Genomic DNA, 176,931 nt, shown 5'->3' on the forward strand with positions numbered 1-176,931 from the left:
CATGCAGCCGTGCTCGAATTTCGATCAGTATTCCCACGAGCTACCCGGAGAGCCGCTCCGAATAAGGCTTGATGCCTCAGATTGTGATTCCTGTCGTCGTGGGTTCGAGTCCCATCAGCCACCCCAAGATTCCATGCAAACAGCCGCTCATCGAGCGGCTGTTTTGCTTTGTGCCGAGACGAAGCAAGCAAGCAGGCAGGTGGGGCGCTCGTGGTCCTCAGACCAAACGCGCCGCCGCCTTCGTGATCGTCCACCCGACACCCACACACAACGCGATCCAACCCGCTGCGATCAGTGCGACGTCGTGCCAGTTCATGGTACGGCGACCGGGACGAAGCAACTTGATGGTGTCGTCTGACGAAGGCATGGCCGTCTCCTTCGAAAAGCATGGGAACAGGCTAGGCCATGCCTCTACGAATTCACGGTCCGAGTTGTAAAGGTTTGTTGCGATGGGTCAGAGCCGTCGCTTGCAATCGGACAGCGATCTCCCACGTCTCCTGCAGGCCAGCGCACAACGTCAAAACGCAGTGGATGTTGTCGCGGCGTTCGGACGAACGCCGCTTGCCCGCGCGTTCAGCTGTTCAGCCGTTCAGCTTCACGCCTGGCTGATCGAGTTCGAGCATGCGGCAGATCGCGGCCATGCTGCCGACCATCGTGCGGCGCTGCGCGCCCTGGTAGATACGGACACCTTTGGACTGGCGGAACGGCGTTGGCTTGACGGGGTAGCGGGTCAGGGAGCGGTCGGCTTGCAGCATGGTGGTCCTCTTCGGTAAGGCGTCAGCGGATGTCTTGCGGCAACACGGGGCCCTGCGGCTCGTGCGGCTGCATGACTGAGGTTGGCGCCAAGGCGGCGGCGCCTGCCGGAAGGCTGGTTGGGACTAGAAGCCGGACTGGCGGATCAGTCCGACCGCGATGCCTTCGAGCGAGAATTCCTCGCGTCCGGGCTTCACGATGATGTTGGCGAAGTCGGGGTTCTCCGCGATCAGTTCGATCGCATCGCCGCGGTGCTTGAGCCGTTTGACGGTCACGTCCTCGCCGATTCGCGCCACCACGATCTTGCCGTTGGCGGCATCCTGCGCGCGTTTGACGGCCAGCAGGTCGCCATCGAAGATGCCCGCGTCGCGCATGCTCATGCCTCGCACGCGCAGCAGATAGTCGGGGCGCTCGTCGAAGACCGAGGCATCGACCTGGTATTGCCGGTCGATATGTTCTGCCGCCAGGATCGGGCTGCCGGCGGCGACGCGGCCGACCAGCGGCAACGTCAGCTGCATCACGCCGGCCATCGGCAGCGAGAACTGGTCAGGCAATTCGGAGTCGCTGCGGCTGACCTTGAGCCGGATGCCGCGCGAGGCGCCGGGCGTCAGCTCGATCACGCCCTTGCGGGCCAGCGCGCGCAGATGTTCTTCGGCCGAGTTCGGCGACGAGAAGCCGAATTCCGCAGCGATCTCGGCGCGGGTCGGCGGAATGCCGGTCTGCCGGATGGTGTTGCGGATCAGGTCGAAGATCTGCTGCTGCCGGGGGGTCAGAGTCGCCATGGCTTGTCCGTGTTGTTGTATCCGGTGGCGGCTCGGCCGGTGTGCAAGCTGAGAAGCGAGCGAAGCCTCGGTGGCCGCCATGTACAGCACTGTACGTTTGAACAGTGTGCTGTGATTTTATACAGTATCGATCGAAGTGCAAGGGGAATTTGCATCCTCGTCCACTTTTGATGCCGACCTGCAACCTTCGCGGGCGCCGGCAGAGCGGACGCAGGGCAGGGCAAGACCGAAGAGGACCGCGCGTGTGCGGCAGGTACAATCCCTGCCTGTTTACTGAAACTCGGTACCCCATGACCCTGCCTCGCGTCATCGTTCTTGCCACTGGCGGCACCATCGCCGGTTCCGCGTCCAGCGCCGCCAGCAGTGCGCGTTATCAGGCGGCCACAGTGCCGGTGTCGACGTTGCTCGAGGCGGTGCCGGCGCTGAAGGACGTGGCCAGGGTCGAGGCCGAGCAGGTTGCGCAGGTCGACAGCAAGGACATGTCGTTCGGCCTGTGGGCGCGCCTGGCGGCGCGGGTTCACCACTGGTCCGCGCAGGACGACGTGGCCGGCATCGTGATCACGCATGGCACGGATTCGCTGGAAGAAACCGCGATGCTGCTGCATCTGGCGGGCGTGGCCAGCGTACCGGTGGTACTGACCGCCGCGATGCGGCCGGCGACCTCGCTGTCGGCCGACGGGCCGCTGAACCTGCTCGATGCCGTGCGGGTGGCAGCGCATCCGGAGGCGGCGGGCAAGGGCGTGCTGGTGGTGATCAATCAGGAAATCCACGCCGGACGCGACGCGGTCAAGGCGCATACCTCCGCGGTCGATGCCTTCGCGTCTCCGGGCACCGGGCCGATCGGACTGGTGCAGGACGCGCTGGTGCGCTTCACGCGCGCACCGCTGCGGCTGCCCCAACAGGCGCTGCCGCTGCCGGAGAACTGGCCCGCGGTCGAAATCGTCGCCAGCTATACCGAACCGGGGCGCGTGGTCGTCGATGCGCTGGTGGCAAGCGGCGTCCGCGGTTTGGTGGTGGCGGCCGCGGGCAATGGATCGATTCACGAGACGCTGGGGGCGGCGCTCGCCGACGCTGCGCGCGCCGGTGTCGCGGTGGTGCGCAGCACACGCACAGGTGCCGGCAATGTGATCGCCCCGGCGCAACCGAATCCGGCGGCGGGGGCCTTCGTATCGGCCGGCGATCTGAATCCATACAAGGCGCGGGTGGCGCTGCTGCTGGCGCTTGGCGCCGATCCCGCCCTGGCGGGCGATCCGGTGCGATTGCAGCAGTTCTTCGCGCAGATCTGACGCCCGCAGCGCGCGCCGAGGGACGCCAATCCGGCAGCGAGCCCATGCAGCTTGCCGCCATGGCCGTTCCGGGCTATACTCGCGGGCTATTTAACCCTTGCTGCACCGGACTTGGCGCCCGGGCGGCTTATCCCAAAAGGAGCGTCAATGCGTCATTACGAAATCGTATTCATCGTCCATCCGGACCAGAGCGAGCAAGTGCCGGCCATGATCGAGCGTTACAAGACGCTGGTCACGTCGCAGAACGGCCAGGTGCATCGCGTGGAAGACTGGGGCCGTCGTCAACTGGCCTACATGATCCAGAAGCTGGCCAAGGCTCACTACGTTTGCCTGAACATCGAGTGCGGCAAGGACACGCTGGCTGAGCTCGAACACGCGTTCAAGTTCAACGACGCCGTGCTGCGCCACCTGATCGTCCAGACCAAGAAGGCCGAGACCGGCCCGTCGCCGATGATGAAGGAAGTCCAGCGCGAAGAAGCCCGCAAGGCTTCGGCGCAAACCAGCGAAGGCCAGGCCGCCTGAGTGCGGTCTGCTGTGGGCGGTTCGCTCCGGCATGACCGGAGCGGCAAGCGAGGGGCGGTGGCGCGATGAATCAGCTGAGGCTGCACGCCACCCTCGTCGAGCGCGACGCGTTGCGCTACACACCGGCCGGCATCCCCGTCGTCAATTGCCTTCTGCAATACGGCGGCGAGGTGGTCGAAGCGCAGACGCCGCGGCAGATCGAGTTCGCGATCGCCGCGATGGGCGTCGGGCCGGTCGGCCAGCACCTCGAGCGCACGCCGCTCGGCACGGTGCTCGACTGCGAAGGCTTCCTCGCCCGCAAGCACCGCAACAGCAAGGCTCTCGTCTTTCACATCACTGGATGTAAAGCATTCGTAAAGGATTGAACCATGGCATTCGTCAAACGTGACAACAAGAACAAGAAGCGCTTCCAGCAGCAGAACCCGCTGTTCAAGCGCAAGCGCTTCTGCCGCTTCACCGTGGCCGGCGTCGAACAGATCGACTACAAGGATCTGGACACGCTGAAAGACTTCATCGGCGACAACGGCAAGATCACGCCGGCTCGTCTGACCGGCACCAAGGCGCACTATCAGCGTCAGCTCGACACGGCAATCAAGCGCGCCCGCTTCCTGGCGCTGCTGCCGTACACCGACCTGCACAAGAACTGATCGCCTGGTCGCTAAGGAGAAAACACGATGCAAGTCATTCTGCTGGAAAAAGTCGTCAACCTGGGCAACCTGGGTGACATCGTTCGCGTCAAGGATGGTTACGCCCGTAACTTCCTGATCCCGTCCAAGCGTGCCCGCCGCGCGACGCAGACCGCCATCGCCGAGTTCGAGGCCAAGCGCGCCGAGCTGGAAAAGGCCGCCGCCGAGAAGCTGGCCGCGGCGCAAGCCGAAGGCGAGAAGCTGAGCGGTCTGACCGTGCAGATCACGCAGAAGTCGGGCGTGGACGGCCGTCTGTTCGGCTCGGTGACCAACGCCGACATCGCCGAAGCGCTGGCTGGCCAGGGCTTCAAGGTCGAGAAGGCGCAGGTTCGTCTGCCGAACGGTCCGCTGAAGACGGTCGGCGACTACCCGATCAGCGTGTCGCTGCACACGGACGTCGCGGTCGACATCACCGTCTCGGTGCTGGGCGAGCACGTCTAAGCTTGCCGGCCGCGCCGGCGCGACATCGGTTCGCGCCGGCGCGGTTCGGTCGAGGCGGCAAGAAGGCAGGAGAGGCTGACAGCCGCTTCTGCCTTTTTTCTTTGCTGCGATTTTTCTTTGCGTCCCACGCACGAATGCAAACGAATGCGTGCGGCGCGCACGGCGCCACCATCGTCCAGCCCATGCGCCCACCGAGAATCGCTCGGCCATGCGCGGGCAGGCCGCTATAATTGCCCCCCATGAACGCGCCCGTCGCCGATCCCCAACTCGACAATCTCAAAGTCCCTCCGCATTCCATCGAGGCCGAGCAATCGGTGCTCGGTGGCCTGCTGCTGGATAACGCGGCCTGGGACCGCATCGCCGATTTCCTGTCCGAGGCGGATTTCTATCGCTACGATCACCGGGTGATCTTCCAGTGCATCGCGCGGCTGATCTCGGACACCAAGCCGGCCGACGTGATCACGGTCTACGAGATGCTGCAGGTGGCCGGCAAGGCCGAGGAGGTCGGCGGTCTCGCGTATCTGAATTCGCTGGCGCAGAACACGCCCAGCGCGGCCAATATCCGCCGCTACGCGGAGATCGTCCGCGAGCGTTCGGTGCTGCGCAAGCTCGTCACGGTGGCCGACGATATCGCGACCTCGGCCTTCGCGCCGAAGGGCCGCGAGGTGCGCGAGCTGCTGGACGAGGCCGAATCGAAGGTGTTCGCGATCGCCGAGGAAGGCTCGCGCGGGCAGAAGGGCTTCCAGGAAATCCAGCCGCTGCTGACGCAGGTGGTCGAACGCATCGACGAGCTGTATCACCGCGACGCCAATACCGATGTCACCGGCGTGCCCACGGGCTTCATCGATCTGGACCGGATGACCAGCGGCATGCAGCCGGGCGACCTGATCATCGTCGCCGGCCGTCCGTCGATGGGCAAGACCGCGTTCTCGCTGAATATCGGCGAGCACGTCGCGGTGGAGCAGGGCCTGCCGGTGGCGGTGTTCTCGATGGAAATGGCCGGCACGCAGCTGGCGATGCGTATGCTCGGCTCGGTCGGCCGGCTCGATCAGCATCGCCTGCGTACCGGGCGCCTGCTTGACGAGGATTGGCCGCGGCTGACGCATGCGATCCAGCGGATGAACGACGCGCAGCTGTTCATCGACGAGACGCCCGCGCTGAACCCGATGGAGCTGCGCGCGCGTTCGCGCCGGCTGGCGCGGCAATGCGGCCAGCTCGGCCTGATCATCATCGACTACCTGCAGCTGATGTCGGGCTCGGGCGGCGGCGAGAACCGCGCCACCGAGATCTCCGAAATCTCCCGTTCGCTCAAGGGGCTGGCCAAGGAGCTCAACTGTCCGGTGATTGCGCTGTCGCAGCTGAACCGCAGTCTGGAGCAGCGCCCGAACAAGCGCCCGGTGATGTCCGACCTGCGCGAATCGGGCGCCATCGAGCAGGATGCCGACGTGATCCTGTTCATCTATCGCGACGAGGTCTACAACCCCGATTCGCAGGACAAGGGCACCGCCGAAATCATCATCGGCAAGCAGCGTAACGGTCCGATCGGCACCGTACGGCTGACCTTCCTGGGCCAGTTCACGAAGTTCGACAACTTCAGCGGCGGCCCGGCGTTCTTCGACAACGATACCTGACGTCGCCGGTGCGGCGCGGCGGCAGCGCGCCGTCGTGTTGCGCCACACAAAGCGTACGTCACGCGCCGACTACCCTGTAGAATATTGCTTTTCCGTGACAGCCGGCGGCGACGCCGGCTGTTGCGCAATCTCTCCCGCAATCCAGTTATTCCCAACGAGACGGCGCGCTCGCGCGCCGCGACAAGGAACAGCCATGTTCGGCCGATTCATGCCCACCGAGGGCAAGTTCTTCGAATACTTCAACCAGCACGCCGACTGCGCGGTCACCGCATCGCGCGAACTAGAAACGCTGATCAACGATCTCGGCAATGCCGAAGCCCATGCGCGGCGCGTGCAGGCCACCGAGAAGAAGGCGGACCGCATCACGCACGACACCATCGATCTGCTGCACAAGACCTTCATCACGCCGCTCGACCGGGACGAGATCCACAAGCTGATCACGACCATGGACGACATCCTCGATCTGATGGAGGACGTGGCCGAGACCATCACGCTGTACGACGTCACCAGCCTGACCGACGAGGCCCGCAAGCTCGCCTCGATCTGCGTGCAGTGCTGCGAACTGGTCAAGATCGCGGTCGGCCTGCTCGAGGACATGGGCAACGCCAGCACGATCCTGAAGACGGCCCAGCAGATCGATCAGCTCGAATCCGAGGCTGACCGGTTGATGCGCGGGGCGATTTCCAAGCTGTTCCGCGACGAGACCGACGTCAAGCGGCTGATCAAGATGAAGGCCATCTTCGAGCAGCTCGAGACGATCACGGACAAGTGCGAGGACGTGGCCAACATCATCGAAGGCATCGTGCTGGAAAACGCCTGAGCGCGCCAACCGGAACTCCGCATGCAGACTGTACAAATGAGCTTGTGGGTGATCGTCCTGCTGGTGACGCTCGCCTTGCTGTTCGACTTCATGAACGGCTTTCACGACGCCGCGAACTCGATCGCGACCGTGGTGTCGACCGGCGTGCTCAAGCCCCATCACGCAGTGGCGCTGGCCGCCGTCTGCAACGTGATCGCGATCTTCGTGTTTCATCTGAAGGTGGCCGCCACCGTCGGCACCGGCACGATCGACGTCAATATCGTCGACCACTACGTGATATTCGGCGCGCTGGTCGGCGCCATCGCGTGGAACCTGATCACCTGGTATTACGGCATCCCGTCGTCGTCCTCGCATGCGCTGATCGGCGGCCTGGTCGGCGCGGCGGTGGCCAAGGCGGGCACCGGCGCACTGGTGGCCAGCGGCCTGCTGAAGACCGTGGCGTTCATCCTGATCTCGCCGCTGATGGGCATGCTGCTCGGCTCGCTGCTGATGCTGGTGGTCGGCTGGACGTTCTTCCGCACGCCGCCGTCGCGGGTGGACCGCTGGTTCCGCCGGCTGCAGCTGGTGTCGGCCTCGCTCTATAGCCTGGGCCACGGCGGCAACGACGCGCAGAAGACCATCGGCATCATCTGGATGCTGCTGATCGCCAGCGGCCACGTGCTGCAAAGCGACGCCGCGCCGCCCACCTGGGTCATCGTCAGCTGCTATGTGGCGATCGGCATGGGCACGCTGTTCGGTGGCTGGCGTATCGTGCGGACCATGGGGCAGAAGATCACCAAGCTCAAGCCTGTGGGCGGCTTCTGCGCCGAGACGGGCGGGGCGATCTCGCTGTTCCTCGCTTCCACGCTGGGCGTGCCGGTCTCGACCACGCATACGATCACCGGCGCCATCGTTGGCGTCGGCTCGGTGCGCAAGACCTCGGCGGTGCGCTGGGGCGTGGCCGGCAATATCGTCTGGGCGTGGGTGCTGACCATTCCCGCGTCGGCGTTCATGTCGGCGATCGCATGGTGGATCGGGCGGCATCTGCTGTAACGCCGCCCGACAGGGCGATGGACAACGGCAAAGGCCAGGCATCTGCCTGGCCTTTTCCTTTGGTGCTTCGGCTGCGTGCCTGTGCCGACCCGCGCCGGATCAGCGATGGGCGAAGGCCGCGATCGGATCGTCGTCTTCGGGCATCGGCGCCGGCGATGGCGCGTTCGGCACCGATGGCGGGGAAGCCGGCACGGCGGGCACGGCCTGCGGAACCGGCGTGCTCGGCGCGACCGGTACCGCGGCGCTGGCCACCCGTCGCGCGCCGTTGTAGCGCGACGCCCAGTACGGCTTGGTCATGTCCTCCAGCCGCACGGTGCCGCCGGTCGACGGCGCGTGAACGAAGCGGTTTTGCCCGACGTAGATGCCGACATGCGAGTTCGCGCGCCCGGTGGTGTTGAAGAACACCAGATCGCCCGAGGCGACCTGCTCGCGCTCGAGCGGCGTGCCGCGCGTGCCCATCGCCTCGGTGGTGCGCGGCAGATTGACGTTGGCCGCGCGCGCCACCACATAGCGCACCAGACCGCTGCAGTCGAAGCCGGAATCGGGGGTGTTGCCGCCGTAGCGGTAGGGCGTGCCGACCAGCGACATCGCCTGGATCGAGATCTCTTCCAGGCCGGCGCTCGGTTCGACCATCGGGGCGCGCGGCGCGCGGGCATGGCCACCATGACGCGAGGGTGGCGTGCTGGCGCAGGCGGCCAGCAGCAGGGCGAGGGCGCCCAGCAGCAGGGGGCGCGCACGAACGGTCGATGAAACAGGGCCGGTGCTTGTCGATCGCATGGGCTGGTGGGCCAGCCGGTGCGGTCCATCGACCTGCGCGGCGCAATGCGCATCGCCCCGCGCAGGTGTCCCGCCTGATGTCCGGATCGCTACCAGCGCATTTGCGCGTCGTAGGTACCGGTGCCGACGGTCATGGACTTGGGCTGGCCGTTGTAAGTGGCGTGCACATTGTAGCGGCCCTCCGGCGCCTTGATCAGGCAGCGCGGCCCTTCGGTGCGAAATCGCGCCACTTCGTGGCCTTCGCGCATCAGTCGAACCTCGACATCGGCCAGATATTCGCCGGTGGCTCCCTGCGTAAACAGCACGCCCATATTGAACTGCTTCTGGCGCGCGGCCAGCCGCCGCTGTTCATCCTCGCCGACGCCGCCGCAGACATAGCTGACCGCGCCGATGGTGCGGATCACCGGCTCGTTCAGCGGTGGGGCGACCACAGGCGCAGGGGCCGGCGAGGGAGTGGCGACCGAAGGCGACGCCACGCCCGGCGCCGTCGCGCCTGGAGGCGGCGCCGCCCCCGGTTCCGACACGGCCTGCGCGCGCAGCAGGCCCGGCGCGCTGGCCGCGGCCGCTGCGATCAGACAGGGGATCAGCGCGCCAGAGGCGCGCTGCCAGCGATAGACTCGCATCGCTTGCCTCCGTCCGCTCACAGCACGTCCGCCGCGTGGTCGGCCAGGCGGGAACGCTCGCCGCGGGCCAGCGTGATATGGCCGCTGTGGCTCCAGCCCTTGAAGCGGTCCACCACGAAGGTCAGCCCCGACGAGCCTTCGGTCAGGTACGGCGTGTCGATCTGCGCGATGTTGCCCAGGCAGACGATCTTGGTGCCCGGGCCTGCGCGTGTGACCAGCGTCTTCATCTGCTTGGGCGTCAGGTTCTGCGCCTCGTCGATGATGACGAACTTGTTGACGAAGGTACGGCCGCGCATGAAGTTCATGCTCTTGACCTTGATGCGCGAGCGGATCAGTTCCTGCGTGGCGGCGCGCCCCCATTCGCCGGCGCTGTCGTCGCTCTTCTGCAGCACCTCGAGGTTGTCGTCGAACGCGCCCATCCACGGCTGCATTTTCTCTTCCTCGGTGCCGGGCAGGAAGCCGATGTCCTCGCCGACGGGCACGGTGGCGCGCGTGACGATGATCTCGTTGTACAGCTTCTGGTCCAGCACCTGCTCGAGCCCCGCGGCCAGTGCCAGCAGCGTCTTGCCGGTGCCGGCCTGGCCGAGCAGCGTGACGAAGTCGATGTCGGGGTTCATCAGCAGGTTCAGCGCGAAGTTCTGCTCGCGGTTGCGCGCGGTCACGCTCCAGACGTTGTTCTTGTGGTGCGTGTAGTCCTTCAGCGTCTGCAGCAGCGCGGTCTTGCCGTTGATCTCCTTGACCTGCGCGTACAGCGGCAGGCTGCCGTCCATCGGCTCGAGGTAGACGAACTGATTGACGAGGAACGAGGGCACCAGCGGGCCGGTGAGCCGGTAGAACATCGCGCCGGTCTTCGGGTCCTGCCAGCTCTCGACGCCCTTGCCGTGCCTGGCCCAGAAATCGTTGGGCAGCACCATCACGCCCGAGTACAGCAGGTCCTTGTCCTCGAGGACCTGGTCGTTGAAATAGTCCTCGGCCGGCAGGCCCAGCGCCCGGGCCTTGATCCGCATGTTGATGTCCTTGGACACCAGCACGACGTCGCGCTCGGGATGCTGCTGCCGCAGCGCGCTGACCACCGCGAGGATCTGGTTGTCGGCCTTGCCCTCGGGCAGGCCTTCGGGCAGCTTGGTGTCGTTCAGCCGGGTCTGGAAGAACAGCGTCCCCTGCGCGTCGCGGTTGCCCAGCTTGGCCAGCGGCAGCCCTTCGTCGAGCACGCCGTCGGTGCCGGCCACCAGCGCGTCGAGCGTGCGGCTGACGGCGCGGGCGTTGCGGGCGACTTCGCTCATGCCCTTCTTGTGGTTGTCCAGCTCTTCGAGCGTCATCATCGGCAGATAGATGTCGTGCTCTTCGAAGCGGAACAGCGAGGACGGATCGTGCATCAGCACATTGGTGTCGAGCACGAACAGCTTGGCAGGGCCGGTGTCCTTGCGCTGCCGGCGGCTGGTGGTAGCGGTCGTGGTCTTGACCAGCGACACCGGCGACGGCGGTGTGGTCGACACCGGCGCGCTCGGCATGTCCTTCGAACGGGCGCGTGTGCCCGCGGCACGGGCCTGCACCGCCGGCGGGGCGACTTCGCTCGGTCCGCTTTCAAGCAGGGCCACGCGTTCCAAGGCCGGAACGGGCTTTTTTGCCTGCGTCGCGGACTTCGGCAACCTTGCAACCGGAGCGAACTCGCTCGGGTCCAGCAGTTGTGCAGGCTTGGCGGGCATGGTCGGCAGCGGCATGCTGGGCGTTCCTTTCAGGGGGAGGGGAAAAGGGGCGGGGCCGCGCACAGACGAAAAAGCCGCCGGGCCCGTTGAGCGGGCGAGGCGGCTTGTCTTGTGCGGGCAGACGACACGGCAGTTCCGCTGCCGGCCCTGGGCATCGGGCGCCTGGGCCGGAGGGGAGAAGCAGCGTGGCAATCAGAATCTGAACTCATTACGGGGCAATGTATCCGAACGATTTCCGTTTGGCAATTGCCCAGGTGAAGGTCACATCGCGCGCACCAGTTCGAGCACTTCGTCGACGTGGCTCGGTACCTTGATGCCGCGCAGTTCATGGCGCAGCTTGCCCTTGCCGTCGATCACGAAGGTGCTGCGCTCGATGCCGCGCACTTCCTTGCCATAGAGCTTTTTCATCTTGATGACATCGAACATCTGGCACAGCGCCTCGTCGGCATCCGAGATCAGTTCGAACGGCAGCTCCAGCTTGGCCTTGAAGTTTTCGTGCGACTTCATGCTGTCGCGCGAGACGCCGAACACCACCGCGCCGGCGGCCTCGAAGGCCTCGTGCTGATCGCGGAAGTCCATCGCCTCGTTGGTGCAGCCGGGGGTGTTGTCCTTCGGATAGAAGTACAGCACCACCGTCTTGCCGCGCTGGTCGGCGAGGCGGAAGGTGCCGCCGGTGGCCGGTGCGCTGAAATCGGGAACGGCCTGGTTGAGACTGACTGTCATTCTTGTGGCTCCTGGAGGAAGCGGCGCTGGGGAAATAGGCTTGCCGTCGTCTTTCCCCGCCCCGGATCGGGCAAAGGTCGGCGCCGCGCGCGGCGGGCGGGGATGGCGGGCATGGCCGTGCTCACGGCAAATGAGGGCGCGTCGGCATAGTTCAAGCGTGGCGTCGGGCAGACATCGGGCGACCGTGGCGCGGCCGGTTCAACTGCCCTCGGGGGCGTCTTCGAGCAGCAGCACCGCGGCCACCTTGCGGCCTTCGGCCATCAGGATGTTGTAGGTGCGGCAGGCCGCCGGCATGTCCATCGCATCGACGCCGATATGGCGGCGCGACAGGGCCGCGGTCAGGCGTGGGTGCGGAAAGCGCAGGCGGTCGCCGGTGCCCAGCAGCACCACCTCGGGGGCATGGTCCAGCAGCGCCTCGAACTGGCCGGCGGCCAGGTCCTCGAAGCGCCGGACCGGCCAGGTCCGTACCTCGCCCTCGGGCATCACCAGCACGGAGGTGGTGTAGCGCACCTTGTTGATCTCGATATAGCCCGGGCCATACGCCGTGACGGTGTTCATGGCGTTGGGCTGGTCGGCATGGAGTTTCACGGGGGAACCTTACGGGAGACGGGACGGGGAGAAAGGTCGGGGAGCTTGTCGGGGAAGCGGCGGCGGGGAAGGCGCGGACCGGGGCGGTGGCGGGCGCGGTCCGGCCACGCTGCATCGCAAGATCCCTGCCGAAGTCTGTCATAATCCGCTAAATTATAGCCTTTGCCTTCCTGCCGGCCGCGCTGCCCTCGCAACGCCCCGCAGTGCAGCGAAGCGCGCTCCGGACGACCCCCTGTTCCACGCAGATTCCCTGTTCGCCGCCGCACGAACCGGCGGCTCCTTGCTCCTTTTGTCTCTGCCAGACTCCTGCCCGACCACGCCGTGAAACCGATCCAGAAATCCAACAAGCTGAACAACGTCTGCTACGACATCCGCGGCCCGGTGCTGGAGAAGGCCAGGCAGATGGAGGAAGAAGGGCACAAGATCATCAAGCTCAATATCGGCAACCTGGCCGTGTTCGGTTTCGATGCGCCGGAGGAGATCCAGCAGGACATGATGCGCAACCTGCCGAACTCGGCGGGCTACTCGGATTCGAAGGGCATCTTCGCCGCGCGCAAGGCGATCATGCACTACACCCAGCAGAAGAACATCCACGGCGTCGGCCTGGACGACATCTACGTCGGCAACGGCGCGTCCGAGCTGATCGTGATGTCGATGAACGCGCTGCTGAACAACGGCGACGAGGTGCTGGTCCCCTCGCCGGACTACCCGCTGTGGACCGCCGCGGTCAGCCTGTCGGGCGGCACCCCGGTGCACTACGTCTGCGACGAGGCTAACGAATGGATGCCGGACCTGGACGACATCCGCGCGAAGATCACGCCGAACACCAAGGCCATCGTCGTGATCAACCCGAACAACCCGACCGGGGCGCTGTACTCGGACGAGCTGCTGCGCGAGATCGTCGCGATCGCGCGCCAGCACGGGCTGATCGTCTTCGCCGACGAGATCTACGACAAGGTGCTGTACGACGGCCACACGCACACCTCGATCGCCGCGCTGTCGACCGACGTGCTGACGGTGACGTTCAACGGCCTGTCGAAGAACTACCGCTCGTGCGGCTACCGCGCCGGCTGGATGGTCGTGTCCGGTGACAAGCGCCCCGCGCACGACTATATCGAGGGCCTGAACATGCTGTCCTCGATGCGCCTGTGCGCCAACGTGCCGGGCCAGTGGGCGATCCAGACCGCGCTCGGCGGCTATCAGAGCATCAACGACCTGGTGGCCGAGGGCGGGCGCCTGCGCCGCCAGCGCGACCTGGCCTACGAGCTGATCACGCAGATCCCCGGCATCAGCTGCGTCAAGCCGAAGGCGGCGCTGTACCTGTTCCCGAAGCTGGACCTGTCGATGTATCCGATCCAGGACGACCAGGAATTCATCTACGAGCTGCTGCAGGAATCGAAGGTGCTGCTGGTGCAGGGCAGCGGCTTCAACTGGGCCAAGCCCGACCATTTCCGCATCGTCTTCCTGCCGCACGAAGAGGATCTGCGCGAGGCCATCGGCCGCGTCGGCCGCTTCCTCGAGTCCTATCGAAAACGACACGGCGCGGCGGCCTGACTGACTCGCTGACTGCGGCTGCAACTGCGGCTGCAGCCGGCTCCGGAAACACGCACCGCTGCGCTCATCAATTTGCAAACTGGAATCTGATTGACCATGAACCCCATCAAAGTAGGCCTGCTCGGCATCGGTACCGTCGGTAGCGGCACGTTCGACGTGCTCGAGCGCAACCAGGAGGAGATTCGCCGCCGTGCGGGCCGTGGCATCGAGATTACGATGGTGGCGGACCTGAACACCGAGCGCGCCCGCGAGCTGACCGGTGGCAAGGTCCAGGTGGTGGCCGATGCGCGCGAGGTGGTGGCGCATCCCGACATCGATATCGTGGTCGAACTGATCGGCGGCTATGGCATCGCGCGCGAGCTGGTGCTGCAGGCGATCGCCAACGGCAAGCATGTGGTCACCGCCAACAAGGCGCTGCTGGCGGTGCACGGCAACGAGATCTTCGAGGCCGCGCGCAGCAAGGGCGTGATGGTCGCGTTCGAGGCCGCGGTGGCCGGCGGCATCCCCATCATCAAGGCGCTGCGCGAGGGCCTGAGCGCCAACCGCATCCAGTGGATCGCCGGCATCATCAACGGCACCACCAACTTCATCCTGTCCGAGATGCGCGACAAGGGCCTGGACTTCGACACCGTGCTGAAGGAAGCCCAGCAGCTGGGCTACGCCGAGGCCGATCCGACCTTCGACATCGAAGGCATCGACGCCGCGCACAAGATCACGCTGATGAGCGCGATCGCCTTCGGCATGCCGGTGCAGTTCGACAAGACCCACGTCGAGGGCATCACGCGCCTGTCCGCGATCGACATCCAGTACGCCGAGGAGCTGGGCTACCGCATCAAGCTGCTGGGCCTGACCCGCCGCCGCGAGGACGGCATCGAGCTGCGCGTGCATCCGACCCTGGTGCCGGCCTCGCGCCTGATCGCCAACGTCGAAGGCGCGATGAACGCCGTGCTGGTGCAGGGCGATGCGGTCGGCGCCACGCTGTACTACGGCAAGGGCGCCGGCGCCGAGCCGACCGCGTCCGCGGTGATCGCCGACCTGGTCGACGTGACGCGCCTGCATACCGCCGATCCGGAGCACCGCGTGCCGCATCTGGCGTTCCAGCCGGACGAGCTCTCCAGCGTGCCGGTGCTGCCGATCGAGGAAGTCACCAGCAGCTACTATCTGCGCATGCGCGTGTCGGACCAGACCGGCGTGCTGGCCGACATCACGCGCATCCTGGCCGATTCCGGCATCTCGATCGACGCGATGCTGCAGAAGGAGTCGCGCGAGGGCGAGCCGCAGACCGATATCATCATGCTGTCGCACCTGGCGCGCGAGAAGCAGGTCAATGCCGCCATCGCCAGGATCGAGGCGCTGCCGACGGTGCTGTCGGGCGTCACCCGCCTGCGCATGGAAGAACTGAACTGAAGCCGCGCCCATGGCCGCGCCGCCGCCCGAACCGGGCGCCGGCGCGACCGGGCGGCCACCATCACGATGAACTACAAGTCGACCCGCGGCCACGACGTGCCGCAAACCTTCTCCGAGATCCTGCTGGGCGGCCTGGCGCCGGACGGCGGGCTGTATCTGCCGCAGCAATATCCGCAGGTGAGCGCCGACGAGCTCGAGTCGTGGCGCAAGCTGTCGTACGCCGACCTGGCCTACGAGATCCTGGCCAGGTTCTGCGACGACATCCCGGCCGAAGACCTGCGTGCGCTGACGCGCAAGACGTACACGCCTGAGGTCTATTGCAACGCCCGCGCCGGCGACAACACGGCCGACATCACGCCGCTGCGCAAGCTCGGCGACGAGTCCGGCGCGCCGCTGTATCTGCTGGGCCTGTCCAACGGCCCGACGCTGGCGTTCAAGGACATGGCGATGCAGCTGCTGGGCAATCTGTTCGAGTACGCGCTGGCGCGCGCCGGACAGGAGCTCAATATCCTGGGCGCGACTTCGGGCGATACCGGCAGCGCGGCCGAATACGCGATGCGCGGCAAGCGCGGCATCCGCGTGTTCATGCTGAGCCCGCACAAGAAGATGAGCGCGTTCCAGACCGCGCAGATGTTCAGCCTGCAGGACCCGAACATCTTCAACCTGGCGGTGCAGGGCGTGTTCGACGACTGCCAGGACATCGTCAAGGCGGTCTCCAACGACCTCGAATTCAAGTCGCGCCAGAAGATCGGCACGGTCAATTCGATCAACTGGGCGCGCGTGGTCGCGCAGGTGGTCTACTACTTCAAGGGCTGGCTGCTGGCCACGGATCGGAACAATGCGGGTCCGGGCCAAAAGGTCTCGTTCTGCGTGCCGTCCGGCAACTTCGGCAATGTCTGCGCCGGCCATATCGCGCGCATGATGGGTTTGCCGATCGACAAGCTGGTGGTCGCGACCAACGAGAACGACGTGCTCGACGAATTCTTCCGCACCGGCATCTATCGGGTGCGCAAGGCGGCCGAGACCTATCACACGTCCAGCCCGAGCATGGACATCTCGAAGGCCTCGAACTTCGAGCGCTTCATCTTCGATCTGCTGGGCCAGGATGCCAGCAAGCTGGCGCAGCTGTTCCGCGATGTCGACACCAGGGGCGGCTTCGATCTGTCCGGCACGCCGGACTACGAGCGCATCCGCCAGTTCGGTTTCGTCTCGGGCCGCAGCACGCACGATGACCGGGTGGCGACCATCCGCGATCTGTCGTCGCGCTACGGCATCACGATCGATACCCACACCGCCGACGGCGTCAAGGTCGCGCGCGAGCATCTGTCGGCGGGCACGCCGATGGTGGTGCTGGAAACCGCGCTGCCGGCCAAGTTCGCCGACACGATCCGCGAAGCGCTGGGCCGCGAGCCGGAGCGTCCGGCGGCCTTCGACGGCATCGAGGCGCTGCCGCAGCGTTTCGAGGTGATGCCGGCCGACGCGGGGCAGGTCAAGGCGTATATCGCCCGGCATACCGGGCTGTAATCCGGCGACCATCCCGCCGCGGCGGCCTGCGCGGTGGCCGCCGAGTCATTACAATCCGCTCAGTAACCCTCTGAATCCGCCGCTTGCGGCCGCCGGCATGACCGCCGCCGCAAGCGCCGCCTCGCGCAGGCGGGGCCTGTCCGGACACTGCGTGCCCGCCTGCGCGGGCCGCGACGACAACGCACCTCGCATGGAAAACCGTCCCCCGATGCTGACCCTGGCGCAGGCGCTCGACGCGCTGCTGGCCGGCGCCCAGCCGATCGCCGAAAGCGAACGCGTCGATACGCTGCAGGCCAATGGCCGCGTGCTGGCTCAGCCCGTCGCCAGCACGCTCGACGTTCCACCCGCCGACAACACGTCGATGGACGGCTATGCGCTGCGCTGCGCCGACGTGCCGATGCCCGGCGCGCGGCTGCGGGTCGCCCAGCGCATTCCGGCCGGCCATGTCGGCGTGCCGCTCGAGCCCGGTACCGCCGCGCGCATCTTTACCGGCGGGTTGATTCCGCCCGGCGCCGACGCGGTGGTGATGCAGGAGCAGTGCCAGGCCGACGGCGACTTCGTCGTGGTCAACCACGCTCCCGGGCCCGGCGAGTGGATCCGCCGCGCCGGCGAGGACATCATGGCCGGCGCCGTGATCCTGCCGGCCGGTTCGCGGCTGACGCCGCAGGCGCTGGGGCTGGCCGCCTCGGTCGGCCAGGCGCAGGTCGAGGTGGTGCGGCGCCCGCGCGTGGCAGTGTTCTTCACCGGCGACGAGCTGGCAATGCCGGGCGAGCCGTTGAAGCCCGGCGCGATCTACAACTCGAACCGCTTCACGCTGCGCGGCCTGCTGGAAAACCTCGGCTGCGAGGTCACCGATTTCGGCATCGTGCCCGACACGCTGGACGCCACGCGCGACACGCTGCGGCGCGCGGCGCAGGGCCACGATCTGATCCTGACCTCGGGCGGCGTCTCGGTCGGCGAGGAAGACCATATCAAGCCGGCGGTACAGGCCGAAGGGCGGCTGGACCTGTGGCAGATCGCGATCAAGCCGGGCAAGCCGCTGGCGTTCGGCCATGTGTCGCGCGGCGGTGCCACCGGTGCTGTCGATGCAGCCAGCGTCGCCGACAGCGCGGCCTTCCTCGGCCTGCCGGGCAATCCGGTGTCGAGCTTCGTCACCTTCCTGCTGTTCGTGCGTCCGTTCATCCTGCGGATGCAGGGCGTGACCGACGTCGCGCCGCGGCGCATGCCGATGCGGGCCGACTTCGACCTGACCAAGTTCGATCGCCGCAACGAGTTCCTGCGCGTGAAGATCAACGAAGGCGGCGGGCTGGACCTGTTCCCCAACCAGAGCTCGGGCGTGCTGACCTCGACGGTCTGGGGCGATGGCCTGGTCGACAATCCCCCCAACCAGCCGATCCGGCGCGGCGACATCGTGTCGTTCCTGCCGTTCGCCAATCTGGTGGCCTAGCCCCGGCGAGGGCAGCCGAAGCCGTAGAGAGAAGAGGGTAGCGATGCAGATCGAATTGCGGTTCTTCGCCAGCGTACGCGAGCAACTGGGCGTGGCCCAGGAGCGCGTCGAACTGCCGGACACGGTCACGACCGTGGGCGAGGTGAGGCAGTGGCTGCGCGAGCGCGGCGGCGTCTGGCAGGAGGCGCTGGCCGAGGGCCGGGCGCTGCGCATGGCGGTCAACCATGCGGTCGCGCGCGCCGATACCGCGGTGGGCGAGGGCAGCGAAGTGGCCTTCTTCCCGCCGGTGACCGGAGGCTGAGATGAGCGTCAGGGTACAGCGCGAGGATTTCGACCTGGGCGCCGAGGTGGCGGCCCTGCGTGCGGGGCGTGCCGGCATCGGCGCGGTGGCCAGCTTTATCGGCACGGTCCGCGACGTCAACGATGGCAGCCCGGTGCAGGCGATGGAGCTCGAGCACTATCCGGGCATGACCGAGAAGGCGCTGGAGCGGATCGAGGCGGTCGCGAGGGAGCGCTGGGCGCTCGAAGGCGTCACCATCATTCACCGCGTCGGTCCCTTGCAGCCGCAGGACCAGATCGTGCTGGTGGCGGTCGCCTCGGCCCATCGCGGCAATGCCTTCGCCGCCTGCGAATTCATCATGGACTATCTGAAGTCCGAGGCGCCGTTCTGGAAGAAGGAAGCGACGCCGGAGGGGGCGCGCTGGGTCGACGCCCGCGTCACCGACGAGGCCGCGCTGGCGCGCTGGGGCGTGCGTTCGCTCAATGCCAGCGGCGATGCCGACGAGGGCGAGGGCCTGCCCGGAGCCCCGGCTTGAGCCCGCTGGACTTTGTCGCGGTCGGCGTCGGTGCGGCCATCGGCGCCTGGCTGCGCTGGCTGTTCTCGCTGCTGTGGAATGCCGCGAACCCCGCGCTGCCCTACGGCACGCTGGCGGCCAATCTGCTGGGCGGCTTCCTGATCGGCGTCGCGGTCGGCTTCTTCGATGCCCATGCCTCGCTGCCGCCCGCCTGGCGTCTGCTGGTCATCACCGGCTTCCTCGGTGGGCTGACCACCTTCTCGACCTTTTCCAGCGAGCTCACGGCCAATCTGCTGGCTGGCGACTACGGCGCCGCGGCGCTGCACGTGCTGCTGCACCTGGGCGGTTCGCTGCTGCTGACGCTGTTCGGGCTGTGGAGCTATCGGGCGCTGGCCTGAGCCGACGTCTCCGCGGTCATCCCCGGATCGACCTCGATAAGGCAGCGTTGAACGCCTGCGGCTGCTCCATGTGCGGGCTGTGGCCCGCGGCAGGAATCGTTGCCACCCGCAACGCCGGTTGCAGCGCCGCGGTTGCCGCGGCCAGCGCAGGCCGGTAGAGCCGGCTGCGTTCCCCGTACAGGCAGAACAGCGGCAGCGGGGCCTCGCGCAGCATCGGCCGATAGTCCTGCCGCGCCATGTCGAGCCACAGCTCGGCCAGCACGCCGGCGTCGCACCCCATCATCCATTCCCGCAGCACGGCGGCTTCGCGCGCCGGCGCTTCGCTGCCTTCGGCCCACAGACCGGAGGCCACCAGCGGCACCATGCCGTGCCAGTGGCGCCGTACGCGTGCCGCCATCTGGACGGCGTCCGCGGCGGCGTAGCGCCCGTGCAGGCCGTGTTCCCAGTCCGTCCCGGTCACCAGGCGCGGTGTCATGTCGATCGCGCCGATCATCGCCACCCGTGCCGCGAGCCACTGCCTCGGCCGGCTGCGAAGCAGTTCCCAGGCGACCATCGCGCCCATCGACCAGCCGGCCACCACGGCGTCGCGCAGCGCCAGCGCGTCGATCAGCCGGGCGACGCCGTCGGCCAGTCCCGCGATGGTGCCGCAGCCGGCGCTGCGCCATTGCGCCGACAGTCCGTGGCCGGCATGGTCCGGTGCGATTACGCGGTAGCCCTGCTCCGCCAGTGCCGCCTGCGCGGCGAAAGCCTGCCCGGGCACCGACCAGCCGTGCAGCAGCAGCAAGGGCCGCCCGTTGCCAGTCTCGCGCCAGCCGGGCAGCCCCCCTTCGGCGGGGTATGCCGTGCAGCTGAAAGGGGCGCCGGGCGGCGTGGCAGGGCAGGGAGCGCCAGGGCACGGCGTGGCGGGACCTGGCGTGGCGGTGGGATCGGCGGCGTCCAAACGGTGTCTCCGTGGCGGCATGGCGCATCCTCGGGGAGCGGCGAAGCCGGCTGCCGCAGCCGTGCCGGCCGCGGTCCCTCGGGACAGCCATCTATTGACATTCCGATTCGCTGCTTTATACCATGAAACATGAATCACTTATCAGGTTCGACGGGCCTGATCCGCGATTCCGGAACATGGCCCGCCGGTGCGGCCCGGCGTCAGCTTTCCGTTGCTGCACAAACGCTGTCGAAGCGCTTTCCGACCGCCGACCAAGCGCAGACCAAGCGCCGACCAACCGCCGACCAACCGTATTCCCGCTCGAACGAAGGCGCCGATGCCACCGACCGAAGCCTGTGTGATCCCGAAAACCGCGCGCGGCCAGAAGACGCGCGACGCGCTGCTGCGGGCCGCCGAGAAGGTGTTCGGCGAGAAGGGGTACTACGCCGCGTCGATCTCCGAGATCACGCAGGAGGCGCAGGTGGCGATGGGCACCTTCTACCTGTACTTCAAGGACAAGGAAGACGTGTTCCGCGCGCTGGTCCAGCACATGCTGGAACTGGTGCGCGCGCATCTGCGCAAGCATGTTGCGCCGGCCACCACGCAGATCGAGGCCGAACGCCTGGGCCTGAAGGCGTTCCTGTCCTTTGTCTCGCGCCACAAGAACCTGTACCGGATCGTGCTCGACTCGTATTCGGTGGACGAGACCATCTACAGCCAGTACTTCCAGGTCTTCGCCGAGCTCTACAGCCGCCGCCTGACCCGCGCGCAGGAACTGGGCGAGATCGTCCCGGGCGACGCCGAGGTGCGCGCCTGGTGCCTGATCGGCATCAGCAATTTCCTCGGCATGCGCTATGCGCGCTGGAAGCGGCCGGCCTCGATGGAGAAGGTGGTGGACACCGCGTTCGACCTGATCACGCACGGCTTGGCGCCCCGATGAGAAAGACCCCAACGAAAAAAACATAAGCGGTACCAGCCAGGCCAGGACAAAACAAAAAGGACCGAGGAGACAAACAATGGGACCCCACCGCATCGCCCGCCGCACCGCGGCGCTTGCCGCCGCGCTCGCCACGACGCTGGCCACCGCGCTGCTGACGACCGGCACGGCTGCCGCCAAGGACATCCGCATCGCCCACGTTTACGACAAGACCGGCGCGCTCGAGGCCTATGCCAAGCAGACGCAGATCGGGCTGATGATGGGGCTCGACTACGCGACCGGCGGCACCATGACCGTCAATGGCCGCAAGCTGGTGGTGATCGAGAAGGATACGCAGGGCAAGCCCGACGTCGCCAAGGCCCAGTTGGCCGCCGCCTACAGCGACGACGGCGCCGATATCGCGGTGGGACCGACCTCGTCCGGCACCGCGCTGGCGATGCTGCCGGTGGCCGAGGAATACCGCAAGGTCCTGCTGGTCGAGCCCGCGGTGGCCGATTCGATCACCGGCGACAAGTGGAACCGCTATATCTTCCGCACCGGCCGCAATTCCTCGCAGGACGCGATCGCCAACGCGGTGGCGCTCGACAAGCCCGGCGTGCAGATCGCCACGCTGGCGCAGGACTACGCGTTCGGCCGCGACGGCGTCAAGGCGTTCAAGGACGCGCTCAAGCAGGCCAAGGTCGTGCACGAGGAATACCTGCCGACCAACACGACCGATTTCACCGCCGGCGCGCAGCGGCTGTTCGATGCGCTGAAGGACAAGCCCGGCCGCAAGGTGATCTTCATTATCTGGGCCGGCGCCGGCAATCCGTTCAAGATCGCGGACCTCGATCCGAAGCGCTACGGAATCGAGATCGCCACCGGCGGCAACATCCTGCCGGCGATGGCCAGCTACAAGAACTTCCCCGGCATGGAAGGGGCGACCTACTACTACTTCGGCATCCCGAAGAATCCCGCCAACCAGTGGCTGGTCGCGAACCACTACAACAAGTACAAGACCCCGCCGGACTTCTTCACCGCCGGCGGCATGGCCTCGGGCATCGCGCTGGTCGAGGCGCTGAAGAAGACCGGCGGCGCCACCGGCAGCGAGAAGCTGATCGCGGCGATGGAAGGCATGTCGTTCGACACGCCGAAGGGCCGGATGACCTTCCGCAAGGAGGACCATCAGGCGATGCAGTCGATGTACCACTTCAAGATCAAGGTCGACCCCGCCTTCGCCTGGGGCGTCCCCGAGCTGGTCCGCGAGATCAAGCCCGAGGAAATGCAGGTGCCGATCCGCAACAAGCGGCAATAAGCGGTGGAGCGCCCGGTGCAAGCCAGCCCTGCCAACCTGGATGCGGCCCGCTCGTCCTGCGCGACCCACGCGGCCGCGCGTACCGCCGCGGTCGATGGGGCGGCGCCGCTGCCCGGCGGCGACGCAAGCCGTGGCCCCGTGGGCGCGGCCACGTCGGCCGGACAGCCCGCGCTGGAAACGCGCGACCTGACGATCCGCTTCGGCGGCCACGTGGCCGTCAACGCGGTGTCGTGCGCCTTCCGCGCCGGCGAGCTCACCTGCATCGTCGGTCCGAACGGCGCCGGCAAGACGACGTACTTCAACCTGATCTCGGGCCAGCTCGCGCCGACCGGCGGCCGCATCGCGCTGTACGGCCGCGATATCACCGGCCTGAGCGCCTCCGGCAAGGCCCGCCGCGGCATCGGCCGGGCCTTCCAGCTGACCAGCCTGTTTCCCAATCTGACGGTGCTGGAGAACGTGCGGCTGGCGGTGCAGGCGCGGGCCCGCATCGGCCTCGATCTGCTGACCGTCTGGAGCAGCCATCGCGGCGTCAATGCCGAGGCCGAGCGCTGCCTGGAACGGGTCGCGCTGGCATCCAGGCGCGACCTGACCGTGGCCGCGCTGCCGCATGGCGACCAGCGCAAGCTCGAGGTTGCGATCCTGCTGGCGCTGCGCCCGCGCGTGTTCATGTTCGACGAGCCGACCGCCGGCATGAGCGTCGACGAGGTGCCGGTGATCCTGGACCTGATCCGCGAGATCAAGCAGGACCGCTCGCACACCGTGCTGCTGGTCGAACACAAGATGGACGTGGTGCGCTCGCTGGCCGATCGCATCGTCGTGCTGCACAACGGCAGCCTGATGGCCGATGGCGATCCGGCCGAGGTGATGGCCTCGCCGATCGTGCAGCAGGCCTATCTGGGGCTGCCGGCCGACGGGGAGGGCACAGATGCCTGAGCCCACGACCTCGTCATCCGCTCGGCATTCCGCTCCGCAGGCCGCGGCGCAGCCGCTGCTGCGCCTGCGCGACGTGCAGACGCATATCGGCCCGTATCACATCCTGCACGGCGTCACGCTGGACGTGCCGCGCGGCGGCATCACGATGCTGCTCGGACGCAACGGCGCAGGCAAGACCACCACGCTGCGCACCGTGATGGGCCTGTGGCGCGCCAGCGCCGGCCGGATCGAATTCGACGGCAGGGACATCACCGCGCTCGATACGCCGGCGATCGCGCAGGCCGGCATCGGCTACGTGCCGGAAAACATGGGCGTGTTCTCCGACCTGACCGTGGCCGAGAACCTGCGGCTGGCCGCGCGCCAGGGCCCGGCCGATCCACAGCGGCTCGACTGGGTGCTGCGCATGTTCCCGGCGCTGAAGGTGTTCTGGCACCAGCGCGCCGGCGTGCTGTCCGGTGGCCAGAAGCAGATGCTGTCGGTCGCGCGCGCCATCGTCGAGCCGCGCCGGCTGCTGATCGTCGACGAACCGACCAAGGGGCTGGCGCCGGCCATCATCCAGAACATGATCGCGGTGTTTCGCGAGCTGAAGCAGACCGAGGTGTCGATGCTGCTGGTCGAGCAGAACTTCCAGATGGCGCGCGCGGTGGGCGACACGGTGGCGGTGATGGACGACGGCCGTGTGGTGCACGCCGGCACCATGGCCCAGCTGGCCGCTGACGAGGGGCTGCAGCAGCGGCTGCTCGGGCTGTCGCTGGCCGCGCATCAATGATGTCGGCCCTGATGATGTCTGCCTTGTGCGAGGAAACCGAACCATGACCGCTGGCAGCACCGCGTCCGAACCCGCCACGCCTGTGACCCCCGTCGCCGCTGATGCCACGCCGGCGGCCAATGCCGCCCATCTGCCGGCCGCACGGCTGGACTGGCTGCCGCTGGCGCTCGCGCCGCTGCTGATGCTGTTGGCGTACCCGCTGATCGGCAGCGGCTCGACCTGGCTGACGCTGACCGTCGCGGGCCTGGCGATGGGCATGATCGTCTTCGTGGTGTCGTCGGGCCTGACGCTGGTGTTCGGCCTGATGGACGTGCTGAACTTCGGCCACGGCGCCTTTATCGCGGTGGGCGCCTATATCGCGGCCTCGGTGCTGCTGCCGCTGGCGCCCTGGGTCGAGGCCGACAGTCTGGCGCTGAACCTTGCAGTGTTCGCGCTGGCGATCGCCGCGGCGATGGTCGTGGCCGGCGCGCTGGGCCTGGCCTTCGAGCGCGTGGTGGTGCGTCCCGTCTATGGCCAGCATCTGAAGCAGATCCTGATCACGATGGGCGGCATGATCGTCGCCGAACAACTGATCAAGGCGATCTGGGGCCCCGAGACCATCGCGCTGACGCTGCCGGCGAGCTTTCGCGGCGCGGTGCTGCTCGGCGATGCCGCGATCGAGAAATACCGGCTGATCGCCGTGGTGCTGGGGCTGGTGGTCTTCATCGCGATGCTGCTGGTGCTGAACCGCACCCGCATCGGCCTGCTGATCCGCGCCGGCGTCGAGAACCGCGAGATGGTCGAGGCGCTCGGCTACCGCGTGCGCCGGCTGTTCGTCGGCGTGTTCGCGGTCGGTGCAGGCTTGGCCGGCATGGGCGGCGTGCTGTGGGGCCTTTATCAGCAGAACATCACCGCGGCGATCGGCGCACAGGTCAACGTGCTGATCTTCATCGTGATCATCATCGGCGGACTCGGTTCCACCGCGGGCTGTTTCGTCGGCGCGCTGCTGGTCGGGCTGATGGCCAACTACACCGGCTTCCTGTTCCCCAAGGTGGCGCTGTTCTCCAACATCCTGCTGATGGTGCTGATCCTGCTGTGGCGCCCGCAGGGGCTGTATCCGGTGGCGCGGCGCTGAGGCTGGTCGCCGCGTCACATCGCATGGCAAAGGAACCGACCGCATCATGATTCGACTGCTCTCCGGCGATACCCCGCGCAGCCGCGTGCTGACGGCGCTGCTGGTGCTTCTGCTGCTGGCGCTGGTCTGCACGCCGTTCCTGATCCCCGGCGCGCGGGCGCTCAACATGGCCGCCAAGATCTGCATCTTCGTGGTGCTGGTGGCGAGCTACGACCTGCTGCTCGGCTACACCGGCATCGTGTCGTTCGCGCATACGATGTTCTTCGGCATCGGCGGCTATGGCGTGGCGATCGCGATGACGCGCTTCGAGCCGGGCTGGGGCGCGCTGCTGGCCGGCGTCGCCGGCGCGCTGATCGTGTCGATGCTGCTGGCGCTGGTGATCGGCCTGTTCTCGCTGCGCGTGCGCGCGATCTTCTTCGCGATGATCACGCTGGCGGTGGCCACCGCGTTCGCCACGCTGGTGTCGCAACTGTCGGCCTGGACCGGCGGCGAGGACGGGCTGTCGTTCAAGGTGCCGGCGCTGCTGACGCCGGGCTTCGCGCTGGAAGACGCCGACGGCGAGGTGCGCGAATGGCTCGGCGTGCCGCTCAACGGCAAGCTCGTTTCGTACTACCTGGTGCTGGCCGGCGCGGCGGTGCTGTTCCTGTTGCTGCTGCGCGTGGTCAACTCGCCGTTCGGCCGCGTGCTGCAGGCCATCCGCGAAAACGACTTCCGCGCCGAGGCGATCGGCTACCGCACCGTGGTCTATCGCACCGTATCGACGGTGTTGTCGGCGGCCTTCGCCACGCTGGCCGGCGTGCTGATGGCAATCTGGCTGCGCTACAACGGCCCGGATACCTCGCTGTCGTTCGAGATCATGGTCGACATCCTGCTGATCGTCGTGATCGGCGGCATGGGCACGATGTATGGCGCGGTGATCGGCACCGTGCTGTTCCTGCTGGCGCAGACCTATCTGCAGGACGTGATGAAGCTGGCCAGCGAGGCTACCGCGGCGCTGCCGCTGCTGTCGTCGCTGCTGCATCCGGACCGCTGGCTGTTGTGGCTGGGTTTGCTGTTCGTGCTCAGCGTCTATTATTTCCCGCAGGGCATCGTGGGACGTCTGCGCGCCGCGCGATGACGACGATGGCCGGGCTCATCATCGCGGTTCACCGCAAGGCGGGGCGCTCATGTACGTAGTCGATTGGCTGCACAAGCACGCACAGCATCGCCCCGACAAGATCGCGCTGGTCGACGTCGACAGCGGCCGGCAGATCAGCTATCGGCAGTTCGACGAGCGCGCCAGCCGCTTCGCCGAGTATCTGACCGGCACGCTGGCGCTGGCGCCCGGCAGCCGCGTCGCCGTGCTGGCGCACAACAGTTCCGACTATCTCGAGATGCTGTACGGCTGCGCCAAGGCCGGCATGGTGACGGTCTGCCTGAACTGGCGGCTGGCGCCGGCCGAACTCGAGCCCATCCTCGACGATTGCACGCCCGACGTGCTGGTGGCCGGCGACGGCTTTCTTCACGTGGTGGCCGGACTGGCGCGGGGACGCCGATGGCGTGCGGTGCTGCATCTGGCCGATGACGAAGCCGCCGACGTACCGGCCGGCTGGACCGAATACGAGGCGGTGCTGGCCGCCGCATCGGGGCGCCTCATCGAGATGCCTTGCCGCGACGAGCACGAGGTCTGGCATCTGCTGTACACCTCGGGCACCACCGGGCGGCCCAAGGGCGTGATCCAGACCTTCGGCATGGTCTTCTTCAACGCGGTCAACGCGACCATTGCCAACCGCATCACGCGCGACGACGTGATGCTCGCGGTGCTGCCGTTCTTCCATACCGGTGGATTGAACCTCTACGCCAATCCGGTGCTGCACGCCGGCGGCACCGTGCACATCACCCGCCAGTTCGATGCGGGCGCCACGCTGGCGCGGCTCGATGCGCGCTCCGGCGCGGGCATCACGATGTTCTTCGCGGTGCCGTCGATCTACCAGTTCATGAGCCAGCATCCGGACTTCGAACGCACCGACCTGTCGCGCTTGCGCAGCTGCGCGGCCGGCGGCTCGCCGGTGCCGCTGCCGCTGCTGCAGGCCTGGCAGGCCAAGGGCGTGACGATCTGCTTCGGCTTCGGCATGACCGAGACCGGCCCGACCGTGTTCGTCGCCGACGAGGACACCGCGCGCCGCAAGCCGGGCACGATCGGCAAGCCGGTGGGCTCGATGCTGACGCGCGTGGTCGACCCGCTCGGCAACGACGTTCCGCCGGGCGAGCGTGGCGAACTGCTGATCAAGGGCCCGGGCGTGACACCGGGCTACTGGAACCTGCCCGAGGCGACCGCGGCCGCGCTGCGCGACGGCTGGCTGCATTCGGGCGATATCGCTTACGTCGACGCCGACGGCGACTACTACATCGTCGACCGGGCCAAGGACATGTTCATTTCCGGCGGCGAGAACGTCTATCCGGCCGAGGTCGAGCAGGCGCTGTTCGCGTTGCCGCAGGTCGCCGAAGCCGCGGTGATCGGCGTGCCCGACGCGCGCTGGGGCGAGGTCGGCATGGCGCTGCTGGTGCTCAAGCCGGGCGCGCAGCTGAGCGCGGACGATGCGATCGCGCACTGCCGGCAACGGCTGGCGGGCTACAAGGTGCCGCGCCATGTGCGCGTGGTCGATGCGTTGCCGCGCACGCCGTCGGGCAAGATCGAAAAACACAAGCTGCGCATGCAATACCGGCAGCAATGATGCGGCGCTCGCATGCGGCGTTGCCATGCAAGGAGACCACGATGCAGCACAGAGACGGAAGCGCGGGGGCAGGGCAATGGCGCGGCGAAGTCGGCCAGGGCCGGGCAGCGGCAGGATCGGCAGGGTCGGGACGGTCGGGAGGGTGGAGGTTGCTGATCCCGCTGGCCTGCATGGCGCTCGCCGCCTGCGGCTCGGACGATGACGACGACCATCGCGCGCCGGTCAACCAGCGGCCGGCCTATATCAGCGCGCTGACGGTGCACGACTACGATGGCAGCGCCGACGATCTGCTGACCGCGGGCCTGGGCAAGGACGGACTGGCCGCCGCCACGCCGCCGCTGCCGGCCGATCCCAACGCGCCGACCCGCACCGAGCTGCGCCGCTATGCGATCTGGAGCAACTACCAGGCGCTGGTCGATGTCAGCGCGGCCGGCGGCTACGGCACGCTGTACGGGCCCAACGTCGATGCGCAGGGCAATGTCACCGGGGGTCAGGGCAAGATCCCCGGCGTCGAGTATCTGGCCTATGCCGACGACGGCAGCGGCCGGCAGAACGTCACGATGCTGGTGCAGATTCCGGCCGGCTTCGATCCGGCGAAGCCGTGCCTGATCACGGCCACCTCGTCGGGCTCGCGCGGCGTCTATGGCGGCATCTCGACCGGCGAATGGGGCCTGAAGCGCGGCTGCGCGGTGGCCTATACCGACAAGGGCACCGGCGCCGCGCCGCACGATCTGGGCAACGACACCGTTGCGCTGATCGACGGCACCCGCACCAGCCGCGCAGCGGCGGGCCGGGACGCGCATTTCGCCGCGCCGCTCGACGACAACGCGCGCGCCGCCTTCAACGCCGCGGCGCCGCATCGGCTGGCCTTCAAGCATGCGCATTCGCAGCGCAACCCCGAGAAGGATTGGGGGCTGTTCACGCTGCAGGCGATCGAATTCGGCATCTGGGCCATCAACGACCGCCACGGCGAGATGCGCGACGGCCAGCGCCGCCGCACCATCGACAAGGACAAGCTGCTGGTGATCGCCTCCAGCCTGTCCAATGGCGGCGGCGCGGCGGTCGCGGCGGCCGAGGCCGACCTGCAGGGCCTGATCGACGGCGTCGCGGTCAGCGAGCCGAACCTGAACATGCCCCGGGACGCCGGCATCACCGTGCGGCGCGGCGGCACGCCGGTGGCCGTCAACGGCCGCCCGCTGTACGACTACACGACGATGGCCAACCTGCTGCAGCTGTGCGCGGCGCAGGACCCGGCCAACGCGCAGGCGCCGGCGGTCGGCTTCTACGCGACGCTGGGCAGCATCCCGGCCAACCGCTGCGCGGCGCTCGCCAGCGCCGGCATCATCCGGGGCGCCACGCTCGCCGAGCAGGCGGCCAGCGCGCAGCAGACGCTGCGCGACTACGGCTGGGAACCGGAGTCGGCGGTGCTGCATGCCTCGCTGGGCTTCTTCGAGGTGGCCAGCGCGGTGTCGGTGACCTATGCCAATGCGCTGTCGCGCGCCAGCGTGACCGACCGGCTGTGCGGCTACAGCTTCAGCGGCATCAACGCCGCATTCGAGCCCGCGCCGGTGACCCAGGCGCAGATGGCCAACATGTTCGCGACCGGCAACGGCGTGCCGCCGTCGTCGGGCGTGCAGCTGATCAACGACCTGGACCCGCGGGGGCCGCGCCGCGATCTGCTGTCGCGCTCGCCCGGCTCGCCGGTCGACGACGCCAACACGGCCGGAGCGCGCTGCCTGCGCGACCTGGTGACCGGCAACTCGCCGCAGGCCCTGGCGCTGCAGGTGGGCGAACGCCTGACCTTGCGCAACGGCAATCTGCGCGGCAAGCCCGCGCTGATCGTGCACGGCCGCGACGATGCGCTGCTGCCGGTCAACCACACCTCGCGCCCGTACCTGGGCCTGAACCGCCAGCGCGAGGGCGCGGCCAGCCGGCTGTCGTACATCGAGGTGACCAACGCCCAGCACTTCGACGCCTTCAATGCGCTGGTGCCGGGTTATGGCAATCGCTATGTGCCGCTGCACCTGTACCTGAACCGGGCGCTCGACGCGATGTACGACCATCTGCGCAGCGGCACGCCGCTGCCGCCGTCGCAGGTGGTGCGCACGGTGCCGCGCGGCGGCGCGCCGAATACGCCGGCGCCGGCGATTCAGCCGTCCAACGTGCCGGGCTTTGCCGCCAGCCCCGCCGCCGGCGACCGCATCGAGGTCACGGGCGGCATCGTCGAGGTACCGCAGTGACGATGGCAACGATGCCGCCCTCCTTGCCCGCCGTGCCCCGCGTGCTGACGCAGCACGACTTCGATCGCTTCGCGCGCCTGTCGCGCGACGACAATCCGATCCACTGCGATCCGGCGTTCGCGCGCGGCACGCATTTCGGCGCCACCGTCGCGCACGGCATGCTGCTGTTCTCGCTGCTGTGCGCGCAGATGCGGCGCGGCCGCGCGGGGCCGGTGCTGCCGCTGGCGCAGACGCTGATGTTTCCGCAGCCGACCTACGTCGGCGACGCCGTGGTGGCGGAACTGGTGCCGGGGGAGGGCGCCGCGGGGCGGGTCGCGCTGCGCACCGCGATCCGCTGCGTGCAGCGCGGCGGCCGTGCGCTGTCGGCGGACGAGGCGCCGGTCACGGCGAGCGGCGAGGCCGAGCTGCTGCTCGACCCCGATGCCGCCGCGCTCGCCGGACCGTCGATCGGCGGCGCGGCGGGCGCCGTGGCCGCCGTGGCCGGCGATGCGGCGCTGTATCACCTCAGGCCGGGGCAGCAGGCGGACGCGGTGCGCAGCTTCGAGCGCGCCGATATCGACGACTATGTGGCGCTCAGCGAGGATGCCAATCCGCTCTACACGGATACGGCCCTGGCCAGGCGCCGCGGCTTCGACGGCCCGGTGGTGCCGCTGCCGCTGCTGGCCGGCATGTTCTCCGACCTGCTGGGCACGCGGCTCCCGGGGCGCGGCACCGGCTGGATGAAGCAGTCGCTGCGGCTGCGCGCGGCGGCCCGGCTGGGCGAGCCGCTGCGGGCGTCGGTGCGGATCGTGCGGCTGCGCACCGACAAGGAGCTGGTCAACCTGGCCACCGACATCACCGGCGAGGGCGGCCGGCTGGTGCTGCAGGGCGAGGCGCTGGTGCTGGTGCGCAATCTGGAGAAGAAGGGGGCGGGCGGAGCCGAAGACCTCGGACAGGACCGGCCGGCGGCGGTGTCCTCCTGAGCCGTGCGGTGGCGCGCTGCTTGCGCCACATCAAATGACGCATCGCTTCGTCTTGAAATGTCACGGCAAAGCCCTATCTTCGGCAGTGACATCCGGTGTCCTGCCGGCCGACGACGCGATGCGCACCGACTGCGCCGCGGGGCCGCCTCGGGACACGTATCCCAGAGAGGGTTTCCCTATGCGTCTTGACAAACTGACTACCCGATTCCAGGAAGCGCTGGCCGATGCCCAGACGCTGGCGATCGGCAACGACAACCAATACATCGAACCGCAGCACCTGCTGCGCGCGCTGCTGGCGCAGAACGACGGCTCGGCGCGCGCGCTGCTGTCGCGCGCCGGCGTCAACATCAACGGCCTGGCCAGCGCGCTCGACGCCGCCATCAAGCGGCTGCCGCAGGTGCAGGGCACCAGCGAGGTCCAGCTCGGCCGCGAGCTGGCGGCGCTGTTCAACGCGACCGAGAAGGAGGCGATCAAGCGCGGCGACCAGTTCGTCGCCAGCGAGCTGTTCCTGCTCGCGGTCGCCGACGACAAGGGCGAGACCGGCCGCATCGCGCGCGAGCACGGCATGAGCCGCAAGTCGCTGGAAGCGGCGATCGACGCCGTGCGCGGCGGCGAGTCGGTCAACAGTGCCGACGCCGAGGCCCAGCGCGAGGCGCTGAAGAAATACACGATCGACCTGACCGAGCGCGCCCGCCTGGGCAAGCTCGATCCGGTGATCGGGCGCGACGACGAGATCCGCCGCGCAATCCAGATCCTGCAGCGCCGCACCAAGAACAACCCCGTGCTGATCGGCGAGCCGGGCGTCGGCAAGACCGCGATCGTCGAAGGGCTGGCGCAGCGCATCGTCAATGGCGAAGTCCCGGAAACGCTGAAGAACAAGCGCGTGCTGGTGCTCGACATGGCGGGCCTGCTGGCCGGCGCCAAGTACCGCGGCGAATTCGAGGAGCGCCTGAAGGCGGTGCTGTCCGATATCGCCAAGGACGAGGGCCAGACCATCGTCTTCATCGACGAGATCCACACGATGGTCGGCGCCGGCAAGGCCGAGGGCGCGATCGACGCCGGCAACATGCTCAAGCCCGCGCTGGCGCGCGGCGAGCTGCACTGCATCGGCGCGACCACGCTGGACGAGTACCGCAAGTACATCGAGAAGGATGCCGCGCTGGAGCGCCGCTTCCAGAAGGTGCTGGTCGACGAGCCGACGGTCGAGGCCACCATCGCGATCCTGCGCGGTCTGCAGGAAAAGTACGAACTGCACCACGGCGTCGAGATCACCGACCCGGCGATCGTCGCCGCGGCCGAGCTGTCGCACCGCTATATCACCGACCGCTTCCTGCCCGACAAGGCGATCGACCTGATCGACGAGGCGGCCGCGCGCATCAAGATGGAAATCGACTCCAAGCCGGAGGAGATGGACAAGCTCGAGCGCCGCACGATCCAGCTGAAGATCGAGCGCGAGGCGGTCAAGAAGGAAACCGACGAGGCGTCCCGCAAGCGGCTCGAACTGATCGAGCAGGAGATCGAGCGGCTCGAGAAGGAGTACGCCGACCTCGACGAGATCTGGAAGGCCGAGAAGGGCGCGGCCCAGGGCGCCGCTGCGCTGAAGGAGGAGATCGACAAGATCCGCCTGGAGATCGCGCGGCTGCAACGCGAGGGCAAGCTCGACAAGGTCGCCGAGCTGCAGTACGGCAAGCTGCCCGAGCTCGAAGGCAAGCTCAAGGCCGCCACCGCGGCAGAGGCCAGCGAGCAGAAGCAGCCCAACCGGCTGCTGCGCACGCAGGTCGGCGCCGAAGAGATCGCCGAGGTGGTCAGCCGCGCGACCGGCATTCCGGTCGCCAAGATGATGCAGGGCGAGCGCGAGAAGCTGATCGCGATGGAGGACTATCTGCACAAGCGGGTGGTCGGCCAGGACGAGGCCGTGCGGCTGGTGTCCGACGCGATCCGCCGTTCGCGCGCGGGGCTGTCTGACGAGAACAAGCCGTATGGCTCGTTCCTGTTCCTCGGCCCGACCGGCGTCGGCAAGACCGAGCTGTGCAAGGCGCTGGCCGAGTTCCTGTTCGATTCGCAGGAGCATCTGATCCGCATCGACATGAGCGAATTCATGGAGAAGCACAGCGTGTCGCGGCTGATCGGCGCGCCGCCGGGCTATGTCGGCTACGAGGAAGGCGGCTACCTGACCGAGGCGGTGCGGCGCAAGCCGTATAGCGTGGTGCTGCTCGACGAAGTCGAGAAGGCCCATCCGGACGTGTTCAACGTGCTGCTGCAGGTGCTCGACGACGGCCGGCTGACCGATGGCCAGGGGCGCACCGTGGACTTCAAGAACACGGTGATCGTGATGACCTCGAACCTGGGCTCGCAGATCATCCAGCAGATGACCGGCGAACCGCACGAGGCGATCAAGGGCGCCGTGTGGCAGGAGGTCAAGACGCAGTTCCGGCCCGAGTTCCTGAACCGCATCGACGAGGTGGTGGTGTTCCACGCGCTCGACCAGAAGCACATCGAGTCGATCGCGAAGATCCAGCTGCAGCGCCTGCAGTCGCGCCTGGCGCGGATGGACATGGCGCTGGAAGTCAGCGACGCCGCCCTCGAGCGCATCGCCAGCGCGGGCTACGATCCGGTCTTCGGCGCGCGGCCGCTGAAGCGCGCGATCCAGCATCAGATCGAAAACCCGGTCGCGCGGCTGATCCTGGAAGGCAAGTTCGGCGCCAAGGATGTGGTGCCGGTGGACTACCGGGATGGGGAGTTCACGTTTGGCAGGGTGGTGCACTGACCTGCAGAGGCGTCAGTCGTTTCGCCGAATGCCGCCGCATGAAGACGCCGGGCCAAGGCCCGGCGTTTTTTTGTCTTGTCGCCGTTGTTCGATCTTGATCTGACGGACCGGTAGTCTCATAGCCGTCCGATAGGGGCCTCGGTAGCGTCGGGTCATGCCGACGATCCGCGCCACCCCCGAATTTGAAGAATGGATCTCCACCTTGAGAGACGAGCGAGCGAAGTCGCGCGTACTCGTTCGGATTCGACGGTTGATGTCTGGAAACGCTGGCGATTGGGCTGCCGTTGGCGAGGGTGTTGCCGAAATGCGCATACACTATGGCCCCGGGTATCGCGTCTATTTCAAGCAGCATGGCACCGCCGTAGTGCTGCTGTTGGCAGGAGGAGACAAGCGGACGCAACGCCAGGACATCGCACTGGCGTTGCGACTGGCTCGCCTGCATCTGGAGTAGGAAATGACCGCAAAAACCAGAGTTTTTGACATTGCCGATCACCTCAAGACGGATCGCCAGATGGCGCTGTATCTGGAGGCCTGTCTTGAAGAACAGGATCCGGAATTGGTGATCGCGGCATTGGGCGACATTGTTCGTGCCAAGGGCCTGCATGATGTCGCTGTGCGCGCAGGACTGTCGGTCGACGCGCTCGGCAAGCTACTGAACACGAAGTCGACGGCCGACTTTGCGACTGTTTTGAGGATCGTCGCGGCGCTTGGCTTACGTCTACATGCCATACCGGCGACTGTTCATGGCAAGACCGGCGCCGCCGCTCTGGCGCAATGGTCGTATGAAGTCGACAAGCGCCTCCATTCCTGAAGCCTGATGGTCCGGTTCGAGTTCCCCTCTCCCCAACCCTCTCCCCCTGAGGGGGAGAGGGAGTACACATCGGACGAGGCAAGCGAAGCGAGAAGACTCGCACATAGTCGGTTGTCTCCCCTCTCCCGCTTGCGGGAGAGGGGTGGGGGGAGAGGGCAAGCGGCGGTCGTCATGTCGCCGGCGTTTGAAACCACCTCCCTCTCCCCAACCCTCTCCCCCTAAGGGGGAGAGGGAGTACACCGACAGAACTCTTGACCTGGATCAACCGCCGTCGTCTGCCCGGCCGCTAACATGACCCCGTCATGAAGCTGCGGGGGCGCACTTCATGACTTGTCTACCCGTTTCCTTCTCGGAAACTTGACCCGCGGTGCTCCCGTACCGCGGGTTTTTCTTTTGGCTGGCGCTCGGCAGCGCCACCTCACGGCCGTTTTCGCCCTTATGCGAAAAACGTGCTTGGATCGGCGAAACCATTCGTTCCTTGTCGTCTTGCCGCCCGGTAGCCTCGATGCTGTCGCGATGGCCATGGATGCCGTCGCGCATGCCAGCTTTTTTTCTGACGGACGGGAGCCCTTGAAGATGATTCGCCAGTTGGCCATTGCGGCCGCAGTGTTGTCCCTTGCCGGCGTCGCCGGTCTCGCGCAGGCCCAAACGACCCTGCTGAACGTGTCCTACGACCCCACGCGCGAGCTGTATGTCGACGTCAACGCCGCCTTCGCCAAGGCGTGGAAGGCCCGGGGCGGCGACAATGTGACGATCCGCCAGTCGCACGGCGGCTCGGGCAAGCAGGCGCGCTCGGTGATCGACGGGCTGGAGGCCGACGTGGTCACGCTGGCGCTCGGCTACGACGTCGATGCGGTGGCGCAGAAGGGCCTGATCAAGGCGGACTGGCAGAAGCGGCTGCCGCACAACGCCTCGCCCTATACCTCGACCATCGTGTTCCTGGTGCGCAAGGGCAATCCGAAGGCGATCCGCGACTGGAGCGACCTGGTCAAGCCCGGCGTGCAGGTGATCACGCCGAATCCGAAGACCTCCGGCGGCGCCCGCTGGAACTATCTGGCGGCCTGGGGCTATGCGTTGCGCCAGCCCGGCGGCAACGAGGCCAAGGCTCGCGATTTCGTTGCGCAGCTGCTCAAGAACGTGCCGGTGCTGGACTCCGGCGCCCGGGGCGCGACCACGACCTTCGTCGAACGCGGCATCGGCGATGTGCTGATCGCCTGGGAGAACGAGGCGCTGCTGGCGATCAAGGAGCTGGGCCCGGACAAGTTCGATATCGTCGCGCCGTCGGTGTCGATCCTGGCCGAGCCGCCGGTCGCGGTGGTCGACAAGGTCGTCGACAAGCGCGGCACCCGCCGCGCCGCCGAGGCCTATCTGCAGTTCCTCTACACCGACGAAGGCCAGGAGATCGCCGCGCGCAATTACTACCGGCCGATCTCGGAGAAGGTGGCCGCCAAATATGCGTCGGCCTTCCCGAAGGTCAAGCTGTTCACGATCGACGAGGTGTTCGGCGGCTGGCAGAAAGCCCAGCAGACGCACTTCGCCGATGGCGGCACGTTCGACCAGGTCTATCAGCCTGGCCGGCGCTGAGCCGCGGGATCGGGAGCGTTCATGAACGACAGCCGCACGCTGGCCCGCCGCGATCCGGCCTATCGGCCGCCGCCGGCGCCGGCCGATGCCGCCGGACCGGTCGCCGGCCGGGCCGGCGCACCGATCCCGGCCGCGCTGGCGCGCTATCTCGAGGCGCTGCCGGACCGGCCCGAGCCCGGCTATTCGCTGTGGCGCGATGCGCGCCGACAGGTGCAGGGGCGCTTCCATCATTGCTCGCTGACCAGCGCGTTCGCGCCGCTGATCGCGCTGGCCGACCGCCGCGCGGTCGGCCATGAAGGCACCATCCGCACCTATGCGGGCGAGCAGCCCGGGCTTGCCGCGTGGAAGCTGTTCGCGCTGGCGGCCGACGACGCCTCGCTGGTCGCACTGGACCGGCTCTCGCGGCTGCTGCATGCGATCAACTATGTGGCCGCCGGCGGCACGGGCAAGCTGGTGCTGAACGTACACAACCGCCTGCTGGCCGCGGTGGCCGACGACCACGGCGCGGCGTTCCGGCGCGCGGTCCAGGCGTTGGACCTGCCGCAGTCGCAGCTGGTGATCCAGGTGCCGGCCAGCGCCAACGACAATCTGCCGCTGCTGCTGCAGGTGGTCGGCAACTACCGGCGCAACGGCTTCGCGGTCAGCCTGCAGGCATCCGACCCGGCCGAGGCCGGCGTGCTGATCGCGCAGGCGCAGCCCGACTGGCTCAAGCTCGATATGGGGCGGCTGTGGACCGACCGCCAGCTTGCCGGCCTGCGCACCAGCGCGGCCGATGCCGGCGTCACGCTGATCGGCCGCCGGCTCGACAGTGCCGAGACCGCGTTGCGGCTGCAGGCGGCGGGCATCGAGCTCGGGCAGGGCGCCTATGCCGGCGCGACGCTCGGGCCCGGCGAACTGCGGCGCGCGACCCACGCTTCGCACCACCATGACCAGGAGGAACCGAGATGACGTTGCGTCTGCCGTCCCATGCCGCCGACATCGAGCTCGAGGTGCCGTCCGGCCTCGGCATCCTGACCGTGCCGGGCCTGCACGGCAGCGGCCCAGAGCACTGGCAGAGCCGCTGGGAACGCCGCTTTCCCGACTGGCAGCGGGTCGAACAGCGCGACTGGTCGCGTCCCAGCCTGCATCTGTGGGCCGAGCGCGTCGGCGACGCCGTCGCCCGGGTGCGTCGCGTCGCGCCGCGCGGCGCGGTGCTGGTGGCCCACAGCTTCGGCTGCCTGGCGACCTTGCGGCAGGCGGCGAACGACCCCGACGGCATCGCCGGCGCCTTGCTGGTCGCGCCGGCCGACCCGGACAAGTTCGGCGTCGCGCCGCTGCTGCCGACCTTCCGGCTGCCGTTTCCGACGTTGCTGGTGGCCAGCCGCAACGACCCGTGGATGGCGCAGCGCACCGCCTTCACCTGGGGCACGCTGTGGGGCAGCGAGCTGCACGATGCGGGCAGTCTCGGTCACATCAACGCCGATTCCGGCCTCGGCCGTTGGCCCGAAGGGCTGGCGCTGCTCGGCACGCTGCTGCAGCGGATCGATGCGCGCCGCGCCGGCGCGGCCCAGGACCGCCACAGCACCGCCTGGGAAGCGGGACTCGAAGTGATTCCCACGGTCCCATATATCTAGAACGACTAAAGACATGCGTAAATATTCGTTCTGGATATAAGCGCTGCTCTGCACAATCTATCGGTCCGCTGCCGTGCGTCCGCCCGGCGCACCGGCGGCGCCATCGTCGCGTGCACCGCGGCTTTCGAACCAGACACCATGCCTGCCACCCTGCCATTGACCGATACCGTGCCAGCGGCGCCGACCTTCCCGCGGCGTCTGCCGGGGCCGCTGCGCGCGCGCCATACCGTGCTGCCCGGCTTCGGCCTGTCGCTCGGCTTCACGCTGCTGTATCTGACGCTGATCGTGCTGATTCCGCTGGCCGCCGCCTTTCTGAAGGCGTTCACGCTGAGCTGGGACAGCTTCTGGGCCATCGTCACCGCGCCGCGCGTGCTGGCCGCCTACAAGCTGAGCTTCGGCGCCTCGCTGATCGCCGCGCTGGTCAACACCGTGTTTGGGCTGGTGGTGGCGTGGGTGCTGGTGCGATATCGGTTTCCGGGCCGGCGCCTGGTCGATGCGCTGGTCGATCTGCCGTTCGCGCTGCCGACCGCGGTGGCCGGCATCGCGCTGACCGCGCTGTTCGCCGGCAACGGCTGGATCGGCCGCTGGCTGGAGCCGCTGGGCATCAAGGTCGCCTTCACCCCGCTGGGCGTGGTGATCGCGCTGACCTTCATCGGCCTGCCGTTCGTCGTGCGCACGGTGCAGCCCGTGCTGGAGGAACTCGAACGCGAGCTCGAAGAGGCCGCAGCCAGCCTCGGTGCGACGCGCTGGCAGACCTTCCGGCGCGTGATCGTGCCGGCGATCGCGCCGGCCTTGCTGACCGGGTTTGCGCTGGCCTTTGCGCGGGCCACCGGCGAGTACGGCTCGGTCGTCTTCATCAGCGGCAATATGCCGATGGTCTCCGAGATCGCGCCGCTGATGATCTACGCGAAGCTCGAGCAGTACGACTATGCCGGCGCGACCGCGGTGGCGGTGGTGATGCTGCTGATCTCGTTTGCGTTGCTGCTGCTGATCAACGGGCTGCAGGCCTGGTCGCGGCGCCGCCAGAACGGCGGCCGGCAGAGCGCGGCGAACGCGCGGGACGACGCCACCGACAAGACAAGCGCGTTGACCGCGGCGGGAGACTTCTGACATGGCCGGCTCCCTTCCTCTGCGCGCGGCACGCGCGCTGCCGGCGACGCCCGTGCATGACGCCACCGGCGAGACGCCGTGGGTGCGCCGCACGCTGATCGCGCTGGCCGCGCTGTTCCTGACGCTGTTCCTGTTCGTGCCGCTGGCCGCGGTGTTCTACGAGGCCCTGCGCCAGGGCCTGGGCGCCTACTGGAACGCGCTGACCGAGCCCGACGCGCTGTCCGCGATCCAGCTGACGCTGACGGTGGCGGCGATCGCGGTGCCGCTCAATCTGGTATTTGGCGTCGCCGCGGCCTGGGCCATCGCCAAGTTCGAATTTCCCGGCAAGAGCCTGCTGATCACGCTGATCGATCTGCCGTTCTCGGTCTCGCCGGTGATCTCGGGCCTGATCTATGTGCTGCTGTTTGGCGCGCAGGGCTGGCTCGGACCGTGGCTGGCCGAGCACGATATCCGCATCCTGTTCGCGGTGCCGGGCATCGTGCTGGCGACGATCTTCGTGACCTTCCCCTTCGTCGCCCGCGAACTGATTCCGCTGATGCAGGCGCAGGGCACCGAAGAAGAGGAGGCCGCGATCGTGCTCGGCGCCTCGGGCTGGCAGACCTTCTGGCGCGTGACGCTGCCCAATATCCGCTGGGGGCTGCTGTATGGCGTGATCCTGTGCAATGCGCGCGCGATGGGCGAGTTCGGCGCGGTGTCGGTGGTGTCCGGCCATATCCGCGGCCTGACCAACACGATGCCGCTGCACGTCGAGATTCTGTACAACGAATACAACTTCGTCGCTGCGTTCGCGGTGGCCTCGCTGCTGACGCTGCTGGCCCTGCTGACGCTGGCGATCAAGACGCTGGTGGAGTTCCGTACGCGGCGCGAACTGGGCGAAGCGAGCGAAGAGGCCGCGCCGACCGCGTTGCACGTCGGGTCGCAGCCCGCATTGCAGGCCAACGCGCCCGCGTTCGCCGATGGCGCCGCGCGTCCGGCGCGAACCACGGGGACCGCGTCGCCGGCCAGGCCGGCCGATGCGGAAGACAGCTTGGGATGGACATCATGAGCATTCAGGTCAGGCATCTGCACAAACAGTTCGGCGACTTCGTCGCGCTGGACGACGTCACGCTCGATTTCGCCGAGGGCGAACTGACGGCGCTGCTGGGGCCGTCCGGCTGCGGCAAGACCACGCTGTTGCGCGTGATCGCCGGGCTGGAACGCGCCGACCGCGGCCAGGTGCTGCTGGAAGGCCAGGATGCGACCGGCCAGCCGGTGCGGCAACGCCAGGTCGGCTTCGTGTTCCAGCACTACGCGCTGTTCCGCCATATGACGGTGTTCGAGAACGTCGCCTTCGGCCTGCGGGTCAAGCCGCGCGGCGAGCGGCCCAGCGAGGCGCAGATCCGCGAGCGGGTGCGGGCGCTGCTGGAACTGGTGCAGCTGGACTGGCTGGCCGAGCGCTATCCGCCGCAGCTGTCGGGCGGCCAGCGCCAGCGCATCGCGCTGGCCCGCGCGCTGGCGGTCGAGCCGCGCGTGCTGCTGCTCGACGAACCGTTCGGCGCGCTCGATGCCAAGGTTCGCAAGGAATTGCGCCGCTGGCTGCGGCGCCTGCATGACGAACTGCATGTGACCAGCGTGTTCGTCACGCACGACCAGGAGGAGGCGCTGGAAGTCGCCGATCGCGTGGTACTGATGCAGCGCGGCCGCGTCGAACAGGTGGGCTCGCCGCAGGCGGTCTACGAACATCCGGCCACGCCGTTCGTGTTCGGATTCCTCGGTCACGTCAATCGCATCCACGGGCGGCTCGAGCGCGGCGCCGACGGCGGGGCGCTGCGGACCGGCGCGACGCTGCTGTCGCTGTCCGATGTGTCTGCCGGCGCCGGCGAGGACGGGCTGGCGTCGTTCGACGAGGCGGAAGGCGCGGAGGCGGTCGGCTACGTGCGCCCGCACGATGTCGAGCTCGAGCGTTATGCGCCCGGCGCGGACGGCATCGTCGCGACGCTGCGGCGCGCGCTGGCGCTCGGTCCGGTCGCGCAACTCGAACTGGAGCGCGAGGACAACCGCGAGCTGATCGAGGTGGTGCTGCCGCTCGAGCGCTTCCAGCGCGACGGTTATCGCGAGGGCGAGCTGCTGGCGGCGCGGCCGCGCCGGATGCGCGTGTTCGCCGGCGCACAGGCTGCGGCCGGCAAGGTGGCGCAGGCAGGAGCGGCGCGATGAATTTCCAGCAACTGCGATCGATCCGCGAGGCGGTGCGCCGCCAGTTCAATCTGACCGAGGTCGCCAACGCGCTGTACACCTCGCAACCGGGCGTGTCGCGCCAGATCCGCGAGCTCGAGGAAGAGCTCGGCGTCGAGATCTTCGAGCGCTACGGCAAGCGGCTGACCGGGCTGACCGCGCCGGGCCGCGAGATCGTCCGCATCGTCGAGCGCCTGTTGCTCGAGGCGGAGAACCTGCGCCAGGCCGGCGACGAATTCGCCGGCCGCCATACCGGCCGGCTGACGGTGGCCACCACGCATACGCAGGCACGCTACGCGTTGCCGAAGGTGGTGACCGAATTCCGGCGCGCCTATCCGCACGTCACGCTGGCGCTGCAGGAGGCTTCGCCCAACCATATCGTCGAGCTGCTGCTGTCGGGGCAGGCCGATATCGGCATCGCCACCGAGGCGCTGGCCAGCGAGCCGTCGCTGACCGCGTTCGACGCCTATACCTGGCGCCACGTGCTGGTGGTCGCGCCCGACCATCCGCTGACGCGCCTGCCCGAGCCGACGCTGGAGGATCTGGCCGGCTTTCCGATCATCACCTACGACGCGGGCTTCACCGGCCGGCGCAAGATCGACAGCGCGTTCGCGCAGGCCGGCCTGCAGCCGGAGATCGTGCTGACCGCGCTCGACGCCGACGTGATCAAGACCTATGCCGAGCTCGATCTCGGCGTCGGCATCATCGCCTCGATGGCCTACGACGCGCGCAAGGACAGCGGCCTGGTGCGGATCTCGGCCGACCATCTGTTCGCACCGAATACCACCAGCGTGGCGGTGCGCCGCGGCGCCTATCTGCGCGGCTACGCGCATGCCTTCATCCAGCTGTTCGCGCCGCATCTGTCGGAGCAGGCGGTCAGCAGTGCGTTGTCGGAGAGCGGCAGCGTCGGCGCGCTGACGGCCGAGGCCGCGTAGGCGTCGCCGGCGCGGCTGCTGCCCTCTTCCCCGGGCCCTCTCCCGCAAGCGGGAGAGGGGGAGAACGCCAACGCGGATGGATGCACCGGAGCGTCGCGGCGCCGCCGCAATGCCGGCTTTGCGCGGCGCTCGCGTTTGCCGCGATGCATCTTAGCTGCGTCTTGTCATACGCCGATCCTGTCGCCTCCGGTTCGGGCCCGGCAGCGGCCGCTTCGCGCCGCCGCTCGCCCATTCGTCGCATCCGGGTTTCATTCGACTCGTTACCCGGGTTACAGTACGCGCACGGACACGGGATGCGAACCGATGCAGCGGCCGCGCGCCATGCTGCACCGCATCGCCGGTCATCCCGTGCCGCGTGCGATCCGCCTCCGAGATGGCGAGTGCCGCGGTGGGGGCCGCACCGCCGCATGGAACGTCGGCGGGTGGCGGCTAGAATGAGGCAACAGTCCCTCCCCACACCCGCATTGCCGAGGTGGCGGTGGACGGACGGAGGCGACATGAGATCGACGCACCGCTGTTTCACCCACGCCATTCCTTCCCGCCTGACGCTGCTGGGGCGGGATCTGGTGTTCGTGCTGATCATGAACGCCGTGATTGCGGTCAGCCTGACCTGGGGCTTCCAGACCGGCGGCACCTTCCTGAAGAACTTCGTCTATAGCGAGCTGATCGGCCTGTCGATCTGGGCGCTGATCGATATCCCGCGCGTGGTGATCTGGCGCAACGAGCGCCCGGCCGGCTGGCCCTTCATCCTGCTGGCGATCGCCGCGGTGCCGCTGGGCGTGCTGTTCGGCAGCTGGGCGACGCGGATGGTGCTGGACCTGCCGCCCAAGTCGATGGAAGAGGCCAACGACATGCTGCGCATGTGCCTGGTGGTCGGAATGCTGGCGGCGACCAGCATGATTTACTTCTACTGGTCGCGCGAGCGCCTGGCCTTCCTGCAGCGTCAGGCCGCCCTCGATGCGCTGCAGCGCGAGGAGGCCGAGAAGCAGCTGGTGCGCGCGCAGCTGATGGCGCTGCAGGCGCAGATCGAACCCCACTTCCTGTTCAACTCGCTGGCTCACCTGGACGGCCTGATCGCCACCGATCCGCGCGCCGCGCGCAAGCTGCTGCAGGGGCTGATCGGCTTTCTGCGGCGCTCGCTGGCCCATACCCGCGCGGAGCAATGCACGCTGCAGCAGGAGTTCGCGCTGCTGCGCAGCTACCTCGATATCCAGGGGCTGCGCTTCGGCCAGCGCCTGTCCTATCAGTTCGATCTGCCGGACGATCTGGCCGAGGTCGAGATTCCGCCGATGCTGATCCAGCCGCTGGTCGAGAACGCCGTCACGCACGGCATCGAGCCGTGCATGGCTGGCGGGCGCATCACCGTGTCGGCGCGCGCGCAAGGCGAGAGCGCCGTGCAGGTGTCGATCGCCGATACCGGCGTCGGTTTCGCGCAGGCCCCGGTCAAGGGCTCGGGCCTGGGGCTGACCCATGTGCGCGAACGGCTGGCGCGGATCTTCGGCGCCGCGGCGGCGATGCAGATCGAGGAAAACGTGCCGAGCGGCGTGGTGGTGCGGCTGACCGTGCCGGTCACGCGCAAGCCGGCCCAGCAGGGCGCGTCCGCGCCGGCTGCCACCTGCGGGACGGCGCAGGCCGGGGCCGCGCCGGCGGTGCCGGTGCGGCCCGTGCCGGCTGCCTCGGCCGCCGCGCGGTCCTGATACCGATATCGCAGGGCACGACGGCTGCTGTCGCCGCCGCCGGCCGCCCTCCGTTACCGCCGGCGGTCGCCGATCCCCCTGGGCCACCGCCGATGAACCACGATCGACTGCCACCGACTTCACGATGACGCCGACCCTGCTGATTGCCGACGACGAACCGCTGCTGGCCCGCGTATTGCATGCCGAATTGTCCAGCCTGTGGCCAGAGGCGCAGATCGTCGCGACGGTCCATGACGGGGTGTCGGCGCTCGAAGCCGTGCGCCAGCACGCGCCGCGCGTCGCCTTTCTCGATATCCGGATGCCCGGCATCACCGGCATGGAGGTCGCGCGCGAACTGCTGGGCAAGCCTGGGGCGCCGCTGGTGGTGTTCGTTACCGCCTACGACCAGTTCGCGCTCGAGGCCTTCGAGAGCGCGGCCGTCGACTACGTGCTCAAGCCGATCCAGCGCGAGCGGCTCGAAGCCACGGTGACCCGGCTGAAGACGCGGCTGGCGATGCCGCCGCAGGCGATGGACGGCACCGCGCCGGCGAGCACGCCGGAGGGCGAGCGCCTGGAGCAATTGCTGAACCGGCTGGAGGCGCTCGACCGCGACACCATCGCGCGCACCGGCGGGCCGTATCTGCGCTTCATCAAGGCGCTGGTCGGCCAGGAGGTGCGGATCATTCCCGTCGACGAGGTGATCTACCTCGAGGCCACCGACAAGTACGTCAACGTGGTGTCGAACAGCGGCGAGGCGCTGATCCGCACCAGCCTGCGCGAGCTGACCCAGCAGCTCGATCCCGACCGCTTCTGGCAGATCCATCGCGGCACCGTGGTCAACATCGATTGCGTCGCCGCCGCGGTCAACCAGTCGCTGGGGCGGCTGACGCTGAAGCTGCGCAACCGGCCGGAGACGCTGGCGGTGGCGCGGCAATACGCCTATCTGTTCAAGCAGATGTAAGGCCGGGGCCGCGCAGCGCGCCGGTTTCCCGGGGTCTTCGGGCCGTCGTTTTCCTCTATGATGCTTCGGCTGCGCCGCACCATCGGACGCAGCGGGCCCGCGTTGCGTCGGGTTCGCCTTCGCCTTTTTCCCCTTGTTTCCCCTGCTTATCGAGGAGTGATTTGCCATGGATTTCGCCACCACCGACCTTTGCGACGATCACGAGGCACGGCTGGCCGACGGCTCGCTGCGGGTGCTGACGCCGGGCTGGCAGGCATTCGGCAAGCGCGCGCGCTTTGCCGGCCCCGCCATGACGCTGAAGGTGTTCGAGGACAACTCGCTGGTGCGCGAGGCGCTGGAGTCGCCCGGGCAGGGCAGGGTGCTGGTGGTCGACGCGGGCGGCTCCGCGCGCTGCGCGCTGGTCGGCGGCAATCTCGGCCAGCTGGGCCAGAAGAACGGCTGGGCCGGCATCGTGCTCAACGGCTATGTGCGCGACACGGTCGAGCTCAACGATTGCGACATCGGCATCCGCGCGCTCGGCGTGCATCCGCGCAAGAGCGAGAAGCGCAACAGCGGGCAGCGCGACGTCGCATTGCAGATGCCGGGTGCGGTGGTGCGGCCGGGCAACTGGATCTACGTCGACGAGGACGGCGTGCTGGTGTCCGATGTCGAACTGGGCAAGGCCGCCTGAACCGCGCGACAGTCCTTGCACACAATTTCACGATGCGGAAAGACGTTTTGATGCGCAAAAATACATGGGTGCGCGGCACAACGGTCGTTTCTCATGATGGGAAAGGTCTTGCCGTATCGTGAAATACTTTCTTTAAGTTACTGAAAGATAAGGATAAAAAATCTGCGGCGCGGACCGCATTCCACCTTGTTGCGTCGCGGGACGCTTCCCTACACTCTTATATAAGACATATGACTTGCGGCGCCGCCGGAACGGAGAATCCGGCACCGGGCGCGCAGGTCGGCAGACCGGCTCCCATCCGGTCGCGTCGCAAAGATTTGCCGAACCCCAATCAACAGGAGAGTGACATGTCCCGCGAAATCGAAGCCCAAAAGCTCAAGCAAGACTGGGAGACCAACCCGCGCTGGAAGGGTATCCAGCGCCACTACACCGCCGAGGACGTGGTGCGCCTGCGCGGCTCGGTCCAGATCGAGCACACGCTGGCCCGCCGCGGTGCCGAGAAGCTGTGGCATCTGCTCAATACCGAGCCGTTCGTCAACACGCTGGGCGCGCTGACCGGCAACCAGGCGATGCAGCAGGTCAAGGCGGGCCTGAAGGCGATCTATCTGTCGGGCTGGCAGGTCGCCGGCGACGCCAACCTGGCCGGCGAGATGTATCCGGACCAGTCGCTGTATCCGGCCAACTCGGTGCCGCAGGTGGTCAAGCGCATCAACAACACCTTCCAGCGCGCCGACCAGATCCAGTGGAGCGAGGGCAAGGGCGACGTCGATTTCTTCGCGCCGATCGTGGCGGACGCGGAAGCGGGCTTCGGCGGCGTGCTCAACGCCTTCGAGCTGATGAAGGCGATGATCGAAGCGGGCGCCGCCGGCGTGCACTTCGAAGATCAGCTGGCCTCGGTCAAGAAGTGCGGCCACATGGGCGGCAAGGTGCTGGTGCCGACCCGCGAGGCCGTCGCCAAGCTGACCGCCGCGCGCCTGGCGGCCGACGTGATGGGCGTGCCGACGCTGGTGATCGCCCGTACCGATGCGGAAGCGGCCGATCTGCTGACCTCGGACATCGATGACCGCGACAAGCCGTTCTGCACCGGCGAGCGCACCGTCGAAGGCTTCTACCGCACCAGGCCCGGCATCGAGCAGTCGATCGCCCGCGCGCTGGCGTATGCCGAAGTCGCCGATCTGGTCTGGTGCGAAACCGGCAAGCCGGATCTGGAGTTCGCCAAGAAGTTCGCCGAGGCGGTGCACGCCAAGTACCCGGGCAAGCTGCTGGCCTACAACTGCTCGCCGTCGTTCAACTGGAAGAAGAACCTGGACGACGCCACCATCGCCAAGTTCCAGAAGGAACTGGGCGCGATGGGCTACAAGTTCCAGTTCATCACGCTGGCCGGCTTCCACTCGCTGAACTACTCGATGTTCAACCTGGCCTACGGCTATGCGCGCAACCAGATGAGCGCATTCGTCGAGCTGCAGGAAGCCGAGTTCAAGGCGGCCGAGAAGGGCTTCACCGCGGTCAAGCACCAGCGCGAAGTCGGCACCGGCTACTTCGACGCGGTCACGCAGACCATCGAAGGCGGCCAGTCGTCGACCACCGCGCTGAAGGGCTCGACCGAGGACGAGCAGTTCTTCGACAAGAAGGTGGCTTGATCCGGCGAACGTGCCGGTGTTGGGCTCCCCTCTCCCGCGTGCGGGAGAGGGGTTGGGGGAGAGGGAAGGGGCATTCAGGATGCCGCGGTGGTCCGCTGAACCATCCCCTCTCCCCAACCCTCTCCCCCATGAGGGGGAGAGGGAGCATCCAATTCGCGAGCGGCCACTGAAGGCGGGTGCTACCTCACCGGTAAACAATCACCGGAATATCGGTATGCGTCAGCACCTTCTGTGTCTCGCTGCCGAGCAGCAGGCCCGACAGGCCCCGGCGGCCGTGCGAGGCCATGAAGATCACGTCGCAGCCATGCCGTTCGGCGGCGTCGATGATGCCCAGATAGGGCACCGCGAAGGTCGACATATCGGTGTCGCAAGGCACACCGGCCGCGGTGGCGGCGGTCTCGACCTCCTTCAGATAGATGCGCGCCTGCGCCTCGATGCGGTCCTTGAAGGCCTGCGGGGCCTCGACCACGATTTCGCTGAACGGCGTGTACGGATATTCCTCGAGACAGACATAGGCCGTGACCCGGGCGCCGATCGCCCTGGCCAGTTCGATGCCGCCGTCGATCGCTTTCTTGGACAGCTCCGAACCGTCAGTGGGGAGCAGGATGTGCTTGAACATGGCCATTCTCCTTGCGATGCGTCCAAAGGCATGCCCGAGGGCACCGGAAGCGGGCGCACAGACCGGGCCCGCGCTGATTTCATTGTAGCCAGTGTGGCGGCTAATGCATCGCGGGCGAACCCTTGCCCGAGCGCCGGTGCACGTTCAGGCACCGACCGGTTCGTCCGACGCCGGCAACGGCGCCTGCTCGCCGCGGCGCCAATAGGCCGGGTTGCCGTAGGTGTTCTTCAGATGATCGATGAACAGCCGCACCCGCAGCGGCAGATGCTTGCGTTGCGGAAACACCGCGTGGATGCCGATCGGCGGCGCCTGGAATTCGTCGAGCACCGTGACCAGGCGCCCGGTCGCGATCTCGTGGCCGACCTCCCACCACGAGCGCCACGCGAGCCCATGCCCCTGCAGGCACCACGCGTGCAGCACCGCGCCGTCGGTGCATTCCATGTTGCCGCCGACCTTGACCGTGACCGGGCGCCCGTCCTGCTGGAACACCCAGCCGCGCTGCACGTTCGCGCTGGCGCCGAAGGCCAGGCAGTTGTGCGCGGCCAGTTCTTCCGGCGTTTGCGGCGTGCCGCGTCGCGCCAGATACGAGGGCGCCGCCACCACCACGCGGCGGTTCTCGGCCAGCCGGATCGATACCAGGCTCGAATCGGGCAGATCGCCCAGCCGAATCGCGCAATCGAAGCCCTCGTTGACCAGATCGACCACGCGGTCCGACAGGTCCAGCGTGATGGTCACGTCCGGATGCGATTCGATGAACAGCGGCACCACCGGCGCCACATGCTTGCGGCCGAAGCCGGCCGGCGCCGTCACGCGCAGATGGCCGCTGGCCTTGACGCCGCCCGCCGACACGCTGGCCTCGGCGTTCTGCAGATCGTTCAGGATGCGCTGGCAGTCCTCCAGGAAGGCCGAACCCTCGAAGGTCAGCGTGATCTTGCGGGTGGTGCGCACCAGCAGCTTGACGCCCAGCCGTTCCTCGAGCGCATCGATGCGGCGGCCGATGATGGCCGGCGCGACGCCCTCGGCGGTGGCGGCCGCGGACAGGCTGCCGCGCGAGGCGACCGAGACGAAGGTCGCCAGTTGCTTGAAATGATCCACGTGTCTCCGACGTTTTGCGGCTGGACCGACGCAAAGCGATCTTGGCGATACGTGGCGGCCAGCGGATGGAAGGGCCGGAGCCGATATTGGTTTCGGATCTTCCGACGGTTCGCCAAGATTAGTAGGGCAAAAGTAAAAGATCAAGTGACCCGGGTCGGCTATGCCGCGCTGCAGCGCCTGCCTACAATGCTCGGAATTCGTGGTACGCCGGCCCTCGGCCGCGGCCCGCAACCCCGGTCACAGACGTTCCGATCCTTGCCTTCCATGAACCCGATCCGCGCCGTCGTCTTCGATGCCTATGGCACGCTGTTCGACGTGTATTCCGTCACGGCGCGCGCGGAGCAGCTGTTTCCCGGCAAGGGCGAGGCGCTGGCGCTGCTGTGGCGCGACCGCCAGATCGACTACACGCGGATCCGCACCATGGCCGCGCCGGACGGCGCCTGGTACAAGCCGTTCTGGGCGATCACCGTCGACGCACTGCGCTATGCGGCGCAGCGGCTGGATCTGCGGCTCGATACGGCCGCCGAGGCGCAGTTGCTGAAGGAATACGCGTGCCTGTCGGCCTTCCCGGAGAACCTGGGGGCGCTGCGCCGGCTGCGCGCGGCCGGTCTGCCGCTGGGCATCCTGTCCAATGGCAATCCGGAGATGCTCGACATCTCGGTCAAGAGCGCGGGCATGCAGGGTCTGTTCGACCATGTGCTGTCGGTCGACGCGGTGCGCCAGTACAAGACCGCGCCGGCCGCCTACGCGCTCGGACCCGCGGCCTTCGGCGTGCCGGCTCGCGAGATGCTGTTCGTCTCGTCCAACGGCTGGGACGCATGCGGCGCGACCTGGTTCGGCTACACCACGTTCTGGATCAATCGTGCCGGCCAGCCGGCGGAGCGGCTCGACGCCGAGCCGAGCGGGACCGGGCACGACATGAACGACCTGCTCGATTTCGTGCGCGCACGCGGCATCGCCGTGGCGCACGGATGAGAGGGCAGGCATGGCACAACCCCCATCGATTACAGGAGAGCATTGATGGCCATCACGTTGCCTGCGGGCATGAAGATCACCGGCGAAATCCTGCCGGCCTACGAAGACATCCTCACGCCGGAAGCGCTGGCCCTGGTGGACAAGCTGCACCGCGCCTTCGAACCGCGCCGCCAGCAGCTGCTGGCCGCGCGCGTCGAGCGCGCCAGGCGCCTGGACGCGGGCGAGCGCCCCGATTTCCTGCCGGAGACCAGGTCGATCCGCGAGGGCGACTGGAAGATCGCGCCGATCCCGAAGGCGCTGGAATGCCGCCGCGTCGAAATCACCGGCCCGGTCGAAGCGAAGATGGTCATCAACGCGTTCAACTCGGGCGCGGACAGCTACATGACCGACTTCGAGGACTCGAACACCCCGAACTGGCATAACCAGCTGCAGGGCCAGGTCAACCTGAAGGCCGCCGTGCGCCGCACGCTGACGCTCGAGGCCAAGGGCAAGGTCTACAAGCTGAACGACAAGATCGCCACGCTGCAGGTGCGTCCGCGCGGCTGGCATCTGGACGAGAAGCACGTGACCATCGACGGCCAGCGCGTGTCGGGCGGCATCTGGGACTTCGCGCTGTTCCTGTTCCACAACGCCAAGGAACAGATCGCGCGCGGCGCCGGCCCGTTCTTCTATCTGCCGAAGATGGAAAGCCATCTCGAGGCGCGCCTGTGGAACGACATCTTCGTGATGGCGCAGAACGAGATCGGCCTGCCGCAGGGCACCATCAAGGCGACCGTGCTGATCGAGACGATCCTGGCCGCCTTCGAGATGGAAGAGATCCTGTACGAACTGCGCGAGCACAGCGCGGGCCTGAACGCCGGCCGCTGGGACTACATCTTCTCGTGCATCAAGAAGTTCAAGACCGACAAGAACTTCTGCCTGGCCGACCGCGCCAAGGTCACGATGACCGCGCCGTTCATGCGCGCCTACGCGCTGCTGCTGCTCAAGACCTGCCACAAGCGCGGCGCGCCCGCGATCGGCGGCATGAGCGCGCTGATCCCGATCAAGAACGATCCGGAGAAGAACGAGATCGCGATGCAGGGCATCATCGGCGACAAGCGCCGCGATGCCACCGACGGCTATGATGGCGGCTGGGTGGCCCACCCGGGCCTGGTCGAGCCGGCGATGAAGGAATTCGTCGCGGTGCTGGGCGACAAGCCGAACCAGTTCGAGAAGCAGCGCCCGGACGTCAACGTGACCGGCGCCGACCTGCTGAACTTCCAGCCGGAAACGCCGATCACCGAAGGCGGCCTGCGCATGAACATCAACGTGGGCATCCATTACCTGGGCGCCTGGCTGGCCGGCAACGGCTGCGTGCCGATCCACAACCTGATGGAAGACGCCGCCACCGCCGAGATCTCTCGTTCGCAGGTCTGGCAGTGGATCCGCTCGCCCAAGGGCGTGCTGGAAGACGGCCGCAAGGTGACCGCCGAGATGGTGCGCGCGCTGATTCCGGAAGAACTGGCCAAGGTCAAGGAAGTGGTCGGTGGCGACACCAGGACCTACGACCGCGCCGCGGAGATCTTCGAACAGATGTCGACGTCGGAATCGTTCGCCGAATTCCTGACGCTGCCGCTGTACGAAGAAATCTGAGGTTGGCGTTACTCCCTCTCCCGCTTGCGGGAGAGGGAGCAAGTTGGTGTTTCGCTTTCCCCCGACAAGCCCGCCTCCGCGGGCTTTTTGCTTTGCGGGATGCGGCGCCGGCGCGAGGCCCTCATAATGGCGGCTTGAGCAAGAGGGAGAATCAAGTTGCGCTTCGAGCATCTGGTAGAGATCAATGACCCCAACACGCCCGCGCTGGACCCGCTGACGGCGGACCAGGTCTGGCAGGGGCTGGTGCTGCGCGGCCAGTCGCCCGAACTGTTCGTGCTGGGTCTGGACCGTGCCGAAATCACCGGCCGCGGCGACGACTGGATCGAGCGCGTGCTGCATTTCGGTCACGCCGAGGTGCGCGATCGGGTCGTGTTCGAGCGGCACCGCTCGGTGCGCTACGAAACCGCCGCCACCGCCGACCATGCCGGCGGCACGCTGACGATGACGATCGAGACGCCGGCCCCTGGCGCGCTGCTGCTGCGCTTCACCTACGAGACCACGATGCCGGCCGTCGATGCCAGCGGCGACGACCGCTACGCCGAGATCGTCAAATCCGCCTATCACGAGGCCGATCTCGATACGGTCCGCAAGATCCGCGAACTGGCCAGCCTCGGAAGACTGGGGTGAGCGAGGACTCCTTGCCGCCGCGCGCCGGCGACGGTCCGGCGCGCAGCGCCCCGACGCGTGCGTACCTGCGCGAGCGCTACGGCGACAAGCTGCGCTGGCTGGTGCTGATCACGCTGATGATCGGCACGATGTCGTCGATCGTGTCGTCGACCATCGTCAATGTCGCGGTGCCGGACCTGAGCCGGCATTTCGGGCTGGGGCAGGAACGCGCGCAATGGGTCGCGGCCAGCTTCATGATCGCGATGACGCTGGCGATGCTGCTGACCCCATGGCTGCTGAACCGCTACGGCCTGCGCCGCACCTTTCTCGGCGCCGCCGTGCTGCTGGGCGTGGGCGGCATGGTCGGCGGCTTCTCGCCCAGCTATGGCGTGATGATTGCCATGCGCGTGGCGGAAGGCGTGGCCGCGGGCATCATGCAGCCGCTGCCCAATATCCTGATCCTGCGCGTGTTCGAGGAGCGCGAGCAGGGCAGGGCAATGGGGATGTTCGGCTTCGGCGTGGTGCTGGCGCCGGCGCTGGGGCCGAGCCTCGGCGGTTTCCTGGTCGAATCGTTCGGCTGGCGTTCGATCTTCTTCGTGGTGGTGCCGCTGACCATCGTCGCCGGCCTGATGGCGCGCCGCTTCATGGCGATCGACTCGGCGATGATGGGCGAGCGCAAGCCGCTCGACTGGCAGGGCCTGGTGCTGGCCGGCGTCGCCACGGTGATGCTGCTCAACGGCCTGGTCGAGCTGCGCGAGGACACGGTCACCGGTCTGCTGTTGTCCGGGCTGGGCGTGCTGCTGCTGGTGCTGTTCGTGCTGTGGCAGCTGCGCGCATCCGACCCGCTGATGAACATGCGGCTGTACAGCTACCGGCAGTTCTCGGCGGGCGCGGTGGTGGCCTTCATCTATGGTGCCGGCCTGTTCGGCTCGACCTATCTGCTGCCCGTCTACATGCAGATGGCGCTGCAGTACTCGCCGTCGCAGGCGGGCTTCGTGCTGCTGCCGGCCGGGATCGCGCTGGCGGTGACCATCGCGCTGGCGGGACGGCTGACCAGCCGCGTGCCGCCGCATATCCAGGTATCGGCGGGCCTGGCGCTGCTGGCGGCGTCGTTCCTGCTGATGGCGCTGGGCTCGCTGGCGACGCCGTATGTCGTGCTGGTTGCGCTGGCGGTACTGGGACGCATCGGCCTGGGCTGCATCCTGCCGTCGCTGTCGCTGGGCGCGATGCGGGGCGTCGATTTCTCGCTGATCGCGCAGGGATCGAGCGTGATCAACTTCGTGCGCCAGTTGGGTGGTGCCATCGGCGTCAGCCTGGCCGGGGTCGGTCTGCAATGGCGGCTCGAATCGCATGGCGCGCTGCTGGCCGGCAATCAGGCCGGCGCCGATGCGGCGGCGCGCATCCGCGCCTTCGACGAGACGTTTCTGGCGGTGGGGCTGGTGATCGCCACCGCGATCCTGGCCGCCTGGCGGATCCGGCCGCGGCAGGCGCCGGAGCAGGTGAGGCAGTAGCGAGGGTCTTGTCGCCCCCGTTCGCCCGGGGACGACAGCCCCGCGGGGCTCAGCTGGCGGCGCCCGACTTCAGCTCTTCCACCAGCTCGATGTACTTCTGCATCGCCTCTTCCTGACTGGTGCCCTTCAGCGTCTCCCAGGCCTCGAACTTGTAGCGGCCGACGAAGTCGGTCATGCCGGGCTTGTCGCCATGGACGTCGCCCTCGCTGCCTTGCTTGTACAGCGCGTACAGGCGCAGCAGCGTCATGTTGCTGGGGCGCTCGGGCAGTTGCTTGACGTCGTTCTGCGCTTGCTCGAAGCGCTGTTGCAGGTCGCTCATGGTGACTCCTGTGCAGTGAGGGGATCGAATCGCGATGATAGTCGCGCGGGACCCGAACCCCTCCCTGTAAAAACCGAGGACGGCTTCGGTTCCGCGGCCAGCGGATACAATCGCGGCATGTCCTGGATTCTTGCCGTTGAAACCTCCACCGAGTGGTGTTCGGTCGCGCTCGGCCGCGCCACGCCCACCGGCGGCCTGCATTGTCTGGCCCGCCACGAACAGACCGGACCGCGCTCGTCGGCACGGGTCCTGCCCGCCGCGGGCGAACTGCTGGCCGAGGCCGGCATCCGGCTGGCCGATTGCGCCGCGATCGCCTTCGGCGCCGGACCGGGATCGTTCACCGGCCTGCGCACTGCCTGCGGCATCGCGCAGGGGCTGGCCTTCGGTGCCGATCTGCCGGTGGTGCCGGTCAATACCCTGATGGCGTGCGCCGAACGCGTACGCGGCGTGCCCGGCGCCGGCCTGGAGGGCGAGGGCGATCCCGCGGCCGAAACGTTGCCCCCCGGTATGCCGGTGCTCGTTGCGCTCGACGCGCGCATGGACGAAGTCTATGCCGGGCGGTTCGATTGGGACGCGACACGCGGCGAATGGCAGCAAGGGGGCCCGATGCGGGTGGCCCCGCCGGAGGCGCTGCAGAATCCTGCCGGGCCGTTCTGGCTCGCCGGCAACGGCGTCACGGTCTATGGCGAGCGGCTGCAGGCCGCCGCGCAGGCTGCCCGCACGATACCGGGTGCGATGCCGCATGCGGCCGCCGTGGTGGCCATCGCGCAGCGCGCGCTGGCGCGCGGCGAGACCGTGGCCGCCGCCGATGCCGCGCCGCTGTACCTGCGCGACAAGGTCGCGCAGACCGTGGCCGAGCGTCAGGCCGCGGCGGCGGGGCGCGCCTCGCTGGCGGCGGCCGGAGAACGGCAATGAGCGCCGCGCTTGGCGACTGCCGCACCGGCACGACGGCCTGGCCCGCGGTGCCCGATATGCCGACGCTGCCGGGCGGCTGGTCGCTGGCGCGCATGAGCGCGCGCGACCTCGACGCGGTGGTCGAGATCGAGATGCGCGCCTACAGCCATCCCTGGACCCGCGGCAACTTCGAGAACTCGGTCAAGGCCGGCCATATCGGCCTGACGCTGCGCGACCCGGCCGGCGTGCTGGCCGGCTACGCGGTGCTGATGCCGGTGGTCGACGAGATGCATCTGCTCAATATCACGATCGAGCCGGCGCGCCATCGCCGCGGACTCGGCAAGCTGCTGCTGGCCGTGGCGCTGGCGACCGCGCATCAGCATCGTCTGCCCAATGTGCTGCTCGAAGTCCGGCCGTCGAATACCGCCGCGCTGGCGTTGTACGAGGCCGCCGGATTCGAGCTGATCGGCCGGCGCAAGGGCTATTACCCGGCCGCCGACGGCGCGCGCGAGGATGCGCTGGTGCTGCGCCGCCACTGGGGCGCGCAGCAGGACCAGGCGCCGGAGGGATCGGCATGAACCGGCGCGCGCTGTTCCTGGAGGCGCTGGGCATCGGCACCGAATGGGTGCCGCGTCATGCTTCGGCGCCGACGGCCGTCGTGCCGAACGCGCCGTCGGCCGAGGCGGCACCGCGCCAGCCTGTCATCCCGATCGTGCCGGACGACGACTTGCCGCTGCCTGCGCCCGAGGTTGCCGAAGACCGCGCCGCCGAGGGCGCCGTCGAGCGCGCCGACGACATTGCCACCCTCGACTGGCAGGCGCTGGAAGCGCGCGTCGCCGGTTGCACCGCCTGCCAGTTGTGCAGCACCCGGACCCAGACGGTGTTCGGCGTCGGCGATCGCGAGGCCGACTGGATGCTGATCGGCGAGGCGCCGGGCGAGAACGAGGACCGGCAGGGCGAGCCCTTCGTTGGCCAGGCCGGCAAGCTGCTCGACAACATGCTGGCGTCGCTGCAGCTGGCGCGCGGGCGCAATGTCTTTATCGCCAACGTGCTGAAGTGCCGGCCGCCGGGCAACCGCAACCCCGAGCCGGCCGAGGTCGAACAGTGCGAGCCGTTCCTGCGCCGGCAGATCGCGCTGGTGCGCCCGCGCCTGATCGTCGTGCTGGGCCGCTTCGCCGCGCAGACGCTGCTGCGCACCACCACGCCGATCGGCAAGCTGCGCGGCACGGTGCATCGCTACGAAGGCATCCCGGTGGTCGTGACCTACCACCCGGCCTATCTGCTGCGCACGCTCACCGACAAGGCGCGCGCGTGGGAGGACCTGTGCCTGGCGCGCGACGTCTATCGGCAGAACGATCCGGCCGCCCCGGCCGGTCTGCTCGACTCCCCACGGGCCGGCGGTGCCGGCGGCAGCGATGCGGGAGCCGGTCACTGAACTGGCGGGCGCCGGCGCGACCACGGCCGAGCCGCTGTGGCGCGCCGCCACGTCGGCGCGGGTGCGCGATCTGGCCTGGTGCACGCTGGCGCCGCCGCTGCTCAGCCGCTTGCCTGACGAGCTGGCCGCGCTGGCCGGCCCCGGCGGCGCCGCGCTGGCGATCTGGCCGCCGGCGGCCCTGGCCGCATGGCAGCGCTGGCTGGCGGGCGCCGATCCGGGCGAGTTGCCGCCCACCATCGAGGAACTGTCGGCCTTGCCGGGCGCCGTGCAAGCGCTGGCCCCGGCCGCGCGCAGCCTGCGCCTGGGCCGGCATGCCGAACGGCTGCTGCATTTTGCGCTGGCGCACGGCAATGGCATCGAACTGGTTGCCGCCAACCTGCCGGTGCGCCGGCATGGCGGCCACGGCGTGCAGACGCTGGGCGAGCTGGACTTCGTCTGGCGCGAGCTGGCAGGGGGCGCATGTCAGCTGGTGCACTGGGAGATGGCCGCCAAGTTCTATCTGCTGGTGGAGCCCGGCAGCGATGCGTCTCCGGCGGCGGGTTCGGTCCAGACCGAGCGCGCCCCCTGGCTGCAGGCCTTCGTCGGTCCCAATCTGGTGGACCGGCTCGGCGACAAGCTGTCGCACATCGTTCGGCGGCAGCTGCCGCTGTCGCGCACGCCGGAGGCCGAGGCGCTGCTGGGTGCCCGCGTCGATCGCAGCGAAATCTATCTGCTCGGCTGGCTGTTCTATCGCGATGGGCGGATGCCGGCCGGACTCGACGGCCTGGGCCTGAATCCCGATCATCTGCGCGGCTGGTGGTCGACGCTGGAGCAGTGGGCGCAGCGGGTGCAGCGGGTGCAGCGGGTCCATTCGCCATCGGCGGGACTGACCGCTTCCGCGTCGGCGCCGCCGCTACGCTGGCATCGGCTGCCGCGGGCCCGCTGGCTGTCGCCCGCACTGGTCCCCGAGCACGACACCGAATCGTTCGAGACCTTGCACGATGCGCTGGCGGCGCGGTTCGCCGAACCGCATCGGGACCTGGCCTGGCGGCGGGAATCGCCGGTGATGATCTGCGAGATGGAACCGGCCGGCGCCTCGGCGCCGGGCTGGTGGCGCGAACGCTCGCGCGGTTTCGTGGTGCCGCCGGGCTGGGAGGAGAGGGCGCGGCAGCGCGCCGCGCAGCCGCCGCGCTGAACCTGTGGTTTTTCACGCGAAGGCGCGCTGCCGCGCCGTCCTGGTTCAGTGGTGCTTGTCCTCGCCGATCATCGCCAGCGAGTTGTACAGCCGGACGTTCTTGCGATGCTGCCGCATCACCAGCAGCATCGTGCCGCAGACGAACATGCCGAAGGCGATGATCACGATGCCGATCGGCACGTTCAGCTTGATCAGCAGCGCATACAGGCACAGCATCAGCAGCACCGAGACGTTCTCGTTGAAGTTCTGCACCGCGATCGAGTGGCCGGCCGACAGCAGCACGTGGCCGCGATGCTGCAGCAGCGCGTTCATCGGCACCACGAAGTAGCCCGACATGCCGCCCACCAGCATCAGGAAGACGTAGGCGATCGCCATATACAGCGGCATCCGCATGCCCAGCACGTCGAGCGCGACATCGGGCATCGCGTCCTTGGTGTAGAAGGCCATCAGCATCACGATGGCGCCCATCGCCACGCCGAACGGCAGCACCGACAGCGACTTGCGCAGCGGAATCCGCATCGCCGCCATGATCGCGCCGACGGCCACGCCGACCGCCACCACCGCCTGCAGCAGCGCGCCTTGCGACAGATTCAGGCCGAGGGATTTTTCCGCCCACTTCAGCACGATGAACTGCAGCGTCGCACCGGCGCCCCAGAACAGCGTGGTGACCGCCAGCGAGATCTGGCCGAGCTTGTCCTTCCACAGCGCGGTGAAGCAGTCGGCGAACTCGGCGATCAGCTTGATCGGGTTCTTCTCCTGCTGCGGATAGCGCGCGCCGGTGTCGGGAATGAACAGGTTGAACAGCGCGGCGATCACGTAGAACAGCATGATGATCACCATCGCGGCCTCGGCCGGCGTATCGATGCCGGTCTCGATCCACGGCAGGTCCATCGCCAGCATCATCGTCGACACCTTGACCGAGATCAGCGCGCCGCCGACCACCGTGCCGAGAATGATCGAGCCGACCGTCAGCCCCTCGATCCAGCCGTTCGCCGCCACCAGGCGCTCGGCCGGCAGCAGCTCGGTCAGGATGCCGTACTTGGCCGGGGAGTAGGCCGCCGCGCCGAAGCCGACCACGCCGTAGGCCAGCAGCGGATGCAGGCCGAACATCATGATCGCGCAGCCGCCGATCTTGATCGTGTTGGTGATGAACATCACCTTGCCCTTCGGCATCGAATCCGCGAAGGCGCCGACGAAGGCCGCCAGCACGACATAGGAGAGCACGAAGAACAGCTTGAGCAGCGGGGTCATCCACTGCGGGGAGTGCAATTCGGCGAGGAGGGCAATGGCGGCGATGAGCAGAGCGTTGTCGGCCAGCGACGAAAAAAACTGCGCGGCCATGATGGTGTAAAAACCCTTCTTCATACCTTGGACTCTGTCTCCATCGCGATTTCCTTGCGCTACTGGCGTGCCCGCGCCAACGGCTGTCGGCATCGTGCGGAGGGGGTGAACGGCGGCCTTGCCAACGGGACGCCCGCGCCTGGTCCGGTTCGGCGTGGCGGGGGCGTGTACGTACCTGACGGGACCCGTCATATTGAATCACTTTTGAAACATGGCCGGAACGTCCGGCTTTATATCACGAAAGTCTTTCAATTCCGAAGAAGGGAAGACCGCAAATTGACCGGGTTTGACCATTCGACGGGGAGCGGATTCCCCGGAATTGCCGAACCAATGTGGTCAAATAACGGTCTACGCGGTGCCCCTTCGGTGTGCTGCCGCGCATTGGTGCCGAAAGCCCGTGGTCATCCCCCTGGTCATTCCCGTGGACAGTGCCCCGGGCACCACTTCGGCACGCCCGCCCATGGCCATGGCAAGCCACAGGCCCGGCGGGCCGCGATGCCGCTGTGACGAACCTTCCCTGATCCCATGCCAAGACCGATTCACGCTGTCATTCATCAACCCGCACTGGCCAACAATCTCGACGTGGTGCGCCGCCACGCGCCGGCATCCCGCGTCTGGGCCGTGGTCAAGGCCAACGCCTACGGTCACGGCATCCGCCGCGCCTTCGCCGGCCTGCGCGCCGCCGACGGCTTCGGCCTGCTGGACCTGAACGAGGCCGTGCTGCTGCGTGAACTGGGCTGGCAGGGGCCGATCCTGCTGCTCGAGGGCTTTTTCCAGCCGCAGGACGTGCCGCTGCTCGAGGAGTACCGGCTGACCACCGCGATCCACAACGACGAGCAGCTGCGCATGCTCGAGATGGCCCGGCCCAAGGGGCCGCTGGCGATCCAGCTCAAGCTCAATACCGGCATGAACCGGCTCGGTTTCGCGCCGGACCAGTACCGCACCGCCTGGGAGCGCGCACGCACGCTGTCCGGAGTGGGCAGCATCGTCCATATGACCCACTTCTCCGACGCCGACGGCGAGCGCGGCATCGCGCACCAGCTGGAGGTGTTCGACGCCGCCACGGCCAATCTGCCGGGCGAGGCCAGCCTGTCGAACTCGGCCGCCACGCTATGGCATCCGGCCGCGCACCGCGCCTGGGTGCGGCCCGGCATCGTGCTGTACGGCGCTTCGCCGAGCGGCCGGCACGCCGACATTGCCGACGTCGGGCTGATGCCGGCGATGTCGCTGCATAGCGAACTGATCGCGGTGCAGGAATTGCGGCCCGGCGACACGGTCGGCTACGGCTCGCTGTTTACGGCCGACCGGCCGATGCGGATCGGCGTGGTCGCCTGCGGCTATGCCGACGGCTATCCGCGCCATGCCGCGGGCTGGGGCGACCAGCCGGCGCCGGTGCTGGTCGACGGCGTGCGCACGCATCTGGTCGGCCGGGTGTCGATGGACATGCTGTGCGTCGACCTGACCCCGTGTCCGAAGGCGCGGGTCGGTTCGCCGGTCACGCTGTGGGGCCACGGCCTGCCGATCGACGAGGTGGCCGCCGCCAGCGGCACCGTCGGCTACGAGCTGATGTGCGCGCTGGCGCCGCGGGTGCCGGTCACCGTCGCGACGCTGACCGTGCCGGACGCGCCCGACGTCGCCGAGACCGCGCCGGCCAAGTAGAATCGGCGCCTCGCGGCGCCTGCCGGCTCTGGCCCTCCGGCCCTCCTGCCTTCCTGTATTTCGGCGGCGGCGCCTCCTCGTTCCCGGCCCAAGGATTCCCGTTGGCAAAGACCAAGACCATTTACACCTGTACCGAATGCGGCGGTTCCGTGCCGCGCTGGCAGGGGCAGTGCCCGCATTGCCAGCAATGGAACACGCTGGTCGAGAGCCTGCCGGAGACGCCGTCGGCGCGCCGCTTCCAGCCGCTCGCGGCAACCAGCACGGTGCAGCGGCTGTCCGAGATCGAGGCCTCCGACGTGCCGCGCTTCACCAGCGGCATCGAGGAATTCGACCGGGTGCTCGGCGGCGGGCTGGTGGCCGGCGGCGTGGTGCTGATCGGCGGCGACCCCGGCATCGGCAAGTCCACGCTGCTGTTGCAGGCGCTGGCCAATCTGGCCGGCAGCCGGCGCGTGCTCTATGTCAGCGGCGAGGAGTCGGGCGCGCAGATCGCGCTGCGCGCACAGCGGCTGGGCATCGACAGTCCGAGCCTGGGGCTGCTGCCCGAGATTCAGCTCGAGAAGATCCAGGCGACGCTGGACGCGGACAAGCCCGAGGTCGCGGTGATCGACTCGATCCAGACGCTGTACTCGGAGGCGCTGACGTCGGCGCCGGGCTCGGTGGCGCAGGTGCGCGAATGCGCGGCGCAGCTGACGCGGATCGCCAAGAGCAGCGGCACCACGATCATCCTGGTCGGCCATGTGACCAAGGAGGGCAGCCTGGCGGGCCCGCGCGTGCTCGAGCATATCGTCGATACGGTGCTGTATTTCGAGGGCGACACGCATTCCTCGCACCGGCTGATCCGCGCATTCAAGAACCGCTTCGGCGCGGTCAACGAACTGGGCGTGTTTGCGATGACCGAGCGGGGCCTGCGCGGCATCAGCAATCCGTCGGCGCTGTTCCTGTCGCAGCATGAGCAGACCGTGTCCGGGTCCTGCGTGATGGTCACGCAGGAGGGTTCGCGGCCGCTGCTGGTCGAGATCCAGGCGCTGGTCGATGCCGCCCATGTGCCCAACCCGCGGCGTCTGGCGGTGGGCCTCGAACAGAACCGGCTGGCGCTGCTGCTGGCGGTGCTGCACCGCCATGCCGGCATCGCCTGCTTCGACCAGGACGTGTTCCTGAACGCGGTGGGCGGGGTCAAGATCACCGAGCCGGCCGCCGATCTGGCGGTGCTGCTGTCGATCCATTCGTCGATGCGCAACAAGCCCTTGCCGCGCGGGCTGGTGGTGTTCGGCGAGGTCGGCCTGGCGGGGGAGATCCGTCCCAGCCCGCGCGGCCAGGACCGGCTGCGCGAGGCGGCGAAGCTGGGCTTCACGCAGGCGGTGATTCCCAAGGCCAACGCGCCCAAGCAGCCGATCGACGGGCTCGAGGTGATCCCCGTCGAACGGATCGAACAGGCGATCGAGCGCGTGCGCCATCTCGACGGCTGAGCGCCGCGCGTACCGGCGCGTTCAGCCGAACACCGAGTCCTCGCACAGCGCGCCGAGCAGCGCGGCGATCAGCACCACCGCCGACACGAACAGCCAGCGCTGCGTGCGGCGGTACTCGGGCACCTGGTCGTCCTCGACGCGCAGCGAGCGGAACAGCGCCACCACCTGCAGGCCCGCGGCGACACCCAGCGACACCTCGACGGCCAGCGACAGCGCGTTCCACGGGCCCGGGCTCTCGAAGCTCCAGTAGCGCCAGAAGGCCAGCGTAAAGGCCAGCAGCACCGAGATCGCGGTGATGAACCCCTGGCGGTAGCCGACCGGCACCACCGGTGCCGGCGACGGGCGCGGTTCGGCCGCGGGGCCGCGGCTGGCATTGGCGGCCTCGGGGGCCGCGCGGAAACAGGGCGGGCGGGCCGGTCGGGCCGCCCGGGTCGGCCGGCTCGGGCGGAATTCGTTGCCGCGCACGGCGCGCAGGGCATTGCTGTTCATGGGTACGGTCCTCGACGAATCATGGGGCGAACGCATGGTGCGCCGACGCAATGAACGGCATTGTTCGCGCGTTCGCCGGCATCGGCAATGCCGGCATGCGCCGCTGCGGCGATCGGTCGCAATCGCGGCGGTCGCGCGTGCATGCGCCGTCCCACGCTGCGGCGCGTGCTGTGCAAAATCGGTAAGATGGCGCCTGGCCGCGATACTGGCTCCGCGCATATCGCCCATGCCCTGTCTACCCGGATCGTTCCGGACCTCGTTCACCGCTTTGTTCACCGCTCTGTCGACCGCCATTCCGCCATGCAAGCGAATTCCCGCGCCTACTTCCTGCTGATCGCCATCGTCTCGTTCGGACTGGTCGGCTATGCCCTCTATCTGCAGCACGCGCAGGGCTATCAGCCGTGCCCGCTCTGCGTGATGCAGCGCTTCGCCTTCGTCGCGATCGGCCTGTTCTCGCTGCTGGCGGCACTGGGGCAGGGCACCCGCACGCTGTGGCAAGGGCTGGCGATGCTGTCGGGCGTCGGCGGCATCGCGGTGGCGGGCTACCACGTGTCGCTGCTGCTCAATCCGAAGGCGAGTTGCGGCATCGATCCGCTCGAGAACTGGGTCAACGCGCTGCCGACCGCGCGCGTGCTGCCGCAAGTGTTCTATTCCGACGGTCTGTGCTCCGCGCCGCTGCCCCCCGTGCTCGGCATCTCGATTCCGGGCTGGTCGCTGATCTGGCTGGTGGTGCTGACCGGCGTGCTGGCGGTCGGACTGATCCGCCGCGAACGTAACTACCGTTGAGCGACCCGTCGCGGCCGCTCGACACCATTCCTGGAGAAACTGGCCGTGTTCCGTTGGTTTGAAAGGCGTATCCACAACTACCCGGATACGCTCCCCGATACGCCGCCCCCGCACTGGATCGCGTTCATCGTCGATTGCACCGCGGGCGTGCGGCGCTATCTGTTGCTGCTGGTGCTGTGCGCGATGGCGATCGGCATCTTCGAGGCGGTGCTGTTCAGCATGCTGGGCCGCCTGGTCGACTGGCTCGCCGCGGTCAAGCCGGACGAGCTGTGGTCGACCTATTCGGATCGCCTGCTGCTGCTGGCCGGCATCGTGCTGGCCAGCATCGTCGTGGTCTCGGTCTGGAGCATGCTGAAGTTCCAGACGCTGTTCGGCAACTTCCCGATGCGGCTGCGCTGGAATTTCCACCGGCTGATGCTCAACCAGAGCATGGGTTTCTTCCAGGACGAGTTTGCCGGCCGCGTCACCACCAAGGTCATGCAGACGGCGCTGGCGGTGCGCGATGCGGTGATGACGGTGGCCGATATCCTGGTCTATATCGTGATCTACCTGGTGTCGGCGGCGGTGGTGCTGGGCAATTTCGATGGCTGGCTGCTGGCGCCGTTCCTGGTCTGGGTGATCGCCTACGTCGGCGCGTCGTGGTATTTCGTGCCGCGGCTGGCACGCGTCTCCGCGCATCAGGCCGACGCGCGTTCGGTGATGACCGGGCGCGTGACCGACGCCTACACCAATATCGCGACGGTCAAGCTGTTTTCGCACTCGCGGCGCGAGGCCAGCTACGTGCGCAGCGCGATGCAGGAGTTCATGCAGCCCGTATATGCGCAGGGCCGGCTGATCAGCGCGTTCGAGATCGTCAACCACACGCTGATCATGATGCTGATCGTCGCCACGACCGGACTCGCGCTGTTCCTGTGGTCGGCCGGCCAGATCGGCATCGGCGCGGTGGCGGCGGCGACCGCGATGGCGATGCGTCTGAACGGCATCTCGCAATGGGCGATGTGGGAGATCGCCGAGCTGTTCGAGCACATCGGCACGGTGCGCGACGGCGTGTCGACGCTGGCGCGCCCGCGCCATATCGAGGATCGGCCCGATGCGGTACCGCTGCGGGTCACGCAGGGCGAAATCCGCTTCGAGCACGTCGACTTCTCGTATGGCTCGGGCCGGCCGGTGTTCGACGACTTCACGCTGACGATCCGCCCCGGCGAGAAGGTCGGCCTGGTGGGCCGCTCGGGCGCCGGCAAATCGACGCTGGTCAATCTGCTGCTGCGCTTCTATGACGTCGAATCGGGACGCATCCTGATCGACGGGCAGGATATCGGCGGCGTGACGCAGGACAGCCTGCGCGCGCAGATCGGCATGGTCACGCAGGACACCTCGCTGCTGCACCGCTCGGTGCGGGACAACATCGTCTACGGCCGGCCCGATGCCACCGATGCCGAGATGATTGCCGCGGCGCGGCGCGCCGAGGCCGAGGACTTCATCCACACGCTGAGCGATCGGGAAGGGCGGCGCGGCTACGACGCGCACGTCGGCGAGCGCGGCGTCAAGCTGTCGGGCGGCCAGCGCCAGCGCATCGCGATTGCCCGCGTGATGCTCAAGGATGCGCCGATCCTGCTGCTGGACGAGGCCACCAGCGCGCTCGACAGCGAGGTCGAGATCGCGATCCAGCAGAGCCTGTACCGGCTGATGGAAGGCAAGACCGTGGTGGCGATCGCGCATCGGCTGTCGACGCTGGCGGCGATGGACCGCATCGTCGTGCTGGACCGTGGCCGCATCGTCGAGCAGGGCTCGCATCGCGAACTGCTGCAGCGCGGCGGCCTGTACAGCCGGCTGTGGGCGCACCAGAGCGGCGGCTTCCTGACCGAGGAGGCGCTGCAGGAATAGCGGCGCAGCGGCACGCCCGACTGCGGCCGCGCCGCCGTCGGGATGCCGTCAGGCGATCTGCTCGATCTGCTCCTGCAGTTCCAGCCAGCGCTCTTCCAGCGTGGCCAGTTCGCCTTCGACTTCGCCCTGGCGCTTGAGCATCTCCAGCAGCTTCGCCTTGTTGGCCTCCGCGTAGCTGGCCTCGTCGGCCATGAAGCCGTCGATCTCCGTCTTGGCCTGCTGCAGCACGGCCATCCGCTTCTCGACCTTTTCCAGCTCCCTGGTCAACGGCTTGCGCAACTGCGCGAGCCGTTGCCGTTCGTCGGCCTCGGCACGGCGCTGGTCGCGGCGATTCTGCGCGGGCGCCGCGGTGTCCTCGCCTTCCGCGCCACCGGACCGATGCGCCGCGGCCGCGGCGTTGCGTTTGGCGGCGGCCTGCTGCAGCAGCCAGTCGCGATAATCGTCCAGATCGCCATCGAAGGGCTGCAGGCCGCCGTTGGCCACCAGCATGAACTGGTCGGTGGTGGCGCGCAGCAGATGCCGGTCGTGCGAGACCAGGATCAGCGTGCCCTCGAATTGCGCCAGCGCCATCGTCAGCGCCTCGCGCGTATCGAGATCCAGGTGGTTGGTCGGTTCGTCGAGCAGCAGCAGGTTCGGTTTCTGCCAGACGATCAGGGCGAGCGCGAGCCGCGCCTTCTCGCCGCCGGAGAACGGTTCGATCGGCGAAGTCGCCATGTCGCCGCGGAAATTGAAGCTGCCGAGAAAGTCGCGCAGTTCCTGTTCGCGCGTATCGGGCGCCAGCCGCGCCAGATGCTGCAGCGGCGAGTCGTGGTCGCGCAGCGTCTCCAGCTGGTGCTGCGCGAAGTAGCCGATCTGCAGGCCCTTGCCGTGGCGCAGCGTGCCGGACAGCGGGGCCAGCGTGCCGGCCAGCGTCTTGACCAGCGTCGATTTGCCCTGGCCGTTGGCGCCCAGCAGGCCGATGCGCTGGCCGTTCTGGATCGACAGCGTCATGCCGTGCAGGATCGTCACCGGCGGCGGACCGTCGTAGCCGCAGTCGACCGCGTCGAGCACCATCATCGGATTCGGCGCGGCATCCGGTTCGCGGAATTCGAACGAGAAGCCGGCCGCGGCGTGCACCGGCGCCAGCCGTTCCATCTTCTCCAGCGCCTTGACGCGGCTCTGCGCCTGGCGCGCCTTGGTGGCCTTGGCCTTGAAGCGGGTGATGAACGATTCCAGATGGGCGATCTGCTTCTGCTGGCGCGCGTACGCGGCCTGCTGCTGCGCCATCTGCTGCAGCCGCAGCGTCTCGAACAGGCTGTAGTTGCCGCCATAGCGGCGCAGTTGCTGCTGTTCGATATGAACCGTGACATTGCAGATCGCGTCGAGGAATTCGCGATCGTGCGAGATCATCACCAGCGTGCCGGGATAGCGCGCCAGCCAGTCCTCGAGCCAGACGATCGCGTCGAGGTCCAGGTGGTTGGTCGGTTCGTCGAGCAGCAGCAGGTCGGACGGGCACATCAGCGCCTGCGCCAGGTTCAGGCGCATGCGCCAGCCGCCCGAGAACGCCGCGACCGGCTGGCCGACCTGCGCCAGCGTGAAGCCCAGGCCCAGCAGCAGTGCCTCGGCGCGCGAGGCCGCGGTGTAGCCGTCGGCGTCCGCGTAGGCCGCATGCGCTTCGGCCTCGGCGTGGCCGTCGCCGCTGGCCTGCGCGCCGGCGATGGTCTGCTCGATCGCGCGCAGCCGGGTGTCGCCGTCGATCACGTATTCGAGCGCGCTGCGCGATACCGCCGGCGTTTCCTGCGCGACATGGGCCACGCGCCATTGCGCGGGCACCGACACGTCGCCGCCGTCGGGATGCAGCTCGCCGCGCAGCAGCGCGAACAGCGTCGATTTGCCGCTGCCGTTGGCACCGACCAGGCCGACGCGCTCGCCGGGGTTCAGCGTCACGCTGGTATGGTCGAACAGCACCTTGGTGCCGCGCTGGAGTACTAGCTGGTCGATTCGGATCACAAGAGTCTTCTATGGAAAGTCGAGCCCGGCACGAAGCCGGGCAGGGCGCATTTTAGCCCGGGGCGGCAGGCGGCATGACAAGCCGGTGTCGCGCCGGCCGGCAATTCGCGAGACAATGCGTCCCCGCGCCGTTTCGCGCGGGATCCCCGCGCGGGTGCCGTCTATCCGCGGCCGTACCGCTGCCTTCCGTCGCCGCCTTCCGTCGTTTTTTCCTGCCATCGCATGTCCGCCGACCCCGTTTCCCGCTTCGCCGCACCCTGGACGCCGGTCCGCAAGGACTTCGTCGATCCGGGGACGCGCTGCGCTGGCTCGGGCGCGGGCGGCAAGGGGCACGGCATCGGCTCGGGCCATGCCACGATCCTGCGCGATGCGCACGGCGACGAGCACGCTTTCGGTCCGGACTGCGCGCATCGGCTGCTGGGCGGCGATGCCGGTCTGGACAGCGTGCCGGACTTTACCGCGCGGGCTGCCGGCGCGGGACCCTGGCGCGACGATGCACGGCCCGGTCGCGGCGCACGCGGCGCACGCGGCGCACGCGGCGGGCCCGAGCGAGAGCAGGCCCGCCTGCATGCCGCGGCGGTCCGCTACCTGCTGCTGCGCATGGAGAAGGTCGCCGCCGTGCCGCGCGTGCAGCCCAGCGTCCGTTTCGCGCCGCTCGAGCCCCTGTATGCGGCCTGGCGCGAGACAGGCGCCCTGACGCCGCAGCAGGCCAGCCGCGTGCTGGCGATCGAGCGCAGCCCTTCCACGCCGGCCACGCTGAAAACCGCCAATCTGCTGGACGTCTACACCGCCTACGTGCAGCTCGAACGCAAGCTGCGCGAGGCGGTACGGCTCGAGCAGCAGCGCTTCCTGCGCGGCGTGATGGACTGGCTGGCCCGCCATCTGACGCTGACGCGCGCGCAGGGCGAGGCCGCCGGACTGGTGCTGCATCCGCGCGCCTGGCAACTGGAGGCCGCGCCACGCCGCGCGGGCGGTGCCGGCGAAGCGGACTGGGAAGGCTGACCGCGCGCGGGCAGGCCGAGGCCGAAGCGGCTGGCGTCAGCCGGCGGAATGGCGTTTAATGCGGTCATCGATCCTGGTCGCCCCGGAGAGCCACCGATGCAGCTGCACGATTGCTTTTCAAGCCGCTACGAGGAAGCCCGCGCCAAGTTCAGGCTGGCGGCCGAGAACGTCGGCGACGTGCCCACGCCGTTCGCGCATCCGACGCGGCGCGGCGCCGAGGGCGAGGAGCTGGCGATGGACGTCGCCTGGATCGGTCCGCGCGATGCCCGCCATCTGATTCTGGTCACCTCGGCGATGCACGGCGTCGAGGGCTTCTGCGGCTCCGGCGCGCAGATCGCGCTGTTGCACGATGCCGCGCTGCTGCAGCAATGCGCGAAGGCCGGGGCGGCGCTGCTGCTGGTGCATGCGGTCAATCCCTACGGCTTCTCCCATATGCGCCGGGTCAACGAGGACAACGTCGACCTGAACCGCAACTTCATGGATTTCACGCGGCCGCTGCCGCAAAACGCCGCCTATGCCGAAGTCGCGCCGCTGCTGCTGCCCGCGCACTGGCCGCCGTCGGAGCAGGACGAGGCCGCGCTGGCGCGCACGATCGCCGAGCGCGGCATGAACTGGTATCAGGCGGCGGTCAGCGCGGGCCAGTACGACGATCCGCACGGCATGTTCTATGGCGGGCGCGTGGCGACCTGGAGCAACTACACGCTGCGCCGGATCCTGGCGCGCTACGGCGCCGGGCGGGCGAGCCTGCGCTGGATCGACATCCATACCGGGCTCGGACCCTGGGGCTATGGCGAGCCGATCTATATGGGCCCCGACGATGCGCGTCAGCTGGAACGGACCCGTGCGATCTGGGGCCAGCACGTGACGTCGATGTACGACGGCTCGTCGACCTCGGCCAATCTGACCGGGCTGGCGTGGCACGCCGTCCCGGACACGCTGCCCGCGATCGACTTCGCCGGCATCGCGCTGGAGTTCGGCACGTTGCCGCTGCCCGACGTGTTGCAGGCGCTGCGCGGCGACCACTGGCTGCATCTGCATCCCGATGCCGACAACACCCAGCGGGCGCTGATCCGCCACGGCATGTGGCGCGCATTCTATGGCGATGCGGACGATTGGCGCGAAGGGGTGGTCGAGCAGTGCACGACCGCGGTACGGGCGGCGGCGGTGGCGTTGGGCGCGATGGAATAAGACCACCTCCCTCTCCCCGGCCCTCTCCCCCTGAGGGGGAGAGGGAGAACACAGTCGGCAGGCCGGACACCGCGGCGGGTTTTCTCCCCTCTCCCGCTCGCGGGAGAGGGGCGGGGGAGAGGGAGAACACAGCCGGCAGACTTCGATGCTGCGGTGGCTTTTCTCCCCTCTCCCGCTTGCGGGAGAGGGGGCGGGGGAGAGGGCAGCGGCGGTCGTTCTGCCAGCGACGTCCGCCACCAATAACGCTTTACAGCCCCGCCGCCTCCAGCGCCTCGTACGTCAGCAGGAACACCTGTTCCTCGCCCGCGCTGACCGTCAGCCAGATCAGTTCCAGATCCGGGAAGGCGGCCTGGACGTTGTCGAACTCGTTGCCGATCTCGACCACCAGCACGCCGCCCGGATTGAGCCGTGCGCGTGCGCCGGCGACGATGCGGCGCACCACATCCATGCCGTCGTCGCCGCCGGCGAGCGCGATGCGCGGCTCGGCCAGATATTCGGCGGGCAGCCGCTGCATCGCGCCTTCGTTGACATACGGCGGATTGCTGAAGATCACGTCATAGGTCGCGCCGGCCGGCAGCGGCGCATACAGATCGCCGTGATACAGCCGGATGCGGTCCTCGAGCCCGTAGTCGGCGACATTGCGGCGCGCCACTTCGAGCGCATCGGCCGAGATGTCGACCGCATCGATGGTTGCATGCGGCCAGGCCTGCGCGGCCAGGATCGGCAGGCAGCCCGAGCCGGTGCAAAGCTCCAGCACCGGGCCGATCGCGTCGATATCGCCGACCCACGGGTCCAGCCCGTCCTGCAGCAGCTCGCCGATAAAGCTGCGCGGCACGATCACGCGCTCGTCGACATAGAAGCGCTGCCCATGCATGTACGCCTCGTGCGTGATGTAGGCCGCCGGCACGCGCTCGTCGACGCGGCGGCGGATCACCTCCATCACCGCGTCGATTTCCTCGGGCAGCAGCCGCGCATCGAGGAACGGGTCCAGCGTATCGAGCGGCAGATGCAGCGTATGCAGGATCAGATAGACCGCCTCGTCGTAGGCGTTGTCGGTGCCGTGCCCGAACGACAGGCCGGCCTGGGTAAAGCGCGACACCGCCAGGCGCAGCAGATCGCGGACGGTGGACAGGGGAGAGGCGTTGGCCATGGCGGAAAAGAGGTCAGGGGTCGGTGGGGGGCGGCAAGGCGGGATCGCTCGGGCGCTCAGGCGCTCACGCGATCAGCCGTTCCAGCACGCCGCGGTAGATGTTCTTCAGCGGCTCGATGAAGCGCACTTCGACGTGCTCGTCGATCTTGTGGATGCTGGCGTTCGGCGGGCCAAATTCGATCACCTGCGGGCAGATCTTCGCGATGAAGCGGCCGTCCGAGGTGCCGCCGGTGGTCGACAGCTCGGTCTGCACGCCGGTCTCGGCCGCGATCGCCGCGGCCATCGCCTCCGACAGGTCGCCGCGCGGCGTCAGGAACGGCTCGCCGCCGAGCGTCCAGTCGAGCTGGTAGTCGAGCCCGTGGCGATCGAGGATCGCGTGCACGCGGGCCTTCAGCTGCTCCGGCGTGCTGGCGGTCGAGAAGCGGAAGTTGAAATCGATCGTCACGTGGCCGGGGATCACGTTGGTCGCGCCGGTGCCCGCGTGGATGTTCGACATCTGCCAGGTCGTCGGCGGGAAGTATTCGTTGCCGTCGTCCCAGCGCTCGCCGACCAGTTCCGCCAGCGCCGGCGCGGCCAGATGGATCGGGTTGCGCGCCAGATGCGGATAGGCGATATGGCCCTGCACACCCTTGACGGTCAGCTTGCCGGACAGCGAACCGCGCCGGCCGTTCTTGACCATGTCGCCGAGCGTATCGACCGAGGTCGGTTCGCCGACCACGCAGTAGTCGAGCCGTTCGCCGCGCGCCTGCAGCGCCTGCACCACCTTGACGGTGCCATCGTGCGCCGGGCCTTCCTCGTCGCTGGTGATCAACAGCGCGATCGAACCGGCATGGTCGGGATGGGCCTGCAGGAATTCCTCGATCGCTACCACGAAGCCGGCGATCGACGTCTTCATGTCGGCGGCGCCGCGGCCGTAGAGCTTGCCGTCGCGATGGGTCGGCACGAACGGCGGCGAGGTCCATTGTTCGAGCGGGCCGGTCGGCACCACATCGGTATGGCCGGCGAAGACCAGCAGCTTGCCGCCGGTGCCCAGCCGGCCGCGCTTGACCGCCCACAGATTGGTGACACGGAACGAATCCGGGCCGCTGACCAGCGACTCGCAGGTGAAGCCGAGCGCGGACAGCCGCGCCTGCAGCACGCCCTGGCAGCCTTCGTCGGCGGGCGTCACCGACTGGCGGCGGATCAGGTCTTCGGTCAGCGCCAGCGTGGGGTTGGCGGCGGGCGTGGCAGGGGTGGTGGCGGTCATGGCGCAGCGATGGTGATCGAGTGATCGGGTGATCGAAGTGGTTCGGGCGTGCGAGCGTTCGGCCGTTCGAGCTCAGCCCTGAAAACGTTGGGCGTACTGATCGGCGGCAAAACCCACCGCGACCGCGCCGTCATGCTCGAGCACCGGCCGCTTGATCAGCGACGGGCTGCGCTGCATCAGCGCGATCGCGCCATCGGCGTCCTCGGCCAGCGCCTTGTCGGCGTCCGGCAGCGCGCGCCAGGTGGTGCCCTTGCGATTGAGCAGCAACGACAGCGGGACCTGCGCCAGCCAGCGGCGCAGCAGCGTCTCGTCGACGCCCTGCTTCTTGAAGTCGTGGAAGGCGTAGTCGATGCCGTTGGTTTCGAGCCAGGTGCGGGCTTTCTTGACGGTATCGCAGTTCGGGATGCCGTAGAGCTGGACGGTCATGGCGAATGAAGGAGAAAACGTTGGCAGGGGAAGGCAGGCGCGATGCGGTTTGCGACGGCGCCGATCGCCCGGTCTCAGCGCAGCAGCAGATTGATGGCGATCACCAGCGCGGGCAGGCCCAGCGCGAAACCGGCCATCGCCACCGCGGTCATCAGGCGCAGGCGGCGGTCCAGCCGCGCCGCTTCCTTGCGCAGCGCGTCGATCGTGATCGCATGCTGTTCGGCGAGCAGCTTGACGTTTTCGGCCTGCTGCATCGCCGCCGATTCGAGCTCGGCGACGCGCGCCGCCAGCTGGCGGACCTGCTGCTGCGGATCGACCGCGGGCGCGCCATCGCCGCCGTCGGCCGGCTCGTCCTTGCGCTTGCCTTTCTTGTATTTCTCGATGGTCTTGTTGGCCTGCTCGAGAATGGTCGGCAGCAGGGACAGCACGGTGCTGACGGTAGCGGGGTCCAGGGCCATGAATCGCTTGCGAAGGGAGGGCACGGGTCACCTCACGTGGGAGCCGGCGTTGGCAGAGGCTCGGGCGAGGATGGGAACGACCAGGCGGGCGGGGCAGCGGTGGCGGCGCGCGGCCGCCACCCGGCTGCCGTCAGTCGCCGCGCAGCAGGTCGTTCAGGCTGGTCTTGGCGCGCGTCTGCGCGTCGACCTTCTTGACGATCACGGCGCAGTACAGGCTGTACTTGCCGTCCTTGGACGGCAGGTTGCCCGCCACCACCACCGAGCCCGCCGGCACGCGGCCGTAGTGGATCTCGCCGGTTTCGCGATCGTAGATCTTGGTCGACTGGCCCAGGTAGACGCCCATCGAGATCACCGAGTTCTCCTCGACGATCACGCCCTCGACGACTTCCGAGCGCGCGCCGATGAAGCAGTTGTCCTCGATGATGACCGGGTTGGCCTGCAGCGGCTCGAGCACGCCGCCGATGCCGACGCCGCCCGACAGGTGCACGTTCTTGCCGATCTGCGCGCACGAACCGACCGTGGCCCAGGTATCGACCATCGTGCCTTCATCGACATAGGCGCCGATGTTGACGTACGAGGGCATCAGCACCGCGTTCTTCGCGATGAACGAGCCGCGGCGGGCCACCGCCGGGGGCACCACGCGGAAACCGCCCTTGGCGAAGTCGTCGGCCGACCAGCCGGCGAACTTGGTCGGCACCTTGTCGTAGAACTGCGCGAAGCCGCCGGCGGCCATCGGCACGTTGTCTTCGAGGCGGAACGACAGCAGCACCGCCTTCTTGACCCACTGGTTGACGATCCAGTCCTTGCCTTGCTTCTCGGCCACGCGCAGCGTGCCCGCGTCGAGCTGGCCGATCACCGTGGCCACCGCTTCGCGGATGTCGGCCGGGGCGGACTTGGGCGACAGGCTGGCGCGGTCTTCCCAGGCCTGGTCGATCAGAGCTTGCAGTGCTTGCGTCATATGCGTTTCTTCGCGTGTTGTCGTGGTTGAATTCGTGGCCGTCGCGCGTGGTGGCAGTCGGCGGCCGATATGGGTGAGCCCCGGGCCCGGGCTTGGATCGGTTCAGCCGCGGCCCGCCAGGCCCCGGCAGAAGGCGACGATGCGCTGCGCGCCCTCGCGGCATTCCTCGGGCGTCGCCACCAGCGCCATCCGCACGCGATTGGCGCCCGGATTGATGCCGTCGGCCTCGCGCGCCAGATAGCTGCCGGGCAGCACGGTCAGGTGCTGTTCGGCATAGAGCCGCGCGGCGAATTCGGTATCGGCGAGGCCCGTGCGCGAGACATCGGCCCACAGATAGAAGCCCGCGTCGGGCAGCGCGACATCCAGCACCTCGGCCAGCATCGGCGTGACCTCGGCGAACTTGGCGACATAGGCGGCGCGGTTCTCGCGCACATGGGCCTCGTCGTTCCAGGCCGCGACGCTGGCGCTCTGCACCGCGGGGTTCATCGCGCCGCCATGATAGGTCCGATACAGCAGGAAGCGGCTCAGCAGCCTGGCGTCGCCGGCGACGAAGCCCGAGCGCAGGCCCGGCACGTTCGAGCGCTTGGACAGGCTGGAGAACATCACCAGCCGCTCGAAGCCGCGGCCCAGCCGGTGCGCCGCCTCCAGCGCGCCCAGCGGCGGCTTGCCTTCGTCGAAATAGATCTCCGAATAGCACTCGTCGGAGGCGATCACGAAGCCGTGGCGGTCCGACAGCGCGAACAGCTGACGCCAGTCGTCGAGCGAGAGCACCGCGCCGGTCGGATTGCCCGGCGAGCAGACATAGACCAGCTGCACGCGCGGCCAGACGTCGTCGGCAATGCGGTCGAACGCCGGGGCGAAATTGCGCGCCGGGTCGCTGTTGGCGAACACCGGCGTGGCGCCGGCCAGCAGCGCGGCGCCTTCGTAGATCTGATAGAACGGATTCGGGCACAGCACCAGCGCGCCGGGGCGGGTGCCGTCGACCACGGTCTGGGCAAACGCAAACAGCGCCTCGCGCGAGCCGGTGACCGGCAGCACCTGGCTGGCGGGGTCGACGCGGGGCAGGCCGTAACGGCGTTCCAGCCAGCCTGCGATGCATTGACGCAGCGCGTCGGATCCGGCCGTTGTGGGATAATTCGCCAGCCCGCCAAGGGACTCGGCGAGCGCATCGCGGATGAAGCGCGGGGTCGGATGCTTGGGCTCGCCGATGCCGAAACTGATCGGCCGCAGCGCGCCGTTCGGCTCGATTCCCGCAAACAGGGCCTTCAGTTTCTCGAACGGGTAGGGCTGCAGCAAATCGAGACGCGGGTTCATGATGGGTCGAAGGCCTGTCGAAACGCAGCATTATAAGGGACCGGTCAAGGGACGGGGCGCCGCGCCGAGGGACCGGCGTGCCGCCAGCGTTCCGGCTCGGGATCTGCTTCGAACCGGCTCCGATCCGGGCTTCGATCCGGTTCCACGCATTCATCCAATCCATGTCAGGCACCGTTTCCCGGGTGCCGCCTGCCAGTGCTTTCCATTCCATGAGCCATTCCAACGCCAACGTGCCGCCGGGCGCCGCCCATGCCGACGCCCACGCCCATGCGGATTCCTTCAAGGCGTCCCTGTCGATTCTGCTCGGCGCCTCCGTGTGGGGCATCGCCTGGTATCCGTACCGCCTGCTCGCCGCCTGGGGCCTGGGCGGCATGAAGGCCGCGGCCGTGGTCAGCGCGGTCGCCGCCGTGCTGGCGCTGCTGGTGCTGCGGCGGCAATTGCGGGGCCTGCGCTGGTCGTGGCTGTTCGTCGCGATCGCGCTGGCGGCCGGCGTCACCAATGCCGGCTTCGTCTGGGGCAGCGTCCACGGCCACGTGATGCGGGTGCTGCTGCTGTTCTATCTGACCCCGGTGTGGACCGTGCTGGTGGCGCGGCTGCTGATCGGCGAGCGCGTCTCGCCCGCGGGCCTGCTGCTGGTCGCGCTCGCGATGTTCGGCGCCGGCCTGATGCTGTGGACGCCGGAGGTCGGCGTGCCGCTGCCGCGCGATGCTGCCGAATGGGCTGGCCTGGTCGCCGGCATCGCCTTCGCCTTCAACAACGTGCTGTCCCGCCGTGCCGGCCAGCGCTTTCCCGGGATGGATGCGCGCCTGCGCACGCTGATGGTGTTCGGCGGCGGCACCCTGGTGGGCGGCATCGCGGCGTTGTGGCTCGATGCCGGCGCGGTGACGATCGCGCCCGATGCCCGCGTGGCGGCGCCATTGCTGGTGCTGGGGCTGGCGGCCACACTTGTGGTCGGCAATGCCATCGTCCAGTACGGGCTGCAGCATCTGCCGGCCAACCGGGTCTCGCTGCTGATGCTGTTCGAGATCGTGATCGCGGCGGTGTCGTCGTGGTGGCTGGCGACCGAGACGCTGAGCTGGAAGGAGGCGGCCGGCGGCCTGTGCATCGTGGCGGCCGGCGCCTTGTCGGGATTGGTGCATCGCCGCACGGGCCCGGCCCGGGCGGCAGCGGCGGAAGAAGGCACTTGCGGTCTGCAGGGTCAGTAGGCGGCCCGCGAGGCGCTTGCACCCGTTGCGGCGGCGCGCGGACCGGCACACGGGCATAGGCCTCCAACGCCTCCCCAACACGGCCGAACGCCTCCGTAACACCCCGTAAATCCGGCTGGGCGGCGTCACTCCGATGGTATGATTAGCGCCAATTTTCGGGCACAAGTGCGCGGCGAATGCGGTGCGGGCGGCACGTCCGCACGGGGCGTCGCGCCGGCTGTCCGGCCTTTCTGGGTGCCGCTCGCGGGCGTGCCTCACCACGGATTCAGACTAATTCACGACCAACCGTGCGACTGTCCTCGATCAAGCTGGCGGGCTTCAAGTCCTTTGTCGATCCCACCAATTTCCAAGTGCCCGGCCAACTGGTCGGCATCGTCGGTCCCAACGGCTGCGGTAAATCCAACATCATCGATGCGGTGCGCTGGGTGCTCGGCGAGTCGCGTGCCTCCGAGCTGCGCGGCGAATCGATGCAGGACGTCATCTTCAACGGTTCCACCGCGCGCAAGCCGGCCGGCCGCGCCAGCGTCGAGCTGGTGTTCGACAACGCCGAGGGGCGCGCCGCCGGGCAATGGAGCCAGTACGCCGAGATCGCCGTCAAGCGCGTGCTGACGCGCGACGGTACCTCGTCCTACTACATCAACAACCAGCCGGTGCGCCGGCGCGACATCCAGGACATCTTCCTGGGCACGGGCCTGGGTCCGCGCGCCTACGCGATCATCGGCCAGGGCATGATCTCGCGGATCATCGAGGCCAAGCCCGACGACATGCGGATCTTCCTCGAGGAAGCGGCCGGCGTGTCCAAATACAAGGAACGCCGCCGGGAAACCGAGAACCGGCTGTCCGACACGCGCGAGAACCTGACCCGGGTCGAGGACATCCTGCGCGAGCTGTCGGCCAACCTGGACAAGCTCGAAGGCCAGGCCGAGGTCGCGCAGCGCTTCAAGGCGCTGCAGGCCGAGGGCGAGGAGAAGCAGCATCTGCTGTGGCTGCTGCGCAAGCGCGAGGCGCTGGCCGAGCAGGAACGCCACCAGCGCGCGATCGAGCAGGCCCAGATCGACCTGGAAGCGCAGACCGCGCAGCTGCGCCACGTCGAGGCCGAACTGGAAACGCTGCGCGCCGCGCACTACGCCGCCTCCGACGGCATGCATGCCGCGCAGGGCGCGCTGTACGAGGCCAATACCGAGGTCAGCAAGCTCGAGGCCGAGATCCGCTTTGTGGTCGAATCGCGCAACCGCGTGCAGGCCCAGATCGCGGCGCTGACCGCGCAGCGCGAGCAGTGGGAGGCCAAGGCCCAGCAGGCCGCCGACGAGCTCGAACAGGCCGAAGAGGAACTGGCGCTGGCCGAGGGCCGCACCATCGAGGCGCAGCAGGCGGTCGAGCAGCAGAGCGAAGCGCTGCCGACGCTCGAGGCGCAATGGCGCGACGCGCAGACGCTGCTGAACGAGCAGCGCACCGGCATCATGCAGGCCGAGCAGGCGCTCAAGCTGGAGGCCGCGCATCAGCGCAACGCGGACCAGCTGCTGCAGCAGCTCGAACAGCGCCGCGAACGCCTTTCCAGCGAGGAAAAGGGCCTGGACAAGCCCGACGACGTCCGGCTGGAGGAATTGCGCGCCGAGCTTGCCGAACACGAGGCGATGCTCGAGGACGCCCAGGCCGCGCTGGCCGAGGCCGAGGACAATCTGCCGCGGCTCGATGGCGAACGCCGTGCCGCGCAGGAGCGCGTGCAGAGCGAAGCCGCCGCGATCGCGGCGCTCGAAGCCCGCCTGGCCGCGCTGCGCCAGCTGCAGGAGAACGTGCAGAGCGAGGGCAAGGTCCAGCCCTGGCTGGCCAGGCACGGCCTGGCCGAACTGCCGCGCCTGTGGAAGAAGATCCATATCGAACCGGGCTGGGAAAACGCGCTCGAGTCGGTGCTGCGCGAAAAGCTGGCCGCGCTCGAGGTCTCCAACCTGGACTGGATCAAGGGTTTGCTGACCGACGCGCCGCCGGCCAAGCTCGCCTTCTACGCGCCGCCGCCCGCGGCGCGGCCGGGCGAGGCGCCGGCCGGACTGCGTCCGCTGATGTCGCTGCTGCAGATCACCGAGCCCGGCATCCGCGCGGTGATGCAGGACTGGCTGGCCGACGTCTATACCGCCGACGACATGGAGCAGGCGCTGGCGGGGCGCGCCAGCCTGCCCGAAGGCGCGACCTTCGTCGTCGCCGAGGGCCATCTGGTCGGCCGCAGTTCGGTGCATCTGTATGCCGCCGATTCCGAGCAGGCCGGCATGCTGGCGCGCGAGCAGGAAATCGAGAATCTGCAGAAGCAGGCCCGCGCGCAGACGCTGCTTGCCGACGAGGCCAAGGCGCAGGCGGTGCGGGCCGAGACGGCGTATACCGAAGCCAGCCGCAAGCTGGTGGAGGCGCGCGCGGACAGCGAGCGCGTGACGCGGCGCGTGCACGGGCTGCAGATGGACGTGCTCAAGCTGTCGCAGGCGATGGAGCGCTATGCCGCGCGCAGCAGCCAGATCCGCGAGGAGCTCGAGGAAATCGCCGCGCAGATCGACGAGCAGCGCGCGCTGAAGGCCGAGTCCGAGGCCAACTTCGAGCGGCACGATAGCGAGCTGGCCGAGATGCAGGCCGCGCACGAAGACCACCAGATGGCCTACGAAGCGCTGGACGCGAAGCTGTCCGACGCGCGCCAGCGTCTGCGCGATCTGGAGCGCGCCGCGCAGGAGGCGGTGTTCGCCGAGCGCAATCTGGCAACCCGAATCGAAGAGCTGCGCCGCAATATCCAGGTCGCCGGCGACCAGAGCGAACGCATCGCCGAATCGCTGGAGAACGCCCGCGCCGAGCTGGAAACGATCAACGAGCAGACCGCGCATACCGGCCTGCAGGAAGCGCTGGAACTGCGCGCCGAACGCGAGCAGAAGCTGGCCTCGGCCCGAATCGAGCTCGACGCGCTGTCGGCGCAGCTGCGCCAGTTCGACGAACAGCGCCTGGCCGCCGAACGCAGCCTGCAGCCGCTGCGCGACCGCATCACCGAGCTGCAGCTCAAGGAGCAGGCCGCGCGCCTGGCGCAGGAGCAGTTCGCCGAGCAGCTGGCCGCGGCCGAGGTCGACGAGGCCGCGCTGGTCGGCAAGCTCAATGGGGATATGAAGCCGTCGTATCTGCAGGGCGAAGTCACGCGCATCAACAACGCCATCAACGCGCTCGGCCCGGTCAACATGGCCGCGCTGGAGGAACTGGCGGCGGCGCGCGAGCGCAAGACCTTCCTCGACGCGCAGTCGGCCGACCTGAACGACGCGATCCAGACGCTGGAAGACGCGATCCACAAGATCGACCAGGAAACGCGCGCGCTGCTGCAGGGCACCTTCGACCAGGTCAACCATCATTTCGGCGAGCTGTTCCCGCAGCTGTTCGGCGGCGGCCAGGCCAAGCTGATCATGACCGGCGAGGAAATCCTCGATGCCGGCGTGCAGGTGATGGCGCAGCCCCCGGGCAAGAAGAATTCGACCATCCATCTGCTGTCGGGCGGCGAAAAGGCGCTGACCGCGATCGCGCTGGTGTTCGCGATGTTCCAGCTGAACCCGGCACCGTTCTGTCTGCTCGACGAGGTCGACGCGCCGCTGGACGACGCCAATACCGAGCGCTACGCCAATATGGTCGCGCGCATGTCGGACAAGACCCAGTTCGTCTTCATCTCTCACAACAAGATCGCAATGGAAATGGCGCACCAGCTGATCGGCGTCACGATGCAGGAACAGGGCGTGTCGCGGATCGTTGCCGTCGACATGGATGCGGCCGTTTCGATGGCGGAGGCGGCATGACCGGATCGCTTGGATTGGCGCGTGGGTTGAACCATGGAGGGCGCGCGTGATGGATCTGCAAACCGCGCTGGTCGTCGCCGGCATCGTGCTGCTGCTGTTGGTGGTGGCCTACAACCAATGGCAGATCCGCAAGTCGCGCCGGCCGCGCGCGCTGCAACCCGAGGACGATCTGCCGCCGATGCGCGAACCCGTGGTCGGCGAGGAGATCAAGCCCGAGGTCAGCGCCAAGCTGCACGAGCCGCCGCCGCCCGAGACGATCCAGCGCAAGGAACCGACGCTGGCGGTGCCGCCGCTCGATGACGACGCGCAGGCCGCGCAGGCCGCGTCGCCGCTGGTGGCCGGCAGCGCCGATGCCGACGAGATGCTGGCCGAGGAAGTCGCCGACGGCGTGGCGCGCAGCGTGCCGTCCGCGCGCACGCCGGCGCCGCAGCGCGCCAACGACACGAACGCCGGCGCGGGCGAGGCGCCCACCAAGGCTGCCGCACCGGCGTCTGCCCCCGCAGCCGTGCCGCAACCCGAGCCTGTGCCCGAGCCGGTGGCCGAGCCCATCGTGGCCGACGGCCAACCCAGGCCCGCGGTGATCGATCCGCTGATCGACTGCATCGTGCCGCTGCATCTGGAGCGCAAGGCCTCCGGCGACCGCATCCTGCCGCTGACGGGGCGCCTGCGCCGGGCCGGCACCAAGCAGGTCCATATCGAGGGCCTGTACGAGCCGGCCAACGCGTGGGAGCCGGTGACCGCCGGCCATCAGTACGAAGACCTGCAGGTCGCGGTGCAGCTGGCCAATCGCGGCGGCCCGCTCAACGCGCTCGAGTTCTCCGAGTTCGTCAACGCGGTCGAGGCCCTGGCCGAGTCGCTCGATGCGTCGGCCGAACTGCCCGACATGAGCGAGACCGTCGCCAATGCGCGCGAGCTCGACAGCTTCGCCGCCGCCTGCGACGTGCAGCTGGGCGTCAACGTGGTATCCGACGGCGCGCCGTGGTCGGCCGCCTATGTGCAGAACGTGGCCACCCAGGACGGCCTGGTGCTGTCGCGCGACGGCACTCGGTTCACCCGCTACCAGGCCGGCCCGGACGGCATCCAGCGCGCGCTGTTCACGCTGCAGTTCGGCGATACCAACTTCCTGCGCGACGATCTGACGGTCAAGGCCGGCAGCCAGATCACGCTGCTGCTCGACGTGCCGCAGGCCTCGCAGGCGGTCAAGCCGCTGAAGACGATGTGCGAGTACGGCGACAGCCTGGCGCAGCGGATGGGCGCGCGGCTGGTCGACGACAATCATCGGCCGCTGACCGAGCAGTCGTTCGTCGCGATCTTCCAGCAGCTGCAGGCGCTCTACGACAAGCTCGAGGCGCGCGGCATGCCGGCCGGATCGCCGGTCGCACTGCGGCTGTTCAGCAGCTGACGCGCCTTGCTTTTTCCGCAGCCTCACCGAAGTCTCCATGCCAGCAAAGAAACACGGCGCTCCCACTGCGGCCGATGCGCCGCGAGCCGACGCGACTGAAGCGGCCGAAGCGGCCGAAGCGGCCAACGCCGCGCGGCCCGACAATTCCGCCGACAAGCCCGAGGCGCCGGCCGCGCGGGCCGATTGGCTGCGCGAGCAGATCGAGCACCACAACTACCAGTATTACGTGCTCGACGCGCCGACCATTCCCGACGCCGACTACGACGCGCTGTTCCGCGAGCTGCAGGAACTGGAGGCCGCGCATCCCGAACTCTTGAGCCCCGAATCGCCGACCCAGCGCGTCGGCGGCCAGCCGCTGACGGCGTTCGCGACGGTACGGCATCGGCTGCCGATGCTGTCGCTGAACAATGCGTTCGACGACGAGGACGTGATCGGTTTCGATCGCCGCTGCGCGCAGGGGCTGGGCCGCACCGCCGTCACCGAGGGCGCCGCCGATCTGTTCTCCGCGGCCGATGCGGTCGAATACGCCTGCGAGCTGAAGTTCGACGGACTGGCGATGTCGCTGCGCTACGAGAACGGCCGGCTGGTGCAGGCCGCCACGCGCGGCGATGGCGAGACCGGCGAAGACGTGACCGCCAATGTGCGCACGATCAAGGCGATTCCGCTGAAGCTCAAGGCCGGCGCCCCGGCCGTCATCGAGGTGCGCGGCGAGGTCTTCATGTACCGGCGCGATTTCGACCGGCTCAATGCGCGCCAGGCCGAGGCCGGCGAGAAGACCTTCGTCAATCCGCGCAATGCCGCCGCCGGCAGCCTGCGCCAGCTCGATCCGCGCATCACCGCGCGCCGTCCGCTGTCGTTCTTTGCCTATGGGCTGGGCGAGCTGGACGGGGAGCCGCGCCCGGCCACGCACGAGGCGCTGCTCGAGCGCTTCGCCGCGCTGGGCCTGCCGGTCTGCGCCGAGCGCGCCGTGGTCAAGGGCGCGCAGGGCCTGCTCGGCTTCTATCGCACCGTTGGCGGCAAGCGCGACAGCCTGCCCTATGACATCGACGGCGTCGTCTACAAGGTCAATGCGGTCGACGAGCAGGAACGCCTGGGCTTTGTCTCGCGCGCGCCGCGCTTTGCGCTGGCGCACAAGTTCCCGGCGCAGGAAATGACCACCGTGGTCGAGGACATCGAGGTTCAGGTCGGCCGCACCGGGGCGATCACGCCGGTGGCGCGGCTGGCGCCGGTGTTCGTCGGCGGCGTCACGGTGACCAATGCCACGCTGCACAACGAGGACGAGGTCCGCCGCAAGGACGTGCATATCGGCGACACCGTGATCGTGCGCCGCGCCGGCGACGTGATTCCGGAAATCGTCGCGGTGGTGCCGGAGCGCCGGCCCGCCGATGCGCGGCCGTTCGCGATGCCGACCGCCTGTCCGGTATGCGGATCGAATATCGAGCGGCTGGAGGACGAGGCGATCGCGCGCTGCACCGGCGGGCTGATCTGCGCCGCGCAGCGCAAGCAGGCGCTGCTGCATTTCGCGCAGCGCCGCGCGATGGATATCGAAGGGCTGGGCGAGAAGGTGGTCGACCAGCTGGTCGAGCAGGGCATCGTCCGTACCCCGGCCGATCTGTACAAGCTCGGCGTGGCCAAGCTGGCGGCGCTGGACCGCATGGCCGACAAGTCGGCCAGCAATCTGGTCGCCGCGATCGATGCCTCGCGCGAGACCACGCTGAACCGCTTCATCTTCGCGCTGGGCATCCGCCATGTCGGCGAGGCGACCGCCAAGGACCTGGCGCGGCATTTCGGCAAGCTCGATGGGCTGATGGCGGCCGACGAGGCGGCGCTGCTGGAGGTCAACGACGTCGGTCCGGTGGTGGCGCAGTCGATCGCGCATTTCTTTGCCGAAGCGCACAACGTCGAGGTCATCGAGCAGCTGCGCGCCGCCGGCGTGCACTGGCCCGAGAGCGAGCCGGCCGCGCGCGCGCCCGCGCCGCTGGCCGGCAAGACTTTCGTGCTGACCGGCACCTTGCCGACGCTGTCGCGCGAGGAGGCCAAGGAGCGGCTGGAAGCGGCCGGCGCCAAGGTCGCGGGTTCGGTGTCGAAGAAGACCGACTACGTGGTCGCCGGCGAAGAGGCGGGCAGCAAGCTGGCCAAGGCGCAGGAACTCGGCGTGCCGGTGCTGGACGAGGCGAGCATGATCGCGCTGCTCGAACAGCACGGCGCGGCGTGACGTGAGGTGAGGTCAGGACGCTGACCCGAAGGACAGCGATCCGCGCCGGTGTCCAGTGAGACAGCCGAGCGCGGGTCGCCAAAGCAAAGACGCAGGGCCGAATTCGAAAGAGGCGGCCCATGCCGCGCGATTAGCCTCGGCGGGTTCTTCCACCACGTGTTCCACACGACAAGGGGTTCCCATGGGTTCGATCGCCAGCGCCAACGCTTCCCGCATGCAGACCGTGGCCGCCAACCAGGCGCCATGCAAGGATTGGCTCGCCGTCCGCGTCAAGCTCGACGCCCTGCGTGACGGCTTCGAGCACCAGCCGGCACAGCGGCACGAGCAGGGCTTCGTGTTTCGCGGTCAGGTTTTCCGGCTCGAATATGTCGCCGATACGAATACCGGCATCCTGCACAGGATCAAGGGCCACGGGAGCCGTGTCGAGCGGCCCGCTGGCCGTCTCTTGTGCCGGGTTTCGGCCGCGCCTTCGCAGGCGTCGTGGCCGGCCCGCATCCGGCAGGCCGCCGCCAATCTGTTTTCGCCGCTGCTCGACATGTGGGACGGCGACAAGCAGTGCGTATTCGGCTGCCGGACTCTGCAGTCGCGCGGGCAGACGATGTTGCGCTATCTGGCGCCGCACGTTCCGCTCGAGCGCTTGCGATCGGTCAATGTCGATGTGGACAGGATCTTTGCGGCGTAGCCGTAGCCCGCTGGCCTTTGCCTTGGCCTCGGTGCCCGCGTATGCGTCGACAGTGCGAAGGCGGGGCGCTGGCTATAATCGACGGAATTTCGGCGACAGTCGCCGCATGCGGCAGCCGGTACGCACACCGGCTGGGCAAGCAGAGGACAAGCAATGATTCGCGACATTCTGAAAATGGGCGACCCCCGGCTGCTGCAGGTCGCCCGCCCGGTCCAGCGCTTCAATACCCCCGAACTGCGCACGCTGATCGAAGACATGTTCGACACGATGGACCATGCCAACGGCGCCGGGCTGGCCGCGCCGCAGATCGGCGTCGACCTGCAGGTGGTGATCTTCGGCTTCGAGCGCAACCCGCGCTATCCCGATGCGCCGCAGGTGCCCAAGACGGTGCTGATCAATCCGGAACTGACGCCGCTGTCGGACGAGATGGAAGACGGCTGGGAAGGCTGCCTGTCGGTGCCCGGCCTGCGCGGCATGGTGCCGCGCCATACCAGCCTGCGCTATACCGGCTACGACGTGATGGGGCAGCGCATCGAGCGCGTGGCGGAGGGCTTCCATGCGCGCGTGGTGCAGCACGAATGCGACCATCTGCGCGGCATCCTGTATCCGATGCGGGTCAAGGACTTCAGCAAGTTCGGTTTCACCGAGGTGCTGTTTCCCGAGCTGAACGGCGTGCAGTCGGACGACTGAGCTCGGGTCGGTGCCGGGACGGCGGCGCGGCCGCCGGTCCCGGCATCGGTCCTCAGAACTTCTCGAACGGCCCGAGGAAGCGCCACTGGCCGACCGGCAGGTCGCCCAGCACGATGCGGCCCATGCGCACGCGCTTCAGACCGACCACCTTCAGGCCGACCTGCTCGCACATCCGGCGGATCTGCCGTTTCTTGCCTTCACGCAGCACGAAGCGCAGCTGCTCCTCGTTCTGCCAGCTGACCTTGGCGGGCTTGAGCGGCTCGCCGTCGAGCGACAGGCCGTGGCGCAGCTTCTCGAGCCGATCGGCGGGGAACACGGCCGAGACATTGCGCTCGACCGGGCCATCGGGCGCGTCCTCCCAGACCACCCGTACCAGATATTCCTTCTCGATGTTCGAGTCCTCGCCGATCAGCTGGCGCGCGATGCGGCCGTCCTGCGTCAGTACCAGCAGGCCGGTCGAATCGATATCGAGGCGTCCGGCCGGCGCCAGGCCCTTGTGCTGCCAGGGCGCAAAGCGCTTGCGGGTCGGATCGTTTTCCCACTGGTTCTCGGCCGTAAACAGCGCGGCCGCCGGCTGGTAGCCTTCTTCGGCCTGGCCGGACACATAACCGACCGGCTTGTGCAGCAGCACGGTGACGCGCTCGCCCTGTTCCGAACGGGCCGCCTGCTGGATCTCGATCGTCGCGTCGGGACGGATCCGCGTGCCCAGCTCGGTCACCGGCTTGCCGTCGACCAGCACCCAGCCGCGCGGAATCCATTCGTCGGCCTCGCGGCGCGAGCACAGGCCCAGTTCGGACATCCGCTTGGACAGGCGCACGAGCCCATCGTCGCCGTGGGCCGCGCCGGCGGCATGCGCGCTCGATGGCGGGCGGGCCGGGCTGCGGGTCGGCGCCGCGTGCGGCGCTGTTTGGGGCCAGTCATCGCGCGCACGGGCGCTGCCGGGTTTGGGGGCGCGGCCGGTGCCGGCGCCGAAGCCGGAGCGGGCCGGGCGTACCTCGCCGGCTTCGCCTTGCGGACGGCGCGGACGGGCAGGGCGCTCGCGGGCGTCGGCCGCGCGTGGCGCGGTCGTGCGGCGTGGCCCGTATTCCCCGCGTTCGCTGCGTTCGCCGCGTGCCGGGCGTTCGCCGCGATCGCTTCCATACTCCCGGCGCGGGCCGGCGGCGGGGCGGTCGCCGCGCTCCGGACGCGGCGGACGCGCGCCGCGCTCGGCCCGTTCTCGGCCTTCGCTGCGCTCTCCCCAACGCGCCTGCCGTTCGCGCGGCTCGTCGCTGCCGAAACGGCGCGGGCCACGCTCGTCGCCACCGGTACGGCGCGGCGGCCGGTCGTCGGCGCCCAGGCGGCGCGGTGGCCGCTCGTCGCTGCCGAAACGGCGCGGGCCACGCTCGTCGCCACCGGTACGGCGCGGCGGCCGGTCGTCGGCGCCCAGGCGGCGCGGTGGCCGCTCGTCGGCGCCGAAACGGCGCGGGCCTCGCTCATCGCCGTCGGTACGGCGCGGCGGCCGCTGATCGTCGCCGAAGCGGCGTGGGCCGCGTTCATCGCCGCCGGTGCCGCGCGGAGCCCGCTCGGTGTCGCCGAATCGGCGCGGACCGCGCTCGTCGCTGCCGGGACGCCGCGGGCCGCGCGCATCCGGCGCCGGCCGGGGGCCGCCTGGCTTGCGCGGCTTGCCGCTGGCCTCGGCGCGTTCGTGCGCCGCGCGCACCCCTTCGGCGACGGTCTGGACGCGGCGCCGGTTCAGATCCGACACGCGCACCGGCCGGGTGGCGCCGCTCTTGCGCGCCGCGCCGGTACCCGGGTTGGCGGCGGCGGATTTCAGTCCCAAGGTCTTGCGCTTGGGGGAGGGTTGATCGCTCATGGTTTCAATGGTGTCGCGGCTCAGATGTCGAGCGCCGCGAGCAGGTCCTGTTCAAGCTGGATTTCGAGCCGGTTGTCGGCGGCAAGACGGCTGCCGTCGACCAGGAACATGTCCTCGACCCGTTCGCCCAGCGTGTTGATGCGTGCGGTATGCACGGAGATATGGTGGCGGCCGAGCACGCGGGCGATCGCGTACAGCAGGCCGGTGCGGTCGTTGGCCGACAGCTCCAGCAGGAAGTACTGGCCGCGCTCGTCGGGCCGCAGATCGACGCGCGGCTTGATCGGGAAGCTGCGCGACTGGCGCGACAGCCGGCCCGGTGACGGCTCGGGCAGCGGCGCCTGGTGCGCCAGCCGCTCGCACAGCTCGTGCTCGACCAGCGCGATGATGTCGCGGTAGGTTTCACGTCCGCCGCCGACCACGCCGGGATCGAACACCTGGAAGGTATCCAGCGCGTAGCCATGCCGCGTGGTGTGGATCTTGGCCTCCTGGATCGAGAAGCCCTTGCGCTCGAAGTAACCGCAGATGCGCGCGAACAGATCGGGCTGATCCTTGGCGTAGACCGCCACCTGCAGCCCTTCGCCGGCCGGCGACACGCGCGCCTTGACCACCGGCTGCGCGCTGTCGACGCGGTCGGCCAGATGGCGCGTCAGCCAGGCAATGTCGCGCGCGTCGTGGCGCAGGAAGAACGCCACGTCGAGCCGCTCCCACAGCGGCTCGGCGCGGGCCGGATCGAAGGCCTGCAGCCGCAGCGCGGCGATGGTTTCCTCGCGCCGCTGCGCCCACAGCGAATGCGGATCGACGCGCGCGCCGCCGAGCACGCGCAGGGTGATGCGGTACAGGTCCTCGAGCAGCTTGCCCTTCCACGCGTTCCAGACCTTGGGACTGGTGCCGCGGATATCGGCCACGGTCAGCAGATACAGCGCGGTCAGATAGCGCTCGTTGCCGACCACGCGCGCGAACGCATGGACGACCTCGGGGTCGGTCATGTCCTGTTTCTGCGCGACATGGCTCATCGTCAGATGATGCTCGACCAGCCAGGCGATCAGATTGGCGTCCTCGCGCGCGATGCCGTGCTGCCGGCAGAAGCGGCGCGCATCGGCGGTGCCCAGTTTCGAGTGGTCGCCGCCGCGGCCCTTGGCGATATCGTGGAACAGCGCCGCCAGCCACAGCACCCACGGCTTGTCGAAGTTCGCCATCAACTGGCTGCACAACGGGAACTCGTGCGTGTGCTCGACGATGGCGAACCGCCGCATGTTGCGCACGACCATCAGGATGTGCTGGTCCACGGTGTAGACGTGGAACAGGTCGTGCTGCATCTGGCCGACGATGCGCCGGAAGTTGATCAGATAGCGGCCCAGCACGCTGGTCTGGTTCATCAGCCGCAGCGCGTGCGTGATGCCCTGCGGCTCCTGGATGATCGCCAGGAACTGCTGGCGGTTGACCGGATCGTTGCGCCAGCGCGCGTCCATCACGGTGCGCGCGTTGTACAGCCCGCGCAGCGTGCGCGGCGACAGGCCCTTGACGCCGGGCGTGCGCTCGTACAGCAGGAAGGTTTCCAGGATCGCGTGCGGATCGCGTTCGTACAGATCGTCGCTGGTGATCTCCAGCATGCCCTGGCGCTCGACGAAGCGCTCGTTCAGCACGCGCGTGACCTTCGACTCGCTGGGGAACAGCATCGCCTCGATATTGAGCAGCAGCACGCTGTTGAGCTGGGTCACCGCCTTGGCGGCCCAGTAGTAACGCCGCATCAGCTGCTCGCTGGCGCGCTTGTTGGCGTTCTGGCGATAGCCGAAGGCCTCGGCCAGCGCGGTCTGCAGGTCGAACACCAGCACGTCCTGGCGGCGGCCGGCGAGCAGGTGCAGGCGGGCGCGGATGGTCTTGAGCAACCGCTCGTTGCGCGTCAGCTCCTGCGCCTCGCGCTCGGTCAGCAGGCCCTTGTCGCGCAGTTCCTTCCAGCTGTCGCCATAGCCGGCCGCCTGCGTCATCCACAGGATCACCTGCAGATCGCGCAGGCCCCCCGGGCTTTCCTTGCAGTTCGGCTCGAGCGCGTAGGGCGTGTCCTGGTACTTGGCGTGGCGCTGGCGCAGTTCGAGCAGCTTGGCCTGGAAGAAGGCGCGCGGGTCCAGCTCGGCGCGATAGCGCGCCTGCAGATCGGCGAACAGCGTGCGGTTGCCGGTCACCAGGCGGGCCTCCAGCAGCGCGGTGCGGATCGTCACGTCCGCGCGTGCCTCGCGCAGGCAGTCTTCGACGGTGCGCACCGACGAGCCGATCTCGAGCCCGAGGTCCCAGCACAGGCCGATGAACTTCTCCATACGGCCGACGGTGTCGGCATCGGGCTCGGCCGGCAACAGCAGCAGCACGTCGACATCCGAGTGCGGGAACAGCTCGCCGCGGCCATAGCCGCCCACGGCCACCAGCGCCATCCCGGACGGCAGCCCGAGGCCGCGCCAGCATTCGACCAGCGCCTGGTCGACCGCCTGGCGCAGCCGCGTCAGCAGCGTGCCGACCTGGCCACCGCCGGTGAAGGCGTCGAACAGCGCCTGCTTGTCGGCCTTGAGCCGGTCGCGCACGCGCGTGGCGAGCAGCAGTTCCGGAGAGGAGTCCATGGCTTGGGCGGGTTGGGTCGACATGGGCGAAGGAGGCGGCGAGGGGCGCGGCGAGGGCAGCGGATGTCGGCGAGTCGGCGAACGGGCGGGATCGGCAAGGCCCAAACGACAGGGGCGCCTCCCGGCGCCCCTTGCGATCAGGCCGCGAGCGTGTCGGTGATGAAGGCGGGCGGCGCCTGCGTGCCGGCCGAGACGGTCAGCACCTCGTAGCCGGTGTCGGTCACCAGCACGGTGTGTTCCCATTGCGCCGACAGGCTGCGGTCGCGCGTCTTGACGGTCCACTGGTCGGGCATCGTGCGGATGTCGCGCTTGCCCGCGTTGATCATCGGCTCGATCGTGAAGATCATGCCGGCCTGCAGCTCCATGCCGGTGCCGGGGCGGCCGTAATGCAGGATCTGCGGGTCCTCGTGGAAGTTCTTGCCGATGCCGTGGCCGCAGTATTCGCGCACCACGCTGTAGCCGGCCGCTTCCGCGTGCTGCTGGATCACGTGGCCGATGTCGCCGAGCTTGGCGCCCGGGCGCACCTGGGCGATGCCCTTCCACATGCATTCGAACGTCACCTGGGTCAGGCGCCTGGCCAGGATCGAACCCTCGCCGACGATGAACATGCGGCTGGTGTCGCCGTAATAGCCTTCCTTGGTGATCACCGTGATGTCGAGGTTGACCACGTCGCCGTTCTTGAGCACGCGCTCGCCCGGGATGCCGTGGCAGATCACATCGTTGACCGAGGTGCAGATCGCGCCGGGGAAGGGCGGATACCCGGGCGGCGCATAGTTCAGCGGCGCAGGTACCGTGCCTTGTACGTCACGCATATAGGCGTGGCACAGGCGGTCCAGCTCGCCGGTGGTGACGCCGGGCTTCACGAACGGCGTGATGTAGTCGAGGACTTCGCTGGCCAGCCGGCAGGCGACGCGCATCTGGGCGATGTCTTCGGCGGTCTTCAAATGGATGCTCATGCTGCGACGCGGAAAATGAGAGCCGGGCGGCAAGTGGGGTTGACGCCCGTTCTGGATTGGCAAACCGGGATTATCGCACCATCGGGACCCGGCCGCACCCCGCCGCGGCGAGAAGCATGCGCCGCACCGCGACGGTGCCTCCCCGATCGGGCCGCCCGGGGCGGGCTTGAGCGATGGCCGGGATGTTGCTACAATCGCGGGCTCGCTTGGCTTCGCCTGGCGGGTGCGGGGTGGCGCAGCATGCCGCGCCGCGAAATCGCGAGTCCGTCCATCCGGGGTGTTCCTGTTCAGGAATGTCGGGGCGGACTTCAGACCGAACCCTTTTGGAGAATTCAATGTCCGTCACCATGCGCGAAATGCTGGAAGCCGGTTGCCACTTCGGCCACCAGACCCGCTTCTGGAACCCCAAGATGGCCCCGTTCATCTTCGGCCATCGCAACAAGATCCACATCATCAACCTGGAAAAGACGCTGCCGATGTTCCAGGACGCACTGAAGTATGTGCGTCAGCTGGCAGCGAATCGCGGCACCATCCTGTTCGTCGGTACCAAGCGCCAGTCGCGCGAGATCCTGGCCGAGGAAGCGGGCCGCGCCGGCATGCCTTACGTCGACGCCCGCTGGCTCGGCGGCATGCTGACCAACTTCAAGACGGTCAAGACCTCGATCAAGCGCCTGAAGGACATGGAAGCCGCCAAGGAAGCCGGCGCGCTGGACACCATGAGCAAGAAGGAAGCGCTGATGTTCGAGCGCGAGATGGACAAGCTCGAGAAGTCGATCGGCGGCATCAAGGACATGGGCGGCATTCCTGACGCGATCTTCGTGGTCGACGTCGGCTATCACAAGATCGCCGTGACCGAAGCCAACAAGCTGGGCATTCCGGTGATCGGCGTGGTCGATACCAACCACTCGCCGGACGGCATCGACTATGTGATCCCGGGCAACGACGACTCGAGCAAGGCCGTGGCGCTGTACGTGCGCGGCGTGGCCGACGCGATCCTGGAAGGCCGCGCCAACGCGGTGCAGGACGTGGTCGAAGCGGTCCGCGGCAGCGACGACTTCGTCGAAGTCGAGGAAGCCTGAGGCCGGGCCTCCGGGTCTGAACGGCCGGAACGGCCCTTGCGGCCCGAGCGGCCCTGACGGACCCGTGGCGCGCGGCGGCATCGCCGGCCGCGCGACCACCAGAAAAGGGGGGCGACATGGTACGCCCCCTTTTTTGAATGCGCGCGGTTCGCGCGCTGCAGCAAGGAATGATTGTCATCCGGCGTGGTTACGATCGCGGCGGGTGAGTCTTTGAACACCACGTCACCGGCCGGCGCCGAGCATCGTGGCTCGGCGCCGGCCGGTGCGTGAACCAATCAAGGAGTGACAAATGGCGGCAATTACCGCAAGCATGGTGGCTGAACTGCGCGCGAAGACCGACGCGCCGATGATGGAGTGCAAGAAGGCCCTGACCGAAGCCGACGGCGACCTGGCCAAGGCCGAAGAGCTGCTGCGCGTCAAGCTGGGCAACAAGGCCAGCAAGGCCGCTTCGCGCGTGACCGCCGAAGGCGTGGTCGCTGCCTTCATCGACGGCACCAACGGTGCGCTGGTCGAACTGAACTGCGAGACCGATTTCGTCTCGAAGAACGACGACTTCCTGGGCTTCTCGGCCAAGGTCGCCCAGCTGGTCGCCAAGCAGAACCCGGCCGACGTGGCGGCGCTGTCGGCGCTGCCGCTGGACGGCCAGACCGTCGACCAGGTCCGTTCGGCGCTGATCGGCAAGATCGGCGAGAACATGACGATCCGCCGTTTCGCCCGCTATGACGGCGGCGGCAAGCTGGTCTCGTACCTGCACGGCACCCGTATCGGCGTGATGGTCGAGTTCGACGGCGATGAAGTCGCTGCCAAGGACGTCGCCATGCACATCGCCGCGATGAAGCCGGTGGCGCTGTCGTCGGCCGACGTGCCGGCCGATCTGATCGCCAAGGAGCGCAGCATCGCCGAGCAGAAGGCTGCCGAGTCGGGCAAGCCGGCCGAGATCACCGCCAAGATGGTGGAAGGCTCGGTGCAGAAGTACCTGAAGGAAGTCTCGCTGCTGAACCAGCCGTTCGTGAAGAACGACAAGCAGACCGTCGAGCAGATGCTCAAGGCCGCCAACACCACGGTCAAGGGCTTCACGCTGTTCGTGGTCGGCGAGGGCATCGAGAAGCGTCAGGACGACTTCGCTGCCGAAGTGGCCGCGCAGGTCGCCGCCGCGCAGAAGGGCTGATATCCCGGGCGGGAGGCTGGCGCCGGTCTGGCGCCATGACGGCCCGCCGTATAATCGCGAGGGGCACCGGGAGGTGCCCCTCGGCACAAGAAGAGAGAACAATGGCGCGTGCCGCCCGAACGGCCGGCGCATGCGTCCAGCGCGCCGGCCCGCAGGCCGGCCGCGGAGCCCGTTTTCGCCGTCGCCCGTTTTGACTGGCATCGCCCCCCGCGGCCTGCCGACGCGCCCGGGCCACGGGGAAAGCCGGCTTGGTCCCGGCGGCATCCGCCCCCCGGGGCGAGGCCCAGATCGAAGACTCGAACCAGCCCGAGGGTGAATATGCCAGCCTACAAGCGCGTCCTTTTGAAACTGTCCGGTGAGGCCCTGATGGGCGACGATGCCTTCGGCATCAACCGGTCCACGATCGAAGGCATGGTCAATGATATTGCCGAGATCGTGAAGCTCGGCGTGCAGGTGGCAGTGGTGATCGGCGGCGGCAACATCTTCCGCGGCGTCGCCGGGGGCGCCGCCGGCATGGACCGCGCGACCGCCGACTACATGGGCATGCTGGCCACGATGATGAACGCGCTGGCGCTGCAGGACGCGATGCGGCACGCCAATATCGAGGGCCGGGTGCAATCGGCGCTGCGCATGGACCAGGTGGTCGAGCCCTATATCCGCCCGCGTGCGATCCGCCAGCTCGAAGAGGGCAAGGTCGTGATCTTCGCCGCCGGCACCGGCAACCCGTTCTTCACCACCGATACCGCCGCCGCGCTGCGCGGCTCCGAGATCGGTGCCGAGGTGGTGCTCAAGGCCACCAAGGTCGACGGCGTCTATACCGCCGATCCGAAGAAGGATCCCAGCGCCACGCGCTACACCACGATCAGCTTCGACGAGGCGATTTCCCGCAATCTGCAGGTCATGGACGCGACCGCCTTCGCGCTGTGCCGCGACCAGAAGCTGCCGATCAAGGTGTTCTCCATCGTCAAGCCGGGCGCGCTCAAGCGCGTGATCCTGGGCGAGGACGAGGGTACGCTGGTCCACGTTTGAGGCGCCGGGCGGGCCCGCCGCGAGGTGGCGCACGCAACGGCACAGAGTAGAATGATTCGTTTTCGGCCCCGTCCGCCGGGGCCATCGCAGCCAGTTTTCCGGAGGTTATGATGAGCGTCGCCGACATCAAGAAGAGCGCCGAGCAGAAGATGCAGAAGACCATCGAAGCGTTCAAGGCCGATCTGGCCAAGATCCGCACGGGTCGGGCCCACACCGGTCTGCTCGACCACGTCCAGGTCGAATACTATGGCTCGCCGGTGCCCATCAGCCAGGTCGCCAATATCGGTCTGGCCGATGCCCGCACCATCAGCGTGCAGCCGTGGGAAAAGAAGATGGTCGGCGCGGTCGAGAAGGCCATCCGCGACGCCGACCTGGGTCTGAACCCCGCCACCATGGGCGAGGTGATCCGCGTGCCGATGCCGCCGCTGACCGAGGAGCGCCGCAAGGAGCTGACCAAGGTGGTCAAGGGCGAGGGCGAGAGCGCCAAGGTGGCGGTGCGCAATCTGCGCCGCGACGCGAACGAACAGTTCAAGAAGCTGGTCAAGGACAAGAGCATCTCGGAAGACGACGAGCGTCGCGGCCAGGACGAGGTGCAGAAGCTGACCGACCGCTATGTCGCCGAGATCGACAAGCTGGTCGCCGAGAAGGACAAGGAGATCATGACGGTCTGAGCCGCGCGGCCTTCGCGCCAGCCCGCCGGTTTGCCGGGCGGGCGGCGCGGCGACGCTGCCGGGGACCCGTCCACCATCATGCACATCAGTTCCACACTTGCCATCCCCGAAACCGGTTACGTACCGGCCCACGTCGCCATCATCATGGATGGCAACGGGCGCTGGGCCACGCAGCGGCATCTGCCGCGGGTCGCCGGCCATAGCCGCGGCCTCGATGCGGTACGTACCGTGGTGGAGGCGTGCGCGGTGCGAGGGGTCAAGTACCTGACGCTGTTCGCCTTCAGTTCCGAGAACTGGCGGCGGCCGGCCGACGAGGTCACCTTCCTGATGCGGCTGTTCATGATGTCGCTGCGGCGCGAAGTGGTGAAGATGCACGCCAACAATATCCGCCTGAAGGTGGTTGGCGACCTGACCCGCTTCAGCCCGCGCATCCAGCAGCTGATTGCCGACGCCGAGCGCCGCACCGCCGGCAATACCGGCCTGACGGTGACCATCGCCGCCAACTATGGCGGCCGCTGGGATCTGCTGCAGGCGGTCCGCAAGATGCTGCTGCAGCAACCGATGCTCGACCCCACGACGATCGAGGAATCGACGCTGGCGCCGCACCTGGCCATGGCCTACGCGCCCGAGCCGGACCTGTTCATCCGCACCGGCGGGGAACAGCGCATCAGCAATTTCCTGCTGTGGCAGCTGGCCTATTCCGAGCTGTACTTCACCGATGTGTTCTGGCCCGACTTCGACGCGGCCGAACTGGACAAGGCGTTCGCCTCGTACCGGCAGCGCGAACGGCGATTCGGCCGTACCAGCGCGCAGGTCGTGGCGCCGTCCGGGCTGTCCGGCACCGCGTAAGCGGGCCGGCCGCTCGCCATCGAACCAACCGGGACTCGCAGCGCATGCTTCTTACCCGTGTCATCACCGCCCTGTGCCTGTTGCTGCTGATCCTGCCGATCCTGTTCCTGGCGCCGCCCGCGGCGCTGGCCGGCCTGATGGCGGTGATCGTGGCGCTGGCGGCCTGGGAATTCGGCCGGCTGCTCGGCCTGCGCGGCGCGGGCCCGTGGATCTATGCGATCGCCTGCGTGGTCGCGATGATTGCCTGGCATGACGTGCCGGCGCGCGGCGCGATGCTGTGGCTGATGCAGGCCTCGGTGGTCGCCTGGGGCGTCGCCATCGTGCTGCTGGCGCGCGGCGTGCGCAAGGCCACGCCGGCCTTCGCGATCGTCGCCGGCCTGGTCGGGCTGGTGATCCTGCCCGCCTTCGGCCACGCCGCAATGCTGCTGCGCGGCCTGGGCGTCGGCGTGCTGCTGTCGGCGGCGGCGCTGGTCTGGGCCGCCGATATCGGCGCGTATTTCGTCGGCAAGGCGATCGGCCGGCGCAAGCTGGCGCCGTCGATCAGCCCCGGCAAGTCGTGGGAGGGCGCGATCGGCGGCTGGCTGTTCGCGCTGGCCGTGGCGCTGTCGCTCGCCGCCACCCATGTCTTCGCGCCGACCTGGTTCGACCGCGTGGCCGACCGCAGCGGCCTGCTGACGGTGGCGCTGCTGACCACGCTGATGGTAATCGCCAGCGTCGTGGGCGATCTGTTCGAATCGCTGCTCAAGCGGCAGGTCGGCAAGAAGGACAGCAGCCGGCTGCTGCCGGGGCACGGCGGCGTGCTCGACCGTATCGACGCGCTGCTGCCGGTGCTGCCGCTGGCCGCGCTGCTGATCCTGTATCTCTGATTTTCCCCAGGCTTCTTTCATGCGTCGCATTACCGTCCTTGGCGCCACCGGCTCGATCGGCGACAGCACGCTGGACGTGATCCGGCGCCATCCCGAGCGCTATGCCGTGCATGCGCTGACCGCGCATCGCCAGATCGACAAGCTGGCCGAGCGCTGCGCCGAGTTCCGCCCGGCGCGCGCCGTGGTCGGCAGCGAGAGCGCGGCGGCCGAGCTGCGCGAGCGGCTGCGCGTGGCCGGCGTGGCGACCGAGGTGCTGCACGGCGATGCCGCGCTGGCCGAGGTCGCCGCCGACGGCGAGGCGGACACCGTGATGGCCGCCATCGTCGGCGCGGCCGGGCTGCGGCCGACGCTGGCCGCGGCGCAGGCCGGCAAGCGCGTGCTGCTGGCCAACAAGGAGGCGCTGGTGATGTCCGGCGCCATCTTCATGGACGCGGTGCGCGAACACGGCGCGACGCTGCTGCCGATCGACAGCGAGCACAACGCGATCTTCCAGTGCCTGCCGTTCGACGATCCGCGCTATCGGGCCGGCGTCGCGCGCGTGGTGCTGACCGCTTCGGGCGGGCCGTTCCGCACGCGCGATCCGGCCTCGCTGCACGACATTTCCCCCGACGAGGCCTGCGCGCACCCGAACTGGGTGATGGGGCGCAAGATCTCGGTCGATTCGGCCACCATGATGAACAAGGGCCTCGAGGTGATCGAGGCCCACTGGCTGTTCGGTGCGCCGGCCGAACGGATCGAGGTGCTGATCCACCCGCAGAGCATCGTCCATTCGATGGTCGCGTACGCCGACGGCTCGGTGCTGGCGCAGCTGGGCAACCCGGACATGCGCACGCCGATCGCCTATGGGCTGGCTTATCCCGAGCGCATCGACGCCGGCGTGTCGCCGCTGGACCTGGTCGCGGCCGGCACGCTCGCCTTCGAGACACCGGACCTGCAACGCTTTCCGTGCCTGGCGCTTGCCTTCGACGCGCTGCGCGCCGGCGGCGTGGCGCCCGCGGTGCTGAACGCCGCCAACGAGATCGCGGTCGACAGCTTCCTGCAGGGCCAGATCCGCTTCACCGATATCGCCGGCGTGGTCGCCCGCGTGCTGGAGCAAGGCCCGGGGCATGCGGCCGACTCGCTCGACGCGGTGCTGCAGGCCGACCAGCAGGCCCGTACGCTGGCCCGCGCGCTGGTGCAGGCAGGGGCCCAGGCACGCATCGGCGCCACGGCCGGCGCGGCCACACCCAGCTGAACCGGATCGCCGCCATGCAGACCATCCTCGCCTTCATCGTTGCGCTCGGCATCCTGATCTACGTGCACGAGATGGGCCACTACCTGGCCGCACGCGCCTGCGGCGTCAAGGTGCTGCGCTTTTCGATCGGCTTCGGCCGGCCGCTGCTGCGCTGGGTGTCGCGCCATCGCGACCGCACCGAATGGACGCTGGCCGCCATTCCGCTGGGCGGCTACGTCAAGATGCTCGACGAGCGCGAACGCGATCCCGAGCGCGATCCTCCTTATGACCCGGCCGACCTGCCGCGCGCCTTCAATCGGCAGCCGGTCGGCAAGCGCATCGCCATCGTCGCGGCCGGGCCGGTCGCCAATTTCCTGCTGGCGATCGTGCTGTATTTCACGCTGTTCGCCGGCGGTATGCAGGAGCCCGCGCCGGTGCTGGCCGCCCCCGTGGCCGGTACGGCCGCGGCCCAGGCCGGCGTGCGCGACGGCGACCGCGTGCTGTCGCTGACCGCCAACGACGAGACCGAGGCGGTGCGTTCGTGGAACGATCTGCGCATGGCGGTGATGGCGCAGGGATTCGATGGCGCGGGGGCGGTGCTGCGTGTGCGCGGCGCCGATGGCGCCGAGCGCGATCTGACCCTCGGCCGGCTGCCCAATACCGGCGGCGATCCGCAGCGCGACCCGCTGACCACGCTTGGCCTCGCGCTCAAGGGCGGGCCGGTGACGATCCGCGAGGTGCTGCCCGATTCCGCCGCCGAACGTGCGGGGCTGCGTGCCGGCGACCGCGTGCTGGCCTGGCAGGGCGAGCCGATCCGCCAGGCCGATCAGCTGATCCGCGCGGTGCGCGCGAATCCTGACGCGCAGGCGACGCTGTCGATCGAACGGGAAGGGCGCACGCTGCAGGTGCCGGTGAAGGTCGACGCGGTGTCGGCCGACGATGAGGGCGCGCGCCAAGGCGAGGGCAAGGCAGCCACCGCGGGCAAGCTCGGCGCCGCGCTGGCGCAGGCGGTGCAGATGGAAACCGTGCGCGATGCCCCGCTGGCGGCGCTGGCCCGTGCCGGACAGCAGGTGTGGGACACCAGCGTGCTGTCGCTGAAGCTGCTCGGCCGCATGCTGATCGGCCAGGCTTCGCTGCAGAACCTCAGCGGTCCGCTGACCGTGGCCGACTACGCGGGCAAGGCCGCGGACCTCGGCTGGCAACCGTTCATCGGCTTCCTGGCCTTGGTCAGCGTCAGCCTCGGCGTATTGAATTTGTTACCCATTCCGGTATTGGACGGGGGGCATTTGCTGTATTATTGCGTTGAATTTTTGACTGGCAGGCCCGTTCCAGACCACTGGCAGGCTGTGCTGCAGAAGGTCGGCATTGCCTGCATCTTGCTCCTGACTTCGCTCGCCTTGTTCAACGACGTCAGCCGCCTGTTTCTTGCGCGCAGCTAGAATCCGGTGCGCAACGACGTAGCGGCGCGCCGCGGCACCGGCCACGGCATACCGTTGCGGACCTCGTCGCGAGGCCGCCCGGCGAAGCATCAGAGCCCAATCCTGCATGGAATCAAAGAGGGGATCAAGATTGATCAGACATAAGCGCATCTCGCTTAGCATGCTGGCGAGTGCCATCATCGCGGCCTGGGCACCGGCGGGCTGGGCCGCGGATCCGTTTGTGGTCAGGGATATTCGAGTCGAAGGTCTGCAGCGGGTCGAACCCGGCACGGTCTTCGGCTATCTGCCAGTCAAGGTAGGCGAGACCTTCACCGACGACAAGGGCGCCGACGCCATCCGCGCGCTCTACAACACCGGCTTCTTCAAGGACGTGCAGATCCGCGCCGAGGACGGCGTGCTGGTCGTCCACGTCGAAGAGCGCCCGGCCATCTCGCAGCTCGAATTCGTCGGCATCAAGGAATTCGACAAGGACACGCTGCGCCGTTCGCTGCGGGCCGTCGGCGTGGCCGAGGCGCGCTACTACGACCGCGCGCTGATCGACAAGGCCGAGCAGGAGCTCAAGCGCCAGTACGTCGCGCGCGGCTACTACGCGGCCGAGGTGCAGACCACGATCACGCCGGTGGACCGCAACCGCGTGTCGGTCGTGTTCAACGTCGACGAAGGCCCGATCGCCAAGATCCGCCAGATCAATATCGTCGGCAACAAGGCCTTCAAGGAAGGCACGCTGCGCGACGAGATGCAGCTGTCGACGCCGAACTGGCTGTCCTGGTACACCAAGAACGATCTGTATTCGAAGCAGAAGCTGACCGCCGACCTCGAGGCGCTGCGCTCGTTCTACCTGAACCGCGGCTATCTCGAGTTCGCGATCGAATCGACCCAGGTGTCGATCACGCCGGACAAGAAGGACATCTACCTGACGCTGAACATCAAGGAAGGCGAGCAGTACAAGGTGTCCGACATCCGCCTGGCGGGCGAGCTGCTCGGCAAGCAGGAAGAAATGGAGAAGCTGCTGACCCTGAAGAAGGGCGATATCTTCTCGTCGGAAAAGCTGACGCAAAGCACCAAGGCCATCACCGACCTGATGGGCACCTATGGCTATGCGTTCACCACCATCAATCCGCAGCCGCAGATCGACCGCGAGAAGCGCGAGGTCGCGCTGACGCTGATGGTCGACCCGGGCCGCCGCGTCTACGTGCGCCGCGTCAACGTGGTCGGCAACAGCAAGACGCGCGACGAGGTGGTGCGCCGCGAAATGCGCCAGATGGAAAGCTCGTGGTTCGACAGCGAGAAGCTGACGCAATCGCAGGCCCGCATCAACCGCACCGGCTATTTCACCGACACCAACATCACCACCGAGGACGTGCCCGGCGCGCCCGACCAGGTCGATGTGAACGTCAACGTCACCGAGAAGCCGACCGGCCAGATCAGCCTGGGCATGGGCTTCTCGTCGACCGACAAGCTGGTGCTGCAGGCCGGCCTGCGTCAGGACAACGTGTTCGGTTCGGGTACCAGTCTGGGCCTGGACGTGAACACCGCGAAGTCGTTCCGCACGATTGCCCTGACGCAGTACGACCCGTATTTCACCGTCGACGGCATCAGCCGCTCCACCGACATCTACTACCGGACCTCGCGCCCGCTGTACTACATCGGCGATCAGGATTACCGGATCGTGTCGACCGGCGGCAGCTTCAAGTTCGGCGTGCCGTTCTCGGAGAACGACACGGTGTTCTTCGGCATCGGCTACGAGCGCACCGAGCTGACGGTGTCGAACAACACGCCGATCCAGTATCAGCGCTGGGTGCGCGAGAACGGTGACGTCACCAACAACTTCCCGTTCACGATCGGCTGGGCGCGCGATCGCCGCGACAGCGCGCTGATCCCGACCAAGGGCCCGTACACGCAGGCCAACCTCGAAGTCGGTCTGCCGGGCATCGGCGACACGCAGTACTACCGCGCCACGCTCCAGCAGCAGTACTACTATCCGCTGTCGAAGGCCTTCACGCTGGCATTCAACGGCGAAATCGCCTACGGTCACGGCTATGCCGGCAAGGACTTCCCGGTCTTCAAGTACTTCTACGCCGGCGGTATCGGCTCGGTGCGCGGCTACCAGACCAGCACGCTGGGCCCGAAGGACCAGAACGGCAACCCGATCGGTGGCGCCTCGAAGGTGATCGGCAACGTCGAATTCATCTTCCCGCTGCCGGGCTCCGGCGTGGACCGCACGCTGCGGCTCTTTACGTTCTTTGATTTCGGTAACGTGTACCAGGAAGGCGAAGCGCCGCGCTTCAGCGATCTGCGGTATTCGACCGGTCTCGGCCTGTCGTGGCTGTCGCCGATCGGACCGCTGAAGGTCAGCGTGGGCTTCCCGCTCAAGCGCGAAGAGGGCGACCGCACCCAGCGCTTCCAGTTCCAGATCGGTACCGCGTTCTGACAGAGGTCGATTCATGAAAAATACAACCCGCATCATCCAGTCCTTCGCCGTCGCGGCCGGAGCGGCGGCCGCACTGGCGGTGGCCGCCCCCGCCAGCGCGCAGGAAACCCGCATTGCCGCCGTCAATTCCGAGCGCATCCTGCGCGATTCGCAGCCGGCCAAGCAGGCCCAGGTCAAGCTGGAGCAGGAGTTCTCCAAGCGCGACCGCGAGCTGCAGGACATGGCCCAGAAGATCAAGGGCATGGCCGACCGGCTCGACAAGGACACCGCCGTGCTGGCCGATGCCGACCGCCAGCGCCGTCAGCGCGAGCTGGCCGATCTGGACCGCGAATTCCAGCGCAAGCAGCGCGAATTCCGCGAGGACCTGAACCAGCGCCGCAACGAGGAACTGGCGCAGGTGCTCGAGCGCGCCAACCGCGTGATCCGGCAACTGGCGGAGCAGCGCAAGTACGACCTGATCGTACAGGAAGCCGTCTACGTCAATCCGCGCATCGACATCACCGACGATGTGATGAAGGCCCTGAACGCCGGCGGCAAGTAAGCCGTCCGCGTTCGTCGTTTCAGGAAGTACCGCGATGAAGACACCCACACTGGGTCAGCTCGCCACGGACACCGGCGCGCAAGTTGTGGGTGATCCCACGCTGGCCGTGCGCGGCCTCGCGCCGCTCGATCAGGCCGGGGAAGGGCAGCTGTCCTTCCTGTCCAATCCGCTGTACCTGCCGCAGGCGCTGACGTCGTCGGCCGCCGCGGTGATCGTCTCGCCGGCCGACCTCGAGCGCATTCGCGAGCAGGGCCGTGCCGACGGCCGCAACTGGCTGGTCGCGCGCAATCCCTATGTCTGCTTCGCCCGCATCGCGCAGCAGTTCGACCGCGCCGCCAATCACGACCCGCGCACCGGCATCGACCCGCGCGCCAGCGTCGCCGACGGCGCGGTGGTGCCCGCCTCCTGCTATATCGGCCCCAATGTCGTGATCGAAGCCGGCGCCCGGCTCGGCGAGCGCGTGCGCGTGCTGGCCAATACCTATATCGGCGCGGGCGCGCAGATCGGCGACGATACGCTGCTGTACGCCAACGTGTCGGTCTACCATGCTTGCGTAGTCGGGCAGCGGTGCATCGTGCACAGCGGCGCGGTAATCGGTGCCGACGGTTTCGGTTTTGCGCCGGACATCCGCGCGGACGGCGTCGAATACGTCAAGATTCCGCAGACCGGCCGCGCGGTGCTCGGCAACGATGTCGAGATCGGCGCCAACACCGCGATCGATCGCGGCGCGATGGGCGATACCGTGATCGAGGACGGCTGCAAGATCGACAATCAGGTCCAGATCGCGCATAACGTGCGCGTCGGCGCCCACACCGTGATCGCCGGCTGCGCCGCGATCGCCGGCAGCACCAAGGTGGGTCGCTTCTGCGTGATCGGCGGCTCGGCCAATTTCGCCGGCCATCTGCAGATCGCCGATCGCACCACGGTGTCGGGCGGTACCTCGATCACCAAATCGATCACGAAGCCGGGCCAGCACTTCACCAGCGTGTTCCCGTTCCTGCCGCATGGCGACTGGGAGCGCAACGCCGCCATCGTGCGCGGGCTGTCGAAGCTGCGCGAACGCGTGGTGCAGCTCGAGAAGCGCCTGCGCGGGCAGGGCCCGGACGCCACGACAAAGAATACGGAAGAGAAATCATCATGACCGCCACCGACATCGACATCCGCCAGATTCTGAAGCTGTTGCCGCATCGCTATCCGATCCTGCTGGTGGATCGCGTGCTCGAATTCGAACCGCAGAAGCGCATCAAGACGCTGAAGAACGTCACCATCAACGAGCCGTATTTCCAGGGCCATTTTCCCGGTGCTCCCGTGATGCCCGGCGTGATGATCCTCGAAGCGCTGGCGCAGTCGGCCGGCCTGCTGACCTTCGGCGCCGACATGGAGCGCAAGGAAGGCTCGCTGTACTACTTCGTCGGCATCGACGGCGCCCGCTTCAAGCAGGTGGTCTATCCGGGCGACCAGCTGCATATGCATGTCTCGGTCGAGCGCTACATCCGCGGCATCTGGAAATTCAAGGCCCACGCGACGGTCGACGACAAGATCGCCTGCGAGGCCGAACTGATGTGCACCGTCAAGCAGGCCGACGCCTGAAGGCACGGCGCCAGGCGCCGTCTTGACGCAGCGCCCGCTAACGTGAACACGAAGGCGGGCGCGCCGCCCACCACAAGATCGATAGGACTTTCACGCATGACGCAAATCCATCCCACCGCCCTGGTCGACCCGAAGGCCGAACTGGCGGCCGACGTCAGCGTCGGACCGTTTTCCATCGTCGGTCCCCATGTGCGGATCGGCAGCGGTACCGTGATCGGTTCGCACACCACGATCGAAGGCCATACCACTGTCGGCGAGGACAACCGCATCGGACCGTACGCCTCGGTCGGCGGCGCGCCGCAGGACATGAAGTACCGCGACGAGCCGACCCGGCTGGTGATCGGCGACCGCAACCGCATCCGCGAATTCACCACGATCCATACCGGCACGGTGCAGGACGAGGGCGTGACCAGCATCGGCAACGACAACTGGATCATGGCGTACGTGCATATCGCGCACGATTGCCGCGTCGGCAACCACACCGTGTTCTCGAGCAACGCGCAGATCGCCGGCCATGTGCAGGTGGGCGACTGGGCCATCCTCGGCGGCATGAGCGGCGTGCACCAGTTCGTGCGCATCGGCGACCATGCGATGCTCGGCGGCGCCTCGGCGCTGGTGCAGGACGTGCCGCCGTTCGTGATCGCGGCCAGCGACAAGAACGGCAACAAGGCCACGCCGCACGGCATCAACGTCGAAGGGCTGCGCCGCCGGGGTTTCGATGCGGGCCAGATCGCCGCGCTCCGCCAGGCCTACAAGCTGCTGTACAAGTCGGACCTGGGCTTCGACGAGGCCCAGGCCGAGATCGGGCAGATGCTGACCCAGGCCGATGCGAGCACTGCCGTGCCGCTGCGGGCCTTCCTCGAGTTCATCGCCGCGACCAAGCGCGGCATCGTGCGCTGAAGCCCGGCGTCGCCATGGCCGACGCGAACATGCAGCCGCTCCCGGTACTGGAATCCCAAGCCGCCGCCGCGTCGTCGGCGCTGCCCGAATTGCGGGGCGAGATCGCCATGGTGGCCGGCGAGGCCTCGGGCGATCTGCTCGCCTCGCTGCTGTTGACGGGGCTGCGTGCGCGGCTCGGCGATGCGGTGTCCTACTCGGGCATCGGCGGCGCACGCATGATGTCGCAGGGCTTCGTCTCGCACTGGCCGATGGAGACGCTGTCGGTCAACGGCTATGTCGAGGTGCTGGGCTCGCTGCGCCAGATTCTGGCCACCCGACGGGCGATCCGCGACCGCCTGCTGGCCGATCCGCCGCTGTGCTTCATCGGCGTCGACGCGCCCGATTTCAACTTCGGACTGGAGGTCCCGCTGCGCCGTGCCGGCATTCCGGTGGTGCACTTCGTCAGCCCGTCGATCTGGGCCTGGCGGGGCGGGCGGATCCGCACCATCGCGCGTGCAGTCGATCATATTCTTTGCCTGTTCCCATTCGAGCCGGAGATCTACGCCAAGGCCGGCATCGCGGCGACGTATGTCGGCCATCCGCTGGCCGACGTGATCCCGATGGTGCCCGACGTCGAAGGCGCGCGGGCCAGGTTGGGTCTGCCCGCCGGGCGGCGCGTGGTGGCGGTGCTGCCGGGCAGCCGGCAGTCCGAGGTTCGGCATCTGGGGGCGACCTTTTTTGCCGCGATGGACCAGATGCGGCAGATGGACAACGCGCTGGCCTTCGTGGTGCCGGCCGCCAATGCGTCGCTGCGGGCGGTGATCGAATCCCATGCCGGCGAGTATCCCGAACTGGACGTGACCATCGTCGACGGCCAGTCCCATCTGGCGATGGAAGCGGCCGACGTGGTGCTGCTCGCCAGCGGCACCGCCACGCTGGAAGCGGCGTTGTACAAGAAGCCGATGGTGATCTCGTACAAGGTGCCCTGGCTGACCGCGCAGATCATGAAGCGGCAGGGCTATTTGCCCTATGTCGGCCTGCCGAATATCCTGTCGGGACGCTTCGTCGTTCCCGAGCTGCTGCAGGACGACGCCACGCCCGAGGCGCTGGCGCGCGAGACGCTGCTGCAGCTGAACGACCAGGACAACACCGCCTTCCTGTACGAGCACTTTACGCAGATGCATCAGACCCTGCGCCGCAATACCGCCGATATCGCCGCCGATGTGGTGGTCGATCTGCTGCGCAGCCGGAGGGCCGGCTGATGGCGCGGCTGCCTGCGCGCAAGCCCGGCACCGGCCCCGCGAACGCCGGCAAGCCCGGCGCGACGGCCCGCGCGACCCGGTCGAGCAAGGCCGCCAAGGCAGCCGCCGCCGAGGCGCAGCTGGGCCTGTCGCTGTCGCCGGCCGCGGCGATGGCGCAGCGGCTGTGCGGCGTCGACGAGGCCGGACGCGGACCGCTGGCCGGCCCGGTGTTCGCTGCCGCGGTGGTGCTCGATCCGGCGCGGCCGATCGAGGGTCTGGCCGATTCCAAGATCCTGACCGCGGCCCGGCGCGAGGCGCTGTTCGACGAGATCTGCTCGCGCGCGATGGCCTGGCACATCGCCTTCGCCACCGTCGAGGAAATCGACACGCTGAATATCCTGCACGCGACCATGCTGGCGATGCAGCGCGCGGTGCACGGCCTGGCGGCCTGCGGCATCGCCCCGGATCTGGTGCAGGTCGATGGCAACCGCTGCCCGCACGTGCCGTATCCGGTCGAGGCGGTCATCAAGGGCGATGCCACCGTGCAGGCGATCTCCGCCGCTTCGATCCTGGCCAAGGTCGCGCGCGATCGCGAACTGGTCGCGCTGCATGCGCAATATCCCGAGTACGGCTTCGACAGCCACGTCGGCTACGGCACGCCGCAGCATCTGCTGGCACTGGCGCGCTTCGGCGCGACGCCGCATCACCGCCGCTCGTTCGCGCCGGTGCGCGAGGCGTTGGTGCGCGGGCCGCTGGGCGCGGACGCCATCCTGCCGGTCGGCGAGATCGACGGGCTCGGCCTGAAGCCTTCCCCCGACGAACTGGCCGAGACCATCGACGCATTCGATGCGCTCGACGCCACCGACGAAGCCCTTGGCGCGGCGGTCAGCCCCGGGCCGGCGCTCTCCTAGCCCGTTCCGGATAACGCTGGATTAACGTGAAGCACGTCAGCTCGCGCGACAACGCGCTGTTCAAGCATCTGAAGGCCCTGACCGGCTCGACCCATCAGCGGCGCAAGGCCGGCCAATCCGTACTGGACGGCGTGCATCTGGCCGACGCCTATCTGGCCGCGCTGGGGCAGCCCGTCAGCTGCGTGGTCGCGGAGCGCCATCTGGACCATCCGGAGGTCGCGGCGCTGCTGGCCCGCATCGACGAGCAGCGCGTGGTGGTGCTGGCCGACGCGCTGTTCGCGCAGATTAGCGGCGTGGTCAACGGCATCGACCTGATGCTGGTGATCGATACCCCGGCCGGGCACCTGCCGGCGCGCATCGACACCGACTGCATCGTGCTCGACGGCGTGCAGGACGCGGGCAACGTCGGCTCGATCCTGCGCAGCGCCGCGGCGGCCGGCATCCGGCACGCGTTCCTGGCTACCGGCAGCGCCTTCGCCTGGTCGACCAAGACGCTGCGCGCGGCGATGGGGGCCAACTTCCACCTGAATATCGTCGAGCACTGCACCGTCGAGATGCTGGCGCCGCGGCTGGCCGTGCCGCTGCTCGCAACCTCGTCGCATGCCGACGCGGCGCTGTTCGATACCGACCTGCGCGGGCCGGTCGGCTGGGTGGTCGGCAACGAGGGAGCAGGGGTCAGCGCGCAGTGGATGGCGCTGGTCCAGCGGACGGTCGGGATCCCGCAGCCCGGCGGGCTCGAATCGCTGAACGTGGCCGCGGCCACCGCGGTGTGCCTGTTCGAGGCGGTGCGGCAGCGGCGGGGGTAGGGCTGGAATAAGGTCGGAAAAAGGGCCGGGAAAAAGGGCCGGGTTCGGTTCTCCCCGCGGCACCGGGCTCCCCTCTCCCGCACGGCGGGAGAGGGGCTGGGGGAGAGGGAAAACAGCAGTCGATCAACAGCGACTTTCGCTATTGCGAACGCCCGGCCCTCTCCCCCGACCCCTCTCCCGCAGGCGGGAGAGGGGAGAAACAAGAGAGGGGAACACTCCGCCTCAATAATTATCCCGATCCACCTTGATCTCCTGCAGGATCGTGGTGGCGATCTCCTCGATCGACTTGTGCGTCGACGACAGCCATTTGATCCCCTCGCGGCGCATCATGATCTCGGCCTCGTTGACCTCGTAGCGGCAATTTTCGAGCGACGCGTATTTGCTGCCGGGCCGGCGCTCATTGCGGATCTCGGACAGCCGCTGCGGATCGATCGACAGGCCGAAAATCTTCGGCTTGAAATCGTACAGCGCCGACGGCAGCTTGCCGCGCTCGAAATCGTCGGGAATCAGCGGGTAATTGGCCGCCTTCAGGCCATATTGCATCGCCAGATACAGGCTGGTCGGCGTCTTGCCGCTGCGCGACACGCCCACCAGGATCACGTCGGCCTCGGCCAGATTCTTGTGCGACTGGCCGTCGTCGTGGGCCAGCGAGAAATTGATCGCCTCGATGCGGTTCTTGTACGCCTCGGTATCGGCATTCTGGTGAAAGCGCCCGATCGCGTGGGTCGATTTCAGCCCCAATTCCTTTTCGAGCGGCTCGATAAAGGTCTGGAACATGTCCAGAATCATGCCCTTGGCGCGGCGCAGCGCCTTGTTCGACTCGGCATTGACCAGCGTGGTGAAGACGATCGGCGGGACGCCTTCGGCATAGAAGGCCTCGTTGATCTTGCCGACCGCCATATGCGCCTTTTCCGGCGTATCGATAAAGGGCATTCGCACCTTGCGAAAGCGCATTTCGAACTGGGCCAGGATCGAATGGCTGAATGTTTCGGCGGTGATCCCGGTGCCATCCGAGACGATAAATACGGTGCGGACGGCGGGCTTGTCGGCGCGCGGCGCGGCGGGGGAATCCATGTCTGAACAATTATTTTGGGGCCTGCCGCACGCGAAAGTGCGGTGCGGCACGGTAGAATAGCGGCGATCTTTTCGCTAAGCAATTGCACGGCGCGCCACGCGCGGGACGATTCGAAGCGGGATTGTCGACAAAATGGCTCGACAGCTTTCCGCCCATTCCATCGACCCGACAAGCGGCGACGGCCCACCGGTCACGGCCGATCCGCGCCCCGGATTGTTTAGCAAAGCGATCCGCCCGGTAGCAGAACTCCAATCACATTCCGGCGTGAGCGACAGGTTTCCTACTTTGTTTTGAGGCATTTATGACCAACCTGGCAAATGACGGCGCCTACGTGCTGCCGTTCGAGCAGTTGCGCATGGCGGATGTGGAAGTGGTGGGGGGCAAGAATTCGTCGCTCGGCGAAATGATCTCCCAACTGGCAGGCGCCGGCGTGCGCGTGCCCGGCGGCTTCGCCACCACCGCCTTGGCCTTCCGCGATTTCATCGCCCACAACAACCTCACGCAACGCATCTCCGATCGCCTGAAGGCGCTCGACGTCGACGACGTCAAGGCGCTGGCCGAAGCCGGAGCCGAGATCCGCAACTGGGTCGCCACCGCACCGTTCCAGCCGCGCCTGGAGCAGGAAATCCGCGAGCACTACGCCCGCGTCGCCGAGCGCGAGGGTGCCGAGGCATCGTTCGCCGTGCGCTCGTCGGCCACCGCCGAAGACCTGCCTGATGCCTCGTTCGCCGGCCAGCAGGAGTCCTACCTGAACGTCAGCGGCATCGACGACGTGCTCGACAAGATCAAGCACGTGTTCGCCTCGCTGTACAACGACCGCGCGATCTCGTACCGCGTGCACAAGGGCTTCGCCCACGACGTGGTGGCGCTGTCGGCCGGCGTGCAGCGCATGGTCCGTTCCGACCTGGCCGCTTCGGGCGTGATGTTTACCATCGATACCGAATCGGGCTTCCCCGACGTGGTCTTCATCACCTCCAGCTACGGCCTGGGCGAAACGGTGGTGCAGGGCGCGGTCAATCCGGACGAGTTCTACGTCTTCAAGCCCACGCTGCAGGCCGGCAAGTACCCGATCATCCGCCGCTCGATCGGCTCGAAGCTGATCAAGATGGAATTCACCGCGCCGGGCGAAGCCGGCCGCGTCAAGACGGTCGACGTGCCCAGCGAACTGCGCAACCGCTACTCGATCACCGACGAGGACGTCTGCGAGCTGGCGCGCTACGCGATGATCATCGAGAAGCATTACGGCCGCCCGATGGACATCGAGTGGGGCAAGGACGGCAAGGACGGCAAGATCTACATCCTGCAGGCGCGCCCCGAGACCGTGAAGAGCCAGTCGGCCGGCAAGGCCGAGCAGCGCTTCAAGCTGAAGGGCACCTCGGCGGTGCTGGCGACCGGCCGCGCCATCGGCCAGAAGATCGGCACCGGTCCGGTCCGCGTGATCAACGACCCCAGCGAAATGGAGCGCGTGCAGCCGGGCGACGTGCTGGTCGCCGACATGACCGACCCGAACTGGGAGCCGGTGATGAAGCGCGCCTCGGCCATCGTGACGAACCGCGGCGGCCGCACCTGCCACGCGGCGATCATCGCGCGCGAGCTCGGCGTGCCGGCCGTGGTCGGCTGCGGCGACGCGACCGACGTGCTGAAGGACGGCACGCTGGTCACGGTCTCCTGCGCCGAAGGCGACGAGGGCCGAATCTACGACGGGCTGCTCGAGACCGAGGTCACGGAGGTGCAGCGCGGCGAGATGCCGGAGCTCGACGTCAAGATCATGATGAACGTCGGCAATCCGCAGCTGGCCTTCGATTTCGCGCAGATCCCGAACAGCGGCGTGGGTCTGGCCCGTCTCGAATTCATCATCAACAACAACATCGGCGTCCACCCGAAGGCCATCCTCGACTATCCGCAGGTCGATTCGGACCTGAAGAAGGCGGTCGAGAGCGTGGCCCGCGGCCATGCCAGCCCGCGCGCGTTCTACATCGACAAGCTCGCCGAAGGCATCGCCACCATCGGCGCCGCCTTCTATCCGAAGCCGGTGATCGTGCGCCTGTCGGACTTCAAGTCCAACGAGTACAAGAAGCTGATCGGCGGTTCGCGCTACGAGCCGGACGAGGAAAACCCGATGCTCGGTTTCCGCGGCGCCTCGCGCTATATCGCCGAGGATTTCGCCGAGGCGTTCGAGATGGAATGCAAGGCCATGAAGCGCGTCCGCGACGAAATGGGCCTGACCAACGTCGAAATCATGGTGCCGTTCGTGCGTACGCTCGGCCAGGCCGAGAAGGTCGTCGACCTGCTGGCCAGGCACGGCCTGAAGCGCGGCGAGAACGGCCTGCGCGTGATCATGATGTGCGAGGTGCCGTCCAACGCGATCCTGGCCGAGGAGTTCCTGCAGTACTTCGACGGCTTCTCGATCGGCTCGAACGACCTGACGCAGCTGACGCTGGGCCTGGACCGCGATTCGGGCATGGAGCTGCTGGCCAAGGACTTCGACGAGCGCGACCCGGCAGTGCGCTTCATGCTGTCGCGCGCGATCTCGACCGCGCTGCGGCTGAACAAGTATGTCGGCATCTGCGGCCAGGGCCCCTCGGACCATCCGGACTTCGCCGCCTGGCTGGCCAAGGAAGGCATCAAGTCGATCTCGCTGAATCCCGATTCGGTGATCGACACGTGGCGGCAACTGGCGTCGTAATTTGAGCGACGACGACAGGCTCGGTGCCGTCTGCCGCGTCCTACTTGGGTAGGGCGCGGCCAGGCCCCCGCAGGTGCTTCGGTGCCGCGGGGGTTTTTCGCTTTGGGCGGGACATGGCTGCGGTCGATGCGCAGGGCCGTGCCCCGCAAGAAAAAACGGGAACAGCAATCACGATATCGAGGGGTGAATCGCCATGGCGGACTACCACATCTGGTTCGGCCTTGCGGTGCTGCTGGTCATTGCGGAACTGGCCAGCCTGACGCTGTATCTGCTGATCGTCGCGCTGGCGGCGGTCGCCGCGGGTATTGCGGCGCTGTCCGGGCTGGCTCTCGCCGCGCAGTTCGGCGTCGCGGCGGTGATCGCGCTGATCGGCTTCGCGGCCCTGCGGCGCTCGCGCTATGGCCGCACGCGGCGCGGGGCGGCCGCCACCGATCCCAACGTCAATCTCGATATCGGACAGGAGCTCGATGTGCCGGCCTGGGACGCCGATCGGCGCGCACGGGTGCCGTATCGCGGCGCGCAGTGGCAGGTCGAACTGGGCGCCTCCGGCGAGGCGCTGCCGGGCCGCTATCGCATCGTCGAGGTCCGCGGTAATACGCTGGTCGTGGTGCCGCGCTAGCCTGTCGCCTCCGTCATTTTTCCTCTTTCCCTTCAAGCAACCGATGGAGTCCCCATGCTAGAAGTCGCCGGCAGCGTGCTGCCTCTCCTGGTCCTGATCGCCGTGATCGTGCTGCTCGCGCAGAGCTTCAAGATCGTGCCGCAGCAGCACGCCTGGGTGCTGGAACGCCTGGGCAAGTACCGCGCGACGCTGACGCCCGGGCTGAACGTGGTGCTGCCGTTCATCGACCGCGTCGCCTACAAGCACATCCTGAAGGAAATCCCGCTCGACGTGCCCAGCCAGGTCTGCATCACCCGGGACAACACGCAGCTGCAGGTCGACGGCGTGCTGTACTTCCAGGTCACCGATCCGATGAAGGCATCGTACGGTTCGAGCAACTTTGTCGTCGCGATCACGCAGCTGGCGCAGACCACGCTGCGCTCGGTGATCGGCAAGATGGAGCTCGACAAGACCTTCGAGGAGCGCGAATACATCAACCACAGCATCGTCAATGCGCTGGACGAGGCGGCCTCGAACTGGGGTGTCAAGGTGCTGCGGTACGAGATCAAGGACCTGACCCCGCCGAAGGAGATCCTGCATGCGATGCAGGCGCAGATTACGGCGGAGCGCGAGAAGCGGGCGCTGATCGCGGCGTCGGAAGGCCGCCGGCAGGAGCAGATCAACCTGGCCTCGGGCGCCCGCGAGGCGGCGATCCAGCAGTCCGAAGGCGAACGTCAGGCGGCGATCAACAAGGCGCAGGGCGAGGCCGCGGCGATTCTGGCGGTGGCCGAGGCCAACGCGGAGGCGATCGAGAAGATCGGCCGGGCAATTCGCGCCGACGGCGGCGTCGAGGCGGTCAATCTGAAGGTCGCCGAGGAATATGTCGGCGCCTTCGCCAATCTGGCCAAGACCGGCAATACGCTGATCGTGCCGGGCAATCTGGGCGAAATGAGTTCGATGGTCGCGTCGGCGCTGCAGATCGTCAAAAGCCAGAAGGGCGCCGGTTGATCCGGGGCGGCGTTATTCCTTGCCGCCGCTCTTGATGATCCGCGCCTTCTCGCGCTGCCAGTCGCGGTCCTTCTCGGTCTCGCGCTTGTCGAACAGCTTCTTGCCCTTGGCCAGACCGATCTCGCATTTGACGCGGCCGCGCGTGTAATGCAGGTTCAGCGGCACCAGCGTATAGCCGCGCTGCTCGACCTTGCCGATCAGCTTGCGGATCTCGTCGGCCTTGAGCAGCAGCTTGCGCGTGCGCACCGGATCGGGCTTGACGTGCGTGGAGGCGCTCTGCAGCGGGCTGATATGCGCGCCGATCAGGAACAGCTCGGCGTCGCGCACCACCACATAGCCTTCCTTGATCTGCACGCGCCCCGCGCGGATCGCCTTGACCTCCCAGCCTTCGAGCACGATGCCGGCTTCGTATCGCTCCTCGATGAAATAGTCGAAGAAGGCCTTCTTGTTGTCTGCGATGGTCATGCGTGGTGGATGGTAGGTAGGGTGCGGCGGCGCCGTTGTGCGGGCCCCGCGTGTTCGGCGGACGCCGGTGGCGGCCGCTGGTACGATGACTGGCGCCGCGGCCGATGGCGGCGTCCCGGCCGGAGTGTGCGCCAGGCAGGCGCGCGTCGGCTAAAATCCGGATTCTAGCAAACAGACCGGCCCCGGTTGTCGCCCCGAGGACAGCCATCGGCCCAGAACCGTCAACTCATGGCAGACGTCCATAAAACCGTGCTGCTCGGTTATTCGGCCGAGCGAATGTACGACCTGGTCACGCGCGTCGAGGACTATCCCAAGTTCCTGCCCTGGTGCGGTGGCGTGGAAATATTCGAGCAGACCGACACGCTGCTCGACGCCAAGCTGCATATCCATTTCAACGGCATCAAGCAGTATTTCCATACGCGCAATACGCAGCATCGGCCGACGCGCATCGACATGAATTTCGCCGATGGCCCGTTCAAGACCTTCAACGGCTACTGGAATTTCATTCCGCTGCGCGAGGATGCCTGCAAGATCGAATTCCATCTGCATTACGAGTTCTCCAGCATCATCCTCGAGAAGATCATCGGGCCGGTGTTCAGCATGATCGCGAACACCTTCGTCGACGCCTTCGTCAAGCGCGCGGAGGTCGTCTATGGCAATAGCTGAGCCCACGTCGTCCGTCGCGCCCCTGGAACCCGATGCCGGCACGGTGCACGTGGCGGTCTGCTACGCGACACCAGACGCGGTCTTCCTGAAGGACATCACGCTGCCTGCCGGCACCACCATCGCCGCGGCGATCGCGGCCAGCGGCGTACTGACGGCCCATCCGGCGCTCGATCCGGCTACGCTGCGTGTCGGCATCTTCGGCAAGCTCAAGACGCCTGACACCGCGGTGCGCGAGGGCGATCGCATCGAGCTCTACCGGCCGCTGGTGGCCGATCCCAAGACGGCGCGCCGACGCCGCGTGCAGAAGGCGCGCGAGGCCGGCGCGCGGGAAGGGCAGAAGTGGATGCGTGGCGGCGGCGACAGCGAGGCCGTCGACCGCTGAGTCATCGGGCCTGGCCGGCCTGGCCGGCTGGATCGGCCTCGGCGTTTGCGGGCTCGGCTGCAGCAGGCTCGGCGGCCTTGTCGCCCGCATGCAGCCGCACCGACCACGCCACGCCGACCATCAGCAGCACGATCGCCGCCAGTTCCAGCGGCCGCGGCCAGCGGTGCTCGTACAGGAAGCCGTAGGCCAGCGCGAACAGCGTCTCGAACACGATCATCTGGCCCGACAGCGTCAGCGGCAGCCGCCGGCTGGCGATATTCCACAGGTTGTTGCCGATCAGCGAGGCGCCCAGCGCCACCGCGGCATTGACCCACCAGAACCACTGCCAGTCGCGCCCGCTGTCCGGCGCCATCAGCACGTCGCGGAACACCAGCCAGCCGATCAGCGCCAGCAGGGCCGACACGATACCGGTCGACAGCCCGTACAGCGCCGACCATTCATTGCCGCTGTATTGCGGATTGCGCTGCAGATAGCGGGCGTTGTCGACCGCGTACAGGGTCCAGCAGACCAGCGCACCCGCCGCGCACAAGACGCCGGCCAGCTTCTGCCAGACCGGTCGCACCGCCTCCGCCGCGGCCGCGCCATGGGCGCCGCTGCCGCCGCCGGCAAACAGATCCAGGTTGATGCAGGCGATGCCGACGGCGACGACCAGCAAGGGCAGCAGCAGCCGCGACAAGGGCACCGCGCCGTGGTCGCGCCGGCCCATCACGGTGACGGAGATCGGCAGGATGCCGATGATCAGCGAGGTGGGCCCGACGCCCGCCAGCTGCACGCCGAAGGCCAGCAGCACGTAGTAGAGCAGGTTGCCGGTGAAGGCCTGGCGCAGCAGGGCGATGCAGTCGGCGCGCGTCAGCTTGCGGGCGATGCGGCGCATCAGCGGCGCCGCCGCGACCGCCGCCACAAGCCCGTAGGCCAGGTAGCGGCCGATCGCCAGTTCCCACGGCGAAAAGACCGGCAGCAGCTTGGGCGCGATGAACACCATGCCCCAGAACGCGCCGGCCAGCAGGCCGCACAGTACGCCGATTCCCATCCGTTTTGCCGCGCTCGACGCGTCTCCGTTCAGAAAAGCCTGAAAGGATAGCATTTGGTTAGCGTTTGCCTTGCAGATTCCGGGCGCGCACGCGTCATGAAAAGGGCGGTTCCTGTATAATTCGATTTTGCGCCTAGAGGAATCGCTATGCGTCTTGTCCAGAAAGCACTCACGTTCGATGATGTGCTGCTCGTGCCGGCCTATTCGGCCGTCCTCCCCCGGGATGTCTCCCTCCGCACCCGCCTGACCCGCTCGATCGAATTGAACATTCCGCTCGTGTCCGCCGCCATGGACACCGTGACGGAAGCGCGTCTTGCCATCGCCATGGCCCAGGCGGGCGGCATCGGCATCGTTCACAAGAACCTGAAGCCGGCCGATCAGGCGCGGGAAGTCGCGCGGGTCAAGCGCTACGAATCGGGCGTGCTGCGTGATCCGATCACCATCTCGCCGGACATGAAGATCCGCGACGTGATTGCGCTCTCGCAGCAGCACGGCATTTCGGGCTTCCCGGTGCTGGAAGGCAAGACCGTGGTCGGCATCATCACCAACCGCGATCTGCGCTTCGAGGAAGAGCTGGACGCGCCGGTGCGCGCCAAGATGACCCCGCGCGAGAAACTGGTCACGGTGGCCGAGGGCGCCAGCCTGGACGAGGCCAAGCGCCTGATGAACCGCCACCGCCTGGAGCGCGTGCTGGTCGTCGACGAGGCCTTCCAGCTGCGCGGCCTGATCACGGTCAAGGACATCCAGAAGGCCGTCGAGCACCCGCTGGCGAGCAAGGACGACCATGGCCAGCTGCGCGTCGGCGCGGCGGTCGGCGTCGGTCCGGACAACGACGAGCGTGTCGAGCTGCTGGTCAAGGCCGGCGTCGATGTGATCGTGGTCGACACGGCCCACGGCCATAGCCAGGGCGTGCTGAACCGCGTCCGCTGGGTCAAGGACAACTTCCCGCACGTGCAGGTGATCGGCGGCAATATCGCCACCGGCGAAGCCGCCCGCGCGCTGGTCGAGCATGGCGCCGACGGTGTCAAGGTCGGCATCGGCCCGGGCTCGATCTGCACCACGCGTATCGTTGCCGGCGTCGGCGTGCCGCAGATCACCGCGGTGTCGAACGTGGCCGAGGCGCTGGCCGGTACCGGCGTGCCGCTGATCGCCGATGGTGGCGTGCGCTATTCGGGCGATATCGCCAAGGCGCTGGCCGCCGGTGCGCATACCGTGATGATGGGCGGCATGTTCTCGGGCACCGAGGAAGCGCCGGGCGAGGTGTTCCTGTATCAGGGCCGCTCGTTCAAGAGCTACCGCGGCATGGGTTCGGTCGGCGCGATGAAGGACGGCGCGGCGGATCGCTACTTCCAGGAAGACAACACCGCCAACGTCGACAAGCTGGTCCCCGAAGGGATCGAAGGTCGCGTGCCCTACAAGGGCTCGGTGATGGCCATCATCCACCAGCTGACCGGCGGCGTGCGTGCCTCGATGGGCTATTGCGGCAGCAGCTCGATCGCCGAATGGCACGAGACCGCGCAGTTCGTGCAGATCACCGCGGCGGGCATGCGCGAGTCGCATGTCCACGACGTGCAGATCACCAAGGAAGCACCGAACTACCATATCGACTAACGTCAGCGACTGACCGGCGAGCGCCGCGCCATGCGCGATGCCGGTGATGCGCGGCTGCACGGCCAGAGGGCGGTGCAGCCGCGCGTCACATCCGGGCCCGCGTATTGCACGGTCTGGCCGATGATGCTCACCGGCTCGCTGGTTTCGTTTGTTGGTCCGCCTGTCAGTCGGCGTCAGTCCACCAAGGAGAATCGATGAAGGTCCTGCTCCGCGCCGTGTTGTTCTTCGATGCCCTGTTCGACCTTGCGCTCGGCGCCGTGCTGTTGCTCGCGCCGTTCGCCACCTTCTATGCCGCGCTGCAATTGCCGCAGCCGCAACCGGCGCTGTATGGCCAGCTGCTCGGCTTCACACTGCTCGGCGTGGCGTGGCTGCTGGCGCAAGCGGCCTTCCGCGGTCAGTTGACCGTGCCGGTGGCCCGCATGGCAGGGCCCGTCAATCTGGCGTGCGCGTTGCTGATCGCGGCGTGGCTGATCTTCTTCGATCTGCCGGTGCAGGGCGCCGGACGAATCTGGCTCGGTCTGCTGGCCGCGATGCTGGCCTTCTTCGCGCTGGTGCAGATTCCGCTGGCCAAGCGCATCCGCAACCGCGAGCGCGAGGAACTGCTGCGCCGCGAGGCCGAGCTGGCCGCCGCGAATCGCCCGGCCGCACCTGCCTCCGGCATCCATCCATCCCCATCCCCCGAATTCCGGCGCGAGCCGGTCATCACGCCGCCGCCCGGCTACGGTCCCGGCACCGAAGTGGTGACCGATGTCGAACCGGTCGACACGTCAATCGCTCCCCATCATGCACGACAAAATCCTCATCCTTGATTTCGGCTCGCAGGTTACGCAGCTGATCGCGCGACGCGTCCGCGAGGCGCACGTCTATTGCGAGATCCATCCGAACGACGTGTCGGACGAATTCGTGCGCGAGTTCGCGCCGAAGGGCATCATCCTGTCGGGCAGCCACGCCAGCACCTATGAAGACCATCAGCTGCGCGCGCCGCAGGCGGTGTGGGACCTGGGCGTGCCGGTGCTGGGCATCTGCTACGGCATGCAGACCATGGCCGTGCAGCTGGGCGGCAAGGTCGAGTGGAGCGACTCCCGCGAATTCGGCTACGCCGAGGTGCGCGCGCACGGTCATACCGAACTGCTGAAGGACGTGCAGGACTTCGTCACGCCGGAAGGCCACGGCATGCTGAAAGTCTGGATGAGCCACGGCGACAAGGTCACCGAGCTGCCGCCGGGCTTCAAGCTGATGGCGTCGACCCCGAGCTGCCCGATCGCCGGCATGGCCGACGAAGCCCGCGGCTACTACGCGGTGCAGTTCCACCCCGAGGTCACGCACACGGTCAAGGGCCGCGAGATGCTGGAGCGCTTCGTGCTGAAGATCGCCGGCGCGCGCCCGGACTGGGTGATGCGCAACCATATCGACGAGGCCGTGGCGAAGATCCGCGAGCAGGTCGGCGACGAGGAAGTGATCCTCGGCCTGTCCGGCGGCGTCGATTCGTCGGTCGCCGCGGCGCTGATCCATCGCGCGATCGGCGACCAGCTGACCTGCGTGTTCGTCGATCACGGCCTGCTGCGCCAGGACGAAGGCAAGCTGGTGATGGAGATGTTCGCCGGCCGCCTGCATGCCAAGGTCGTGCACATCGACGCCTCGGAACAGTTCCTCGGCCACCTGGCCGGCGTCACCGATCCCGAGCAGAAGCGCAAGATCATCGGCCGCGAATTCGTCGAGGTGTTCCAGGCCGAGGCGAAGAAGCTGACCCGCGCCAAATGGCTGGCCCAGGGCACCATCTACCCGGACGTGGTCGAGTCGGGCGGCACCAAGACCAAGAAGCAGACCACGATCAAGAGCCACCACAACGTCGGCGGGCTGCCCGAGACGCTGGGCCTGAAGCTGCTCGAACCGCTGCGCGACCTGTTCAAGGACGAAGTGCGCGAGCTCGGCGTCGAACTGGGCCTGCCGCCCGAAATGGTCTACCGTCACCCGTTCCCGGGCCCGGGCCTGGGCGTACGGATCCTCGGCGAGGTCAAGCGCGAATACGCCGACCTGCTGCGCCGCGCCGACGCGATCTTCATCGAAGAGCTGCGCGGCACCATCGCCACGCCGCAGGACGCCGCCGCGGGCCTCTGCACGGAGGAGCAGGTCGGCAAGAGCTGGTACGACCTGACGAGCCAGGCCTTCGCGGTGTTCCTGCCGGTCAAGTCGGTCGGCGTGATGGGCGATGGCCGCACCTACGACTACGTCGTCGCACTGCGCGCGGTGCAGACCACCGACTTCATGACGGCGCATTGGGCGCATCTGCCGTATGCGCTGCTGGGGCGCTGCTCCAATCGGATCATCAATGAAGTGCGGGGTCTGAACCGGGTCGTGTATGACGTTTCGGGGAAGCCGCCGGCGACGATTGAGTGGGAGTGATGGAAGAGCCGGGGGGCGACGTCAGCTGACTGCGAACAGCTGTCACTCCGGCTCAATCCCGGCCCCCTTTACGACACGGCCCCATTTCTGGATTTCGGCGTTCTGGAATGCCTGCAGCTCCGAGGCCGTCGTAGTCCAGGCCTGTGTCGCGGAATTGCGGAAGAAGGCGCGGGCTCCCGGGCTGTCAACCGCGGCAATCAGTAGCTGTCGCAGCCTGGCAGCCGCCGGAGCGGGCGTTCCTGCCGGCACGTAGGCGGCGAACCAATACCCCATGTCGTAGCCCTTGATGCCGGCCTCATCCAGGGTCGGTATGTCCGGAAGCTCGGGCAGTCTTTCCCTGGTGGACGCACCTAGCGCGCGGAGCTTGCCCGATTTGATCTGCGACAGGCCGGTGACCGTGTCGATGACCATCATGTCGATGTGGCCGCCAAGCAGATCGTTAAGGGCGTTCGGATTGCTGTTGTATCCGACCCAGACGATGTCCGTACCGGTCAGTTGCTTGAGCATTTCGCCGGCTATTCGGCTGGACGAATTCCCGCTGCCGAAGCTGAGTTTTCCTCTCGCCTTCCTGGCTGCCTGCACCAGGTCATCGACGGTGCGGAAGGGAGAGTCGGCGCGCACGACGAGCACCTGGCCGCCACGCCCCAATGCTGTCAACGGCAGGAAATCCGTGACGGGATCGTAGTGCAGTTTCCTGAATAGGTGCGGATTGGCGGCCTGCGTCGTGTTCGTGGTAATCAGCACGGTGTAGCCGTCCGCAGCGGCCCGGGCCACATGCTGCGCGGCAATCATGCCGCTGGCACCTGGGCGGTTTTCGACGACGACTGCCTTTCCGGTCTGCTGTGCCATCGACGCCGACAGAGCGCGCGCGAGCAAATCGGTCGCGCTGCCAGCGCCGAACGGCACGACAAAGGTGATCGGCTTTTCCGGAAAACCTGCCGCCGGTGCCGATATGGCCCAGGCCAGGCCAATGACCGCCGATGCTATCGCCGCTGCCAGACGGGCGATGCGTGTTGTGGTTCGAATCATGGTGCTGGTCTCCTGTTATATGGGGACGTGGCGTCAAGCGGCTTCACTGGCCATGCCACCGTCCCGGGCGAGCGCTGTGGCCGCGCCTTCAGCCGGGTTGGGTCTGGAGGTGGCGTCGTGCGCGGCGCTCAAGAAATTGGCGCACGGCAGCCTTGTGTTCGTCACCGCAAAGCAGGATCGCCTGCATGGCGGCCGCAGTCTCCAGCGCCACGGGCAACGTCGTCTCGGCCGCATCCAATACCAGGCGCTTGGCCATGCGCAGGGCCTGGGGTGGGCTGGATGCAATCCGGCGCGCCAAGGCGGTACTTGTTTCGTCCAGTGCCTCGGGCGAAACGACACGGGACACCATGCCAAGCTGCAACGCGGTGGCGGCATCGATAAATTCGCTGGTCAGCGTCAGTTCCAGTGCCTTTGCCGTTCCGACGAGCCGGGTCAGGAACCATGCGCCGCCAATGCCGGACACCAGCCCCAGGCGTAGAAAGCTCTCGGCAAAGGTAGCCTGCTCGCCCGCGATGCGCAGATCGCACATCAGTGCCAGGTCGCAGCCGGCGCCGATCGCTGCCCCATTGACTGCAGCAATCGACGGCACCTGCAGTGCCAGCAAGGCATGGGTGATTCGGTGCAACGTTGTCTTCAGCCGAACCCGTACCTGCGCCGCGGAACCCTGCATCAGATCCGATCCGCTCTCCATGTCCTTGACGTTACCGCCGGTGCAGAAGTACTTGCCGGTGGAACGCAGCAATACGCAATGGACGTCTGGCAGGCGATTGGCCCTTTCCAGTGCTTCGGCAAGAGCCTCGGCCATGGACACCGACATGGCATTGCCCGTGCCCGGGTCATTGAGGCTCAACGTGAGGACGCCTTCGACGATGTCTTGTCGGACCAGCGTGTCAGGCTCGTCAGTGGCGGGGCGCATTGCGCCGGCTTCATCAGGTTTCATCGACGTATCCTGGGTCAGGTAGATGGGTTTGGATGAACGACGAGGACGCCGCTTTCGAGCATGGCGTCGATTTGTGGCTGGCTATAGCCGAATTCCTCGAGGACCTCGCGGCCGTGCTGGCCTAACGTAGGCGCGGGCATATCGCGATCCTGCGCACTGGTCGCGTGAGTCGGTCCGGGCGCGAAGCCTGGCATGCGCACCTTTCCGGCGAGCGGGTGGTCAACCCAGCTGTCGATGCCACTGGCCGTGTACTGCCGGGATCGGAGAACATCCTGGTAGCTGGCAATGGGCGCGCACAGGATGTCGTGCGCGGCCAGCTGCTGTATCCACGCTTCGGTGGAGCGCTGTTGGAACAATGGCGTCAGTGCCTGGCGCAGCGCGTCGCGGTGGGCGACGCGGTCGGCGTTGCGGGCGAAGCGCGGATCGTGCTCCAGGTCCGGAGCACCCAGGACGGCGCATAGCGCTTGCCAACGCTTCGGCTGGTAGGCAGCTACCATGAGCCAGCCATCACGCGTCTGGTACGCTTCATTGGGAGCGGCGTACGGGGCTGCGCTGCCCGTCCTGGCTGGCACGGCATTCGTGGCGAAGTAGGACGCGTAGCCGATCTGCTGCAGCATCAGCGTGGCGTTGTACAGACTGATGTCCAGATACTCGCCTTGTCCGCTTTGCCGAGCGGCGTTGGCCGCGGCAAGGATCGCAATCGTCGCCAGATAGCCGGCCACCATATCCGCGACCGGAATCGCGACTTTCATGGGCTCGCTGTGCACTGTGCCAAGCGTACTCATCAGGCCGCTGGCTGCCTGGATGATTCCGTCCACACCGGCGCGCTCGCGCATCGGCCCGGTTTGGCCATAGGCGGAGATGGAGCAATACACCAGCTTGCGATTGCTGCCAGCCAGCGTGTCATAGTCCAGGCCCAATGTCTGCATGACGCCTGGCCTGAAATTCTCGACCACGACGTCCGCGTCCTGAATCAGTCGACGGGCGACTTCGCGGCCGTCCGCGCATTTCAGATTCAGTGCGATGCCGCGCTTGTTGCGGTTGACGCTCAGGTACACCGCGCTCTCGCCGGCTATCCAAGGCGGGCCGATCTGCCGCGCCAGTTCGCCGCCGGGCGGTTCGATCTTGATGACATCGGCGCCCATGTCGGCAAGCATCATGGTGCAAACCGGTCCCGCGAGTACATGCGAGAAATCGACTACCCGCAGTCCTCTCAAGCTGCGCTTCAACATATTCTGGCTCCCGGATGACGCGGCCTCGCTGGTGGCCGCGATCACATGTCATGCGGGCAGAATAAGCAGGGGTTCCCAAGCCGGCAATCGACTTTATGGGCCGTACGCTTTGACTTTTTGTAAAAGGGATCGATCGCTCGAGCGGATCAGATCGCGACTAGCGTCGACAGCCAATCGCGAAATGCGCGCAATGCGCTCGACTGCGGTTTGCCCGTCGGCCACGCGAAGTAGTATGTGTAATCACCGCGATCGAGCGTCGGACCGAGTGGCGCCACCAGCGTCTGGTCCGCCAGTTCTTTTTCGATCAATGCTTTCTGCGCGATGGCGACGCCATGCCCCTCGATCGCCGCTTGATAGGCAAGCAACGATGTTTCGTATTTCATGCCATCGGTGGGACTGACATTGCGCAAGCCTGCTGCGCGCAGCCAAAGCATCCAGTCGTCGGGGCGCGCCATCGAATGCAGCAAGGTTTGCGTGGCGAGCTGCTTCTTGTGCGTCAGGCGCACTGCAGGCGAGGCCACGGGAACAAGCTCGTTGCGGACTAGTTGCAACGTTCGCATCCCAGGCCAACGGCCGTCGCCGAGCTGTATGCCTGCGTCAATATCCTCGCGCTCAAAGTCCAACGGCGCGAACGAGGTCATGACCTGAACGTCGATGTCCTTATGCAACCGATGAAAGCTCGCCAGCCGGGGAATGAGCCAGCGTACGGCGAACGTGGCGGGCGATCGTAATCGCAAGGTGTTTCGGCCAGGGTTGCTGCTGGTCACCGCCAGGGTGGCTTCCCGCAATGTTTCGAACAGGGGTATCAAATCGGAAAGGTAGCGCGCGCCGGTCGGGGTCAATTCCAGGCCACCGTGTTGGCGGACGAACAGCGGCGTTCCCAGATAGCTCTCCAGCGCGCGCACCTGCCTGCTGACCGCGGCGGGCGTGACGCACAACTCATCGGCGGCCTTGGAAATGCTGAGCAGCCGCCCGGTCGCTTCGAATGCTCGGGCAGGATTCAGTGGGGGGAGTAGGGCGCGACGCACCATGGCAGTAACAGAAGGCGTAGGCTGGGTGGACGTCACCATGATGCCCTATCTCCCCCTGAATCAGGACCCCAATCCTCCCATCAGTACGTACTTGACCTCGACATACTCCTCGATCCCGTAGTGGCTGCCTTCGCGCCCGTAGCCCGAATGCTTGATCCCGCCGAATGGCACCGAGGCCGTGCCGACTGAACCGGAATTCAGGATCACCATGCCGGCCTCGATATCGCGGGACAAGCGAAAAGCTCGGCCAAGATCGCGCGTGTAGGCATAGGCCACCAGGCCGTATTCGGTGTTGTTGGCCCTGCCGATCGCTTCGTCTTCGTGATGGAAGCGATAGAAGGCGAAGACCGGTCCGAAGATTTCGGTATGGGCGATCGGCATCTCGTCATCGAGATCGGCGAGGACGGTGGGCTCATAGAACAGTCCACCTTTTTCGTGCGGTTTGCCTCCGAGCAAGACTCTTCCACCGCGCCGCTTCGTGTCTTCGACCAGCTGAACGACCTTGTCGAGGCCCGCTTGATTGATCAGTGGCCCCACGACGAATCCGGGCTGCAGTCCGTGGTCCACGCGACATTCGGAGACTCGTTCAACCACGGCCCGGACAAAGCGATCGTAAACGCCATCCTGCACATAGATGCGGTTGGGCGAAATACAGACCTGGCCGGAATTTCGCAGCTTGGCGGCCACCAGGCCGGTCACTGCCTCGTCGAAATTGGCGTCATCGAACACGATGAAAGGGGCGTTGCCGCCCAATTCCAGCGTCATCTTTTTGAGCGCGCGCCCGCTGGCCTCGGCCAGCAGCTTGCCGACGGCGGTGGAGCCGGTGAACGAGATCTTCCGAATCCGATCGTCCCCGGTAAAGAGTGCGCCGATCTCCTGTGGGTTGCCGGTCACCATTTCGAACACGCCCTCCGGAATGCCCGCCTTGCGCGCGTACTCGAGCAGCTTGTAGGCGGTCAGCGGCGTCTCCTCGGATGGCTTGATCACCATGGTGCAACCCGCCGCGAGCGCCGTCGCGACTTTGCGGGTGATCATCATGAAGGGGAAATTCCAGGGCGTGATGGCCGCAGTCGGTCCAACCGGCTCCTTGATGACCATCACGGCGGCATGATTCGCATGCGACGGAATGGTGTCGCCATAGACCCGCTTGGCTTCCTCGGCATACCACTCGATAAAGCCGAGCCCGTAGTCGATTTCGCCGAGCGCTTCGGCCAGGCACTTGCCGTTTTCCTTGACCATCAGTTCGGCAAAGACCTGCTTGTCGTCTCTGACGAGTTCGAACCATCGGCGAAGCAGGTCGCTACGTTCCTTGGCGAGTTTGCGCGACCATGCCGGAAACGCGCTGCAGGTTCTGTCTATCGCTGCCTTCACCTGCGCTGCGTTCATATGAGGCGCCGCCCCGACGCGCGATCCGCCTGCAGGGTTGAGTACGTCAATCATCGATGTTCACCGCTCCAGTTGGTAGCAATGCGCGCCGCGTCACCACGACGCGGCTTTGCGCTGCGGATTGAATAATGGAATCAACTGGTGCAAGGCTCCATGGCAACGAGTCTCTGATGTTTGCCTGATCCTATGAATGGAAAGAAATTCGGCGCGAAGCTGATAAGCTACGCCGCAGTGCAGACAGGGGATTGAAGGCATGGCTCGATCTGGTGAAAACGAGGCGCCAAGCCAGGCGATGGTGGCGCGGCGCATGGTGTCCATGCTGGCGGCGCTGGCGCCGCGCGAGGGATACAACTTGTCGGCGTTGCCCGATGTCAGATTCCTGCGTTCAAACCGCCCGTTGAAAGCGGTGCCGGTGCTCTACGATCCCGGTATCGTGATCGTTTGCCAGGGCAGGAAACGCGGGTATTTCGGCGATCAGATTTACCTGTACGACGATCGGCATTACCTCGCGGTCTCGGTGCCCGTGCCATTCACCATGGAGACGGACGCCAGCGAAGCGGAGCCGCTGCTGGCCATTTACATGCACCTCGATTTCAAGCTGGCTGCCGATCTGATGTTGCAGATCGACCAGCATGGCGGCATGGAGCCGACCGAGCCGCGCGGCATGATGTCCACCCCGCTGGATGGCCGGCTATGCGAATCGCTGGTTCGATTTCTCGAGGCGATGAGCCGGCCTGTGGAAGCCCGGATTCTGGGTCCGGCGCTGGTGCGGGAAATCTACTTCCATGTCCTGACCGGGGAGCAAGGGGCTTCGATGCGCGCCGCGCTCGCGATGCATGGGCAGTTCGGCAAGATTGCACGAGCGTTGCGCCGAATCCATGCGTCTTTCCATGTCGACGTGAGTGTCGAACAGCTGGCGCGCGAAGCCGGGATGAGCGTGCCCAGCTTCCACGCCCACTTCAAAGCCGTCACCAAGACCTCACCGGTGCAGTACCTGAAGTCGATACGGTTGCATCAGGCGCGCCTGCATATGGTCCGCAACGGCATGACCGCGGCCGCGGCAAGTGCCGAAGTCGGCTATGACAGCCCCTCGCAGTTCAGCAGGGAATTCAAGCGCCTTTTCGGGCGAAGCCCCGTCGAAGAGGTCAAGCGGATGAAGGCGGAATTTGCCGTGCCGCCCGCGCATGCCGCCTCGCCGTTCGTGTCATCGCACTGATGCCGCTCATCGCCCTTGTTTGGGGGAAGCCAAGGCCGAGCGGGCATGACGGACCAGGCGTAGCAACCAGCCGGCCGACGATTCGATCGTCGCGCCGCCTGCAACGTCCTGGCCGCGCGGGCCGGCATGGATCGTCAGTTGCTGCCGGCTCAGCCAGGCCTCGATGCCCTCCAGCGCTTCGTCGTCGGCGAGCATGCTCTCCAGGTTCTCAAGGCTCGACTCGGCATCGGAAGAGTGATGCACGGGTTCAGGCGGGTCAGGATCGTCCATACTCCATTTCTCCCGATTTGAACAATGATGCTGCGCGTGCAAGCGCGGCCCACGCGACATCCGAGGGCCGCGTACCCAGATCAGGGAAGTTGCGCGCGCCGGCGTTGCGAATGCATCCACCAAACCTGCAACGCGGAGCCGATCACAAAAACGATCAGCCACGCGGCCAACGTGCCGCGTACCACAGGCGATTGCGGGCCGTCGGCAAGAGGATGCGCGACGGGCAGACGCGTCAGCGTCTCGTTGATCCCCGGCACCAGCAGCAGGAAGAAGCTGAACGAGAGCGCGAACTGGGAAAGGTAGGGTCGGGCTCGGGGCAAGACAGGAACCCGTGACACCAACAGCGCGCCGAAGATGGCGAGCAGCGCCAGGATGCCGAGCGCATGGCCGACGTTGAAGCCCCCGGTGCTGGACAACCCGAATGACGTCAGCACCGACAACACCAGTCCGCCAAGATAAATCCTGCCGGCATGCGTGTCGCTGTCGATTCTGAAGTAGCGCGCAAAGCTATAGAGGCCCGCGATGACGGGGACGATGCTGATCAGGGTGTGCCCGGACCCCCGGGCGGAAATCGGATGCGGCATAGGACGATGGCTCCTTCAAACCATGGGTTAAGACAACCAACTAGTTGGTCGGTAATGCGGTGAAAAAATAGCCGGCTCGGGGCCGGTAAAAAAACGGTCAATTCGACGCGGTCAGCCGCCCGATCGCCGCTTGCGAGATGGAGGCGAATGCCTCGGGATGATCGAAAGCCCGGGCAGTCAACATGGCGCCGTGCACCGTGGACATCAACGTCTGTGCCTCCACTAGAGCCGTATCGCGCAGATGGAATTCTCCTCTCGCGGCACCCGCCTCCAGGACCGCCGCCAGCCATGCGGTCAGGTCACCAAAATAGGCTCGAACCTCATGCGCGATCTCTGGCGGGATGATCGGCAATTCGGCCGCCAGCATCGCGCAAATACACATCGTCGAGGTGCCGTCGCGTATGCACTGCGACCAGTAATCGATATAGGCCGTCAGCCGTGCCAACGGATCGTCGATCTGGTCATCGAGGGCGGCCAAGCCTTGCCGGGCCTGCGCACGGTGTAGCGTGACCACGGTCAGGACCAGGTCCGCCTTGCTCGGAAAATGATGGTGGATGCTCGGCTTGCCGATATGCACCCGCTCGGACAGATCCGCATAACTGAATCCGTGATAACCGCCAGCGGCGAGCAACAGCTTCGTATGCTCGGCGATTTCGGCCGCGCGGGGGGAAAGTTCCATATTCATCAATTGGCTGGATGGCGGAATACGCATGCAAGACATCGCTGATCCAGCTGCCGGGATGCTGCACCTTGCACTCAACATGTTGACCAATCTACTAGTTGGTCGGTTGTCTTGTCAAGGCTTGCTGTGAACCATGGCGCGACGCACTGGGCAACGTCCTCCGGTGCTCAACGTCGGCGGCCGCTTCGCCCGCCTGTGGATTGGGGGCCCCGGCGGCCCCGATCCCGATCGGCCATCTCGCGAGCCAACGCGAGGAATGCCTTCATGCCGGCAGAGTGGTGGTGCCGGCCGGGGTAATAGAGGCAGAGCCCAGGCAAAGGCGGCGTCCAATCTGCCAGCACGCGAACCAGGCGTCCTGCCTCGATATCGGTCAGCACGTCCTGCTCCATGAAATAGCCCAGGCCGAGACCCGTGATCACGGCAGCCCGCGCGAGGCTCGCTTCGTCTAGCGTGATCGGCCCGCGCACGTCGATCTGCACGGTTTCGCCAGCTTTCTCGAATCGCCACCGATACAGCGCCCCGTCGGGCAGGCGTACACGCACGCATTGGTGCGTCAGCAGATCGGGAGGGACGCGTGGCTTCCGATGATTTTCGAAGTACGCGGGCGAACCCACGACGGCATAGCGTTGGGGCCGGCCGAGCGACACGGCGATCATGTCGCTGGGTACGAGGTCGGCGACCCGCACGCCGACATCGAAGCCTTCGGCGACGATATCCACCAACCGTCCTTCGGTCACCAGGTCGACCTTCATTTCGGGGTAGCGGCGCAGGAATTCCAGCACCAGCGGGGACATGATCTCTCGCGCCGCAAATGCCGCGGCATTGATCCGCAGTGTTCCGGATGGCGTTTCCCGTTGCGACCGTACCGCCTCCAACGCGCCGTGAATATCGTGAAGCGCGGGACCGACCTGTTCGACGAACTGTCGACCGGCATCGGTCAGTGAGACGCTGCGGGTCGTGCGATTGAACAGGCGGACGCCAAGATTGGTCTCCAGCTTGCCGATGGCGTGGCTCAGCGCCGTGGTCGACATCCCGAGATCGATCGCCGCTGCGCGGAAGGAGCCCCGTCGAGCGATCGCCATGACGGCTTCCAGATCGTGAAGGGAGGTGCGTTCCATTGTCCTGTCTTGTTCATCGGCACATCCCGATTTATCCCGTTTATCCAAACAACGGTCAAGCCTTACACTCGCGCTGCCAATTTTGCCAATGGAGCAACAGACAGGAGCACAAGAATGGATATTCCGACCGTTGTGAGCGCGTATTTCGAAGCGGACAAGAGCGACGATGCCGATGCGCTGGTTTCGCTTTTTCTTCCCGATGCCGTGGTGAACGATGAGAGTGCGCGGCATCAGGGAAGCGAGGCGATACGCGCGTGGTGGCTGGCGGCCAAGGAAAAATACCGCCACGTCGCCGAGCCAATCGAAGCGACTGGCAACGACCCCGAGGTCCGTGTCCGCGCCAGGGTGAGCGGGCAATTCCCGAATAGTCCTGTCACGCTGGAATTTCTCTTCACGATCGACAACGACAAGATCGCCGAACTGAAGATCCACTGAGCGCAACCGTCGTGCGAATTACGCCTGCCGCCGCGCTCCTCGCGCCGGCCGCCGGCGCTTCACGGCAGGTCTTGTTTCCGCCGAAGCAAACACCCGCGCACAAAGAAAATCCACAAACGCCCGCACCTTGGGAGACGGATGCTTGCTGGCGGGCCACAGCACGTAAAACGGGTTCGACCATTCCAGATGGCCATCCAGCACGCGTGTGAGCTGACCGCTGGCGACCAGCTCCCTGACCGAAAAGTCGGGCACGAACGCGATGCCCAGGCCTTGCAGCGCAAAGCAAACGCGCGTCTCGATGTTGTTGCAGATCATCGATGTCGGAAGCTGCAATTCCGGTTGGCCTGGCGCGCGACGGAGCGGCCACGGTTCGAGCTTGCCGCTGTTGGGGAAGCGATAGTGCAGGCAGGCATGATTCAGCAGATCGGCGGGCACTTTGGGCGTGCCGCGCCGCGCCAGATAGTCTGGCGCGGCCACCAGCATGCCTTCGAAGATGCCGAGCCGGCGAGCGGACAGACGTGAATCGGTCGGTTCGCCGGTTCTTACCACCGCGTCGAAGCCTTCCTCGATCACGTCGACCATCCTGTCGGTGAAATCCAGATCGAGCTCGATGTCGGGGTAGTCGCGCATGAAGTCGGCAAGGACCGGCAGCAGCAGCGAACTGACCAGCGGCAGGCTGACGCGCAGCCGGCCTCGCGGTGCCTTCGTCGCTTCCGACAGCTCCATTTCCGCGGCCTCGATCTCGGCGAGGATGCGGCGGCTGCGTTCGAGGAACCGTGCGCCTTCGGCCGTCAGCGTGATGCTGCGGGTGCTGCGATGGAACAGGCGTACGTCAAGCTTGTTTTCCAGCCTGGCCACGCTTTTGCCGACGGCCGACGCCGACACGCCGAGCATTCGCCCGGCCGCGACAAAGCTGCGCGTCTCGGCTACCTGCACGAAGACCATGAAGCCGTTCAGGCTATCCATGTCGCGATCTCCATCTCTATCCCGATCCCCATCCCATTGTGGACATCTTTGTCCGCATAAAGCGGAAATTTACCCCACTTTTTCTTCAATGCAGGGCTCTCTATCGTGACGGCGTCATTCCTCGAAGGAGAATTGCGTTGTCCGATTCCACACTCGCATTGCGTACGACGGCTTGCGCGGCGTCCCTGTCCGAAAGCATCGACACGGTTGTCCAGCAGGCGCTGAACGAGCGCCGGCTGGTTGGCGCTGTCGTGCTGGTCGCCAGAGACGGCGCGCTCGTCTACCGCAAGGCGGCCGGTCTGGCCGACCGTGAAAGCCGGCGGCCGATGGCCCTCGATACGTTGTTTCGCCTGGCTTCGGTCAGCAAGCCCATCGTTTCCGCAGCGGCGCTGGTCCTGGTCGCGCGCGGCAAGATCGCACTGGACGATGGCATCGACCGTTGGCTGCCGGAATTCCGCCCGCGCCTGGCTGATGGACGCGTGCCGCGGATCACGATCCGGCAGTTGTTGAGCCATACCGCCGGGCTGGGCTACCGCTTCCTCCAGGCCGATGAACACGGACCCTATGCGGAAGCTGGCGTATCGGACGGCATGGATGACATCGGCATCGATCTGGACGAGAACCTGCGGCGCATCGCGAGCGTGCCGCTGCTGTACGAGCCGGGCACCGCGTGGTGCTACTCGGTAGCCACCGACGTACTCGGCGCGCTGATCGAGCGCGTCCATGGCGCGCGGCTCGACGTGGCGGTGCGCCAGCTGGTGACCGGGCCGCTTGGCATGAGGGACACCGACTTCGTTGCCCGCGACGCGCAGCGTGTCGCCACGCCTTATGTCAACGATCGCCCGCAGCCGCATCGCCTTGCGGAAGGCGAGGTCGTGCCGGTCTTCGACGGCACGGTGGGCGTCCGCTACAGCCCCGCGCGCATTTTCGATCCGCACGCCTTTCCATCGGGCGGTGCGGGCATGGCCGGCACGGCGCAAGACGTGATGCGCTTGCTGGAGGCGTTGCGTCAGCGCAGCGGCGCGCTATTGCCGAACGAACTGGTCGCCGAGATGGGGCGGGACCAAACCGATGGCCACGAAGTCCCCGGCGCGCCGGGATTTGGTTTTGGATTGGGCTTCTCGGTATTGCGCGATCCGGCGCTGGCGGCATCGCCGGAGTCGGCCGGCACGTGGCGCTGGGGAGGCGTCTATGGTCACAGCTGGTTTGTCGATCCGGTGCAGCGGCTTTGCGTCGTGGCGCTGACCAATACCTTGTACGAAGGGATGTCGGGGCGGTTTGTCACCGATTTGCGGGACGCGGTGTATGGCGCGCTAGAGGGCGCCTGACAGCGGACGGCGCCAAGCGGCTGTGCTGTCTTGCTCATCGTCGTGATCGCGAGGAAACCGCTCGTCATCGCCTGGCCAAACGCTCGATGGCTTCGTGGTGTTTCTGTATGACCTGGCGAGCGGTTTCTTCAACGGTAGTCGAGTCGGCTCTATTGATCACGACAATTTGCCCCTCGAACACTTGCTCGATCTTCGTGCTTGCGGCGACGCGCTCCGGTCTTGGAGCCCTCGTGACTCTTCTTCGTTCCTTGATCGGGACGTTGTACTTGGACAGTGAGACTTTGCTCATCTGAAGCTCCGTAGGGCACGTCGACACAATGATGGCGTAACTCAATCTTCCCGCTGAGGCAACCTCACCACCGTCTCCGATGGCCGCACCACCTTGCCCTCAGCAGAGCGGGGCTCCATCACGGTGAGCGGTTTCCCGCTGCGCTTGTCGACCAGCACCGAATGCGCGTCTTTCGATCCGAACAAATGCTGCTCCCCCCATTGCCGCAACGCGACGATTACCGGGAACAGGCGCTCGCCCGTCGGCGTCAACGCATATTCCTGATACGACGTGCCATCGGAGGCCGGCTGGATCTCGAAGATGCCGGCTTCGACCAGCAGGCGCAGGCGATCGGCGAGGATGCTGCGTGCCACGCCGAGCCTTCGCTGGAATTCGCTGAAGCGGCGCACGCCATCGAATGCATCCCGCACGATCAGCAGGCACCAGCGATCGCCGATCAGGTCGAGCGAGCGGGCAACCGGGCAGGTTTCTGTCTCGTTGTCGCGACGTTTTGGCATGGCATCTCCAGGTGCGATAAAACCGAGCGCGTTTCTTTCGCTCAGTGGTTTCATTTTAAGACCAGTTTACCTACAATCAAACCAGTCTTTTTTTCAAACCACTTTGATCGAAGGAAAACCACATGCCTGCTGAGCCCTGTGCATGGAACCCATCCCAGCCATCCCAGCCATCACGCTCGTCACTGCAAGGCGCGTCCGCCATGCCGCGTCCGCTGGTCGCCTTGTTTGCCTGCGCCTGTGGGCTCAGCGTGGCGAACGTCTACTACGCGCAGCCCTTGCTCGACGCCCTGGGGGCGGACTTCGGGCTGGACCATGCAGCAGTGGGCGGGGTAATCACCGCCACGCAGATCGGCTGCGCACTTGCCCTGGTGTTGTTGGTGCCGCTCGGCGATCGGATCGACCGGCGGCCCTTGATGCTGTGGCAAGCGGGCGCGCTGGTAGCCGCCTTGATTGCGGTCGCTGCCGCCGGCTCGGCCCCGGCGCTGCTGGCGGGCATGCTGGCGGTCGGGTTGTTGGGCACCGCCATGACGCAAGGGCTGATCGCCTATGCCGCCACCGCGGGTGCCAGCACCGAACGCGGGCGCGTGGTCGGTGCCGCGCAGGGCGGGGTAGTCATCGGGCTGTTGCTGGCGCGGGTGCTGGCCGGGTTGATTGCCGATGTCGCAGGATGGCGCGGCGTCTATCTGTTCTCGGCGGCCGTCATGCTCGGACTGTCGCTCATTCTGTGGCGCCGCCTGCCGCAGCAGGCGCCGGCGACGACGCGGCTGAGCTACCCGCAACTGATCCTGTCGATGCTGACCTTGCTGCGACACGAACGCGTGCTGCAGATTCGCGGCGTGATTGCCATGTTGATGTTCGCGGCGTTCAGCGTGTTCTGGAGCGCGCTGGTCTTGCCGCTGAGCGCGCCGCCTTATGGGTTGTCGCACACGGCGATCGGTGCCTTCGGTCTGGTCGGCGTGGTCGGTGCGCTCGCGGCCGCGCGCGCCGGGCAACTGACCGATCGCGGCATGGGGCAGTGGGTCACCGGCGGCGCCTTGTTGCTGTTGCTCGCGTCGTGGCTGCCGTTGTGGTGGTTCGATTCGGGGCTGGGTTTGCACCCGCTGTGGTGGCTCGTGATCGGCATCGTCGCGCTGGACCTGGGCGGGCAGGCCATTCATGTCGCCAACCAGAGCATGATCTTCGCCGCGCCGTCCGATGCGCACAGCCGTCTGGTGGGCTGCTACATGCTGTTCTATTCGGTGGGCAGCGGACTGGGCGCCATTGCGTCGACGTGGGCGTATGCGACGGCGGGATGGCCCGCGGTCTGTCTGCTCGGCGCGGCGATCAGCGCGTGCGCGCTCGCGTTCTGGTCCTTGACGCTGCGGCGGATGCCGAAGGAGCTCGCACGCCGCTGAGCAGCAGCTCCAGCGCGTCGAGCGCTTGCGCAAGGCGCGCCTTGCCATCTTCCGCTTCCGCGATCCAGAAGGCCGCTTCGGCCAGGCTGCCATAGATCAGCCGGGCGAGCGCCTCGGGATCGGCCTTCACCACGAGCCCGCGCCGCATCAGCGCCAGCAGCAGCTGCCGCATCGACGCGATGCATTGGCGCTCCGATTGCGCAGAGGCGCCGCCCAGTACCGCGCGCGCATCGCGCAATACGATGCGCTGGATCTCCGCTTCCTGCGCCATTTCGAGATAGGCGCGACAACGAAGGCGAAACCCCTCCCAGGAGTCGGGATGCGCGTCGGAGATGGCTTGCAGCCGCGCGTCCATCTCCGCATCGATCTGTTCCACCACGGCCGCCAGCAGCCCCTTCTTGTCGCCGAAATGGTGATACAGCGCGCCGCGCGTCAGACCGGCATCCGCGGTGAAGTCGTCCATCGACGTGCTGGCGTAACCCTGGGTGCCAAAGGCCTGGCGCGCGGTCGCGAGCAGCTTCGCGCGGGTCGCCTCGATCATCTCGGCGCGGGTACGACGGGCCATCGTCGGGTTCTCCATCGATTCATTGACATACGCGGCGTATGTTATCAAACTTTGGCATACGCATCGTATGTGAATCGGTAACGACTGCAGGAGAACCGTGATGGCAAAGCCAGGTCTGGCCAATCCCTATCGACGACTGTTCAATGCGCCCGGCGCGGCCGCCTTTACTGCGGCCGGGCTGGTGGCGCGCATGCCGCTGCCCATGATGGGCATCGGCATCATCACGATGTTGTCGCAGCTGCGCGGAAGCTATGGGTTGGCCGGCGCGGTGTCGGCGGCCTTTGTGCTGACCTATGCGTTGCTGTCCCCGCAGGTGTCGCGGCTGGTAGACCGCCGCGGACAGCGCCGGGTATTGCCCGTCGCCACCGGCATCAGCGTCATGGGCGTGCTGATCCTCGTGGCATCCGCGCATTGGCAGCTCCCCGACTGGACGCTCTTCGTCGGCGCCGTGCTGACCGGCTTCATGCCCAGCATGTCGGCGATGGTGCGTGCCCGCTGGACCGCTCTCTATCGGCATCTTCCCGAACTGCAGACCGCGTATTCGCTGGAGACCGTGCTCGACGAGATCTCGTTCATTGCGGGGCCGCCGCTGTCGGTCGGGCTTGGCATTGCAGCGTTTCCGCAGGCGGGGCCCTTGACGGCAGGCGTTCTGCTGCTGGTCGGCGTGCTGGTATTCGTGGCGCTGCGCAGCACCGAGCCGCCGGTGAGCGCGGTTGAGGCGGGCGCCGATGACACGGCTCCCGCGATCGCGGTGGCCGGCGTGGCCCAGTTGGTGGTGTTGATGACGGCGATGGGCGTGATCGTCGGTAGCGTCGATATCGTCAGCGTGGCATTTGCCGAGCAGCAGGGGCGTCCGGGCGCGGCGAGCTTCGTGCTCTCCGCCTACGCGATCGGCTCTTGCCTGGCGGGCCTGGCGTTCGGCGCCTGCAAGCTGCAAAGCCCGCTGCATCGTCTGCTGTTGCTCGGCGGGCTGGCGACCGCCGTGACCACATTGCCTTTTCTGCTGATCGGCAGCATGGCCGGACTGACAGCGACGGTGTTTGTCGCGGGGCTGGTGTTTGCACCGACGATGATCGTGGCGATGTCGCTGGTCGAGCGAATGGTCGGAGAACGGCGCGTCACCGAAGGCATGACATGGCTGCTGGCCGGCCTGAACGTCGGCGTCGCGATCGGTGCGGTCGCCTCCGGGCACGCAGTCGATGCGCGTGGCGTGGGGGGCGGCTTTGGCGTGGCGGTCGCGGCCGGTGTTGCCGTGTCGGCCGCGGTGTGGCTGGCATCTCGGCGCGCGCAGCGATATGCGGTTCCACATGCCGGCGCAGTCGGGCAGGGCAGTGGCATGCCATCGCAACAGACGCTATCGGCCCGATGCGAACAGCCCTAAGCTGGAGATTTCGCTGATTCTGCGGAGGCAAACATGGACGACGACGTCGATACGATGAGCCGCGAGCAGCTCATCGACGAAGTGAAGCGATTGCGCGCCGGCATTCGCCGCCATCGGGATGCCTCGGGCCACGAGCTGTGCTGGCATCATCCCGACCTGTGGGCCTTGCTGCCCGATGCGGCCACGCACACGCCCGCGGTGCCCGACTGGCCGCAGTTCCTGCGCGGCTGCGTCAAATACCGCGAGTCGCTGGACCGGCAGTGCCCGCATGCGCCGCGGATCCAGCAGGAGTTTGGCGAGTAGTTCGGCTGGCAGGCGGGCGCCGCGTCGCCCCTCAACGCGCGCCGCGCGCCACCGCCAGCAACTCACCGAACGCGACCAGCAGCCCGCCGAAGACCCGATCGATCCAGTGCCGCACGGATAGCAGCCGTTCGCGTACGACGCCCGTCGACAGGCACACCGCGACCAGGCTGAACCAGCCGATGTGGGCGGCCGAGATAAAGGCGCCGTAGCCGATTTGCGTCGCCAGCGGCGTATCGGGCCGCACCACCTGCATGAACAGGCTGACGATAAAGACCGTGGTCTTGGGATTCAGCGCATTGGTCAGCAGCCCGATGCGTAATGCGGCGAGATCCGACAGCGCGGCGGTGCTGCCGTTGGACAGCTCGCCGCCCGGCCTGGCCCTGAGCATGCCGATGCCGAGATAGATCAGATAGATGGCGGCAATCAATTTGGCCGTCTGGAACAGCCATAGCGACTGCTGGATCAGCACGCCGACGCCAAGGATGGTGTAGCTGACATGAATCAGCACGCCGAGCCCGATGCCGAGCGCCGTTAACACGCCGGCGCGGCGACAGCACCAGGCTGTTGCGGGTCACCATGGCAAAGTCCGGTCCGGGGCTGATCACGGCGAGCAGCGTGATGGTGATCACGGCTAACAGTTCGGTCATGGTTTACTCTTTCGATTCTTTCTGGCTAATTGCCGCGAGGCAAGCCATATGTTAGGGATCTCAACGATCGACGTATAACGATGTTTTCTGACCATCATGGTGAGTCCAGCTCACTATCGGGCGACGCCCGCCTGCCTTCGCTGCTGGCCCTGCGCTGCTTCGAGGCGGCGGCGCGACTGGAGAACTTCAGCCGCGCCGCCGACGAATTGCATCTGACGCATGGCGCGGTCAGCCGCGCGGTGCGGACGCTGGAAGACGACCTCGGTGTGGCGCTGTTCGAACGACGCAGCCGCCGCGTCTTCCTGACAGATGCGGGGAGGAGACTGTCGCAGGCCGTGCACGACGGCCTCGGCCTGATGCGGCAGGCCACGCGCGAGCTGCGCGCCAGTGCGCGGCAAGCGCGGCAATGGGTGCTGTCGTGCGAGCCGACGTTGCTGATGCGCTGGTTGATTCCGCGCTGGCCCGACTTCAGGGCGCGGCATCCCGGACTCGACGTTCATCTCCTCGCCGGCGGCGGGCCTGTTGCGTTCGACAGCGGCATCGACCTCGCGATTCGGCGCGATGACTTCGCCTGGCCCGACAGCGTCCACACGACGCCCCTGTTCGTCGAACGCGTCGGCCCAGTGTGCCGGCCGGACAAGTCCGCCGCATGGTTTGCAGCGCGCAAGGGCCAGAAATGCCTGCGTCCTTCCGCAACGCGCCTGCATACGCGGACAAGGCCGAACGCCTGGCGGACCTGGGCCGACATCAGCGGACAGACGCTGTCGCGCGCACCGGAGCAGAGCTTCGAGCATTTCTACTTCAGCCTGCAGGCGGCAGTGGCGGGTCTGGGCGTCGCCATCGGTCCCTGGCATCTGGTGCAGGACGACATCGCGAACGGCATGCTGGTCGCCCCGATGGGGTTTGTCGAGGACGGCTCCCGTTATTGCCTGTTGTCGCCGGCGCCGATCCGGGCCGACACCCCCGCTGCCGCGGTGCTCGAGTGGCTGAAAACGACGGCGGCTCTCGATCGCCTGCGTGCGGATTGAGCAGGGTTGACTATCTTGTTTGAGCGGGTCTTGCCGCAGCGCCAACGCCTACGCCCCGATCGGCGCCGCGGAGCCGGTTGCCTGCGGGGACAGCGCCGCAATCTGCTGCGCGATCCACGCGTCGGCCAGCGCCTGCGCGCGCTCGAGATAGGCGGGCCCACGCCGCAGATTGTCGAGCCGCAAGACCGACAGGTCGTGAAGGCCGGCGGTCGCCAGCGCGTGACGCAGATAGGGGGTCAGAAAGTCCGGCTGCCCCTTGCCGTCATCGCCGAGCGGTCCGCCGCTGCCGACGATCAGGTAGACCGGGCGGTTGGCCAGCAATCCCTTCTTGCCTTCCGGCGTGCGCGCGAAGGTGCGGCCGGGGCGCAGGATCTGGTCGATCCAGGCCTTCAGCGCTGCCGGCACCGTGAAGTTGTGCATCGGCGTGGAGATCACGATGCGGTCCGCGGCCTGCAGTTCGGCGATCAGCTCGACCGACAAGGCGAGCACGCCCGTATCGCCGGCAGCATCGGCGGACTCCGCCGCAAGGCTGGCGTGCGCAAATGTGCCATCGACCAGCGGCGGCGGACGATGCGCCAGGTCTCGCTCGATCACGCGCAACGTTTCGCGTTGTCGCATCCGCTCGATCAGCGCGGCGGCCGTGCGCCGGCTGTTCGACGCGTCCCCATTGGGACTGGCGCTGACATGAAGTACGGTTTTCATTGTTGTTGACGCTCGTTGATGCGCGCACTTCAGCCGTCGCCAGCGGCGCAGCGCGGCGCCAAGCGATGGACGATGCGCGCATATACCGCCATGCCGCAGGCGTTCCGCTGATTCACCCCACTGCCTCGGAAAACCGCAGCCCGATGATCCCGACCACCGTCAGCGTCAGGAACAGCAGCCGCTGCCATTGCATGCCCTCGCCGAAGCTGACGATGCCGATGGCCACCAATCCCAGCGTGCCGATGCCGGTCCAGATGGCATAGGCGGTGCCGACCGGCAGATTGCGCAGCGCCTTGGCCAGCAGAAAGATGCTGGCCAGTCCCGCCGCAACGGCCACCACGCTGGGCAGCAGCCGTGTCCAGCCCTGGTTCAGCTTCAGCGCGACGCCCATCACGATCTCCAGCGCCGCGGCGACAAACAGGAAGGTCCAGGCCATCGCTCAGGCCTCCGCGGGATCTTGCGCGGCGGTCTTTGGCGGGCGCACCGCCGCCAGGCCACGCTGCACCGCCGGCCGCTCGGCAATGCGCTCGAGCCAGCGGACCACGTGGCGGTACTGGCCGATGTCCAGCTCGAGTTCGTCATGGGTACGCAGCCATGGAAAGGCGGCGATATCGGCAATCGTGTATTGGTCCAGCGCCAGATAGGCCGATTCCGCCAGCCGCCGGTCCACCACGCCATAGAGGCGATGCGCCTCCCTGGAATAGCGCTCGATCGCCTCCTGATTGCCGCTACCCGAACCATGCCGAAACCACCAAAGCTGCCCCAGCATCGGCCCGATGCCGCCGATCTGAAAATGCAGCCATTGCTGGACCTGCCACTGCTCGTGGCGGCCGGCGGGATGCAGCGCGCCATAGTGGCTCGACAGGTAGCTCAGAATCGCGCCGGACTCGAACACGGTGACGCCTTCGCCGTGATCGACCAGCGCGGGGATCTTGCCGTTCGGGTTGATCGCCAGATACTCCGGGCGCCGCTGCTCTCCCTTGCCGAGGTCGACGTCGACCTGGCGGTAAGGTAGACCGGCTTCCTGCAGATAGATGCTGACCTTCTGGCCGTTGGGGGTGTTAGCGGTATAGAAGGTCAGGGCGGGGCTGGCGGTGTTCGCCGGGGGGGTGGCTGACATGGCAGTTTCCTCTGTTGGTGCATCTATGAATTGCAATTGCAATCGTTGTAATTGCAACTATAGGCGGTGGCGCAGCATTCGGCAAGCACGGCGGTCGCGAAGCATCGAAGGGGAGGAAGAACGAGCGCACGCAGCCGCCGGCGTGGTGGCGGCTGCGGTGCGGTGGGGCGAGGGGCGGAAGTGTGGTGTTCGCGGGCAGCCGCGGCTTGGCGCGACTACCGCAGGCGGGGCGTCAGGCTGGCCGCGCCGCGCCGGCGGCGGCGCGTACCGCTTGTGCGGCGCGATCCAATGCGTCGGCGAAGCGCTGCTTGTCGGCATGTTCGAATTGCGACAGGAACAGGTCGGCGATCGCGGCCTGGTAGATCTTCCACATCTTCTTGCGCAGGGCGCGGCCGTCTCGCGTGATCGTAAGGAAGGCGGCGCGGCCATCGTCGGCCGAGCGGGTGCGCGTGACCAGGCCCTCGCTCTCGAGCCGGTCGACCAGACGAGTCAGGTTGTAGCGCTCGATGACCAGCGTGTCGGCCAGCTCATGCATGCGACGGGCGCCGCCGGGCCCGCTCTCCAGCCCCCACAGCAAGTCGTACCACGCATAGGCGGGCAGGCCGGCGTCGGCAAGACGCCGTTCCACTTCGCGGATGATCAGCCGGTGCGTGCGCACGAAGGAAAACCACAGGTCGGGCCCGTTCGTCGTCATGTTGCTCTCCGGTATCGTTGCAGTTGCAATTATGCCGGCGATTGCGGGCAGGGACCAGTTCCGATGGCGCGAATGGCCAGACACCCCACTTACCAGCGATGCTGATACATCGCCGTCAGCGTGATGCCCGACGCCGGCAACCGGCTGGTGTTGTTGCTGTTGCGCAGCAGCTGGCTGTACAACGGGTAGTAGTCGCGATTGAGCAGGTTTTCGATGCCGATCGTGATGGTGTCCTTGCGCGTCAGCTGGTACCGGCTGATCAGATCGAGCGTGGTGTAGCTGCTGGTTTCGCGCCGGCCGAAGCTGTTCTGCCCGTTGAGCCGATAGTCGCGTCCGGCGTAATAGCTCAGCTGCAGCCGGTTGCTCCATTGGCTGACCGGCCGGTATTGCACGTAGGCCGTCAGCTTCAGCGGCGGAATGCGGTAGCCCGTCATGTTCTGGAAACTGCTGCCGCCTTGTGGCTGCTCGCGTCCGCGCATCCACGTGAAGGTCCCGCCGACGCCCCACTTTTCGTCGTCGGTCAGATAGTCGGCCGCGGCCTCGACGCCGAAGATGCGCTCCTTGGTGCGAGTCAGGATCAGCCCGTTGTTGAAGCTCTGCACGTCGCCCAGCTTCGAGGTCGTGTAGAACACCGCCACGTTGGCCAGCGTGTTGCTGCCCAGCGCACCGCGCCAGCCCAGCTCGTAGTTGTTGGTCTTGACCGGTTCCAGGCTGGAGGCGTTGATGTCGAAGCCCGGGCGCGCATTGCGGATCTGCAGGCCGATGTCGGGCAGCTGGAAGCCCTGGCTGAAGGCACCATAGAATTCCTGGCCCTTGACCGGCGCAAAGGCCGCGCCGATGTTGAACAGCCACGCGCCGTAATCGACGGTGCCGCCCTTGACGCCGACCGGATTGGCGACCTTCGATTGCGACAGCGGCACGAAATCGTCGAAGCTGGCGCTGGCGCGCTCGTAGCGCACGCCGCCTTCCATCGACCAGCGCTCGTCGAACTTGTGCTGCAGCTGGCCGAACACGCCGCCGCTGCGCGTGGTCAGCGGCGGCATATAGGTCAGCTGGCCGGTAGGCCGGAACACCAGGCCGCCGCTGGCGTCGTAGCGCGCCGCGTCGAATACGTCGAGCGGCATGTCGCTGCGTTCCTGGTTGTAGTCCGCGCCCCACAGCAGCTTGGTCTGCTTGCTGGTGCCCAGGGGTGTGCCGACCGTCAGCCGGCCGCCGAATACGTTGCTGTTCTGGCTGATCTGATCGACATTGCCGCCGCGTGTGGCGACCGCACGCGCATCGAACGGCGGGAAGCGCGTGAAATAGTCGCGATAGTAGAACTGCGTCGATACCGTGCTGCCGTAGAAGTCCTGATGCTGGTAGTCCAGGTTCAGCACCGTGTTGCGCAACTCGTTCTGGTTGTCCAGCTGCAGGCCGCGAATCGCGCGCGCCGTGGCGGAGCCCGGGGGCAGGCGTCCGACCGAAGGGTCGGAGGCGTAGTCGGTATTCTGCCTGGCGTGATACCGGCTCAGGCTCAGCTGCACGCGCTGCTGGCCGTCGATGCGCCAGCCCAGCTTGCCGCTGACGTTGTAGACGTTGGAATCGAACAGATCGCCCTGGCTCGGCTCCGGCGCGATGCGATGGCCGTGCGCGTCATAGGGGCTGCCGATGCGCTGCGCACCGACGTGGAAGGCATAGTCGATCGGCCCCTGGCTGCCCGAGAAGTGCTGCTGCACGTTGGCGCTCAGGCCTTCCTTGCTGAGCCGCGTCAGCGGCGTGCCCAGCGTCACCGTGGTATCTGCGGTTGGCGGACCGCCAGCGGTGCGCGTCGTGATCGAGATGATGCCGCCGCTCGCGCCGGCGCCGTACAGCGCGCTGCTGCCGCGCAGCACCTCGATTCGCTCGATATTGCTCGGATCGATGGTCGCCAGATTGCGGGCGGAGTCGCGGTTGGTATTGAGCGGTATGCCGTCGACCAGCACCAGCGCGCTGCGGCCGCGCAGCGTCTGGCCGAAGTCGGTCACCGTACGGCTCGAATCGGCCATGCCCGGAATCAGTTTGCTGAGCATCGTCGCCAGATTGGTCGAACCCGTCTTCAGTTCCTCGATCTGCTCGCGCTCGATCACGGTGACCTGCCGTGTGGGATTGACCAGATCGCTCTTGATCCGATCCACCCGCACCTCGACGGTGTTGAGCTCATGCGCCGCCACGGTGCCGCGGTCGGCGGACGGCGCCTCCTGCGCCAGCGTGGACAGCGGGGCGCCGCCGGCGATGGCCGCGGCGATCAGGGCCGACGGCGTCAGCCGCGACGGTTGCAAACAGGCCAGTTTTTGTCTCATGGCGCGTGGTCCGGGCTCTCTCGTAATTCGCGGTTACAAAAAGCCGTCAATCTTATTGATAACCATTCCTGTTTGCAACATAAGTCCGCATCCCATCGGCGCCCCGGAACATCGGCATGCCGGTCAGCCTTGCGCGGCGATACGGGTCAGGGCTTCGCGAAACGCTTGCGCGGCCGGCCCGAGCGGCTGGTCCACGCGGTGCGCCAGATAGGCTTCGTAGAGGACGCGCGCGTCGCGGCCCAGCGCAGTGGTGGCCACGCGCACCAGCCGGCCTTCGCGCAGGTCGCGTTCGACCAGCCAGCGCGGCAACCGGCCCCATCCGAGGCCGGACAGGATCAGCGCGTATTTGGTGTCCTGCGTGTTGACGCGACAGGTCTGCGGCGACAGCACCCCGAAATCGCGGCCGGCGGACAGCGGCGTGGGGTCGGACTGCACGATCTGCAGGTGATCGGCCAGATCGGCCAGTCCCAGCGGCGGACCGCGCCGCCGCGACGCCAACGGATGGCGCGCCGACACGACCGCCACCACTTCGGTCGAGGACAGCGCCTGCAATGCGACGCGCGGATCGCGGAAGCCTTCGCCCACCATCACGGCCAGGTTGGCACGCTGCTCCAGCAGGGCGGCGAGCGGCCCGCCCAACGGCTCGACCGCCAGCCGGACCGCCACCGAGGGATAACGCTCGCGCATCGTCTCCAACGCGGCACCGATTTGCGCCAGCGGAAACAGGTTGTCGACGACCACGGACAGTTCGAGCTCCAGCCGCTGACCGAGCCCACGCGCGCGGGCCCGCATCGCGTCGACGCGCAGCAGGATGTCGCGGGCATTGGCCAGCAAAGCCTGACCCTCCGCGGTCAAGACCGGCCGGCGCCGGCTGCGGTCGAACAGCGCCACGTCGAGCTGGGCCTCCAGATTGGCGATGGCATGGCTGATGGCCGACTGCACGCGGGCCAGCCTGGCGGCCCCCGCCCGAAAGCTGCCGGCTTCGGCGACGGTGACGAAGGTGCGCAACTGGTCGAGGGTCAGGGCGTCGAGCATGGGGTCGTCTCTGATCTATCCGATCGATCGTTTGGATCGAACTTATATCACTTCCGTCGATTGCCGGGCGATGCGATGCTATTCGCCATCGCGGTGTTTCAGTGCAGGAGATCCAGATGCGCGAAGGCGTGAAAGGCCGGCCGGCATGGCCCGCCGGCAAAGGACAGGGCGAGGCCGTGGCGGTGCCCGCGCCGGCAGGCAAGGCGGCGATGTGGCTGGCGGTGGCGGTCGTGGTCGGCGCTGGTGTCGTCGCGGCGCTGCAGATCGGCAAGGCCGCCATCGCGACGCCGATGCTGCAGGCAGACCTCGGCGCGAGCCTGGCACAGGCAGGCTGGCTGATGGCGATCGTGGCGGTGCTCGGCTCGCTCGGCGGGATTCCGGCCGGTGCCCTGGTGCCGGCTTTCGGCGACCGGCGCGTGTTGCTGGGCGGCTTGCTGACGGTGGTGGCTGGCGCCTGCGCTGGCGCGCTGGCCCAGACGCTGCCGGCCCTGATGGCGTCGCGCTTCATCGAAGGGCTGGGCTTCCTGCTGATCGCGGTGGCCGGGCCCGCGGTGCTGCAGCGCGTGGTGCCGCTGCGCCAGCGCGATATCGCCTTTGCGCTGTGGAGCTGCTTCATGCCCGCCGGCATGGCGCTGGCGATGATCGTCGGTCCCTTGTTCGATGACTGGCGCGGACTGTGGTGGGGCAGCGCGGCGATTGCGGTCGTCGCGGTGGCCGCGGCGCGGCTGGCGATTCCGGCCGTGGCGCAAGGGCAGGCATCGTCCGACTCATTGTCGACGTCGTCATCGCCATCTCGCGCTGCTGCGACCATCGCATCGGGCATGCGCGCCGATATAGCGGCGGTACTCCGCGAGCGGCAGCCGCTGCGGCTCGCCGCCTGCTTCGCGCTCTACAGCCTGATGTTCTTCGCGTTGTTCAGCTTCCTGCCGGTGCTGCTGATCGAACGGATCGGCGCCTCGCATCGCATGGTGGGGCTGCTGACCGCGCTGGCGATCGGCGCCAACATGATCGGCAATCTGGCCGCCGGCTATCTGCTGGCGCGCGGCGTGTCGCGGCCCGTGCTGGTCGCGAGCACCGGCCTGACGATGGGGCTGGCTGCGCTTGGCATCTTCCTGTCGCTGTTCGGCGATGTGCCGACCTTCCTGCTGTGCCTGCTGTTCTCCGCGGTAGGAGGACTGATCCCGGCCGCCTTGCTGTCGAGCGGCCCGATCGTCGCGCCGACCCCCGCGCTGGTACCGGTCGTGATCGGCCTGCTGATGCAGGGCAGCAACCTCGGGCAGGTGGTCGGCCCGATCACCGTGGGCGCAGCCATCGAGGCTTATGGCTGGCCCGCCGCGGCAGCCATCGTGGCGCTGTCGGCGTTGGGGGCCATGCTGTTGGCGCGGGGCATGCGGTTTCCGCTTGATTCTTCACCCTGATCGTCGGGCGCGTGTCGGGGCGTTTGCGCACTGCTATCTGGACCGCCTTATGGCGCGGCAGATTTTCCGCGCCGTCGCGGTGTCGCTGTTGTGGGGGCTGGCGCGGAGGCCGGCGCCGGTGCAGTGACCGGTTCGTCCAACGCTTGCAGGCCGTCCCACACCCGCATCGCGCAGTCCACCACCCGGTGCAGCCGTTGGCGCGAAGCCCCGGTGCGGGCCTGGATCGACAAGCCCTGCAGCACCGTTTCGAAATACGCGGCAAGGGCGCCGACGTCCGTGTCGGCTGGCAGCTCGCCGGCCTCGACGCCCTGTTTGAGGCGCCGGCGTACCGACTCTCCCACCGTACGCAGCTTGCTCGACAGCATGGTCTTCATCTCGCTGTCCTCGTCCGGGCAGGAGGCGGCGACCGATACCACCAGACAGCCGCGTGGCGTCGTGGGGTCGCAATAGGCATCGACGTTGTCGCGTAGCATCGCCTCGACGGCGGCGCGCGCGGTGGGGCGGGCCAGCGCCGGCGTGGTGAAGTTCATGGTGCGCTGGTACAGCGCCGTGGCCTCGCGGAACAACTGGGCCTTGTCGCCGAAGGCGGCATAGAGGCTGGGGCGGTTGATGCCCATGGCGGCGGTCAGCTCGCTCAGCGACGCCTGTTCGTAGCCGCGCTCCCAGAACACGCGCATCGCCGCCTGCAGGGCGGTGTCGCGGTCGAAAGCACGGGGTCTTCCTCGTTGGCTCATGGATGGAACGGTGAATTCTGTACTGACCGGATAGTAAATCCCTTGACCGTCGGCGACAACGTGCCAATAATTCGCTTTAAATTTGTACCGACGAGTACAAATTGTAGATGAAACACCCGATGCCGCTTCGGCTGCCCTCTGGGCGGCGAGTCGGCGGACCCGGATACCGCGTTGAACAACACGTTGAAGGAGCAGGACATGGCATCACTGCAAGGAAAATCGGCCCTGATCACCGGCGGCAGCCGGGGCATTGGCGCGGCGATCGCGCGCCGGCTGGCCGCGGAAGGGGCGGACGTCGCGCTGACCTACGCCAGCGCCGAACAACAAGCCGAGGAAGTGGCAGCGCAAGTGCGCGCGCATGGACGCCAGGCGCTGGCGATTCGCGCCGACAACGCCGATCCCAAGGCCGTGGCCGACGCGGTGGCGCGCGCGGCCGAGCAATTCGGCAAGATCGATATCCTGGTGAACAACGCCGGCATTTTCCGCGTCGGCCACCCGACCGAGCTGACCGTTGACGATTTCGACATCACGATGGCCGTCAACGTGCGCGCGGCCTTTGTCGCGGTCAAGGCGGTGGCGGCGGTGATGCCCGATGGCGGCCGCATCATCTCGATCGGCAGCAATCTGGCGGTGCGCGTGCCGGGGCAGGGCATGTCGCTGTACAGCGCCAGCAAGGCGGCGCTGGTCGGCATGACGCAGGGCCTGGCGCGCGACTTCGGTCCGCGGGGCATCACGGTCAATGTCGTGCATCCCGGTTCGACCGCTACCGACATGAATCCGCCGGACGGCCCGCACGCCGAATGGCAGCGCTCGCTGATGGCAGGGCCGCAGCGTTTTGCTTCGCCGGACGATGTCGCCGCCGTGGTCGCCTTGCTGGCCTCGCCCGAAGCGCAGGCGGTAACCGGCGCGGCATGGACCATCGATAACGGCACCAACGCCTGATCGAACGCCTTATCGCGGGAAGGTGGGCACGGCAACATCCGCGTTCACGCTTCCCGCTTGACAGCCGAATTTCCACGGCGGTATAAAGGCGCCGTGGGTAGAAGCGGTCGATTGAACAGGCAGCGGCGCAATGCCGCGATCGTTCAACTGGAGATTGCTCACTGACGGAGTACCGTCGGTGGCGCATTCTTCCAACGCTCCCCCTCGACAGTGCTCCCGAACGCAACGCGCGCCCGGCCCGTCCCGCAACGACAGGCCCGGTCCCGCATGCCTTCAACCTGCAGCATTGCGAGGAGACACCCGCATGATCATCGACACCAGTTGCTATCCGACCAACCTGGTCGATCTGGCATGGCGGCACGATGGCGAGCCTTTCACCGGCGAGCGCCTGATCCAGATGATGGATGGCCCATTCCTGATCAACGGCAAGCCGCGCCGCATCGATCGCGCCTTTATCCAGCCGCCGCAAGGCAACACCATCTACACCTGGACCGACGGCACCAGGTCGGGCAGCGAATCGATCGACGCCTATATGGCCTACACGGTCGAGATGGTGCGCAAATATCCCGACCGCTTCATCGGCTGCTTCGTCTACAACCCGCGCTGCGGCGTCGAGAATGGCGTCAACGCGATCGACCATTACGTGCGCAAGCTGGGTTTCAAGATGGTCCAGTTCCAGGCCAATATGCACGCCTACCGGCCCGATCGCGCGCTCGACTGGCTGCGTCCGGCGCTGCAGAAATGCGCGGAGCTAGGCGTGCTGGTCAAGCTGCATACCGGCGACGGCCCCTACAGCATCCCGACCGAATGGGTGCCGATGATCAAGGAATTCCCGACGGTCAATTTCATCATGGCCCACTTCGGCGTGCAGACCGGCGGCGTCTATTGCTTCGAGCCGTTCCAGATGGCGATGGACATGCCCAACGTCTATTGCGAATCGGGCTGGTGCCTGCAGTCGCGCATCGTCGAATTCGCCAAGGTCTTGCCCAAACACAAGATCCTGTTCGGCTCCGATACGCCGCCGAACGAGCCGGGCATGTGGCTGCGTTTGCTGGAGGTGCTGTGTTTCGAGCCGCCGCAGGGGCTCAATCTGGACGAGGACACGCTCGAGGACTACCTCGGCAACAACGTCGCGCGCATGATCGGGCTCGAACCGACGCCGGTGCCGCGCACGATCGAAGAGGCCCGCGCCAGGCTCGCCGCCTGATGTCCGCCCCGATCGTTTTCGTTCCCAGATAACGCAGCCCCGCACGGAGCCACTGCAATGATCATCGACACCCATCTGCATCCCACCAACCTCGTCGACGAGGCCTGGCGCCATACCGGCGAACCGTTTACCGGCGAGCGCCTGCTCAAGATGATGGACGGCCCCTACCTCATCAACGGCAAGCCGCGCCGCATCGACATGGGTTTTATCCAGCCGCCGCCCGGCAATACCGGCTATCGCGACGGCAATCGCCGCGGCCGCGAAGGCGTGCGCGACTACATGGCCTATGTGGCCGAGCTGTGCCAGAAATATCCGGACCGCTTCATCGGCAATTTCACGTTCAACCCGCGCTGGGGTCCGGAAGAGGGCGCGCTCGAGCTCGAATACCACGTCAAGGAATACGGCTTCAAGATGATGAAGCTGCATGCCAACATGCACGGCTATCGTCCGGACCGTGCGCTGGATTGGCTGCGGCCCGCATTGAAGATGTGTGCCAAGTACAACGTCGTGGTGCTGATCCATACCGGCGACGGGCCGTACACGATTCCGACGATGTTCTATCCGATCATCCGCGAATTCCCGATGGTCAATTTCATCATCGGCCATTTCGGCATCCAGACCGGCGGCAACTATTCGTTCGAGGCGTTCTGGATGGCGATGGACACGCCGAACGTCTATTGCGAATCGGGCTGGTGCTTCCAGTCGCGCATCGTCGAATTCGCGCGCCAGTTGCCGCGCAACAAGATCGTGTTCGGCACCGACACGCCGCCCAACGAGCCGGGCATGTGGCTGCGCGAGCTGGAGATGCTGTGCGGCCCCGCGCCGCAGGGCATGGATCTGGACGAGGACGGGCTCGAGGACTACATGGGCAACAACATCGCCCGCCTGATCGGTCTGGAGACCACGCCGCCGCCGCGCACGATGGAGGAGGCGCAGGCCCGCCTGACCGATACCTACGCCGGCCTTCGCTGAACGGCCCTGCGCAAGGCGGCCGAGCCGGGCGCGCCCTCGTGCGCGGCCCGGCCGGTGTGACAAGGAGAGATCGATGACATCGCGCCTCTATTCCGGACGCTATTCGTCCTCACAGGACTTTCGCGACTTCCTGGCGGCCTATCGCGCCGCGCACCCTGACGATGTGCTGGTGATCGGCGAGGAGATCGGCGCGGATCAGGATGCGACCGCCGTGGTCTGGCAACTGGCCGCGCAGGGGCGCCATCCGATGCTGGTGTTCGAACGCGTGCGGGGTCTGGATGCGCCGCTGGTGACCAATGTGTTCGCCTCGCGCGAACGCGTCGGCCGGCTGCTCGGCGTCGCCGCCGACGGGATCCACGCCGAATACCAGGCGCGCAGCCGCCGCCTGGTGCCGCCGCGCGAGCTCGACAGCGGGCCGGTGCTCGAGGTCGTGCAGACCGACGGCATCGACCTGCGCTCGATCCCGGCGATCCGGCATTTCGCCACCGATCGCGGACCCTATATCACCAATGCGATCCTGATCGCGCAGGATCCCGAGACCGGCATCGGTAACGCCAGCTATCACCGCTCGATGGTGCATTCGCCGGACGGCATCGCCACCAGCCTGCATTCGCGCGGACACCTGTGGCGGATGCAGCAGCAGGCCGCCGCGCGCGGCAAGCCGCTGCCCGTGGCAATGGTGATCGGCGCGCATCCGCTGTTCATGCTGGCCGGTGCGGCAAGGCTGCCGTACGGCGTCGACGAGCGCCACGTCGCGGGCGGGCTGTTCGGCGCACCGCTGGAGGTCGTGCGCACGCCGCGCCATGGCATCGCGGTACCGGCCAGCGCGGAGATCGTGCTGGAAGGCGTGATCGACCCGGAGGCCCGCGTCGACGAAGGACCGTTCGGCGAGTTCACCGGCTATTCGTCGGACCGCTCGACCAACAACCTGCTGCGCGTCGAGACGATCCTGCGCCGGCGCGACGCGATGTTGATCGACGTGGTCGGCGGCAATTCGGCCGAGCACCTCAATCTCGGGCGGATTCCGCGCGAGTCCGAGATGGTCGAGAAGCTCAAGGAGCGTTTCCCGAGCGTTACCGCGGTGCACTACCCGAGCTCGGGCACGCATTTCCATGCCTATGTCGCGCTCAAGCCGATGCGTGCCGGCGAGGCGCGCCAGGTCATGCTGGGGTTGCTGGGCTGGGATCCGTACCTGAAGACCGTGATCGCCGTCGACGAGGATGTCGATATCACGCGCGACGAGGAGGTGTTGTGGGCCGTCGCCACGCATCTGCAGCCGCATCTGGACGTGGTCATCGTCGACGGCCTGCCGGGCAGCGCGCTCGATCCGTCCGCCTCCGGAGCGGGCACCACCTCGCGCATGGGGCTGGACGCGACGCGCGGTCCGCAGTTCGACGGCATCCGCGCGCGCATCGGCGACGATGCGATGGCGAGGGCGGCGCGGCTGCTCGGCGAAGCCATGGGGCGCCCATGAGCCGGCGCCTGGTCGTCGCGATCACCGGCGCCAGCGGCGCGATCTACGGCGTGCGCCTGCTGCAGTGGCTGGCGCAGCAGCCGGACTGGCGCACCGATCTGGTCGTCACGCCATCGGGCTGGCTGACGATCCAGCACGAGCTCGGACTGCGCCGCGCGGAGGTCGAGGCGCTGGCCGACGTCGCACACAACGTCCGCGACATCGGCGCCACCATTGCCAGCGGCTCCTACCGCTGCGCCGGCATGGTGGTGGCGCCGTGCTCGATGCGCACGCTGGCCGCGATCGCGCATGGCATCGCCGACAACCTCGTCACGCGTGCCGCCGACGTGATGCTCAAGGAAAGGCGCCGGCTCGTGCTGCTGCCGCGCGAGACGCCGCTGCATCTGGGCCATCTGCGCAATCTGACCGCGGTGACCGAGATGGGCGCGATCGTGCTGCCGCCGGTGCCGGCGTTCTACCACCGGCCCAGCACGATCGACGATCTGGTCAACCATACCGTCGGGCGCACGCTCGACCTGTTCGATATCGACCATGCCGGTCTGGTCGCGCGTTGGCAGGGGATGCGTCCCGCCACGGCCGACGCGATGCCAGCGGCCATGGCAGAGGAGGAGACACGATGAACGCCTTTACGACAGAAGCGGTGCGCCCGGCCACCGTCGAGCAAGCCGCTGGACACGATGCCGCGCGCCAGGCCGTGCCGGTGCCGGTGACGATCCTGACCGGCTTTCTCGGCGCGGGAAAGACCACGCTGCTGAACCATATCCTGACCGAGCGGCACGGCCATCGCATCGCGGTGATCGAGAACGAGTTCGGCGAGGTGGATGTCGATTCGGATCTGGTACTCAGCTCCGACGAGGAGATCTACCAGATGACCAACGGCTGCATCTGCTGCGTGGTCGACGTGCGCACCGATCTGGTTCGCATCCTGCAGAAGCTGCTGGCGCAGCCGGAACGCTTCGACCACATCATCGTCGAGACCAGCGGCCTGGCGGACCCGACCCCGGTGGCGGCGACCTTCTTCATGGACCACGAGGTCGCGCGCGAGGTCGCGCTCGACGGCGTGGTGACGCTGGTCGATGCGCTGCATATCGAAAGCCATCTGGACGATCCGCGGCTGCGCGGCTTCGACAATCAGGCGGTCGACCAGATCGTCGCGGCGGACCGCATCGTCATCAACAAGACCGACCTGGCCGATCCGGCGGCGGTCGACGCGCTGGAGTCGCGGCTGCGCCGGCTCAACGAGGGCGCGCGGATCCTGCGTTCGAACTATGCGCGCGTGGACCTGCGGCAGATCCTGGGCATCGGCGGGTTTACGCCGGGGCTGGCCGTGCTCGACGACAGCGAGGACGAGCACGACCACGATCATGATCACGATCACGATCACGATCACGGCGAGGACCACGTCTGCGACGAGCACTGCGGCCAAGACCACGGCCACGACCACGGCCACGACGGCGGCCATGACCACCAGCACGCGCACCGGCACGACCCCTCGGTTTCCTCGGTCTCGCTGGTGTTCGACCGGCCATTCGACGGCGATCGTCTCGCCAGCGCGATCCGCGCCTTGCTGGCGGCGCAGGGCGACGACCTGTTCCGCATCAAGGGCATCGTGGCCGTCGCCGGCAGCGAGCGGCGCCATATCCTGCAGGCCGTGCACCGGCAGCTCGATCTGCATGCGGGCGAGCCGTGGCTGGACGCGTCGCGCGACAGCAAGCTGGTCTTTATCGGCCGCAACCTGGACCGCGCGCGCCTGCAGACGATGCTGGGAATCTGCCTGGCACGCTGAGGACATGGCGTAGCGGGCCGGCGCCGTGGCGGGCAGGGCGGGAAAGCGCCGGCCGCCACGGCACCGATCGAATCGGTGTCCGCCGCTATCCTTCGCGCCGCTGCGCCCGGCGCAAGGTCTCCGACGGCAGCTCGCCGAATTCGCGCCGGTATTCGCGCGAAAACATGCTCAGATGCGAGAAGCCGTGCCGCAGCGCGATCGCGGTCACGGCGCCGGGCTGCGGCGGGGCCCGCAGCAGGCTGTCGCGTGCGCCTTGGAGGCGCAGCAGCCGCAGATACTCCATCGGCGTCGCGTTCTTGCTGCGCCGAAAGCCGACCTGCAGCGAGCGCTCGGACACACCGCAATGGTCGGCGAGTTCGCGCATCGTGATCGGGCGATCGAGATTGCGGCGCAGATACTGGATGGCGCGGCGCACATAGGCCGGCAGCGTCGGCTGAAAGCGTCGCGGCAGCGTGGCGCCGTCGCCCGAGAACTGGTCGAACAGCAGCGTCGACACCACCATATGCTCGATGCTGGCGTCGATGGTCGGATTGGCGGACCCAGCCCGGCGCGTGCGCATCTCCGCGCGCAGATACCCCACCAGCGCGTGCCAGCGCTCGGCCAGCCTATTGACCTCATCGAGCCCACTACCGCCGGCCAGCCGCGTCGCGAACGCGATCGGCGCCGGCGGCTCGAAGCCGAAATGCTCGCGGAACGCATGCTCGATCGCGCGCCGGCGCAGCACCACGCAGAAGCGTTCGCAGGCTGCGTCGAGCAGCAGCCGCGTGCGCTGCGTCGGCGAGGCAACCAGCGTGCTGCCCTGCGGGAAATGCTGCGACTGGCCCTCGGTGAGCGCCTCGCAATGACCGGACAGCGTGGTCTGAATCACGTATTCGTCCTTGCCGGGCTGCGGCTCGATTTCCATCGCCGTGCTGTAGCGGATGTCGACCAGCGACAGCTGGCCGATATGGCATTGCTCGATCTCGACGTGCAGCGGGGCCTCGGCATCGAGCGGCCGCACCCGCGTGGGCCCGAACAGCCGCGTGCACAGCGCCTCGACATGCGGCAATTCGCTGGCATGGAATCGATGGACGGCGCCGAGGGCGGGTGCGGAAACGTCCGCGGGAACGTCGGAAGGCGGCTGCATGGAAGCGCGGATCAAGGGATGCGATGGCAGGCACCCGGAGCGGCGGTGCGCGCTATCGTAAGGGCCGCCATTGCCGACGGCAAAGCCGGGACAAACCCGCAGCGCCGCGGCATCGCCATCGTCTTCTCCCAACCCATCGCGCACGGCGGATTCACATCGCTGCGCTTTGCGCCTATCGCCTTCGCAATTGCGCTATGACCGCGCGGGGCTGGCCGCTACTGTGGCTGCAGGCGCCGCTACGAGCGCCCTTCAGCCACCACCAAGGAGACGACGATGGCTTCGCCCCAACACCCGGTCGACGCGGTGCTGCCGCCGCGCGCCATGCTTACGCTGGGCTTCCAGCACATGTTGGTCAGCTATCTGGGCGCGATCACGGTGCCGATGATCGTGGCCGCCGCGCTGAAGATGACCCCGGCGCAGACCACGCTGTTGATCAGCACCGCGCTGTTCACCTCGGGCATCGCCACGCTGCTGCAGACCGTCGGTTTCTGGAAGTTCGGCGTGCGGCTGCCGATCATGCAGGGCGTCGCCTTCAGCTCGGTCGGGCCCGTGATCGCGATCGGCACCGATCCGTCGCTGGGCTTCCAGGGCGTCTGCGGCGCCATCATCGGCGCGGGCGTCATCACGCTGCTGCTGGCGCCGGTGATCGGGCGGCTGCGGCAGTTCTTCCCGCCGGTGGTGACGGGCTGCATCGTCACCGCGATCGGCCTGTCGCTCTTCCCGGTCGCGTATCAATGGCTGGGCGGCGGGCGCGGTGCGCCGCAGTTCGGTGCGCCCGTGTTCTTCGCGGTGGCGATCGGCGTGGTCGCGCTGATCCTGGCGATCAATCGCTACGGGAGCGAGTTTCTGCGCAATCTGTCGGTGCTGATCGGCCTGCTGGCCGGCGCGGCGGTCGCGACCGCGCTCGGCATGGGCGACTTCACCGAAGTGGGGCGCGCGCCGTGGTTCACGATGGTGCAGCCGTTCGCGTTCGGCCTGCCGGTATTCGATATCGGCGCGATCGTCACGATGACCATCGTGATGCTGGTGCAGATGGTCGAGTCGATGGGGCTGTTCATCGCGATCGGCGATCTGGTCAAGCGCCCGGTCAGCGAGCGCGAGGCGACCAACGGCCTGCGCGCCAACGGCCTGGCCAGCGCGATCGGCGGCATGTTCGCGGCCTTTCCGTATATCGCCTTCATGGAGAACGTGGGGCTGGTGATCGTGACCGGCGTGCGCAGCCGCTGGGTGGTCGCCACCTGCGGCGTGATGCTGTGCGCGGTCGCGCTGGTCCCCAAGATCGGCGCGCTTTTTGCGTCGATCCCGGCCGCGGCGCTCGGCGGCGCCGCGCTGGTGATGTTCGGCGTGGTCGGCGCGGCGGGCATCAAGACGCTGGGCCAGGTCGACTACGAACACAACCGCTCGAACCTGACCATCGTCGCCATCACGCTGGCCTGCGCGCTGATGCCGGTGATCATGCCGTCGGTGCTGGAGAAGCTGCCCGAAGCGCTGCAGCCTTTCGTGCACAGCAGCGTGATCATCGCCTGCGTGGTTTCCGTCTTCCTGAACCTGCTGCTCAACGGCCTGCCTGGCCGCGACGCACCGCTGGCCCGTGCCGGCGAACATGCCCCGGAGATCTGACCTTGACTGAAGTCCAATGCCGCAACGAAGCGTCGCACAACGAAGATTCGCGGAACGAGCCGAGGAACAAGCCGTGCGAGAACCTGCTGATCCGCGGCGCCGCTGCGGTGATGACGGGCCTGGCCGGCCCGGCGGCGCGCGCCGGCGCGGCGGATATCCGCATCCGCGACGGCCGCATCGCCGAGATCGCGGCGGGACTCGCGCCGCTGCCGGGCGAACGCGTGCTCGATGTCACGGGCTGCGTGGTGTATCCGGGCTGGATCAATACGCATCACCATCTGTTCCAGAACCTGCTCAAGGCCGTGCCCGCCGGCATCAACGCCGATCTGCAGGCCTGGCTGGCGGCGGTGCCGTATCCGCGCCTGGCGGCCTTCACGCCCGAGGTGCTGCGTGCCGCGGTGCGGCTCGGCATGGCCGAGCTGCTGCTGTCGGGCACCACCACCTGCGCCGATCATCATTACCTCTATCACCATGGCCACGGTGCCGAGACCGGCGATCTGCTGTTCGAGGTGGCCGAGGAAATGGGGATGCGGCTGGTGCTGTGCCGCGGCGGCGCGATCCAGTCGGCCGCCGATCATCCCGGCATGTCGAAGACCGCGCTGGTGCCGGAGACCCTCGACGAGATGGTCGCCGATATCGAACGGCTGAAGGCGCGCTATCACGACCCGGCCGGCGATGCGATGCGGCGCGTCGCGGTGGCGCCGACCACGCCGACGTTCTCGCTGCCGCCCGCGATGCTGCGCGAACTGGCCGAGGTCGGCCGCGGCCTCGGCCTGCGCCTGCACACGCATCTGTCGGAGACCGACAACTACGTGCGCTTCTGCCGCGAGAAGTATCGCTGCACGCCGGTGGAATTCGTCGGCGAGCATGGCTGGCTTGGCCCGGACGTCTGGTTCGCGCATCTGGTCACGCTGTCGCCCGACGAGATCCGCATGCTGGCCGCGACCGGTACCGGCATGGCGCACTGTCCGGTCAGCAACGCGCGGCTGGGCAGCGGCGTGGCCCCGGTACGCGCCCTGGCCGATGCCGGCGTGCGTATCTCGCTCGGGGTGGACGGGGTCGCCTCCAATGAATCGGGCAGCATGGTCAACGAGGCCAACTTCGCCTGGCTGGTGCACCGCGCGGTCGGCGGCGCCGCGCAGACGACGGTGGAGGAGGTGATTCACTGGGGCACGGCGGGTGGTGCCGCGGTGCTGGACCTGCCGCGGATCGGCACGCTGGCGCCGGGGCAGTCGGCCGACCTGGCGATCTACGACGTCAGCGGCCTGCGCTTTCACGGCTTTCACGACGTCGCCGCCGCCCCGGTGGCGGCGGGGGAACCGACGCCGGTGCGCCACGTGTTCGTGCGCGGGCGTCAGGTCGTGCAGGACGGCGCGATCGTGGGGCTGGATCTGGAAGGGCTGCGCCGCGAGGCGTACGACGCGATGCAGGTGTTGCAGAGGGTCGCGGCCTGAACGGCCGAGGAGGGGGAGCAGGGTCTGAGCGCGCCGGCGACGGCGCGCTTCAGCCCGGCTTAGCGGCCGCTGGAGCCGCCCGAACCTCCCGTACCACCGGTACCGCCAGAGCCGCCGCTGGTCCCGCCCGAGCCGCCCGTGCCGCCCGAACCCATGCCGCCAGTGCCGAGGCCCCCGGTGCCTGTACCGCCAGAGCCAGAGGTGCCTGTGCTTCCCGAACTGCCGGGGCTGCCCGGGCTGCCGGAACCCGGCGAACCGGTGCCGGAGCCGCTGGTCCCGGAGCCGCTGGTGCCGCCCTTGCCCGAGGCACCGCCGCTGCCGCTGCCCGAGCGTCCGCGCGGGGCACTGGCGCTGCTCTTGCTGTCCGAGCCGCCGGACTGATAGCCGGAGGTGCCGCCGCTGCCGCTGGTGCTGCCGCCGGTCCCGGTGGCGCTGGTCCCCGTGCCGGGGGGCGCACTGGGCCCGGCGCCGGCACTGCCGCCACCGCTGCCGCTGCCGCCACTGCCGCCACTGCCGCCGCTGCCGCCGCTACCGCCACCGGCGCCTTGCGCGAGGGCCGCGCCGGTCGCAAGCGCCAGGCAGGAGGCGAGCGCGGCTGCCAAGGTCGTTGCTTTCATGGTGTCTCTCCAGGATGTGTGATATCGCCGGGCGTCGCCCGGCGTTCTGTCTTTGCGCGCAGACGGGCTAACGCGACGCAAGTTGCATGCCGTGGCGGCATGGATCACATGCGCGGGGCGGGGCGCAGACACACTTGAAGCATTGGCCGGCAAGCGGTGCAGATTTCGCGCGTGGCGGCGGGCTTGCCGCGCGCCGCCACGCCGTTCGCATGGCGTTCAGTGCGACATCGCACCGGCGGTGCCGTCGGCGCGATCGAGGCGCCCGCTCGCGGTCTTGGCATAGACCAGCAGCCGCGGTCCGGTATCGGGTATCGGGTATCAGGTATCGGAATGGCCCGCATTGTGGCCCTGGTCGCCTTGCCGATTAATCCGTTAATATGCAGAAAATATTTGATTGGCAGTCAACAATCTCGCGCTCCGACTGCCTTCGCTCCGCAGGCACCCCGCCATGAAGATGACCCTCGAAGAACTGCTCGCCTTCGTCACCGTGGTCGACAGCGGCTCGATCACCGCGGCCGCCGATCAGCTTGGCCAGACCGTCTCCGGCGTCAGCCGGGCGCTGGCGCGGCTCGAGGACAAGCTGGCCACCGCGCTGCTGCGGCGGACCACGCGGCGGCTGGAGCTGACCGAGGAGGGCGCCGCGCTGCTGGCGCATGCCCGCGCCATCCTGGGCGCGGTCGATCAGGCCGAGGACCAGATCGCGCTGCGGCGGCAGAAGCCGGCCGGCAAGCTGCGCATCAACGCGGCTTCGCCGTTCATGCTCCATGTGGTGGTGCCGCTGGTCGACGACTTCCGGCGCGCCTATCCCGAGATCGAGCTGGAACTGCACAGCAGTGACCAGATCATCGATTTGCTCGAGCACCGCACCGATGTCGCGATCCGCATCGGCGCGCTGCGCGATTCGACGTTGCATGCCCGGCCGCTGTGCCACAGCCGTCTACGGGTGCTGGCAAGCCCCGCCTACCTGAAGGCGCACGGCCGGCCGCGCTCGGTCCGGGAGCTGGCCGGACACAGCCTGCTCGGCTTTACGCAGCCGGACAGCCTGAACCGCTGGCCGCTGCGCGACGAGGCCGGCAACGAGTTCGAGATCACGCCGGCGGTGTCCGCGTCCAGCGGCGAGACGCTGCGCCAGCTGGCGCTGGCCGGACAGGGCGTGGTGTGCCTGGCCGATTTCATGACCGCGCAGGACCGGGCCCGCGGCGACCTGGTGCAGCTGTTTCCGCGGGAGACGCTCGATGTGCGCCAGCCCATCCATGCGGTCTACTATCTGAATACCCAGCTGTCCGCGCGGATTGCCTGCTTTCTGGACTTTCTCGCGTCGCGGATGCAGGGCGAAGCGCCGGACCGGGCCACGTTGGGCGGAGCTGCGAGGCGTCTGCGGCATTGAGGTGTCTTTGGTATACTGTCGCGTTTCCCCGCGCGATCGGGAACGCCTCGCCCGAGGCTAGCACCCCATCGCCAATCTTCCAGGTCGAACCGACAGGTCGAGCCAACCCCAAGCATGACTTACGCCGTCAAGGAAATCTTCTACACGCTGCAGGGCGAGGGCGCCAACGCGGGCCGCGCCGCCGTGTTCTGCCGCTTCGCGGGCTGCAATCTGTGGAGCGGCCGCGAGCAGGATCGCGAGCAGGCGATCTGCCGCTTCTGCGATACGGATTTCGTCGGCACCGACGGCACGCTGGGCGGCAAGTACCGCAACGCCGAGGAACTGGCCGCGCAGGTCGCCTCGCAATGGCCGCAAGGCACGGGCGGGCGTCCGCTGGTGGTCTGCACCGGGGGCGAGCCGCTGCTGCAGCTCGATGCGCCGCTGATCGATGCGCTGCATGCGCAGGGCTTCGAGATCGCGATCGAGACCAACGGCACGATCGCCGTGCCGGACGGCATCGACTGGGTCTGCGTCAGCCCGAAGATGGGCGCCGAGCTGGTGGTCACACGCGGCGACGAGCTCAAGGTCGTGATTCCGCAGCCCGGCCAGGACTTCGCGGCATACGAGGCGCTGGATTTCCGCTATTTCCTCGTGCAGCCGATGGACGGCCCGCTGGCGCGCGAGAATACCGCCCTCGCGGTCGATTTCTGCCAGCGCCATCCGCGCTGGCGCCTTTCGCTGCAAACCCACAAGATGCTGGGCATCCGCTAGCAGCCGGTCGTTCGGCTCCCAACGGTACTCGGCACCGGTCTTCATGAACAAGCAAGTCTCGATCACGCGCCGGCTCGAATTCGACGCCGGCCACCGCATCCCCAACCATGGCGGCCAATGCCGCAATATCCATGGCCACCGATATCGGCTCGACCTGACGCTGTCGGGCGAGGTGCTGCATCGCGAGGGCGCGGCCGACGAGGGCATGATCCTGGATTTCAGCGATATCAAGGCGCTGGCCAACCAGCATCTGGTCGACAAGTGGGATCACGCCTTCCTGATCTATCGCGGCGACACCGCGCTGCTGGAATTCCTGCGCGGCATGGAAGGGCACAAGACCGTGGTGCTCGACGCGATCCCGACGGTCGAGAACCTGGCGCAGATCGCCTTCGACATGCTGGCGCCGGTGTTCAAGGACTGCTTCGGGCATCATCTGCAGCTGACCCGCCTGGTGCTGTTCGAAACGCCGAACTGCTGGGCCGAAGTGTCCGCGCCCGCCGCCGCGCCGGCGCAGGACTGAGCCAGACACCGCGCCTGCCGCCGCGCTACCGTCGACCCACTACGCGCCGATGACCGACACGCCGCCGCCGTTGCCTGTTGTTGCCACCGCCACGCCGCCGTTCGACGGCCCGATGGCCGACGAGCGCGACGAGCGCTTCATGCGCGCCGCGCTGGAAGAAGCGCGGCTGGCGGAAGCGGCGGGCGAGGTGCCGGTGGGCGCGGTGGTGGTATGGAACGACGCGATCATCGCGCGCGGCCACAATCTGCCGATCCGCTCGCGCGACCCTTCCGCCCATGCCGAAATGCAGGCGCTGCGCGCCGCCGCGCAGGTGATCGGCAACTACCGCATGCCCGAGTGCGAGCTGTACGTGACGCTGGAGCCGTGCGCGATGTGCAGCGGCGCAATGCTGCACGCGCGGCTGCGCCACGTGGTGTTCGGCGCCACCGATCCGAAGACCGGCGCCGCCGGCAGCGTGCTCGATCTGTTCGCCGAAGCGCGGCTCAATCACCAGACCACGATCCGCGGCGGCGTGCTGGCCGACGAGTGCGGGCAGCTGCTGCGCGACTTCTTCCGCGCGCGGCGGCGCGCGCAGAAGGCCGAGCGTACCGTCGTGCCGCCCGCCGCAGAACCGTCATCCGACTCGCAGGGAAAGCCCGACGCATGAACGCGCCCATCGAAGTCCGCCTGATCGCTCCCTCCGGCTATCCGCACGACATGGCCGTCGCCGCGCGCGGCTGCGACTGGCTGCAGGCGCACGGCTACCGGGTCGCCAACCCCGAGGTGCTGGCCCGCCGCCATCTGCGCTTCGGCGGCACCGACGACGAGCGGCTGGCCGATCTGCATGCCATCGGCAGCGGCGCACCCGGTGCGCTGACGCTGGCGGTGCGCGGCGGCTATGGCATCGCGCGGCTGCTGCCGCGCATCGACTTCGCGCGCATCGCCGAGCAGGCCGGCCGCGCGGGCACGCCGATCGTCGGCCACAGCGATTTCACGGCGTTCCAGCTCGCGTATCTGGCCAAAGCCGGCGGCATCACGCTGGCCGGCCCGATGCTGTTGGCCGACTTCGGCGCCGAGCCGGTCGACCCCTTCATGTGGCGGCATTTCGAGGGCCTGCTGCGCGCAGCGACCTACACCGTCGAGGTCGAGGCGCCGCAGGACGGCGGCCAGCCGTTTTCCGGCGAGGTGGCGGGCACGCTGTGGGGCGGCAATCTGGCGATGCTGTGCAGCCTGCTGGGTACGCCGTACCTGCCGCAGGTCGACGGCGGCATCCTGTTCCTCGAGGACGTCAACGAGCCGCCTTACCGCGTCGAACGGATGCTGCTGCAGCTCGAACAGGCGGGCGTGCTGGGCACCCAGCGTGCGGTCCTGCTCGGCGACTTTTCGAGCTACCGCGTCAGCGATTACGACAACGGCTACGATCTGCCGGCCGTGGTGGCCTATCTGCGCGAGCGCCTGCCGGTGCCGATCCTGACCGGGCTGCCGTTCGGACACTGCACGCGCAAGCTGACGTTGCCGGTGGGCGGGCAGGGCGTGCTGCGGGCCTCGGCGGATGGCTTCACGCTGACGATGTCGGGGCATCCGCGGCTGGCCGGGCCGGCCTGAAAGGTCCGGCAGGGTCCGGCAGGGTTCGCCAGGGTCCGGCGCCGCCATCCCCGCGCCGGATTGGGCGAGGAATGGTAAAATTGCCGATTCTTCGCGAGGTGAAGGGCCCAGGCCTGTCCGGCCACGCGCCACGGTTGCTCCGTTGGCCAGCCCGCCGCGCCATGCGGCACGCCGTCGGCAGCTTTCTCCCGATCGTCCAGTCGCGGCTTGCCGATCCGCCGCCTTCACCGGCCGCCCCCACCGTTACACCGCATTCCAAAAGGTTCTTCGACGTGCTATCTACCGCAAACATCACCATGCAGTTCGGCCCCAAGCCCTTGTTCGAGAATATCTCGGTCAAGTTCGGCGAGGGCAACCGCTACGGCCTGATCGGCGCGAACGGCTGCGGCAAGTCCACCTTCATGAAGATCCTCGGCGGCGACCTGGAGCCCAGCGCCGGCAACGTGATGCTCGAACCGGGCGTGCGGCTGGGCAAGCTGCGCCAGGACCAGTTCGCCTATGAAGACATGCGCGTGCTCGACGTGGTGATGATGGGCCATACCGAGATGTGGGCGGCGGCGCAGGAGCGCGACGCGATCTACGCGAACCCCGAGGCGACCGACGAAGACTACATGAAGGCCGCCGAGCTCGAGGCCAAGTACGCCGAGTACGACGGCTACACGGCCGAGGCGCGCGCCGGCGAGCTGCTGCTGGGCGTCGGCATTCCGACCGACCAGCACCAGGGCACGATGAGCAATATCGCGCCGGGCTGGAAGCTGCGCGTGCTGCTGGCGCAGGCGCTGTTCTCGAATCCGGACGTGCTGCTGCTGGACGAGCCGACCAACAACCTGGACATCAACACGATCCGCTGGCTGGAACACGTGCTCAACGAGCGCAATTCCACCATGATCATCATTTCGCACGATCGCCACTTCCTGAACTCGGTCTGCACGCACATGGCCGACATGGACTACGGCACGCTGAAGGTCTACCCGGGCAACTACGACGACTACATGGAAGCGTCGATGCAGGCGCGGGAACGCCAGATGGCCGCCAATGCGCGCGCCAAGGAGCGGATCACCGAACTGCAGGACTTCGTGCGCCGCTTCTCGGCCAACAAGTCCAAGGCGCGCCAGGCCACCTCGCGCCTGAAGCAGATCGACAAGATCAAGGTCGAAGACATCAAGCCGTCGTCGCGCCAGAACCCGTTCATCCGCTTCGAGTTCGAGAAGAAGCTGCACAACCTGGCGGTCACCGCCGAGAACATCAGCAAGGCCTACGACCGCCGGATCCTGAACAATCTGTCGCTGTCGATCCAGGCCGGCGAGCGTGTCGCCATCATCGGCGAGAACGGCGCGGGCAAGACCACGCTGCTGCGCTGCCTGCTGGACGGCGCGGTGCAGACCGGCGTGCAGCGCGGCATCGAGGTCGACCACGGCACGGTCAAGTGGGCCGAGAACGCCAATGTCGGTTACATGCCCCAGGACACCTACGAGGAGTTCCCGGAAGAGACCAACCTGATGGATTGGATGACCCAGTGGACGCAGGCCGGCGACGACGACCAGTCGCTGCGCGGCACGCTGGGCCGGCTGCTGTTCTCGGCCGACGACATCAAGAAGTCGGTCAAGGTGCTGTCCGGCGGCGAGAAGGGCCGCATGATCTGGGGCAAGCTGATGCTTGGCCGCCATAACGTGCTGGCGCTGGACGAGCCGACCAACCACATGGACATGGAGTCGATCGAATCGCTGCAGATCGCGCTGGACAAGTTCACCGGCACGCTGATCTTCGTGTCGCACGACCGGGAATTCGTCAGCGCGCTGGCCACGCGGATCATCGAGATCCGCACCGACGGCACGGTGACCGATTATCTGGGCACCTACGACGAATACCTGGAGTCGCAGGGGATCGCCGGCTGACCGGCTGACCGGCTGCTCGGCTGTTCGCCCGCCCACCTGCCCATCCGTTCGCTGCCCGCTGTGCCTGGGCAGCGGACGAACGAAGGCCGCAACGCATCCACGCGTTGCGGCCTTTTTTATCGCTGCGGTGCACGATCGGCGCGCGATTATCGGCGGGATATTGGCGCCGGCGTGGCCCACGCCGCGCGGCCGGCCGATATCGGTGAGCAAAATCGGCTCTACAATGTCGGCACGGAAAAAACTTAAAACAATCGCAAACGCTCTGAAACGGCTGATTCAGTTTGGAAACGCCTGAGGGCCGACCGCCCGAGGGCTCACCGAGGAATTGTGGCTATGCAGCAACGAGACAAACTCTTTATCAACGGCCAATGGGTGACCCCGCACGGCACCGGGCAGATCGACGTTATCCATTCCACCACCGAGGAGGTGATGGGCCGGATTCCCGAAGGCCATGCCCGCGACGCCGAGGATGCCATCCAGGCGGCCCGCGCCGCCTTCGACGGCTGGTCCGCGACGCCGCCGCAGCAGCGCGCGGACTATATCCGCAAGATCGCCGAGGGGCTGAAGGCGCGCACCGAGGAGCTGGCGCAGCTGATCGCCGCCGAGGTCGGCATGCCGATCAAGCTGGCCCGCGCGATCCAGGTCGGTGGCCCGGTCTTCAACTGGAGCCAGGCCGCCAAGCTGGTCGAGTCCTTCACCTTCGAGGAGGAGGTCGGCAATTCGCTGGTGGTGCGTGAGCCGGTCGGCGTGGTCGCCGCCATCACGCCGTGGAACTATCCGCTGAACCAGATCACGCTGAAGGTTGCGCCGGCGCTGGCCGCCGGCTGCACCGTGGTGCTCAAGCCGTCCGAGGTGGCGCCGCTGAACGCCTTCGTGCTGGCCGAGGTGATCGAGGCCGTCGGCCTGCCGCCGGGCGTGTTCAACCTGGTGACCGGTTACGGCCCGGTGGTCGGCGAGGTGCTGGCGAGCCACCGCGAGGTCGACATGGTGTCGTTTACCGGTTCGACGCGCGCCGGCAAGCGGGTCTCCGAACTGGCCGCGCAGACCGTCAAGCGGGTCGCGCTGGAACTGGGCGGCAAGTCCGCCTCGGTGATCCTCGACGACGCCGACCTGCCGGCCGCCGTCAAGGGCACCATCAATGCCTGCTTCCTGAACTCCGGCCAGACCTGCTCGGCGCACACCCGCATGCTGGTGCCGCGCGAGCGCTATGACGAGGTCAAGGAGATCGTGCAGAAGGTGGTGGCAGGCTTTACCGTCGGCGATCCGCTGCAGGAAACCACCAGGCTGGGACCGCTGATCTCGGCCGCGCAGAAGGATCGCGTGGTCGGCTATATCCAGCGCGGGCTGAACGAGGGCGCCGAACTGGTGACGGGCGGCACCGAGCCGCCGGCCGGCGTGGACAAGGGCTTCTTCGTGCAGCCGACCGTGCTCGGCAACGTCGATCCCAAGGCGACCGTGGCGCAGGAAGAGATCTTCGGGCCGGTGCTGTCGATCATCTGCTACGACACCGAGGAAGACGCGGTGCGCATCGCCAACGACAGCGTCTACGGCCTCGGCGGTGGCGTCTGGTCGGGCGACGAGGCGCGCGCGATCCGCGTGGCGCGCCGGATCCGCACCGGCCAGGTCGACATCAACGGCGGGCCGTTCAACATGCTGGCGCCGTTCGGCGGCTTCAAGCAGTCGGGGCATGGACGCGAGGCGGGCAAGTATGGCCTGGAGGAGTTCCTCGAGTACAAGGCGCTGCAGCTGAAAAAGCCCGCGGCCTGAGCGCCGACCGCTTTGGAAATGCCCGGCCTGTCCGGGCATTTTTGCGTCGGCGATAATTGACGACAGCACGTCGATCACAGCACAACAACAGCACGACACCGCAACGAACGGTTGGACGGGGGAGGGGAAGGCGATGCATTGGCTCAAGCGGCTGGCATGGCTGACGGTAATCGTGGCCGGATTGGGACTGGCCGCGGCGATAGGCGGCTATGCCTGGTATCGGCAGGCGTCGCAGCCTGAGGTGGCCGGTACCGTCGCGCTGGCGGGTTTGCACGGGCGCGTCACCATCGTGCGCGACCGGCATGCGATTCCGCGCATCGAGGCCGGCGATCCGCTCGATGCCTATTTCGGCCTGGGCTTCGTCCATGCGCAGGACCGGCTCTGGCAGATGCAGATGAACAAGCGCATCGCCGCGGGGCGGCTGGCCGAGATCCTGGGGCCGAGCGCGCTGCCGACCGATCGCTTCCTGCGCACCATCGGCGTACGCCGCAACGCCGAGGCCGCCTTCGCCGCCAGCACGCCCGAGACGCGTGCCGCGCTGCAGGCCTATGCCGATGGGGTCAATGCCGGCATCGCCAGCCACAAGGGCCCGCTGCCGCCCGAATTCGCCATCCTGCGCACCGTGCCCGAACGCTGGGAGCCGGCCGATACGCTGGCCTGGCAGACCATGATGGCCTGGGACCTGAGCGCCAACTGGAGCCGCGAGGTGCTGCGCATGCGGCTGGCGCAGACGCTGCCGCTGTCGCGCATCAACGAACTGCTGGCGCCGTATCCGGGCGAGCAGCCGCTGCGCACCACCGACTATCCCGCGCTGTACCGGCAACTGGCGCCGCTGACCACGGCGATGGCGCGCGTCGAGGCGGCTGCGCCGCCGGGGCTGGTCGAAGGCATGGGCTCGAACAACTGGGTCGTCTCCGGCGCCCATACGCGCTCGGGCAAGCCGCTGCTGGCCAACGATCTGCACCTCGGCCTGCAGGCGCCGGCGCTGTGGTATTTCGCCACGCTGCGCGCGCCGGGCCTGGACGTAACGGGGGCCACGCTGCCGGGGATGCCGGTGGTCGTGATCGGCCATACGCCGCGCATCGCCTGGGGATTCACCAATACCGCGCCGGATCTGCAGGATCTGTATATCGAGCGGCTCCGGCCAGGACGGCCCGAGCAGTACCAGACGCCCAATGGCTGGGCGGAGTTTGCGGTGCGCGAGGAGACCATCCGCGTCAAGGACCAGCCCGACGTGACGATCCGGGTCCGCTCGACCCGCCACGGGCCCGTGATCTCCGATGTCGCGGAGCCGCTTGCCGCGGCAGTGGCGCCGCTGGGGGCGCAGTACGTGGTGGCCTTTCAATGGGTTGCGCTGCGGCCCGACGACCGCACGGTGCAGGCCGGCCTGAAACTGAACCGCGCGCACGACTGGACGAGCTTCACCGAGGCGCTGCGCGACTTCCATACGCCGCAGCAGAGCGTGGTCTATGCCGATGTCGACGGCAATATCGGCTTCATTGCGCCGGGACGCGTGCCGCTGCGCCAGGCCGCCAACGATCTGAAGGGGCTGGCGCCGGCGCCGGGCTGGGACGCGCGCTACGACTGGAGCGGCTTCATTCCGTTCGAAAAGCTGCCGCGCAGCTTCAATCCGTCCGGCGGCATGGTGGTGACCGCGAACCAGAAGATCGTGCCGGACGACTATCCGTATTTCCTGACCAGCGAGTGGACCGTGCCGTATCGGCACGACCGCATCCGCGCGTTGCTGGCCGCGCGGCGCCCGCACACGCTCGATACGTTCGCGGCGATCCAGAAGGACGAGCTGTCGCTGGCGGTCAAGGAGGCCTTGCCGCTGCTGCTCGGTGCCTCGATCGCCGCCGACGGCACGCGGCCGGCCCGCGAGCGCGAGCTGTTTGCGGCGTTGGGGCGCTGGGACGGCACGATGTCGGCGGACCGCGCCGAGCCGCTGGTCGCCACCGCCTGGCTGCGGGAGCTCTCGCGCGGCATGTTCGAAGACAAGGTCGGCGATGGCGTGTTCGCGCGCATGTGGGAGCAGCGCAATGTGCAACAGGCGATGCTGAACATCCTGCGCAGCTCGCGCGGGCTGGGGCGCTTCTGGTGCGACGATCCGAAGACGCCGGCGCCCGAGGACTGCAACGACGCGATGGGCGCGGCGTGGAAACGCGCCATCGTCGATCTGCAGCAGCGCTATGGCGACGACCCGCGGCGCTGGCGCTGGGGCCAGGCCCATGCCGCCCGCGCCGAACACCGGCCGTTTGCCAAGGTGCCTTCGCTGGCGGGGTTCTTCAACGTCAAGGTGCCGACCGGCGGGGATACCTATACGGTCAACGCCGGCCGCCACAATATCGGCGACGAGCAGGCGCCGTTCGAGAACGTGCATGGCGCCAGCGTGCGGGCGATCTACGATCTGGCCGACCTGTCGGCCTCGCGCTTCATCACGCCGACGGGGCAGTCCGGCAACGTGTTGTCGCCGCACTATCGCGACTGGACCGAGCAGTGGGCGCGCGGGGAGTACGTGACGATCCGGGGCGCCGGGCATCCGGCTGGAGCCAAGGCCTTCGAAACGCTGGTGTTGACGCCTGTGGCGGGCGATCGCGGTCGGGCCAGCGGGGCGAGCCGTTGAGGGTTTGGAACCGGCGTGGGTCGTGGACTAGCCGCGCTGAAAACGGCGCGCGGTGCCGTCGCGAGTGATGCGCTCCCACACCGCCTGCTTTTCCGCGTCGCTCATGAAGACCCAGTTGCTGACCTCGAAGGCGGTGCGGCCGCAGCCCTGGCAGACCTCGTCGAACAGCGTCGAGCAGATGCCGATGCACGGGCTGTCGGGACCGTCGAACAGGCTGTCGTCGGTGGCCTCGGCGGGTTCGGGCAGGGCAAGCGGGTCTGGCGGCGAATCGGGGCGGGTTTGCGGCATGGCGGCGGGGTGTGGCAAAGGCGGCCATTATAAGCGGTGGGGTGGCGCGGTGCCCCAGCCGCAGCCGCAGCCGAAGCCGAAGCCGCCGCTTGAGTGGATTACCTGCCGGGTAATTGAGGCACGGCACCGCCGGCTGCCATCATAGCCCCATCGCGACATACCAACGATCCCTCTGCAGGAGCCCGCATGATGTCTTCGCTGACCACGCTATCGACCGCCGACCGCCACGCCGAGGTGGCCCCCCGCATCCGCGCCATGGTCGAGGAAATCCTGATCGGCTCGCCGGTGGCCCGCACGCTTGGCGTCGAGCTCGACGTGCTGGCGCCCGAGCATGTCGAGCTGGTGCTGCCGTTCAGCCCGGGCAATGTCACGGTCGGCAAGAGCGTGCATGGCGGCGTGATTGCCACGCTGATCGATATCGCGGGCGCGGCGGCCGCGGCGTCGGGCGCGGATCCGGACAAGGTGCGGGGCGGGGCGACCAGCGCGCTGTCGATCCAGTACGTGGCGCCGGCCGAGGCGGCCTCGCTGCGGGCGGTGGCGACGGTGGTGCGCCGAGGCCAGCGGCAGATCGCCACCGAAATCACGGTCTATGCGGAGCAGCCCGAGGCGGGCACCGTGGTGGCCAAGGCGCTGATGAACAGCGTGCTGTTCGGTTGAAGATCGGCAGTTGAAGGGCCGTGGTTCAAGAGCGCAATGGCGGGTTTGCCTTCACGTTGATGAAACGCAATTAACCGCCAGCTAATCAGCCCACACCGTCAGCGCTGGAGCCGCTGCGCGGCCCCAGCCGTGCTGCCTTCAAGCGACGGGGTTCCAGTCGCCCGGCACGCGGACCCAACCTTCCATCAGCACCCGCGCGCTGCGGCTCATGATGGCCTTCTTGACGGCCCATTCGCCATCGACCTGGGCCGCCTCGGCACCGACGCGCAGCGTGCCGGACGGATGGCCGAAGCGCACGGCCTGGCGTTTGCCGCCACCGGCAGCCAGATTGACCAGCGTTCCCGGGATGGCGGCGGCGGTGCCGATCGCCACCGCAGCGGTGCCCATCATCGCGTGGTGCAGCTTGCCCATCGACAGCGCGCGCACCAGCAGATCGATGTCCTCGGCGCGCACCGCCTTGCCGCTCGACGCGGAATAGCTCGCCGGCGGGGCGACGAAGGCCACCTTGGGGGTGTGCTGGCGCCGTGCGGCCTCGTCGACGTTCTGGATCAGCCCCATCCGCACCGCACCGTAGGCGCGAATCGTCTCGAACATCGCCAGCGCCTTGGGGTCGCCGTTGATGGCGTCCTGCAGCTCGGTACCGGTATAGCCGATCGCGTCGGCGTTGACGAAGATGGTCGGAATGCCGGCATTGATCATCGTCGCCTTCAGCGTGCCGACGCCCGGCACCTCGAGGTCGTCGACCAGATTGCCGGTCGGGAACATCGCGCCGCCGCCGCCTTCCTCCTCGGCGGCAGGGTCCATGAACTCGAGCATGATTTCGGCGGCGGGGAAGGTCACGCCGTCCAGTTCGAAGTCGCCGGTTTCCTTGACCATGCCGTCGACGATCGGCACATGCGAGACGATGGTCTTGCCGATATTGGCCTGCCAGATGCGTACGGTGGCGACGCCCTCGCGCGGGATGCGGGCCGGATCGATCAGCCCGGCAGCGATCGCGAACGGGCCCACCGCGGCCGACAGGTTGCCGCAGTTGCCGCTCCAGTCGACGAAGGGCTGGTCGATGGCGACCTGGCCGAACAGATAGTCGACGTCGTGGTCAGGCCGGGTGCTGCGCGACACGATCACCGTCTTGCTGGTGCTCGACGTCGCCGCGCCCATGCCGTCGATCTGCTTGCCGTACGGGTCGGGGCTGCCGATCACGCGCATCAGCAGCGCATCGCGCGCCGGGCCAGGCGACTGCGCGGCCTCCGGCAGGTCCTGCAGGCGGAAGAACACGCCCTTGCTGGTGCCGCCACGCATATAGGTGGCGGGGATGCGGATCTGGGGAAGGGAAACCATGTGTGCCTCGTGCTGATTCAGGATTGACCGTCGCGCCGCGCTCACGCCGCGGATGCAGCCGCTTGCGTCCCCTTGGTCGCATCGAGGAAGTCCTGTGCGAAGCGCTGCAGCACGCCGCCGGCCTCGTAGATCGACACTTCCTCGGCGGTATCGAGCCGGCAGGTCACCGGCGCTTCGACCCGCTCGCCATTCTTGCGGTGGATCACCAGCGTCAGGTCGGCGCGCGGCTTGCGCTCGCCGATCACGTCGAAGGTCTCGGTGCCGTCGATCTGCAGCGTCAGGCGGTTGGTGCCGGGCTTGAACTCCAGCGGCAGCACGCCCATGCCGATCAGGTTGGTGCGGTGGATCCGCTCGAAGCCTTCGGCGACGATCGCTTCCACGCCGGCCAGCCGAACGCCCTTGGCGGCCCAGTCGCGCGACGAGCCCTGGCCGTAGTCGGCGCCGGCGATGATGATCAGCGGCTGCTTGCGCTCCATATAGGTTTCGATCGCTTCCCACATGCGCACGACCTTGCCGTCCGGCTCGATGCGGGCCAGCGAACCCTTCTTGACCTTGCCGTCGACCACCGCCATTTCATTGAGCAGGGTCGGGTTGGCGAAGGTCGCGCGCTGCGCGGTCAGGTGGTCGCCGCGGTGGGTCGCGTACGAGTTGAAGTCTTCCTCGGGCAGCCCCATCTTCGCCAGGTATTCGCCGGCGGCGCTGTCGGGCAGGATCGCGTTCGACGGCGACAGGTGGTCGGTCGTGATGTTGTCGCCGAGCACCGCCAGCGGACGCAGGCCACGGAGCGTGCGCTCGCCGGCCAGCGCGCCTTCCCAGTACGGCGGGCGGCGAATATAGGTGCTCTGTGGGCGCCAGTCGTACAGCGGGCTGATGGTCTCGGCGTTGGCCGCCTGCACCGCGAACATCGGCTCGTAGACCTTGCGGAACTGCTCGGGCTTGACGCTCTGCGCGACGATCGCGTCGATCTCCTCGTCGCTCGGCCAGATGTCCTTCAGCGTGACCGGCTGGCCGTTCTGGTCGTGGCCCAGCACGTCGCGCTCGATGTCGAAGCGGATGGTGCCGGCGATCGCATAGGCCACCACCAGCGGCGGCGAGGCCAGGAAGGCCTGCTTCGCATAGGGATGGATGCGGCCGTCGAAATTGCGGTTGCCCGACAGCACGGCGGTCGCATAGAGATCGCGTTCGACGATCTCCTGCTGGATCGCCGGATCGAGCGCGCCCGACATGCCGTTGCAGGTGGTGCAGGCGAACGCGACGATGCCGAAGCCGAGCTGCTCGAGCTCGGGCAGCAGCCCGGCTTCCTCCAGATACAGCTGCACGACCTTGGAGCCCGGCGCCAGCGAGGATTTGACCCAGGGCTTGCGCGTCAGGCCGCGCGCATTGGCATTGCGCGCCAGCAGACCGGCGGCGATCACGTTGCGCGGATTGCTGGTGTTGGTGCAGCTGGTGATGGCGGCGATGATCACCGCGCCGTCCGGCATCTGCCCCGGCACCTCTTCCCACTTGGCGGCGATGCCGCGTTCGGCCAGCGCGGTGGTCGGCAGGCGCTTGTGCGGGTTCGACGGGCCGGCCATGTTGCGCACCACGGTCGACAGGTCGAATTCCAGCGTGCGCTCGTATTCCGCGTGGTCGAGCGTATCGGCCCACAGGCCCGCGGTCCTGGCGTAGGTCTCGACCAGGCGGACCTGTTCGTCGCTGCGGCCGGTCAGCCGCAGATAGTCGATGGTCTGGCCGTCGATGAAGAACATCGCCGCGGTGGCGCCGTATTCGGGCGCCATGTTCGAGATCGTCGCGCGATCGCCCAGCGTCAGGCTGGCCGCGCCTTCGCCGCGGAATTCGAGATAGGCGCCGACCACGCGCTGGCTGCGCAGGAACTCGGTCAGCGCCAGCACGATATCGGTCGCGGTGATGCCAGGCTGCGGCTTGCCGCGCAGCTCGACGCCGACGATGTCCGGCAGCCGCATCCACGAGGCGCGGCCCAGCATCACGTTCTCGGCTTCGAGGCCGCCGACGCCGATGGCGATCACGCCGAGCGCATCGACATGCGGCGTATGGCTGTCGGTGCCGACCAGCGTGTCGGGGTAGGCCACGCCGTCGGCCGCATGGATTACCGGCGACATCCGCTCCAGATTGATCTGGTGCATGATGCCGTTGCCCGGCGGAATCACGTCGACGTTCTTGAACGCCTTCTTTGTCCACTCGATGAAGTGGAAGCGGTCCTCGTTGCGGCGCTCCTCGATCGCGCGGTTCTTGGCGAAGGCGTCCTTGTCGAACCCGCCATGCTCGACCGCCAGCGAATGGTCGACGATCAGCTGGACCGGCACCACCGGATTGACCTGGGCCGGATCGCCGCCCTGAGCGGCGATCGCATCGCGCAGGCCGGCCAGATCGACCAGCGCGGTCTGGCCGAGGATGTCGTGGCAGACCACGCGCGCGGGGAACCAGGGAAAGTCCAGTTCGCGCTTGCGTTCGATCAGCTGCGTCAGTGCGGCGGCCAGCAGCGACGGCTCGCAGCGGCGCACCAGGTTTTCGGCCAGCACGCGCGAGGTGTAGGGCAGCTTGTCATAGGCGCCGGGCTGGATCGCATCGACCGCGGCGCGTGCGTCGAAATAGTCCAGGCCCGTGCCGGGCAGCGGTTTGCGGTAGGCAGTGTTCATGGGGTGGGTCAATACGGGTGGTGCTCGGCGCGCCGGGGTCTGTCGTGGGGACTTCGGGACGGAAGCGGCGGGCGTGGCGGCCGCTTCCGTCTGCTGCTGTCTGCCGCTACGGCATCAGCGGCGTTTTTCGATCGGCACGAACTTCAGATTGTCCGGGCCGATGTAGTTGGCGCTCGGGCGGATGATCTTGTTGTCGACGCGTTGCTCGATGATGTGCGCGGCCCAGCCCGAGGTGCGCGCGATCACGAACAGCGGCGTGAACATCGCGGTCGGCACGCCCATCATGTGATAGCTGACCGCGCTGAACCAGTCGAGGTTGGGGAACATCTTCTTGATGTTCCACATCGTGGTTTCCAGCCGCTCGGCGATGTCGAACATCTTCATCGAGCCGGCGTCCTTCGACAGGCGGCGCGCGACTTCCTTGATCACCTGGTTGCGCGGATCGCCGGTGGTGTAGACCGGATGGCCGAAGCCGATCACGACTTCCTTGTTCTCGACGCGGCGCGTGATGTCGGCCTGGGCCTCGTCGGGCGTGTCGTAGCGCTTCTGGATCTCGAACGCGACCTCGTTCGCGCCGCCGTGTTTCGGGCCGCGCAGCGCACCGATCGCGCCGCAGATCGCCGAGTAGATGTCGGAACCGGTGCCGGCGATCACGCGGCCGGTGAAGGTCGAGGCGTTGAACTCGTGCTCCGCGTACAGGATCAGCGAGGTATGCATCGCGCGTTCCCACAGCTCGCTGGGCTTGCGGCCGTGCAGCAGATGCAGGAAGTGGCCGCCGATCGAATCGTCGTCGGTCTCGACCTCGATGCGGCGGCCGTTATGGCTGTAGTGGTACCAGTACAGCAGCATCGACCCGAGCGAGGCCATCAGGCGGTCGGCGATGTCGCGCGCGCCCGGCAGATTGTGGTCTTCCTTCTCGGGCAGCACCGTGCCGAGCACCGACACGCCGGTGCGCATCACGTCCATCGGATGGGCCGAGGCGGGCACCCATTCGAGCGCGGCCTTGACGTTGGCGGGCAGGCCGCGCAGCGCGCGCAGCTTGGTCTTGTAGCCGTTCAGTTCGGCCTGGGTCGGCAGCTTGCCGTGCACCAGCAGATAGGCGATCTCTTCGAACTCGCACGTTTCGGCGACGTCGAGGATGTCATAGCCGCGATAGTGCAGATCGTTGCCGCTGCGGCCGACCGTGCACAGTGCCGTGTTGCCGGCGACGACGCCGGACAGCGCGACGGATTTCTTGGGCTTCGGGGTGGCTTGCGCCGGAGTGGCTTCGGACATGTCGTCTCCTTGCTTCGCTCTGTTCTGGTTACTTGGCCTTGGCTTGCGCGAACAGCGCATCCAGCTTCTGTTCGTATGCATGGTAGCCGATGCTCTCGTAGAGCTCGGCGCGCGTCTGCATGGTGTCCAGCACGTTCTGCTGGGTGCCGTCGCGGCGGATCGCCGCGTAGACGTTCTCGGCGGCCTTGTTCATCGCGCGGAACGCCGACAGCGGGTACAGGATCATCGCGACGCCGGCACCGGCCAGCTCGTCGCGCGTGAACAGCGGCGTCGCGCCGAACTCGGTGATGTTGGCCAGCACGGGGACCTTCACCGCGTCCACGAACTTGCGGTACATCGACAGGTCGGTCATCGCCTCGGGGAAGATCGCATCGGCGCCGGCCTCGACGCATGCCACCGCGCGTTCGATCGCCTTGTCCAGGCCCTCGACCGCCAGCGCGTCGGTGCGCGCCATGATCACGAAATGCTCGTCGGTGCGGGCATCGACCGCGGCCTTGATGCGATCGACCATCTCGTCCTGCGACACGATCTCCTTGTTGGGCCGGTGGCCGCAGCGCTTGGCGCCGACCTGGTCCTCGATATGCATCGCGCCCGCGCCGAACTTGATCAGCGAGCGGGTCGTGCGGGCCACGTTGAACGCCGAGGCGCCGAAGCCGGTGTCGACGTCGACCAGCAGCGGCACGTCGCAGACATCGGTGATGCGGCGGATGTCGGTCAGCACGTCGTCGAGGTTCGAGATGCCGAGGTCGGGCAGACCCAGCGAGCCGGCCGCGACGCCGCCGCCGGACAGATAGATCGCCCGGTAGCCGGCGCGCTTGGCCAGCAGGGCGTGGTTCGCGTTGATGGTGCCGACGATCTGCAGCGGCTGCTCGTCGGCCAGCGCCTGGCGGAAACGGGCGCCGGCCGAGCGGGCCAGGTCTTGGGAGGTCAGGGTCATGGTGGCGTCCTGGGTGAGCGGAATGAGGGCAGTGATCGGAATGTCGGACGAGCGCAAGCGGCGTGCCAGCGGTGGGGCGGGTGGTGGGGCGAGTGGCTTCGCCCAGTCCGGGCAAGGGATGGCGGGTGGTTTGAACGATGCAGGAGGCGGCATCGGCACTCCGCCTGCATTTCAAAACTGAAATCCGCGGTGCTGGATTGAAATGCAACGCCGGTGGGCGCACAATGCATCGATGGCGCGTCAACGTCCTGTTGTAGTCGCTTTTGGCTGTCCGCTCGTCACGGCTTGCGGCATTCGCCTCTTTCTTTCGCATCGATGACTCCCGCTACCCCGATTCCTCCTGGCCGTCCGCGTATCTGGGCGGTCGGCATCAGCCGGCTGTCGCGCGCCTTCGCCGATCTGATTCCTTCGTACGCCGCGCAGGCCGACTTCCGCCTGGTCGGCAAGGGCTACGAGGCCGCCGCCAGTGCGATCGCCCGGGAGGCCAGGGAAGGGCGGCTCGATGCGGTGGTCGCCGCCGGCTCGAACGGCGCCTATCTGCGTCAGCATGTGGACGTGCCGGTCACGCTGGTCAAGGTGACGGGGTTCGATGTGCTCAGCGCGCTGGCGACGGCGCGGCGCATCTCGCCGCGGGTCGCGCTGGTGACCCACGCTGCCACCTATCCCGAGGTCGACGAGTTTGCGCGCGCGTTTGGGCTGCCGATTCCGTCGTATACGTATCTGACCGAGGACGACGCCACGGTGCGCGTCAAGGCGCTGCGGCAGGAGGGCATTGAAGTCGTGGTCGGACCCGGGCTCGTCACGGAGCTCGCGGACCGGCTCGGGCTGACCGGGGTGTTTCTGTACTCGGGGCAGTCGGTCAAGCTGGCGCTCGAGGACGCGATCGAGGCGGCAAGGCTGCGGCGCATCGAATCGAGCCGGCGCGAATACGTCAACACGATCCTGGCGCATCTGAACGAAGGCGTCGCCGCGGTCGATGCCGACGGGCGGATCCAGTCGTTCAATCCGGCAATGGAGCGCTTTCTGGGCACGCCGGCCGCCGAGGCGGTCGGTCGCAAGCTGCAGGGCCTGGCGCCCGATCTGTCGCTCGACAACGTCATGCGGACGGGCGCCAAGGAGCTCGAAGCGATCCACAAGCTGGGCGACCGCATGGTCGTGGTCAACCGGATTCCAATTCAGGGCGAAGGCGGCCCCGCGGGCGCGGTGCTGACGATCCAGGATGCCAACGCCATCCAGCGGGTCGACCGCCATCTGCGCCGCCGCGCCAGCGCGCGAACCACCGGCGTTCGCTATCGGCTCGACGACCTCGCGGGCGAGTCGTCGGCAATGCGTCAGCTGCGGGACCTGGCTCGGCGCTATGCGGCGGTCGATTCCACCGTGCTGATCGGCGGCGAAAGCGGTACGGGCAAGGAGGTACTGGCGCAGGGGATGCACGACGCCAGTCCGCGCCGGGCGTTTCCCTTCGTGGCGATCAATTGTGCTGCGTTTCCCGAGGCGCTGCTGGAGAGCGAACTGTTCGGCTACGAGGAGGGCGCGTTCACCGGCGCCCGGCGCGGCGGCAAGGCAGGCCTGTTCGAGTCGGCGCATAACGGCACCCTGTTCCTGGACGAGGTCGGCGATATGCCGCCCGCCTTGCAGACCCGGCTGCTGCGCGTGCTGCAGGAAAAGCAGGTGCTGCCGATCGGCGGCGTGGATGCGGTGCCGGTCAATGTGCGTGTGATCGCCGCCACCCACCGGGATCTCGCGGCGCTGGTGCGCGAAGGGGCCTTCCGCCAGGATCTCTATTACCGGCTCAATATCCTGCGGATCGCCATGCCGCCGCTGCGCGAGCGCAAGGCCGACCTGCCTGAACTGGCCGAGCTGCTGTACCGGCGCGCGCAACAGCGGCTCGGCCTGCCACGCCCGGACAGCTTGCCCGAGGCGGCCCGAAACCGGCTGACGGCGTATGGCTGGCCCGGGAATATCCGCGAACTGGAGAACGTGGTGGAGCGGATTGCGGTGCTGCTGGCGGGCAGGGCGCTGGACGAGGACGCCTTGCTGCGCGAGTTGCTGGCCACGGTGCCGGAGTTGTTCGGCAGTGAGAGAACCGAAGCGGCGCCGGTCGGCGTGAGTGCGCCTTCGGGCAGCCGCTCGCTTGCGGGAGTGGCGCGTTCATCTCAGGCGGAACATATTCGCCGTGTGCTGGACGAATGCGGTGGGGACCGCGCAGCGGCGTGCCATCTGTTGGGCATCAGTCCGACCACCTTGTGGCGGCGGCTCAAAGAGGCAGCATAGGGCACGTTCATGGTGGCGCAAAAAGCGCTTGCATTGGCTGTCACGCTCCCTTAATATTCGCCCCCTCGCAGCCGAACGGCGGCGGGGTTGGCAGGGAAGGCAAAGGCGCTGCGGTGCTGGCGCCGCGGCAGAAAGTGCTGACAAACCTGTTGACGAGAAGCGAAAGGTTCTGCATAATCTCGTTTCTCTGCTGCTGACAACGCAGCGACGCGAACGGCAAAGCCGGCGCGTGAGTTCTTTAACAAACGAACAACCGATAAGTGTGGGCGCTCGATAGCGAACAGTCACCGGCAAGTCTTCGGACTTGTCAGGCTCAAAAGTTATCAAGTGCTCGCACAGCAAAACGTGGCTTCATCGGCGTCAAGACGATGGAGCCAGTCAGTTTTCTGAGAGTGAGCGACCGCTCGAAAGAGCGAGATCC

The 176,931-nt window shown here is 67.6% G+C and carries 162 protein-coding genes and 2 pseudogenes; 109 read left to right on the plus strand and 55 right to left on the minus strand.

The features are described 5' to 3' along the window. Positions 1–217: 217 nt before the first annotated feature. From J5T34_RS06075 to lexA, 3 genes are all read right to left on the minus strand, one after another. A complete protein-coding gene (locus J5T34_RS06075) occupies positions 218–367 on the minus strand; it encodes a hypothetical protein (protein WP_156526608.1) in 150 nt (49 codons plus the stop codon). A 214-nt stretch (positions 368–581) separates the two neighbouring features. After that, a complete protein-coding gene (locus J5T34_RS06080; protein WP_174108459.1) occupies positions 582–755 on the minus strand; it encodes a hypothetical protein in 174 nt (57 codons plus the stop codon). Between the two features lie 123 nt (positions 756–878). Next, positions 879–1,535 carry a transcriptional repressor LexA gene (gene lexA / locus J5T34_RS06085; RefSeq protein ID WP_174108460.1) on the minus strand — a complete coding sequence of 219 codons (657 nt, stop codon included), beginning with the start codon at positions 1,533–1,535 and terminating at the stop codon, positions 879–881. Between the two features lie 290 nt (positions 1,536–1,825). Here lexA and J5T34_RS06090 point away from each other — a divergent pair, with 290 nt between their 5' ends. The 8 genes from J5T34_RS06090 (at position 1,826) to J5T34_RS06125 (ending at position 7,953) form a co-directional block, all read left to right on the plus strand. After that, positions 1,826–2,821, plus strand: a complete 996-nt coding sequence (locus J5T34_RS06090) for an asparaginase (RefSeq protein ID WP_208579074.1) — start codon at positions 1,826–1,828, stop codon at positions 2,819–2,821. Between the two features lie 147 nt (positions 2,822–2,968). After that, entirely contained in the window at positions 2,969–3,343 is a 375-nt protein-coding gene (rpsF, locus tag J5T34_RS06095; protein WP_174108462.1) for a 30S ribosomal protein S6, read from the plus strand. A gap of 65 nt (positions 3,344–3,408) precedes the next feature. After that, positions 3,409–3,708, plus strand: coding sequence for a primosomal replication protein N (priB, locus tag J5T34_RS06100; protein ID WP_174108463.1), 300 nt, complete (start codon positions 3,409–3,411; stop codon positions 3,706–3,708). A gap of 3 nt (positions 3,709–3,711) precedes the next feature. Next, positions 3,712–3,990, plus strand: coding sequence for a 30S ribosomal protein S18 (gene rpsR / locus J5T34_RS06105; RefSeq protein WP_006575387.1), 279 nt, complete (start codon positions 3,712–3,714; stop codon positions 3,988–3,990). Between the two features lie 27 nt (positions 3,991–4,017). Next, positions 4,018–4,470: a 50S ribosomal protein L9 gene (rplI, locus tag J5T34_RS06110; RefSeq protein ID WP_208579075.1), complete on the plus strand. Its 453-nt coding sequence runs from the start codon at positions 4,018–4,020 to the stop codon at positions 4,468–4,470. A 239-nt stretch (positions 4,471–4,709) separates the two neighbouring features. Beyond that, entirely contained in the window at positions 4,710–6,101 is a 1,392-nt protein-coding gene (locus J5T34_RS06115) for a replicative DNA helicase (RefSeq protein WP_174108465.1), read from the plus strand. 193 nt (positions 6,102–6,294) lie between these two features. Further along, a complete protein-coding gene (locus J5T34_RS06120; protein WP_006575384.1) occupies positions 6,295–6,921 on the plus strand; it encodes a DUF47 domain-containing protein in 627 nt (208 codons plus the stop codon). A gap of 21 nt (positions 6,922–6,942) precedes the next feature. Then, the gene (locus J5T34_RS06125; RefSeq protein WP_208579076.1) at positions 6,943–7,953 is read left to right on the plus strand and encodes an inorganic phosphate transporter; all 1,011 of its coding nucleotides are present in this window, start codon (positions 6,943–6,945) and stop codon (positions 7,951–7,953) included. Between the two features lie 99 nt (positions 7,954–8,052). Here J5T34_RS06125 and J5T34_RS06130 read toward each other — a convergent pair whose 3' ends face one another. From J5T34_RS06130 to J5T34_RS06150, 5 genes are all read right to left on the minus strand, one after another. Further along, positions 8,053–8,730, minus strand: coding sequence for a C40 family peptidase (locus tag J5T34_RS06130; RefSeq protein ID WP_208579077.1), 678 nt, complete (start codon positions 8,728–8,730; stop codon positions 8,053–8,055). Between the two features lie 89 nt (positions 8,731–8,819). Next, positions 8,820–9,353, minus strand: coding sequence for a hypothetical protein (locus J5T34_RS06135; protein WP_208579078.1), 534 nt, complete (start codon positions 9,351–9,353; stop codon positions 8,820–8,822). A gap of 17 nt (positions 9,354–9,370) precedes the next feature. Further along, positions 9,371–11,074: a PhoH family protein gene (locus J5T34_RS06140; protein WP_208579079.1), complete on the minus strand. Its 1,704-nt coding sequence runs from the start codon at positions 11,072–11,074 to the stop codon at positions 9,371–9,373. A gap of 246 nt (positions 11,075–11,320) precedes the next feature. Beyond that, positions 11,321–11,782 carry a peroxiredoxin gene (locus tag J5T34_RS06145; protein WP_174108470.1) on the minus strand — a complete coding sequence of 154 codons (462 nt, stop codon included), beginning with the start codon at positions 11,780–11,782 and terminating at the stop codon, positions 11,321–11,323. A gap of 198 nt (positions 11,783–11,980) precedes the next feature. After that, positions 11,981–12,370 carry an Mth938-like domain-containing protein gene (locus tag J5T34_RS06150; RefSeq protein ID WP_208579080.1) on the minus strand — a complete coding sequence of 130 codons (390 nt, stop codon included), beginning with the start codon at positions 12,368–12,370 and terminating at the stop codon, positions 11,981–11,983. Positions 12,371–12,691: 321 nt separating this feature from the next. Between J5T34_RS06150 and J5T34_RS06155 the strand changes: the two genes are divergently transcribed. The 7 genes from J5T34_RS06155 (at position 12,692) to crcB (ending at position 19,494) form a co-directional block, all read left to right on the plus strand. Further along, entirely contained in the window at positions 12,692–13,924 is a 1,233-nt protein-coding gene (locus J5T34_RS06155; RefSeq protein ID WP_208579081.1) for a pyridoxal phosphate-dependent aminotransferase, read from the plus strand. Positions 13,925–14,020: 96 nt separating this feature from the next. Continuing rightward, a complete protein-coding gene (locus J5T34_RS06160; RefSeq protein WP_208579082.1) occupies positions 14,021–15,331 on the plus strand; it encodes a homoserine dehydrogenase in 1,311 nt (436 codons plus the stop codon). 66 nt (positions 15,332–15,397) lie between these two features. Beyond that, positions 15,398–16,855: a threonine synthase gene (thrC, locus tag J5T34_RS06165; protein ID WP_208579083.1), complete on the plus strand. Its 1,458-nt coding sequence runs from the start codon at positions 15,398–15,400 to the stop codon at positions 16,853–16,855. A 208-nt stretch (positions 16,856–17,063) separates the two neighbouring features. Beyond that, on the plus strand, positions 17,064–18,302 hold the full coding sequence (locus J5T34_RS06170; RefSeq protein WP_208579191.1) for a molybdopterin molybdotransferase MoeA: 1,239 nt from the start codon (positions 17,064–17,066) through the stop codon (positions 18,300–18,302). 43 nt (positions 18,303–18,345) lie between these two features. Next, complete coding sequence (moaD, locus tag J5T34_RS06175) at positions 18,346–18,603, plus strand: molybdopterin converting factor subunit 1 (protein WP_208579084.1); 258 nt, start codon at positions 18,346–18,348, stop codon at positions 18,601–18,603. 1 nt (position 18,604) lies between these two features. Continuing rightward, positions 18,605–19,117, plus strand: coding sequence for a molybdopterin synthase catalytic subunit MoaE (gene moaE, locus J5T34_RS06180; protein WP_208579085.1), 513 nt, complete (start codon positions 18,605–18,607; stop codon positions 19,115–19,117). Beyond that, positions 19,114–19,494 (plus strand): fluoride efflux transporter CrcB, encoded by a 381-nt coding sequence (crcB, locus tag J5T34_RS06185; RefSeq protein WP_208579086.1) that lies wholly within the window; start codon positions 19,114–19,116, stop codon positions 19,492–19,494. Before moaE ends, crcB begins: the two co-directional genes overlap by 4 nt. A 16-nt stretch (positions 19,495–19,510) precedes the next feature. On the opposite strand, the gene J5T34_RS06190 is transcribed toward crcB, so the two are convergent. Then, positions 19,511–20,278: an alpha/beta fold hydrolase gene (locus J5T34_RS06190; protein WP_244258719.1), complete on the minus strand. Its 768-nt coding sequence runs from the start codon at positions 20,276–20,278 to the stop codon at positions 19,511–19,513. Between the two features lie 472 nt (positions 20,279–20,750). Between J5T34_RS06190 and J5T34_RS06195 the strand changes: the two genes are divergently transcribed. From J5T34_RS06195 to J5T34_RS06250, 12 genes are all read left to right on the plus strand, one after another. Then, complete coding sequence (locus J5T34_RS06195) at positions 20,751–21,353, plus strand: TetR/AcrR family transcriptional regulator (protein ID WP_174107341.1); 603 nt, start codon at positions 20,751–20,753, stop codon at positions 21,351–21,353. 76 nt (positions 21,354–21,429) lie between these two features. Next, entirely contained in the window at positions 21,430–22,644 is a 1,215-nt protein-coding gene (locus J5T34_RS06200; RefSeq protein ID WP_244258720.1) for a substrate-binding domain-containing protein, read from the plus strand. 138 nt (positions 22,645–22,782) lie between these two features. Continuing rightward, positions 22,783–23,577, plus strand: coding sequence for an ABC transporter ATP-binding protein (locus J5T34_RS06205; RefSeq protein WP_208579193.1), 795 nt, complete (start codon positions 22,783–22,785; stop codon positions 23,575–23,577). Next, positions 23,570–24,346 (plus strand): ABC transporter ATP-binding protein, encoded by a 777-nt coding sequence (locus tag J5T34_RS06210; RefSeq protein WP_208579087.1) that lies wholly within the window; start codon positions 23,570–23,572, stop codon positions 24,344–24,346. The genes J5T34_RS06205 and J5T34_RS06210 overlap by 8 nt, the downstream gene beginning before the upstream one ends. Positions 24,347–24,389: 43 nt before the next feature. Beyond that, complete coding sequence (locus tag J5T34_RS06215; protein ID WP_432207634.1) at positions 24,390–25,460, plus strand: branched-chain amino acid ABC transporter permease; 1,071 nt, start codon at positions 24,390–24,392, stop codon at positions 25,458–25,460. A 46-nt stretch (positions 25,461–25,506) separates the two neighbouring features. Then, positions 25,507–26,577: a branched-chain amino acid ABC transporter permease gene (locus tag J5T34_RS06220; protein WP_208579088.1), complete on the plus strand. Its 1,071-nt coding sequence runs from the start codon at positions 25,507–25,509 to the stop codon at positions 26,575–26,577. Positions 26,578–26,626: 49 nt separating this feature from the next. Next, positions 26,627–28,174 carry an acyl-CoA synthetase gene (locus J5T34_RS06225; RefSeq protein ID WP_208579089.1) on the plus strand — a complete coding sequence of 516 codons (1,548 nt, stop codon included), beginning with the start codon at positions 26,627–26,629 and terminating at the stop codon, positions 28,172–28,174. Positions 28,175–28,215: 41 nt separating this feature from the next. Next, positions 28,216–30,414 (plus strand): D-(-)-3-hydroxybutyrate oligomer hydrolase, encoded by a 2,199-nt coding sequence (locus tag J5T34_RS06230; RefSeq protein WP_432207635.1) that lies wholly within the window; start codon positions 28,216–28,218, stop codon positions 30,412–30,414. Between the two features lie 11 nt (positions 30,415–30,425). After that, positions 30,426–31,376 (plus strand): MaoC/PaaZ C-terminal domain-containing protein, encoded by a 951-nt coding sequence (locus J5T34_RS06235; protein ID WP_244258721.1) that lies wholly within the window; start codon positions 30,426–30,428, stop codon positions 31,374–31,376. Positions 31,377–31,554: 178 nt separating this feature from the next. Further along, positions 31,555–34,143: an ATP-dependent chaperone ClpB gene (clpB, locus tag J5T34_RS06240; RefSeq protein ID WP_208579092.1), complete on the plus strand. Its 2,589-nt coding sequence runs from the start codon at positions 31,555–31,557 to the stop codon at positions 34,141–34,143. A 154-nt stretch (positions 34,144–34,297) separates the two neighbouring features. Next, complete coding sequence (locus J5T34_RS06245; protein WP_208579093.1) at positions 34,298–34,594, plus strand: type II toxin-antitoxin system RelE/ParE family toxin; 297 nt, start codon at positions 34,298–34,300, stop codon at positions 34,592–34,594. A gap of 3 nt (positions 34,595–34,597) precedes the next feature. Then, a complete protein-coding gene (locus J5T34_RS06250) occupies positions 34,598–34,954 on the plus strand; it encodes an addiction module antidote protein (RefSeq protein ID WP_208579094.1) in 357 nt (118 codons plus the stop codon). Between the two features lie 300 nt (positions 34,955–35,254). On the opposite strand, the gene J5T34_RS06255 is transcribed toward J5T34_RS06250, so the two are convergent. Beyond that, positions 35,255–35,494, minus strand: a complete 240-nt coding sequence (locus tag J5T34_RS06255) for a hypothetical protein (protein WP_208579095.1) — start codon at positions 35,492–35,494, stop codon at positions 35,255–35,257. A 36-nt stretch (positions 35,495–35,530) separates the two neighbouring features. On the opposite strand from J5T34_RS06255, the gene J5T34_RS06260 reads away from it, so the two are divergent. The 11 genes and pseudogenes from J5T34_RS06260 to aceA all read left to right on the plus strand — a co-directional run bounded on the left by J5T34_RS06260 (position 35,531) and on the right by aceA (position 47,354). Continuing rightward, complete coding sequence (locus J5T34_RS06260; RefSeq protein ID WP_208579096.1) at positions 35,531–36,538, plus strand: sulfate ABC transporter substrate-binding protein; 1,008 nt, start codon at positions 35,531–35,533, stop codon at positions 36,536–36,538. 21 nt (positions 36,539–36,559) lie between these two features. Continuing rightward, the gene (locus tag J5T34_RS06265; RefSeq protein WP_208579097.1) at positions 36,560–37,486 is read left to right on the plus strand and encodes an EAL domain-containing protein; all 927 of its coding nucleotides are present in this window, start codon (positions 36,560–36,562) and stop codon (positions 37,484–37,486) included. Then, positions 37,483–38,151, plus strand: coding sequence for an RBBP9/YdeN family alpha/beta hydrolase (locus J5T34_RS06270; protein WP_208579098.1), 669 nt, complete (start codon positions 37,483–37,485; stop codon positions 38,149–38,151). Before J5T34_RS06265 ends, J5T34_RS06270 begins: the two co-directional genes overlap by 4 nt. Positions 38,152–38,289: 138 nt before the next feature. Further along, positions 38,290–39,261 (plus strand): sulfate ABC transporter permease subunit CysT, encoded by a 972-nt coding sequence (cysT, locus tag J5T34_RS06275; RefSeq protein WP_208579099.1) that lies wholly within the window; start codon positions 38,290–38,292, stop codon positions 39,259–39,261. A gap of 1 nt (position 39,262) precedes the next feature. Next, positions 39,263–40,162: pseudogene (gene cysW, locus J5T34_RS06280) on the plus strand (sulfate ABC transporter permease subunit CysW); the annotation flags it as partial. A 140-nt stretch (positions 40,163–40,302) separates the two neighbouring features. Beyond that, the gene (locus tag J5T34_RS06285) at positions 40,303–41,454 is read left to right on the plus strand and encodes a sulfate/molybdate ABC transporter ATP-binding protein (RefSeq protein WP_208579101.1); all 1,152 of its coding nucleotides are present in this window, start codon (positions 40,303–40,305) and stop codon (positions 41,452–41,454) included. Further along, the gene (locus J5T34_RS06290; RefSeq protein WP_174107329.1) at positions 41,451–42,407 is read left to right on the plus strand and encodes a CysB family HTH-type transcriptional regulator; all 957 of its coding nucleotides are present in this window, start codon (positions 41,451–41,453) and stop codon (positions 42,405–42,407) included. The genes J5T34_RS06285 and J5T34_RS06290 overlap by 4 nt, the downstream gene beginning before the upstream one ends. A gap of 497 nt (positions 42,408–42,904) precedes the next feature. Continuing rightward, positions 42,905–44,104: a sensor histidine kinase gene (locus J5T34_RS06295; protein WP_208579102.1), complete on the plus strand. Its 1,200-nt coding sequence runs from the start codon at positions 42,905–42,907 to the stop codon at positions 44,102–44,104. Positions 44,105–44,228: 124 nt separating this feature from the next. Continuing rightward, complete coding sequence (locus J5T34_RS06300) at positions 44,229–45,044, plus strand: LytR/AlgR family response regulator transcription factor (protein WP_208579103.1); 816 nt, start codon at positions 44,229–44,231, stop codon at positions 45,042–45,044. Positions 45,045–45,210: 166 nt separating this feature from the next. Next, positions 45,211–45,714: a ribonuclease E activity regulator RraA gene (gene rraA / locus J5T34_RS06305; protein WP_208579104.1), complete on the plus strand. Its 504-nt coding sequence runs from the start codon at positions 45,211–45,213 to the stop codon at positions 45,712–45,714. 347 nt (positions 45,715–46,061) lie between these two features. Then, positions 46,062–47,354: an isocitrate lyase gene (gene aceA, locus J5T34_RS06310; RefSeq protein ID WP_208579105.1), complete on the plus strand. Its 1,293-nt coding sequence runs from the start codon at positions 46,062–46,064 to the stop codon at positions 47,352–47,354. A gap of 184 nt (positions 47,355–47,538) precedes the next feature. On the opposite strand, the gene J5T34_RS06315 is transcribed toward aceA, so the two are convergent. Beyond that, a complete protein-coding gene (locus tag J5T34_RS06315; protein WP_149319063.1) occupies positions 47,539–47,973 on the minus strand; it encodes a universal stress protein in 435 nt (144 codons plus the stop codon). Positions 47,974–48,117: 144 nt separating this feature from the next. After that, positions 48,118–49,068, minus strand: coding sequence for a LysR family transcriptional regulator (locus tag J5T34_RS06320; protein WP_174107324.1), 951 nt, complete (start codon positions 49,066–49,068; stop codon positions 48,118–48,120). A gap of 264 nt (positions 49,069–49,332) precedes the next feature. On the opposite strand from J5T34_RS06320, the gene J5T34_RS06325 reads away from it, so the two are divergent. The 4 genes from J5T34_RS06325 (at position 49,333) to J5T34_RS06340 (ending at position 53,792) form a co-directional block, all read left to right on the plus strand. Beyond that, on the plus strand, positions 49,333–50,043 hold the full coding sequence (locus tag J5T34_RS06325) for a haloacid dehalogenase type II (protein ID WP_208579106.1): 711 nt from the start codon (positions 49,333–49,335) through the stop codon (positions 50,041–50,043). Between the two features lie 45 nt (positions 50,044–50,088). Next, positions 50,089–51,675, plus strand: coding sequence for a malate synthase A (gene aceB / locus J5T34_RS06330; protein WP_208579107.1), 1,587 nt, complete (start codon positions 50,089–50,091; stop codon positions 51,673–51,675). Between the two features lie 156 nt (positions 51,676–51,831). Further along, a complete protein-coding gene (locus J5T34_RS06335) occupies positions 51,832–52,302 on the plus strand; it encodes an SRPBCC family protein (protein WP_208579108.1) in 471 nt (156 codons plus the stop codon). Beyond that, on the plus strand, positions 52,299–53,792 hold the full coding sequence (locus J5T34_RS06340; protein ID WP_432207636.1) for a DHA2 family efflux MFS transporter permease subunit: 1,494 nt from the start codon (positions 52,299–52,301) through the stop codon (positions 53,790–53,792). The genes J5T34_RS06335 and J5T34_RS06340 overlap by 4 nt, the downstream gene beginning before the upstream one ends. Before the next feature lie 49 nt (positions 53,793–53,841). Here the strand turns inward: J5T34_RS06340 and J5T34_RS06345 are convergent, their stop codons facing one another. Beyond that, the gene (locus J5T34_RS06345; protein ID WP_174107320.1) at positions 53,842–54,111 is read right to left on the minus strand and encodes an acyl-CoA-binding protein; all 270 of its coding nucleotides are present in this window, start codon (positions 54,109–54,111) and stop codon (positions 53,842–53,844) included. A gap of 117 nt (positions 54,112–54,228) precedes the next feature. On the opposite strand from J5T34_RS06345, the gene tsaB reads away from it, so the two are divergent. The 4 genes from tsaB to J5T34_RS06365 are packed head-to-tail and all read left to right on the plus strand — an operon-like array spanning position 54,229 to position 57,614. Continuing rightward, the gene (gene tsaB, locus J5T34_RS06350) at positions 54,229–55,026 is read left to right on the plus strand and encodes a tRNA (adenosine(37)-N6)-threonylcarbamoyltransferase complex dimerization subunit type 1 TsaB (protein ID WP_208579109.1); all 798 of its coding nucleotides are present in this window, start codon (positions 54,229–54,231) and stop codon (positions 55,024–55,026) included. Further along, positions 55,023–55,583 carry a ribosomal protein S18-alanine N-acetyltransferase gene (rimI, locus tag J5T34_RS06355; RefSeq protein ID WP_208579110.1) on the plus strand — a complete coding sequence of 187 codons (561 nt, stop codon included), beginning with the start codon at positions 55,023–55,025 and terminating at the stop codon, positions 55,581–55,583. Before tsaB ends, rimI begins: the two co-directional genes overlap by 4 nt. After that, positions 55,580–56,440 carry a uracil-DNA glycosylase gene (locus tag J5T34_RS06360; protein WP_208579111.1) on the plus strand — a complete coding sequence of 287 codons (861 nt, stop codon included), beginning with the start codon at positions 55,580–55,582 and terminating at the stop codon, positions 56,438–56,440. The genes rimI and J5T34_RS06360 overlap by 4 nt, the downstream gene beginning before the upstream one ends. Then, on the plus strand, positions 56,421–57,614 hold the full coding sequence (locus J5T34_RS06365) for a DUF1853 family protein (protein WP_208579112.1): 1,194 nt from the start codon (positions 56,421–56,423) through the stop codon (positions 57,612–57,614). Before J5T34_RS06360 ends, J5T34_RS06365 begins: the two co-directional genes overlap by 20 nt. A gap of 45 nt (positions 57,615–57,659) precedes the next feature. Here the strand turns inward: J5T34_RS06365 and lplT are convergent, their stop codons facing one another. After that, the gene (gene lplT / locus J5T34_RS06370; RefSeq protein ID WP_208579113.1) at positions 57,660–58,979 is read right to left on the minus strand and encodes a lysophospholipid transporter LplT; all 1,320 of its coding nucleotides are present in this window, start codon (positions 58,977–58,979) and stop codon (positions 57,660–57,662) included. Between the two features lie 501 nt (positions 58,980–59,480). Between lplT and alr the strand changes: the two genes are divergently transcribed. Together alr and radA are read left to right on the plus strand one after the other, a co-directional pair. Next, the gene (gene alr / locus J5T34_RS06375; RefSeq protein ID WP_208579114.1) at positions 59,481–60,614 is read left to right on the plus strand and encodes an alanine racemase; all 1,134 of its coding nucleotides are present in this window, start codon (positions 59,481–59,483) and stop codon (positions 60,612–60,614) included. A 101-nt stretch (positions 60,615–60,715) separates the two neighbouring features. Further along, complete coding sequence (radA, locus tag J5T34_RS06380) at positions 60,716–62,080, plus strand: DNA repair protein RadA (RefSeq protein WP_208579115.1); 1,365 nt, start codon at positions 60,716–60,718, stop codon at positions 62,078–62,080. A gap of 21 nt (positions 62,081–62,101) precedes the next feature. Here radA and J5T34_RS24095 read toward each other — a convergent pair whose 3' ends face one another. Beyond that, the gene (locus J5T34_RS24095; protein WP_347880638.1) at positions 62,102–62,569 is read right to left on the minus strand and encodes a hypothetical protein; all 468 of its coding nucleotides are present in this window, start codon (positions 62,567–62,569) and stop codon (positions 62,102–62,104) included. 300 nt (positions 62,570–62,869) lie between these two features. On the opposite strand from J5T34_RS24095, the gene J5T34_RS06390 reads away from it, so the two are divergent. Together J5T34_RS06390 and J5T34_RS06395 are read left to right on the plus strand one after the other, a co-directional pair. Then, positions 62,870–63,355: a disulfide bond formation protein B gene (locus J5T34_RS06390; protein ID WP_174107313.1), complete on the plus strand. Its 486-nt coding sequence runs from the start codon at positions 62,870–62,872 to the stop codon at positions 63,353–63,355. Positions 63,356–63,400: 45 nt separating this feature from the next. Then, positions 63,401–65,239: an ABC transporter ATP-binding protein gene (locus J5T34_RS06395; RefSeq protein WP_208579116.1), complete on the plus strand. Its 1,839-nt coding sequence runs from the start codon at positions 63,401–63,403 to the stop codon at positions 65,237–65,239. A 48-nt stretch (positions 65,240–65,287) separates the two neighbouring features. On the opposite strand, the gene J5T34_RS06400 is transcribed toward J5T34_RS06395, so the two are convergent. Further along, on the minus strand, positions 65,288–67,228 hold the full coding sequence (locus J5T34_RS06400; RefSeq protein WP_208579117.1) for an ATP-binding cassette domain-containing protein: 1,941 nt from the start codon (positions 67,226–67,228) through the stop codon (positions 65,288–65,290). Between the two features lie 222 nt (positions 67,229–67,450). Between J5T34_RS06400 and J5T34_RS06405 the strand changes: the two genes are divergently transcribed. After that, positions 67,451–68,230 (plus strand): hypothetical protein, encoded by a 780-nt coding sequence (locus tag J5T34_RS06405; protein ID WP_208579118.1) that lies wholly within the window; start codon positions 67,451–67,453, stop codon positions 68,228–68,230. Between the two features lie 96 nt (positions 68,231–68,326). Then, on the plus strand, positions 68,327–69,418 hold the full coding sequence (locus J5T34_RS06410; protein WP_208579119.1) for a M14 family metallopeptidase: 1,092 nt from the start codon (positions 68,327–68,329) through the stop codon (positions 69,416–69,418). Positions 69,419–69,665: 247 nt separating this feature from the next. Here J5T34_RS06410 and prmB read toward each other — a convergent pair whose 3' ends face one another. The 6 genes from prmB to dapC all read right to left on the minus strand — a co-directional run bounded on the left by prmB (position 69,666) and on the right by dapC (position 74,970). After that, positions 69,666–70,568 carry a 50S ribosomal protein L3 N(5)-glutamine methyltransferase gene (gene prmB / locus J5T34_RS06415; RefSeq protein ID WP_174107307.1) on the minus strand — a complete coding sequence of 301 codons (903 nt, stop codon included), beginning with the start codon at positions 70,566–70,568 and terminating at the stop codon, positions 69,666–69,668. Positions 70,569–70,632: 64 nt separating this feature from the next. Continuing rightward, positions 70,633–71,814, minus strand: coding sequence for a succinyl-diaminopimelate desuccinylase (gene dapE / locus J5T34_RS06420; RefSeq protein WP_208579120.1), 1,182 nt, complete (start codon positions 71,812–71,814; stop codon positions 70,633–70,635). A 72-nt stretch (positions 71,815–71,886) separates the two neighbouring features. After that, complete coding sequence (locus tag J5T34_RS06425) at positions 71,887–72,240, minus strand: ArsC family reductase (RefSeq protein WP_208579121.1); 354 nt, start codon at positions 72,238–72,240, stop codon at positions 71,887–71,889. Positions 72,241–72,314: 74 nt separating this feature from the next. Then, positions 72,315–72,698, minus strand: a complete 384-nt coding sequence (locus tag J5T34_RS06430; RefSeq protein ID WP_208579122.1) for a hypothetical protein — start codon at positions 72,696–72,698, stop codon at positions 72,315–72,317. A gap of 130 nt (positions 72,699–72,828) precedes the next feature. Next, positions 72,829–73,656, minus strand: a complete 828-nt coding sequence (gene dapD, locus J5T34_RS06435; RefSeq protein ID WP_208579123.1) for a 2,3,4,5-tetrahydropyridine-2,6-dicarboxylate N-succinyltransferase — start codon at positions 73,654–73,656, stop codon at positions 72,829–72,831. 102 nt (positions 73,657–73,758) lie between these two features. After that, complete coding sequence (gene dapC, locus J5T34_RS06440) at positions 73,759–74,970, minus strand: succinyldiaminopimelate transaminase (protein ID WP_208579124.1); 1,212 nt, start codon at positions 74,968–74,970, stop codon at positions 73,759–73,761. A 209-nt stretch (positions 74,971–75,179) separates the two neighbouring features. Between dapC and J5T34_RS06445 the strand changes: the two genes are divergently transcribed. The 6 genes from J5T34_RS06445 to def all read left to right on the plus strand — a co-directional run bounded on the left by J5T34_RS06445 (position 75,180) and on the right by def (position 84,967). After that, positions 75,180–76,175, plus strand: a complete 996-nt coding sequence (locus J5T34_RS06445) for a DMT family transporter (protein WP_208579125.1) — start codon at positions 75,180–75,182, stop codon at positions 76,173–76,175. A gap of 287 nt (positions 76,176–76,462) precedes the next feature. Next, complete coding sequence (gene smc, locus J5T34_RS06450) at positions 76,463–79,978, plus strand: chromosome segregation protein SMC (protein ID WP_208579126.1); 3,516 nt, start codon at positions 76,463–76,465, stop codon at positions 79,976–79,978. Positions 79,979–80,027: 49 nt separating this feature from the next. Then, entirely contained in the window at positions 80,028–81,380 is a 1,353-nt protein-coding gene (locus J5T34_RS06455) for a cell division protein ZipA C-terminal FtsZ-binding domain-containing protein (protein ID WP_208579196.1), read from the plus strand. 37 nt (positions 81,381–81,417) lie between these two features. Further along, positions 81,418–83,595: an NAD-dependent DNA ligase LigA gene (gene ligA, locus J5T34_RS06460; RefSeq protein WP_208579127.1), complete on the plus strand. Its 2,178-nt coding sequence runs from the start codon at positions 81,418–81,420 to the stop codon at positions 83,593–83,595. A 181-nt stretch (positions 83,596–83,776) separates the two neighbouring features. After that, positions 83,777–84,277, plus strand: coding sequence for a hypothetical protein (locus tag J5T34_RS06465; protein WP_208579128.1), 501 nt, complete (start codon positions 83,777–83,779; stop codon positions 84,275–84,277). Positions 84,278–84,430: 153 nt separating this feature from the next. Continuing rightward, positions 84,431–84,967 carry a peptide deformylase gene (gene def / locus J5T34_RS06470; RefSeq protein ID WP_208579129.1) on the plus strand — a complete coding sequence of 179 codons (537 nt, stop codon included), beginning with the start codon at positions 84,431–84,433 and terminating at the stop codon, positions 84,965–84,967. A gap of 52 nt (positions 84,968–85,019) precedes the next feature. Here def and J5T34_RS06475 read toward each other — a convergent pair whose 3' ends face one another. The 3 genes from J5T34_RS06475 to map form a co-directional block, all read right to left on the minus strand. Further along, a complete protein-coding gene (locus J5T34_RS06475; RefSeq protein ID WP_208579130.1) occupies positions 85,020–86,819 on the minus strand; it encodes a pseudouridine synthase in 1,800 nt (599 codons plus the stop codon). A gap of 20 nt (positions 86,820–86,839) precedes the next feature. Beyond that, positions 86,840–89,425 carry a [protein-PII] uridylyltransferase gene (locus tag J5T34_RS06480; protein ID WP_208579131.1) on the minus strand — a complete coding sequence of 862 codons (2,586 nt, stop codon included), beginning with the start codon at positions 89,423–89,425 and terminating at the stop codon, positions 86,840–86,842. A 137-nt stretch (positions 89,426–89,562) separates the two neighbouring features. After that, entirely contained in the window at positions 89,563–90,381 is an 819-nt protein-coding gene (gene map, locus J5T34_RS06485) for a type I methionyl aminopeptidase (protein WP_208579132.1), read from the minus strand. Between the two features lie 335 nt (positions 90,382–90,716). Between map and rpsB the strand changes: the two genes are divergently transcribed. The 16 genes from rpsB to J5T34_RS06565 all read left to right on the plus strand — a co-directional run bounded on the left by rpsB (position 90,717) and on the right by J5T34_RS06565 (position 107,094). After that, positions 90,717–91,460: a 30S ribosomal protein S2 gene (gene rpsB, locus J5T34_RS06490; RefSeq protein ID WP_208579133.1), complete on the plus strand. Its 744-nt coding sequence runs from the start codon at positions 90,717–90,719 to the stop codon at positions 91,458–91,460. A gap of 289 nt (positions 91,461–91,749) precedes the next feature. Next, the gene (tsf, locus tag J5T34_RS06495) at positions 91,750–92,628 is read left to right on the plus strand and encodes a translation elongation factor Ts (protein ID WP_208579134.1); all 879 of its coding nucleotides are present in this window, start codon (positions 91,750–91,752) and stop codon (positions 92,626–92,628) included. A gap of 318 nt (positions 92,629–92,946) precedes the next feature. Next, on the plus strand, positions 92,947–93,657 hold the full coding sequence (gene pyrH / locus J5T34_RS06500; RefSeq protein WP_006578101.1) for a UMP kinase: 711 nt from the start codon (positions 92,947–92,949) through the stop codon (positions 93,655–93,657). 110 nt (positions 93,658–93,767) lie between these two features. Beyond that, positions 93,768–94,328 (plus strand): ribosome recycling factor, encoded by a 561-nt coding sequence (gene frr, locus J5T34_RS06505; protein WP_149319031.1) that lies wholly within the window; start codon positions 93,768–93,770, stop codon positions 94,326–94,328. 78 nt (positions 94,329–94,406) lie between these two features. Beyond that, positions 94,407–95,177 (plus strand): isoprenyl transferase, encoded by a 771-nt coding sequence (locus J5T34_RS06510; RefSeq protein WP_208579135.1) that lies wholly within the window; start codon positions 94,407–94,409, stop codon positions 95,175–95,177. A 44-nt stretch (positions 95,178–95,221) separates the two neighbouring features. Then, a complete protein-coding gene (locus tag J5T34_RS06515; RefSeq protein WP_174107290.1) occupies positions 95,222–96,043 on the plus strand; it encodes a phosphatidate cytidylyltransferase in 822 nt (273 codons plus the stop codon). 19 nt (positions 96,044–96,062) lie between these two features. Next, positions 96,063–97,277, plus strand: coding sequence for a 1-deoxy-D-xylulose-5-phosphate reductoisomerase (gene ispC / locus J5T34_RS06520; protein WP_208579136.1), 1,215 nt, complete (start codon positions 96,063–96,065; stop codon positions 97,275–97,277). Positions 97,278–97,291: 14 nt separating this feature from the next. Next, positions 97,292–98,695 (plus strand): RIP metalloprotease RseP, encoded by a 1,404-nt coding sequence (gene rseP, locus J5T34_RS06525; RefSeq protein WP_208579137.1) that lies wholly within the window; start codon positions 97,292–97,294, stop codon positions 98,693–98,695. 130 nt (positions 98,696–98,825) lie between these two features. Continuing rightward, a complete protein-coding gene (gene bamA / locus J5T34_RS06530; protein WP_208579138.1) occupies positions 98,826–101,126 on the plus strand; it encodes an outer membrane protein assembly factor BamA in 2,301 nt (766 codons plus the stop codon). A gap of 13 nt (positions 101,127–101,139) precedes the next feature. Continuing rightward, positions 101,140–101,667 carry an OmpH family outer membrane protein gene (locus tag J5T34_RS06535; RefSeq protein ID WP_174107286.1) on the plus strand — a complete coding sequence of 176 codons (528 nt, stop codon included), beginning with the start codon at positions 101,140–101,142 and terminating at the stop codon, positions 101,665–101,667. Positions 101,668–101,701: 34 nt separating this feature from the next. Next, a complete protein-coding gene (gene lpxD, locus J5T34_RS06540; protein WP_208579139.1) occupies positions 101,702–102,808 on the plus strand; it encodes a UDP-3-O-(3-hydroxymyristoyl)glucosamine N-acyltransferase in 1,107 nt (368 codons plus the stop codon). Then, positions 102,805–103,257 carry a 3-hydroxyacyl-ACP dehydratase FabZ gene (fabZ, locus tag J5T34_RS06545; protein ID WP_174107284.1) on the plus strand — a complete coding sequence of 151 codons (453 nt, stop codon included), beginning with the start codon at positions 102,805–102,807 and terminating at the stop codon, positions 103,255–103,257. The genes lpxD and fabZ overlap by 4 nt, the downstream gene beginning before the upstream one ends. A gap of 96 nt (positions 103,258–103,353) precedes the next feature. Then, entirely contained in the window at positions 103,354–104,157 is an 804-nt protein-coding gene (gene lpxA / locus J5T34_RS06550; protein ID WP_174107283.1) for an acyl-ACP--UDP-N-acetylglucosamine O-acyltransferase, read from the plus strand. Between the two features lie 107 nt (positions 104,158–104,264). Then, on the plus strand, positions 104,265–105,398 hold the full coding sequence (lpxB, locus tag J5T34_RS06555; protein WP_244258736.1) for a lipid-A-disaccharide synthase: 1,134 nt from the start codon (positions 104,265–104,267) through the stop codon (positions 105,396–105,398). A gap of 149 nt (positions 105,399–105,547) precedes the next feature. Further along, a complete protein-coding gene (gene rnhB, locus J5T34_RS06560; protein WP_208579197.1) occupies positions 105,548–106,288 on the plus strand; it encodes a ribonuclease HII in 741 nt (246 codons plus the stop codon). A 26-nt stretch (positions 106,289–106,314) separates the two neighbouring features. Beyond that, the gene (locus tag J5T34_RS06565; RefSeq protein WP_208579140.1) at positions 106,315–107,094 is read left to right on the plus strand and encodes a TrmH family RNA methyltransferase; all 780 of its coding nucleotides are present in this window, start codon (positions 106,315–106,317) and stop codon (positions 107,092–107,094) included. 222 nt (positions 107,095–107,316) lie between these two features. Here the strand turns inward: J5T34_RS06565 and ppsR are convergent, their stop codons facing one another. Beyond that, positions 107,317–108,168, minus strand: coding sequence for a posphoenolpyruvate synthetase regulatory kinase/phosphorylase PpsR (gene ppsR, locus J5T34_RS06570; RefSeq protein WP_053821668.1), 852 nt, complete (start codon positions 108,166–108,168; stop codon positions 107,317–107,319). Positions 108,169–108,470: 302 nt separating this feature from the next. Between ppsR and ppsA the strand changes: the two genes are divergently transcribed. From ppsA to J5T34_RS06585, 3 genes are all read left to right on the plus strand, one after another. Next, positions 108,471–110,855 (plus strand): phosphoenolpyruvate synthase, encoded by a 2,385-nt coding sequence (ppsA, locus tag J5T34_RS06575; RefSeq protein WP_208579141.1) that lies wholly within the window; start codon positions 108,471–108,473, stop codon positions 110,853–110,855. 193 nt (positions 110,856–111,048) lie between these two features. Beyond that, positions 111,049–111,474 carry an NfeD family protein gene (locus J5T34_RS06580; RefSeq protein ID WP_208579142.1) on the plus strand — a complete coding sequence of 142 codons (426 nt, stop codon included), beginning with the start codon at positions 111,049–111,051 and terminating at the stop codon, positions 111,472–111,474. 54 nt (positions 111,475–111,528) lie between these two features. Further along, entirely contained in the window at positions 111,529–112,461 is a 933-nt protein-coding gene (locus J5T34_RS06585; protein WP_208579143.1) for an SPFH domain-containing protein, read from the plus strand. Between the two features lie 12 nt (positions 112,462–112,473). On the opposite strand, the gene smpB is transcribed toward J5T34_RS06585, so the two are convergent. Continuing rightward, entirely contained in the window at positions 112,474–112,926 is a 453-nt protein-coding gene (gene smpB / locus J5T34_RS06590) for an SsrA-binding protein SmpB (protein ID WP_006579356.1), read from the minus strand. Between the two features lie 228 nt (positions 112,927–113,154). On the opposite strand from smpB, the gene J5T34_RS06595 reads away from it, so the two are divergent. Beyond that, complete coding sequence (locus J5T34_RS06595; RefSeq protein ID WP_208579144.1) at positions 113,155–113,592, plus strand: type II toxin-antitoxin system RatA family toxin; 438 nt, start codon at positions 113,155–113,157, stop codon at positions 113,590–113,592. Continuing rightward, the gene (locus tag J5T34_RS06600) at positions 113,579–113,974 is read left to right on the plus strand and encodes an RnfH family protein (RefSeq protein WP_208579145.1); all 396 of its coding nucleotides are present in this window, start codon (positions 113,579–113,581) and stop codon (positions 113,972–113,974) included. The genes J5T34_RS06595 and J5T34_RS06600 overlap by 14 nt, the downstream gene beginning before the upstream one ends. A 1-nt stretch (position 113,975) precedes the next feature. Here the strand turns inward: J5T34_RS06600 and J5T34_RS06605 are convergent, their stop codons facing one another. Then, positions 113,976–115,004, minus strand: coding sequence for a DMT family transporter (locus J5T34_RS06605; protein WP_208579146.1), 1,029 nt, complete (start codon positions 115,002–115,004; stop codon positions 113,976–113,978). Positions 115,005–115,151: 147 nt separating this feature from the next. Here J5T34_RS06605 and guaB point away from each other — a divergent pair, with 147 nt between their 5' ends. The 3 genes from guaB to guaA all read left to right on the plus strand — a co-directional run bounded on the left by guaB (position 115,152) and on the right by guaA (position 119,018). Continuing rightward, a complete protein-coding gene (gene guaB, locus J5T34_RS06610; protein ID WP_208579147.1) occupies positions 115,152–116,615 on the plus strand; it encodes an IMP dehydrogenase in 1,464 nt (487 codons plus the stop codon). Between the two features lie 194 nt (positions 116,616–116,809). After that, positions 116,810–117,424 (plus strand): hypothetical protein, encoded by a 615-nt coding sequence (locus tag J5T34_RS06615; RefSeq protein ID WP_208579148.1) that lies wholly within the window; start codon positions 116,810–116,812, stop codon positions 117,422–117,424. Further along, positions 117,399–119,018 (plus strand): glutamine-hydrolyzing GMP synthase, encoded by a 1,620-nt coding sequence (gene guaA, locus J5T34_RS06620; RefSeq protein ID WP_174107272.1) that lies wholly within the window; start codon positions 117,399–117,401, stop codon positions 119,016–119,018. Before J5T34_RS06615 ends, guaA begins: the two co-directional genes overlap by 26 nt. 42 nt (positions 119,019–119,060) lie before the next feature. On the opposite strand, the gene J5T34_RS06625 is transcribed toward guaA, so the two are convergent. From J5T34_RS06625 to J5T34_RS06645, 5 genes are all read right to left on the minus strand, one after another. Further along, a complete protein-coding gene (locus J5T34_RS06625) occupies positions 119,061–120,047 on the minus strand; it encodes a Bug family tripartite tricarboxylate transporter substrate binding protein (RefSeq protein ID WP_208579149.1) in 987 nt (328 codons plus the stop codon). An 88-nt stretch (positions 120,048–120,135) separates the two neighbouring features. Continuing rightward, positions 120,136–120,963: an enoyl-CoA hydratase-related protein gene (locus J5T34_RS06630; protein ID WP_208579199.1), complete on the minus strand. Its 828-nt coding sequence runs from the start codon at positions 120,961–120,963 to the stop codon at positions 120,136–120,138. A 38-nt stretch (positions 120,964–121,001) separates the two neighbouring features. Further along, positions 121,002–122,219, minus strand: coding sequence for a CaiB/BaiF CoA transferase family protein (locus J5T34_RS06635; RefSeq protein ID WP_208579150.1), 1,218 nt, complete (start codon positions 122,217–122,219; stop codon positions 121,002–121,004). 146 nt (positions 122,220–122,365) lie between these two features. Further along, positions 122,366–123,250 carry a LysR substrate-binding domain-containing protein gene (locus tag J5T34_RS06640; RefSeq protein ID WP_208579200.1) on the minus strand — a complete coding sequence of 295 codons (885 nt, stop codon included), beginning with the start codon at positions 123,248–123,250 and terminating at the stop codon, positions 122,366–122,368. 60 nt (positions 123,251–123,310) lie between these two features. Beyond that, positions 123,311–124,690 carry an NAD-dependent succinate-semialdehyde dehydrogenase gene (locus J5T34_RS06645; protein ID WP_208579151.1) on the minus strand — a complete coding sequence of 460 codons (1,380 nt, stop codon included), beginning with the start codon at positions 124,688–124,690 and terminating at the stop codon, positions 123,311–123,313. A gap of 199 nt (positions 124,691–124,889) precedes the next feature. On the opposite strand from J5T34_RS06645, the gene J5T34_RS06650 reads away from it, so the two are divergent. After that, complete coding sequence (locus J5T34_RS06650) at positions 124,890–125,852, plus strand: AraC family transcriptional regulator (protein WP_244258723.1); 963 nt, start codon at positions 124,890–124,892, stop codon at positions 125,850–125,852. Between the two features lie 6 nt (positions 125,853–125,858). On the opposite strand, the gene J5T34_RS06655 is transcribed toward J5T34_RS06650, so the two are convergent. The 4 genes from J5T34_RS06655 to J5T34_RS06670 all read right to left on the minus strand — a co-directional run bounded on the left by J5T34_RS06655 (position 125,859) and on the right by J5T34_RS06670 (position 128,506). Continuing rightward, positions 125,859–126,122, minus strand: a complete 264-nt coding sequence (locus tag J5T34_RS06655) for a hypothetical protein (protein ID WP_208579152.1) — start codon at positions 126,120–126,122, stop codon at positions 125,859–125,861. Between the two features lie 80 nt (positions 126,123–126,202). After that, entirely contained in the window at positions 126,203–126,706 is a 504-nt protein-coding gene (locus tag J5T34_RS06660; RefSeq protein ID WP_208579153.1) for a hypothetical protein, read from the minus strand. A gap of 97 nt (positions 126,707–126,803) precedes the next feature. Next, entirely contained in the window at positions 126,804–127,391 is a 588-nt protein-coding gene (locus J5T34_RS06665) for a TetR/AcrR family transcriptional regulator (RefSeq protein ID WP_208579202.1), read from the minus strand. A 164-nt stretch (positions 127,392–127,555) separates the two neighbouring features. Beyond that, positions 127,556–128,506, minus strand: coding sequence for a LysR family transcriptional regulator (locus J5T34_RS06670; RefSeq protein ID WP_208579154.1), 951 nt, complete (start codon positions 128,504–128,506; stop codon positions 127,556–127,558). A 114-nt stretch (positions 128,507–128,620) separates the two neighbouring features. Here J5T34_RS06670 and J5T34_RS06675 point away from each other — a divergent pair, with 114 nt between their 5' ends. Further along, the gene (locus J5T34_RS06675) at positions 128,621–128,941 is read left to right on the plus strand and encodes a nuclear transport factor 2 family protein (protein WP_208579155.1); all 321 of its coding nucleotides are present in this window, start codon (positions 128,621–128,623) and stop codon (positions 128,939–128,941) included. 18 nt (positions 128,942–128,959) lie between these two features. Here J5T34_RS06675 and J5T34_RS06680 read toward each other — a convergent pair whose 3' ends face one another. Next, entirely contained in the window at positions 128,960–129,907 is a 948-nt protein-coding gene (locus tag J5T34_RS06680) for a LysR family transcriptional regulator (RefSeq protein ID WP_208579156.1), read from the minus strand. A 158-nt stretch (positions 129,908–130,065) separates the two neighbouring features. On the opposite strand from J5T34_RS06680, the gene J5T34_RS06685 reads away from it, so the two are divergent. Next, entirely contained in the window at positions 130,066–131,235 is a 1,170-nt protein-coding gene (locus J5T34_RS06685; protein ID WP_244258738.1) for a serine hydrolase domain-containing protein, read from the plus strand. A 64-nt stretch (positions 131,236–131,299) separates the two neighbouring features. On the opposite strand, the gene J5T34_RS06690 is transcribed toward J5T34_RS06685, so the two are convergent. Together J5T34_RS06690 and J5T34_RS06695 are read right to left on the minus strand one after the other, a co-directional pair. After that, positions 131,300–131,524: a hypothetical protein gene (locus J5T34_RS06690; RefSeq protein WP_208579157.1), complete on the minus strand. Its 225-nt coding sequence runs from the start codon at positions 131,522–131,524 to the stop codon at positions 131,300–131,302. Between the two features lie 41 nt (positions 131,525–131,565). After that, positions 131,566–132,021, minus strand: a complete 456-nt coding sequence (locus tag J5T34_RS06695; RefSeq protein ID WP_208579158.1) for a winged helix-turn-helix transcriptional regulator — start codon at positions 132,019–132,021, stop codon at positions 131,566–131,568. A 200-nt stretch (positions 132,022–132,221) separates the two neighbouring features. Here J5T34_RS06695 and J5T34_RS06700 point away from each other — a divergent pair, with 200 nt between their 5' ends. Beyond that, complete coding sequence (locus tag J5T34_RS06700; RefSeq protein ID WP_208579159.1) at positions 132,222–133,415, plus strand: MFS transporter; 1,194 nt, start codon at positions 132,222–132,224, stop codon at positions 133,413–133,415. Here J5T34_RS06700 and J5T34_RS06705 read toward each other — a convergent pair. Next, the gene (locus J5T34_RS06705; protein WP_208579204.1) at positions 133,345–133,980 is read right to left on the minus strand and encodes a TetR/AcrR family transcriptional regulator; all 636 of its coding nucleotides are present in this window, start codon (positions 133,978–133,980) and stop codon (positions 133,345–133,347) included. The genes J5T34_RS06700 and J5T34_RS06705 overlap by 71 nt on opposite strands. Before the next feature lie 115 nt (positions 133,981–134,095). Between J5T34_RS06705 and J5T34_RS06710 the strand changes: the two genes are divergently transcribed. Together J5T34_RS06710 and J5T34_RS06715 are read left to right on the plus strand one after the other, a co-directional pair. Then, positions 134,096–135,361 carry an MFS transporter gene (locus J5T34_RS06710; RefSeq protein ID WP_208579205.1) on the plus strand — a complete coding sequence of 422 codons (1,266 nt, stop codon included), beginning with the start codon at positions 134,096–134,098 and terminating at the stop codon, positions 135,359–135,361. A gap of 33 nt (positions 135,362–135,394) precedes the next feature. Next, positions 135,395–135,664, plus strand: coding sequence for a hypothetical protein (locus J5T34_RS06715; protein ID WP_208579160.1), 270 nt, complete (start codon positions 135,395–135,397; stop codon positions 135,662–135,664). Between the two features lie 31 nt (positions 135,665–135,695). On the opposite strand, the pseudogene J5T34_RS06720 reads toward J5T34_RS06715, so the two are convergent. Next, a pseudogene (locus J5T34_RS06720) lies at positions 135,696–136,311 on the minus strand (LysE family translocator). A gap of 80 nt (positions 136,312–136,391) precedes the next feature. Between J5T34_RS06720 and J5T34_RS06725 the strand changes: the two are divergent. Continuing rightward, positions 136,392–137,339 carry a LysR family transcriptional regulator gene (locus J5T34_RS06725; RefSeq protein WP_208579161.1) on the plus strand — a complete coding sequence of 316 codons (948 nt, stop codon included), beginning with the start codon at positions 136,392–136,394 and terminating at the stop codon, positions 137,337–137,339. Positions 137,340–137,387: 48 nt separating this feature from the next. Here J5T34_RS06725 and J5T34_RS06730 read toward each other — a convergent pair whose 3' ends face one another. The 6 genes from J5T34_RS06730 to J5T34_RS06755 all read right to left on the minus strand — a co-directional run bounded on the left by J5T34_RS06730 (position 137,388) and on the right by J5T34_RS06755 (position 143,208). Then, positions 137,388–138,041 carry an FMN-dependent NADH-azoreductase gene (locus J5T34_RS06730; RefSeq protein WP_208579162.1) on the minus strand — a complete coding sequence of 218 codons (654 nt, stop codon included), beginning with the start codon at positions 138,039–138,041 and terminating at the stop codon, positions 137,388–137,390. A 112-nt stretch (positions 138,042–138,153) separates the two neighbouring features. Next, a complete protein-coding gene (locus J5T34_RS06735; RefSeq protein WP_208579163.1) occupies positions 138,154–138,477 on the minus strand; it encodes a DMT family transporter in 324 nt (107 codons plus the stop codon). 3 nt (positions 138,478–138,480) lie between these two features. Beyond that, positions 138,481–139,161 (minus strand): glutathione S-transferase family protein, encoded by a 681-nt coding sequence (locus J5T34_RS06740; RefSeq protein ID WP_208579164.1) that lies wholly within the window; start codon positions 139,159–139,161, stop codon positions 138,481–138,483. Positions 139,162–139,393: 232 nt separating this feature from the next. Next, complete coding sequence (locus J5T34_RS06745; RefSeq protein ID WP_208579165.1) at positions 139,394–139,855, minus strand: MarR family winged helix-turn-helix transcriptional regulator; 462 nt, start codon at positions 139,853–139,855, stop codon at positions 139,394–139,396. Between the two features lie 89 nt (positions 139,856–139,944). Next, positions 139,945–142,173 (minus strand): TonB-dependent receptor, encoded by a 2,229-nt coding sequence (locus tag J5T34_RS06750; RefSeq protein WP_208579166.1) that lies wholly within the window; start codon positions 142,171–142,173, stop codon positions 139,945–139,947. A 123-nt stretch (positions 142,174–142,296) separates the two neighbouring features. After that, positions 142,297–143,208 carry a LysR family transcriptional regulator gene (locus J5T34_RS06755; protein ID WP_208579167.1) on the minus strand — a complete coding sequence of 304 codons (912 nt, stop codon included), beginning with the start codon at positions 143,206–143,208 and terminating at the stop codon, positions 142,297–142,299. 116 nt (positions 143,209–143,324) lie between these two features. Between J5T34_RS06755 and J5T34_RS06760 the strand changes: the two genes are divergently transcribed. After that, positions 143,325–144,626 carry an MFS transporter gene (locus tag J5T34_RS06760; RefSeq protein ID WP_244258725.1) on the plus strand — a complete coding sequence of 434 codons (1,302 nt, stop codon included), beginning with the start codon at positions 143,325–143,327 and terminating at the stop codon, positions 144,624–144,626. A gap of 47 nt (positions 144,627–144,673) precedes the next feature. Here J5T34_RS06760 and J5T34_RS06765 read toward each other — a convergent pair whose 3' ends face one another. Further along, a complete protein-coding gene (locus J5T34_RS06765; protein ID WP_244258726.1) occupies positions 144,674–145,360 on the minus strand; it encodes a TetR/AcrR family transcriptional regulator in 687 nt (228 codons plus the stop codon). Positions 145,361–145,558: 198 nt separating this feature from the next. Between J5T34_RS06765 and J5T34_RS06770 the strand changes: the two genes are divergently transcribed. The 6 genes from J5T34_RS06770 (at position 145,559) to J5T34_RS06795 (ending at position 151,741) form a co-directional block, all read left to right on the plus strand. Further along, complete coding sequence (locus tag J5T34_RS06770) at positions 145,559–146,302, plus strand: SDR family NAD(P)-dependent oxidoreductase (protein WP_208579168.1); 744 nt, start codon at positions 145,559–145,561, stop codon at positions 146,300–146,302. Positions 146,303–146,606: 304 nt separating this feature from the next. After that, complete coding sequence (locus J5T34_RS06775; RefSeq protein ID WP_208579169.1) at positions 146,607–147,509, plus strand: amidohydrolase family protein; 903 nt, start codon at positions 146,607–146,609, stop codon at positions 147,507–147,509. A gap of 57 nt (positions 147,510–147,566) precedes the next feature. After that, complete coding sequence (locus tag J5T34_RS06780) at positions 147,567–148,481, plus strand: amidohydrolase family protein (RefSeq protein WP_208579170.1); 915 nt, start codon at positions 147,567–147,569, stop codon at positions 148,479–148,481. A gap of 73 nt (positions 148,482–148,554) precedes the next feature. Further along, complete coding sequence (locus J5T34_RS06785) at positions 148,555–149,955, plus strand: UbiD family decarboxylase (protein ID WP_208579171.1); 1,401 nt, start codon at positions 148,555–148,557, stop codon at positions 149,953–149,955. After that, positions 149,952–150,575, plus strand: coding sequence for a UbiX family flavin prenyltransferase (locus J5T34_RS06790; RefSeq protein WP_208579172.1), 624 nt, complete (start codon positions 149,952–149,954; stop codon positions 150,573–150,575). The genes J5T34_RS06785 and J5T34_RS06790 overlap by 4 nt, the downstream gene beginning before the upstream one ends. After that, positions 150,572–151,741, plus strand: coding sequence for a CobW family GTP-binding protein (locus tag J5T34_RS06795; RefSeq protein WP_244258727.1), 1,170 nt, complete (start codon positions 150,572–150,574; stop codon positions 151,739–151,741). Before J5T34_RS06790 ends, J5T34_RS06795 begins: the two co-directional genes overlap by 4 nt. A gap of 85 nt (positions 151,742–151,826) precedes the next feature. On the opposite strand, the gene J5T34_RS06800 is transcribed toward J5T34_RS06795, so the two are convergent. Further along, positions 151,827–152,867 (minus strand): AraC family transcriptional regulator, encoded by a 1,041-nt coding sequence (locus J5T34_RS06800; protein WP_208579173.1) that lies wholly within the window; start codon positions 152,865–152,867, stop codon positions 151,827–151,829. A gap of 273 nt (positions 152,868–153,140) precedes the next feature. Between J5T34_RS06800 and J5T34_RS06805 the strand changes: the two genes are divergently transcribed. The 11 genes from J5T34_RS06805 to J5T34_RS06855 all read left to right on the plus strand — a co-directional run bounded on the left by J5T34_RS06805 (position 153,141) and on the right by J5T34_RS06855 (position 167,084). Beyond that, a complete protein-coding gene (locus J5T34_RS06805; protein ID WP_208579174.1) occupies positions 153,141–154,487 on the plus strand; it encodes a nucleobase:cation symporter-2 family protein in 1,347 nt (448 codons plus the stop codon). 83 nt (positions 154,488–154,570) lie between these two features. After that, positions 154,571–155,941 carry an amidohydrolase family protein gene (locus J5T34_RS06810; protein ID WP_279633731.1) on the plus strand — a complete coding sequence of 457 codons (1,371 nt, stop codon included), beginning with the start codon at positions 154,571–154,573 and terminating at the stop codon, positions 155,939–155,941. Between the two features lie 201 nt (positions 155,942–156,142). Next, positions 156,143–156,322: a hypothetical protein gene (locus J5T34_RS06815; protein WP_208579175.1), complete on the plus strand. Its 180-nt coding sequence runs from the start codon at positions 156,143–156,145 to the stop codon at positions 156,320–156,322. Positions 156,323–157,006: 684 nt separating this feature from the next. Then, the gene (locus tag J5T34_RS06820) at positions 157,007–157,945 is read left to right on the plus strand and encodes a LysR family transcriptional regulator (RefSeq protein WP_208579176.1); all 939 of its coding nucleotides are present in this window, start codon (positions 157,007–157,009) and stop codon (positions 157,943–157,945) included. A 114-nt stretch (positions 157,946–158,059) separates the two neighbouring features. Continuing rightward, positions 158,060–158,695, plus strand: coding sequence for a 7-carboxy-7-deazaguanine synthase (gene queE, locus J5T34_RS06825; RefSeq protein ID WP_208579177.1), 636 nt, complete (start codon positions 158,060–158,062; stop codon positions 158,693–158,695). A gap of 43 nt (positions 158,696–158,738) precedes the next feature. Next, positions 158,739–159,215, plus strand: coding sequence for a 6-carboxytetrahydropterin synthase QueD (gene queD, locus J5T34_RS06830; protein WP_208579178.1), 477 nt, complete (start codon positions 158,739–158,741; stop codon positions 159,213–159,215). Between the two features lie 49 nt (positions 159,216–159,264). Then, positions 159,265–159,861, plus strand: coding sequence for a tRNA adenosine(34) deaminase TadA (gene tadA, locus J5T34_RS06835; protein WP_208579179.1), 597 nt, complete (start codon positions 159,265–159,267; stop codon positions 159,859–159,861). Then, the gene (gene ldcA, locus J5T34_RS06840) at positions 159,858–160,799 is read left to right on the plus strand and encodes a muramoyltetrapeptide carboxypeptidase (protein WP_208579180.1); all 942 of its coding nucleotides are present in this window, start codon (positions 159,858–159,860) and stop codon (positions 160,797–160,799) included. Before tadA ends, ldcA begins: the two co-directional genes overlap by 4 nt. A gap of 272 nt (positions 160,800–161,071) precedes the next feature. After that, entirely contained in the window at positions 161,072–162,694 is a 1,623-nt protein-coding gene (locus J5T34_RS06845) for an ABC-F family ATPase (RefSeq protein ID WP_208579181.1), read from the plus strand. A 333-nt stretch (positions 162,695–163,027) separates the two neighbouring features. Beyond that, positions 163,028–164,461: an aldehyde dehydrogenase family protein gene (locus J5T34_RS06850; protein WP_208579182.1), complete on the plus strand. Its 1,434-nt coding sequence runs from the start codon at positions 163,028–163,030 to the stop codon at positions 164,459–164,461. A gap of 133 nt (positions 164,462–164,594) precedes the next feature. Continuing rightward, positions 164,595–167,084: a penicillin acylase family protein gene (locus J5T34_RS06855; protein WP_208579183.1), complete on the plus strand. Its 2,490-nt coding sequence runs from the start codon at positions 164,595–164,597 to the stop codon at positions 167,082–167,084. Between the two features lie 27 nt (positions 167,085–167,111). Here J5T34_RS06855 and J5T34_RS06860 read toward each other — a convergent pair whose 3' ends face one another. Next, positions 167,112–167,372, minus strand: coding sequence for a DUF1289 domain-containing protein (locus J5T34_RS06860; RefSeq protein ID WP_208579184.1), 261 nt, complete (start codon positions 167,370–167,372; stop codon positions 167,112–167,114). A 186-nt stretch (positions 167,373–167,558) separates the two neighbouring features. Between J5T34_RS06860 and J5T34_RS06865 the strand changes: the two genes are divergently transcribed. Next, positions 167,559–168,029 (plus strand): PaaI family thioesterase, encoded by a 471-nt coding sequence (locus J5T34_RS06865; RefSeq protein WP_208579185.1) that lies wholly within the window; start codon positions 167,559–167,561, stop codon positions 168,027–168,029. Between the two features lie 138 nt (positions 168,030–168,167). Here J5T34_RS06865 and prpF read toward each other — a convergent pair whose 3' ends face one another. The 4 genes from prpF to prpB all read right to left on the minus strand — a co-directional run bounded on the left by prpF (position 168,168) and on the right by prpB (position 174,236). Continuing rightward, positions 168,168–169,367, minus strand: a complete 1,200-nt coding sequence (prpF, locus tag J5T34_RS06870) for a 2-methylaconitate cis-trans isomerase PrpF (protein ID WP_208579186.1) — start codon at positions 169,365–169,367, stop codon at positions 168,168–168,170. A 41-nt stretch (positions 169,368–169,408) separates the two neighbouring features. Then, positions 169,409–172,024 (minus strand): Fe/S-dependent 2-methylisocitrate dehydratase AcnD, encoded by a 2,616-nt coding sequence (acnD, locus tag J5T34_RS06875; RefSeq protein WP_208579187.1) that lies wholly within the window; start codon positions 172,022–172,024, stop codon positions 169,409–169,411. Positions 172,025–172,138: 114 nt separating this feature from the next. Further along, positions 172,139–173,299, minus strand: a complete 1,161-nt coding sequence (prpC, locus tag J5T34_RS06880) for a bifunctional 2-methylcitrate synthase/citrate synthase (RefSeq protein WP_208579188.1) — start codon at positions 173,297–173,299, stop codon at positions 172,139–172,141. Between the two features lie 28 nt (positions 173,300–173,327). Further along, a complete protein-coding gene (gene prpB / locus J5T34_RS06885; RefSeq protein WP_208579189.1) occupies positions 173,328–174,236 on the minus strand; it encodes a methylisocitrate lyase in 909 nt (302 codons plus the stop codon). Positions 174,237–174,551: 315 nt separating this feature from the next. Between prpB and prpR the strand changes: the two genes are divergently transcribed. Further along, positions 174,552–176,510, plus strand: coding sequence for a propionate catabolism operon regulatory protein PrpR (gene prpR, locus J5T34_RS06890; protein WP_208579190.1), 1,959 nt, complete (start codon positions 174,552–174,554; stop codon positions 176,508–176,510). The last annotated feature ends 421 nt before the right edge of the window (positions 176,511–176,931 follow it).

This window comes from Cupriavidus gilardii (assembly GCF_017598945.1).
GTDB classification, from domain to species: Bacteria; Pseudomonadota; Gammaproteobacteria; order Burkholderiales; family Burkholderiaceae; genus Cupriavidus; species Cupriavidus gilardii_E.

Excerpts from the sequence above, each read along its gene's own strand:
- J5T34_RS06075 (WP_156526608.1), bottom strand. The coding sequence starts at position 367 with ATGCCTTCGTCAGACGACACCATCAAGTTGCTTCGTCCCGGTCGCCGT.
- J5T34_RS06080 (WP_174108459.1), bottom strand. The coding sequence starts at position 755 with ATGCTGCAAGCCGACCGCTCCCTGACCCGCTACCCCGTCAAGCCAACG.
- lexA (WP_174108460.1), bottom strand. The coding sequence starts at position 1,535 with ATGGCGACTCTGACCCCCCGGCAGCAGCAGATCTTCGACCTGATCCGC.
- J5T34_RS06090 (WP_208579074.1), top strand. The coding sequence starts at position 1,826 with ATGACCCTGCCTCGCGTCATCGTTCTTGCCACTGGCGGCACCATCGCC.
- rpsF (WP_174108462.1), top strand. The coding sequence starts at position 2,969 with ATGCGTCATTACGAAATCGTATTCATCGTCCATCCGGACCAGAGCGAG.
- priB (WP_174108463.1), top strand. The coding sequence starts at position 3,409 with ATGAATCAGCTGAGGCTGCACGCCACCCTCGTCGAGCGCGACGCGTTG.
- rpsR (WP_006575387.1), top strand. The coding sequence starts at position 3,712 with ATGGCATTCGTCAAACGTGACAACAAGAACAAGAAGCGCTTCCAGCAG.
- rplI (WP_208579075.1), top strand. The coding sequence starts at position 4,018 with ATGCAAGTCATTCTGCTGGAAAAAGTCGTCAACCTGGGCAACCTGGGT.
- J5T34_RS06115 (WP_174108465.1), top strand. The coding sequence starts at position 4,710 with ATGAACGCGCCCGTCGCCGATCCCCAACTCGACAATCTCAAAGTCCCT.
- J5T34_RS06120 (WP_006575384.1), top strand. The coding sequence starts at position 6,295 with ATGTTCGGCCGATTCATGCCCACCGAGGGCAAGTTCTTCGAATACTTC.
- J5T34_RS06125 (WP_208579076.1), top strand. The coding sequence starts at position 6,943 with ATGCAGACTGTACAAATGAGCTTGTGGGTGATCGTCCTGCTGGTGACG.
- J5T34_RS06130 (WP_208579077.1), bottom strand. The coding sequence starts at position 8,730 with ATGCGATCGACAAGCACCGGCCCTGTTTCATCGACCGTTCGTGCGCGC.
- J5T34_RS06135 (WP_208579078.1), bottom strand. The coding sequence starts at position 9,353 with ATGCGAGTCTATCGCTGGCAGCGCGCCTCTGGCGCGCTGATCCCCTGT.
- J5T34_RS06140 (WP_208579079.1), bottom strand. The coding sequence starts at position 11,074 with ATGCCGCTGCCGACCATGCCCGCCAAGCCTGCACAACTGCTGGACCCG.
- J5T34_RS06145 (WP_174108470.1), bottom strand. The coding sequence starts at position 11,782 with ATGACAGTCAGTCTCAACCAGGCCGTTCCCGATTTCAGCGCACCGGCC.
- J5T34_RS06160 (WP_208579082.1), top strand. The coding sequence starts at position 14,021 with ATGAACCCCATCAAAGTAGGCCTGCTCGGCATCGGTACCGTCGGTAGC.
- thrC (WP_208579083.1), top strand. The coding sequence starts at position 15,398 with ATGAACTACAAGTCGACCCGCGGCCACGACGTGCCGCAAACCTTCTCC.
- J5T34_RS06170 (WP_208579191.1), top strand. The coding sequence starts at position 17,064 with ATGCTGACCCTGGCGCAGGCGCTCGACGCGCTGCTGGCCGGCGCCCAG.
- moaD (WP_208579084.1), top strand. The coding sequence starts at position 18,346 with ATGCAGATCGAATTGCGGTTCTTCGCCAGCGTACGCGAGCAACTGGGC.
- moaE (WP_208579085.1), top strand. The coding sequence starts at position 18,605 with ATGAGCGTCAGGGTACAGCGCGAGGATTTCGACCTGGGCGCCGAGGTG.
- J5T34_RS06195 (WP_174107341.1), top strand. The coding sequence starts at position 20,751 with ATGCCACCGACCGAAGCCTGTGTGATCCCGAAAACCGCGCGCGGCCAG.
- J5T34_RS06200 (WP_244258720.1), top strand. The coding sequence starts at position 21,430 with ATGGGACCCCACCGCATCGCCCGCCGCACCGCGGCGCTTGCCGCCGCG.
- J5T34_RS06210 (WP_208579087.1), top strand. The coding sequence starts at position 23,570 with ATGCCTGAGCCCACGACCTCGTCATCCGCTCGGCATTCCGCTCCGCAG.
- J5T34_RS06215 (WP_432207634.1), top strand. The coding sequence starts at position 24,390 with ATGACCGCTGGCAGCACCGCGTCCGAACCCGCCACGCCTGTGACCCCC.
- J5T34_RS06220 (WP_208579088.1), top strand. The coding sequence starts at position 25,507 with ATGATTCGACTGCTCTCCGGCGATACCCCGCGCAGCCGCGTGCTGACG.
- J5T34_RS06225 (WP_208579089.1), top strand. The coding sequence starts at position 26,627 with ATGTACGTAGTCGATTGGCTGCACAAGCACGCACAGCATCGCCCCGAC.
- J5T34_RS06230 (WP_432207635.1), top strand. The coding sequence starts at position 28,216 with ATGCAGCACAGAGACGGAAGCGCGGGGGCAGGGCAATGGCGCGGCGAA.
- J5T34_RS06235 (WP_244258721.1), top strand. The coding sequence starts at position 30,426 with ATGCCGCCCTCCTTGCCCGCCGTGCCCCGCGTGCTGACGCAGCACGAC.
- clpB (WP_208579092.1), top strand. The coding sequence starts at position 31,555 with ATGCGTCTTGACAAACTGACTACCCGATTCCAGGAAGCGCTGGCCGAT.
- J5T34_RS06245 (WP_208579093.1), top strand. The coding sequence starts at position 34,298 with ATGCCGACGATCCGCGCCACCCCCGAATTTGAAGAATGGATCTCCACC.
- J5T34_RS06250 (WP_208579094.1), top strand. The coding sequence starts at position 34,598 with ATGACCGCAAAAACCAGAGTTTTTGACATTGCCGATCACCTCAAGACG.
- J5T34_RS06255 (WP_208579095.1), bottom strand. The coding sequence starts at position 35,494 with ATGCGCGACGGCATCCATGGCCATCGCGACAGCATCGAGGCTACCGGG.
- J5T34_RS06260 (WP_208579096.1), top strand. The coding sequence starts at position 35,531 with ATGATTCGCCAGTTGGCCATTGCGGCCGCAGTGTTGTCCCTTGCCGGC.
- J5T34_RS06265 (WP_208579097.1), top strand. The coding sequence starts at position 36,560 with ATGAACGACAGCCGCACGCTGGCCCGCCGCGATCCGGCCTATCGGCCG.
- J5T34_RS06270 (WP_208579098.1), top strand. The coding sequence starts at position 37,483 with ATGACGTTGCGTCTGCCGTCCCATGCCGCCGACATCGAGCTCGAGGTG.
- cysT (WP_208579099.1), top strand. The coding sequence starts at position 38,290 with ATGCCTGCCACCCTGCCATTGACCGATACCGTGCCAGCGGCGCCGACC.
- J5T34_RS06285 (WP_208579101.1), top strand. The coding sequence starts at position 40,303 with ATGAGCATTCAGGTCAGGCATCTGCACAAACAGTTCGGCGACTTCGTC.
- J5T34_RS06290 (WP_174107329.1), top strand. The coding sequence starts at position 41,451 with ATGAATTTCCAGCAACTGCGATCGATCCGCGAGGCGGTGCGCCGCCAG.
- J5T34_RS06295 (WP_208579102.1), top strand. The coding sequence starts at position 42,905 with ATGAGATCGACGCACCGCTGTTTCACCCACGCCATTCCTTCCCGCCTG.
- J5T34_RS06300 (WP_208579103.1), top strand. The coding sequence starts at position 44,229 with ATGACGCCGACCCTGCTGATTGCCGACGACGAACCGCTGCTGGCCCGC.
- rraA (WP_208579104.1), top strand. The coding sequence starts at position 45,211 with ATGGATTTCGCCACCACCGACCTTTGCGACGATCACGAGGCACGGCTG.
- aceA (WP_208579105.1), top strand. The coding sequence starts at position 46,062 with ATGTCCCGCGAAATCGAAGCCCAAAAGCTCAAGCAAGACTGGGAGACC.
- J5T34_RS06315 (WP_149319063.1), bottom strand. The coding sequence starts at position 47,973 with ATGTTCAAGCACATCCTGCTCCCCACTGACGGTTCGGAGCTGTCCAAG.
- J5T34_RS06325 (WP_208579106.1), top strand. The coding sequence starts at position 49,333 with ATGAACCCGATCCGCGCCGTCGTCTTCGATGCCTATGGCACGCTGTTC.
- aceB (WP_208579107.1), top strand. The coding sequence starts at position 50,089 with ATGGCCATCACGTTGCCTGCGGGCATGAAGATCACCGGCGAAATCCTG.
- J5T34_RS06345 (WP_174107320.1), bottom strand. The coding sequence starts at position 54,111 with ATGAGCGACCTGCAACAGCGCTTCGAGCAAGCGCAGAACGACGTCAAG.
- tsaB (WP_208579109.1), top strand. The coding sequence starts at position 54,229 with ATGTCCTGGATTCTTGCCGTTGAAACCTCCACCGAGTGGTGTTCGGTC.
- rimI (WP_208579110.1), top strand. The coding sequence starts at position 55,023 with ATGAGCGCCGCGCTTGGCGACTGCCGCACCGGCACGACGGCCTGGCCC.
- J5T34_RS06360 (WP_208579111.1), top strand. The coding sequence starts at position 55,580 with ATGAACCGGCGCGCGCTGTTCCTGGAGGCGCTGGGCATCGGCACCGAA.
- J5T34_RS06365 (WP_208579112.1), top strand. The coding sequence starts at position 56,421 with ATGCGGGAGCCGGTCACTGAACTGGCGGGCGCCGGCGCGACCACGGCC.
- lplT (WP_208579113.1), bottom strand. The coding sequence starts at position 58,979 with ATGAAGAAGGGTTTTTACACCATCATGGCCGCGCAGTTTTTTTCGTCG.
- alr (WP_208579114.1), top strand. The coding sequence starts at position 59,481 with ATGCCAAGACCGATTCACGCTGTCATTCATCAACCCGCACTGGCCAAC.
- J5T34_RS24095 (WP_347880638.1), bottom strand. The coding sequence starts at position 62,569 with ATGAACAGCAATGCCCTGCGCGCCGTGCGCGGCAACGAATTCCGCCCG.
- J5T34_RS06390 (WP_174107313.1), top strand. The coding sequence starts at position 62,870 with ATGCAAGCGAATTCCCGCGCCTACTTCCTGCTGATCGCCATCGTCTCG.
- J5T34_RS06405 (WP_208579118.1), top strand. The coding sequence starts at position 67,451 with ATGTCCGCCGACCCCGTTTCCCGCTTCGCCGCACCCTGGACGCCGGTC.
- J5T34_RS06410 (WP_208579119.1), top strand. The coding sequence starts at position 68,327 with ATGCAGCTGCACGATTGCTTTTCAAGCCGCTACGAGGAAGCCCGCGCC.
- prmB (WP_174107307.1), bottom strand. The coding sequence starts at position 70,568 with ATGGCCAACGCCTCTCCCCTGTCCACCGTCCGCGATCTGCTGCGCCTG.
- dapE (WP_208579120.1), bottom strand. The coding sequence starts at position 71,814 with ATGACCGCCACCACCCCTGCCACGCCCGCCGCCAACCCCACGCTGGCG.
- J5T34_RS06425 (WP_208579121.1), bottom strand. The coding sequence starts at position 72,240 with ATGACCGTCCAGCTCTACGGCATCCCGAACTGCGATACCGTCAAGAAA.
- J5T34_RS06430 (WP_208579122.1), bottom strand. The coding sequence starts at position 72,698 with ATGGCCCTGGACCCCGCTACCGTCAGCACCGTGCTGTCCCTGCTGCCG.
- dapD (WP_208579123.1), bottom strand. The coding sequence starts at position 73,656 with ATGACGCAAGCACTGCAAGCTCTGATCGACCAGGCCTGGGAAGACCGC.
- dapC (WP_208579124.1), bottom strand. The coding sequence starts at position 74,970 with ATGAACCCGCGTCTCGATTTGCTGCAGCCCTACCCGTTCGAGAAACTG.
- J5T34_RS06445 (WP_208579125.1), top strand. The coding sequence starts at position 75,180 with ATGAGCCATTCCAACGCCAACGTGCCGCCGGGCGCCGCCCATGCCGAC.
- J5T34_RS06455 (WP_208579196.1), top strand. The coding sequence starts at position 80,028 with ATGGATCTGCAAACCGCGCTGGTCGTCGCCGGCATCGTGCTGCTGCTG.
- ligA (WP_208579127.1), top strand. The coding sequence starts at position 81,418 with ATGCCAGCAAAGAAACACGGCGCTCCCACTGCGGCCGATGCGCCGCGA.
- J5T34_RS06465 (WP_208579128.1), top strand. The coding sequence starts at position 83,777 with ATGGGTTCGATCGCCAGCGCCAACGCTTCCCGCATGCAGACCGTGGCC.
- def (WP_208579129.1), top strand. The coding sequence starts at position 84,431 with ATGATTCGCGACATTCTGAAAATGGGCGACCCCCGGCTGCTGCAGGTC.
- J5T34_RS06475 (WP_208579130.1), bottom strand. The coding sequence starts at position 86,819 with ATGAGCGATCAACCCTCCCCCAAGCGCAAGACCTTGGGACTGAAATCC.
- J5T34_RS06480 (WP_208579131.1), bottom strand. The coding sequence starts at position 89,425 with ATGGACTCCTCTCCGGAACTGCTGCTCGCCACGCGCGTGCGCGACCGG.
- map (WP_208579132.1), bottom strand. The coding sequence starts at position 90,381 with ATGAGCATCCATTTGAAGACCGCCGAAGACATCGCCCAGATGCGCGTC.
- rpsB (WP_208579133.1), top strand. The coding sequence starts at position 90,717 with ATGTCCGTCACCATGCGCGAAATGCTGGAAGCCGGTTGCCACTTCGGC.
- tsf (WP_208579134.1), top strand. The coding sequence starts at position 91,750 with ATGGCGGCAATTACCGCAAGCATGGTGGCTGAACTGCGCGCGAAGACC.
- pyrH (WP_006578101.1), top strand. The coding sequence starts at position 92,947 with ATGCCAGCCTACAAGCGCGTCCTTTTGAAACTGTCCGGTGAGGCCCTG.
- frr (WP_149319031.1), top strand. The coding sequence starts at position 93,768 with ATGAGCGTCGCCGACATCAAGAAGAGCGCCGAGCAGAAGATGCAGAAG.
- J5T34_RS06510 (WP_208579135.1), top strand. The coding sequence starts at position 94,407 with ATGCACATCAGTTCCACACTTGCCATCCCCGAAACCGGTTACGTACCG.
- J5T34_RS06515 (WP_174107290.1), top strand. The coding sequence starts at position 95,222 with ATGCTTCTTACCCGTGTCATCACCGCCCTGTGCCTGTTGCTGCTGATC.
- ispC (WP_208579136.1), top strand. The coding sequence starts at position 96,063 with ATGCGTCGCATTACCGTCCTTGGCGCCACCGGCTCGATCGGCGACAGC.
- rseP (WP_208579137.1), top strand. The coding sequence starts at position 97,292 with ATGCAGACCATCCTCGCCTTCATCGTTGCGCTCGGCATCCTGATCTAC.
- J5T34_RS06535 (WP_174107286.1), top strand. The coding sequence starts at position 101,140 with ATGAAAAATACAACCCGCATCATCCAGTCCTTCGCCGTCGCGGCCGGA.
- lpxD (WP_208579139.1), top strand. The coding sequence starts at position 101,702 with ATGAAGACACCCACACTGGGTCAGCTCGCCACGGACACCGGCGCGCAA.
- fabZ (WP_174107284.1), top strand. The coding sequence starts at position 102,805 with ATGACCGCCACCGACATCGACATCCGCCAGATTCTGAAGCTGTTGCCG.
- lpxA (WP_174107283.1), top strand. The coding sequence starts at position 103,354 with ATGACGCAAATCCATCCCACCGCCCTGGTCGACCCGAAGGCCGAACTG.
- lpxB (WP_244258736.1), top strand. The coding sequence starts at position 104,265 with ATGGTGGCCGGCGAGGCCTCGGGCGATCTGCTCGCCTCGCTGCTGTTG.
- rnhB (WP_208579197.1), top strand. The coding sequence starts at position 105,548 with ATGGCGCAGCGGCTGTGCGGCGTCGACGAGGCCGGACGCGGACCGCTG.
- ppsR (WP_053821668.1), bottom strand. The coding sequence starts at position 108,168 with ATGGATTCCCCCGCCGCGCCGCGCGCCGACAAGCCCGCCGTCCGCACC.
- ppsA (WP_208579141.1), top strand. The coding sequence starts at position 108,471 with ATGACCAACCTGGCAAATGACGGCGCCTACGTGCTGCCGTTCGAGCAG.
- J5T34_RS06580 (WP_208579142.1), top strand. The coding sequence starts at position 111,049 with ATGGCGGACTACCACATCTGGTTCGGCCTTGCGGTGCTGCTGGTCATT.
- J5T34_RS06585 (WP_208579143.1), top strand. The coding sequence starts at position 111,529 with ATGCTAGAAGTCGCCGGCAGCGTGCTGCCTCTCCTGGTCCTGATCGCC.
- smpB (WP_006579356.1), bottom strand. The coding sequence starts at position 112,926 with ATGACCATCGCAGACAACAAGAAGGCCTTCTTCGACTATTTCATCGAG.
- J5T34_RS06595 (WP_208579144.1), top strand. The coding sequence starts at position 113,155 with ATGGCAGACGTCCATAAAACCGTGCTGCTCGGTTATTCGGCCGAGCGA.
- J5T34_RS06600 (WP_208579145.1), top strand. The coding sequence starts at position 113,579 with ATGGCAATAGCTGAGCCCACGTCGTCCGTCGCGCCCCTGGAACCCGAT.
- J5T34_RS06605 (WP_208579146.1), bottom strand. The coding sequence starts at position 115,004 with ATGGGAATCGGCGTACTGTGCGGCCTGCTGGCCGGCGCGTTCTGGGGC.
- guaB (WP_208579147.1), top strand. The coding sequence starts at position 115,152 with ATGCGTCTTGTCCAGAAAGCACTCACGTTCGATGATGTGCTGCTCGTG.
- J5T34_RS06615 (WP_208579148.1), top strand. The coding sequence starts at position 116,810 with ATGAAGGTCCTGCTCCGCGCCGTGTTGTTCTTCGATGCCCTGTTCGAC.
- guaA (WP_174107272.1), top strand. The coding sequence starts at position 117,399 with ATGCACGACAAAATCCTCATCCTTGATTTCGGCTCGCAGGTTACGCAG.
- J5T34_RS06625 (WP_208579149.1), bottom strand. The coding sequence starts at position 120,047 with ATGATTCGAACCACAACACGCATCGCCCGTCTGGCAGCGGCGATAGCA.
- J5T34_RS06630 (WP_208579199.1), bottom strand. The coding sequence starts at position 120,963 with ATGCGCCCCGCCACTGACGAGCCTGACACGCTGGTCCGACAAGACATC.
- J5T34_RS06635 (WP_208579150.1), bottom strand. The coding sequence starts at position 122,219 with ATGTTGAAGCGCAGCTTGAGAGGACTGCGGGTAGTCGATTTCTCGCAT.
- J5T34_RS06640 (WP_208579200.1), bottom strand. The coding sequence starts at position 123,250 with ATGGTGCGTCGCGCCCTACTCCCCCCACTGAATCCTGCCCGAGCATTC.
- J5T34_RS06645 (WP_208579151.1), bottom strand. The coding sequence starts at position 124,690 with ATGATTGACGTACTCAACCCTGCAGGCGGATCGCGCGTCGGGGCGGCG.
- J5T34_RS06650 (WP_244258723.1), top strand. The coding sequence starts at position 124,890 with ATGGCTCGATCTGGTGAAAACGAGGCGCCAAGCCAGGCGATGGTGGCG.
- J5T34_RS06655 (WP_208579152.1), bottom strand. The coding sequence starts at position 126,122 with ATGGACGATCCTGACCCGCCTGAACCCGTGCATCACTCTTCCGATGCC.
- J5T34_RS06660 (WP_208579153.1), bottom strand. The coding sequence starts at position 126,706 with ATGCCGCATCCGATTTCCGCCCGGGGGTCCGGGCACACCCTGATCAGC.
- J5T34_RS06665 (WP_208579202.1), bottom strand. The coding sequence starts at position 127,391 with ATGAATATGGAACTTTCCCCCCGCGCGGCCGAAATCGCCGAGCATACG.
- J5T34_RS06670 (WP_208579154.1), bottom strand. The coding sequence starts at position 128,506 with ATGGAACGCACCTCCCTTCACGATCTGGAAGCCGTCATGGCGATCGCT.
- J5T34_RS06675 (WP_208579155.1), top strand. The coding sequence starts at position 128,621 with ATGGATATTCCGACCGTTGTGAGCGCGTATTTCGAAGCGGACAAGAGC.
- J5T34_RS06680 (WP_208579156.1), bottom strand. The coding sequence starts at position 129,907 with ATGGATAGCCTGAACGGCTTCATGGTCTTCGTGCAGGTAGCCGAGACG.
- J5T34_RS06690 (WP_208579157.1), bottom strand. The coding sequence starts at position 131,524 with ATGAGCAAAGTCTCACTGTCCAAGTACAACGTCCCGATCAAGGAACGA.
- J5T34_RS06695 (WP_208579158.1), bottom strand. The coding sequence starts at position 132,021 with ATGCCAAAACGTCGCGACAACGAGACAGAAACCTGCCCGGTTGCCCGC.
- J5T34_RS06700 (WP_208579159.1), top strand. The coding sequence starts at position 132,222 with ATGCCGCGTCCGCTGGTCGCCTTGTTTGCCTGCGCCTGTGGGCTCAGC.
- J5T34_RS06705 (WP_208579204.1), bottom strand. The coding sequence starts at position 133,980 with ATGGCCCGTCGTACCCGCGCCGAGATGATCGAGGCGACCCGCGCGAAG.
- J5T34_RS06715 (WP_208579160.1), top strand. The coding sequence starts at position 135,395 with ATGGACGACGACGTCGATACGATGAGCCGCGAGCAGCTCATCGACGAA.
- J5T34_RS06725 (WP_208579161.1), top strand. The coding sequence starts at position 136,392 with ATGTTTTCTGACCATCATGGTGAGTCCAGCTCACTATCGGGCGACGCC.
- J5T34_RS06730 (WP_208579162.1), bottom strand. The coding sequence starts at position 138,041 with ATGAAAACCGTACTTCATGTCAGCGCCAGTCCCAATGGGGACGCGTCG.
- J5T34_RS06735 (WP_208579163.1), bottom strand. The coding sequence starts at position 138,477 with ATGGCCTGGACCTTCCTGTTTGTCGCCGCGGCGCTGGAGATCGTGATG.
- J5T34_RS06740 (WP_208579164.1), bottom strand. The coding sequence starts at position 139,161 with ATGTCAGCCACCCCCCCGGCGAACACCGCCAGCCCCGCCCTGACCTTC.
- J5T34_RS06745 (WP_208579165.1), bottom strand. The coding sequence starts at position 139,855 with ATGACGACGAACGGGCCCGACCTGTGGTTTTCCTTCGTGCGCACGCAC.
- J5T34_RS06750 (WP_208579166.1), bottom strand. The coding sequence starts at position 142,173 with ATGAGACAAAAACTGGCCTGTTTGCAACCGTCGCGGCTGACGCCGTCG.
- J5T34_RS06755 (WP_208579167.1), bottom strand. The coding sequence starts at position 143,208 with ATGCTCGACGCCCTGACCCTCGACCAGTTGCGCACCTTCGTCACCGTC.
- J5T34_RS06760 (WP_244258725.1), top strand. The coding sequence starts at position 143,325 with ATGCGCGAAGGCGTGAAAGGCCGGCCGGCATGGCCCGCCGGCAAAGGA.
- J5T34_RS06765 (WP_244258726.1), bottom strand. The coding sequence starts at position 145,360 with ATGAGCCAACGAGGAAGACCCCGTGCTTTCGACCGCGACACCGCCCTG.
- J5T34_RS06770 (WP_208579168.1), top strand. The coding sequence starts at position 145,559 with ATGGCATCACTGCAAGGAAAATCGGCCCTGATCACCGGCGGCAGCCGG.
- J5T34_RS06775 (WP_208579169.1), top strand. The coding sequence starts at position 146,607 with ATGATCATCGACACCAGTTGCTATCCGACCAACCTGGTCGATCTGGCA.
- J5T34_RS06780 (WP_208579170.1), top strand. The coding sequence starts at position 147,567 with ATGATCATCGACACCCATCTGCATCCCACCAACCTCGTCGACGAGGCC.
- J5T34_RS06785 (WP_208579171.1), top strand. The coding sequence starts at position 148,555 with ATGACATCGCGCCTCTATTCCGGACGCTATTCGTCCTCACAGGACTTT.
- J5T34_RS06790 (WP_208579172.1), top strand. The coding sequence starts at position 149,952 with ATGAGCCGGCGCCTGGTCGTCGCGATCACCGGCGCCAGCGGCGCGATC.
- J5T34_RS06795 (WP_244258727.1), top strand. The coding sequence starts at position 150,572 with ATGAACGCCTTTACGACAGAAGCGGTGCGCCCGGCCACCGTCGAGCAA.
- J5T34_RS06800 (WP_208579173.1), bottom strand. The coding sequence starts at position 152,867 with ATGCAGCCGCCTTCCGACGTTCCCGCGGACGTTTCCGCACCCGCCCTC.
- J5T34_RS06805 (WP_208579174.1), top strand. The coding sequence starts at position 153,141 with ATGGCTTCGCCCCAACACCCGGTCGACGCGGTGCTGCCGCCGCGCGCC.
- J5T34_RS06820 (WP_208579176.1), top strand. The coding sequence starts at position 157,007 with ATGAAGATGACCCTCGAAGAACTGCTCGCCTTCGTCACCGTGGTCGAC.
- queE (WP_208579177.1), top strand. The coding sequence starts at position 158,060 with ATGACTTACGCCGTCAAGGAAATCTTCTACACGCTGCAGGGCGAGGGC.
- queD (WP_208579178.1), top strand. The coding sequence starts at position 158,739 with ATGAACAAGCAAGTCTCGATCACGCGCCGGCTCGAATTCGACGCCGGC.
- tadA (WP_208579179.1), top strand. The coding sequence starts at position 159,265 with ATGACCGACACGCCGCCGCCGTTGCCTGTTGTTGCCACCGCCACGCCG.
- ldcA (WP_208579180.1), top strand. The coding sequence starts at position 159,858 with ATGAACGCGCCCATCGAAGTCCGCCTGATCGCTCCCTCCGGCTATCCG.
- J5T34_RS06850 (WP_208579182.1), top strand. The coding sequence starts at position 163,028 with ATGCAGCAACGAGACAAACTCTTTATCAACGGCCAATGGGTGACCCCG.
- J5T34_RS06855 (WP_208579183.1), top strand. The coding sequence starts at position 164,595 with ATGCATTGGCTCAAGCGGCTGGCATGGCTGACGGTAATCGTGGCCGGA.
- J5T34_RS06860 (WP_208579184.1), bottom strand. The coding sequence starts at position 167,372 with ATGCCGCAAACCCGCCCCGATTCGCCGCCAGACCCGCTTGCCCTGCCC.
- J5T34_RS06865 (WP_208579185.1), top strand. The coding sequence starts at position 167,559 with ATGATGTCTTCGCTGACCACGCTATCGACCGCCGACCGCCACGCCGAG.
- prpF (WP_208579186.1), bottom strand. The coding sequence starts at position 169,367 with ATGGTTTCCCTTCCCCAGATCCGCATCCCCGCCACCTATATGCGTGGC.
- acnD (WP_208579187.1), bottom strand. The coding sequence starts at position 172,024 with ATGAACACTGCCTACCGCAAACCGCTGCCCGGCACGGGCCTGGACTAT.
- prpC (WP_208579188.1), bottom strand. The coding sequence starts at position 173,299 with ATGTCCGAAGCCACTCCGGCGCAAGCCACCCCGAAGCCCAAGAAATCC.
- prpB (WP_208579189.1), bottom strand. The coding sequence starts at position 174,236 with ATGACCCTGACCTCCCAAGACCTGGCCCGCTCGGCCGGCGCCCGTTTC.
- prpR (WP_208579190.1), top strand. The coding sequence starts at position 174,552 with ATGACTCCCGCTACCCCGATTCCTCCTGGCCGTCCGCGTATCTGGGCG.